This is a genomic window from Streptomyces sp. NPDC012794 (genome assembly GCF_042901085.1).
Taxonomy (GTDB): Bacteria; Actinomycetota; Actinomycetes; order Streptomycetales; family Streptomycetaceae; genus Streptomyces.
Map to the genome: position 1 here is coordinate 1 of NZ_JBIBCI010000014.1, position 173513 is coordinate 173513.

Below are 173513 nucleotides of genomic sequence, written 5' to 3' on the forward strand. Positions count from 1 at the left end.
CCACCCAGATCAAGTGGGGCCTGGACTACATGAACGAGCGGTACGGCAGCCCGGTCGGCGCCTGGAACTTCTGGCAGGCCAACCACTGGTACTAATACTCCAGCCGTAGAACGCCCCGGCTTCGCGGACGTTCCCGGCTCGGGGACGGTGCATCTGGACGGTTCACCAGCGATCTCTACCTGGAGAAACGATCCGAGGCCCGGCACTTCGGTGCCATGCTCGACCGTCTCACGCACGGACGGATCAATGCATGCCGACGGTACCGGGAGGCCGGAGGGGGCCTGCACGGGGGTCAAGCCGTCCGCCCGCATGAGGTCACGACACCGTCCATGCGGTAGGCGGATCGGCTCAGGAATCCGACTCGTCACCGAGCCGGATCACCACGCGGTCAGGACCGTACTGTGCTTCGCACCACAGCCTCCTTGAAGACCGCCGCGGCTCGTCCTGTCAGGACGAGCCCGCGGGGGCGGTCGTCGGCGTGGGTGAACTGGACGACACCATCACGCCGGCCAAGGCTGATGTTGGTGAAGGCGTAACCGATCCGGACGGGCTCCGGTTCCCGGCCCGTCAGCCGAGCCGCAACGACGTCGGCCACGCCCCGGCCCATCGGCAGGGCTGCCTGGCAGGACATTCGGCTCGGCGCTCCGCCCACCGACACTCCGGCAGCCGCGTCGCCGACGGCGTACACCTCAGGGTGCGAGATCGAGCGCAGGGTGGCATCGACGAGCATCCGACCGCTCTCATCCGTCGCGAATCCCGCCGCGCGCGCCAGCTCCGGCGCCTGGAACCCGGTGGTCCATACGACTGCGTCAGCGGCGAACGACGCGCCGTCGCGCGTGTCCAAGCCGTCGCCCCGCACCGCCGCGACAAGGATCTTCGGATGAACCGAGACGCCCAGCCGGTCAAGAGCGCGCCGCAGGTGGGTTCGGGCGCGCGGCGCGAGCCCGAGCCCCACGTCTTCAGCACCGGTGAACAGCCGCACTCGCAGCTCCGGGTAACTCTCGGCCAGCTCCGCGGCGGTTTCCAGCCCGGTCAGCCCTGCGCCGACCACCGCGACGGTGCCGCCTGACGCGATCTCGGCCACCCTGTGCCGCAACCGTGTTGCCTCCCCGGGGTCGGCGACGGCGTACGCGTGCTCAACTGCCCCCGGAACATCGTCGAGCCGTGCCCGGCTGCCCACGGCATACACCAGGGTGTCGTAGCCGATCACTCCCGGCACGGTGTCCGTACACACGGTCCGGCCGGCGGTATCGATCGCCCTCACGTGTCCGACGACCAGCTGGACCGGCGCACCGCTGAGCTGCTGGCGCAACGGCAGCGCCGTCAATGGCTGTCCTGCGGCCAGCTGATGGAGCCGGACCCGTTCGACGAACCGGTCCGAGGCGCTGACCAGCGTGATGGTGACATCGCTGCGGCGCAGCTTGCGGGCGAGGCGCTTGGCCGCCGACAAACCGGCGTAGCCGGCGCCCACGACGACGATGCGATGACTCATGGCATGACTTCCTCTGTGATGACGGCGGCTTCGGCACCGCCTCGGACTATCGGTTGCCGCGCACGGCGTCAGGCCGCGGACGTGGCCACGGCAACCGCCCAGGCGATGTACAGGACGTTCACCACCAGCCGAGCCACCGCACCGGCCGGCCGCTCCAGCAACCGGGGCCGGTCCGGGCGCGCGCGGCGCAGCGCGTCCACGTGGGACACCAAGTAACAGGTGATCAGGACTGCGGCGGCCCAGCCCCCGGCCCGCCTGCCGCTCGGAACCAGCACCAGCACACCCACCACGACCTCCGCCGCACCACTGACGGCAACGATGAGCCGCTCCCGGCGGAGCCATGCGGGTACCAGCAGGCGGAAGTAACCGGGGGCCAGAAAATGCGCGACCCCCGTGACGACCAGGAACACGGCCAAGGCAATGGAAGCGATAACGTGCATGGCACGATGATCAGTTCACCTCGTGCCTGGGCACTTGAACAAAACGATCGCCGCATCGTCTTCGCCTGCGGCCCCGAGGCGACGATGTTCGCCGAGTCCCGCCCGTTCCGCGTCGCCCAGCACCGGCTGCCCGCGTGGAAAGCCGTGCTGCCTATCGGCGGCCACGCCGTACTCCTCCAGCCGGGACGGCCCATGGTGGCGGCGCCCGGGCTCATCGTTCCGCCCCAGCTGGCCCACACCTGTGAAGCGACCTCTCCCTACGTCGCCCTGTTCATCGACTCCTGGCTGCTGCCCTCCCGCCCAGGGCCGGTACGGCTCGGTACGGGCGAGGTCCGCCGCTTGCTCGCCGCGCTCGGCACCCCTGATGCCGACGGGCCCGGCACCAGCGTGGACCTGGCCGGCGGATACACCGAGCTGCAGACACTCGCCGGGCGCCCATCCCCACTCGATCCGAGAGTCGCCCACGCCGTCCACCTGTGCACGGTGCACGATCCGGACATGCCCATCACCTCCATCGCCATCGAGGTCGGCCTGTCGGCCCCCCGGCTGCGCGCCCTGGCCCGGCAGGACCTGGGCATGACGCTCGCGCGCTTACGCCGGTGGGGCCGGCTCCGCACCGCGATCAACGACCTGCCGGACTCGACCACCGCCCTGGCCGCGGCCACCGCAGGCTTCGCCGACCAGGCCCACCTCACCCGTACCGCACGGGACTTCATCGGGCGCACGCCTGCCTCCCTGCGAGGCGCTGAAGCATAGGGTGCGCCCTTGACGGCCCGTCATGCCCCGAACCGGCGGTCGGCGCCTACCGGGATTCGCTGGAGGGCTCTCGGGCGTGGCCGTCCGGCCGTGCACGGCAGCGGGGCCGGCTCGAGCGGATGCGGGGCTGAGGAAGCGCCCAACAGGATCCGGGCCTTCATGCCGGCGCGGGCGAGGCGGCCATCCGGCGCCGGTAGTAGTGCACCGTAACCGCGCCCAGCAGCGGACCCCACAAGAGCAACGGTGCGTAGACGATGTTGAGCAGCCAGAGGCCCCAGGTGGAGGCTTCCATGTCTGCGTTGAGCGACGTGTAGACGAACAGTGCGCCAAACACAGTCGTGGCCAGCGCGCCAAGCCCCGCCACGCCGGTCCCCAGCATGACTGGGACCCGGCGCCCACGTAGATACGGGATCCAGCGCGGCCACGCCTCGCCCCAGCTCTGCACCAGCCCGAAGGTGAGGAACGCGAAGGCCTCGGAGATCAGACTGAGGCCGACGAGGGCCAACGAGCCCAGGCCAGGAGCTCCCATCTGATCGTATTCGGATTGCGCCAGCCCGACGGGGACACCGACGGCAATGGCCACCCGCCAAAGCGCCGAGGGCACGTTGGTCAATGCGGCGCCTACCGCAGCGAGCCGGGCCCACCGCGGCACATCGGGCAATACATTCACTTTCGGCATGTGAACCAGGCTCGTCGACGGTGCGGTTGCACACATCGGCCTGCGGTTCCATCCCTTGTCACTCTCGAGGCGTAACTACACGGCCGACCGGCGAGCGCGAACTGAAGGCAACCGCCGCACTCAGCTCTGACGCGCAGCCCCGCCGGCGGAAGGGATGTCTTCCGAACAGGTCATACCCGTCCCGTCCCCGCCGGGACGAGGCGTGGAAGTGCCCCGGGACGTCCGCCGATGACGCCTACAGGGTGTTGAACGAGTCGCGGGCGGTGAAGTGGTAGAGGCCGACCTTCGGGCGCGCGACGGAGTGCGGGGTGGCCAGCGGAAGACTGACGGCGTCCGCGTTCGGCATGTGCCCGGGGTCGGCCAGGATGTTGATCTCGTCGGCGACGGGTCCGGTCCCGCCCGACGGGTTGAGGTCGACGGCCGCGTACGTCGTCGCCCCCGGCCGCACCGGATGGGCCGGCGCGCCGCCGAGACCGCTCGGAGGCGTCGCCTGGATGCCGAGGGCGGCGTCCTTGGCGCTGAAGCCGACGGCGGGGTGGAAGTCGAGTCCGCACACGGTGGGGCCGTTGTTCGTCACCGTGATGATGCGGACCGTGGCGGGGAAGCCCTGCTGCGACGTCACCTTGACGGTGATGTTCCGTGCGGAGCACGGGTGGGTGTACGCGTAGCTGTCGTCGGTGGCCGCGCCGCCCGTGCCGCCCGCGCCCTTGCCGCCCGGGCCCGTCGGGGCCGGGCTCGCGGTGGCGGGCGGCGCCCCGGCACCGGACGGCGTCGCCGTCGGGGCGGCGCCGGCGGCCGCCGTGCCCCCGCTGGAACCGGGGGCCGGCGTGGGCGCCTTGATCGGCCGGTCCGTGGAACCGGCGCCGCCGCAGGCGCTCAGGGCCAGGGTGAGCCCGATGAAGGTGACCATGGCCGCGGAACGGCTCCGGGGGATGCGCATGAGGGAACTCCGTGTCGTACGTTCGGGGCGGAAATCGCCCAGGTCGGAACCATCATGACCGAGCGTCAGCTGAAGTCGGCACGCGCCCCGGTCACCTCGTCATGTGGAGTCCGCCGACGGGTGCGCGGAGTCGGCGCCTTGCCCGCGCCGCGCGGCCGCGCCCGGGGCTGCTCCCCCGGCAGGGGGAGGGGAATGGTTCCGGCGGCTGATGCCCACCCCGACGCGGTCGATGCACTGTTCGGGACATGACCAGTAGTGAACGGACGAGGCAGGCGCGGCGGGGCGCCCGGTGGCGGGGGCCGCCGTACGGGGTGGCCCGCGCCACCGTGCTGTGGGCGGTGCTGTACACCGGCTTCGGCCTGGTGTGTGCGCTGAGCGGGACGCCCTTGCTCTACCACGGCGGTGACTCGGGAACCGCCGGGCTCGGCTGGGCGGTGGTGGCGGTGGGTGCACTGGCGGCGGCGGCCGGCGCGGCGGTGGTGCGGTCCGGGCCGCGGCCGGCCTTGCGGTTGCTGCTCCGGTTCCTGTGCGGGCTGGCCGGACTCACCGCGTTCAGCCTGCTGATGGACGTGATCACGCTGATGGTCGGCCAAGGGGTGGACCATCCGGCCTCCACTGCGAACAAGGCCCTGGCGGCGGTCGGAGCGGTCCTGCTCGCGGCCACGGCCCGGTCCGGCCCCCGGCCCGCCGGTTCCGCCGCCCCGGCGGCGTCCGCGGCACCGCAGCCCGTCCAACTCGCCGCCTGGGCGGGGACGCTGGCCTTCGTGCCGTACACCGCGATGAAGCTGGTCTGGGCGTTCGGCGGCACGTTCGCGGGGGTCACCGGAGCGGAGATGCTCGCCGTCTCGGAGCGGAACGGGGCTTCGGGGACGTTCCTCACCCTGGAGTCCTGGGGCCTCGACCCCACCGCGCTGCTGGCCTTGCTCGGCGTATTCCTGCTCTGGGGCCTGGTCCGTCCGTGGGGCCAGGTCTTCCCGCGCTGGACGCCGCTCCTCCGCGGCCGGCGGGTACCGCACTGGCTCCCGCTCGCCCCGGCCCTGCTCGGCGCCGCCACGCTCGCCCCGTACGGCGTCGTGGGGGCGGCGTACCTGGCCCTCGCCTCGGCCGGCGCGGTCACCTTGCGGCGCGGAGACTTCCACTCCTCGGGCGACGCGCTGCTGGCCGGCTGGATCGGGATGGTCGCCTTCGCCGTGTACGGCGTCGCCCTGGTCATCGCGGCCCGCTCGTACTGGCAGCGGACCCGCCCCTTCCGCCGTACGGCTGCCGACGCGCCGTAGCCCCGGGCCGGACGCGAGCCCGCGGGGAGCCGGGGAAGATCCGGGCCCCGCGGGCGGCGGTCGTACCAGGGGTGCTACGGAGCCTGGTGGGGCGGGACGGTCTCATCGGGGGAGGGAGGCCCGGGCGGGGTGCCGTCCCCGAACGGGCGCCCGCCCAGGGCCTCACGGCCGTGCGGTTCGAGCCAGCCCGACGGGTCGGGGCCGAGGGGCACGATCCCGGACGGGTTGATGTGGCTGTGGACCACGTAGAAGTGCTTCTTGATGTGGTCGAAGTCGACCGTGTCCCCGAAGCCCGGCGTCTGGAACAGGTCCCGGGCGTACGCCCACAGCACCGGCATCTCCGAGAGCTTCTGCCGGTTGCACTTGAAGTGGCCGTGGTAGACGGCGTCGAAGCGCACGAGCGAGGTGAACAGCCGTATGTCCGCCTCGGTGATCGTCTCGCCGACGAGGTAGCGGGACCCCTCCAGCCGCTCGGAGAAGCGGTCGAGGCGGGCGAAGAGACGCTCGTACGCCTCGGCGTACGCCTCCTGGGAGGGGGCGAACCCGACGCGGTAGACGCCGTTGTTCACGTCCGTGTAGATCTTTTCGTTGACCGCGTCGATCTCCGGCCGCAGCGCCTCCGGATACAGCTCCGGAGCACCGTCGCGGTGGTACGCCGACCACTCCAGCGACATGTCGAGGGTCATCTGCGCGTAGTCGTTGGTGACCACCTCGCCGCTCGGCACGTCCACGATCGCGGGCACGGTGATGCCCCGGTCGTAGTCGGGGTCACGGGCGAAGTAGGCCTCCTGCAGCCGCTCTATCCCCAGGACCGGGTCACGGCCGTCCGGGTCGAGGTCGAAGGTCCAGCTGCGCTTGTCGTGCGTCGGGCCGGCGACGGCCATGGGCAGGGCCTTCTCGAGTCCGAGCAGCCGGCGGACGATCACCGCGCGGTGTGCCCAGGGGCAGGCGCGGCTGACGACGAGACGGTAACGGCCGGGCTCGACCGGGAAACCGTCGCGTCCGTCGGCTGTGATGCGGGTGGTGATGTAGCGGCTGTCGCGGTAGTACCCCTTGCCGGGCTTCACGTTGCTCATCCTGGGGCCTTACCCAGGAACCGCCGTGCCGAGCGGCCGTTCGACCGGGGCTCAGGTCTCCCTCGTCCGGCTCTCAGGTCCGGGCCGGGACGCCGCCGCCGTGGGGCCGGGGGCGCGGAAGCAGGACAGCCCGGGGCGGCCGCAGAGCCGAGTACCGCCCGTGACGGTGAACCCGGTACGGGCCGGCACGGCCCGGGACGCCGCGTTGTCGAGGGTGGTCGCGGCCCGCAGGGACGTCAGCCCGTAGCCGCCGGCGGCCAGGGCGCACACGGCCCGTACGGCCGCGGTGGCGAGGCCCCGGCCCGCGGCCCGTTCCGCGATCCGGTACCCGAGCTCGGCGCCGCCGTCCGCCACGTCCACGAGGTTGACCCGCCCCAGGACCTCGCCCGTGGCACCGGTCAGCACGTGGAAGTAACAGACACCGGACGCCTGCTCGGCCAGCAGCTCACGGTGGCGGGTCCCGAACGGGGCGAAGTACTCGTCGCCCCGGTCGGGGACGGACTGCGCGAAGTAGGCCCGGTTCTCCCGCTCGAAGGCGAGCAGCGCGGGGGCGTGGTCCGGACGGAGCAACTGCAACTCGGGCACGGGGCAGACGCTATGCGGCCCGACCGCCCTTCCGCCACGGGGATGGTGCTGCCGGTACGGATCCGCCCGCGCGCCCAGTGGTCGGCGGTACGTCTCCTCGTGGTCCCGGCCGCGCGCGGGGTACGGGGCCGACCGCTACGCGCCGGGAGGCCGGTACCGGATCTGCCCGGCCCCGCGCAGGGCGTCCAGCGTCTCGTCGACGCTCAGCAGCACGGTCGTCTCGAACGAGCTGAGCGCGCCGCCCCCGCTGATGGCCAGCGCGACCGAGGCCATGGACACGTTGTCCGGAGCTTCCCAGAGGTTGTAGCCGTCGTGCGTGCCGAAGGCGTACCAGAAGCCGTGGAGCTTCCCGCCGACGGACTCGATGTACGACCGGGCGGCCTGCGAGCGGTCCTCCGGGTGGCCGGTCAGCCTCGCCCACGTCTCCGGCGTGTAGCTGAACCTCGACAGATAGAGCGGCATCGTGTCCCTCTCTCGTTTCACCCATCGGTGCCCCCGCCCGGTGGAGGAGGACCGGGGAGGCCCGCGGTTCCCCCGAACGCCCGGGGACGATGACCGGCACGGCCCACAGCCGACGGGTGAACGGGCGGCGCCACCGGTGTGCCCGGCGCCGTGTGCCCACGTGCACAGCGGCCCGGGCGGACGGTCAGAACCGGAACACGCCGAGGTCCCGCACCGTGTCGGCCAGGGCGCGGACGAGGTCGTTCTCGGCTTCGGTCCGCCAGACCAGGGCGAAGTGCATGGTGGGCATGTCGGGAAGGGGGAGCCATCGGATGTTCGACAGGCCCCAGTACCTGGTGACATGGCCGGGGAAGGTGTGGATGATCTCGCCCATGCCGACGTGGCCGATCAGCTCGTCGGCGCTGTCCGAGGCCGCGTGGGCGAGGCGCTCGATCGTACGGCCCCGTGGGGTGTGGAAGGGCAGGTAGCTGTCCTCCCAGTAGTCCGGCAGACCGAGGGCGGTGGCGTGCGGGAACTCGGCGAGCAGCTCCAGGGGTACGGAGTCCCGTCCCGCGAGCCGGTGCCCGGCGGCCACGGCAAGGATCCGGGAGTCGGTGCACAGGGTCGGCCCGACGGTGAAGTCCGGCTCCTCCACCGGCAGCCAGGCGACCACGACGTCCATGGCACCGCTGCGGAGCCGGCCGAACACATCGGTGAAGGTCGCCTGGCGGACCTGGAGCCCCCAGTGCGGGTGCCGCGCGCGGAAGGCCTTCCAGTACGGGTGCAGTTCGGGCACGTTGAAGGGCATCAGGCTGACGCGCAGCTGCGCGGTGATGCCGCGGGCCGCCAGCCGGGCCCGTTCCAGGGAGTCGTGCAGGCCCGCGTAGACCGGTTGCAGGTCGTCGCGGAACTGCCGGCCGACCTCGGTCAGGCGTACGGTGCGGCTGGTGCGGGTGAACAGCTCGGCGCCGATGCGCCGTTCCTGCTTCTTGACGGCCTGGCTGACGCGGGCCTGGGAGACGTGCAGCCGCTGTGCCGTCCGGCCGAAATGCAGTTCCTCGGCCAGCACCAGGAAGATCTCGATGTCCCGCAGCTCCACCGGCCCCGGCCTTTCGTCGATAACCCAGCGGTTATCGAACCGCACACAAGTGTTCCTTGATCATACGTACGAACTGCAAGATCGTTTGAGGCATGCAGTCACGCGCCCGGACCCCCCCACCCGTACGGCCGGACGGGTGAGCCGTCGTCCCGCCGGCGCCCTCGGCCACGCCGGCTGCGTGGCCGCTGAGCACCTCCCAACGGCCCGCCACCACCCGGGAGCCACGCCATCGACCTGACCCTGATGTACGCGGTGCACGACGCCCTGCGCCGAGAACTGGCCCATCTGGACCGGCTCACCACCGCCGCGGACCGGGACCCGCGGCAGGTGCTGGCCACCGCTTCCGGATGGGCGCTGTTCAAGAAGGCCCTCCACGCCCACCACGCGGCCGAGGACCACGCACTGTGGCCGCCGCTGCGGCGGAACCTGGCCGGCCGGCCGAAGGACCTGGCGCTGCTGGAGGTGATGGAGGCCGAACACGCCGCCATCACCCCGGTGATCCGTGCCATCGACGACGCCCTGACCGACGCGGGTGCCGACTCGCTGCGGCTGGGCCAGCTCGCCGACGCCCTGACCCGCGGTCTCGCCGGTCACCTGGAGCACGAGGAGGAAGCGGCGCTCCCGCTGGTCCGGCGGATGCTGACGGCCGACCAGTGGGGCCACTTCAGCCGTGTCCACGACCAGTACGTCGACCAGGACGCGCCCCGGCTGCTGCCCTGGCTGCTGGACGGCGCCGACGAACCGACGGCGGAGCGGCTCCTGGCCCGGCTGCCCGCGGCCGCGTACGACGCCTGCACCACCCGGTGGATCCCGGCGTACGCCGCTCTCGACCGCTGGAGTCCGGGCAGCGCGCCCTGACTCCGGTTTATCGGCCGCGGCCCCGCGGCCCGCCGGCCGGCCCGGACACGCCCTCGTGTCCTCCCGGAGAACGACCGACCAGAACGACCGACCCGACCACGAAAGCGATCACCTTGTCCATAGCCGTACATCTCATTCCGCTTCCGGACGTCTCGGCCGCCGAAGCCGCCGCGTGGCACCGGATCGTCGCGAACGCCACGGCCCACGACCTGCCCGGAGTGCCCGCCCCCGATCCGGAACGGATCCACGCCCAGCTCACCCGGCCCGCCCTGGGCAGCCGCCGGCTGGCCTGGCTGGCCACCGGGGCGGACGGGGCCCCCGTCGCCGTCGCCGGCCTGCGGGTGTTCACCTCCCCGGGCCAGGAGCACCTGGCCGAACTGGAACTGCACGTCGATCCCGCCCACCGGCGCCGGGGAGCCGGCTCCCTCCTGATGTCGGCGGTCGTGGCGGCCTGCGTCACCGAGGGCCGGCGCAGCCTCATCGCGGCGGCCCCGGCCGACAGCCCGGGCGCGGCCTTCGCCGAACGGTGCGGCTTCCGCCGGGCGCTCACCCTGGACCACCTCGTACTGCGCCTCGACGAGCTGCCCGACGCCGGCCTGCCGCTGATCGCCGACACCCCGCCCCCCGGCTACCGGGCGGCCCACTGGACCGGGACGGTCCCCGACGAACTCGCCGATGCCTTCGCCGCGGCCAAGAACGCGATGAACGACATGCCCGTCGGCGACCTGGACTACGGCAGCGTGGCGTGGGACGCCGACCGGGTCCGCTCCATGGCCAAGGCGGTCGCCGACCGCGGCGACACACTGCTGACCGTCGCGGCGGTCCACGACGACGGCACGATGGCCGGCTACACCGAGATCGTGCTGCCCCAGGGCTCCGGGCCGCGCGCCCAGCAGTACGACACGGCCGTCGTGCCCGCGCACCGCGGCCACGGTCTCGGCCTGTGGGTCAAGGCCGCCATGGTGCGGCGTCTGCGCGCCGAGCATCCCGATGTCGTGGAGATCGAGACGGACAACGCCGACGACAACGTCCACATGCTGGCCGTCAACCACCGCCTCGGATTCCGCTCCTACCGGCGCACCCACGAGTACCAGCTCGACGTGCCCGCGACCTGATCCGTTGACGGGCGCCACGAGGAGCCCCCCGGGCGGGGACCCGGAACACCCGGCTCCCCGCCGCACCATCGCCGGCTTGAGCCGGCATCCACAGGAATGAGGAACACGACATGCGCGTGCTGTTGATGGCCTACGGGTCACGCGGCGACATCGCCCCGCTGGCCGCACTGGCGGCGCAACTGCGGACACGCGGCGCGGACGTACGCGTCTGCGCCCCGCCGGACGAGGAGTTCGCGCGGCTGCTGGCGGGTGTCGGCGCGGAAGTGGTGCCCTTCGGACGGGACGTGCGCGCGCTGCGGACGGGAGCGCCGCCGTCGGACGCGGCCGCGTTCGCGGCGGAGCTGGTCGCCGCGCACTTCGGCACGGTCGCCGGGGCGGCCGAGGACCGCGACGTGCTGGTGGCCAGCGGCCTGATGCCGGCCGGGGTCCGCTCGGTGGCCGAGAAGCTGGGCATCCGCTACGTGTACGCGGGCTTCCACCCGTTCGAGATGCCCTCGGCGCACTACCCGCCGTCGCCGCGCCCCGGCCCGCCGGCCCCGCCTGGCATGACCGACAACGAGACCCTGTGGGAACTGGACGCCCGGAAGGTCAACGCCCTTTACCTCGAGCCCCTCAACGCCCACCGGGCGGCGCTCGGCCTCACGCCGGTGGACAACGTCCGTGACCACGTCTTCACCGAACGGCCGTGGCTGGCGGCGGACCCGGTCCTCGGCCCGTGGGAGCGGCTGACCCACCTCGACCTCGTGCAGACCGGCGCGTGGATCCTGCCCGACGAACGCCCCCTGCCCGCCGATCTGGAGGCCTTCCTGGACGCCGGCACCCCGCCGGTGTACGTCGGCTTCGGCAGCATGCCCATGAGCGCGGCCTCCGACATCGCCCGGACCACCGTCGAAGCGGCCCGCGCGCAGGGCCGCCGCGTGCTCGTCTCCCGCGGCTGGGCCGGCCTGGCACTGGTGGACGACTCGGACGACTGCTTCGCCGTCGGTGACGTCAGCCACCAGGTCCTGTTCCGCCGGGTCGCGGCCGTCGTGCACCACGGCGGCGCGGGTACCACGACCACCGCCGCCCGGGCCGGTGCCCCCCAGGTGGTGGTTCCCCAGTTCGTGGACCAGCCGTACTGGGCCGCCCGCGTGGCCGAACTGGGCATCGGCGCGGCACACGACGGTCCGAACCCGACCTTCGATTCCCTGTCCGCCGCGCTCCGGACGGCCCTGACCTCCGAGACGCGAGGACGCGCGGAGGCCGTCGCCGGCACGGTCCGCACCGACGGGGCGGCGGTGGCGGCGAAGCTGCTCCTCGACGCGGGGGACGCCGCCCCGTGAACCACGAACAGATCTCCATGATCGCCCACGTCGGCCACCCCATAAAGTCCCCGCTCGGCGACGACTCGGTCAGCCGGCTGCTCGAACACGGCCTCCCGCGGGGCGACGAGCGGGTGCTCGACCTCGGATGCGGCACGGCGGAGTGGCTGCTGCGCGCCCTGGCCACGCGCCCGCACCTGCACGCCGAGGGCGTCGACGTCTCCGAGGCCGCCCTGACGCAGGCGCACCGGGCGGCGACTGAGCTCGGAGTCGACGGGCGCCTGCTCCTCCACCGGCAGGAGGCGGCGGACTTCGGCTCTCCCCACCCGTTCGACCTGGTGATCAGCGTCGGCGCCACGCACGCCTTCGGCGGTCTGCTCCCCACCCTCGCGGCGGCCCGCGAGCACATGGCTCCGGGAGGCCGCGTCCTGATCGGCGAGTCGTTCTGGGACCGCGCCCCCTCACCGGCGGCCGTCGAGACGTTCGGCGACCTCGCCGACCTGGCCACCACGGTGGACCGTGTCGTCGCCGACGGATGGACCCCCGTCCACGGCCATGTCAGCACGCGCGCCGAACTGGACGCCTACGAGTGGGCCTGCTGGGGCTCGCTGGCCTCATGGGCCCTGGACCACCCCGCCGATCCCGCTGCCGCACAGGTACTGGAGACGGCCACCGCCCGGCGTACGCAGTGGCTGCGCGGCTACCGGGACAGCTTCGGCTTCCTCTGCCTGGTCCTGCGTCCCACGTCGGACTGACGGAAGCTGCCGGACCGCCCGAACCCCCGGACACCGACCGGATGTCCGCCACCCCCCACCCGAAAGTGAGCAATGATGCAACCGACGTTCGTACTGGTGCACGGAGCCTTCGCGAACTCCTTCTCCTTCGCACCCCTCCAGGCCGAACTCGGCCTCCTCGGGCACCGCTCGGTCGCCGTCGACCTGCCCGGTCACGGATTCCAGGCGACCTTCACCCGCGCCTACCAGGCACCGCAGGACCCCGAGGGGCTCGCCACCGCGCCCGGCTCGATCAAGGGCGTCACGCTCGCCGACAACGTCGCGCACCTGATCGGGGTCCTCGAACGGGCCAAGCGGAACGGCCCCGTGATCCTCGTCGCCCACAGCCGGGGGGGTGTCACGGTCACGGCCGCGGCCAACGCGCGCCCGGACCTGATCGACCGCCTCGTCTACGTCTCGGCCTGGTGCCCGGTCCGGCTCGACACCAACGACTATTACGCCGAGCCGGAGATGGCCTCCGTCGACCCCGCCGCCTTCGCCTCGGCGCTGGCCGGAAACCCGGCCGACCTCGGCCTGCTCCGCGTCAACTTCCGCACGTCGGACCCGGGCTCACTGGCGGCGTTCAAGGCGGCCTTCTTCGCCGACGGCACCGACGAGCAGTTCCACGCCTTCCTGAACACCTTCCAGCCCGACGAGAACCTGGACGTCGGCGGCCCCGCCGACCGGGCCCAGGCCGCGACCTGGGGCCGCGTCCCCAAGACCTACATCCGCCTGGCCGACGACACGAGCCTGCCCCTCGCCCTCCAGGACCGCCTGATCCGCGAGGGCAACGAGCTGACGCCCGACAACCCGTACGACGTGCGCACCCTGGAGGGCAGCCACCTGAAGTGGCTGGCCGATCCGGCGCCGGCGGCCCGCGTCCTCGGCGAACTCGTCACGCTCCCGGCCTCGCCCGCGAAGGCGTGAACCCACGGGCGTGAGCGGCTCCCGGAGCACCCTTCGCCACGGCCGAGGTGTGCTCCGGGGGGAACCGGGCCACCATGGTCGAGGGGCACCGCCCGGAGGTGACGGACATGGACGAATCGCGCAGGGCCTGGGTCATGATCGGCACCGTCATCGCCGTCGTGCTCCTGAACCTGGCGGCCATCATCCTGATGAACGCCCTCGGGCGCTGACCGGGAGCGGCGACGGCCGGTGCGGCGGCGCGGGGTCGCTACCGGCCGGATCACGCGGCGCGGAGCCTGTCGGCGGCGCGTACCCGGTGGAGGTGGACGAGGATGTCGTAGGCCCGCCCGAGGGCCAGGGTGGGCAGGGGGTCGGGGGTGAAGGTCGAGCCGGCGTCGTAGACCGGGCGGGCACGGTCGAGCCAGGCGCGGGCCGGGGCCGGGGCGGTCCGCAGGTCGAGGTAGAAGTCCCGGTACCCGAGCTGGTCCAAAGTGTGTTCGTTCATGCCCGGCCGCGCCGCCGGGACGGTGATCGTCTTCCAGTCACCGCTGAGGGAGGCGTCCTTGGTGAGGAAGGAGCCGCCGGCGAAGCTGAAGCCGATCGCGGCGTAGTCGCGCCCCAGGCGGCCGCGCAGCACGGCGCCCTGTGTCCGGGGGTACATGTCCGGATGGGTGGACAGGTATCCGATGTGCCCGTTGTGGGCCGACAGCAGCATCTTGTGGCCGGTGTGGCGCCGCCACCACAGCACGTTGTCGGCCATGGCCTCGTCGCGCAGCAGCTCGACGGCGGTGACCGAGGCCGGATCGGCCAGGTCGACGGTGGCGAAGGCGAACGTCTGCGCGATGTTGAGGGCGTGCCGCACCGTCCACGCGTAGGCGGGCCCCGCGGCCCCCCGCCCTGCGGCGACCAGCTCGAACGCCTCCCGGGCGCGTGCGGCGTTCTCCTCGCGCTCCGTGACCGGCCTGCCCAGGTAGGCGAAGACGTCGTCGAAGGGGCGCAGCCCGGCGTACAGCGCGGTGAGCCGGGGGAAGGCCTCCGGCCGGGTCTCGCGGACGGACGACAGCACGCGCTCGAACGTGTGGTCACCGAGTCCCGGCGCTCCCAGGTCGTCCCCCATGAAGTGGACGCGGCGGCCGGGGTGCCGCTGGTTGTGCTCGTGCATCCAGCCGATCAGACTGACGAACTCCTCGCGCTCCCAGGGGGATCCGGCGAGCGTCCGCTCCGCGATGCTCCTCGGGTCGCCGGGAGCGCCCTGGAGGTACTCGTCGATCCTGAGCCCGGCCGACCAGCTCATCTCCAGGGCGAAGGTGGTGAAGCCGCGCTCCTCGACGAGGTGCCGGAAGACGCGTTCCTTCATGGCGAAGAACTCGTGCGAGCCGTGCGTGGCCTCACCCAGCCCCACCACCGTCGCCTCCCCGACCATGGAGCTCAGCGCCCGCAGGTCCGCGCTCGGACCGCCGGGCTCGGTGGAGCGCAGGGGGCGTGCGGCCCGTTCCAGGGCGCGCACCACGGAGGCTCCCCCGTTCTCCCGGGCGGAGCCGGCGCGTACGGCCGTCGCCGCCGCAGCGGCCGGGGCGGTCAGTGCCGTCCCGGCGAGCGCCGCCGTGAGTGCGAGCAGCTGCCGCCGGCCCGTCGTCCCCGTGTACCCGTGCATTCCGATCACTCCTTGCGTCGCAGCGGCTCCCCGAGCCGGTGAAATGATCTTCGTCCGCTGGGCCGGGCGCCGCGCTGGGGTGATCCGCCGACTTGCTCCGGGGGCCACCCCGCGGGGCTTGCGGGGGTTTACCCCCGGGGACGACATCGCGCTGGTACGCCTCGACCGCCCGGGCACCGAGAAGCCCGTACCGATCGCGGCGCGGGCCGGGCGGCCCGGCACCCCGATCAGGGTCTTCGGCTTCGTGACCACCGTCGATGCCGAACTGGAGTTCGCGGAACGCCTGCGGGCACGGCCGGTGGGAACTCGTCCGAGCCACCTCGGGGCCCGGCGCGCCCGGAGTCGCGTGCTCGGCCGGGCCGGGCCTCTCCACCGACGTGCCGGTCTGCGCCGACTGGATCCGCGGGACCATACGGCGCCACGGCTGACGCCCGCGCGGCGACCCCTGACCCCTGACGGACCGCCCCGCGGCGAGCGTATCAGCGCGGGGTCAGGGGCCGTGGTGCAGTCTGGTTGTCGTGACCGGGCGGGCCGCAGGGGCCGGGTCACGAGGGAGAGGTGCCCGGAGCGGTTGATCGGGGACCGGCCACTGGCCGTTCGGGTTCCACTGGGATCCACGCAGGTTCGAATCCTGCCCTCTCCGCCGTACGAGGGCGCCCCCGAAGCACCGCGGGCCGGGGGCGCCTCGGCGTGTTCCGGGATCGCCCGTTGACGCGCGGGCCCCGCGGAGGGGTTCTCCGTGGTGAAGTACACGGCCGCCACGGCCGGTGGTCCGGCGGCCCGGCCGTCGGGAGTGCTTGAGTGGAGTCGGCCAGTCCCGAACCGGAGGAGATCCCATGAGCAACGAGAGCGGGCCCGACGAGCAGGCCCGGAGCATGCGCGAGAAGGCCGAGGAGCTCGAACTCGCGGCCCAGCGGTCCACCGATTCCGCCGAACGCCAACGACTGTCGGAGAAGGCGCTGCACATCCGGGAGAAGCTCGAAGAGCTGCACGGCCCGGAGAGCGCCACGACGGACCCCATGTAGCCACGCGGGTAAGGACCAGCGCCCCCCACCGTGCTCGATCCCCCGTCGGACCGCCGCGGACGCGCCCCACCGGAACTCCGTGCGCACGCCGTCGCGGGTGGGCAGAGTGGGGCCATGGTCCACGTACTCGGCAGCAGGATCCTGCTGCGCCCCACCGATCCCGAGCTCTCCCGCGCCTTCTACGGAGGCACGCTGGGCCTCGCCGTGTACCGCGAGTTCGGTACCGGCCCCGAGCGCGGCACCGTCTACTTCCTCGGCGGCGGCTTCCTCGAGGTGTCGGGCCGCGCCGACGTGCCCCCCGCGCCCGGGCTGCGGCTGTGGCTCCAGGTGGCGGACGTGGAGGCCGCCCACCGGGAGCTCCGCGAGCGGGGCGCCGAGGTGCTGCGGCCGCCGCGGCGGGAGCCGTGGGGACTGATCGAGATGTGGATCGCGGACCCCGACGGCGTACGCATCGTGGTCGTGGAGGTGCCGGCGGACCACCCCCTGCGCTTCCGCCCCTGAACGCCCGCACCGGCCCCCCGGCCCTGCCGTCGACGGGCGGCGGGGCCGGGGGGCCGGCGCGGACGCTACGCCAGGACCTTCCGGAGGGCGGCGAGCGCGGTGTCCAGTTCCTCCTCCGTGATGGTCAGCGGCGGTGCCAGCCGGATCGTGGATCCGTGGGTGTCCTTGACCAGTACGCCTTCGGCGAGGAGACGTTCGCTGATCTGCCGTCCCGTGCCGAGGGCGGGGTCGACGTCCACGCCCGCCCACAGCCCCCTGGCGCGGTAGGCCGCGATGGCGCCGCCCGTGGCCGCGATCGCGGCGAGTCCGCGGTCGAGTACGGCTCCCAGCGCGGCGGCGCGCCGCTGGTACTCGCCCGTGGCCAGCAGCTCCAGGACGGCCGAACCGACGGCCGCCGACAGCGGGTTGCCGCCGAACGTCGAACCGTGCTCGCCGGGCCGCAGCACGGACAGCACCTCGCGGCGGGCGACGACCGCGGAGACCGGGACGATGCCGCCGCCCAGGGCCTTGCCCAGGAGCAGGACGTCCGGCACGACCGACTCGTGGTCGACGGCGAGGGTGCGGCCGGTGCGCCCCAGGCCCGACTGGATCTCGTCGGCGATGAACAGGCACCCCGTGCGCCGGGTGAGTTCGCGGACCCCGGTGAGGTAGCCGTCGTCCGGGATGAGGACGCCCGCCTCGCCCTGGACGGGCTCGATCAGCACGGCCGCCGTCGTCTCGTCCACGGCCGCCTCCAGCGCGGCGAGGTCGTTGTAGGGGACGACCCGGAAGCCGGGGGTGAAGGGGCCGAAGCCGGTCCGGGCGGTCGCGTCCGTCGAGAAGCTCACGATCGTCGTCGTACGGCCGTGGAAGTTGCCGTCGGCGACGATGATCGTCGCCCGGTCCGGTGCGACGCCCTTCACCTCGTACGCCCACTTGCGGGCCACTTTGACGGCGCTCTCCACGGCCTCGGCACCGGTGTTCATCGGCAGCACCATGTCGAGGCCGGTCAGGGCGGCCAGGCTCTCGGCGAAGCCGGCCAGCCGGTCGCTGTGGAAGGCGCGCGAGGTGAGCGTGACCCGGTCGAGCTGGCGGTGCGCGGCGTCGACGAGGGCGGGGTGGCGGTGCCCGAAGTTGAGCGCCGAGTAGCCGGCCAGCATGTCGAGGTAGCGGCGTCCTTCGACGTCCTCCACCCAGCTGCCTTCCGCGCGGGCCACGACCACGGGCAGCGGGTGGTAGTTGTGCGCGAGCACCGGTGCCTCGGCGCGGATCAGCCGCGCCGATGAACGCGTCGCGGAGGGGGAGGGGGAGGGGAAGGCGGGGACGGTGGGGTCGGCGAGGCCGGTCATGAGCGGATCTCCTGGGTGCAGCACTTGATGCCCCCACCGGCCTTGCGGAACTCCGACAGGTCGACGGGGACGGGAAGGTAGCCACGGTCGGTGAGCTGGTCGATGAGCCCCCGGGCCTGTGGAGCGACGAAGACGTTGCGGCCGTCGGAGACGGAGTTGAGGCCGAAGACCAGGGCGTCCTCCTCGGTGGCGATCACCGCGCGCGGGTAGAGCCACCGGAGCACCTCACGGCTGCCAGGGGAGAACGCCGCCGGGTAGTACGCGATGTTCCCCCCGCCGGTGCCGTCGCCCTCGCCGCTGTCCTCGTCGAGGAGGAACAGGGCGGTGTCCAGGTGGTAGAAGCGAGGGTCGGTCAGTTCGAGGCTGATCACCGGCCTGCCGAAGAACTCCTGGACCTCCCGGTGCGCGGCCCGCTCGGTACGGAAGCCCGTGCCGGCCAGCAGGAACCGGCCCGCCGGTACGAGGTCCCCCTCGCCCTCGCAGACGGCCCCGGAGCGGTGGACCTCGTACCCGGCCTCCTTGAACCAGGCCTCGTACCCGGCGGACTCCGGCCGGCGCTCGGCCGCGTGGAAGGACGAGCCGAAGACCCGTCCGCCCCACACGAGGGCCGCGTTCGCCGCGAACACCATGTCGGGCAGGCCCTCCACCGGGGCGACCGTCTCCACCGTGTGGCCATGACCGCGGTACGCCTCGACCAAAGCCTGCCACTGGGCACGGGCCAACGCCCGGTCCACCGGCGCCCCGGCGTCCATCCACGGGTTGATGGCGTAGCGCACGTCGAAATGGCGGGGCTCGCACATCAGATAGCGCCTGGGGCGCGGGCCACGGCTGAGCGGCCTGTGTCGTACGGGCACAGAGGGTCCTCCGCTTCCTGCGGTGACGACTGGGGGAGTGCCCCCACCGTAGGAAGCGGCCGGTCGCCGGGACAAGGAGCAACAGCTGCGCACTCACGCAGGAATCCTGCGTGTCCGGGCCACTCAGAGCACGTTTGCTGCGTCCTCGGCGGCGCGCGCGGCCTCGGCGGCCGGTGCGGACGCGCTCGCCCCCGCTTCCGGGCTCTCCGGCAGCAGATGGGAGAGGACCATGTAGCTGATCGTCTTGCGGATGAACGGCTCGCTGCGGATCCGCTCCAGCACCTCCTCGAAGTGCTCCACGTCGGCCGCCCTGACGTGCAGCAGCGCGTCGGCCGCCCCGGTCACCGTCATGGCCGCCGCGATCTCCGGGTACTTCCGCGCGACTTCCGCGATGCGTCTGGGCGGTGCCGCGCCGTCGCAGTACACCTCGATGTACGCCTCGGTGCGCCAGCCCAGCGCGGCCGGCCGGACGGTGGCCCTGAACCCCGTGATCACGTCGGCCTTGCGCAGGCGGTCCACGCGGCGCTTGACGGCGGTGGCCGACAGCCCGACCGACGCCCCGATCTCGGAGAAACTCGCCCGTGCGTTCTCCATCAGGGTGGCGACGATCTTCCGGTCGAGTTCGTCGAAGGGCGTGGACGTGGGGCTCATGGCAGGTGCTCTCTCCTCGTGCTGCCCCGGGCAGGGGCTCCTTCCGCTGCCGCTCCGCCGGAGCGGCAGCGCGCCGCCGCGGCCGCCGGGACGCACGGCCACGTGACAGCCGGGCAGCGGCTCCGCGACAGCGGACCGCCCACCCTACGAGTCGCGGCCGTGACCCGCGCCGGACCGACGGGCCGAGCCCGCCCCCGGCGAAACGTTCCTCGGGTGAACGGCGGCCTCCGGACGGGTGAGAGTCCACCCTGCAAGGCCCGGCCGGGACGGGCGGGAACGCTACAAACGGCCCGTGAACGTGACGATGCCCCGCTCCCTCACCGCCGTCCTGCTGGCCATGGCCGCCTTCGCCGCCCCGGCCGCAGCCGCTCCCGCGCCCTCCTCGCCGCCCGACCCGGTGGTCTTCGTACACGGCTGGAACAGCGACGGTACGGCCTGGAACATCATGGCCGACCGGTTCCGGTCGGACGGCTGGCCGGCCGACCGCCTCCACCAGTGGACCTACCCGTCCTCCCAGTCCAACACCACGACCGCCTCGCGGCTCGCCGACACCATCGACCGTGTCCTGGCCTCGACCGGGGCCGACAAGGTGGACGTCGTGACCCACTCCATGGGCTCCCTCTCCTCCCGGCACTACCTCAAGGACCTCGGCGGCGACGCGAAGGTGGACGCCTGGGTATCCCTCGCCGGCCCCAACCACGGGACGGAAACCGCCCGTTGGTGCGGCGGTCCCGCCTGCGTCGAGATGCGTCCGGGCTCCGCCTTTCTCCAGGCGCTCAACTCGGGCGACGAAACGCCCGGAGCCACCCGCTACGCCACCTGGTGGTCCTCCTGCGACGGGATCGTCTCACCCGTGACCTCCGTCGCCCTCACCGGCGCGGTGAACACGCAGACCCCCTGCCTGCGGCACCAGGCCCTCACCGACGACGCCGGTATCTACCAGCAGGTCAAGGAGCACATCGGCGGCGCGGCGGCGCAGGTACCCGTAGCGCCGGCGCCCCCGGTGCGCTGACCGAGGGCGCACGGCGGTCCGCCGAATGACCCCGGCGCGCGCGTACGGCCCCGCACACCCGGGTGTGCGGGGCCGTACGCGACGGCCTGCGGGAGGTCAGCCCAGCCACGGCCGCCAGACGGACTCGTTGCGCTCGACCCACTTCCGCGCCGCCTGCCGCGGGGAGAGCTTCTCCTCGGCGATCATCAGGGCCACCTCGTTCTGCTCGGCCGTGGTCCAGTGGAACCGCTTCAGGAAGGCGGCCGCCTCGCCCCCCGACCCGGCGAAGCGCGTGTTCAGGTACTTCTGCAGCGGGGTGTGCGGGTAGGCGCAGGCCACCTTCTCCGGTACGTCGGCGCACCCCTCGGTGTACTCGGGCAGCCGCACCTCGGTCATCGGGACCCGCTCGAACAGCCACTGCGGCTTGTACCAGTACGTCAGGAAGGGCTTGCCCTCCTTGGCGAACTGTTTGATCTGGGTGATCTGGGCGGCCTCCGACCCGGCGAAGACGACCTCGAAGTCGAGGCCCAGGTTCTTCACCAGCGCCTTGTCGTTCGTGACGTAGGACGGCGAGCCGTCCATCAGCTGCCCCTTGCCGCGGCTCTCGGGGGTGCGCAGCTGGTCGGCGTACTTGTCGAGGTTCTTCCAGTCGGTGACGTCCGGGTGGGCCTGCGCGAAGTACGTGGGGACGAACCAGCCGATGTGACCGGTCACCCCCAGGTCTCCGCCCCGGGTGATCGTCTTCTTGGTCTCGACGTACCGTTTCTCCTGCTCGGGGTGGCCCCAGTCCTCCAGGATCGCGTCGACCCGTCCCTGGCTCAGGGCGTCCCAGGCGGGGACCTCGTCGACCTGCACGGTGTCCACGCGGTAGCCCAGCTCGTGTTCGAGGAGATAGGCGGCCACGGCGGTGTTCGCCTGGGCGCCGACCCAGGACTGGACGGAGAGGGTGACGGTCTTCGCGTCCTGCGCGGCGGCGTACGGAGACACTTGCCGGGTCATGTCGGCGGCTCCGCAGCCGGTGAGCACGGCGAGTCCCGTGGCGGCGGCGAGCACGGCGCGGCCGCGACGGCCGTGGCCGCGCCGGAAGGGTCGTTCACGCATCTCGGGCCTCCTTCGCGGGCTGGGTGACGCGGTCGAGCAGCAGGCCGAGGCACACGATCGCCGCGCCGGCCACCAGACCGGTGGCCAGGTCGCCCTGCGCCAGGCCGAGGACGACGTCGTAGCCGAGGGCGCCGCCGCCCACCAGGCCGCCGATGATGACGACGGACAGGACGAGGACCACGGCCTGGTTGACGGCCAGCAGCAGGGCCGGCCGTGCGAGCGGCAGTTGGACCTGCCACAGCCGCTGAGCGCGGGTCGCGCCCAGCGAGCGGGCGGATTCCAGCGCCGCCGGGCTCACCTCGCGAAGCCCCTGCGTGGTGATCCGGACGACCGCCGGCAGCGCGTACACGACGGCGGCGGCCGCGGCCGGTGCCCGCCCCACCCCGAACAGGGCGACCACGGGGATGAGGTAGACGAACTGCGGCAATGTCTGGCAGACGTCGAGCACGGGACGCAGCAGCCGCCGCGCACGGGCACTGCCGGCGGCGCCCACCGCGATCGCGAAGCCCACCAGGAGGGTGACGGCGACCGCCGCGAGGACCTGGGACAGCGTGTCCAGGGAGGCCTCCCACACACCGAGTACGCCGACGCCGGCCAGGGCGAGGACGGCCGTCAGCGCGGAGCGCCGGGCGCCGACGAGGAGGGCGAGCGCTCCGGCGACGAGCAGCAGCAGCCACCAGGGCGCGGCCTGGAGGCCGGCGCGCAGCGGGTCGAGGACCCAGCCGGTGAACCGGGCGGCCCAGTCGGCGGTGCCCCCGACGACGGGCACCCCGGAGTAGAGGTGGGCGGTCATCCAGGCGACCGCCGCGTTCACGGGCTCGGCGATGGACACCGTCCAGGACGCCGGCCACAGCGACGTGCCCGCGACCCGGCCGGCCACGCCGACGGCCACCGCCGTGAGGACGGTGAGCAGCCATCCGTACCAGCCGTCGAACACCCTGAGCAGGAGCTGCCGCGCGCGGCCAGGGGGCGGGCCGTCGGCGCCGATCCGGCCGCCCGCCGCCTCGGCGGTGCGGTCGAGGACCACGGCGAGCAGCACGATCGGGATTCCGGCGGCCAGCGCGGCGCCGACGTCGACGGACGAGAGCGCCTGGTAGACCCGGTCACCGAGGCCGCCCGCGCCGATCACGGAGGCGATCACGGCCATCGACAGGCCGGTCATGACGGCCTGGTTGACGCCCAGCAGGAGCTGCCGGCGTGCGAGCGGAAGCCGGGCGGTGAGCAGCCGCTGGCGCCCGGTGGCGCCGAGCGAGACGGCGGCCTCCATCACCCCGGCGTCGGCGCCGCGCAGACCGAGCGCGGTGAGGCGCGCCATCGGCGGGGCGGCGTACACCACCGTGGCCAGCACGGCGGCCGGTACGCCGATGCCGAACACCAGCACCATCGGCAGCAGGTACGCGAACGCCGGGAGGATCTGCATGGTGTCGAGCAGGGGACGCAGGGCGCGGTCGGCGCGCGCGGAGAGGCCGGCGGCGAGTCCGAGCAGTCCGCCGACGGCGACGGCGGCGGCGACGGCCACCGCCATCAGCGCGAGGGTCTGCATGGTCGGCACCCACATGCCGAGCAGCCCGCACGCGGCGAAGGCGCCGGCACAGGTCAGCGCGAGCCGCAGGCCCGCCAGGCGCCAGGCCACCAGGGCGGCCAGCGCGGTGACGCCGGTCCAGCCCCCGGCGAGCAGCACGACGTAGACGGCCCGGACGCAGACGGTCACGGCGTTGCTGATGTGCCCGAAGAAGTAGAGGAACAGGGGGTGGCTGTCCCGGTGGTCGATGATCCAGTCGCCGGCCCGGTCCAGCGGCCCCGACAGGTCCACGGTCAGCGCGGCGGGCCAGCTTCCGGAGGCCGGAAAGGCGACGGCGAGCGGGACCAGCACGGCGGCGGCCAGGGCCAGGGGCAGGAGCAGGGCGCGGCCCAGGGGCCGTCCCGACACGGACAGCCGGCGGCGCGGGCGGTCCGGCGTCCCGGCTCCGGCCGTTGCCGTGGCGCGCCCCGGCACTGCGGGACGGCCGGCGGTGGCGCGCTCCGGGGCCCCGGAGTGGCCGGGCGACTGCGGGGCGCCCGGCCGGGACGGTTCGCGCGCGGGGGCGGTGGTCGCGGTCATCCGCACCACCCCCCGGTGCCGGGGGCGGGGACGGCGGGTCGGGCGGTGCCGATCATGCCGCCGCCTTCCGTCCGGTGCCGGCCGGGATCCCGGCCACCACCGCGAGCAGCGCCGCCTCGTCGACCACGCCCAGGCACCGGCCGTGGTCGACGACCCGGACCGGGCCGCCGCTGCGGACGACGGCCTCGATGGCGTCGGCCACCGTGGTGGCGGGGGCCAGCGCGGGGCCCTGCCCGGCCGCGTCCCCGATCGCGGGGCGCATGGCGCTGCGTACGGTGAGCACCTGCTCGCGGGGGACGTCGCGGACGAAGTCCCGTACGTAGTCGTCGGCCGGCGAGCCGACGATCTCCTCGGGCGTGCCGAGCTGCACGATGCGGCCGTCCCGCATCAGCGCGATGCGGTCACCCAGGCGCAGGGCCTCGGCCAGGTCGTGGGTGATGAAGACCATGGTGCGGCCCTCCTCGTGGTGGAGCCGGGCGACCTCGTCCTGCATCTCGCGCCGGATGAGGGGATCGAGCGCGCTGAACGGCTCGTCGAACAGGAGCACTTCGGGGTCGGCGGCGAGGGCCCGGGCGAGCCCGACGCGCTGCTGCTGGCCGCCCGACAGCTGTCCGGGGCGTCGCTCCTCGAGTCCGGCGAGGCCGACCTTCTCGACCACCTCGGCGGCCTTCCCGCGGCGTTCGGCACGGCCGACGCCCTGGATCTCCAGGCCGTAGGCGACGTTGTCCAGGACACTGCGGTGCGGCAGCAGTCCGAAGTGCTGGAAGACCATGGCGGCCCGGTGGCGGCGCAGTTCGCGCAGCCGGCCGGCGTCCATCGCGAGGACGTCCTCACCGTCGAGGGCGACGGCCCCGGCCGTGGGCTCGATCAGCCGGGTGAGGCACCGTACGAGGGTGGACTTGCCCGAACCGGACAGGCCCATCACCACGAAGACCTCGCCCTTGCGGACGTCGAAGGAGACGTCGCGGACGGCCGCCGTGCAGCCGGTGCGCTCGCGCAGTTCCGCCGCCGGCAGCCCGGCGTCGCCGGAACCGGGGACCTTCTCGGCCGCGCCCTTGGGGCCGAAGACCTTCCAGAGGCCCTCCACCGAGAAGACGGGGGCGTCGCCGGCGGAGCCGGCGGAAGCGTCGGGGCTGGTGTTCACCGGGCTCACCGGGTACCGCCTTCCACGGCCAGCAGCTCGGCGGCCTTCTCGCCCACCATCAGCACCGCGATCATCGGGTTCACCGCGGTCATCGTCGGGAAGACGGACGCGTCCGCGATCCGGACGCCGTCGAGGCCGCGCACCCTGAGGTCGGGTCCCACCACGGCGGCGGGGTCCTCGGGGTCGCCCATCCTGCACGTACCCGCCGGGTGGTAGACGGTGTGGGCGACCGAGCGGGCGTAGGCGCTCAGCGCCTCGTCGTCGGTGATCTCCGGCCCGGGGCAGACCTCCCGCTTCAGCCAGCCGGCCAGCGGCTCGGTCGCCGCTATCTCCCGGGCGAGCTTGATGCCGTCCACGAGGGTACGGCCGTCGTAGTCCTCCTCGTCCGTGAAGTAACGGAAGTCCAGGGCGGGTTTGACCTCGGGGTCCGCGCTGGTCAGGTAGAGGCGGCCGCGGCTGCGGGGCTTGGGGATGTTGGGGGTCATCGACACCCCGTGCGCGGGCCGTTCGTAGCCGACGCGCTCCGGGTTGTCGGTGAAGGGCACCTGGTAGAAGTGGAACATCAGGTCGGGTCCCTCGGACCGGGGGTCGCGCCGCACGAACAGTCCGGCGTCGCTGTCCATCGCCGAGTTCTCCGGGATCGGGCCGTCGGTCTCCCAGACGATCACAGACTCGGGGTGGTCGAGCAGGTTCTCGCCCACTCCGGGCAGGTCGTGCACCGCGGGGATGCCGAGGGCCTCCAGGTCGGCGCGGGGGCCTATGCCGGAGTGCAGCAGCAGGCGCGGGGTGTCGACGGCGCCCGCGCAGACCACCACCTCCCGGCGTGCGGTGATCAGCGACCGCGTGCCGTCCTGCGACCGGACGTGCACCCCGCGTACCCGGGTACCGTCGAGTTCGAGGCGGTACGCCCACGTCTCCAGGAGGATGCGGAGGTTGGGACGGTCGTCCATCACGGGGTGGAGGTAGGCCACCGAGGCGGAGGAGCGCTTGTTGTCCTCCGGGTGGTAGGCGAGGTCGAAGAAGCCGGCTCCCTCGTGGAACGGCTTGCGGTTGAACCCCTCGACGAGCGGGACGCCGAGGGCCGCTCTCGCGGAGTCGACGAAGTCGCGGGCGATGGCGTTGCGGTCCTTCTCGGCCACCGGGACGATGTTGTTGAGGAGCTTGTCGAAGTACGGCTCCATGGCGGCGGCGTGCCAGCCCTCGGCACCCTCCCGCGCCCACTCGTCCCAGTCCGACGGCAGCGGCTTGAAAGCGATGAGGGTGTTGTGCGAGGAGCAGCCGCCGAGGACGCGGGCGCGGCTGTGCCGGATGTGGGAATTGCCGCGCGGCTGCTCGGTGGTGGGGTAGTCGTAGTCGAGCTCGCCGCCCAGCAGGCCCGTCCAGCGGCGCAGGGTGAGCACGTCGGGCCGGTCGACGTCGCTGGGACCGCCCTCGATCACGGCGACGGTGGTGCCGGGGTCCTCGCTCAGGCGGGACGCGATGACGGAGCCGGCGGTGCCGCCGCCGATGACGACGTAGTCGTACTCGTACTCGTGGTGGGGCTCGTGGTCCCGGCCGGGCGCGGCGGCCGCGGCACCGGGGTGCGTGTTCCTGTCGATGGTGATGGGTCTCCTCCTCCTTCAGCCCGCGAACCAGCGCACGGGGCGCGGAGCGAGGTTCTGGTACACGTGCTTGGTCTCGCGGTACTCGGCCAGGCCCGCCGGGCCCAGCTCGCGGCCCGTGCCGGACTTCCCGAAGCCGCCCCACTCCGCCTGCGGGAGGTAGGGGTGGAAGTCGTTGATCCAGACGGTGCCGTGCCGCATCCGGCCCGCGACCCGGCGGGCCCGGCCCTGGTCTGCGGTCCACACCGCGCCGGCGAGTCCGTACTCGGTGTCGTTGGCGAGCGCGACGGCCTCGTCCTCCGTGTGGAAGGTCTCGACCGTCAGCACCGGGCCGAAGACCTCCTCCCGCACCACCCGCATCCCGCGGTGGCAGCCGTCCAGGACCGTCGGCCGGTAGAAGTAGCCGGGCCCGTCCGGGCGGGAGCCCCCGGAGCGCACCACCGCGCCCTCGGCCAGGGCGGAGTCCACGTACTCCTGGGTCCGCGCGAGCTGCGCCGCGGAGACCAGGGGCCCGCATTCGACGCCCGGGTCGGTGCCGCGGCCGAGGCGGATCCGGTCGGCCCGGCGGGCGAGTTCGGAGACGAAGCGCTGGGCGATCCGGTCCTCGACGATGAGCCGGGAGCCGGCGGAGCAGACCTGGCCGCTGTGCATGAAGGCGGCGTTGAGGGCCTGGTCGACGGCGGTGTCGAAGCCCTCCTCGGTGGTGCAGGCGTCGGCGAAGACCACGTTCGGGTTCTTGCCGCCGAGTTCGAGGGCGACCTTCTTCACGGAATCGGCCGCCGCGCGCATGACCTTCGTACCGCTGGCGAGGCCGCCCGTGAAGGACACGAGGTCGACATCGGGGTGGGCGGAGAGGCGGGCGCCGACGGGGTCCCCGGCGCCGGTCACCAGATTGGCGACACCGGCCGGCAGGCCCGCCTCGGCGAGCAGGCGGATGAGCTCCACCGTGGACAGGGGGGTGATCTCGCTCGGTTTGAGGACGAAGGTGTTGCCCGCGGCGAGGGCCGGGGCGATCTTCCAGCTGGCCTGGAGCAGCGGATAGTTCCACGGGGTGATCAGCGCGCAGACACCGACCGGTTCGTGGACGACGACGCTGTGGATGTCGGGGGAGCCGGCGTCGACCACGCGACCGGCGCTCTCGGCGGCGACCAGGTCCGCGAAGTACCGGAAGGCGTCGCTGACGCAGTCCACGTCCACCCGCCCCTCCTCCAGGGTCTTGCCCGCGTCCCGGCTCTCCACCAGCGCGATGCGCTCGCGGTCGCGCTGGAGCAGCTTGGCAGTGCGCCGCAGCAGGGCGGCACGCTCCGCGACCGGCGTCCCGGACCACTCGCCACCGTCGAAAGCGGCCCGGGCGGCACTGACCGCGGCGTCGGCGTCCGCGGCACCGCCCTCGGCGGCGAGCGCCAGGACGCTCCCGTCCGCCGGGTCCAGGACCTCACGGGTGGCTCCCGAGAGGGCGGACCGCCAGGTCCCGGCGATGTGGATGGTTCTCGGCTCCGACACGACGCGCTGTACCTCCGCTTCCGGCACCACGGCTCGCCCGCGGTGCACGCTGCTTCGGCCCCCCTGCCCTGCCGCATGCCACACATGCCCCTTCCGTAACGGGAAGTGACGGGAGTCACGCCGAGTGGCGCGCTCCGTGACGATGTCGCCTTCCGCGTGACGTGACGTGGGCCACCGCGTCCGCGCGGGACGACGGCACCGGCTGGTGGTGGAAGGGGCCGCCTCGTAGGGTCGGGACATGATCAGCGAGTTCAGTGACCCCTTCCTCCTCGAAGCCGAACGGCACGCCGCCTGGGGAGCGGCCCAGCTCGAAGCCCTGACGGGGTTCCTGCCCGAAGGGCCGTGGACCGCCGACCTGCCGTCCTGCCTCTACCGGCAGGGCGGACGGGAGCTGCGCGTGGCCGTGCTGGGCACCTACGACATGGACGAGCGGTCCTGGATGTGGGGTTGGGCCAACCCCGGCCTGCGGGGGAGCGAGGTGGTCGCCCTCACCGCGGCGATCGAGCGGTACGGCAGGGCGCACGGCATACCCGAACTGACCGCGGAGGTCGTGGACCTGTCCGGATTCGAAGACCCCCGGCGCGCGGCCGAGATGCTCGCCTTCACCGGAATGGGAGTGACCGGTGCGCCCGGCTACATGGGGCTCCCGGCGGGACCGGGTACCCAGGTCTACTTCCTGCCCGACGACCCGCAGGTCCCGCGCGCCGGCCTGGAACCGGCCGGCCTGCCGCGGACGCTGCTCACCGGCGCCGGCCTCATCGGCCGCTCGGCACCCCACGTGGTCGGCGGCTACTTCGACCACCACGGCGTGCCGCACCGTACGGAGGGCGACCGGATCCTCGCCGACCTGCCGGGCGGCGGCGCGGTCGGGGTCCGCTTCGACCCGCTCGGCCGGATCGCGGGCGTGGAGGTCAAGGTCCTCCCCTGAACGCCGGGCGGCGCGGTGGCCGACGGGCCCGCACCCGGTCACCCGCCGGGACCGCCTGCCGACCGTCAGGCATGCCCGCCGCGGGGACGGGTACGACCCCTCACGGACAGACGGGCCGCGCGGGGCGGCCGGGTGAGAGGGTGTCGGAAGTGATTCGAAAGCTGCAGGCGATCGCGCTGGACTGCGCCGATCCGGTACGGCTCGCGGAGTTCTACGCGGGTCTGCTCGGCGGCCGCGTGGTCCAGGACCCGGACGATCCCGACTGGGTCGAGGTGCACGGCTTCGAGGGGACGCCGCTGGCCTGCCAGCGGGTGGACGGCTACCGGCCGCCCGAATGGCCCGGCCAGCGGCATCCGCAGCAGATGCACCTGGACTTCGACGTCGACGACCTCGACGGGGAGGAGAAGCGGGCGCTGGCCCTCGGCGCGACCGTGCTGGAACGGACGGACCAACTCCGCGCGGAGGCCAACTGGCGGGTCTACGCGGACCCGGCCGGCCATCCGTTCTGCCTCTGTTTCCACTGACAGCCGGCGACGGCGGGACGTTCTGACCCGTCGGCGGGGGGGGGGGGGGGCCCCCCCCCCCGGGGGGGGGCCCCCCCCGGCCCCCCGGGGGGGGGGGGGGGGGGGGCCCCCCCCGCGGGGGGGCCCCCCCCCCCCCGCGGCCCGCTCGGTTCAGGCCGGTCCGGGCCGGCCCTGCTTGGCCTGGGCCTGCCGGGCGGAAGCCTCCAGCCTGTGCCAGTACCCCTCGTACCAGGCTTCGTCGCCGCCCGCCATGTTGCTGTTGGCCTCGCGCATGCCGACGTTGCCGTCGATCAGCTCGCGGACGATGTCGGCGTGGCCGGCGTGCCGGTGCGTCTCGGCCGTCACGTGCAGCATGATCCGCTGAAGCGTCACCCCGCCCGTCTCCCCCCACCACGCGACGTGGCCCATCGCGTCGAGCGGCAGCTCCTCGATCGTCGCGTCCGCGTGCGCCCAGGCGCGGTGGTAGAGGCCGAGGACGTCCTCACGCGACTCGTCGGCCGTCGCCCACATGTCGGCGTTGGGCTCGGCGTCGTCCTCGTACCAGAGGAGGTACTCGCCGTGCGGGCGGGCGAAGGCCGGACCGAAGTACCCGAGCTCGACGCCGGCGAGGTGCTTGACGAGACCGAGGAGATTGGTGCCGGTCCGTGTCAGAGGACGGCGGACGTCGTACTCGGAGAGACCGTCCAGCTTCCAGACGACGGCTTCGCGGGCCGACCTGAGGTAGCGGTGCAGGTCGTCCTTGGGGTCATTGGGCTTCATGGGACCGAGTCTCGCACCGCCCACCGACCGGGTCGCAAGCCGTTTGCGCCGTCAGCAGCCGGGTCCCCAGTGACGTTTCTGTGGTGAACGCGATGGGCCATTGGGGTGAGTAAAGCCTTGGTATGTGTAGAGCAGCGAGATGGTCAGGAAATGATCAGTTTTGGGTAAAGCGGTGCCACCTCGGAGGCGCCTCCCAGCCCATTGCCTACCACCTCGAGGAGCTGACGATGAGTTACGGGAACAAGCTGCGCGCCCGGATCGCCGAACCGGGCACCACCCCCCTGATCGGCGTCTACGACATGTACTCCGCCTCGGTCACCGCCGACCACTACGACGGGATGTTCGTCTCCGGCTTCGGGTTCGCCGCCTCCCACTACGGCCTGCCCGACATCGGGTTCATCGCCTGGCCCGACATGCTGGCCTTCGTCCAGCGGTTGCGCGGTGCCTTCCCCCAGCACCACCTGCTGGTCGACATCGACGACGGCTACACCGACGTCGAGGTCGCCTGCCACGTGGTGGAAGGGCTGGAACGCATCGGCGCCTCCGGGGTGATCCTGGAGGACCAGAAGCGTCCGCGCAGGTGCGGGCACGCGGACGGCAAGCAGGTCCTGCCGCTCACCGAGTACCTGGAGAAACTGCGGGCCGTCCTCGAGACCCGGAAGGACATGGTCGTCGTCGCCCGCACGGACGCCACCGAGGAGAGCGACATCCTCCACCGCGCCGAGGCCCTCGCCGCCACGGACGCCGATGTCGTCCTGGTCGACGGGGTACGCAGCGTCGAGTGGATCCGCAGGATCCGCGAGGTGGTCGGCTCCAAGCCGCTGCTGTTCAACCAGATCGCCGGCGGCAAGTCCCCGCGGCTCTCCCTCGGCGAGCTGACCGACCTCGGCATCGACGTGGCCATCTACAGCACCCCCTGCCTCTTCGCCGCGCACCAGGCGATGGACGCCGCGCTGACGCAACTGCGGCTCGCCGACGGGCGGCTGCCCGACGCGGGAGAATCCGCCGCGATCGGCGTCCCCGAATCCACGAGGCTCCTGGCCAGGAACATCAGCCGGCACCAGCCGGTACCGGCCGCACGCGAGAGCGCCCACGCGTGAACGGCGCACGCGTACGGGCCGCCGCCTACCTGGCCGTGACCATGGCCTGGGGGAGCACCACACCCGCAGCCGCCGGCGGCAGCCTGATCACCGTCATCGACAATTCCCACGCCGATTCCGTCGTCGAGGTCGACCGGGCCGCCAACATCCAGAGCGGAAGCGGCAGCGCCGGAAGTGACCAGGACGGCAGCGCCGTCGACGTCATCGGCGCCCTCCTCCCCCGGGCACGCTCCGGCGGGGACAACGCCTGAGGGCAGTCCGCAGCGGGCCCGGCAACAGCCCGCTGCGGACGCGCCCGGCGCGGCGCTACCAGGCCGGGCGGAGCCCGCCGGTCAGGGGGAGGCGGGGCGCATCACGGCGCGGTAGGCGGAAGGGGTGATGCCGTAGTGCGCGGCGAAGGCCTTGCGCAGAGCTTCCGGCGTCCCCAGGCCGCAGCGCGCGGCCACGGAAGCGACCGGCAGGGTCGTCGAGGCGAGGAGCTGCGCGGCGGTCTCGACCCGGACCAGGCGTACGTAGCGGCCCGGGGACCGGCCCAGGTGCTGGGTGAACAGCCGCGCGAGGTGCCGCGCCGTCATGCCCGCCCGCGCGGCGAGGGCCTCCGTACCGAGGTCGCCGGCGGGATGGGCGGCGATGTACTCGACCAGCGCCCGGACCGTGTCGTCGCGCGGTGCCGGCGTCGCGGTGAAGAGGCTCATCTGCGCCTGGTTGCCCGGCCGTTGCAAGTAGACGACCAGATGGCGGGCCACCTGCCGGGCCAGCTCGGCGCCGTGGTCCTCCTCGATGAAGGCCAGGGTCAGGTCCAGCGCGCTGGTGATGCCGGCCGCCGTGTACACGTTCCCGTCCCGGATCCACAGCGGTGCCGGGTCGACCGAGACCTCCGGATGCAGGGCGGCCAGGTGGGGCGCGAACCGCCAGTGCGTGGTGGCCCGCCTGCCCGCGAGGATCCCGGCGGCCGCCAGGATGCCCGCACCCGTGCACACCGACGCCACCCGGCGGCACTCCCGGGCCAGCCTCCTGACGTGGCCCACGAGCCGGGGATCGGCGGCGGCTCGCTCGACCCCCGTGCCACCGGAGACGATCAGCGTGTCGAGCGGCCCCTTCGTACGCTCCAGCGCGGCGTCGCTGCCGAGCGCGAGACCGGTACCGCACCGGACGGGGCCACCGCCCGGGGCGACCACCCGTACCGCGTAGGGCGTCCCCGGAGCACCGAGTTCGTTGGCCATCGCCAGCCCGGTCGTCACGCACGCGATGTCCAGCAGCTCGGCCGCTTCGTACGCGACCACGACGACCGCACGCTCCCCCATGGGCGCGACCTTATGCCAGACGGACGCGCACCCCAACAGAACGGACCCGACGGCTCCCACGCGCCCCCTGATCCGGTGCCGGCCGGGAGAGTGGGTGCCATGACGCTCAGTTCTCTCGCACACCGATGGCCCACCGTGCTGGCGCTCGCCCTCGTGGTGGTCACCTTCGTGGACGGTCTCCCGCCGACCGGCTTCCTGGCGGCGCTCCTGGTGGTCATGCCCCTGTGCTACCTGGCGTTCGGCGCGGCCCGTCACGAGTTCCGCGGCCGCCGGACACTGGGCATCCAGCTGGCCGGCCTGGCGGGCTTCGGCGCCCTGGCCCTCGCGGTCCTGGCCGTTGGCGACCGGTACGCCCTGTGGGTCCTGGCCGCCGGCTGGTTCGCGCACGCGGCCTGGGACCTCGCCCACCACCGTTCGGGGGCCGTGGTACCACGGGTCTGGTCGGAGTGGTGCGGTGTCGTCGACGCGGCGGGCGCGACGGCGATCGTGGTGCTGGCACTGGCAGCCCCGTGACGGCCTGCCGCCCTCGCGACCGGCGGTCGTACCGGCAGACCTACACTGAGCCGCGGGGACGGCAGGGGGGAGCACGATCGTGGGCGCCGACGAGCCGCTGCCGCTGCGCGAGGCCGTCGATTCGGGCTCACCGGCGCTGGTCGAGCAGCTCCTGGACGCCGGTGTCCTCGGCCGGTACGGCCGCCCGGAGCTCCTGGAGATGCGCGATCGCGCGCGCCACTGGTACGAGGCGGGCGCCGAGAGCGAGCTGCGGCGCCGTACGGGTTCCCGGGACGCCGTCGTCCGTACCCGGGTCCAGGACGACGAGTACCACGGGGTCGACGAGCTCACCCTCGGCGGGATGACCGTACGGGACGGACACGCGGCGATACTCACGAAGCTGGAGGAACTGCTCGGCCTCCGCACGCCGTTCGAGGAGCTGATGCGGCGCGCGTTGCTCCACGGCCGGGACCACAGCGCATGGGGCACGGTCACCATCCTGCTGGCCCACCGGCGCGACCGGGAGACCTGGACGGCGGCGGAGGCCCTGCGCACGCGTCCGGACCCCGCCCACCGGTTGTTCGGCGCCGAGGTGCTCCGGCTGACCCGTCTCTTCGACGAGAGCGACGAGGACGCGTTCGCGGGCCCCTCTCTGGACGTCCTCACCGATTGGCCGGCCCGGGAGACGGACCCGGCCGTGCTCGCCGAGGTGCTCAAGGCGCTCGGGGCGCACAGCGATCCGCGGGCCGACGCCGTCATCCTCGCCCACGCCGGCCATCACGATGCCGGCGTACGGCGGGAGGTGGCGAACGGCTTCGGCACCTGGACCGAGCCGCCCGGCTTCTCCGACGAAGTCCGTGAGGCACTGCTGGTGCTGATGACGGACCCCGACGCACGGGTACGCCAGGGCGCCTGCCTCACGGCCGGCCGGGACAGGGGCCGCGATCCCGTCCTGGCCGATGCCATGGCTGCTCGGCTGGACGACGCGGACCGCCGGGTCCAGGTCGCCGCCGTGTACGGTCTGGCCCGGCACGAGGACGAACGGTGCGTGGCGGCGGCCCGCCGCCTGGGGCCGCCGCGGCCCGGCCCCAACGCCCTCGACGAGGAGTACTCCCTCGACGAGGCCCGCCGCTACGCGTGGCGCCGCGACGGCCGATGACGCTCCCGCGGTGCGCGGCGCGGGGGCGTCCCGGCTGTCGCCGACGGTCACGCGTAGCGGCGGGCCGTGGCGATCAGGACGGCTCCGCGCCCCGGTCGGATTCACCGCGCAGGACGCAGAACTCGTTGCCTTCGGGGTCCGCGAGGACGGCCCACCCCGAGCCGTCGGGGTTGCGGAGGTCGTCGACCAGGGTGGCACCCAGACCCAGCAGCCGTTCGACCTCCTCCTCCCGCGAGGTCTCCGGACGCAGGCACAGGTGGAGCCTGTTCTTGGCCCTCTTCGGCTCGGGCACCTGATTGAAGTACAGCACCGGCCCCGCCGGCAGCATCACCTGCGTCTCCCCGTCTCCCGGCTTGTCCTCGGGATGCAACGGGTGGCCGGTCACCCCGCTCCAGAACCGGGCCAGCTCATAGGCATCCGCACAGTCGATCGCCACGTTCTGCACTACCGAAACCATGACGATGATCATGCCTGAGCGGCCTCCGGCCGGCCACCGGCGTGCCCCGCGGCACCCGGATCCGATGACGAGGGCGCGCGGCTCGGGGCGGGCCGGCGCCCTCGCCGCCGGAGGCGGCCAGGACGGCCCGCCGCCCCGGGGCCCGACAGCCCCGCACGCGCCGCGCGGCATCAGCTCCGGAACAGCTGGAACCGCTCCTCGCCCACGCGGGCGCGCGCCCGCGCGTCGGTCACGCCGAGTCCGGGCCGGGGTGCGATGCCGAGCACACCGACCTTGCCGAGGTGCTCGTTCACCTGCACGCTGCGCGCCGCCTCCCCGGCGTCGTCCAGGGCGTAGGTGGCGGACAGCGCCGGGAGGACCTTGCCCATCCCGATGAGCCGGTTGGTCTCCCACTGCTCGTCCAGGTTGGCGCCGTGACTGCCGATGATGTTCTTCAGCTTCATCCACAGGTAGCGGTTGTCGTACTGGTGGTCGTATCCGGTGCTGGACCCGCAGGTGACCACGGTGCCGCCGCGGCGCGCCAGGAAGACCGAGGCGGCGAAGGTCGCCTTGCCGACGTGCTCGAAGACGATGTGCGGATCCTCGCCGACCGCGTCGCGGATCGCCTTGCCCAGCTTCTTCCACCCCTCGGGCCGCTGGAGCATCGTGCGGTCGCCCCGCTCGATCGCGGAGCGGTCGATGACCGCCTCGCAGCCGAGTTTGCGCAGGACCTCCGCCTTCTCGGCGGAGCTGACGACACCGACGGGGATGCCGCCGCCGTTGCGCACCAACTGCACGGCGTACGCGCCCAGTCCACCGGTCGCGCCCCAGATGAGGACCACGTCGCCCTGCTTCATGCGGGCACCGCGGTCGCTGACGAGCATCCGGTACGCCGTGCCCGCGCACAGCGGGTTGGCGGCGGCCTCCTCCCAGGTGAGCAGGGCGGGTTTGGGGAGCAGCTGGCTGGCCCGTACGACGGTGTACTCTGCCAGGCCCCCGAAGTTGGTCTCGAACCCCCAGGCGCGCTGGTCCTCGCCGAGCATGCCGTCCCGGTGGGTGGCCGGGTCCTGCTCGTCGACGTAGGCCGTGCCGATGACGACGTGGTCGCCCGCGTTCCAGCGGCGCACGGCCGAGCCGGTGCGCACCACCACGCCCGAGGCGTCGGAACCGAGGACGTGGTACGGCAGGTCGTGGCGCGCGTCCCAGCCGCCGCGCCGGCCCATCTGCTCCAGGAATCGGAAGGTGGGGACCGGTTCGAAGGTGGCCGACCACACGGTGTTGAAGTTGATGGCGCCGGCCATCACCGCGACCAGCACCTCGTCGGGCGCGAGTTCGGGCAGGGGGACCTCTTCGACGTGCATCGACTTGCGCACGTCCTTGTCCGTGACGCCGTCGAACATCCCGGTCTGGTCCTTGTGGATGGTCACCGCCTTCATGTGGCTGGGCAGCGGCAGGTTCAGCAGCTCTTCACCGCCGCGTCCTGCGATCACGGCGTCTGCGAGGGGCGTACTCATGGGATCTCCATCGGGTGTGGGGAGGGATCGGGAGTGCCGGGGGTCTGCGCCGGCCCCGCGGCGTGCCGCACGGGGCGGCCGGCCGCGCGGACCGCCTCAGCGCTGTGCGGCTTTCAGCGCCGTGAGCACGGCGTCGGTCGAGTCGACGCGGGCGATCATCGGCAGGATCTTCTTGGTCGCGAACTCCTGGTGCTCGGCGGAGAACGTGCTGGTCGCGTCCTCGGCGACGATCACGTGGTAGCCGTGCTCGTAGGCGAACCGGGCGGTGGACTCGACGGCGAGGTTGGTGGCGACACCGGTGAGGACGAGCTCGTCGATGCCGCGGCGGCGCATCTGGATGTCCAGTTCGGTGCCGGTGAAGGCCCCCCACTGGCGCTTGGTGATGAGCAGGTCGTTGGGGTGCGCCGCGAGCTCGGGCGAGAGCCGCGAGAACTCGGGGTGCAGGGCCGGCGGGTTGTGCGGCACGTCGGCGCGCGGCTGGAGGGCGGCGCCGCCGTCGGGCCCGTGGGCGACGTTGACCAGGACGACGGGCATGCGGGCCGCGCGGAAGGCGTGGGCCAGGCGGGCACTGTTGCCGACGACCTGGGCGGCCGGGTGGGGCTGCAGCGGGAGTCCGAGGATGCCCTGCTGCACGTCGAGCACGACGAGGGCGGCCTTGGGGCTGAGTTCCACGACGGGCATGGTGGTTCCTTTCCGATGGGTGCGAGAGGCGGGACGCGGGGCGCCGGGCGCGACGAAGTACGCCCGGGAGCGGTCGGCACCGGTACGTGCGTGCGCGTGCGGTGGGCGAGGTCCGTCAGCGGTGGTCGTCGCCCGGAACGCGCAGGTGCCGGGTGGTGACGGCGTTGAGCAGGAGGACGAGGCTGATCCCCGTGATGACGGCGGCCAGCAGGTGCAGCCCGGAGTCGTCGGCCCGGAGGCCGACGGCGATGCCGACCAGGGCCGAGGCGAGGTTGGCGCCGATGTACTGGGAGGTGCGCAGGAGTCCGGAGGCGGTGCCGATCTGCGCGGCCGGCGCGGTGCGGTACATCAGGGTCTGGTTGCCCAGGCTGTTGAAGCCGTTGGGCAGGCCGAGCACCGCGGCGATGACCAGGATCTGCCAGATCGGCACGCTCGACCCGAACAGGGCCAGTGCGGCGCTGCCCAGACACAGGGCGGCGGAGCCGGCGACCAGGACGGTGCGCAGGCCGCGCCGCACGAGCCGGGTGGCCCACATGGTGGTGACGATGCCGAGCACCGCCACGGGCAGCATGACCAGGCCCGACTGGGCCTCGGACAGGCCGCGCCCTTGCTGGAGCCACTGGGGCAGCGCGTAGGTGATGGAGTAGAAGACGACGTACGTCGCCATGCAGCGTACGTAGGTCGCGGCGAGCGGACGGTTGCGGGCGACCATGCGCAGGTCCACGAAGGGCCGGTGCGCGCGCAGTTCGCGCCACACGAGTGCGGCGGTCAGGACGACGAAGACGGCCAGCGCCCACCACCGCGGATGGTCGGGGAGGGAGAGCAGGAAGAGCATCAGCCCGGTCAGCTCGCCGGTGAACAGGGCCATGCCCGGCAGGTCGAGTTCGCGCAGGGTGACGGAGGCGCGCTTGGCGGGGTCGTCGGCGGGCAGCCACACCAGGGCCGTGATCATGGCGGCCAGGGCGAGCGGGACGTTGACCCAGAAGATGGCGCGCCAGTCCACGAGCTGTACGAGGACGCCGCCGAGCGGCGGGCCGAGGGCGACGGCGGCCTGGGAGGCGGCGGAGATGGCGCCGAGCCCGCCGGTGGGAGCCGCGCCCCGGCCAGCCGCCTGGGCGTCCGCCCGGAACCGGATCATCGACATGCCGGCCGGGTACGCGGCCGAGGTACCGATGCCCAGCACCACGCGTGCGGCGATCAGCCAGCCGAGGGTGGGCGCGAAGGGGGCCGCGGCGGCCGAGCCCAGGACCAGCGACAGGCCGATGCCGAAGATCCGGCGGGGGCCGAACGCGTCGGCCAGCCGGCCCATCGTGGGCTGGGCGACCGCGGTCGCCAGGTAGAGGCCGGAGACCAGCCAGACGACCGCGGCCCCGGCGTCGAAGGCCCGCTGTATGGAGAGCAGGGCCACCGCGAGCATCGAGGAGTTGAGGGCGTTGAGCATGGTGCCCAGGACGATCGGGGTGAGGAAGCCGAGCGGTGTGCGGGAGGGAGCGGAGGGAACCGGTTCTTTCGCGGTCCGCGCGGTGGGTAATGCCACGGTTCCCCCTTGGGGGTCTCTAGGTATCGGACAAGAGGTCGAGGAGCTTGTTCGCGGCGCTGAGGACTTCCCGCTCGACCTCCGTCAGCCGGGTGGCGATGGCCTGGGCGAGCCACGCGTCGCGTGACCGCCGGTCCGCCGCCACCAGGCTGCGGCCCGCGTCGGTGATCTCCATCAGGACTTGACGGCCGTCACGGGCGTGCGGCCGACGGGTGATCAGGCCGCGCTCCTCCAGGGCGGAGAGCTGGCGGGTGAGGGACTGCGGCTGGACACCCTCATGGGTGGCGAGTTCCTTGGGGCTGAGGGCGCCGACGCGGTCCAGCCGGCTCAGCACCGAGGCGCTGGTGAGCCCGAGGCCGTGTGCGGGGCGTTCCTGACGCATGCGCCGGCTGAGCGCGGACACGCTGTCGCGGGTCTGTCTGGCCAGGTCGATGGTGTCTTGATTGTCATCCACGAACGAAGCCTAGCTTATAAGCATGGCTTGGCATTTCGTCAACCCGGGGTGTCATGTGCCAGGCGCGCCGTCTCTTCGGTACGGGCCATGCGCCCGGGAATTGCCATGAAATCTGCAAGGAAAGGCAAAGCCTGGCCGAAAAGGAGGCCCCGGATCCCGGGTGTGACGCTGCTCGCATTTACTTCGCTGTACTGACCATGTTTTCTGAAGAGCATGATCAACCGATCCGGCCCCGATCCCCATCAGCACCCAGGGCCCTCCGGCTCCCCGCTCCCACTCGCCGGCCTGAAGGTCATCGACACCGCCACCCTCTTCGCCGGTCCCTTCGCCGCCACCCTGCTAGGGGACTACGGCGCGGACGTCCTGAAGATCGAACACCCCGACGGTGATCCGGCCCGCCGCTACGGCGCACAAGCCGACGGCGTCCCCGTCTGGTGGAAGGTCGTGGCGCGCAACAAGCGCTCCGCCACCCTGGACCTGCACACCGACGAGGGCCGGCTGTTCTTCCGCCGCCTCACGGCCGACGCCGACCTCGTCGTGGAGAACTTCCGCCCCGGCACCCTGGAACGCTGGGGTCTGGACTACGCCACCCTCAGCGCCGGCAACCCCCGCCTGGTGCTCCTGCGCATGACCGGCTTCGGCCAGACCGGCCCGTACGCACACCGGCCCGGCTTCGGCACGGTCGGCGAGGCCATGAGCGGGCTCGCCCACCTCACCGGCAGCCCCGACGGACCGCCCACCCTGCCCTCCTTCCCCCTCGCCGACGCCGTCGCCGGCCTCACCGCGGCCTTCGCCGCGCTCACCGCACTGCGCGCCCGCGAGCTGACCGGCCGCGGACAGGTCGTCGACCTCTCCATCGTCGAATCGATGCTCGGTGTGCTCGCGGGCCCCCTCGCCACCCACGACCTCACCGGCATCATGCCCACCCGGCAGGGCAACCGCTCGCCCAACAACGCACCGCGCAACGTCTACCGCACCAAGGACGACCACTGGGTCGCCGTCGCCGCCACGACCGTCTCCATCGCCGAGCGCGTGGTGCGCCTGGTCGGCCGCCCCGAACTGGCCGAAGAGCCCTGGTTCGGCACCGGAGCCGGCCGTGCGCTGCACGCCGACGAACTCGACGCCGCCGTCGGCGGCTGGATCGCCGGACGCACCCGCGACGAGGTCGTGGACGCCTTCGAGCACGCCCAGGCCGCCATCGGCCCCGTCTACGACTTCGCCGACGTCCTCCAGGACCCGCACCTTGCCGCACGCGGCTCCATCGTCTCCCTACCCGACCCGGAGCTCGGCACGATCCGCATGCCGGGCGCCGCCTTCAGGCTCTCGGACACCCCCGGATCCGTGCGCTCGGCCGGTCCGCGCCTGGGCGAGCACACCGCCGAGGTCCTCGCCGAGATCGGCATCGGACACGAGGAGCTGTCCGCACTCGCAGACAGGGGAGTCATATGACCGCCGCGGTGCACCGCAGCTACCTGTACGTCCCCGCCCACAAGAGGCGCGTGGTGGAGAAGGCGTACGCGAGTCAGGCCGACGCCGTCGTCCTCGACCTGGAGGACGCCGTCCCGCTGGACAGCAAGGACGACGCCCGGCGCGCCGCCGCCGCCATCCTGACCACCATCCCGCCCAAACCCACGTACGTACGGGTCAACCCCGTCGCCGGCGGCCTCGCCCGCGACGACGTACGGGCCGTCGCCTTGCCCGGCCTCGCCGCGATCCGGCTCCCCAAGGTCGAGCATCCGCAGCAGATCCGCGAAGCGGCCCGGTGGCTCGAGGAAGCCGGCAGCGACGCGGGCGTGCAGATCCTCGTCGAATCCGCCCTCGGCGTCGAAGCCCTGGGCGAGCTCGCCCGCGCCACACCCCGCCTGGAGCGCATCGGCCTCGGCGAGAACGACCTGCGCGCCGACCTCCGGACCGACTTCGACGGGCCCACCATGGACGCCGCCCGGGTGCGCTGCGTCTTCGTCTCCCGCGCCGCCGGGCTCGTCAGCCCGGCCATGAGCGTCTACCCGCGCCTGGACGACCCGGACGGGCTGCGCCGCTCCTGCCTGGCCGGGCGCGCCATGGGCTACCTCGGACGATTCGCCGTCCACCCTTCCCAACTGGCGGTCATCAACGAGGTGTTCACCCCCTCCGTGGAGGAGGCCGCCGACGCCCGCGCCGTACTGGCGGCCGCCGCCTCCCGGCCGGACTCGGGATCGTCCGTGTTCGTCACCGCGGACGGCCGCACCGTCGCGCCGCCCCTGGTCGCCCACGCCCGGGCCGTCCTGACCATGGCCGACGCGCTGTCGGCCACCGCCCCCACCCCGTGACCCCGGCTCGCCCCCCTTCCCGGGCACACACCTCACGACGTGCCCGATCCGCCAGTGAAAGGCAACCGATGACCGACGCCCCGCCCCTCCCGGCCACCGCCGCCGACCCCCTCCTCAGGGCCATCGCCGCAGGGACGACCATCCACGACCTCGCCCAGCCCCTGGAGAACGGCATGCCGTGCTCCCCGAACCACCCGGGCTTCCGCATGGCACTCCTGCGCCGCCACGGCGACGGGACCCGGCCGGACGGAAGCTCCGCGGCCAACGAACTCATCGTCACCGGCGGCCACGTCGGCACGCACATCGACGCACTGTCCCACGCCTCCCACCACGGACGGCTCTTCGGCGGCCACGACGCCGCCGAGGCCCAGCGGGGCGGACGCTTCTCCGTCCACGGCATCGACACCGTGCCGCCCATGGTCTGCCGCGGCGTCCTCCTCGACGTGGCCGCCGCGCACGGCACCGACGTCCTCGACGCCGGCTACGGCATCACCGCCGACGACCTGGCACACGCCGCCGCCGTCGCGGGCGTCCTGCCCGCCGCACAGGACGTGTGCCTCGTACGCACCGGCTGGGCGCGGCGGTGGAGCGACGCCCAGGCGTACATCGGCCAGGAGACCGGCGTACCCGGCCTCACCGAGTCGGCCGCCGTCTGGCTCGCCGACCGCGGCGTGCGCGCCGTCGGCGCCGACACCACCGCCGTCGAAAGGATCCCCGCCGGCCAAGGCCATGCGGTGCTGCCCGTCCACCGCACCCTGCTCGTCGACCGGGGCGTCCACCTCATCGAGCACATGAACCTGGAGACGCTGTCCGCCGCCGGAGCGGCCGAATTCCTTTTCGTCCTGAGCCCGTTGAAGATCACCGGCGGTACGGGCTCCCCGGTCCGGCCGCTCGCCGTCCTCAGCACCCCCGCCCCCGCCCGGGAGGAGTCGCGATGACCACCACACCCCCCGGCCCCGCCACCACCCCCCTGGTCCGCCGCCTCGCCGCCTTCGCCGTCGCGGCCCGCGACCGGGGCCTGCCCCCGGAGCTGCGCGCCGAGGCCGCGGAACGCGTCCTCGACTGCCTCGGCAACAGCCTCCTGGCACGCGACGAACCCGCCTCCCTGGCCGTCCTGGCCGTCGCCCGGGACTGGGGCAGCACCGGGCCCGCCCACGTCATCGGAACGGACCGGTCACTGGCCGCGCCCGCGGCCGCCCTCGTCAACGGCACCCTGGCGCACGCCATGGACTTCGACGACTCCCACATGCTCTCCGTCCTGCACCCCAGCGCCTCCGTGATCCCCGCCGCGCTCGCCGCCGCCGAAGCCACGGGAGCCTCCGGACCGCAACTGCTCGACGCCGTCACCGTCGGCACCGAGGTGTGCATCCGCCTCGGCATCGCCGGCTACGACCCGGACCTCGGCAACTCCCTGTTCTTCGAGCGCGGCCAGCACGCCACCTCCATCTGCGGCACCCTCGGGGCGGCCGTCGCCGCCGCCATGCTCCTCGGCGCGGACGAGGACACCATCGCCGCCGCCCTCGGAATCGCCGCGAGCACCGGCGCCGGCCTCCTGGAGGCCAACCGCACCGGCGGCACCGTCAAGCGGATGCACTGCGGCTGGGCGGCCCACGCCGGCGTCGCCGCCGCCCAGCTGGCCCGGGCCGGCATCACCGGGCCGCCGACCGTCCTGGAGGGCCGGTTCGGCTTCTTCCAGGCGTGGTGCGGCGACCGGGCCCGCCCCGAGACGGTCCTCGACGGCCTGGGCGAACGCTGGGAGACCAGCGAGATCATCGTCAAGCCGTACCCGTGCAACCACTTCACGCACCCCGGCATCGACGCCGCGCTGCGCCTGCGCGCCGGAGGCGTCCGCGGCGCCGACGTCGTCCACGGCGAGCTGCGCGTTCCCACGGCCATGCACCGCACCATCGGCGAGCCGGCGGCCGCCAAGGCCACCCCCGCCACCGGCTACGCCGCCGCCTTCTCCGGCCCCTTCACCGTGGCCACCGCCCTCCTCGGCGGCGGAGGACTCGGTGTCTGGTTCGACGACTTCACCGACGCCGCCGCCCACGACCCGGCCCGGCGCGCCCTCGCCGGCGTGATCCGCTGCGTGCCCGACCCCGGCCTCGACCCCCTGTTCCCCACCCGGCTGCCGGCCCTGCTGCGGGTCACGACCCGCGACGGCCGGCGGCACGAGATCAGCGTCGCGACCAGCAAGGGCGGCCCCGACATGCCCCTGACCGACGCGGAGAAGGAACGCAAGTTCCGCCTGTCGGCCGGTACCGCCCTGCCACCACGGCGCGTGGACGCCGTCCTGGCAGCGGTACGCGCCCTGCCCGAAGGCGGCAGCGCCACGGACCTCCTCGCCCTGTGCTCCGTACGAGCCGCCCCACAGCCCTCCGCGGCATGACCACCGATTCCCGCCACCCACCAGGAAAGGTCCGACCCGCCATGTCATTCAGCACCCCGAACCGCCTGCGCACGCGCCTGAACCGCCTCGCCGTCGGCGGGGCGGCAGCCCTGTGCGCCACGGTCCTCGCCGCCGCACCCGCCCTCGCCGCACCCACCGTGGGGACCGCCGCCTCCCTGCCCGGGTACGGGCTCTACCCGGAGAGCCTCACCCAGGACCCGGCCACCGGCGACCTGTTCGTCTCCGCCTACGGCGACGGCTCCGTCCTGCGCCTCCCGGCCGGCGGGACGCAGGCGTCCGTCTTCCTTCCGGCCGGCGCCGACGGCAGAGCCCACGCGGCCGGAGTCAAGGCCGACGGGTCCGGCCGGCTCTGGGTCTCCGGCGGCACGGACCGCTCCGTCACCGTCTACGACGCCACCACCGGCGTCCGCGTCGCCCGGTTCCACATCCCCTTCGCCTCCGGAGGCGTGAACGATCTCACCTTCGGCCCCGACGGCACCGCGTACCTCACGGACTCGTTCAACCCCGCCGTCTACCGGGTCACTCCCCAACAGCTGACCGACGCCCGCACCGGGGGCACCGACACCGCCCTCGGCATCTGGCGCGACCTCGCCGGCACCCCCGCCGACTACACCCAGCACTCCGGCATCAACCTCAACGGCATCGCGTACGTCGACGGCGGAGCCCTGCTGACCGCCAACACCACCACCGGCGCCCTCTACCGGATCGCCACCGACACCGGAGCCGTCACCGCGGTCCCCGGAGTCTCCCTGCCCAACGCCGACGGCCTCCACTACCGGGACGGCAAGCTCTGGGCGGCCCTCAACCGCACGAACACCCTGGTACGCCTGACCGTGTCGGCCGCCGCCCGGTCCGTCACCCAGGACGTCGCCTTCAGCAGCCCCGCGCTGGAGATCCCGACGTCCGTCATCCGCTCCGGCGACCACCTGCTCGTCACCCGCTCCCAGTACGACAAAGGCGGCCCCTTCGGCGCGGGAACACCCCTCCCCTTCACGGTCGCCGAGGTCGACGGCTTCTGACCCGCCCACCGCTGCCCCTCCCGGGTATCGCGGGCGTAGGGAAAACCCTCTGGCTGCTCGGCCGCGGTGACCGCGGAAGCTTCACGGAACGCGTGCGCACCGACGAGCACGCCGGCGTCGGCCTGGCCATCGTGCGCGGCATCGTCCGCGCACACGACGGAACCCTCGACCTCACCCCGCGCCCCTCGGCGGCGGCGAGCTTCTTCTCCGCCGGCATGGGTGCCTGCGGCGTGGTCTTCAGCGACACCGATTCCGCCGTGGCGCTCGACACCACCATGTCGTCGCGCGTGATCGGCGCACAAGCGGGCCCCCGTCCAGCCGACGGGGGCCCGTTGGGCGGCTCCACCCGCGGCGGCCGAGGCGCGGTGCCGCGAACAGGGCCGTGCGGTCGGCCGCGAGGAGCCTCAGGGCGCGACCGGATCCGGTGCCGGTTCGAGGGCCGAGATCTCGGCGAGGGACAGGTTCATCCCCTCGTGCAGGAAGCGGACGATCGTCCAGTGCGGCAGGATCCCTTCGTCCATGGGGCCGAACTCCGCGCAGTACAGCGGGATCCAGCGCAGCGCTTCCTCAACGGCCTGTTCCCGCCCGGGCTCCGCCTGGTAGTCCTCGTACCCGATGCTGCGGTGGTGGATGAAGAAACCCCCCGGAAGCCGTTCCTCGCACAGCGCGCGGTATTCGCGGGTCTGGAGGATGAGGTAGTGCCAGATCTCGTCGATGTCCTGCTCGACCGGGAGGAACAGTCCGCCGAGCCGGTCCGGGTGGGCGGAGACGAGGTAGAGGTAGCGCAGGCATTCCAGCACCTGCCGCTCGGCGTAGGGCCGCGCGACGCCGGTGCGGCGTTCGGCGTAGCGCACCGCCTCCTCGTGCAGCGGCTCGCCGAGCAGCGCGCGCAGGGTTTCGGGCGTCACACGGGGGCTCATGCGGTTTCTCCTCGGGGGTCCGCGTCCGGCAGGTCCGGGTCGGTGGCGGGCGCCAGCCAGGCGTACTTGCCGGACGCGCCGATCGGCAGGTGGGTGGTGTGCCCCGTGCTGCAGGGGCGTCCCGTGAGGGCGGTGAGCTCGGCGGCGAGCGCGGCGGCCGGTCCGGCGGCCAGCGGGTGCCCGTCGAAGGTGGTGTAGCGCAGCCGGGCCGGGGCGCCGGGGCTGCCGCCGTCCGCTTCGAGGCGGTAGAGGAAGATCTCCGGCGCGGTGGCGGCCACGCGGTCGTCCAGGTCGGCCTGGGCGACGGGGCCGTGGGGGGTCTCCAGCAGTTCCTTCTCGCGTCCGCAGAAGGCGACCACCTTCTCGGGGTCGGTACTGCCGTCCGAGGTGCGGACGCAGTCACCGGAGCGGTAGCGCACCAGCGGCATGTACGGGTTGCGGATGCTGGTGACGATCAGGCTGTGGATCCCGCTGCCGGGGGCCACCGGGACGAGCTCGATGCCCATCCGGTCCAGATACGGGTGGTAGCGGCCGTGCCGGTCGCTGTAGTAGAGGTAGCCCAGCTCGGTGCTGCCGAAGAGGTCGATCACCGGTATCCCGAACCGCTGCGTGAGGTACCGGCGGACATTGGCCGGGGTGTACTCGTACGCGGTGACGATGCTGGCCGGCTGCGGGAACGCCTCCGGGTTCCACAGGCCGAACGCCGAGGCGCGGTGCACCAGGTGCGCGAGGTGGTATCCGGAGCAGTCGAGGTGGTAGGCGCCGTCCGGATGCGCGGAACAGACCTCGCGTATCTCGGCCAGTATTCGCTCGACATCGGCCCGGTCCCACTGCGCGGGGTCCAGACGGGTGTTGAGGTACAGGGTGCGCTCGTCGAGCCTGCGGTCCTCCAGGGTCGGCAGGGCGGCCGGCTCGGTGCCGTTGCGGCGGGCGTTGACGCGCGCCACGTGCTCGGTGGCGAGCACGGTGGTCAGCGAGACCCGCTGGCAGCCGCTCTCCCAGGTCTTCGCCAGGTCCGGGTGCTCGCTCCACAGCCGGTAGTAGGAACGCAGCAGGAAGTACGGGGGCCGGATGAGCTGCATCCGGGCGTGATGGGTGCCGGTCGACCAGACGTACTCGGCCTCGCCGGCCTCGAGGGCGGCTGCCAGGCGCGGGGTCATCCAGTTGTCCGGGAAGCCCCGGGCGATCTCCGGCTTCTCCAGGATGGGGAAGGCGCCCCGGTCGAGAGCGGGGCGGTAGACCGGGATGTCCCGGACGCAGTCGATGACGTCGGAAACCGGGAGTCCCTCCGAGTGCGGGATGCCGGTCGGGTTGGTTGTGCCGTCCATGGCCACTTTCGGTTGTGGGGCGTGCGGGGGCAGGTCCCCCAGGGTGCGGGCCGCCGGACCGGGGCGGGCGGAGACGGTGCCACCGCCCTCCACCCCGGCCCGACGGACCGTCACCTCTGGCTGACCGGCTTGATCGGACGCGTTAGGAGATGCAGCCGCTCTTGCCGGTCACGCTGATGCAGCCGGCCTTGGGAGAGGCGCTGATGCACCCGTCCTTCGCGCCCTGCACGGAGTTGGCCTCGACCCAGCGGCGCCACACGTCGTCCTGGGTCATCTTGCGGATGAGCTGCTCCATGGGAGTACCTCCAGAGATAGTGGAAAAAATGCGGCATCCAGTGTTTTGCGCCGCCGCACAAAATTAAAAAACACGGCAAGGAATGGTCAACAAGAAACCAAGAGTTGGCGTGTATCCGGCACAAGGAGGCCGAAACAGATGGCTACTCCTGTGGCGGATGATGTGCCCGGGGCTCGTAGCGGGTGGCGGGGACGAGGCCCGCGGCCCACGACGTGACCCTGGCCGCCCGGAACGGGGAGCGGCTGGTCGTGTACGCCGAGGGCCGGGCCGTACGGAGCGGCACCGGCCCCGGAGTGACCGGTCGGTCAGGTTCTCGCGAGCTCCCCGATGGTGGCCCCGCGCTGCTGGGCCCAGTTCTCCAGAGTGGTGCGGCAGGCGTGGTCGAGGTGACGCAGCTCGGAGAGGTCGAGTTCCACGGGGTGGCCCGCCGGGAGTGCTTCGAGCGTTTCGAGCATGTGCGGCAGGCGCAGGAAGGTGGCGGAGCCGGTCAGGGTGACCAGGAACCGGCCGTCGGTCGTCTCGTGGACGTCGAGGCGGACGTGAGAGGTCTCCCAGGCGCTCTTGACCACCGCGAGGGCGATGCCGAGGAGGACGCCTTCGAACATGCTGGTGGTGATGATGGCGATGGCGGTGACGGCCAGGACGAGGACTTCGCCCCGGTGCGAGCGCCACAGGGGCAGCAGGTCCTTGACGGGGATGAGCTTGCAGCCCGCGTGCACGAGGACCCCGGCGAGCGCGGCCAGCGGGATGATGCCGATCGCGGCCGGAAGGAGGGCGGCGAAGAGCACCAGCCACAGCCCGTGCAGGATGCGGGAGAGCTTCGTCTTGGCTCCGGCCTGGACGTTGGCGGAGCTGCGGACGATGACGGCGGTCAGGGGCAGGGCGCCGAGCACGCCGCAGATGGCGTTGCCGACGCCCTGCGCCATCAGTTCCTTGTCGAAGTCGGTCCGCGGACCGTCGTGCATGCGGTCGACGGCGGCGGCGCTGAAGAGGCTCTCGGCCGAGGCGATCAGGGCGAAGGCGATGACCGTGCCGATGGCGGCGAGGCTGCTCAGTGCGGCGAAGTCGGACATCCCCGGCGGCTGGATGGCGGAGAGCAGTCCTTGTACCTCGACGCGGGGAACCGACCAGCCGGCCGCCGCGGTGACGGCCGTGGCCAGCGCGACCGCGGCCAGCGGCGCGGGAACCGTCCGGGCCTTGGCCGGGAGCTTCGGCCACAGGACGAGGACGGCGATGGTGCCGGCACCGATGCCGAACGCGGTCAGGGCGTGGCCGGAGGTGGCGATCTCGGCGGCCAGACGCGGCAGACCCAGGATCTTGTCGAGTCCGGAGCGGGGCTGCTTGACGTCGGCCATGGTGTAGAGCTGCCCGAAGATCAGGACCAGCCCGATTCCGGCGAGCATCCCCTGGACGACCGAGACCGTGATGGCACGGAAGAATCGTCCGAACCGCAAGGCACCCAGGACGATTTGGGCCAGACCGGCGATCAGGACGATGACGCCCAGGGTGCCGAGGCCGAACTCCTGGACGGCCTCGAAGACCAGTACGGTGAGGCCGGCGGCCGGGCCGCTGACCTGGAGGGAACTGCCGGGCAGGAAGCCGACGACCAGTCCGCCGACGATGCCGGTGATCAGGCCGAGTTCCGCGGGTACTCCGGAGGCGACGGCGACTCCCACGCACAAGGGGAGGGCCACCAGGAAGACGACGAGGGACGCCAAGGCGTCACGCCGCAGATGGGCGGGCTTTTTGAGGGTGAGGGTCATCAGCGGGAATCCTTGCGAGGCCGTGGCGGAAGGGGAGGGTTGCTGGGTGGCCCGTGGGGCGGGCGGATGGGGGTCACAGCGGCCGGAAGGAGTCGTCGTCCGGCCCGTACTCCTTGACGGATCCGGTGTGGACCTCGTAGTACCAGGCGTGCACCGTCAAAGTTCCGGCCTCGACCCGTTCCGCGATGCACGGGTGGGTGTACAGCCGTTCCAGCTGCGCGACCGCGTGACGCTGGACGGCCTCGGCGAGGTCGGGGGAGAGGGGCATCGCCGTCTCGGGCTGGACGGCGGCGCGCTCCAACCACCCTCGCACGGCGGGCAGTTCGGAGAGATCGCCCCCACTCACCAGGGCGTTGACCGCCCCGCAGTGGGAGTGCCCGCACACGATGACGTCGCGGACACCCAGCACCCGTACCGCGTACTCGATGGTGGCCGTCTCGGCGGCGGGGTGGTCGCTGCTGTACTCGGGCACGATGTTGCCCGCCGTACGGAGCTCGAACAGCTCACCCGGGCGGGCGCCGGTGATCAGGGAGGGGATCACGCGGGAGTCGGAGCAGGTGATGAACAGGACCTCGGGGCTCTGCCCGGCCTCGAGGGCGTTGAACTCCTCGGCGCGCTCCGCCACATGCGTCGAGAAGGATCGTGCGTTGTCAACCAGGGACTTCATGGTGGCCTTTCTCCTGCGTCCATTACCACGAGGGTGAGTGGGCGCGGTGTGTTCAGGTCATCAGTCGATGGGTATGCGGACGAGCCCGAAAGGGCGCGCCGCCGGCTTGTGCGTCATCGTCGACGCGATGAGGTGTTCGAAACGGGAAGGAGCTCTCGCCTACCGTGCGGAAGAGCTTTCCGCCGCCTGGAGGAAGGAGCGGGAACGTCTGCGCTCGGGGAGCGGCCCTGTCGACCCGTGGCCGGAATCGTATGAACTCCGCCGCTGATGCATCAGTACCTCTCCTCCCTCGGTAAGACAGTCATGGGCCGGAGCACACCAACTCATGACCGACCAGGAGCGTCAGCTAGTCGGCTTGACTGCCGCACGAACACCTCTTTGCCTGGAGATTACCTCACCGTCGAGGGTCAAGTCATGGCCAAAATATGGCCAAGTGGCGTTCTCCGCGCGGAAAATGGCGCATTCCCCACGGTGGCGCACTAAGGCGTACTCCTGGTGGAGGACGAGTGGAGAGTGCGCCCCCGAAGACGGGACGAACGGCAGGAGAACGAGCCGATGGCGCTCCCTGCCCACCGCGAGGGGCTGTTGAGCCGATAACCGGGGGCCGGAGGGAAGCCGTGGCGATCGGACCGTGGGGTACGGTCACTTCCCGTGACGCCTGGAGTGCACCAGGATGGCGCTCCCGTGCACTACGTCTTCGCCGGCCCCACGCTCGACGACCGTACCCGCCCCGTCACGGCGCAGGGCCGCGCCGCGCGCGGGGAGATGGAGAATCCGATGGACACCACCACCGCCCCTTCCGCCGCCCACCCCATCGACGCGGTCGTCGTCGGGGCGGGCCTCTCCGGCCTCTTCCAGCTGTACCGGCTGCGTCAACTCGGCCTGACGGCGGTGGTCTTCGAAGCGGGTGACGACATCGGCGGGACCTGGTACTGGAACCAGTACCCCGGCGCCCGCTGTGACGTCGAAAGCATGTCGTACTCCTACTCCTTCTCCCCGGAACTGGACCAGGAGTGGGAGTGGAGCGAGCGCTACGCGTCCCAGCCGGAGATCCTGCGCTACATCCACCACGTCGCCGACCGCTTCGACCTGCGCGGACACATCAGCCTGCGCACCCGCGTCACCCGCGCCGCGTACGACGAGGACCGTCACGTCTGGCAGGTCTCCACGGACACCGGACGCACCGTCTCAGCCCGGTTCCTCGTACTGGCCTCGGGTTGCATGTCCGTCCCCAACGACCCGGGGATCCCCGGAGCGGAGACCTTCACCGGTGACCTCCACCACACCGCCCGCTGGCCGCACGAGGAGGTGTCCTTCGCCGGCAAGAGGGTCGCCGTCATAGGAACCGGATGCTCCGGTGTGCAGGCCATACCGGTCATCGCCGAGGAAGCGGCCGCCCTCACCGTCTTCCAGCGCACTCCGGCCTACGTACTGCCGGCCCACAACCGCCCGCTGCACAGCGCGGAAGTCGCCGAACTGAAGGCCCGCTACCCGGAGTTCCGCCAGGCCCAGCGACTGTCCCGGGGCGGGACCGTCTTCGAGCCGCCGACCGGGTCGGCCCTGGAGGCGGACGAGGCGGAGCGCACCGCCGCCTACGAGGCCGCCTGGAACTCGGGCCTGCTCAGCGGGCTGCTCCGCACGTACACCGACATCCTGACCGACGAGAAGGCCAACGAGACCGTGGCCGAGTTCGTCCGGTCCAAGATCCGGTCGATCGTCACCGACCCGGCGACGGCCGAACTGCTCTCCCCGCGCTTCCCCTTCGCAACCAAACGCCCCTGCCTGGGCACCGGCTACTACGCCACCTACAACCAGCCGCACGTGACGCTGGTGGACCTGCGCACCAACCCGATCGAAAAGATCACACCTCAGGGCATCCTGACCTCGGACGGGGAACACGCATTCGACGTCATCGTCTTCGCGACCGGCTTCGACGCCTTGACCGGCTCTCAACTCGCCATCGACATCGTGGGCAAGGCCGGGGCGACGCTCCGGGAGAAGTGGGCGGACGGCCCGCGGAACCACCTGGGGCTGATGTCGGCCGGCTTCCCCAACCTCTTCACCGTCCTCGGCCCCCTCAGCCCGTCCGTGCTCTCCAACATCGCGGTGTCCCTGGAACAGCAGGTGGAGTGGATCACCGCCTGCATCGCCCATCTGCGCCGGCACGGCCTCACGGAGATCGACGCCACTCCGGAGGCCGAAGCGGCCTGGGGCACCCAAGTGGCGGAGATCGCCGCCAGGACGCTCTACCCGGCCGTGGCCTCCTGGTACACGGGAGCGAACATACCGGGCAAGCCGCGGGTGTTCCTGGCGTACGCGGGCGGGCTGGACCGCTACCGGGCCGAATGCGATGCCGCCGCCCGGAACGGATACACCGGCTTCGTCCTCTCCACCACCGGGTCCTCGGCCGGACCCGTCCCGGTCCACAGCGCGCCGGGTCCCGCATCGCCCGCCGGGTGACGCCGCCGGCGACGGTGCGGCTCCGGGCGACGCCGGCCGGCCCGGCCCGGAGCCGCACCGCCCCCCTGACCGGCGGCGGTGGTACCCGGCCGTGAACGGCGTGTGAATAGGGTGACCCCATGTCTGTCACACTCAGCTCCGCAAGAGCCGCCGCCGCCCTCCGCACGACGGCACGGGTCTCCGCCGAGTCGCTCGTGGTCCTGGTCATGGTGGCGGTGACCCTGTGGGTCCTGGGCCGCATGTGGTCGGTGGTCTGGCCGCTCATAGTCGCTCTCCTCCTCACCACCCTGACCTGGCCCCTGGCCGCGTTCCTGCGCCGGCGCGGGTGGCCTCCGGCTCTGGCCGCCTCCGTGGTGACCGTGCTGTTCCTCCTGGGGGCCGCCGGCATCGGGGCGCTGATCGCCGTACCCGTGGCGTCCCAGTCCGGCGAGCTGGTCGAAGGCGTCTCCGAGGGCATCCGGCAGCTGCGCGAGTGGGCGGCCGGGCCGCCGCTGAACATCGGCAACGACCAGATCACCGGCGCGGTCGACGCCGCGATGGCCCGCCTCCAGAACAGCGTCGGCGGTGCGGTCTCCACCGTCGTCACGGGAGTGAGCACCGTCTTCAACGGCCTGGTCACGGCCATCCTTGCGGTCTTCCTGATGTTCTTCTTCCTCAAGGACGGCCCCCGCTTCCTGCCGTGGCTCACCCGTCAGCTTCCCGGCAGGCTGGGCACCGACATTCCGGTGGTGGCCGAGCGCGGCTGGCTGACCCTGGGCTCATTCGTCCGCTCCCAGGCCTTCGTCGGTCTCCTCGACGCCGTGTTCATCGGGCTGGGCCTGTGGATCGTGGGCGTACCGCTGGTCCTGCCGCTGGCGGTGCTGACGTTCGTCTCCGCGTTCGTGCCGATCGTCGGAGCCCTCTTCGCCGGTCTGGTGGCTGTGCTCATCGCACTGGTGTCGAACGGCCTGACGGACGCGCTGATCGTGCTGGCGATCATCGTCGTGGTGCAGCAGCTCGAGGGCAACGTGTTCCAGCCCATGATCCAGAGCCGCGGTCTCGGTCTCCACGCGGCGGTGGTCCTGCTGGCGGTCACGCTGGGGGGCAATCTCGCCGGCGTCGTCGGCAGCCTGCTGGCCGTACCGGCGGCCGCCCTCCTGGCCGTCGTCTGGAACTACCTGCGCGAGCAGCTCAGCGAACCACCGCTTGAGCCGGAGGCCGAAGAGGCGCTTCCCACGGCCCCGGTGCCGTCGTAGCACAGCGGGACCACGGGCACCGCCCCCGGGGCGGTGCCATGTGACGTCCACTCGATTCCCATGCGAGGAGTTCTCCCTTTCGCCGTGACAGCGTCGGGGCTCCGGACTCCACCGGGGACGAAAGGACAAGAGGAATGACCAAGTCAAGGCGTAGGTTCGGCATCGGCGCCGTGGTGGCCGCGATCGTGGCCGCGATGTTCACCTTCACGGGACTGCAGGGCGCCACCGCGCAGGACCAGGGACGCCGCGGCTGGGACCACTTCGGGTTCGGGGTGCCGTGGGAGGAGTCCTACGGGTACTCGCAGGGCATCAGAGCCGGCGACACGATCTACATCTCGGGGCAGGTGTCCCACGACGCGGCCGGGAACTTCGTGGGCGCCGGCGACTTCGAGAAGCAGGTGCGCACGTCGTTCGACAACCTGGACAAGGTCCTCGCGCACTACAAGGTCCCGCGCAGCCAGATCATCAGCATGAAGATCTTCACGAAGGACCTCCGCCAGAACTTCGACACGGCCGCCCGGCTGCACAAGGAGTACGTCGGCAACCACCGCACGACCGACACCATCGTGGGTGTCAGCGACATGTCGGTCCCCGAGCAGCTCGTGGAGATCGAGGCCATCGTCAAGGTGACACCGCGCTCCTGACCGGCCGGGCATCGCGGCGGTCACCGAGCGAGGGCCCCTCCGCCGAACGGCGAAGGGGCCCTCGCGCACGCCCCCGCCGACGGCCGCCCAGCACACCCCGCCCCGACCGCGTCGGATCGGGTCGGGCCCGGAAGCGCAAGATCGCCCGGGCCTACCGGTTCCGGCCCCGGGCGGGGTATCCCTGGAGGAAGGACCTGACCGGGTCCGTCGGCCCTCCAGGAAGGAAACCCGTCGTGGACGACTGGTACGTGGACGACCGTTGCTTCAACTGCGATGTCGCACGACAGCTCGCGCCCGGGCTGATCGGCGAGGCCGGCGGAAAGTCCCATGTCCTGCGCCCGCCACGCGATGAAGCGGAGACGCGGCGCTTGCACGCGGCCGTCTTCGCCTGCCCCACCCGCTCGATCCGCTCCCCCTCCGGGCAGCCGGACCGGCGGCTCGATCCCTTTCCCATGGCGCTGGACGAGGGCGTGCTGCTGTGCGGCCACAACTCACAGCGCACCGCGGGGGCCAACTCCTACTTGCTCCTGCGGCCCTCCGGCACGGTGATGATGATCGACACACCGCGCTGGAGCCGCGGACTCGCCGAGCGCTACGCCGAATCCGGCCAGGTCACCGACGTACTCCTCACGCACCGCGACCACGCTGCCCACGGCCGCCGCTACGCCGACCATTTCGGCGCCCGGCTGTGGATCCACGAGGGAGACCTCGACGCGGCTCCGGACGCGGACCAGGTGATCCGGGGTCTCGAACCCAGGGAGATCGGTGAGGGAGTCACCGCCCATCCGCTCCCCGGCCACACCCGGGGCAGCGTGCTCTACCTCGCGGACGACCGGTACTGCTTCAGCGGGGACAGCTTCTACTGGTCACGCACCACCGGTGACCTGGAGGTCGCGGAAAGCGTCACCTGGTACTCCATCGAGGCATTGGCCACCTCACTGGCCAGGACGGCCGGACGGATCCGCTTCGAGTGGGTCCTGCCGGGCCACGGCGATCGCCGCCGGCTGTCCGCCGACGAGATGTCCCTGCGATTGAGCGACCTCGCGGAGCGGACCCGGCTGCTGCGGCCCCGGCCGGTCGACCTCACCGCCGTGCGCTGGTGACAGGGGGCGCTCCCGGCGCGCTCGAACACGATCAGTGACCTCTGTGCCACCACCTGGGCCCTCACTCCCTTTTTTTGCATTACGGCTCGAAGGTCGCGATGGAGTAGACGACGAGAATCACTAGAAGCGTCAGTCCGACCAGGAATCCGATGGCCGCGGACCTCTCGGAACGCTCTCTGTGGGCCCGGTCCTCCGCCAGATCCTGCCTGTGCCGTACGCGTTCCCAGACCTCCGTCGCGGCCGGGTCCTCGGCCATTTCGTCCATGCCGCGCCGCATCAGGCGCGCAAGGTCCCGCTCCGTGATCTTTTTTGAAGGGTCGATATCGGAATCGTCTTTCACAACCCACCCCGCAGTTATCGACGAGTTACGAGAAATCTTCGTATGAAGAACGTTTCTCTGGACTTTGAGATCGGCATTGGCGAAATGGTGCGAACTCGGGGCCCCGGCCCGTGTCGGTCGCCGCACCGCCCGGGGCCGACGGGCACAGTGTTGCCCGCCCGCCGCCGAAGCGCGAAGGCAGACCTACCCCGAGGGAGCCCCCATGACCCGGAACGACGCCGACCCCACCCCCCGTCGCGCGGTCCTGCTGGCCGCCGGCACGGCCGGTGTGGCCGCACTCGCCTCCACCCTGGCCGCATCGGCCGCCGCGAGCACGGACGGCGACCCCCGCCCGCAGCCGGATCCACGGCGAAGCGGCGAGGCACCACGCTGCGTACTGACCACCGAGTGGGGAGCCGGCCCGTACTACCTCGACCTCGACCTGGTCCGTTCCGACATCACGGCAGGACGCGAAGGCGTTCCGTTCCGGCTCGACCTGACCGTCGTCCGCACCTCCGACGGCTGCCGGCCGCTCGAGGGAGCCGCCGTCGACGTCTGGCAGGCGGACGCCGCCGGTGACTACTCCGCGGACGGCGCCACCTGGCTGCGCGGCACCCAGTTCACCGACAGCGCCGGGCGGTGCGCCTTCCGGACCATCGTTCCCGGCTGGTACGCCGGACTCGCCCCCCACATCCACTTCAAGGTACGCACGGACAACCGCTCGGAAGCCACCTCACAGCTGTTCTTCCCGGAGGACTTCCTGAAGGAGCTGTACACGCGACCGCCCTACGCGCAGCGCGAGGTGCCCCAGCACCCCAACGAGCGTGACGACCGCTACCGCGAGTCCGGTGCCGCGCTCACGCTCGCTCCCCTTGCGGACGGCCCCGGGTTCCGTGCCGCCTACACCATCGGCATCGCCTGACGCGCCGCTGCCGAGGGGGCGCCCACGGTGAGCTCCGGGGAGGCGGATAGCGTGCCGGCATGGCGATGACGGGGAAGCAGCGGGTCCTGTACCGGCAAGGCAGCGGGTTCTGGCGGATGACGGCGAAGTGGGTTCTGGTCTTCGGGGCCGTGTCCCTGCTGGACGGCGCGGTGATCCGGTCGTGGAGTTACGCCGTGGTCTGGCCGATGATCGGGATCGTGCTGTGGGTGCCGTTCGGGATCGGCGTCGTCTGGTACTCGAAGAAGGACCAGCGGATCGTGCTGACGACGCGTGAACTACGGGTGCGCCGCAGGCGGATGCCGATGGAGAAGGTGAACCTGCTGCACGTGGCGCGCCTGTGGCTGGACGGGCGGTCGACCGCGGACGACCGGCCGGTGGCGGAATGGACGCGGTCCGTCCGGGTGGTGTGGGTGCCGCTGCGGGACGGCAGGGCGTTCGGCGTGGAGTTCCGCGACCCGGCCGCGTTCGCCAAGGTCTTCGGCGCCTTCGCGCTCGCGGCGTGCGGCGGGCCGGACATCGTCCGCGCGAGGGCCGCGGCGGAGAGCTACCCGGATCCGGTGCCCCTGCGGTCCCGTTCCGCCGCCGGTGAAGGTTCCTGGTCGGACCTCCTGGACGTCCTCAACTGAGAACGACACGGGCGACGGACGCCGATCGGGTACAGGCGAAGGCACCGCGGAGTGGACGGAGGGCGCCCCGGGCAGAGCGCGGAGGGGAGAGCCCCCACCTTCCGGAGGTACACCACATGTCCGTGCTCTTCTTCGACATCGGGGCCACTCTGGCCGATGCCCGCCTGGAACCCGACGGCACGCTGACGCTCAGGGTCAGGCCCCGGGTGGACGCCGTCCTCGATGCCCTCGGTGACGTGCGCAAGGGGATCATCTCGAACCCCGGTCCGGGCGACGGCGCGGCCGAGCGCGCCGCGGCGGCCCTCGAGGAGGCGTTCCCCGGCCGTTTCGCGGACGCGGGTCTGGTGCACTGGGGCGTGAAGGACGGCCGCGGGATCTTCGACCTGGCCGTCGCGAGTACGGGAGGCGCACCGGCCGACGCGTGCGTGTTCGTGGGGGAGGACGCCCAGGAGAGGGCGTTCGCGCGGCAGGCGGGCATGCGTACGGCTCCGCATCCGGTGTTCGCCCTCGCCGCGCTGGAGAACCGTGCCGTGTTCTTCGCGCGGGTCGGGCTGCCGGACGGGCAGGACGCGTCCGAGCTGACCGCCGCGGCGGAGGCGACCGAGGCCGTTCCCGTGCAGGTGGCCTCGGAGCGGTTGGTGGTCGTCATGGCGAGCGAGCTCGGAGCCGAAGCGCTCGGACGCGCCGGGTTCACGGTGGAGGGGCGCGACCCGGTGGAGGCCGGCCCGCCCACCTGATCGGCGTGCCGGACGCGCTTCGTCGGAAATGGGGGGAGAGGGGCCCGAGCAGCCGGTCAGGGCCTCTCCAGCCGCCCGGCGACGGCATCGATGCCCGACGCCCGCAGCCTGCGGGCCAGAAGCTCCATCTCGGGCAGCGTGCCCGAGTGGCTACCGGCCACGACCTCGCCCAGTACGGACCTGACCTCGGCCAGGCCGATGCCGAGCTCTGCCCGCAGTACGCGCATGACCGCCGCGCTCCGCGCCGTAGGGTCCACCCGCAGGCGGGCCGGTCCGTGCTCGGAGAGCAGACGGCTCCGCAGCCCGGCGGGTAGTTCACCACCGCAGACCGCCAGCGCGGACCCGCAGGAACGGCAGCTGCATTCCGTGTCCCAGCGCAAGGACCCGCTCACGAGGGCCTGGACACCCCGCCACTCCGCCTCCCCACCGCAATCCTGGCAGGCGGCCGAGTACCTGATCGACTCGAAGACCATCTGATCCATCCCCACCAACTCCCCATCAAGCGGAACGCCGGAGACCCGCGGGGCGTCTTCGCACGCCCCGACAGGTCGCCCCCGTGTCAGTCGGCGAGGGTCTGCCGGGCCAGGAGTTCGGACCGGACGAGTTCCAGGAGGCGGCCCGTCCAGTTGCGGCCCCGGCCCCCGTTCTCGCCCCAGAAGTCCGAGTCGGCGTCGTCGTAGAGGAGGGTCGCGTCACCCGTGGCCAGCAGGATCGCCGCGAGGTCGGGGTGCTGCTCGTACTTGGCGCGCACCAGCCGGGCCATGACCGCCGTCCGGACCTGCTCCCAGCCCTCGCGCCGCATCGCCGCGGCCGCGACCGTACGGGCCTTCGCGCCCGACTCCGCCGCCACGACCTCGGCCCGGGCCTGTGGATCGGCGACGGACCGGGCCCAGTAGGCGTGCGCCACCGACGGATAGGTGACGTCGCCGACGGTGATCGGGGCAGGGTAGCCGTTGCGCAGCGCCCGCTTGCCCGGGTCTTCGAGCGCGCGCTGCGGATACGACTGGTAGATCTTCACCGCGGGGGCGAAGGACTCGGCCGGCCCGTCGGCCGGCACCCGTGAAGGGGCGTCCGCGAGCCACCGCTCGCGGTCCTCGAAGTAGGCGACGGCCTCGTCGTACTCCTCCTGCGTGACCGTCTCCCCGGGCTCGTCCTCGGTCCGGCCGCCGGGCCCCGCCACCAGCGCCTGGAGGGGGAGGTCCCTGTGGTCCATGTCGCCGAGCGCGTAGTGCCGCACGGTCTCGGGAACGGCCAGGTAGGCGGCCCGGGCGGCGGCCCGGTTGTCCTCCGTGCGGTCCGCCATGAAGACGTCCACCGCGGCGAGGCAGCGGTCGGTCGAGTCGGGGCGGCCGTTCAGGGCGTCGATGGTGTCGCGGACTTCGGCGAGCAGCAGCTCCGGCGTCAGCCAGGTGCGCGGTTCACCGAACGTCCACGAGGCCAGGTGGTGCGCGGAGGCGCGTCCGCCGTCCGGAAGGCTGGTGGCCACCCATCCGCGGCGCAGCTTCCGCTCGAACTCGTCGAGGGTGACCAGCTCCCAGCAGTCGACGAGGCCGTCGGCGTAGATGAAGAGGTCCGTGAGGAAGTAGGAGCCGCCGTTGCATATGAACGCGTGCCGCCAGGTGCCCGGTACGCGGACGCCGTCCGCCGTGCGATGGGTGATGCGCTTGCCGATCATGCCGTGATGATGCCGGACGGACCGGCCGGGAGGCACCTCGATTGCGCGTCGAGGCCGCCGTGTGAGGATGTACGTCCACATCCGGGGAGGAGGCGATGGTGCTGAGCAGGGGCGCGCGGTGGGTCGCGGGCGCGATGACCGCGGTGTGCCTGGTGCTGCTCCTCGGTCCCGGCGCACCGAGCCGTGGCGTCCCACACGCCGGATCCCTGCCGTCCGGCGCCGCCCCGGAGGCCGTACCGGACCGGGTCGCCACGTGGAACATCTGCAATCCGTGTGGCGGGAGCGGGCGCAACGCCGGCCGGGCGACGGAGATCGCCACGTACGCGCCGCAGATCATCGGCCTGCAGGAGGCGTGCGTACGTGACGTCGAGCAGATCCGCGGGTACCTGGAGCAGGTGCACGGGCTGGTCTACCGGGTCGCGTACGGGACGGTCCAGCGGAACTGGAAACGCTGCGGCGGCATGCCCTGGCGGCCGGGCGGCTTCGGACAGGCGATCCTCTCGGCGGCGCCGATGACGGACCGGGTGAGCGCCGAATACCCCGACGGCGGCTCCGAGGACCGCGGTTACCTGGCCGTCACCACGCTGGTGGGCGGCCTGCCCGTCCGCGTCTTCAACACCCACCTCGCCGAGCGCCGGCAGGAGGAGGTACGGGCGGGCCAGGTGGGGGTGCTCGCCGCGGAAGTCGCCCGCCACGACCGCGCGATCGTCCTCGGCGACTTCAACGCCGTGCCGCACGCGCCCGAACTCGGCCCGATGTGGGCCCTGGCCCGGGACACGGACCCCGGCTGCCGCCCCTCCACCGCCGGAACCGGCGCGTGCGCGACGACCACCGACTGGAACAGCAAGTTCGACTACGTGTTCCTGCGCGGCCTCACCCCGCTCACGCACCGCGTCCACCCCAGCCCGCACTCGGACCACCACGTGGTGCACGCCGACCTGGACCCGGGCCGGCTGCCGACCCGCTGATTCCGGGGCGCGCCCCGGCCCCGGGCGGGGAGGCAGGTCACAGGACGGGGCTCTTATGGTCCTTTCCTCCGTATGTCACCCTGGCAGGGGGAACCGGGTCCCCCGCCTGCCGCACGACCCGGCCGACCGACACGGAACCGCCCCATGCTCCTGCCGCTGCCCTCCCGAGCCGTACCCGCCGTACTCGTCGGCGCCGTCGTCGCCCTGCTGGCCGCGTGCGGGCCCTCGGCCGCCGTGGGCACAGCCGTCCCGCCCGCCTCCTCCGCCTCGCACACGTCCGTCCCGGCAGCGCCCCCGGCGGCTCCCGCGACGCCCTCCGCGCCGGCGCCCGAGCCCGTGCCGAACCGGGAGTCGACGCTGTCCATACCCTCCGTGGGGATCGCCGGACTCCGCGTCGTGCCCTACGAGGGCACGACCGACGACGTACCGGGGACCCGCATACAGGACCGGGGCGTGGCGGCCAGCCCGTACGGGAAGGGCGGCGGAACCGGCCCCGGCCGGGTGGGCAATTTCCTGGTCACCGCGCACCGCCTCTCGGCGGGCGGCCCGCTGCGCGACCTGCCCGCCGTGGACGAGGGAGACACGGTCCTGGTGACCTCGGGCGGCCGGACGTACACCTACGAGATCGTCGAGACCCGCAAGACGTCCTTCCGCTCCGCGCGCTCGCTGAGCGAGCAGCGCGCCGCCGTGCCCGGGAAGCCCGGGACCGCCCCCACCCAAGCCATGATCACGATCTCCACCTGTGCCACGCCCGAGGACCACGCCGAGGGGAACTTCTGGAGCGACGCGCAGGGCAACCCCGAACACCGCATCGACAAGATCGGCGTCCTGCGCAAGACCTCCGGGCCCGCACCCGCCGCCTGACACGGGCCGCCGGGAGCGCCCCCCCCGCACGCGTACGTCAGCCCGGGTCGATGACGAGGTCGGCGCGGTGGCGGCCGCGCGCGACGAGCCGGGCGTTGGCCTCGTCGGACCGCGCCACCCAGGCGCGGGCGTGCGCGGGGTCCTTGCCGTGCCGTACGTGCCGGCCGACGAGGCGGTCCACCCGCAGGGCCTCGTCCGGGGCGAGGTACCAGGCCTCGTCCAGGAGAGGCCGTACCGGCGCCCAGCCGGCGGCGTCGTGCAGCAGGTAGTTCCCCTCGGTGATCACCAGGGGTACGGCCGGCCCGACGGGGATGCTGCCCGCGACCGGGTCCTCCAGCGAGCGGTCGAAGGCGGGCGCGTACACCGTGACCTCCTCGGGCGTGCGCAGCCGGCGCAGCAGGCAGACGTAGCCGGCCGCGTCGAAGGTGTCCGGCGCACCCCTGCGGTCGGCCCGCCCCAGCCGGTGCACCTCGGCCTGCGCCAGGTGGAACCCGTCCATCGGCACCACCACGGCCCGCTCCGGCCCGAGCGCCCCGGCGATCCGCGCCGCCAGCGTCGACTTCCCGGCTCCCGGCGGCCCGGCGATGCCGAGGATCCGCCGGCCGCCCCGGTCGGCCAGCGCACCGGCCCTCATGATCAGTTCCGTCGTCCGCACGTCCGTATCCTGCCCGAGGCCCGGGCCCGCGCGCGCGGCCCCCGGCCTTGCGCCCCGGCCCCGGTCGTCGGACCAGGGCCGGAGGCGACACCGGTGCCGGCGGGCGGCCAGGCCCTACCGGCGTGCGTCCACCACCGCGAGGAGCTTGCCACTGGCCGGGCTGCGGTCCAGCGACGCACCGTCGACCGCCTCGACCACCAGGTCCAGCAGCCGCTCCGTCACCGCCGAGCGGAGCTCCGGGTAGCCGGCCAGGAAGGCCGCCCGCAGTCGCTCCGGATCGGTCGCCGGCGTCCGCTCCACCCGTACGGTCAGCCGCTCGCGCACGTCCGTGCCGTCGAGCCTGATCTGCAACTCGCCGCGGTGGCCGCCCTGTTCCTCGGCCATGGCCAGGAAGCGGCGGTAATCGAGGAAGTACGTCGCCACCCGCATCACGTCACCGGTGCGCCCCATCAGCTCGAAGCGGGGAGCGTGCCGGCCACAGGCGCAGCGGCCCGGGAGCTCCCGGCCGAGGTCGCCTATCAGGTACCGACCCAGGTGCTGCCCGCGCCGGGCGTGCGTGGTGAAGACCAGCCGGCCCGTCTCGCCCGGGGCCACCGGCCGGTCCTCGGCCACGTCCACGATCTCCATCGTGTGGAGGTCGGCGTGCAGGTGGTGTACGCCGCCGGAGCTCTCGGTGCACTGGTAGCCCAGCGGGCCGAGGTCGGTGCTGCCGTACGTGATCGAGCGGACGGTCTCGATGCCGAACTCCTTCCTCAGCGTCCGCCGCTGCTCCTCGGTGAAGTGCTCGCCCCCGTAGAAGACCTTGCGCAGGCCTCCGTACGCGCGCAGCGCGTCCGCCTCCGCGTGCAGCAGCTGCCACAGGTAGGAGGGCATGCCGAAGAGGGTGTCGGCCCGGTGCTCGACGAGGGCCCGGGCCGTGGCCCGGTGGTCCGGCCCCGCGGCCAGCGGCAGCTGTACGCCGCCGAGCCGTTCCAGCACGGAGAAGAAGCTGATGAAGCTGCCGTACATGCCGCCGCTGTAGAAGAGGTTGGCGGTGCGGTCCCCGACCGGGTCGTAGCCGGCGGCGAGCAGGCCGCGGGCTGCGGCGTGCATCTGGGTGTCGTAGTCGTCGTAACTGAAGACCGACAGGGCGGGAGCGCCCGTGCTGCCGCCGCTGCGGAAGTAGAGCTCGGCATCGGCCCGGGCAGGCTCCCGCACGTCCTGCTTGCCCGTCAGCGGGCCCGTCGGCAGCGGCAGGACGACGGGCCGGGCCAGGTCGTCGAGGCAGGCGGTGGTGGCGAAGCGGACCGGGTCGGCCTGGAATGCGACGCGGCGGCTGTAGCGCTGGAGGGCGTAGACGCCGTCGTGCGGCTCGCCCGCGTAGCTCTCCAGCATGGCGCCGACCGGCGTGACGCGGGTGACGCCCGCGGCCAGCGCCGTGCGGGAGAGCTCGGCGATGTCGGACCGGCTGCCCGCGATGCCCGCCGTCTGGAGGTAGCGGCGCATCGGCCGCAGGGTGGCGATCATCCGCTCGCGGGGCAGCGGCTTGACCCACACGGTGCGGTGCAGCGGCGAGGCCGTCAGCGGCGACCGGGTGTCGGCCATGACCCGCCACGAGCCGTCGGGCGCGGCGAAGACACGGGTCAGGCCCAGGTGCTCCTCCAGCCGGGCCACCAGCTCGGTGGTGGTCAGCTCGGCGGCCTCGGCCGGGTCCGGTTCGTCCTCCGGGGCGGTGCCCGCGGCCGGCGGGCGGGCCGCGAGCACCGCGGCGAAACGCTCGGCGAAGGCGAACACCTCGCCCTCGTCCTCGGTGTCGAGGTAGACCACCTGGGGGCTGGAACACGCCTGCTGCTCATGCAGGCACACGTCGTCCGCGAGGGCGCCGAGCGTGCCGGCGTCCGACCAGACGTCAGCCGTCAGGTACGCGAAGGAGATCCGGTGCCCCCACTCCACCAGCCGGCAGCCGGCCGGCACGTGGGCCGCGACCCCTTCGACGGCGTCTTCCCCGCCCCACACGGCGACGGCGTCGGCGGGCGCGCACATGAGGCGCAGCCACTCCTGCCGGGAGGACGGGAAGCGCAGGACGACGACCCGCGCGGCCAGCGCGCCGCTGGGATCGAGGGCCGCGAGCTCGGCCATCAGGTGCTGCGTCAGGAGGGTGTCGGCGCCGCTGGTCTTGAGGACGTTGACGTTGCCGGCGAGCAGCCCCTCGACGATGCTCAGCGGCGCGACCGTCGCGGCGTTGCCCGGGGCGATGTGGGCGACCAGGCCGACGGGCGCCCACGCCTCGTAGACCGTCTCGCGCGGATCGGCCCGGTTCAGCCGGCCGGGAGTCGCGCTGCCGAGCTCGCGGCGCACCTTGCGGGTCAGCTCCCGCCGGCCCAGCAGCCCGCCGAGCTCGGCCAGGACGGCCGGGTCCTCTCCCGCGGGCAGGTGCGCGGCCAGCCGGGCGCGCACCGGGTGCGCCGGGTCGCACAGGGCGGTGGCGAGGGCGTCGCAGGCGGCCAGCACGGTCTCCGTCTCCAGCACCGTGGCCAGCGCGGCCTCGACGGCGGCCGGCAGGGCCGCGAGACGGCGCCCGGCCTCCTCGTCCCCGATGAACTCACCCTGCCAGTAGTGGTGCGCGGCGCCGCCGCCGTGCCGCTCGTACGCGGCCCCCGTCATGGTCTCCGTCACGGTCACGCCATGCCCTTCATCAGTTCCGCTGCGGCCACCGCGCAGCTGCGGTTGCGGCTCACCCCGGCACGGCCGTGGACGGTGAACCAGGGGGTCTCCAGCTCGCACCCGCAGGCGTCGCCCGGCTGGAGGGAGGCGAGGTCGCCCATGACCACGCTCTGCGCCGGCACCGAGGTGATGTACGGCGACACGAGGTGCAGGTAGCCCCGCTCCCCGTACGGCAGGACCTCGAGCGTGCGCGTGGAGCGGATCGTCACCCGGGACCACACGGGGGCGTGCAGCCGGTGGTGGTCGCACTCGATGTACGGGATGCAGTGCTCCACCGACCCGAAGGTGTCCCGTATCCGCTCGCCCGGGATGCCGAGCTGCTCGGTGACGCGGGCGTACAGCTCCTCCTTGCCGATGCGCCGGTCGGCGTGCCCCTTCCAGCCGCCGCCGAGGACCACGAGGGAGCCCTCGGGCAGGCGCAGCGGAGGCAGGCCCATGGCCCGCATCCGCTCCAGGGTGAAGAAGAGGAAGGCCGGGAAGCCGAGGATGCGGACCGGGGCGTCCTCCCGCTCGAAGCGGCGCAGCGCGGCGATGCAGCCGAAGGGGTCGAACTCGTGGTCGCCGCCGGTGTTGCGCAGGGCGTACTCGACGCTGCGCGCCGGGGCGAAATCGCACAGGTAGTTGTCGGTGAAGGCGGTCCCGAGGTTGAGGGAGGGTGCCGGTTCGTAGCTGTACAGGAGGTAGTTGACTTCCTGGTCGGGGGTGATCCAGCCGTTGCGCTCGAAGATCCGGGCGACCATCCGCTGGGCGGAGCGGATCGTCCAGTGGTCGAAGAACATCTGCGACTTCTGACCGGTGGTGCCGGAGGAGGTCAGGTGCAGCTCGACGTCCTCGCGCGGGACGGAGAGCACCTCGTGCCGCTTGAAGAAGTTCGCGTGGACGAGCGGGGCCCGGTACGGCCGCGCCGGGGGAGTGGCCTCGTACAGCGAGCGGAAGAAGGCGGAGCGCTCGACGTGCCAGGCGTTGGTCTCGGCCATGGCGGCGGCGAACAGCTCGTCCTCCGCGGGCCCGAAGGCGTACGGGTCGGTCAGGTCGCACAGCTGTTGTACGTGCGGCAGGAGGGCCGGGTCGGGGACGGCGACCGGCGCGAGATGGGGGTTCATGGGGCAACCTCGGATGATGTGGGCAGGTGCGTCGACGCCCAGGCCGACACGTAGCAGTCCAGATAGGGCTGGAGGGGCGGCTCGACGGCCACGCCGCGGAAGTCGATGCGCTCGCTGGAACGGGACAGGACGGCGTAGTCGTGGAAGCCGTCGCCATCGGCGCGCATCGCCGGGTAGATGGCCCCGGCGACGAACCCCTCGGACAGGAAGGCCGAGAGGACCTCCTGGTGCGCGAGCGGCACGAGCGCCTCCACGTAGCCCGCGCCCGCGCGGGCCAGGGCCCGGGTGACGGGTTCGAGGCACGCGGCCGCGGCGGCCGGGTCGGGGTGGGCGGTCAGCAGGGAGCAGTACCCTCCGGCGCGGTTCAGGTAGGCGTAGACCTCGAACCGGCCGTCCTCGGGCGTGAGCAGCACGTTCGGGGTGTGCAGCGGGTAGAACCAGCCCTCGGCGCCCGGGAACCGCTCGCGGAAGCGACGGCGTACGAAGGCCGGTGCCTCGATCATCTCCAGCCGCTCGCCGGCGCCCCGCGGCACGGGCGGCGGAGCCGGCTGCGGGCCGGCGGCGGCCCGCACCCCGGGGTAGCCGATGCCCAGCACGGCCTCGGCGGTGCGCAGCAGCGGCAGGAGCGGGGCGGGCACTTCGGGGACGGGGATCCGGCGATCCAGCACCCCGGCCGAGTGACGCGCGTAGAGTGCGAGGCTTTCGCGGCTGCTGAGATCCACCGCGTTGGGCAGGATGCCCAGCGGCCGGAATCCGTTGCGTGCGACGACGCGCTGCGGGCCGGCGCTGACGGTGCGCACCGTCGCGTACACCGAGTCCAGCCGCCCGGTGTCCAGCATGCCCGCGCACAGGGCCCCGGTCAGGGCGGCGGCCAGACCCGACGAGCGGTGCTCGGGGTGCACGGCGATGCCCTCCAGGCGGCCGATGCGGCTGCCCGCCTCACCGTGGATGGCGGCGGACGCGGTCAGGGCCCCGGTGTCGGCGCAGCGGCCGACGAGCCACAGGGAGTACGGGTCCTCGATGAGCCGGGCCATTTCGGCCGGGTCGGTGCCCAGGGCGACGGGGTAGTGCGGTCCGTAGACGGCGTAGTACAGCTGGCGCAGTTCGGCGATGTCCGAGCAGGCGGCGGGGGTGATGACGGGGCTCACCGCTCGCCTCCGGCGGGTTCCGCCGCGGCCGGCGCGGCCGCGGTGGACCTCAGCAGGGCCAGCGAGCAGGCCGCGGGGACCAGTCCGGCGCCCTGCACCAGGCACAGCGTCCGCGGGGAGAGGAAGTCGCCGGCGAAGCCGAACGCCAGGGACGCCACGGGCAGCGAGGCGCCCAGCACGGCCTGCATCACGGCGAAGAAGCCGGGCTTGTCGGCCGGCGGGACCAGCCGCTGGAAGAGGGCGACGAAGCGGACGCTGACGGCCCCGGCGCACCAGCCGGCCACGGCCAGGCAGCCCGCGACGGCCGGGCGGTGCGGGACCAGCCCCGGCAGCGCGAGCGCGAGGGCCATCAGGCCCAGGCAGTACGCACCGGCGACCCTGGGGCTGCCCGGCACACGGGTGCCGGTGAAGGCGCCGACGAGCGCACCGGCGCCCAGCGAGGCCTCCAGCAGGGCCACGGTGGCGCCGCCGCCCGCGAGGACCGAGCGGGTGTACAGGGGGATGACGACGAACACGGCGGTGGTGAAGAGGTTCGCCGCGGTGAAGCAGATCAGGATCCGCCGTACGTAGGGGAGTTCCGCGAGGATGCGGCGCAGCGAGCGCCGTTGCGTCGGGGCCGGCGCGCCGCCTCCGACGTCCGGCACGACGGTACGGAAGCGGGCGCTCGCGACGAGCAGTGCGGCGCCGAGGTAGGCGGCCGCGCAGCCGACGGCGAGCCCTGCCACCCCGGCCCGGTCGACCGTCAGGGCGCCGAGCAGCGCACCGCCGAGCCCGGCCAGGGACTGGGTGGACAGTTCGAAGCCGGTGGCGGTCTCGATGTCGGCGTCGTCGACGAGTTCCGGCACCGAGGTGGTCAGGCAGGGGTCGAAGAACGCCTGGCAGGTCGCCAGGGCGAGACCGGCGGCGTACACGGTGGCGAGCGGCAGGTCACCGCCGTAGGCCCACAGTGCGAGGGCACCCGAGGCGGACGCGGCCAGGGCGGCGGCGTTCCGCAGCACCGAACGGTGCGCGGACCGGGCGACCGCTGCTGCCACCACGGGCGCGAGCACCACGGCGGGCAGGGTGCAGGCCGCCATGAACAGCCCGGAGGCGAGCCCCCGCGCGTCCTGCACGGCGTGGGCGACGATCCACCAGGACACGCCGACCTGGAACATCCGTACGGCGGCCTGGGTGAGTATCTGGCCGAGCCACACGGCGCCGAAAGTACGGTTGCGCAGGACCAGTGGAGCACGCCGCCCGCCGCCCACGGCCGCCCTCTCCGTTCCGGTCCCGGCCACGGGTACGGCGGTCATGCGGTCGGCCTCTCGTCGAGGACCCGGACGAGCTTGCCCGAGCGCGGGTTGACGGCGAGATCGCGGTGGCGCACCCACTCCACGGACAGCGGGTGCACGAACCCGGCGCGCACGCTGTCCGGATACAGCGGCCGGACGTTCTCCAGCTCCGCGACGACGGCGTCGGCCAGCTCCTTCCGGCCCTGGCCGGGGGCCGTCGCCAGCCGCAGGACGAGCCCGTCGCGGCCGTCCCAGCGGCGTACGACGAGCTGTGTGCCGACCACGTGCCCCGCGGTGTCCGCCGCGGCCACGGCGTCCTGGGCGTCCTGGGTGTACAGGGAGACGGGGCCCACCCGAACGCCCTCCTCGGCGCGGCCGAGTATCCGGAAGTGCCCGGGCCCGCTGCCGGTCCACTCGGCCCGGTCACCCGCGGGGTAGCGGATGATCGGCATGAGGCGGCGGAAGAGACTGGTGACGACGACCCGGCCGGACCGGCCCGGTTCGGTGATGGGCTGGTCGGTGGAGTCGTCGAGGATCTCTACGACCGAGTACGGCGTGAAGGCACGGTGCACCCGGGCGTCGGAGCCGGCCACGGGGCGGCCGAGCAGGCCCGCGTCGACGCTGGCGTACCCGACGGAACGGACCTCGGCACCGGGGAACGCGGCGGCCAGCAGGCGCCGCTGGTCGTCGAAGAGGGCCTCCCCGCCGAAGAGGAGCAACTCCACCGAGTCGAGCCGCACACCGGACGACACCGCCTGTTCGGCGAGCCGGCACAGGGTGGTCGGTGTCCCGGCCAGCACCTGGGCGCCGAGATCGCGCAGCGCGGGGATCGTCGACTCCGGCGGCGCGCCGCCGCCGATGGGCAGGCGGACGTTGTCCACGGGCGCGTGGGTGAGCGAGTCGAGGACGAAGAGGAAGCTGGCGTACAGCTCCCCTGCGTAGAAGAGGTCGGCGACGCGGTGTCCCGGGCGCAGGCCCGTGTCCACGAGTCCCTGGCCGAAGGCGGTGACGAACGTGCGCCACTCGTCGCGTGTGTAGACGGAGAACTTGGGGGACCCCGTGGTGCCGCCGGTCTTGTAGACCGTGGCCTCGCTGAGCGGGCCGGTCAGCACGCGGCTGTCGTGGAGGGTGTTGGCCGCCCAGAACGCTTGCTGGTCGACCACCGGCAGGTCGGTGAGGTGGTCGATGTGCTGCGGCAGGGACGCGTAAAGGCCTTGGTAGAAGGGTGAGTTGTGACGGGCGAAACGTATGAGGTCCGAGAGCTGCTGGGCGGACATGGGCCTTTGCCTAGGTGACGTGATCGGGACGGGAGACACGGCGGGGCGTGGTGGGAGCGGGAACGCTCCTGCTGGCTCGGCCGGTGTGAACGAGGCCCCCCCGGCGCCCCGTCTCCTCGATGTGCGTCAGAGTTGACGCGCAGTCACGATGATGAAACATCAGTGCCCTTGTCACCAAATTGGGCAAAGGTTTCCGGCCATGGCGGCCTTTTTCATTAGAATTTCAAGTAACTGTCGCCTCGATGGCGAGTGGGAAGGCCCCGCGGCCGTCGCTCCGCGGGGCTCCTTCGGCGGGCCCCGGGACTCAGGCCGCCGCGGCGCGGAACGTACTGGGGCTCAGGCCCTTGTTGCGTTTGAACGCGGCACTGAAGCCGAAGGCGTCGGCGTAACCGACGGACCTGCCGATCTGGGCGATGCTGAGATCGGTGTCCGTGAGCAGTGACTCGGCCTCGTCCATACGGCATTCGGTGAGGTAGGCGAGGGGCGGACGGCCCATCAGCCGGGTGAAGCGCCTGGCGAACAGGGCCCGGGAGACCCCCGACCGGGCGGCCAGCGACGCGACCGTCCAGGACTCCGCGGGCCGGTCGTGGAAGGCTTGCAGGGCGGGCGCGAGGACGGGGTCGGCCAGACCCCGGTACCAACCGGGCGCGTCGGCGCCGGCCTGGTCGAACCAGGTGCGCAGCGTGCACACCAGCGCCCAGTCGAGGAGCCGGTCCATCAGTGCCTGCGAACCGGCCGAGAGCCGGGCGGCGTCGATGGCGGCCGTCTCCAGCAGGGCGCAGACCTCGGCGTCCTCATGGATCACCAGGACGGTCGGCAGGGTCCGCAGGAGCCGCTCGTGGCGGTGGCCCGAGGCGCGGTACGCGCCCACGATCAGCGTGGTCGCCTCCGCCGAGTCGGCGCCCCAGCGGATACCGCCGAGTTCCTGGGCGGTGCACTCGGCGTCGGAGGTGAAGCAGGCGATCTCGTACGCGGCATGGGAGCCGTGGACGCTGCCGGGCCGGTCCGCGAGATGGAACGGCGCGGACCCGCTGACGATGGCCGTGTCGCCGGTCCCGACCGCCCGCTCGGTGCCGTCGGGCAGCAGCAGGGTGCCCCCGCCGCGCAGCACGCTGATCATCGTGAGCGGTGCGTCGTCGGCGAAACGGACGGTCCAGGGCGCCGTCAGTACGGCGTGGCTGACGACCGAGCCTTCGGCCCGGATGCCACTCAGTAAGTAACTCAAGGGATCCACGCGGGAATCGTAGACGATCTCCTATGTTCCGGAGTGTTTCTCCCATGGATCATCTACGCCATCGCGGCTGTACTGGATCCGTCGAACCGAGCAGAACCAGAACCAGAACCAGCCAGGAGACATCGTGACGCAGCACGGCAGCGATGCCAGGACGGCCCTCGTGGTCGTCGCGCACCACCGCACCGATTCCCTCACCGCGCACACGGCCCGCCGTGCCGCCGCCCGGCTCGAAGCCGCCGGGTACCGCATCGACCTGCTCGACCTGCACGCCGAGGGGTTCGACCCCCGGATGAACACGTCGGACCAGCCGGACTGGGGCAACAGGGAGAAGCCCTACTCGGACGAAGTGCACGCCCATATGCGGCGCATCCTCGACGCCGATGTGATCGTCGCCGTCTTCCCGGTGTACTGGCAGACCGTGCCCGCGATCCTCAAGGGGTGGATCGACCGCGTGTGGAACTACGGGTTCGCCTACGGGCGAAGCAAGCCCCGCCTCGCCGGCAAGCGCATCCTGTGGCTGGGCCTGGCCGGTGCCACTGCCGACGACCCCGTCGTGGAAGGGATGCACGCCCTCCTCGAAACCAATCTGAGCGAAGGCATCGCCTACTACTGCGGCTTCTCGTATTCCACCGTGGGCCTCCTCACCGGCGCGGAGGAGCGCCCCCAGCGCGTCGACACCGAGGGCAACCTCCTGATCGGCGAGGCGGTCGCGGGCGCCGAGCGGGAGGCGCAGTACGCCGACCTCGACCGGCGCGCCGGGGAGTTCGTGGAACGGTTCGTCGCCGAGGAGCTCGTGACGGTCTGACCGTCAGGGCCCGTGCGCGCTGGTGGCGCGGCGGACGGCCCCGGCCGACGCTGCGCGCGGCGGGGGCACGGTCCGGGCCGTGCCCCCGCCGCGGTGGTTCAGCCGATGACCTTCAGGACCTCACCCAGGTCGACGAACTTGAAGCCGGTGGCCTCGCGGTCGCCGTCGCCGGGGGTTTCCTGGCCGTCCTGGACGACCATCAGACCGTTGGGGTAGCGCGCGCCGAGGGGCGCGTTCAGGGCGGCGGCCCCGTCGCAGACCTCCGAGCCGTCGAGCGCGGCGGAGGCTCCGGTGATGCGGAAGGCGCCTTCGAACTCGTTGTGGTCGTCGCGCTCGCGGTCGTAGGCGACGAAGGTGTCGTCGCCCTGGCTGGAGGCCAGCAGGTAGCCGTCCCCGTCAGCCTCGGTGACCAGGGTGAGGCCCTCGACGTCGGCCGTCAGGCGCTTGCCGCCGTAGCCGGGGTCGGCGCCCGGGGTGCACTCCTCGGTCTCCGGGTCGTAGGTGCCCGGAACGCCGTACTCGCGGACCTTGTCGATCAGCTTCGGCGTACCGGTGAGGCCGGCGTCGATGCGCCAGATGCCGACGTCCTCCTGCCCGGCGTACAGGGTGCCGTCGGCGGGGTCGACGACCATGCCCTCGACCTGCGGAAGCTCGCCCGGCTCGCCGCAGGGCGCCCAGGAGGCACCGTTGGGCAGGCGGAAGGAGGCCGGCAGATCGAGCGTACGGACCTGCCGGTAGCCGACGGTGCCGGCCGGGGTGGGGAGCAGCTCGAGCAGGGCGATCCGCGTGCGGTTGCGCTGGCTGACCATGGCGTAGGAGCGGCCGGTCCTGCGGTCGGTCCAGGTGGCCAGGCCGTAGGCGGTCTTCTGCTCGTTGATCTCGGCCTGGTCGGCGGAGAAGACCGGGCGCGCGTCGGGGTCGGTGATGTCGGTGAGCGGGCCGCCGGGCCGGTCCCGGTCGATCCGGTAGACGCGCAGCCGGTCGTTGCCGCGGTCGCTGACCACCGCGACGTCGGCGGGGCCGGCGGCCAGGCGCAGGCCCTGGACCAGGTCGACGTTGTTGAAGCGGCCGGGCGCGTCGTCGGCGCCCGGTCCCGCCGGGGCGGGGAGCGACTGCACCTGGTGCGCGTCCAGGTCGTAGACCCGAAGGCCGCCCTGTTTGGCGGTGGCGACGACCAGGCTGCGGCCGGGGTCGGCGGTGTTGCGCCAGATCGCCGGGTCGTCCGCGTTGGCGTCGCCGCCGGCCTCGTCGTCGTACAGGGGAGCGGTCTCGGCCTTCGGCCTGACGGTGCTGATCGAGGAGGCCTGCGCCGGGAGCGCGAAGGAGGCGGCGAGTGCCGTGCAGAGCACGAGCGCGGAGGCGCGGGCTGCCAGACGTATCGTCATGTTTCTTCCTTGATAGGGGGTTCGCCCTGGTAAGGGAGACGCTCGCTGGATCGCTTGTCATGGCCGCGACCGGAAAGTTTCCGGTAGTTGAACGCGCAGCGAAACCCCCAGGGGCCGCGGGACTCCCGGGGCGCCGTCCCGGTCCGCGATCACGGCGGCGGGGGGACAGACCTCTGACGAGCGTAGGCTTGCGATCACTGTTCTTCCAGCGGAGGAGAGTTGACCGGCCGTGATGCCCCCGTGCTGCGCGATCTGCCGCGCGTCCCTCAGGGACCACGACTACGAGACCTTCACGCTCGTGTACTTCCGTGCCGTGGCTCCACCGCTCGATCACGAGGGGCATCCGGAGAACGCCGTCTGGTTCTGCGAGGACCACGTCCGGTACACCGAGGGCAAGACCCACATGAGCGCCGTCCTGGCCATGGTCCACGTACGCGCCGCGATCCGGCGCAATGCCCGGAACCCCTGGCCGCTCCCCAGCCTGCCCTGAGCCCCGCGCGCCGCCCGGGGATCCCGGGACGGCACGAGGCCCCCGCCGTGACCGGCAGGGGCCTGCGCTCTGCTGCGAGCGCCGCGAGCGCTACGGGTCCTGCGTCCCGTGCGCCGTCAGCCCGCGACGCGCGCCATCCACGCCTCGACCTCGTCCGCCGAGCGGGGCAGCCCCGCCGAGAGGTTCTCGTGGCCGTCGGCGGTCACCAGCAGGTCGTCCTCGATCCGGACTCCGATGCCGCGCCACTCCTCGGGCACCGTGAGGTCGTCCGGCTGGAAGTACAGGCCCGGCTCCACCGTGAGCACCATGCCCGGCTCCAGCACGCCGTCGACGTACTCCTCGTTGCGCGCCTCGGCACAGTCGTGGACGTCCAGGCCGAGCATGTGCCCGGTACCGGCCATGGTGAAGCGGCGCTGCAGGCCCAGCGCGTGGGCGCGGTCCGCCGGGCCCTCGATGAAGCCCCACTCGACGAGCTTCTCCGCCAGGTACCGCTGTGCCGCCACATGGAAGTCGCGGTACGCGGCCCCCGGCTTGACGGCGGCCATGCCCGCCTCCTGCGCCTCGTACACCGCCTCGTACACCGTGCGCTGCACGGGCGTGAACGTGCCGCTGATCGGCAAGGTGCGGGTGACGTCGGCGGTGTAGAGGGTGTGCGTCTCCACGCCGGCGTCGAGCAGGAGCAGGTCGCCGGGACGCACCGGGCCGTCGTTGTCGGTCCAGTGCATGATCGTGGCGTGCTCGCCCGCGGCGCAGATCGAGCCGTAGCCGACGGAGTTCCCCTCCAGCCGGGCGCGGCGGAAGAAGGTGCCCTCGATCCACCGCTCGGAGGACGCCACCGCCCGCGAGAGCTCGCCGACGCAGTCGGTGAAACCGCGCACGGTGGAGTCCACCGCCTTGCGCATCTCCCCGATCTCCCAGGCGTCCTTGACCAGGCGGAGCCCGCTCAGCGCCTCCTCCAGTTCGGCGTCGCGCTCCGGGTCGGTGGTGACGGCGGCCTCCAGCACCGGGTCGACCCCGCGGACGATCCGGGTGGGGACCCCGGAGGCGGCGGCCAGGTCGCCCGCCGCGCTGCGGACGTCGCGGCAGGACAGCCCGAGCACGCGCTCCGACTCGGCGAGGGAGCGGCGACGGCCCGTCCACAGCTCGGCGGTGTAGCCCAGCCAGAACTCGTCGGTGTCCCGGCCGTCGCGCGGCAGCTGGTAGCAGTACGCGTCGTGGCCGCCGTCCGCGCGGGGCTCGAGGACGAGCGCCCCGTCGCGGGCCTGGTCCCCGGTCATGTGGACGTAGCCGGAGTACGGGCGGAACGGGTAGAGGTCGTCGTTCGAGCGGGCTTTGAGGTTGCCGGAGGGAATCACCAGCCGCTCGCCGGGGAAGCGCGCGGAGAGCGCGGCACGGCGGCGCGCCGCGTACGGGGCCTGCTCGTCGAGCGGGAGGCCGTGCCGTTCGGTGTCCGCCCAGCCCGTCTTCATCAGCGCGGACAGTTCCTCGGAAACCTCCGAGTAGAGGCCGTTCTTGCGACCCTTCGCCACGTCGTGCACCTGCTTCCGGATGGGTTCGACTTGCCGGGAAGCCCCGGCGGCCCCCGGACGGTACTGCGGGAAGGCGCGCCGGGGAGGACCGTCCGTGCCAATGGCACTGATCGGCCACCGAGGCCCCTGTGGTCCTCGATAATGCGGAGCATGGCGAACGCGAAACTCGGCGAGGCCCTGCGGATGCTGGGCATCGGCCCCGCGGCGGGCCGCGTGTACCTGACGCTGCTCGAAGCGGCCCCCGCTCCGCTCACCGAGATCGGGGAGGCGGCCGGGCTGGACGGTGCCGCGTTCGCCGCGGCCTACGGCGAGCTGGTCGACGCAGGGCTGGCCAGCGCCGCCGAGGAGGGCGCGGACGTGGTGGCGCCGGTGCCTCCCGCCGCCGGCCTGGAGATCCTCGCCCGGCACCGGGCGGCGGAGCTCGAGGGATCACGCATCGCCGTGGGCGGCGCGTTCGAGTCGTTCCGCCGCCAGCGGCTCGCCGCGTACAACGACAACCTCGTCGAGGTGGTGACCGGCGACGCCATCGGCCCGAGGATGCGCCACGCCTGGGCCAGCGCCCGCGAACAGATCCGCCAGCTCGACTCGCCGCCCTACTTCCCGCTGGCCGGAGCCCTCGACGACGCGCTGGCGACCCTCGCCCGCGGTGTGACGCAGCGGGTCGTCTACTCGAAGGCCTCGCTGGAGGTGCCCGGGCAGCTGGAGACGGCCATCGAGCCGTGCATCGAGGCCGGCGAGCAGGCCCGGGTCGCCCCGGCGGTCCCCGTCAAGCTGGTGATCATCGACGAGGCGTACGCGCTGGTGTCGCTGTCGATCAGGGAGGCGGACGTGCACAACACCATGCTGGTGGTCCAGCCGTGCGGGCTGCTCTCCGCGCTCCTCGCCCTGTTCGAGCAGACCTGGCAGCAGGCCCTTCCCTTCCACGGCCGCGCCACCCGCCCGGCGGGCCTGCCGCCGTCCGACCGCCGGCTGCTCCGCCTCCTCGCGGGCGGCGCGAGCGACGAGGTCATCGCCCGCGAACTGGGCATCAGCCGCCGCACCTTCTTCCGCCGGCTCCAAGTCCTGATGGCCCGCCTGGGAGCCGAGAACCGCTTCCAGATGGCCCTTCAGGCCCAGCGCAGCGGCTGGCTGTGAGCACCGGCGGGGGACGCCACGTACGCACCGCGGTGCCGGTAGCCATTCCCGGCTACCGGCGATCGCCTACCGGCTGAGCGACTTGAGCGCCGCCGCGTCGTACGGCTTCAGCTCGTCGAAGCGGTTGCCGAGGACCTTCGCCGCCCACTGCGGGTCCTGGAGCAGCGCCCGGCCGACGGCGACCATGTCGAACTCGTCGCGCTCCATGCGGTCCAGGAGGTTGTCGATGTCGCCGAGCGCCGCGCCCTCGCCCGTGAAGGCGCGGATGAAGTCCCCGTCGAGACCGACCGAGCCGACGGTGATGGCCGGCCGGCCGGTGAGCTTCTTGGTCCAGCCCGCCAGGTTCAGGTCCGAGCCCTCGAATTCCGGGAGCCAGTAGCGCCGGGTGGAGGCGTGGAAGACGTCGACTCCGGCCGCCGCCAGCGGGGCCAGGATCGCCTCCAGCTCCTCCGGGGTCTGCGCGAGCCGTGCGTCGTAGGCCTCCTGCTTCCACTGCGAGTAGCGGAAGATCACCGGGAAGTCGGCCGGGACGCGCTCGCGGACCGCCGCCACGATCTCCGCGGCGAACTTCGTACGGGCGACCGCGTCGCCGCCGTACGCGTCGGTGCGGCGGTTGGTCCGCTCCCACAGGAACTGGTCGAGCAGGTAGCCGTGGGCGCCGTGCAGTTCCACGCCGTCGAAGCCGATCCGCACGGCCTCCGCGGCGGCCTCGGCGAACGCGCCGATCACGTCGTCGAGGTCGGCGAGGGTCATCGCCTTGCCGGTCCCCTCGGTGCCGTCCACGCGGATGCCGGACGGGCCGACGGCGGGCGCGTCGGCGTACGGCGCGTCGCCCTGGTTGCGCACCATGCCTATGTGCCACAGCTGGGGCACGATCGTGCCGCCGGCCGCGTGCACGGCCGCGGCGACCTCCCCCCACGCCGCCAGCTGCTCCTCGCCGTGGAACCGCGGCACCCGGTCGCTCTGTCCGGCGGACTCGTGACCGACGTACGTTCCCTCGGTGATCACCAGGCCCACGCCCGCGGCGGCACGGCTGGCGTAGTACGCCCGCACGTCCTCGCCGGGTACGCCGCCGGGCGAGAACATCCGCGTCATCGGCGCCATCGCGATGCGGTTGGGGACGGTCAGACCGTTAAGCGTGACCGGCCGGGACAGGATCTCGGCCGCGCGGGAGGCGGTGGACGTGGTGACGGTCATGCGGGTCCTCCGGGTTGAGACTGTGGCTCGTCGGGGTGACAACCTGGAGTGCATAGTACACATGCTATGTATCATGCATATTGAGGTGGGCGGGGTCATGGGTCTGGGGGTCCCCGCGTCCGGGATAATGAAGCGCCGGAAGGAGCGTGAGGCGCGGTGCTGGAGAAACTGGAGCGGGAGCTGATGCTGCTCTCACGGCACCAGGTGCTGGCCCGGCGCGACCGCGACCCCGAACGCCTGGAGCGGTCCGCGTACCTGCTGCTCAGCAGGATCGACACCCAGGGCCCGATGTCCATCGGACAGCTGTCGGAGGCCTTCGGCCTCGACACCTCGACCGTGAACCGCCAGACGGCCGCACTGCTGCGCTGCGGACTGGCCGAGCGCGTCGCGGACCCGGACGGCGGCATGGCTCGCAAGCTGCGCATCACCGCCGAAGGCGGTCGCCGGCTCGCCGCGGACCGCGAGGTCAACCGGTCCTGCCTGGCCCGGGTGGTCGCAGGCTGGTCCCCCCAGGAGATACAGGAGCTGGAGGACGTGCTGGTCCGGCTCAACCGGAGCGCGGAGGCCCTGGAAGGACGGCACTGGCCGCGCGCGGAAGAAGACGGCACCCGCCCCGAATGCCACCCCCGGGCCCCGCGCGAACCCGTCCCTCCCGCCCCGTAGCAACGCGGCTTCCCGTCCCGGCCGCAAGCACCGTCAGAGCGCGGCCCGCGACCTCCGCCCCTTGTACGCGCAACAGCAGCTGGTGCTGCTGCTGATGGGGCTGGTCGGTGACCTTCAGGACCGGATCGCCCGGCCGGGCGCGGTGCCGGACGCCGAGCAGCGGACGGCAACGCAGGCCCTGCTTGCCCGGGCGGAGCGGGAAGGCGTTCTCCTCCAGGAGCGGCTCGCTCGGCTCCGGCTGCTGCGCCGACCGCGGACGAGGTGCCGTAGGTGACCGCATCCAGCTCGCCCATACCCAGGCTGCGCCCAAGGCCCCTGCGGGCGAAAGGATTCAGGGGCGCGCCCGGGCCGACCGTACGGCGTCGCCGACGGAACAGGGATGTCAGACCACGGTGTTAGGGTCGCCGCCATGGCAAACCGTTCATATCTCTACTCTGCCGACTCAATGCCGACCGGGGACGACATCCCCAAGCCGATCCGGTGCATATCCGAGCACAACTGGGGCATCCCGCTCGCCCACAAGCTCATGGCCGGATACGGCACGACCATCGTCCCCTCCATGATCTGGAGCCCCCGGATCGGCATCGCCGCGGACTACGACAGGGGCGCCGCCCTGCTCCGCGACCTCCTGCACGCGGTCGGGCAAGGGCTCAAGGGCGACGACGAGTTCGCCACGTGCGTGGAAAAGACCACCGGACACCTGGAAAGGCAACGGGCGGGGTACTTCATCCTGGAGACCGGCGAGATGATCTCCATCACGGACGAGGATCCGGTGGAGGGGGTGCAGCGTCTCGTCTCGGCCGAGATTCCCGCTGCCGTCGCCCAGGCCGAGGCGGCGATCGCCGGCGAGAACGACGACTGGCTCGCCTCGGTCCGCGCCGACTGGGAGGAACACTTCGGGTCCTTCTACAGCAGCGCGCTCTACTACTCCTTCCCCGAATAAGCGGTTCCCCGGGGGCAGGATCCGATCGCGGAGAGGGGGATCCTGCCCCGACGGGGCGCATCCGGGCGCGAGCGAAGAACCCCGCGAGGATCCGCGGCCTCTCGACCCGGCCGGTGGGGGCGTCACAGCGAAGCGCGCGTCGGTCCGGCCCGTAGGGGCTGCGCCCGGCGGACGTCCTCCCCGCCCGCGTCGACGGGGCTGCTCAGCTCTTGCGGGCCAACGGCTGCCCGGCGAAGCTCACCCCTTTCAGGCCATGGGCCATGAGGTTGCGGATGTTGCCGTGATCGGTGTCGTTCGGCGTCGCCAGCACACTGCGGTAGTGCTCGCCGAATGCCAGCAGCGCCTCTTCGTCGGTCAGCCCTTCCAGCAGGGCAAGTCCGAGCGTCTTGCAGGAGCCCTCGTTCGTACCCGCGGCATTTTCCAGCTCCCCGTTGCGGAACGCCTGCGGCTGGTACTCGTAATGCGCGGCGATGAAGGCCAAGGTGTCGGCGAACTCATGCTCACCTGACGCAAGGCTTGCTCGCAGCGAGTTCAGATCAGCCATATCGGTTCCCCTGGGGTTGAACAGACGTCCCATTGCCGCCCGTGACCGGACGACGATACCCCCCCTGTAGCCGACCGGTCGGAATCGCTCCACATACCGGAACGCGTGCGCGGAAGAGCGGCCGGACCTGCCACGACCCACGGTCCGCATCCGCGCCCCTCGGCAGACGGGCGGAGCCCTCCCCTCCTTTGACCGCCGGCGGGCAGGACGCAGCAATCGCCACGGCTTCAGCGCCTTGTAGACCGCCTGGTGGGCCGCCGCGGCCGCGGCCGCCGCTTCTCGTACGCCTCCCGGATTCCGCCGGCCAGCCCCAGCAGCACCGCCGCACCGACCAGCACCCCGGCTACGGTGCGCATGCCCCGGCCTTGGACGTGCCCGGCGGCCCGAGGGGAGACCTTGCCCTGCGGGTCGTGCACCACCGCCAGCAACGCGCCCTCCTCCGCGAGCCGTACGGGGGCGCTCAGGTGCTCCGGGCCGCCTGCGGGGCAGTCCAGGCGGTGGCCGTACGAGGTCCGGGTCGTGGTGGTCCAGTGGCCCTGGGAATCCATGGAGGAGTCCGTCTCGGTGCGCTCGGTGACCTTCAGCACGACGCAGCTGATCTCGACGCCCCGGTCCTCCAGCGTGAGGTGTCCCACGGAGACGAGCGCAAGCAACGCACCGAAACCGGCAGGGACGGCGGACAGGGAGATCAGCGAGGCCCGGCGCCGCGCGGCGACGACGGCGTGCCAGCCGAGCAGGACCAGCGGGAGGAGCAGCCCGCCCAGGAAGAACCACCAGCCGTTCAGCGACCCGTACGCCGAGGCCCAGGCGACCCCGAACGCCAGGCCCGCGGTCAGCGGCGGCACGGCCACCGCCACCGCGGTCCGCCAGAGCCCGCGTGCCCAACCCCCCTGCCGGCCCGCCATGCCCGCCCCCCGTGTGCTCGTACCCCTGCACTCCAGGTAACCGCGCGGGCACGGGCACGTAAAGAGCGAGGCCGTGAGCGGGGAGGCAGCGGCTGCTCGTCGGTGGGTGGCGGCTTCGCTCCTCCGGAATCAGGACGCCGACCGCTGGAGCCCCCGCGGTCGGCCAGTGTGCAGCTCGAGGTTGTCGCAGGGGCAGTGCCCGCAGCTGTTCCCTTCGGCAGCCCGGGCCCTTGCTGCCTGGCCGGCCAAGAAGTTGAACGCGCCGATGTTCAGGGTTCCGAGCACCAGGGTGCGCCACAGCCATACCCCGGCCGGCAGCGTGCGGGCGAGAGTCAGCAGGAACAGGCGTCGTCGCAGCGCCGGGTCGCCGCCCGCAGCCGCAGTACCCCTTCTCCGGCCACCGGGTGGCCGGCCTGGCCACAGCTCCCCAACCGGGAGAAGCGCCCCCGGTTGGGGGAGCTGTGGCCAGGCCCGGGAGCGGCTGGAGCGCCGGGCCGGCGGCGCGGCTGCGCCGCGCCTCGGCGCACCGCCCAGAAGTACGACACCGAACAGACCGCGGCCCGCGACCACACGCTCATCCTCCCCGTCGTCTTCGGCATCATCCTGCTCATCCTCGTCCTCCTCCTGCGTTCCCTCCTGGTCCCGCTGCTGCTCGTGGCCACCGTGGCCCTGAACTTCCTGGCCACCCTGGGCGTTTCCGCACTCGTCTTCGAGCACCTGCTCGGCTTCAGCGGCACGGACGCCTCCGTCCCCCTGTACGGCTTCGTCTTCCCGCCTTCATCGTCGCCTTCGGCGTCCTCCTCGACACCCTGGTCGTACGGTCCCTCCTGGTTCCGGCACTGGTGATCGACATCGGCCCGCGCAGCTGGTGGCCCGGCGCCCTGGCCCGAGAACCCCGCCCAGCCCCGGCGAAGCCCGGACCGCCCGGCAAGCCGTAGCGGGCGGGGACATCCGTCGGGGTTCTTGACCGATCGGCGAGGGCTCGGCAGCCCAGTGGGCGCTGCTCTTGGAGGGTGCGTGCGTCGAGCGGGAAGCGGTCAACAGCGCCGGGGTATTGGCCAGGCGGGCGGCAGAGGCAGAGGCGATGCGACGTCTGCGCGACCAGACCGCCGTGGAGCCCCCGGAGTTGGCAGGGTTCGGAGCTCCTGGGCGATCCCGTTGACGACCAGCGCCGGACCAGCGCCGGGCGCGTCTTCCCAGGGTGCCTTCATCGACGCCTCCGGCCGCGCCGGGCGAGCAGGAAGGCGGCCAGGACGGCGACGGCGGCGAGCAGCGGGGTGCGCTTCGCCCGCGCCGTGGCCGCCAGCCGGCCGGCCTTCTCCCGTACCGGCTCGGGAGTCTTGTCCGCAGCCAGGTGTCCGGCACGGGACGCACTCTCGCGCACCTGCGCTGCGGCGTGGGCGGCTTTGCCGAGGACAGGGTCAGGGGTCTTGTCCTTCAGCAGCTGCTTGGCCCGCTCCGCCTTCACGTGGATCTGGCCGCTTACATGCGCGGCCTTCTCGGCTGCCTGCGCCTTCGCGGTGGCGGCCCGCTCCTGGGCCCTGGCCTTCATGTCGGCTCTGTGGGCCAGCGCCTCGATGGTCTGACCGAGTTCCTCCCGGGCGTGCTCGACCTGCTCGCGCAGCTCCTCGGACGTGGGTGCGGACTCTTCGCCGGGGGATGGAGTGGTCATCGGTGTGCGTGCTCCTTGATCTCGGCCACGTCGGCCTTGAGGCTGTCGATGGTCTGCTCGGGCGCGGGCGGGCCGGCCTTCGCGATCTGCTTCTTCCCGGCCACCGCCATGACGGCGGCGACCGCTGCCAGCACGGCGGCGACGACCAGGGCTGCGGCCCACACCGGGAGCAGCAGCGCCATGGCGGCGATCGCGGCGCCCGTCAGGGCTTGCGCGGCGAGGAAGCCGACCAGGCCGGCCCCGCCGAAGAGGCCGCCGCCGATCCCGAACCGCTTGCCCTTCTCCGTCATCTCCGCCCGCGCCAGCCGCATCTCCTCGCGCACCAGCTCGGACAGCTGCTGGGACGCGCGGGTCACCAGCGCACCCACGGAGTCGCCGGAGTCGTGGGCGTGCCGATCAGCGTCCTTCATGAGACTTCACCTTGCCTTCCTGGTGCTGCCCGCAACGGATATCCTCGACGGCCCGCACGGTCGCCGCCCATCCGCGTCGCGGTCGAGGCCCCGTGCCGCTCAGCTGTCCCGTTTCGGTCCCGGTTGTTCTACTGCCGTCAGGTGCGCCTACCCGGTAGCCGGCCGGGCACCCGCGCCGGCGGCCGACGCTTCAGCCGAGGCGGCGCAGCAGCAGGCGCGGCGCGGCCCGCACCACGGCGGCCGCCGCCAGTCCGACGACGGCGCCGGCCACGACGTCGGAGGGGTAGTGCGCGCCGCTGTGGACCCGCTCGATCGACACCAAGACCATGGGTACGGCGCACGCGGCGCCCGCCCACGGCCAGCTCGGAGCGACGGCGGCAGTGAACGCGACCGCCGCGGCGGTGTGCCCGGAGGGGAAGGAGGAGCTGTCCGGGCGGTCCTCGACGTCCTCGTGCGGGAACCATTCCTTCGGCGGGCGGCGCCGCTCGACGAGTTGCTTCGCGACTCCATTGGAGAGCACCTGCGCCACCGCCATCCCGGCCACGCCCGCCACTGCGGCTCTGCGACCCCTCCATCCGCCTCCGGCGGCCATGAGAGCGGCGGCGGCCCACCACAGCTTGGTGTGCTCGGCCGCGTCCTCGACCGGCGGCAGCACGCCGCGCGCCCAGACCGAATCCCAGGACGCCATGCGCTTGGTCAGCGCGTTCTCGCCCGCCCGCAGGGATGCCAGAAGCCTCATGGACAGCAGCTTCCCCCACCAGGGCCGTTCAGACCGTGATCACTCCATCCGGCGGCGGTAGATCCGGGTCCTGCTGTACGAGTGGCCCACGATGCCGGCACCGGTGGTCGCCGGATCGCCCAGTGCGACCCGTGGTTCCCCGAGCCGAAGGTGCCGGTCGCACCGGGGCAGGAGCGGGTGCCGCCGGTTCTGGTGATGGGGCTCGGCTTCTCCCGGTTCATGACACCGCGGTGACGCCTGCGACGGGCACGTTCGTCGCCAGGGCGGAGAGAGTGATCCTGCTCGGCCCCCCCCGGCATCGGCAAGACCCACCTGGCCATCGGCCTCGGGCGTGAAGACCGCGCACGCAGGGTACTCGGTCCTCTGCGACATCGCCGGCAACTGCATCGCCCGGCTCCAGGCGGCCCACCGGTCCGGGCGTTTGGACGCCGAGCTGAAGCGCACACGTTCCGGCGAACCTGTGCGAGGTGCTGCCGGACATGGTCTCGTCGCTGTGACAGTGAGATATGCGTTGGACGGCAGCCAGGTCAGGACCCTGGAGGACCTCTGGCGAGTCGCCGGCGAGAGCATCGGCTGCGGCGGCTATTTCGGCCGGAACCTCGATGCGTTCGCTGACTGCCTCCGCGGCGGCTTCGGCACACCGGACGACGGCGACTTCGTGATCGATTGGCGTGATCACGAAGCCTCCCGCCAGCATCTCGGACACCCCGAGACCGCTCGCCAGCTCGAAATGTCGCTCGCCCGCTGTCATCCCACGAACAAGGCGGGCATGGCCGCCAGACTGGCGGAAGCCCGCGCCGGCCGCGGCCCGACCGTCTTCGACTGGCTGGTCGAGATCATCGAAGAGGAACTTCCGGGAGGCCTGCGCCTCCGTTAGCCAAGCCGACTGGTCACGGGGTCGGCAGACGGGCGTCGCGGTAAGGGCCGGCGGCGGGTCGGCTTCCTGGAGGCTTCGCAGGGCCAGGCGCATCTGCTCGCGGGTCCAGGCGCGGCCTCGGCACCCCTCGATCAGCTCCGCCTCGGCGGCCAGCAGGCGTTCGCTGTCGTGGTGCCCCGGTGTTCCAGGCACACCGCGACTGTGGGGGTGATCTTGCGGCGGCGTACGTCCCCGTAGCGGGCCCGGTGCAGCGGCTGTGCGGGCCACAGGTCCGGCAGGTCGTTCTCCTACGCGGCGCCCGTCCCCGGACCGGCGGGCCGGGACCGCGCCCGAGCCGAGGAAGAGGGAGCGCACGAAGCCGTACGCCGCCAGAGCCGTCATCGTGCTCGGCGGTGCGGGCTACGGGGGATATGAGTACTCCGACGCGTCCTTCCCCGCTGTCACGCACGAACTCGTCGCGCCCCAGATGCTGTTGGGAGGCACGTACGCACACGACGGCCATCGGTCCCTCACGCCGGACGGGCCCTCGGACGGCTGCTTCGAGAGGAACGTGCGGAGCTTCACGGTCACGTACGTCGGCACCACGGAGCTCCGCAAGTACGACACGGTCGCAGTCCGGGGCGGAAGGACGAAGAGGTCGGGGAGCCGGCGTCCGGCGGTGGCCGACGTGGGGGGTCCTAGGGGTGTGCGTACGCGCGGGCTGGTGAGCCGACTGGGGTCGAGCGCGACGGCGATCAGCGCGGCTGGACCAATGCGGTCTGTCCGCGCTCTGCTGCTGAGGGCCGCGGCATGCATAGGATGCGGGTATGGGCATGGGGAAGGTCATCGAGGGTCTGGTTGAGGAAGCCGAGCGGCAGATTCGCGATCAGGTGTGGGAGCTGTCGCCCGCCGACCGCAGCGTCGCCGCGAAGGCCGCCGCCGACCTCGACGCCGCCGTCGGCACTCCGCAGTCCCGGCAAGGCTTGCCCGAGGTCGAGCGACTGGAACACCTGCGGGAAGCGCTCGCCGCTGTGGCCATCGCCCTCGCGCACGTCCACGGCCCCCTGGCCTGGTTCCTCGGCGCAGCCGCTACCGCGCTCACGCCCATCCTGCACTGGCGGGCCCTGCCCGCCGGAGAGGGTCCCACCTTCGGCGCCGTCCAGCCGACCCTCCACGAGTACACGGAAGCCGAAGACGCGATCCGCCGGCTCCGGAGAACCCTCGCGGCCGCGCGCGTCGGCTGACCGCGACCGCGCCGGGCGGTCCGCCGGTCCGTATCCGGTGCCGGGGCCTCCAGCGCCTACCCGCACGAGCACGGCGCGGACCAGCCCTCCGTACAGGCCGAGGGGCGCCGCCCAGGCGCTCCGTCTCTGGGCGAAGATCGCCCGCTTGCCGCTGGTCGGCGTCCTGATGAACGTCCGGCACGAGGCCCCGTACGCGTACGTGTACGCGGCGGCGGGCACCTGCCTGCCGTTGCTCGCCGTGGGCGTCGTGCTGCGCCGGCCGCGGCCGGCCGCCGTCCGGCCCTGACGCGGTGCACCGCCCGAGCGCCTCGCCGGGCGGGCGGCCGGAGTGCGGCCCCGTCGCAGCCGGGATGGCCGGACCGCACCCCGGTACCGGGTGCCTACCCCGGGCCGGGCCCGACGCGACGTCGAACATCCGATTGAGTGTTTGATTTTTTGCGAGGCGGCGGCAACCCTTCGGGCCTCGGCGGCAACCCCGCATCGATCACTCCCCTTTTCACGGAACGGAACCGCCCATGAGTTCGATCCGCCGCACGACCCGCCATCGCAGACCGCGAAGGGTCCTGGCCATCGGGGTGCCGCTGACCCTCGCCGTATCCGGCGTGGTGGCCTACGGGTCCGCGTTCGGGCTGGGTGACAAGGCCGCGGCCGCGGAACCCTCCGCCTGGGCGACTGCCGCCGCCGACGGATTCGCCTCGGTCGACGCGCTCGGACAGAACGGCACGTACGGCGGCCGGGAGGGCAGGACCGTCACCGTCACGTCACTCGCCGACCTCGAGAAGTACGCCACGGCCCCCGAGCCCTACGTCATCGTCGTGGCCGGCACGATCGACATGGCTCCCGTCGGCAAGGAGATCAAGGTCGCTTCGCACAAGACGATCATCGGCTCCGGCACCCTCGGGCACATCGTCGGCGGAGGCTTCTTCCTCGGCCACGGCGTCCACAACGTGATCATCCGGAACCTGACGATCAGGGACTCCTACCAGGGCGTGTGGAACGACAAGGAGCACGATTTCGACGCCATCCAGATGGACGGCGCCCACCACGTGTGGATCGACCACAACGACCTGCGGCACACCGCCGACGGACTGATCGACGTCCGCGAGGACAGCACGTACGTGACGGTGTCCTGGAACAGGCTGAGCAACGCCAACAAGGCTTTCGGCATCGGGTGGACCGACAACGTCGTCACCGACATCACGGTCCATCACAACTGGATCCGCGAGACGGAGCAGCGCAACCCGTCCACCGACAACGCCGCCCACGCACACCTCTACAACAACTTCATGGAGGACACCCCGGGCACCGCCGTCAAGTCCGCCTACGGCAACTACGCGCGCGGCAGGACGCGGATGCTGCTGGAGAACTCCTACTTCCAGGGTATGGCCAACCCGGTGATCAGGGACTCCACCGCCGCCCTCGTCCAGCGCGGCAACGTCTTCTCCGGCACGAGCGGACGCAACGAGAGCGGCGGCGGCGCCCCCTTCGACCCCAAGGCGTACTACCGCTACACCCTGGACGCCGCCGACAAGGTCCCCGCGCTGGTGAAGTCCGGGGCTGGGCCGAGGAGTTCCCTGGGGGCGGCAGCCGCGACCGCCGCCGCGGCCACCAGGACGCTCACCGTCGCCCAGGACGGCAGCGGCCGGTACAGGACGGTCCAGGCCGCGGTGGACGCCGTACCCGCCGGCAACGCCTCCCGCGTGGTCATCTCGGTCAAGCCGGGCACGTACCGCGAGACGGTCAACGTGCCGGCGGACAAGCCGCACGTCACCATCCAGGGTTCGGGCCCGAGCCGCAAGGACACGGTGATCGTGTACGGCAACGCGGCCGGCCTGCGCAAGCCCGACGGTTCGGGTACGTACGGCACTCCGGGCAGCGCCACGGTCGCCATCCGGTCGGACGACTCCCAGCTCCGCAACCTCACCGTCTCCAACGACTTCGACGAGGCCGCGAACCAGTCCGTGGACGGCCACCAGGCGGTCGCCCTGCTCACGGCCGCGGACAGGATCGTGCTGGACGCGATCATCGTCACCGGCGACCAGGACACCCTGGAGCTGGAGACCGCGGCCAAGGACAAGCCCGGCCGCGTCTACGTCACCAACTCCTACATCGTCGGCAACGTCGACTTCATCTTCGGCCGCGCCACCGCGGTGATCGACCAGTCGGTCATCACCCTCAAGAAGCGCTGGAACGGCACCTCGGCCGGGTACATCACCGCCCCGAGCACCCCGGCGGGCCGCAAGGGCATCCTCGTCAACCGCTCCACCGTCAACGGTGACGTGGCCGCGTCCTCCTTCCATCTCGGCCGGAACTGGCACCCGGGCGGCGACGGCACCGTCGACCCGCAGGCCACCTTCCGCAACTCCACCCTCAGCGCCGCGATCAAGCGCGCGCCCTGGACCGACATGGGCGGCTTCTCCTGGAAGGACGACCGCTTCGCCGAGTACATGAACGTCGGCCCGGGGGCCGGCCCCAAGAGCACCGACCGGCCGCACCTGAGCGATGCCCAGGCCGCATCCCAGGAGGTCTCGGACTGGCTGGGCGGCTGGACCCCGTAACAGGAGGAGGAAGGGGCCGGGAGCGACGCCACCGCGTGGCTCCCGGCCCCGGGACCCGTCAGCCCGTCGCGCCCGCCGCCGGGCGGAAGGTGCCGGTGACGGTGTGCCGCTGTCCCGTCGCCGAGGCGGCCGTCGCCGCGTAGGAGTCGCCGGCCAGGGGCCGCGCACCCGGGGCATGGTTGTACTGGACGGCGAAGACGTGCTGCCCCGCGGGGACGGTCCGGCCCGGCTTGAGGGTCCACCGGTAGAGGAGGGCGCCGCCCTCGTCGGTGGTGGTCAGCGTGAAGTCGCCCTCGGGCAGGGTCCGCCAGGCGCCGGTGGCCGCCACGCCTGCCGTCTGGGCGACGCGGACCTCCAGCGTCAGCGCCGCCAGGGGCGCACCGGTGTGGAGGGTGACGGTGCTCTGGGACCAGTAGGGATTGGGCTGCGGGTCGACGGCGCCGTCGGAGCGCAGCGGCCCGTCCTGGGTACCCGGTGGCGCGGACGGCGGGGGAGGGGTGGACGGCGTGGCCGGGGGCGCCGGCGCCGCGGGGGTCGTGGTCGCTGCCCGGCCGGAGCCCTCCGTGTGGAAGGCGGGGACGAGCGTGTACCCGCCCACCACGAGCGCTGCCGTGGAGGCGAGGGTGGCGAGGGTGACGCGGGGCCAGGACAGGGGCCGGTCCGCACGCCGGTCGGGCACGGCGCGGGACGCGCCGAGCCGGACCCGCTCCAGCATCCCGTCCCGGTCGGGCGTGTGGGCCGCCGCCGCGTCCCGGAGCCGGCGCTTCAGGTCCTCCATCAGTTCCTCGTTCCGGTCAGTTCCACGGCGGCCTGCGCGCCGAGGAGGCGCTGCAGTTCGGCCATGGCCTTGGAGGTCTGGCTCTTCACCGTACCGACGGACGTCCCGAGCGCGAGGGCGGTGTCCTTCTCCGACAGGTCCAGCGCGTGGCGCAGCACGACGCAGGCGCGCTTGCGGAACGGCAGGCGCGCCAGCGCGCGGCGCACGTCCATCACCGCGTCCACGTCGGGGTGCTGCGCGCGACCGGGAAGGGCCGACCAGAAGAGGTGGACGCGGCGCCGCTCGCGGGTGAGGGCGCGGATGCGGGCCCGGGCCATGTTGGTGACCACACCGCGGGCGTACGCCACCGGATGGTCGGCGCGCCGCACGCGGTCCCAGTGGTGCCAGAGCGCGACGAAGGCGTCGGCGGCCAGGTCGTCGGCGGTGTCCGCCTCACCGGTGAGCAGGTAGGCGAGGCGGGCCAGCTCGGCGTGGTGCCGCTCGAAGAAGTCGTGGAACTCCGCGGACGTGTCGTCGGGGGCCATTGCGGAGTCTCCCTCAGGTCTGTCCGCGCTCCTACCCGAGTCGGTGCCGGTGTCGGTGCCCGCCGGTCGGAGGGACGGTGAGGATACCAACCGGCCGGTCAGCACGGTCCCGGCCGGGGGGAGCGGTCGTCGCGTCGTCGGCGGCTCGCCGGGGTGCCCGGCCGGGGCGAGCGCACCCGCCGGGGCACCGGCGTGGTGGATCACTTCAGGACGCCCGCGCCGGCACTGCGGGCGAGGGACGCGGGCAGTCCCGCTGCGGACGGTTCCAGCCCCTTGGCGAGGGCGGGATTCCAGGTGGCCTCGGGCTTGATCTTCTTCTTGTTCGCGGCGTTGTGGGCGGCGACGAGGTCGGTGACCGAACCGTTGACCATGTTCCCGCTGCCCGCGAACGCGCCCGTGCCGTCACCCGACAGGAGCTGCGAGGTCTTGCGGTCGGAGGAGAGCGTCCAGTGGTTGTTCTGCGCCACGATCTGGGCGCCGGCCCGCGCGTTCACGCTGTAGCTGTGGGTGTAGCCGTTGCGCGGGGTGGTGTCGAAGTGGTTGTTGTAGAGGTGGATCTGTCCGACCCGGGCGAGCGGTGCGCGCTGCACGATGCCCTGGAAGACGTTGTGGTGGAGCGTGACCCGCAGCTTCGTGTCCTTGTCACTGCTGCCGATGAGCATGGTCTTGTCGTGGTCGGCGAACCGGTTGTACGAGACGGTGACCAGGTCCGATGCGTTGGTGATGTCGAGGGCTCCGTCGTGGACCTGGTACTCGCGGCCGAAGTGGCGGGGGTTCGATGCGTCGTAGCGGGGGTTGTCGGTGAACGAGTTGTGGTCGGCCCAGACATGGGTCGCACCCCGCAGGGTGACGGCGTCGTACGCGGAGTTCCAGTTGCCGTCGGAGCCGTCCGTGGGGTCCCACTGGGGGAAGCAGTCACGGGTGTCGGCGAAGGTCAGGTTGCGGATGATGACGTTGTCCGCCTTCTGCACCAGGAGGCTGCCCCCGTTGATGCCCGCGTCGGTGCCGGGCACGCCGATGACGGTGGTGTTCGACGGCACCGCGATGCCCACCCGCTCGGCCTGCTTCGCCTGCGCCGCCGCCCGTGCGGACTCCTGCGCGCCGGACGGCACCTTGGACCGCCCCCATACCGCGGGGTCGTAGGCCTTGAGGTAGGCGGCGAGCGTGTACCCGGTCCCCTTCGCGTAGTCGGCGCAGGTCAACGGGCGCCCCTGATCGTCGGTGTTGGCGTCGATCCGGCCCTTCACGCGGATGATCCTCGGGGCGCCGGACGGGCCCGCTCGGAGCGCCTTGACCAGTTCGGCCCGTGTGGTGACGGTGAAGTCGTGCTCGGCGTCGGCGGCCTGCCCGCCGGTGGTGCCGGAGCCGCTCGACGCCCAGCCGTCCTGGGAGGCCAGGCGGTCGTGCGCGAGATCGACGGCGCCGGCGTCGGCGCGCGTGGCGAACGGCAGGACGCCGAGTCCCGCCGCGGTGACGAGTCCCGTGGTGACCAGGACGAGACGGCGGCGGGCGGGGAGACGACGGTGGGAGGAAGTCGGCATCGGTGGGCGGTCCTTTACGGAGTCGGCGTGGAGTTCTGCTCGTGCGCCGTTCAGTTGCCGCCGCCGCCACCGGGGTTGCCGGGAAGGGCAAGGAAGTTGTGCGACGTACGTCACAGGGCCGTGGCCGTATGAGGGACGGACGCCCGGGGTTCGCGAAAATCGCGGGCGGCCGCCCCGGATCCGCCGTCCCGGGCGTAGCCGAACGGTCGGGATACTGGCCTGCGCCGGCCACCGGGAGGCCAAGGCGGAGAAGGCCCGTCTCGCGGAGCAGGTGAGAGTCCAGGGCCGGGAGCCGACCCGCCCGCCGCCGGGCCAGAGGCGATTTTGCCCCTGCTGACGTTGCTGCTCCTGATCCGACGCCGGTGGTGATGGGCGCGGACGCCCGCGCGATGTCGGACCCGCTGACCGACGGCCTGGGCGAGCCGAACGACCTGGACCCGTCCGACCGGCCTGCGGCTCTTCAGCGGCGACTGCTCACGGAAGGGTCTACGCGTAGGGCCGGATGGCGACCGTGACGTCCATGCCGAAGGCGTTCGTCCCCGCCGCGGACGGCAACCCCAGGGCCCGGTTGAGCGCACGACTCAGAGGGCCGCAGCCACTGGTGCCCGGGGCGGCGAACTCCGAGTCCTGGGCAGCGAAGGTGACGACCAGGGGGTTCCTGGATATCACCCGGGTGGGATGGGTGTCCTTGAGAACCAGGTGGACCGCGTCCTCATCGCTGCCCACGGAGCAGCCCGACGACGGCCGGGTCAGCAGCCCGTGAGGCGCGCTTATGGCGAATTTGATGTCGAACTCGCCGCGCCGGGTGTCGTCGGACAGGAAGTCCGAGTACCCGCCGTACCGCGGAGTCAGGGTCAACGGGGTGCCTCCCACCCGGATTGGCGCAGCGGTCATTTCCCCGAAGACCTGGCGGAATTCCCCGTCGACACGGCCCTCAGCAAAGGTGATCTTCATGGGTTCGGTGAGCGGCTCGTCGATGGCGCCCATGCGCAGATGCCCCGTGGCGTGCATGACCTCGCAGCGCCAGGTGCCGGGGTCCGCACCCGCGGGCAGCTCATCGACGGTCGGGCAGGCGGAGAAGTCGAACGCGGGAAGATCCGTAGTCGGTTCGGCTCCATGCGCGGGTGCGGCGCCCAGGACGAGCCCGGCAAGCAGGGCTCCGGCAGCGGCACGCGTGAAGCGGCGGACTGTGCGATCCAAGGTCAATCGGTTCGTCGTCATACGCCACAGCATTGCAGACCTTTCTCTGCAGAGAAAGCTCTGCAGAGAAATATCTGCACCGGGGGTAGACTGCCGCCATGACGAAAGAGCGGAGAGCGGAAGCCGCAGAGCGGCGCACGGTCGACAGTCCCGAGGTGCTCAAGGCCCTCGCGCACCCCCTACGCCTGCGGATCCTGCGCCACCTTGGCGCGGCGGGCCCGGCCACCTCCACCACGCTGGCCGCCGCCCTCGGCGAGAACACCGGGACGCTCAGTTACCACCTGCGCATGCTGGAGCGCAGTGGTCTCATCGAGGACATCCCCGAGCGCTCCGCCGGGAGGGAGCGCTGGTGGCGCGGGGTGCGCGGGCTCGACATCCGCAGACCACCGCACCACGAGCTGACGGAGGCCGAGCGTGCCATGTCGGCCGAGCTGGACAGGATGAGGATGGAGGAGGACCTCGAGCTCGCCCGGCAGTTCACCGCCGAGCAGGCGGAGTCCGAAGGCTGGATGCGGGGTTCGCGCGGCCTTATCCACCTCACGAAGGGTGAGCTGGACGCGTTCCATGACGACTACCTGGCCCTGCTCGCGCGCTATGCCCGTGGGCCCGAGGACGCCCCCGACGACGCCCGCCCCGTGCTCCTCCGCTGGTTCGGCCTGCCCGCTGACTGACCGCTGATCGCGCAGGACGCGGGGCGGCGGTGCGGCTGTGGCGGAAGTGTCGCTCAGATGCCGGTTCTTGATCCGGTCGGGCAGGCCCGGAACGCCCGATTCGCGGTCACCGACCTGTGCTTCCGCTTCGGCGACACCTGCGCGATGATCGTCGGCACCGCTGGCTCGCCGTTGTCAACCGTGTGGTGCGCGTCTGCACAGAACGCGGGCGGGCTGATGCCGGCCGGGCGCACGGCCGCCGCCGGGGGCCGAGCGGGCCCGGGGCGATGGGCGGGCCGCGGCCGAGGCGCCCCGCACGTCGACGCGGCCGAACTGGTGCGCGTGGTCCGTTTCACCGCACTGCCCAGTGGATTCTCACCCCCCGGGAGGAGGCGGGTGAAGAGCTCTATCCGGTCCCCGTCGAGGACTTCCGGCTGTCGCGGCTCCGGCTCCGCGGCACCGACCGGTCGCGGCTGCTCCCCGCAGGCGCTCCGCAGATCGTCCTGTTGCCGTGTTGTCGGAGTTCGGCCGCTCCGGGGCGGGCGGAGGGTGTCCTGGGGGAGTCCGGCCGCCGCTGTTGGGCGCCGCGCCGGTACGTCACCTACCACCGGGGGATCACCGCGCGCTGCACGGCCAGGCGGTAGCCGTCGTCGTCACACCCCTGTAGCAGCGAGTAGGCGCTGACAGCCGTACTCGACAACTCCGACGGTGACGCCCTCTACGGGACCAGGGCGCCTGGTCGGATGTGGTGGTGTGGCAGGGTGGTGAGGCATGTGGGCCTTCGGGGCCTGTGAACGCGAGAGGGATATTTCATGAACGAGGCCGAGCTCAGGGCGCTGTTCGACAAGATCGACACGGACGGCGACGGGCGGATAAACGTCGTCGAACTGGCGGAGGGGTTCAAGGCCGAGGGAGCCCAGGGGCACCTCGCTGAAGAGGTCAAAAAGGCTATGGCGGCCGACGTGAACCACGACGGGGTCCTCGACTTCGAAGAGTTTCGCACCCTGCTGAAGTAGCGGCAGGCCTGAGCGTCCCGGGCGAGCTGAGGGAGCCTGGGCAAGGTCATACCGCGAGGAGGGCTTGCCCAGGCACGGCGGGTACGGGCCGTCCCGTCCCGGGCGCAGGACGTCGGCGGTTCTGGAAGGCGCCGAGGTTCGACAGTTGCCGCCGGGATCGGTCGCCGGACGAGGTGCCGCGGACCGACCTCCGCCTCACGTAGGGCCCCTCGGTGACCAGGGCCGGTTCAGGGACGGTCCTCAGAAGCCGCCGGAGCCAATTCCGCTGCCGGACCCCGGACTGCCCGAACTCCCGGTATTGCCGATCACGGCGGCATGAGCCGAACCTGACCGACGGGGTTTTGGCGGAGGCTTCGGCCGCCGGGTTCGCTGTGTCTGCAACTGTACGGGGACCCCGGCCTCCGACAGGAGCGCATCCAGAACCTCCTTCAGCTGACGCCCGTCCGTATGCCTCGGGTGACCACAAGCCAGCTCGGCCACGTCACCTGCCCCGATCAATGCGACCATCAGGGTGCGGGTGGCCGGCAGGGGGTCGCCCTCGTACGGCTCGACGATGCTCTCGACCAGATCTATGCGCGCCAGGTCGGTGATCGGCATCCAGGGGTCCGGCCGGCTCGCCCGGATCAAGCGAAACCGGGGCAGGTCCTGGGCTAGGGCGAACCGAACTCGACGGACACGGCGCAACGCACCGGCAACGGCGAACGGAGCGGCGATCAGAGAGCCGGCCGCCGCCACCAGGCTGGGCACGATCAAGGCGCTGGGAAAATCGACGCCGAAGAAAGCCACGAAAATCGTGATCACGACCCCCACGCAGGCGAAAAGGATCAGCACCCGCACCAGAGACGCGAGCGCGATCAGCACCGCATGGCCGCGTGAACCGCCGGTTTCGCGGAAGACGAGGTCGGTTGTGTCACCGTCAGGTCCAGGCCGCACCAGATCACCGGCAGTCATGCGATCCAGCCTAGACCTGGCCGTCGACGAGCAGAAGGTGATGGACAGGCTGAGACGAGCGGCCCTGACCGCCTGTTCCTGCCCACAGTGCTCGGTGGTCTTCCGTGATTCTGGGCGTGCCGGAACCGGAGTTGCCAAAACGGGTCATTGAGCGACGCGCGGAACTCGAGCAGCCCGACGATGACCGCGGCGCGTCAACGCTGCCCGTGGCCGGCGCCTGAGGCGTGGCGCACGGTGGTGAGTAGGGCGTCGAGGGGCGCAGGAAGGCTGCGACCAGGGCACCGGGTGTTCGGATCCGCCGGGATGGAGCGATCTCCAGATGCCCCCGCTCGCAAAGGCGTCGTCGAGCGTGCACGACAGCCGTTCTCGAACAGGCCCTGGTCGCCGTCCCCTCGGACGACATCGGCGAGCGTCAGGTTCGCCCGGCACACCGCCGCGGCGTACCCCCCCTCCCGCGAGCAGCGCACCACCGCGTCAGAGATGCCGCGTCGCCGGCCGGCCGCAAGGGAACGCCGGTGAACTCCTCGGACAGCTCCCACAGGGGGCCGGCGGTGTCGGTGCCTCGGAGCGCGCTCCCGGTCGCGCAGGACCGGCCTCCCGACAGGTCCAGCCGCAGGCCGGGAGCGATTCACGGTCCCGGCCTCTTCGCCGCTGCGATCGCAGATGTGGATGAGGTCCGAGCCCGTGGGGTTCCTGGCGGCCAGCAGGAGTGATCTACCGCTTCCGGTAGGCGCAAGACGGTATGGGGGACAGCCGCGGACCGCGGGTTTTTCGACCGCCGGTCACCTATGGCTGGTGGCGTGGCCTGTTGTCCGGGCGTTGCGGGACACCACCATCGGGATGTCCGGCTCGCGGCAGCTCACCACGCCGGACAAGTGAGATCAGCGTGGACAGCAAGGGCTACAAGCTCGTCCCCCCGGAGTCGGTCGACGCCTACAAGAAGACTGGTCCGGGCAGCGCGCCCCCGGCGAGTTGAACGCCGACCCGAAGAAGGAGGCCGCGGGCATCGGCGTGAACAACGCCCGCGCGGTGTCCGGCCTGTACAACGCGCCGGGCAACGACCCACGAAGGTGGGCGGCAAGCGGCTGAGCTTCGACGGCCTCTACGGCGAATTCTCACGATGGAGCGTATCGGAAGCCCCAAGGCCGTCAAGCCCGCCGGTTTCGAGGGTGCGCTGATGAAGTGCCAGGACGTGAAGGTCACCCGCGACAAGGATGCCGTTGTACCCAAGGACGGTGCTGCGGAGTTCCAGTTCCCGGGTCTGCGCCTGGTCCGACTACTCCACTCTCGCAGGCGCCAACGTCTTCGAGTTGACGCAGGCGATGACCGGCGGCACGGGCGCCTCCCGGGAAGAGGTCGCCGCACTGACCGCCGAGCTCTACCGGACGGCTCGCAAGAAGGCCTGACACACAGCGGAAACGTGGCGCATGGGCTGTCAGTAACCAGGCCGTGGGCTGAGGCGTGCGAGGATCGTCCATTCCTTGTCGTGCCGGCCCGGCACGAGGCGTCCGTCGGTGACCCACACGGCGGGCGAGCTCGGTGAAGAGCGGCTCCAGGTCGGGGTGCGGAACCGTTTCGCCGCCGCTTCGCTGAACGGTGGCCGGAACCGAGCCACATCGTCAGAGTGTTCATGACGGTTCAACGCCGCTGGGCTCGTCCCGGTTACCCGCGTCGGAGCCGGCACTCCCACGGGGCGGCGCGGGGATGCCTGGCCTCAGCCGAAGCAGAGCCCGGCCGGCCCCCTGTGGTCACCCTGGCCGGGCTCTGGCTCTGCCCGCGAGACGGCGCGGTCCCTGTGAGGCGGGGCAGCCGGGACGGCACAGCTCTGGCGATTCGCGTGGCGGACACCCCCGCGGCCGTCGGTGCCATGCGCCCTGTCGGCGGCGCGGAGGCTCGGGCATGCGTCAGGCGGCCTGCCCCCCCCGTGCCGACCTTACGCTCCCGGTACCGTCGGCGAGCCCGGACTTGATCTCATCCCGGGCCGCGCCGGCGGCGAACCTCGCCTCAGCGCGCTGAAGCGAGCAACCAGCTTCCGAGTCGGGCGCCCATGCGGATGCCGCGAGCAACCGTTCATGTCCCCCGCGGAAGTGAACGGGTATGCGAACTCTTCCAACGGAGAGGTGAAAGGTCGTGGCATCCGGGTGAATCCTGCTCGGGCTGTGCACGCGCCTGCGTTCACCTGACGCGACACTCACCGGCGGGGGCCGTTGATCATCACCGCACGGTGAGTCTGCCCGGCCCCGGCCCTCAACTCCCGTGGCTGGTGGACAGTCCCGAGCCGGAGGTAGACCGCTGTGGCGGGGAACGGAAATCCGACCGTCAGAAGACGTCGGCTGGGCGCGGAGCTGCGCCGACTCCGGCAGGCCAGTGGCCTGACCAGCATGGAGGTGGCCGGGCGTCTGTTGATCTCCCAGCCCAAGATCAGCCACTTGGAGAACGGCCGCCGAGCCATCAAGGCTCGTGATGTGCGGGACCTGTGCGGCCTCTACGGAGTTACAGACCCGCAGGTCATCGACTCGTTGATGCGGATGGCCACGGAATCGGACCGGCAGGGCTGGTGGGTGGCCTGCGGCGAAGTCCCCTACGCCGTCTACATCGGCCTGGAGACGGCAGCCTCCTCGATCCACTCCTACGAGCCCCTGGTGATCCCCGGCCTGCTGCAAACCCCCGCCTACGCCCGAGCCGTCATCGAGGAAACGATCCCTTTGGCCACCGCGCAACAGATCGCCGTGCGCCATAAGGTCCGGCTGCGCCGCCAGGCCCGGGCCCACCACCCAGCCCGGCCGTTCCGTTTATGGGCGGTGCTGGACGAGTCCGCACTGCGCCGAATGGTCGGCGGTCCCACGGTCATGCGCGAACAGCTCGAGTACCTCAACCACCTCGGCATGCAGCCGCACATCACCGTGCAGGTCCTGCCGCACGAGGCGGGAGCCCACCCGGGCGTCTCGGGACAGTTCTCCATCCTCCGCTTCCCGGACAGCGAGGCGGGGACGGTCTACCTGGAGCGGTTCACCAGCGACCTCTATCTGGAGAAACGATGCGACGTACAGCACTACAGCGTCATGTACGACCACCTCCAGGCCAAGGCGCTGAACCCGGAGAACACCCGTCACTTCATCGCCCGCGCCGCCCAGGAGCTGCTGACTGCGACATCGCTGCCCTGCCCAGGCTGATCGTCGTACCGGCCGCAGCCTGGACGTCGGCGGTAAGCGCTAGAGGCGGTTGTCGAGGAGGTGTTCCTCCTTGCTCGCCAGGACGACGTGCAGCCGGGGGCTGCGAGCGGGCGTACGAGGCGGTCCGGGAAGTCCCGGGTGCCGTCGCGGGCGCCGGCGGCGGGGCGGGCGGTTGTGAGGTTGACGCTCGTCGTGTCCACGGGGTTCACCCTGGTCGCTGGATCGTCAGTGCCGCCCCGGTGGTGCCCGGAAGGCTCGCGCCCTGGCCTGTGACGGGTGTGACCCAGCGACGGCCGCCCCTCGCCCCTGTCCGTGTCCTTGTTCGAGGAAGATTACCTGGTGGGTGAACACGCAGAAATCTATGTCGGCCGGAGTAGACATTAGGCGTCGGCGTGGTTATGGTTTCTCACGTAACCAAGAAGGACCGCAAGGCCCGGCAGAGACGAACTGCCGGGCCGCAGTACCCGCAGTTGCAGTGCGCAGGACGGTGCGGTGACGGAGTTTCGAAGCCAGGGTTGTTGCAGGACGGCGACGGGACTGGTGACCGGACCGGGCGGCTCGCAGTGATCAGGGGCCGCTGTCAGCGGTACCGCGGTTAACGCGGTGGCAGTACCCGTAGTAGGTGCAGTTGGCAGTGCCCAGCAGTGAAGTGAGTGGAACCTCGGTGAAGGCGTCGGCTGCGGACGCGCGCACCGGGAGGTTCGGCAGTGGGGTTCTAAGCCAGAGCGGATGCAGGATGGGCGACGGGGCTGGCTGCCGAAGTGGCGCTGTGAGAGGCCACCAGCAGTACGAGCATCACCAGTAGTACAAGCAGTTCGCAGTTCCCGTTTGATAAGTGATTGATCCAGAGGGAAGGACGGAGGAACCAGGCGCCATCAGGATCGCCCGGACGCCACGCGAGTCCGGGTACCGCAGGACATCGATAGCGAGGTGGTCTCCGGTCACGCATCCGCGATCCCCGCACCCCCGACAGCGTCTCGGTCGGGTCTGCGGAAACAGAAGGCCGGCGCAGCATCAGGGCCGGCAGATGGTGTAGCAGTTCCTTCGGGGCCCGGGTGCCAGTACGGCACCCGGGCCCCTCCACGCGTTCCACAGAGAGGTGCAATGACAGCAGACGACACGTACGGCCGTCTCGATGACGACGACTACCCCGCCTACACGATGGGCCGGGCCGCCGAGATGCTCGGCACCACCCAGGGCTTCCTCCGCGCCATCGGCGAGGCCCGCCTCATCACCCCGCTCCGCTCCGCCGGCGGCCACCGCCGCTACTCCCGCTACCAGCTGCGCATCGCCGCCCGCGCCCGCGAACTCGTCGACCAGGGCACTCCCATCGAGGCCGCCTGCCGCATCGTCATCCTCGAAGACCAGCTCGAGGAAGCCAAGCGCCTCAACGCCGAGTACCGCCGCGCCGCCGACACAGCGAACCGGGCGGCTGCGGCTTGAGCGCCTGCCGGCGTACGGCAGCTATGCGCGCACCTGGTCCAAGGCGCGACGTGTACAGAATTGTTGTGGTGGCAGCAGGTGCGGACGTGTAGCGTCTGCGTCAGCTGTCGTGGTTCGGAAGTTCCCCTTTGCCCACGCCTCGGCGTGGGCGTTTTGCTGTGCTGTGCCGCAGGAACCAGGGCGATCACCTCCGCCTCCCGCACGTCGCGGGAGACGTTCATCGACTGGAAGGCATGAGACATGGCTACGGGAACTGTGAAGTGGTTCAACGCGGAGAAGGGCTTCGGTTTCATCGCCCAGGACGGCGGTGGCCCGGACGTCTTCGCCCACTACTCGGCGATCAACTCCTCGGGCTTCCGCGAGCTGCAGGAGGGCCAGGTCGTGACGTTCGACGTCACCCAGGGCCAGAAGGGCCCCCAGGCGGAGAACATCAACCCGGCCTAACCCCGGCCCCGCACGTTGTTGCGGCCCGGTCCAGGGCACGGACCACGACGACCCGAATCCGGGCCCGCGGGCCGGCCGCACCTACGCCGAGCTGATCGGCGGTCCGCTGGACGGGCTGCTGCTCGACATCACCGGTTGGACGGCGGACGAGATCCAGACCGGCGTCGCGCTGATGCCCGAGCTCGGGCAGCTCGGCGCCGACGGCCGTCCCCTGTACGACCCGCGGGCCCGGTGAGCGGAGCCGCTGTGACCGGTTCGGCGACACACCCCGACTGCGGCGCAGATGGCGGGGACGCCGGACTTCGGCTGACACGCCACGTGGAGCCGGACGGGCATGCCCGTCCGGCTCCACCTGTCCGGGGCTGCCCGCTGCGCTGCTTCTGAGAGCTGGCGAACGCCCGCGCGGATGGTCAGTACCTCCTGCTGCGTTTCTCTACCCGGCCGGCCGGACGCCCGGCGGCTTGCGCCCACCTCATTCCGACCCCGAACAGCTGATCCACCCGCGCCGGCGTCAGCGAGGCGGCCCGGCGGCGCTGGTTGTCGACCCACGTACCGAGCTTGAGCGGTACGGTCCGCTGCGCCTGGCCGTCACCGGCATGTGGCTGACCTGGTCGAGCCGTTCACCGTGGGCAAGTGCGGACACGAGATCGAGCGCAAGTACAAGGTGTAGTGGCGGACGGTCGGGGTCGACCTGCATCTCCTCCGCTGGCAGCCCGACGCCTTCGGCCAGGAGTGACAGCCCGTCGCCGCCCCGGAAACGGGTGAGGCCCCCGTGCTCGTCGAGCGCGGGGGTCTCGCTGTTCCTCGGTGCCGGTCACCTCAGGTCGTACGGCAGCCGGTCGCGGTAGACGCGGTGGTAGGCCGCGAGTCGTTCGGCCTGCTCGTCGATGAGGGACAGCAGCTCGTACGCCTCCGCCGAGGCGCCCACCATCTCGAACGCCGACAGTTCCTCGTAGTAGAGCCAGACCCCCTGCCGGGCCACGTCCAGGCAGGCCTCGGCTATGTCGTCCTGCTCACCGGCCGACAGGACGCCCAGGATGTACAGGAGGTCCTTGCGGACTCCGACGGGCGGGCGCCCGGCGAGAGCCGCCAGGGCCAGGGAGGCGGTGGCGACGGCCGGATCCATCAGGTTCGACTGGATGCGGGCGTGGTTGTCCACCCAATGGGTGCCCAGATCCTTCGGTTTGCCTTCCAGCAGCCTGATGAGCTCCTGGGGAATGTGCTCCGCCGAATACCGGTTCGGCCCCCATGAGCAGCCGCAGGTCATCGCGGCCCAGTCGTGCAGTCCGGCTTCGATGCGGACCAGCTCCAGTGATGTCATTTCTCCGCCACTCGGGTTGCGCGATTTCCCACGGTACCCGGGTCCGGCCCAGCAACGGTGTCTTGGAGTGCTCTGGTGGTCGGCCGGACTGAGGCGCGGCGGCCGCCGCAGGGCGTGGCGGCGGTCGGTGCTGTGCGCGGCGGGCCTGCGTAAGAGCATCTCGGGCCGGCGCGTGCTGGACGGTGTCGACCTCGTACCGCCGCGAGGCCGCATCGCCGGTATCACGGGTGAGAACGGCAGCGGGACGACCACGGTGCTGCGCGTTCAGCTGGGGGACCTGAAGCCCGACGTGGGCCGGGTGGTCTTCAGGCCCGCACGACCGCTGTCCGCAGGTTCCGGTCCTCAACCCGCCGCTCAGGGTTCGATCACGCGACGTATGAGGTGTTCTGGGGGCCGGCCGGGGAGCTGCGGGAGAACGTCACGCCTCTCCCAGGGAGTTGAACATGCCAGCCTCGGTGGTGGTGTCGTGCTCGCACATCCACGCTATGCAGGCCTGTCGTCCGCGAGCTGTCCGGCATTGCGCCGGACCGGACGGTGGCCCGACCTCTCATCAGCGTCTCCGACGGTACCTTCCGGGCCCGGTGACACCACCTCTCAGGTCATCCGTTCGGCAGGGGGACACAGTCATGCCGGGCCCGGAGGCCAGCGGCGCTCTTGCAGGGCCGCGGAAAACTTGACGGGGGAAGCGCGGTCGTCGCGGTGGCCATCGCCATCGCCCACAGACCCCTGGTCTGCTTCCTCGGCGCAGCCGATACCGCGCTCACGCCAACCCTGCACTGGGGGAGCGGCGCGCTCGGCAGGCCTGAGAGGGTGGCTGCTGCGGTGAAATCAACGCCCAGGCATGGGCCGGCATGCGGCTGTGTACGCTGAGCTTTGTTTCATGTGAGGTGGATCCACGGTGAGTGAGAAGGCGACGTATTATCTGTTCGCCGGACCGGCGGCTCGCGCCGGAGACCCGGTTGCGGAATCCCCCCGCGATATCGATGTCGAAGGCTTGTGGCGCCGCCTCACGGCCGACCTGACAGCGCTCTACGGAGAGCCTCATGAAGTGACCCAGAGTTCTTTCCAGCTCTTCAGCCACTTCCGGTCGGACGCGTTCTTCGCCCAGCTCATCGTGGACTGGTCGACAGCGGACTGGCCGCGCAGCATGGTTCCGGCGTCCATCCGGCTCGCCCACACGGAAGACACGGAGGCGTTTGCGCACTCCCTGTACGAGTACCTCGACCGGCTGGGTGGCTACTGCCTGGCGCTCGAAGAGGACGACGCGGAGTACATCCGATGCAACTTCACCAGCGCCTCCGCGTTCTAGTGCTCTGACCGGGAAGGTCCACCGAGGTCAGTACGCTGCCCCGGGGTGCGGTGGGCGATTGGCCGTGCGGGCGTTCAATTGCCCCGCAAACGGGTTCGCGCCGCGAAGTGCGAGTGGCTTCACGTCGACTTCGACGAGCTCCTGCGCTGGTTCCATTTCGATGCATGCGGCTCCGAGGAGACGACAGCCGGACCGATCGCCCTGTAGTGCCTTGGGCCAAGCCGTTGTCCGGCTCCCTGGAACTAAGCCGTCGGCGGGATTCCCACGGCCGCGCACGGCCGGGACATCGACGTCGACCGGGTCGTCGCTGCCCTCCAGTCCCAGCAGGGTGCCGCCGCACCGGCCAGGGTTCCCAACGCCGCCCGGCCCGTTCCCGCCCCGAACCCGCCGTTGCGAGGAGGTACGCACCCGCGTCGTCCCGTCCGGCGGCGGGCTGGCCCACCGACGCGGCCGGGCGCCGGGGCACGCCGTTGCTCCTGACGCCCCGAAACGGCAGCGGGCATGGGCTGGGACCGCGCGGGCTCGACAATAACGTCGAAAATCCGCTTCTTGACGCCTTCCCCCCACGAGACCGTCGCGCCGCGGCACGCCCCGTCGCACGCCTGACCCGGCAGGGGCGGGCGTGCGACGGGCGGCCGCGGAAAATATCCGGCCCGTGTCGGTGGCGGGTGCGAGGATCGGCGCGGTGCCGGGGTATCCGGCCGCACTGGAGGGGGACAGGATGGGCAGCGAGAACACCTACGCGTGGCCGCGCGAGGCGACCGGGACGGACGCCGAGGCGCTGGAGCAGTGGCTGGCCGGGCACGGCTGGGAGATCGACCCGACCGTGTTCATGGCCGGATCGCGTGGCCAGGCCGTGCAGATCCGGCGGATCGGCACGGCCTGGCAGGACCGGGACCCCGGGCTGCTGGTCCTGCCCGGTGAGTCGGTGGAGTTCGACGGGAGGCGGATGCGCACCGCGGACCACCTCACGCCCGCGGCGGCCGCCGCCCCGTAGCCCCTTGGCCCGCGACATGTGTGGCACACGACCGGCCCCCCCGGCCTGACGGCCGAGGGGGGGGCCGGTCCGTTCCGTTTCCGGGCGGAAATCACGAGGTGCACGCCGGACTTGGCCGCTTCGAAGTCTCCCGTAGCTCGGATTCATCGCCGTCCGACGGGACTTACTTGAGTCATGCATCGTTCACGGGACGCTCCTTCCCCGCCCAGCTCCCAGCCGCCGGCCAGATGTGGGGCGGCACGGGGAACTGGCCCCCGTCGAGGCGCCAGACGACCACGGGCGCGGTCAGCCCGCCGGCCAGTGCCGCCAGGACGCCGAGGCTCGGCAGCAGGGAGACGGCGAGGTCGCACGGGCCGACGCGGAGCAGTTCGCGCTCGGGTCGCGCTGCTCCTCGAATCCCTGGACTACGAAGTGGCGCGCCACAGCGGGGACGTCACCCACGATCCCGAGGACCGCGCGGTCAGCGGCGGGCACCCCACGCTGACGGTCCGGGTGTACGGGACGGCGTACTGGGTGGACGCCGGAGTCGGTGACGGCCCGTGCGAGGCGCTGCCGCTGCGGGAGGGCGCGTACGAGCAGGGCGGCTTCCGGTACGTGCTGGAGCGGCTGGAGCCCCTCGAGGGCGGAGGCACCCGGCTGGACGCTGCGCAAGTTCGCCGGACCCATGCCCCGGGTCACCTTTCGTGACTCCCCGGCTGATGGCCGACCTCGAGCCCAGGCACGCCTGGCTCTCGACCGCCGAGGACTCGCCGTTCGTACGGACCTATGGTGCTGCGGCACGACACGAAGGGCTCGGACGCACTGCGCTGCCGGATCCTGACCCGGATCGACGGCGCGAAGGGCACCAGCGGGCGCGAACTCACCGACGCGGACAAACACTTCGGCGTCATCGTGAGCGCCTTCGGGCGGAACCTCGACGGCATGACCCCGGTGGACCGCGCCGCGCTGTGGGCCCGCGTGACCCGGGCGCACGAGGCGTGGCCGGCGGGTCGGCCGGGCTGAGGGAGTGGCGGCGCGAGTCCCCGCGTGAGCGGGCAACGTTGGGGAATCGGCTGAAACGGTGCCGGGTTGATGGAGAGTACAGGCATATGACGCCTAGGGTGATCGCATGACTTCTGGCATATTCGACGCCTATCTGCGACGGCTGGGTGTCCCCGGCCCGGCCGCCGCCCCCTCCGCCGCAGGGCTGTTCGCGCTCCAGCGCGCCCACCTGGAGCGCGTCCCCTACGAGAACATCGACATCCAGCTCGGCCGGCCGCCCGGCATCGGCCCCGAGCTGTCGGCGCGCCGCTTCGCCGCGGGGCACGGCGGCTACTGCTTCCACCTCAACGGAGCCTTCGCCGCCCTCCTCCGTCGCCTCGGCTACGACGTCACCCTCCACGTAGGCGCGGTCTACGAGGAGGCCGGGACTCAGGAGGTCAACGGCAACCACCTCGCGCTGACCGTCCGCGTCGACGGCGGGGAGTACCTCGTCGACGTGGGTTTGGGCGACGGCCCGCACGAACCACTGCCGCTGCGCGAAGGCGCATACGAGCAGGGAGGCTTCTCCTATGCGCTCGAACGGCTGGCGGCCGGGCCGCTGGAGGGCTGGACCTACCGCAATCCGTTCGGCCCGTTCCCCGTGATGAACTTCCTCTCCGCACCGGCCACCATGGACGACTTCGACGCGGAGCACCTGCGGTTGTCCACCGCGGAGGACTCGCCCTTCGTGCGCACGCTGGCCCTGCTGCGCCGGGACGCCGAATCCATCGACCTGTTGCGCGGGCGGATCCTGACACGCATCGACCCGGCCAAGGGGCCGAGCGAGCGGGAGCTGAGCACCCCGGAGGAGTTCTACGAGACCATCGCCACCGTATTCGGGCGCGAACTCGGCGACCTGACCCCGGCGGACCGGGCCACGCTGTGGACGCAGGTGAACCGGTCCCACGAGGAGTGGCTGGCCTCGCGGGAAGCCTGATGCCGGTACGGCAGGGCAGACTCTGGGCATGTCTCACCCTGTCGGGCCCGTCCCGCAGGCGGGCGCGACTGCGCCGTGATCGTTGGTCTGATCGCTCGTCACGCCCCCCGCCGGGCGGGTCCGCGGCGACCTGGTGTCCTGCCCCGGCTCCCGGACCCGGGTGGTCCTCGGCACTTCCGCGCCGACCCTGGACGGGTTCACCCTGGGCCCCCATCCGGGCCAGCTGCCGCTGTTCTGAGCCGGAGGCCACATCATCCGCCCCGGCGGGGCGGATGTGGCCGATGCGGCCGAGGATCAGGTTGGCGATGACGTTGGTCGTCAGGGTCCCGACCTGCGAGCGCCGGCGCTTGCCGGTGGCGGTCCGCAGCGCCGTACCCGGGCCGGGCTCCGGGGCCCGTACGCCCGCCCGCCGGGCCGCCACAGGTGGACGCGGAGGCCGACGCGATGGACGTCCTTTCCACCCACCCCAACCCCGGCGCCCGGCTACGGGCCCTTGCCGACCCCCGCCGGCTCTTCTCGTTCTCGCCGGGCAGTTCCCTGGCCCTGGGCGTGGCGGCCACCCACCGCACGTGTTCAGGGCCCTCTTCGTGCCCGGTCTGCTGCCCCGGGATCCGTACGTCTACGGGCTCGTGGGCGCCTGCCTCGCCCAGGTCGTCGTGGCGCTGATCGTGGAACGCCGTACGCGGGCGGCGGCCCGTGAGCTGAGCCCGCTGCACGGCCTCCTCGCCGCCGTCGTCGCGGGAGCGGTGCTGCACCCGACGCTGCTCCTGGCCCATGACCACTCCCGGTGCCTGCGCTTCGGGTTCGGCTCCGCGAACTGCCACATCCTGCCGTGGGCCGCCGCGTGGCCGTTCCTGGCCATGCCCTACGGCTGGGGGCTCATCGCGGCGGGGCCTGACGGTCCTGCTCCGGGTCGGTCTGATCCGCCGAAGCCGCCGGCCCGGGCAGGCGGCGCCGACGGCGTAGCCCGAGCCCACAGGCGACTTTTGACGCGGCGCCGCGGCCTCCCGGGCCTCCACCTGCTTCGCCGGGTCGCCCTGGACGTTCTGCATCGCCTGCCCGAGCGGCTGCGGGGTCGCGACGTGGTCGGCGCCGTCGATCCACCGACCGGGCCGCCCCCGAGGAACTCGGCGGCGGCTTCCCGCGACGGGAACGGTGTCGGCCACGCGTCGAGCCATCCGCCGATCTCGGCCTGTCACGTCGGGTTCGGGCCGCCGGGACCGGCTCGAGGCCGTGCAGCAGGACCACGGGCGGCCCCGAGCCGCCCCAGTCGCGACAGGACAGTCAGCGTTCGACGCCGGCCACGTCAAGGAGCTGGCGCATGAGGTCGTAGGGGAGTGCGTGGTTGCGGGCTGCTGTTCGCGCCATGTTCTGGGCAGTTACGCCAAGGAGTTCGACGAGGCGGGGAAGCGGCAGAAGCGGGTGGGACGCCGCGTGATGCCGGACCATGTCGTTCGGGTCGTGGGAGAGACGCTCGACGAGTTCCGGAACGGCGTGTGGGTCGCGCATGGCGGCGTACCGCAGTCGGTGGTTCGGGCTGTCAGCGAACCGGGCGAGGCCGGGCCGGGCGAAGTGGCGACGGGAGGTCAGCAGGACCCACCTCGGAGAGTCGGCGAGCATCTCAACGAGGAGTTCGTGCGGGGCGTGGTCGTTCTCGCACAGCATCGACCTCACGTAGTGGTCTTCGTCGCCTGCCAGCCGCTCGATCACGTCGGCGGGCAGTTCCGCCGCACGCGTGACGCCGCGCCGCAGCATGACATGGCTGGAGGCCGCGATCTCCCGCAGCGCATCAGGGTCGTCGAAGTGTTCCTCGACCCAGGCCGGGACCGGGTAGCGGTCCTGTGGGGCCGTGTAGTCGATCGTTGCCCTCTGTTCCTCCGTCAAGTCCGCTCGCGTGGACACGGCCAGCCGCACGCCGGCATCGGCGTCAGCGGCCAGCGCGAGGGCGAGGGGCGTGGGCACGTGCGGGTTCCGGGCGGCCCGTTCACGGAGGGAAGGGTCTTCCTGGGTGGCGAGGAATGCCGCCAGCTCCGCGTCGACGGGTGCGGCGAGGGCGGCGCCGAGACGGCGGTCCTCGTCCGCTTCGGCGAGAAAGGCATCGACCGTCGTCGGCAGGGGCATCATGAGCCGGGCCACGCGTTCGAACGCCTCGCGTACCCGAGGGTCGGGGTCGGCGCCCGCCGCGGCTCGGACCGCGACAGGCAGTCTGTGCCAGGTTCGGGAGTTGATGGCGGCGGCCCGGACGCGGGCATCGCGATCCTCGGCCAGCAGGAGCAGGCTCTTCTCCGGCAGACCCACGAGTTCAGCCGCGCTGCACCGCAGCCCGGCGTACGGGCTGGTCGCCAGTCGGACCAGCACCTCCGTCGGCAGTTCGACGCCGAAGGATTGAGCGATCCGGACCATGCGGCGCTGTACGGCCGGGTTCGTATCTTCAGCCAGTGCTCCGTAGACCTTCGCCGGCAAACGGGAATTCCCGACCAGGATGCTGCGGACCTCCGGGTCGGGGTGTTTGGCGGCGGCCATCGCCGCGGTCTGCGACAGCTCGCGCTTGCCGAGCACACTCCAGGCCTCGGACCGGGGATCCAGTGTGAACAAACGACGCAGCACCGAGTCCGGGGCCGCGTGGTTCGAGGCGAGCCCCGCCACCCATTCCGCATGGAGGCCGGCGTCCGTTTCGAGCAGCCGCAGGGCATCGGCGCGTATCGATGCCGTTGCCTCGGAGAAACCGAACGCGACCTGAGTCAGCTGATCATCGTTGTGCGCCATGGAGAGATCATCGCAAGTCGGCTGGTGACCACCGATGGGACTGCATCGGCTCCGAGCAGGAGACGGCCCTGCTGGTCAGCACCCCGGCCAGGCGACTCCCGTCGAGTCGCCGCGGCCGCGCACCGACAGGCGTGGAGTGCCTGCCGTGCCGTGGCTTTGGCCTCTTCGTGGTGGCCGAGGTGGTGTAGGGCAATGGCGTGAGCATTTCGATGGTGCCGGCGTCGGCGGGGGAAGGGTCGGCCACGGTTTCGCGAGCTTGATCGAGGGCTTCCTGGTAGTGCTTCTGGCCGTTGACGCTTGCTACGAGGACCGCGTTGAGGCCGGCACGCGTGCGTCCTTCGGCGCGGGGGAGGTTTCCACGGGCGATCACTTCTGCTTCTTCGTAGCGGTCTTGCCAGCAGAGGGCCTCGGCGAGGTTCCACAGGGCGGTGACTGGTGTTGCCCTACCGGTGTGAGGGGCGGCAGGCGTCCGGCGACGCGGAGTATGTCCAGGGCCTCGTGCTCGGCTTCGGTGTAGCGGTGCTGCGCGATCAGTGAGCTTCTTCGAGTTGGCCACCGATCGGGTGATGAGCCGTGAAGGCAACGAACGAGGCCCCCGAACTGTTGATCGAGATGTCTGACGTCTCAATCACGTTGCTCGGGGGCCTCGTTGGTTATGCATCCTGACGCACTTGACCTGCCTCATGCGCTCGTGGAGTGGGTCGCCATGCTGGTTGTCACTCGTGAGGGCGACCGGCGCTGCAAGCTCCGTCCGTCTCAGCGGGCGATGGTGGCACTTGACCGCCGCCCGCACCCACCGGATCATCCGGATCTGCGAGCGCCAGGGCGTTCCCATTCTGGCCGACCTCGCCTGCCAAGGTAGCGGACCGTGGCTGACAACCGGCATCAAACGCAAGCCACTCCAGGAACTCACTCTCACCGAAAAGACCCTTAACCGGGCGCTGGCCGCAGCACGAGCGCCCGTTGAACGCGGTGTCGCGATCCTCCAGTCCTGGCGGACCTTCCGCAGGTCCCGGTGCAGCCCCAACCGCATGACGTCAATCGTCAAAGCCATCCTCACGTGGAGCGGCAGCGCTGAAGAAGCTCAGTGAGCGCTTCGTCTGGCGATGACCGCCACATGAAGCGCTCACCCGGAACCGAAACCCCTGGGGTCAGTCCTGATCTTGGCGGTACTGGGCCGCGTACCAACTGGAGTCGATGGCGGGGTTCCGCAGCGCCCCCCAGAATCGGTCGTCAGGTATCGGTGGCAGGGGCTGATTGCCCAGGTCCGCATGCAGGTCCGCACGCCAGTTGAGAGTGAAGTGACTCCGGGTCTCCGCGCTCTCGCACACGGACCTGTACGGGGACCCCCAGATCCCGAGGGCTATCTTCTCCGCGGCCCACCTGCGAGTGACATCTCGGCCGGTGTCGGCCTGTGCGAGCACCGCGCGGAGGCGCAAGGCGAGCGGGCCGGTCTGGTCCGGCCACGGTAGGGCCACACCACGCTCCCACGCGTCCAGGGCTGCCTTGACCTCCAAGTAGTTGTTCAGGCCCGTTTCGACCGCCAGTCTGCGCAGCTGCTTCCGCGCGGCCTCAACCACCTGCTCATACGGCAGAACTGCGATCAGCGCACCGAGTTCCTCGTGCCCGTCCAGGTGGCTCACGTGGAGGAGGTCGGTGGGACTGTAGGACAGGTCCAGCTCTGGCAGCTGCTCATCCGGTGCGGGAAGGGGCTCGTCGGCACTGTACTCCGGCCTGGCAGGCAGAGGCGCCTCCCAGAACAGCCGTCCGTTGAAGGTGACGACACCAGCCTCCTGGCCGCGCTCAAGTGTGTCGGCCAGTTTGGCCAGATACCCACCCAGCGAGTGGGCCCGCCCAAATCTGGTGCCGGTCTCGTCGAAGAACCGTCCGATCGCACCGAAGGAGTCCCGCTCAGTACGGCAATCCATCAGAAGACCGTCCGACGTCACGTCGTAAGCACCGAACTTCACGTAGTCGTGAAGCCAGTAGTCCTCGGTCTCCCCGTCGAGGCCCTGGCCGATGCCGCGCATGAACCCGGTGTCCCCGAGGATTCCGCTCACTCCGAGCAGCCGGTCGCCCGTACTGAACCGGAAAGCCTCAGGTCCCTCCAGCGCCCCGTTGTGCCGGAGGAGCGAAGCGACCAGGTCCGCAGGAAAGGTGACCCCCAGTTCCTGTTGCGCTGCCGCGATCTCCTCGCCACCTGCAGGCGGCCGAAGCGTGGCAAACGTACGGGGCGCATGCTCGCGCAGCCACGCGTCGATGCGAGTCCAAGACTCCTGGACCAGGTCTGATGTCATAAGGCCGACCTTAGAGCCGGCGGCTGACAACAGCTTGATCGTCGCTTACCGGCCTTGCCGCCGGGCTGGCGTTCAGGCCGGCAAGCTTCGAGTGACCCCTTATCCCTGCTCACCAAGCTGCCGGCATCGCACGGCAGCCGCCCACTCGACACTGAACAGAAGCGCTCCAGTCGCGATCACCCGATCGGTGGCCAACTCGAAGAAGCTCAGTGCGCCTGTTCGGTTGATACGGGCCGTGAGGAGAAGGGCCTGCCTGGCCGGATTGTCTGCAGCCTGCCGCATCTCGGCGATGAGCGCATCCAGCTCGGTGAGTATGTGTGTCCCTCGTCCGAGGCCGACCACCTCGGGACGGGGGCGCGGTCTTTGGCGCGGCGGGGATCAGAGAGGAACGCCCGCGCGGCCGCCTCGGCCTCATCGGCCCTGCCCATCTCGCTCAGGTCGCAGATGCGGTTGAGTTCCGTGACCTGTCTGCGGCCGACGCTGTTCTTGAGCAGTCCTTTGCGCCACAGGAGGTGCCGCACGTTTCCCTTGAAGATCACAGGTCAGAGGTTACGTAGACACACATGCAGGGGTAAGCGGCGGGCCGCGTTCTGCCCCCAGCGGCCCGTCTGGTTCGGGACGTGACCTATCCCGGTCCGGAAGAACACTGCAGCCTGAACATCCGCGATGACAACCTCGTGGTCCGCATCGCTCTGGGAGGGGAGCAGCATCCCGCATCGACCTGCGAGTCGGAGGCCAAGAAGACCGCCGGTGCTGCCATCGCGGCCATGCCTCACTGAGGTGCCGGGCCGGCCCCAGGCGCGGACCGGTACCACGTTCCCGAGACCCTGTGTCGGGACAGGGGCCAGGAGTATTGATCACGCAGCGGCGCGGGCTGCGGAAGCCATGTCGGGCCCAGCCGCGCTGCGTGCGGGGTGGCCTTCGAGCAGTAGTTATGGACGGGGTTGGGATTCGTCGTTGTCCGGCGGAGAACGCGTAGGCGCGTTGACGGAAGCGCGATCATTCCGTTACGGGCAGGCATTCGGCGAGCAGGTCGAGGACGTCGCGCCAGGCTCGCTGCGCGTGCTGTGGGTGGTAGCCGACACCGGGGACCGTGGGGTGGTCGACCGGTGGGTGGTGGAAGGCGTGCAGGGCGCCGCCGTAGACCGTGATGCGCCAGTCGACGCCCGCGGCCTGCATCTCGGCGGCGAACGCGTCCCGTTGCGCGGGCGGCATGATCGGGTCCTCCGACCCGACCCCGGCCCACACCGGGCAGCGAATGCGCGCCGCCTCTCCCGGTCGGCCCGTGGTGGTTGCGTTGACTGTCCCGATCGCGCGCAGGCTGACGCCATCGCGCCCGAGTTCCAGCGCGACGGCGCCCCCGGTGCCGTAGCCGACGGCGGCGATCCGGTCGGGGTCGGTCCGCGGTTCGGCGCGCAGCACGTCGAGCGCCGCATGGCCGATGCCCCGCATCCGGTCGGGATCAGCGAGCAGGGGCATGCAACGGGCCAGCATCTCCTCCGGGTCACCCAGATAGCGCCCGCCATGAAGGTCGAAGGCCAGCGCTACGTATCCCAGCTCGGCGAGAGCATCGGCCCGCCGGCGCTCGACGTCGCTGAGCCCCATGCCCTCCGGCCCGAGCAGCACCGCGGGCCGACGGCCGACACCGGCCGGAAGCGCGAGGTGCCCGATCATCGTCAAACCATCGGCCGGGTACTCGACCGTACGTGTTGTAACCCGCGTCATGAGATCGGACGGTAGTGATCACCGAGCCCGGCCGGGCCATTGTTCACCGCTGGCAGAACAGCCGGCTGTTGACCCTCACCAGAGACCGCATCGGCTCTGAGCGGGAGACGGCCCTGCCGGCCGGCACCCGAGCCTGGTCCCCGCTCGCCGACGGCATGACCGATGTCGCCCGCTGCCGGGGATGGGGGGCGGGGCCGGACGAGCGGCTGTGGGCTGGGTCGGCGGATACCCGAGCCTGGTAGCAGGGCCGCCCGGTGAGCTGCCGGGCCGCATGGTCGGCCAGGTCCTGCGCGCTGTGACCATCCCGCCCGGTGCTCCCGTCCCCGAGGGACTCGCGACTCTGCCACCGCCGCGCGTCTCAGGGTTTGATCGTCAACTCCGCGCACCGGGTGGCGACCGCCGCGAGCGTCTCCCCGCTGCCGTGCAGCCGACGCTGGACGCGGGCGCCGTTGCCCCGTTCGTGCAGGTGGGCGATGGCTTCCCGGACCCGCTCGTCGTCGCCGTGGTCCACGAGGGCCTCTCGCACGTGCTGGTACAGGGCCTCGACGGCGTGCACGGCTGACGTCTCCCGCATGGTCTCGGGGTGCAGCAGCGGCCCGTCCAGGCCCGAGCGGCCCGCCCGCCAGTTGGCCAGGCGCAACAGGCTCGTGCCGATCCTGGCGGGGGGTTCACCGTCGCGCCACGCGCGGGCCGCGGTCTCGACCAGGCCGCGTGCGAGAGCGGCGATCAGGACCGTCGTGGAGGCGTCCAGACAGACGTCGGCCACCCTGACCTCCACCGTCGGGTAATTGGCCGACAGCCGGGCGTCGAAGTAGATCATGCCCACGTCCCGGAGCACCCCGGTGTCGATCATCGCCTGGACCTGCTCGTGGTACCGGTCCGCGGAGCCGAAGACGTCGACCGGTCCGGCGGACGGCCAGCGGTTCCACACCCGGCTGCGATAGCTGCCGTATCCGCTGTCCTCACCCTGCCAAAAGGGTGAGTTCGCGCTGATGGCGGTCAGGACGGCCAGCCACGGTCGGATGCGGTCCAGGACCGCCACGCCTTCCTCGTCCGATTCGACCGAGACGTGCACGTGGCAGCCGCATGTCAGCTGCTCCTGCGCCGTCAGGCCGAACTGCTCTCCCAGCCACCGGTAGCGCGGCCCCGCGCTCAGTGAGGGCCGCACCGGCAGCGGCGAGGTCGCGACGGCCGCCACCACGGCGCCCGCACTCGCCGCGTGGTGCGCGGCCTCCCCGCGGATTCGGACGATCTCGTCGTGCAGCTCGCCCATGTGGGTCACCGGTTTGGTGGCGAACTCCAGTTGCTCCTTGTGCAGCTCCTTCTCAAACGCGTGGTCCTCCCCGCCCGGGCGCTCCCAGGCCAGGCGGTCCGCCGCCGCCAGAACCGCTCCCGAGACGGCCAGCGGTTCACCGCTGCGCTCGTCCACCAGCAGCAGTTCCTCTTCCACACCCACACTTCTCATACCGCCACCCGGGGATTGCGCCTTCAGATGGTCGTCACCTGCCCTGTCTTCCGGCGACCATGCCGCCGCCGGGCCGCCGTCATGGTCGGCCGAGCCGCTGCGGGTGCCGGAGGCACCGCTCCCCGGGCTCGGTCCGGCGCCGTCCGCCACCCCGAGCGGGGCTCCCTCGTACCCCAGGGCGATAGCGGCCCATCCCCGTACGCACACCCGTACATCCCGCTCGGCGACTGGTCGGCGGCGGCCGCGACGATCCGGTACCAGCGCACCGGACGCAGAGCGGGGATTCCCCCGGTCCACCGCCTCGTGCGCCTCGGGGTCGCCGCCTCCAGCCAGGTCCGCGGCGCCCGCCCGGCGCCCTCCGCGCGGTCAACCCTGGGGTGGACGACGTCTCGGGCGAGCGCCTCTACGCTGCGGGGATGCAGTCAGGCAGACGCCGGATACACGTCGACCCGCTGGTGACCGACACCCTGCTCGCGTGTGTCATGGCCATTGTGACGGTCGTCTACGGACGGCAGGCCCACGCCGCCCAGTACCAGAGCGAGGGCTGGCCGCCCTTCGGCCCGCTCGCCGTCGCCCTCAGCCTGGCCGTGAACCTCCCCCTGGCGCTGCGCGGGCGGGCGCCGTGGGTGGCGTTCGGCGTCTCGTGCGGCGCGCTGGCCGCGTACACGGCGGCCGGTTTCCAGCCGTCGACGAACATGTGGGCCCCGTTGCTGGCCTGCTACACGGTGATCGTGCGCAGTCCGGCCCGGCGGTCGGCGTGGGCGGCGGCCGTGACCGCCGGGGTATGGGCGGCGGCCGGCCTGAGAGCCCGTCTGTCGGTGGAACTGTCCCTGGCACAGGCCGCCATCGGGGTCGCGGTCGTCTGGTTGTGGGCCTCCGGCAGTCGCCGCCTGGCGCAGCGCAACAGCCAACTCGCCGAGTTGACCGAGCAGTTGCGGCGCGAGCAGGAACTTCGTGCCCGGCACGCCATCGCAGAGGAGAGACTGCGCATCGCCCGCGAACTCCACGACGTCGTCGCCCACCATCTCTCCGCGCTCGCTGTCCAGGCGGGTCTGGCCGAGTTCGTGTTCACCTCCGACCCCGAAGCGGCCCGGCAGGCGGTGGCGTCCATCGGCTCCAGCAGCCGGCAGGCGCTGGAGGAGATGCGCGGCCTGCTCGGCGTACTGCGCACCGGCACCGAGACCGCCGACGAGGGCGCGCTGTACCGGGCGGCGCCGGGTCTGGACGCACTGGACGATCTGGTGGAGCGGGCCCGCGCCTCCGGCCTGGACGTCACCTGGACGGTTTCGGGACACCGGCGCCCCCTGCCGTCAGGGGTGGAGCTGTGCGCGTACCGCATCATCCAGGAGGCGCTGACCAACAGCGTGAAGCACGCCGGCCATGGCGCCCGGGTCCGCCTGAGCCTCGGCTTCCACGCCGACCTGCTGAGCTGCGAGGTGACCAGCCAGGGTGGCAGCGCGCCCGCCGCCGGTCTGCCGTCGAGTGGGCTCGGGTTGCCCGGCATGCGGGAACGGGCGAGACTCTACGGCGGGTCACTGCGGGCCGGGCCGCGAGCCGAGGGAGGGTTCGAGGTCGTCTTCACCATCCCGCTGGCCCCGCTGGACACAACCGGGGGCACATGACCATCCCCCGCACACACGGGGGGAGACGGCAGCGATGACACGGCTGCTGATCGTGGACGACCAGGTGCTCATCCGGGCCGGGCTGGCAGCGCTCGCCGCGGCGGCACCCGGTTTAGAGGCCGTGGGGCAGGCGGCGACCGGTGAAGAGGCGGTCGAACTCGCCGCCTCGCTGCGGCCGGACGTGATCCTGATGGACATCCGGCTGCCGGGCATGAGCGGCATCACCGCCCTTGAGTACATCCTCGACCAGGCACCCCACCCCAAGCCGAAGATCGTCATGCTCACGGTGTTCGATCTCGACGAGTACGTGTACGCGGCCCTGCGGGCCGGCGCCAGCGGATTCCTCCTCAAGGACACCCCGCCCGAGCGGCTCCTGGCGGCTGTCGCCCTGATCGCCGAAGGCGAGATGCTGCTCGCCCCCACCGTCACCCGCCGGCTCGTCGAAACCTTCGCCCACCGGCCGCAGGCTCCGCGGGCACAGCCCGCCAGCCTCGGGGGCCTCACGGAACGCGAAACGGAGGTGCTGCACCTCGTGGGGCAGGGCCTCACCAACGAGCAGATCGCCCAGCGGCTGGTGGTGAGCATCGCCACCGTCAAGACCCACCTCAACCGCGTCATGTCCAAACTCGGCCTGCAGAGCCGCGCGCAGGCCGTGGTCGTCGCCTACGAGAGCGGCCTGCTGTCCCCCGGCCGGGAGCAGACGCAACGGTCCTCGTCCTAGCGCCGTGGCCGGGACGTCCGCCGCGCTGCGCGACGTACGCCCGGCCGGCCCGGCCGCCGGTGGTGCCTGCCCGCCAGGGCGGGCCGGCACCGATCGGTGATCCCCCGTCGTATCAGCTCACCGACCGACAGGCCGCCGTCACTGCCCGCGCAGCTTGCGCCAGGTGTTGGGGCCGACCTTGCCGTCGGCGGCGAGCCCCCGGCTGCGCTGGAAGGCCTTCACCGCGTCCTCGGTGGCCTTGCCGAAGTCGCCGTCGACCCCGTACCTGCCGATGTCGAAGTGCCAGACGTCCCTCAGGAGGCACTGCACCTCGCGCACCTTGTCACCGCGGTCGCCCCGGTCGGTGTACGGCGTGCCGTCCTCCCAGCCGCAGTACCAGCCGGAGGCCGTCGCGGCCGCCGTCACGGGCGCCCCGGCTCCCGCCGGGGCCGCCGAGGCGACACCGGCCGTACCCATCAGGACGGCGGCGGCCAGAGCACCACCGGACAGCAGCACAGCGGACTTCCTGGTGTTGATCATGATTCTCCCCTTCAACGCACATCGACCGGGACCCGCCCAACCACAGCGCGGGTCCCTCCCTTGCAGGAAGGTGCCGCTCCCGTCCCGGGCGCCGGGGGCGACAGCCAGGAACGCTACGTGCCCTTCCGGCGTCCGCTCGTCGCCCGACGGGTTGATCCCCCGCCTCCACCTTTCACCCCAGTTCCCCGGACCGCGCAACCACGGCATGAGGCCGCTCGTCGGTCCGTACAACCACGGCAGCAGCACAAACCGGCCACGGACCCGCGACCGCCCCGAGCTGCCGAAGCTCGCGGAAGCCATCGGACTGTCCTACACGGTGGTCGATAACTGCCGGTGGGCGGCGTCGAAGTGGCCCATGGACCGAGCTTGCCCAAGAAGGCGGCGGACCGGTCATCGGGGGCCGGTGCCGGTGCGGACACCCCCCAGGACGTGAACAGCGACGCCTACGGGCCCTGGATCTTCAGGGTCAAGCCGGCAGCCGGAGCCTCCGCCGACAAGCTCATCGACGCCGCCTACGCGCGGCTGACCGTGGGCTGGGTGGGGCGTCCCGCAGGAGCCGGGACGCCCCCGCCCGGGTTGAGCAGGATGGGCCCATGTCGGGATCGGCCCGGACGTGCCGTCGACCACGCACCGGTCGGCGTACGACGGCCAGGCCCGCCGCCCGCGCGCGGAGGCGTTGCGGGCCGTGTGTGCGTGCGGATGGCGCGGCCCGGCTCAGCCCCCCTGGACTGGTCGAGACGGCCGAGCAGCTGACCGTCACCCGTCGCGGACGCGCCGTTGGCCGCGCCGCGCGCCGCCGGTGTGCTCGAGCGGCTCGCAGCCCGGGCCGGCCGGGACACCGCTGGCGCGCCCCGAGACGACGGCGTGTCCGCCGAAGCGGTGGCCACCGCGCTGGGGACCGCCCGCTACGACGCCCTGGTTCTGCTCCTGACAGCGCAGGGCAGGCAACAGCACCCGCACAGCGGCGTTCTAGGAGAGGGATGCGGCCGGCATTCCGATGGAGAAGGTGAGGGCAGGGTTGGGCACGAGCGAGGCCCGCGCCCCGCCACTACGTCGAGAGAGCTACCTCCACCAGCCGTGAGGGCCGAATCCCTCTTCCCTCCACCACCGCGGCGGCTACCGTGGCGGTACAACCTGCCTGGAGGAGCCCGTGAGCGCTCAACCCGTCGACCACGTACCCGTACCGCCGTACGCACCCGCGCCCGGCGCTGCGGCCGAACTGCTCGCGCAGCTACGCGCCGACCGCCGCGCGCAGATGTGGGTGCCGGCGTTCGAGCGGGACTGGGCCAAGGCCCTGGAGGACGCCCGCGACTCCTTCAGCCTCACCCCGTTGCACGACGTGGTGCGGATCTGGCAGTTGCGCGTAGCCGCAGCCCCGGCGGTCGACGCCTTTGTGGACTCGGGCCGTGACGACTCCGGCTTCGTGGATCTGGACGACATCCTCGGAGCCCGCGGGTGACCGGTCAGCGGTGGGAGGTGCGTCTGTCCCCGGAAGCCGCGAAGACGCTCGCCGGGCTTCCCGAGCCGGCTCGCGAGATGGTCCGCGATGTCCTGGACATCGCGGTCCGCTCCCCGTGGGGCTGGCCCCAGTGGAACGCCGGCGATGCGGAGGGGGAGGACGTCCGGGCCGCGTCCGTCGGGCAGCTGTCCGTCGTCTACGTGGCCAACCGCCTCACCGGGGGCTTGTCCGTCCTGAGCATCGTCTGGCTCGGGTAGCCACCCCGTGAGCGGCACTCGACGAAGCTGGGCTGGCCAGTGAGGTGGGGGCATGGTGCGGATGCTGGGCTGGGCCCCTCCTGCGCCGTCGGCTGCACGGATAGGCAGTCCTGCGGGCCACCGCCGCCCGTCGGCCAACAGGCGGGAGGTGCCGCCCGGGACGCGATCCGACTCGGTGAACATACGGGCCCTGATAAGGGGGACCTGACGGGTCCGAAGCCTGTGGACCGGGGCAAGTACGGCTCGAAGATCCACTTGATCACCGAGCGGACCGGCCGCCGACCCGCTCCCGCCGTGGGCGCAGGCGGCGCAAGCCGGGAAAGCTCCAGGCGGACAAGGGCTACGACTACCCCCACCTGCGGTAATGGTTACGTGGACGCGGCATTGCCCACCGCGTAGCCCGCAAAAGGATCGAGTCCTCACAGCGGCTGGGCCGCCACCGCTGGATCATCGAGCGCACCATGTCCCGGCTCGCCGGCTGCCACCGCCTCCACGACGCTACGCCAGGGACGGCTACGCCACGGCCACGCGACGTAGAGAAAGCTGTGCCGTCTGAGTCAGCTGTCGTGGTTCGCACGTTTCCCTTTGCCCACGACTCGGCGTGGGCGTTTTGCTGTGGATGTCAGGCATGACTCAGGGCTACGGGAACTCTGAAGTGGTTCAACGCGGAAGGGCTTCGGACGGAGGACTCGGGAATGGTGCTGCGGCCCCCGGCAGAGCCGATGCTGGGTGGGCCGGGGCACCGGCGGCCATGGGTGGCCTCTGGTGCAGCGCCTGGCCTCGCGGGTGGAGGCCCGCCCTGTTCCCGGTGGCAAGACCGTCCATGTTCACCTGGCTCCGGGCGGGTGAGTTCCGGGTGCGGTGGTCGCCGCGGACGAGGGGCGGGCGGTATCAGGTGTGGTTGCTCTCGGCGGTGTAAACGAAGCAGTTTCGGGTGCCGGTCTCGTCGAGGAGCATCTGGAGGTGGTGGGGGAGGGGGCCGGTGAGGACGAGTTCGCGTTCGGCGCGGGCGTCGAGCAGGGCGTGCACGAGGGCGGTGTCGGCGAAGGTGACGTGGCTGAGGTCGATGACGGCGAGGTCGCCGTCGAGGGCTGCGAGGGCGTCGCGCAGGACGTCGGTGGTGTCGTAGTCGAACTCGCCCCGGGCCCGGATTAGCACATGATCGGCTCGCTTCTCACAGATGGCCTCGGACAACGCAGGGCCGGAACCGGGGCAGGGTGTGGCAAGGGTGCGGGGGTGCTCGGGGTTCATGGTTGCCGCCTTGGGGTTCGGAGCCCTCCCTTTCCGCGCGTGACTGCGGGAAAGAAGTGGACGGCCTCCACGGCGGCCGCTCGATTGAGGAGGCCCGCTCCGGGGTGCCCCCACGGGGGTGGGGACGCGGCAGCGCGGCTATCACCAATGGCTACCTACAACCTACCCCTCCTACGTGCACCCAGCGGGCGCTATCGAACGCCAGCTCCAATGGCGGGGGCCCTACCACTGCTACCTGCGGCGATCGCCCTCCTGTGGCTGTGCGCGATAGGTGGCCTTTGAGCACGCTAGTTGGCCCATGCGCGCGGCAGGTGGCCCACGGGCCCGAGCAGGCCCCTGGCTAGTGGCCCTCGTGGACAGCCGAGAGGGCCCGTCTACCCTGGCTGAATGATGAATGAGGGGGACTTCCGGGTCGGTGACGTGCTGTCGGTCGCGTGCCCCTTCACGGTTACCAGAGTCGAGCAGGGTGTCACGTGGGACCACGTGGCGGTGCGGTGGCCGTGGTGGGAAATCGACGGCGATAACGAGTTCGCGCACTGGAACGGGATCGTCGCCCTCGGCGTGGGCGGAAGCGGGCACGTCGCGCCTGAGGTGGAGGCCGAACTGTTCCGAACGGACCCTCCGCCCGAACAGCTGAAGGCTGGAGACGTCTGCCGGGTCGGCGTGCCGCCCACCGTGGTGCACGTAACGGCCGTCGACCACCACGATCCCCCACTGGAGACGGCCTGGCTGCCACATCCCACCCAGACCGTGACGGTGCTGCGCCGAGGCCTGTCCTATCGCGAGTTCCCAGACGGGAGCCATCTCGATGGCTCGGGGTACACCATCCACCCCGGCGACGGGATCCCCTTCACCTTCGAACTGCTGATGCGTCCCTACGCGTCTCTCCAGGTGGGCGACGAAGTCGCCGACATCATCGGCCGGGCATGGCGGTTCGACGGCCCCTGGGACTGGACTGCCTTCGATGGAGAGCCGGCTGGTGCGGGCCCTGCGTGGCCACTAGTCCTGCTCACCCGAGCAGGGAAACCGTGCTCCGTCGAGGACGCTGAAGCAGCGGCTGCGAGCACGGCCAGCGGTTCGCACCAGGAGACGGTCCGAGAATGGATGGCACTCACCGAGGCCTCGCCCACACCTTGACCCGTCGGGACGTCTGCGGGATCTCTCCCGTCGCTGAGCACGGACCTGGCTCTACAGGCCAACTATCGTGCACGGTCACACCTCCATGACCCCATTACTTTACCCACGGGCCAATGCGGGGCGGGGCCGCCGGTCGCGGTCCGGATCCGGGAGCCCGCAGTGCGCCAAACGCACCAGCGCCCGCCCTTCGCCGCGTCCCCGGTGGCTCGTCCTGTTGACATGTTGCCTGACGGTGGCGGCCCGGGTGCCGTCGCCGCGGGGCTGGAGGACATGGGCGGACGCCCCAAGACATTGTCGTGCCGCACTCCGGGCGCGGTTGCGGTACGCGCCCGTGGGCATGCGGTCGGTCACCCGCCCTGTGGCAGAGCTCCCGTATCGCGCGGCGGTGACGCGCCAGATCCGGCACACCATCCCGAACCCAACGACCAGCGGGCCAGCCGTCGGCACACAGGCAGCTCCGGCGCCGGGCCCACCGGGAGGCTGGGGTGGACTCGGTGAGCGGGCCGCGTATCCGGTTGCTGGTGCGGGTGGCCTCGGCGGCGAGGTCCTGGTCGTAGCCGGTCAGCATGGTGAGCTCGGCGGTGATCTCGTCAGTCGCTCCAGCGAGCGCAGTGCCTGAGGCCGGGTGCGGGCGGCGTCCGCGATGACCGCGGCGTCCTTCGCGGCGGCTTGTCGAGGACGGCCCGCGGCTTCGGCTCGTTGCTGGGCAGCTGCTGGTCGAAGACCTTCTTGCCGGCCGTAATCAGTCCGTGCCCGTGATGGGCACTCTTGCCGACCTCCAGGCCGAGGAACACGCCCACGTCTTCGGTGCCGAACATCGCGCCCCTGCGAGGGAGTTGAACGTGCCAGCCTCGGTGGTGGTGTCGTGCTCCCGCATCCACGCTATCCAGACCTGCCGTCCGTGAGCTGTCCGACATTGCGCCGGACCGGACGCGGTGGCCGGACCTCTCATCAGCGTCTCCGACGGCACCTTCCGGGTCTGGTGACACCTCCCCAGGTCATCCGTTCGACAGGGGGGACACAGTCATGCCGGGCCCGGAGGCCAGCGGCGCCCTTGCAGGGCCGCGGAAAGGCATAGAGGGGGCTGACGCAGCCCCACGCTGGGCGCGGAATCGGGTCGCGGACTGCCGGGGGTCTGGACGGACGCACACAAGTCAGCCGCGTCGTATGGTCGTCGTCTCCCTGATCTGGCTGTTGATCAGGAATCTCGCGATCCTCCTACGCCTGGAGTCGATGCCGGGATGGTCCGCCAGCGCGCTATCGCCGACAACCACCCCGAGGACGAGGAGCCCTACGTTCACCCCCTCCCTGCGGCGCCGCGCCGGTCTGATCCAGTGCCCGCTGGCGCCTCCGTTCCTTGGCGCCCTGGTGTAACCCCCGGACAGGGGGTGGGCCCGCGAGGGCCGTGGGCCCGCCCCCTTGTCTTGCCTCGCCCTCGAATTCCGGAATCCTGGCCTCACCGACCCGGACAGCCCTCGCACAACCGCACGGGCCGCCGGTCAGTCGAAGCTTCGCCTGCGGTCTCCGGTCGACTGCGGTGGGACGCGGTGCAGCCGACGGGAAGGACGCCTGCTCGGGCCGGTCCCGCGTGCGTCCTCATCGCCGGACCGGGCTGCGGTCTGGTCGGATTCCGCGGGTTTCACCGCCGGGGCGAGCGCGATCGCAGCGATGACCGCCGTCACCGCGACGAGGATGATTCCGATGCTCACGGACATGAGTCCCGCCTTTCGCCTTTGACCCTTACACCTTGTGGCTACTCAGTGTTTCCGATAGGAGGCGCAGTAAACACAGTGAGTGATATTCGGGGTGGGTCAGCGGTGCAGGGTCGCGGTGATCGCCTTGGCCCCGGGCCGCGGCTCCACCGTCACGCTGAGCGCCAGCCGTTGGACCAGGGGCCAGCGAAAGCCGCCGGTGTGGCCGGTGAGGTCGGGGGTGCGGTCCTGCGGGTGGGCAGGGCTGGGATCCGCCGCGATCACTAAATGCTGCGGCAGTCCGCCCGCAGGCTCACGGCGCTGGCCCCGCCCGCATGGCGCACGGTGTTGGCGACGAGTTCAAACACCAGCAGCACCAGGTCGGTGGCCAGGGGCGGGGGCAGGTCGAGAAGGAAATCAGCCGCGGCATCGCGTGCCTGCGCGGGCCGCTCGGGCCGCCAGGTGTGCTCCAGCAGATGCTCGGCATGACCGCCGGCCAGTTGTGACTGCTGCATGTCCTGCCCGGGAACCTGCGGCCGATGTCGTTCGGGCGGGGACCCGACCAGGGCCGGTAGTTTCGCCCGGCCCGGCTCCCGCCGGGGTTGTGCCTGGCGGTGGCGTCATGTCATTCCCCAACCGACGCACCCTGCTGGCCGATCTGGCCGATCTGGCCGAAGTCGCCGACACCGGGCCCCTGCTGAATCCGCCTGAGCGGCTGTACCCGCCGCGTGAGGTGCGACGCTCAGGCGCGGCGGAACAGGTCGCCGGCGTCCACCGGGTGCCGGACGGCGGTCGGCAGGCCCGGGCGGCGGGGAACTTCACGCCCCTGGGCGAGCCACTGCCGCTCCACGGCCTCGTAGATCGGCGCATCGGATGCCCGCCAGAACTCCTCCGTCGGCAGCCCGGCGAATCCAGCCCACTCCGGAGGCGAAACGGTTTTCTGGTTCATGCCTCCGTCCAACGAACCCGGCCCACGAATGTGGCGGTACGTGATCGTTCCGTCATGAACGCGAGGGCCCTTCACGGCGGCCCGGGGTGTGACGACGGCCCCGCCGCCGGGCGCGGTAGCGGGGCCGTCACACGGATTCCGGCCCGTGGGGGTGGACCGGCGGGGCGCGTGTCGCCCCCTCACAACGTCCGCGGCGGCCCCACGTCTCGCCGGCTGGGCCGATCAGGTGTGCAGGCGACTGTTGGGGCCGTCCTGGTCACCGGCGCTCTCGTCGTTGAACCAGTAGTCGCCGGCGGCCAGATACCGGAAGGAGTGGGTGCTCTCGCCGGGCAGCTCGACCGTCACCGCCCGCTTCCCGTCCTTGCGTGGCCGCAGGGTGTGCACGCCGGGCTGCCAGTCGTTGAAGTCGCCGACCACGCTGACCGGCCCGGGCGGGGTGTCCGCGGGAAGGATGAAGGTGACCTCGGTGCGGTCTTTGCGCAGCGTGCGCTCCAGCATGGGAATCGACTCCTGATGACGAGGGCGGGTGGGGCTGCGCCCATCCTCGGCACGACGCCCCAAGGCCGCATCCCGACGCATCCGTCTCGGGCCGCGGGACCACCCTCCCATCACGATCCGTATTCGAAAGGGTGCGATCTGTGACGTCGTGTGTCAGCGTGGCGGGGAGGAGTCCGCACCCTACGCATCAAGGAGTCGCCGTCATGGGCGGTATGCAGGACAAGCGCCAGGAGCCGGGCAAGGGCCGCGAGGAACAGCAGCGCCCCCAGCGCCCCGGCCAGGACCCGGTCCACGCCCAGCCCGGTCCACCGTCCCGCGGCAAGAGCCCCGACGAGAACAAGCGGCGCCGCGAGGAAGACCCGTTCCGCGACGAGAGCGTCCTGCGCGACGAGGACATCTGAGCAGAGCGGCACCCCACGCAGGCAGAACCCGGCCAGGCGTCCCGTAACCACCCCGTCCGGGCTCTGCCGGACAGCAACGCGGCGGCCGTCCACCCCCCCCCCGAGAGGGGCAGCCGTCGTCCAGCCGTACGGTCCAGCGGCCCCGGCAGCTACAGCAGCGGTCCGCCTGCCGCCGCGGCCGCCTCGCACGGCCGAGGACGTGGGCATCTCCCTCGACCGGCACTGGGGAGAGGCCGCGCCCGGCACGTGCCGGGGTCGGCCGGTGCGTCGGCTGAAGTCACCTCGTAGGCTGCCGTCATGACTGAGAAGATCCAGACGCCGTCGCCCCGCGACGCTTTCGACCTGCTCATGGCCGGTAACAAGCGCTTCATCACCGGCGCCCCCGAGCACCCGAACCAGGACGCCGCACGCCGCACCCAGACCGCACCGTCCCAGCAGCCCTTCGCCGTGCTGTTCGGGTGCTCCGACTCCCGGCTGGCCGCCGAGATCATCTTCGACCGGGGCCTGGGCGACCTGTTCGTGGTCCGCACCGCCGGGCACGTCGCCGGCACGGAAATCCTCGGTTCCATCGAGTTCGGCGTCGCCGTCCTCAACGCGCCGCTGGTCGTCGTCCTCGGTCACGACTCGTGCGGCGCCGTCGCCGCGGCCTGCTCCGCCCTGGAGAACGGGAAGACGCCCGGCGGATTCGTCCGCGACGTGGTCGAACGGGTGACTCCGAGCGTGCTGGCGGCCCGCGCCGCCGGACGCGAGACGGCCGACGAGATCCTGGCCGAGCACATCGAGCACACGGTGGACCTGCTGCTGGACCGCTCCCGCGTCCTGGCCGAGGCGGTGGCCGCGGGCCGCCTCGGCGTCGTGGGCATGTCGTACCGGCTGGCCGACGGCAGCGCGCAGCTCGTCGCCGCCCGCGGCCTCGACGTGGAGATCCCCACCGCGTCCTGACCAACCCCTCCACCGGCCGGTCACGCCCCTCTCGCTCCGTGCCCTACCGGCACGGAGCGCGAGCCGCGGGATACGGGCAGCGCCGTCACTGAGGGCGGGTGCAGGTCAGACGATGGGCCGGGGCCCCGCGGCGCGGCGGAGCCGGTTGGCGATCGCCAGGCCCAGCCCCTCCTCCACGGGCACGGAGGCGACGATGAGGTCGCATCCCTGCTGGTCGAGGTGGCGCAAGAACCCGTACAGCCCGCGCGCGTACTCGGCCATCGCGGCCGGGACCGTCAGGACGGTGTGCGCCTTCACCGGAGTGCCGGCGAGACAGGCGGGCAGAAGGACACCCACCCGGTGTCCCAGTTCGCGTGCCGTCTCCGCTTCGGTGACGACCTGCTCGGGCTCGACGAGGACAACTCGCGCACGGGGCGCGTAGTGGGACGGATGCTGGCCCGGCACCCGGACCTGACTCGTGGAGGGGACCGCGAGCGGGCGCCCCAGCACCGCTTCGAGGTCCTCCCGGGTCACCCCGCCGGGCCGCAGGATGGTCGGGGTGCCGCCGGTGGCGTCGACGATGGTGGATTCGACGCCGACGCGGCAGGAGCCGCCGTCCAGCACGAAGTCGACGGTGTCGCCGAGTTCGGCCCGGACGTGGTCTGCGGTGGTGGGACTGACGGAGCCGAAGCGGTTGGCGGACGGAGCCGTGATCGCGCCGCCGAACGCATCCAGCAGCGCGAGGGCAACGGGGTGGTCGGGCACACGCACGGCCACCGTCTCCAGGCCACCAGTCGCTTCCAGCGGAACCCGGCGGCCGCGCCGTAGCACCAGCGTCAGCGGCCCCGGCCAGCAACGTCCGGCCAGCAGACGCGCAGCCTCCGGCACGTCCTGGACCCAGTCGTCCAGCTGCTCCGCACCACCGATGTGAACGATCAGCGGGTGAGAGGGCGGACGTCCCTTGGCCTGGAAGATGCGGGAGACGGCGGCGGGGTCCTCGGCGTTGGCGCCCAGTCCGTACACGGTTTCGGTCGGCAGGGCCACCAGGCCGCCGGCGCGCAGCACACCGGCTGCCTTCTCGATGTCGTGGGTGCTTGCGGTCACCCTGATGATTCTAGAGCGGTGGCCAGGGCTGGCCGTCCCCTTGGTCACGAGCAGGCGACGCCGCCGCGCAGCCGCCGCTCGGCGAGCGCAGCGACACGCTGCCGGCGACGATCGGGACGTTCGTGCAGCAGCCCCGTGATCGTGCCCGAGGCAGGCGTCGGGCGCGACCGGTACGCCGCGCTGGTTCCCGAGCCGGTTGACGTGCGCGGAGATCCGGAGGGATCGGGGGGCTGGGCAGGCCCAGCGGCCGGGCGAGGTGCGGGGCGTCGAGCACGTGGTCGCCGTTCTCGTCCTTCTTGCCGGGCAAGCATCCGCCGATGCGGTCGGCCGCACATATGCGGTGGCCCGCTGAGCGACAGGGTGGCCCCGGGCGCTGCCGAAGGAGTTCGGCAGGGTGCGTGTCGGCCTGGATGACATCTTGGGCCGTCGTGGCTTTAGGACGATCCGTGACCTAAGTGACCTCTAATGTCACCTTAGTCGCCATCGGGCCTCCTGCCGGCAGGCAGCATTCCCCCACTCAGGAGCAGCACTGTGAAGATCGCCATTCTCGGTACCGGCGCCGGCGCCCGGCAGCACGCGGCCCGCCTGTCCGCCCTCGGCCACCAGGTCATCATCGGCACCCGCAACCCCGAGGCCACCCTGGCCCGTACCGAGCCCGACATGATGGGCACCGAACCTTTCGCCGCCTTCCACGCCGCCCACCCCGAACTGACCCTGGCCACCTTCGCCGAAGCCGCCGACGCGGGCGAGCTCGTCATCAACGGCATCGACGGCGCCAACGCTGTCGCCGCGCTGACCGCCCTTCCCGCCGCGGCCCTCGCCGGGAAGGCGCTGATCGACTACGCGGTCCCGTACGTCTACCAGCAGCCCGGCGACCCCGAGCACTCCTGGCCCACCCCGTGGGGCGAGATGCCGCGGCTGGACCCCGTCGACACCGACAGCCTCGCCGAGCAGATCCAGCGCGCCCTGCCCGGCACCAAGGTCGTCAAGACCTTCGTCACCCAGGAGCAGGAAACCGTCGTCAACCCCGCCGAGTTCGGCGGCGGCGACCACACCATGTTCCTCGCCGGCGACCACCAGGAAGCCAAGACCGCCGCCCGGGAACTCCTGAACTCCTACGGCTGGAACGACGTCATCGACGCCGGACCCCTCGCGGCAGCCCGAGGCCTGGAGATGTACGCCCACTTCCACACCGCACTCGGCCTCGCCCTCGGCGGCCGTTTCGGAGTCAAGATCGTCCGCTGAAGCGGGCCGCCATGTGAGCCCGGCACGGCTGCGACCTGCCCGAGCCCGGATCGGTCTGCGGCCGGCCGCACCGGTCGCGGATGCCGGATACCGCGCCAACGCCGGCTTTCGCCGCGGACTGGAGGATCGCGGCCGGGTCTACGTCCTGCCGGCCAGGGCCGAGATGACCGCTCACGGCGAGGAAGCAGTGCCGCACCAGCCCGCCTACGGTGGCCCGGCCCACGGCCGCTGCCGCGTTACCGCACCAACCGGTCTCCTTACGCGACCACGTGCCGGCCGCCGGACGCGGCCACGGGCGGACTGGATATCGAACCTGCCCGCCACCGCCACGTCACCTCGTCAAAGTTCGGGAGTGTGTCAGTGGTTGCTGAGAGCATCAGTTCATGACTGACCGCACTGCTTTGATCACTGCGTACTGGGATGCCGCTGCAGCGGCCTTCGATGAGGAGCCCGACCACGGCCTGCGGGCTGGCCACACACGTGCTGCCTGGGCTCGACTCCTCCAGTCCTGGATGCCGGCCGACCCCGTCGACGTGCTCGACATTGGTTGCGGCACCGGATCGATGTCCGTGTTGTTGGCCGAGGAAGGACACCGGGTCACAGGAGTTGATCTGGCCCCACGCATGGTCGAGCAGGCCTGCGCGAAGTTCAGCAGCGCTGGTCTCGAAGGCCGCTTCCTGGTCGGCGACGCGATGATGCCCCCGACGGGGGAACAGCGCTTCGGCGCCGTGCTGTCGCGGCATCTGGTGTGGACGCTGCCCGATCCGGAGGCCGCGTTGGGTGAGTGGGTGTCCCGCCTGAGTCCCGGCGGCCGGCTGGTGCTGGTCGAGGGTCGGTGGAGGGAGGCAGGCGACAGTGGTGTGCCGTACGTGACCGGCGTGGAATCGCTGCCGTGGAACGGAGGAATCAGCGCCGACGACCTGGCAGCAGCAGTGCGGCCCCTTGTTTCCGACCTGCGCGTTGAGCCGCTCAGCGATTATCCGGATCTTTGGGGTGGCCCAGTGGACGATGAACGTTATGTCCTGATCGCTGACGTGTGACTTGCTGAGAACGGTCAGCCGCTGCGGCTTGGTGTTCACCGACGCGGGCTCGGGTGGTGGCGAGTCGGTAGGAGTCGGTGCGTGATGTCCGGGGTGGGGGAGAGGGCAGGCTGGCGCAGTAAGAGTGAGACGCAGGCACGGCGGATGAAGGGGCGGGATGCACACCCCGCCCCGAGCTCCCGGGGCGGGCCCAGGGCGCTGACACCTGACGCGAACCTCCTCCCCCCCGCGTGCCTGCGGCGGGGGGTGGTGTTCACGGTGAGCGGCGGTGTCAGCGTCAGGTGTCAGGACCATTTCCGCCCGACCCGCGGGTCGGTCCGGGGCTGCGGTGAGGGTCGGTGCAGTCCGCGTCGACATGGGTGCGGTTCCGCGACGGGGTCCGCCGTGCCCTGCGGTACTACACGGAACATCAGCCGCGCGCCGACCAGGCCGCCAGGGCCTCCGTCGCCCCTCTGCCGGGGCCGGGGGCTCCGGATTGGCGGCGGGGGAGGACGGGCGGCCATTCGGCCTAACTTCCGTGACCGGGGGGAGGGCCGTGCTGTTGGGAGGGCGTCCGTGCCGCACTACCCGCGGCGGGTCCAGTTTCCAAGGAGATCTCCATGTCGCGTTTCGCGAAGTCGGTAGCCGTAACCTTCGCCGCTGGTGCCGTGGTGGCCGGGGGCGCCGGGATGGCCGCCGCTGACGCCGTTGCCGAGGGCGCTGCCATTGGCTCTCCCGGCGTGCTGTCCGGCAACGTCGTCCAGGTGCCCATTCACATTCCGATCAACCTCTGCGGCAACACCGTCAACGTCGTCGGTGTTCTCAACCCGGCTTTCGGCAACACCTGCATCAACAACGGCGGCGGCTTCAAGGACAGCCACCACAAGGCCGACCACAACGGCGAGCACTGACAGCACCAGCACCACCGGTGTGACGCCCTGCTGAAAACAGGGTGCCGGCTGTAGAGCCGCGAGCTTCGGAAGACAGCCGCAGGGCAACCGCCCTGAACAAACCGGCCTCCCCTCCCTCCAGGGGAGGCGGCGGGTGTACCCGATACGGTCGCCGGACCGCGCCAGGGCGCCGCCGACGCCGAGGTGGGGTTCGGGGCCGGGCTGCCACGACCGGCCCGGACCTCACGCGGAGCGGACGCGGATCGCGGGCCCTGACTTCAGTCCGGGGATCTTGCCACAGCGACTGAACCATCACCTGCTCGGCTGAGGCCCGGTCCGCGCGGCTTGCGGGAGTTCTTCCGCAGCCTGACATCCTTTATAGGAATGCCGCGGTGTTCCTTTCGGGGAGTCCCGTTGCGTGGCAGGGAGCCCGACGGACACGGGTACGGCTCCCTGCTCATCCACGTCCTGCCAGAAGGTGATGGCAGCCCGCGTTGTTTGCGGCGCCGGTCGGTCAGGGGACGCCACCGGGGGCCGAGTTGGAACAACTGGCCACCGCCCACGCCGAGCGCGACTCCTCGCCGCCCACGAGCTGAAACTCCGCCGACCTCCTCGCCACCGGCACCGAGGCCAAGGTCTACCTCCTCGACTCCGAGCAGGTGCTCAAGGTCTACGCGGACCCCGACGGCACCCAGGCCGCCCGGCTGCAGAGCCCGCGCTCCTTCTACGACCGCCTCGACCGCGAACGGGGTGGCGGACACCGCGGCGGCCCGAAGGGTCAACAGTGTGACGGCGACCAGTCCGGGCGGTGTTCTCTGTCCGGGCCAAGGGGCAGGCTCACATGGTTCGCGTCGTGACCGTGCCCACGAAACTGGCCGCCCTCGTCGATCGGGGAGACGTGATCGGCGACGAGGGCCAGTGGCGCCGGATCCGTGCCCTCCCCAAGGAGACCCGGCCTGGGGGAGAGGGGGGAGTCGATGGTCATCGCTCGGACGGCCAGGGTCCGCCTGAGCTCCGCGTACCGAAGGCCGCGTCACCCGCCGGGGCGTGCCAGGGCCGGCCTGCGCGACCGCGACGGTCCTCGACATCCGGCCCGAGCACGCCGAAGACACTCTGGGACGTCATGGACGCCGTCGGCGGCGGCCTGCGAGGCTTCCAGCAGTGGAACGCCGACGATCCCGAGGGCGAGGACGTGCGCTACGCCGCCGTCGGCCGGCTCCCACCGTCATCGGGACTTGCAGCTGATGTCCGCATACCCGGCTGGGGAGTGGCTCTTGCGCGGCGCAGGGATGCAGGACCATGGGTGAGTCTTCCAACGTCGCCACCATGGTGAAGGGGAACCGGTCGATCTCAAGACACAGTGCAACGTCGCCAGAGTGGACTCCCTGACGTATGCCCCGCGCCAGCTCGGCGGCGGCGCGTGACTCGGCGGCGCGGCGGAGGAACTCGGCGGAATCCGTGTCGGGCTCGGTGACCCTGCGGGCGATGTATTGAGCACAGGCCAGGTCTTCATCGGCCTGCCCGTGGTCGCCGGTGACCACGAACGTGACACTGTCACTCGTGTGCGTGCGCAAGAGCCGAGCCGTTGTCTCCGCCACCACGAAGCTGGCGCACAGCACCAGCGACGCCTCCTTGACCGCGAGGGCGCCGACCGTCCCTGCCGTGGTCTTCTGCACAACGGTCCGTCCGCCAAGGGCAACAGCCCGCAGCAGGCCCGGCGAGTTGACCAAGTCGAACCCGGGCGCGGGCGCACCGCACGCCCTGCACAAAGCACCCGGAGAGTGCTGCGCATCACATCGACGGTCTCGGCGTGCAACACCGCCGGCTGCCTGCGAAACCGCCGCAGTCACCCGATCGGGACTCCCGTTCGATCTGCCGTCTTCGAGATCGGTACGGGTAGCAACCACTTACGTGTCGGGATGCTGCGGCAGGGCGAGCCAGTCCGACCAGGAGATCTCTCGGCCGAGGAAGCGCGGCCGCTCGAACGGCCAGTCGGCGGCGATCCACTGCGGCACCAGAGCGTCGAGGGCCTGCTCGACCTTGCTGCCCACCAGCTCGTCCACCACCCACCAGGAGATCTCGCCGTCCGCGCCGACCCTCTCCGGTGGGTCGATGTAGACACAGCCGAGCAGAACTGTCTCCGCCGCGTCGAACAGCGCGTAGTTGAAGGACTGGTGCTCGGCGATCTCCTTCTCGTGCCGCAAAAGGTCGGCCTGGTCGGCCTCGTAGGTCATGGTGGCCGCGGGCCAGCCCCAGGCCGGGCCGAAAATGGTCCACAGCCGCTCGCGTGAACCCATCACAGCCGGATAGTCGAGCGGGGTGTCCGCCTCCCGGATCGGCCGCAGGTGATGACCACCGCCCGGCAGCGGTACCAGGACGGGGTGGACGAAGTCATCGGGAAGCCAGCTCATGGCGCCCGACCGTAGCAGCGCGCGGCCGTCCGCTTCCCTGGATTATCCCCGCATACCGGCAGGCCCTGTTCTCATGCCGGGCAAGGCCCGCGATCACCCGATCGAGATACCCGTTCGATCGGCAGACTCCATGATCGGTATGGCGACGGCTTCTCACGCCAGCCTGGTGCGCTGGTGGTGTGGACCAGGTCACCGTCGCCAGGAGCGGGCCCCACAGCAAGATGCGGCGTAGGCGGCGACAAAGAGGGCCTCACCGGCTGAGATGCCGGAGGCCGGGCTGGGGGCGGTCAGCAGACCACCGAAGATGAGGACCCACCACAGGACGGTGACCGCTCGAGGCCGACGGCTACTGATGTCGACGGCCACGGATGTGGGTGGGTTGAGGGCTGAAACCTGGGCAGGTGCTGACTGGGCGGGGAATCTCGATCCTTCGATTGACGAGGAGGAGCCTTGAGTGACTTCCAGACATCGAGCCGCCGGCAGGACAGCAGCGCGGCGGCGGTAGCGCAGACGGCTCAGGACAAGGCGAGCGAGGGCGCCGCACTGGTTGGCGGCAAGGCCGCCGAGGTAGGCGGGACGGCGAAGGAGCAGGCGGCCAATGTCGTCGGCGAGGTCACCTCCCAGGCCCGCAATCTTGCCGGCGACCTGCGCGATCAGCTCCAGGGGCAGGCACAGACGCAGACCAAGAGCCTCGCGGACAACATGCGCCGGCTCGCGCAGGAGCTGCAGGAGATGAGCGAGAGCGGCACGCCCGACTCCACCATGGCCGGTGTGGCCCGCAAGCTGGCCGACGGCGGCAACGCGGCCGCCGACCGCATCGAGCGGCGCGGGCCCGGCGGGCTGGTCAGCGACCTGCAAGACTTCGCCCGACGCCGCCCCGGCGCCTTCCTGGCAGGCGCGGCCATCGCCGGGTTCCTGGTCGGCAGGGCCGGCAAAGGAGTGGGCGCGGCCGCCTCCGCGGACTCAGGCAGGGACCCTGGCAGCGGGCCGGCGGCCGGGCCGGGGGCTCGGACTGACGGAGGCGCTTCACCGGTCGAACGCTCCGGCATACCGGACGGCTACGACGACCTGACCGACACCTACGGCCAGTCACAGCCCCCGCATGTCGTGCCGACACCGCCTTCCTACCCGCCGGCCAGCGGTGGGCAGCCCCACGGCGGCTCATCACGCCCGGTGGAAGGGATGTGAACAGTGGCCACCGCATACCAGGAACGGCCGACGCGCCATGCCCCGCCTCACCGTCAGGCTGCCGAGCCGTCGATCGGGGATCTGGTCGAGGCGATCGGCCAAGACATGTCCGCGCTGGTCCGCACCGAGATCGAACTGGCGAAGGCCGAGCTCACGCAGGAGCTCACCAAGGCCGGGAAAGCGAGCGGGCTGCTGGGAGGCGCCGGCTACGCCGGCCACATGGCGATGCTGTTCGCCAGCCTCACGGTCGTCTTCGCGATGGCCAACGTGATCCACATCGCCTGGGCCGCGCTGATCGTCACCGCCCTGTGGGCCGCCGTCGGCGCGGCGCTCTACGTGAGCGGACGTGCGGGCTGGCGCAATGTCCACCTCAAGCCCGAACAGACCGTGGAGTCGCTGAAGGAGGATGCGCGATGGGCCCGACACCCGACGAGCTGAGGACCGACGCGGAGTACCGGCGCGCGCACCTGGCGCGCAACGTGGACGCCCTCGCGGACAGGATGACCCCCCGCAGGATGGCGCAGCGCAAGGTCACCTCGGTGCGCCACAGGGTCAGCGGAGTGAGGGAGCGTGTGATGGGCACGGCACAGAGCACGGCGCACGGGGCCTCCGAAGGGCTGAGCCAGGTCACCGACACCATCGCGGAAACCGCGAGCGACGTCGGCGGGACCGTGAGCGAGACCCTTCAGCAGGCGCCCGCGCAGGTGAAACGGCAGACTCAGGGCAGCCCTCTGGCCGCCGGGCTGATCGCCTTCGGCGCCGGCATGCTCACGGCCGCGCTCGTGCCGGCCTCCGAGGCCGAGGAACGTGCCGGACGACAACTGAGGGAGCACTCCGACGAGCTGCTGGAACCCGTCAAGCAGACGGTCGCCGAAGCGGTCCAGGAGGTCAAGGAGGAGATGCAGGAGCCCGCGGCGCAGGCCGTGGAAGCGGTGAAGAACACCGCCAAAACCGCCGCGGAGACGACCAAGGACCACGCGCAGAGCGCCGGCCAGGAGGCAGCGCGGGACCTGCGCCAGGTGGGTCAGGACGCAGCCGAAGAAGTGCGCCGCACCCCCGGCACCCCCGGTTCCCCTTGAGACCGCCTCGACGGGGACTGCTGAGAACGATGCGGGCTCGCGGCATCCCGCGGGCCCGTCCTCACGGCCTCGGTCTCCACGAAGGGCTTCTCCTCGTGGAGGGTCCATCTCGTGTTCGGCCTCGGTGATGTCGGGGCCGGACACGGCAGCATCGAGTTCTCGCTGGTGAACCGGTTCGCGTCCGACGCGGACCTCTTCACGGCGACGGGGACGGTCTGGTGCACTTCCTCGGTCACGATGTACTCGCGCAGCCTGGTGCGGCCGGCCTCGCAGCGTCCGGTGCCGGCTCTCCTGGCGTGCGGGCACCCCGCTCAGCCGGCCCGGCCTCGCGGTCGGTGCATGGGAGGGGCGTGACTGGAAAGGCGTCCGACATGACACGTGAGCCGAAAAAGGAGCACGGTGACCCCCACGAGCGCACCGGCGGAGAGCCCGGCAGCGTGGGTCCCGACGAGCGGATTGAGGAGCGGGCGCCGGATCAGCTTTCACAGATGCCGAAGCGGTCGTGGATGGCTGTACTTCGCGGCACGCTGAAGGAGTTCAAGGACGACGAGCTGGCCGACCGGGCCGCTGCGTTGACCTACTACGGAGTGCTGGCGCTCTTCCCGGCCTTGCTGGTGCTGGTGTCACTGCTGGGTCTCGCGGGTGAGTCGGCGACGAAGCAGGTCCTGGACAACCTGCAGAAGCTGACGCCTGGCTCGGCGCGCGACGTGATCAGCAACGCGGTGCAGCAGCTGCAGGGCAACAGCGGTGTCGGCTCCATCCTGGCCCTCGTCGGCCTGGCAGTGGCCATCTGGTCCGCCTCGGGCTACGTGGCTGCGTTCATCCGTACCTCGAACGCCGTCTACGACATGCCCGAGGGCCGCCCGATCTGGAAGGTGCTGCCGCTGCGCCTGGCGCTGACGATCACGCTGATGATCCTCGCGGTGGTCAGTGCGTTGATCGTGGTGTTCACCGGCGGCCTGGCCCGCCAGGCCGGGACCGCCCTCGGGATCGGGGAAAGCGCGCTGACCGTGTGGTCCATCGCGAAGTGGCCGGTTCTGGTCGTGCTCGTCACGATCATGATCGCGATCCTGTACTGGGCCGCTCCCAACGCCAAGGGCCGCGGTTTCAAATGGGTCACCCCCGGGAGTTTCCTGGCGCTGGTGATCTGGGTGATCGCCTCGGCCGGATTCGCGTTCTACGTCGCGAACTTCGGCTCGTACAACAAGACGTACGGCACCCTCGCGGGTGTGATCATCTTCCTCATCTGGCTGTGGATCACGAATCTGGCGATCCTCCTCGGCCTGGAGTTCGACGCCGAGATGGTCCGCCAGCGCGCCATCGCCGGGGGCCATCCCGAGGACGAGGAGCCCTACGTCCACCCCCGGGACACCCAGAAGTGGAGCGATGAAGACCGCCGCCGCCTGGCGCGGCGCGGCGGCCCTGCGCAACGGTGATCACCGGCCCACCGCCGGGTGGCCCCTCCGGCCACACCGCGGCCGTCGCGCCCACCTGGCCGTGGGCGGTGCAGCGTGCGCAGTACTGACGAAGCTGACGGCGATCGAGCGGGTCCACAGTGGCGCGCACTACCCTCCGACGTCGTTGCCGACGGAGCAATCGGCCTGGCCGCAGCCGCCCTGGTCCGGGCGCCGTCGCGTCCCGTTGTCCTACCGTCGAGGCACTGGCGGCCAAGGCCGACGTCAAGGCCCAGGCGAAGGAGAAGACGGCCGAGATCAAGGACCAAGCCGCCCAGAAGGCGGCCCTCGTCACCGACCAGCTCCGGGACAAAGCAACGCAGGCAGCTCAGCTGGTCAAGGACAAGACTCCCGACCCGGTCCTCGACAAGGCCGCCCACGCGGCGGCCCAGGTACGCGACACCGCGGCACGGGCCGGACAGCTCGCCAGGGACAAGACCCCGGACCCGGTCCGCGATAAGGCCGACCAAGCCGCGACGATGGCGCGGGCCAACCGCACGCCTCTGCTTGCCGCGGCCGCCGTCCTCGCCTTGTCGCTGCTGCTGCGCCGCAGCCGAAGGCGCGGGTGAAGGTATCCGAGATCGCCTACCGGCCGGTTGAGGACGGCGTCATCGGCGGGCACGGTCGCCGTGTGCTGGGGCGTGCCGCTTCCGCTGAGGACGGCACACTGCTTGTCCGCGGCGGCGCAGTGCCCGGGAAGCGGAAGGCGTTCGGCTTGCCCGCCCTCTTGACGTTGAAGCCCACCGTGCAGTCGGTGCCCGCGGCGAAACCGACGATCCTCTCGCCACCCATGAGGCGGATCCTGAACTCGGAGTCGGTCCGTTCCAGCTGGACCGTGTCGTCCAACGGCTTGAGCATCGTGTGGAGCTGGTCTTGCGTCTTGCCCCTCACCGTGCGGTAGGCGGTGACCACGGCCTTGTTCGCCTTGACGTCGTGCACCCACGCGGTCCCCGGGATCGCCTTGCCGGCGTTGAGGGCCGCCATGGGGGCGGCCGGCGTCTTGTCCCGCGTAACGGACCTCCCCCGGTACGGCCCCTATCGGCGGACCTGCGCTGCCGCTTGAGGGTGGTGACGTGACGACAAGCTTCTTCGCCGCACGGTCGTAGTTTCGAGCCGGCCTGCTCCCCGTCCAGCTGCGGGGTGAGCGACTGGACGAGGAGCAGGGCGCCCGCGCCTGGCCCCGCGGCCCTCAGTTCACCGGAAACGGAAGCATGGCGAGGACGTGGTGACGTGGGTTCAGCAGGTCCTTGGGTGTCGGCGTCGGCGGAGTACCGCGAATGCGCCCGCGAGGGCGAGGGTTGCGCTGGTGCCGCCGGCGAGGAGCAGGGTGGAGGATGAGGTGCCGTCTTCCTTGCGTGGGGGGCTGTAGCCGCTCGAGTAGCCCTTGGTGTCGTACTCGGAGCCTGGGAGCTTGTCGGCGTAGCGGGCCTTGACCAGCTTCTGGTAGTCACCGAGCGACACCGACGCCCGGCCTTCCAGGCCTTGCCGGGCCTGGTCGTTCAGAGGCTCGACGGTGGTGAGCTTGAGCTGGTACCAGCCCCGGATCTGCGGCTCGGTGAAGACCAGCGTGCCCAGGGCGGCCTTGCCGGCGTACGCGGCGTCGCTGTCGCCGTCGCGCACGGCCGCCAGGTGCCAGCCGCCGCCCTGGGTGGGGGCGAGCATGACGGTGGCGTTGCGTCCGTTCACGGTGGTGCTCAGTGACGAGACCAACTGCGTCAGCTTGACCGCTTCCGTGGGCAGTGGCGGGGCTGTGCCCGCGACGAACCCGGGGGTGATCTCGTTCAGGGCCACTGGGTCCTTGATCGTGAAGGCCGGGAGGCCCTGGCACGGCTCGGCCGTCTCGGGGATCGTCTGCACTGGACCGCCCGCGCCCTCGCCGGGCACCGGAGTGCGCAGGAAGCGGCAGACCGTGTCGCGCACGTCGGCGGACTTCACCGCGTCGAGAGCCGCCTGGTAGTCGGGGATGTCGGCCGGGAGGGGGTCCTTCGCCGGGGCCGCGTGCGCCGGACCGACGACGGACAGCAGTGCGCACGCACTCAGTGCGAGGACGACGGACAGGCGGGGGAAGCGAGAGGCCGCCCGCGTGCTGGATGTTTCGGTGCCGCTGGTGTCGCGCATGTCGCCTGCCTTAGCGGGAGATACCGATGCGGGAGTGGGTCCACTTGGATGAGCTGTTGCTCACGTAGTCGTTGTAGTTCCACCACGTGTACGTGGTGGTGTCCGGCCACGGGTCGGCCACGGCGATCCTGCTGTTCGAGGTGTCGAAGCCGTAGACCACGTTCATGTGGCCGCCACCGGACGTCCATCCGATCCGGGCGCCGATCGGCCGGGCCGCCTTGACCTCGGTGTACACCTGGTTGAACGTGGCCGCGCTGTTGAGGCCCGAGCCGGGGTGCGCCATGCCGAGGCTGCTCCAGCCCCTGGCCATGTCGTCGAGCGTGGCGGGCTGGTTGTTGCAGCCGTAGTAGGGCTGGGCACGGCTGCAGAAGTCCGTCTGGGTGGATCCCACGCCGTGGAACTTGGCGATGGTCAGCCCGGAGGCGACCCAGCACCACTGGGACTTCTCCTGTTTCAGCATGCTGATGGTGTCCTGGCCCGCTTCCGCGTGAGCCGTGCCTCCCGCGGAAGCGAGCGATCCCAAGGCGGCCAGCGCGATGGCCGACGCCGTGGTTCCGTACCTCAACCTGCCCATTTTCCTGCCTTCCCCTGATGGGTACAACGAGATGAACGGGGCGATCTGGCAGGAATATGACAGCGCAGCATGCCTAGGGCACAAAAGGGCCTTGCGGGAAATTGCCTCTAACTGATTATTCGTTGGGTAATCATGGAGATCGGGCATTTGCAGCGCACGTCCGGGACTGCTGACGAGCGCAAGGCGGCGGAGAGAACGAAACCGGTGTCTCCGCTGCCGGCCGCGGCGCCGCATGCCGCCCGGTACCGGCGCAGCCGCGTCGTGCTGTGGTGACGTAGGGCTGCCATGGGGTGGGTTGTCGGCAGGGGGCAGGTGCCGGTCCAGGCGGCCAGCAGGTGTTGGAGGAGGCTCAGGGCCTGGTAGAAGGCCAGGCCCTGGCAGGGCATTTGGGCTGCTCCGCTGCTTGGTCAGGAAGAGGTGGGCGGCGGTGACGAGGTGACGTGGCGGCGCCAGCCGGTGAAGGAGTGGCCTTCGAAGTGGTCCCGGCCCAGGGCGGATTTCAGCTCGCGCTAGCCGTGCTCGCTCCGCCGGCGGGCTTTCGCGAGGCGGGCGAGGTACTTGGCGGGAATGTCGGCGGGCAGGTTCGATATCCAGTCCGCCCGTGGCTTGGGAAGGCGGCGCGGATGGCCCGGGTGAGCCGGACCGCGGCGGTTGCCTGGCGCCGTCAACACGCAGCAGCGGTGCGGGCCGCCCACCCCGGCGCGGGTGGCGGCCCGCACTGCTGCTCTCAGGGCTCCCCGGGGCCGGGGCTCCAGAGGGCATGCCCGCTGCCGCGCCACTCGATCAGTAGCGCGTCGTCCAGGCGGCCGTCGTCGGGGTCCAGGCCGGCCCGCCGCCGCAACTCGAAGATGTCGCTCGGCCCGGCGAGTGGCCGATGTTCTCACCGTCGACGCGTACGCGGCGGCCGCCCTGGGTGTCGGGCGGGTGGACGATGACGCGCAGGGCAGAGCTCATTCCCTCAACGTGCCGGGAGTGGCCCGTGGGACCTCACTCGCCGCCGCCCCCGCCGCCACTGTGACCGCCGCCGGAGTGTGTATCCGTATCCAGGCCGGGGCCGGGGTCACCGTAGCGACGATTGCCGCCCGGCCGCCTTCGGGGCTGGCCCGCTGGGGGCGGCGCGGCTCCTTCCCAGTGCGGGCTGCGATGAGGGAAGACGTACTCCAGCATGCGCGGGTCACGCTGGGCCTGTTGGAGATGTCGCCGGCCCGCAGGGGTCATTTGACGCTCCGCGCCCGCCACCAGACCCCACGTGGCCAGCCCGCGGCCGATCTCCTCAACCTCCGGTGAGCGTTGCAGGACGGCTCGTACGATGTCGATGTCCGTCGAGCGCCGGCAGAAGACGACCATCGCGCGCTCGACCGGATGCAGGGGTTGCCTCCCCTCCACGGAATGCACCTGCGCGTTGCGCACCATGAGCAGCCCACGCTGGTGCAGCGCGGTGACCGCACTGTCCACCACATGCCGGGCCCCGCCCGCCAGGAACGCGACGTCATACACGTCCAGGGGTCTCGTCTCGCCCGAGCCCCTGACGATCCACCGGAACACCCACCGCATACCAGCCCCCGTCACGGCCTGCATCTGTCACCTGGCAGTTGCAGCCTTCCCCATCCGTCAAAGTCTGATGGCAGACGGTCAACTCTGGGTGGCGGCACAGGACAACTGTCAGGCTATGCGGCGTCGGCGGTGCCGGCCCTGAGGTCGTAGCCGAGCACGTCGCACAGCGTCTGCTCCTGGAGGTCCGACAGCGGTACAGGCTCGAACGAGTCCTCTACCTGGACCAGGGTCCGGATCGCGGCGTCCGGTCGGCGCTGCTGCCGGCGGACGTCCACAGCGTGAGCGTCGACCAGGTGCAGGTCGATGTCCGCGAGCAGGAAGGAGACTTGATGGACGTCGAGGGCGTGGCGGCGGCCGTCGGCTGGTTCGTGTGGCGGGGCGACGCCCCTGAACTGCGGGCGGCTGCCCGGCCCCGGGGCGGGCCGGCCGCGGGTAGCCCGTGCCGGTATGGCGTGCGCGGGCAAGGTCCGGTGCCCGACATGCCTGGAGCAGTACCACCGGGGTCGCCGGCATCCGCAACGCGCGGCCCCGAGCGGCGCATACATGGTTAGGGCGCCGGCGTCGACCGGGCCTCCGCCGCCCTCCCGGCTTAGCAGGGACCGCACCGGCGGCCGGACCCGTGGCCGCCCCGAACCCGTAGGCGGCGCCTGCCGCACCCGAGCCCGGTACGCCCGCGACCGCGCCGGAGGCCGCCGCTTGCCCGGCCCCGGCCACTGGAATCGGTGGTGGTGAGCGCGGACACCCGGGGTTGGGCATTCCGGACGGCCCGGACCTGTCCGGCCGGCCCGCGGCTCTTCAGCGCGGGCCGCATGGCCGGCCAGGTCTTGGTTCCGGCTGGCCGTAGCGAGCGGAGAGGACGGCCACCGATCCACCTCCGCGTTCTTCGCCGCTACCTGGTGCCTGATGAGGACCAGGTGGCCGACGTCGCCCGGTGCGCACAGGGTGCGCGGTCCGTCCATAAGGACGACCCAGTACGCCGGTCAGGGTCGTGGCCGAGTCCGCCACGGTACGGCAGTACCGCGCGACGGGCCACGGGCGCCCGCCGCGACCGCCGCGGCGGGGGCGCGCCCACGGCGCCCCGCGCTGCCCAGAGTCGATGTCACAGCGCGCCCGTGCGCCTCACGCCCGACCGCGCCGCGTCAGGAAAGTCCCGACCACACCGCGGCACGGCGCTTGGTGAAGTAGTCCGCGTCCTTGGGCCGGGCCGGGTCCTGGCGCAGGGGACGGGGAGCCGGTTCCAGGTGGGGTATGTACTTCGAGCAGTGGATGTACGCCTCCTGGACCGTGAGGTGGACCCACAGCTGGGGCCCCCGCCCCGGCGCGACGTCGGTGGGCAGGCCGGGATGGACCCGGCGCAGCTCCGCGTCGTCGTAGAGCCGGGCGACGCCGTTGACGTGCAGCCCTACGTGGTGGTGGGTGAAGTCCACGAAGAGCATGCCCAGGTGCGGGTTCTCGGTCATGTTGCCGGCGCTGGCGAGCACACCGTTCCCGCGGAACTCGGGGTAGGCGAGCGTCCGGTAGTCGATGACGTGGACGAACCCCGGCGGCCCGGCGCGGAAACTGGCGTCGCACTCGCCGTGGGAGTCGGCGGTCGCCAGGAACACCATGCTCTGGCAGCCGATGAACTCCCGCATCTCGTCCGTCAGGTGGGAGCGTACCTGCTGGTCGTAGAAGCGGGCGGCGCGCTCGGCCGTACCCAGCTGCTGCTGCAACCGGCGCTCACCGGCCGAACCGGACGACGGTGGAGGGAAGATCACGGGGGCTGCTCCTGGGAGAGTGAACGGGGATCCGGCTCAGCGGGTGGACAGAACGGGGGTCTCGAACGGGTCGTGATGGATACGGTCGGGCAACGTACCGTGGAGGGTCAGCGTTTCGCTGGCGGATGAGACCATTGCCGCCGGTCCGCTGAGGAACACGTCGTGCTGGTACCACGGCCCGTACTCGGCCAGCACCGTCGGCAGTGATCCCCGGATGCCGGGGATGTGTTCGTGGGAGACCGCACCCCGCAGGGTCAGCCAGTGGTGCCGCTGGACCATCCGCAGCATGTCGTCCACCCCGTACAGTTCGTCGCCGGTGCGGGCGCCGAGGAACAGGTCCACCTGGTGGCGTCCTCCGCGACGGGCGACCTCCTCGATGAGGGCGCGCATCGGGGCGAGCCCCGTACCGCCGGCGACGCAGAGCAGGTCCTTGTGCACGGCCGCGTCCAGGACCATGTCGCCCATCGGCGGGCCCAGCCGCAGCACGTCGCCCACCGCTGCCCGGTGTACCAGCGCCTCGCTGACCGAGCCGCCGGGCACCGCGCGGACGTGGAAGGTCAGGGTGCCGTCGGCGCGGGGCGCGTTGGCGGGGGAGTAGTAGCGCCACAGCTTCGGCCACCACGGCGTCTCCATGCTCACGTACTGCCCGGCCTGGTGCGCGTAGGGCAGGTGGGGGCGCACGGTTATCTCGGCGATGCCGTGTCCGCGGGGGAGGTGGTGGACCACCGTGGCGGGCCAGACGGCGGGCCGCACCGCCTCGTCCTCCTCGGCGGCGCTGATCATGACCTGGGAGACCACGCCGTACGCCTTCGTCCACGCGTCGGCGATGTCCTGCGTCCAGGCCGCGCCCGCGTAGCGGGCGAGAGAGGCCAGGAGGCACTCGCCGACCGCCGGGAAGTGCGCGGCAAGGGTGCCGAACTTGCGGTGGTCGCGGCCGAGGTGCCCGCAGAAGCGGACCAGGTTCGCCGGGTCGTCGACCACGTCCACGATGTGCAGGAGCGCGCGCAGGAGGCGGCCGCGCTGGGCGTCCATTCCGGGCGGGAACAGCGGACGTACTTGCGGGTAGCGGGCGAACAGGATGGCGTAGAAGTAGACCGTCATCTCTTCGGCCACGGGGGCGACCACCGACACCGAAGCCTTGACCAGGTGTATCTCGTGCTCCGACAAGGGCGTTTCGGAGGCCAGGGGCGGCGCAGTGGCGGGGGCGTGATGGTGCGCCGGTTCTTCCGTGGGCTGGTGAGCGGGCGGATTGCTGGGGCGGCCGATCCGGAATCTCAAGGGACGAGCGCTCCTCCGCTCCTTGTCCGGACGGATCTCCGTCTCGCGGCGGAAGGGGCGATGTGGTGTCGGGAGAGCATGAGTCCTCATCGGGTAGGGGTGCCTGGTCATAGAAGCGGATGAAATGCTTCCGGACCGCCCATGATCTTTGAACAGATTGTCGATCGGGGGAAGCGTCGTTTCCGCTAGAACTCGTCCCCAGATCTTGTCGCATTATGTGGGCCGGTCATGGGGTTCGGGTGAGGGATTCGGGGAAGACTCAGCGGCCGGCCGCCGAGGGTGCGGGGTGCTCGGCCGTGCTCGCCGGCGCCAGGCCCTGCGTGGGTGTCGCCCGGCCGCTGACCGACTGGGAGCGCGTGCTGCCGGTACGCGCGTACGACCGGCCGCGTGCGGTTGACGAGGCCGCCCGTACCGGCCGCACCGCCCGCGTCGAGCACACCTGCCGTCGACGACCACTCCCGCCTCGTCTACAGCGATATCTTGCCCGACGAGAAGAAGGAAACCGCCACCGCCTTCTGGAGCAGGGCCCAGGCCTACTACGCCGGCGTCGGGATCACCGTCGAGCGCGTGCTGACCGACAACGGCTCCTGCTGCAAGTCGTATGCCTGGCGCGACCCGCTCGCGGCGGCCGGGGTCAGCCACAACGAACCTGGCCCTACCGCCCGCAGACCAACGGCAAGGTCGAACGCCTCAACCGCACCCTCCTGGACGAGTGGGCCTACGCCCGCCCCTACCGGTCAGAACAGGAACGACGCGACGCCTTCCCCAGTGGCCGCACACCTGCGATCACCACCGCGGACACACCGCACTCGCAGGCAAACCACCCGCCAGCCGCGTCCCCAACCTCACTGGGCAATACACCTACGGCCCGCGTACGGGTGGTGGTTCGTCGGGATCGAGGGGGACGGGGGTGGCGCCGGGGCCGAACCTGACCGGTGGGTGTCGTTCCGGGTCGGAGCCGGACGGACCAGAACCGCGCCCGCAGCCGGGCCACGACCACATGGCTTTCCGAGGGCCGCGGTCCGAGGGAACCGATCATCCCAGGTGGTCCCTTCACACCACCCAGGCGCCGGTGCAGCGGCATCCGGAGGCCGTCCCGCCGGAGTCTGAGGACGCCGTGCGGCTTTTCGCTCAGGCCGGGCGGGAGGCTTCGGCACCGGCGACGGCCGCCGGGTGCGCGACCGGAACGACGGGGTGGACACCGACCAGAGGGTCCGCCGAGGCGTGGGCGTCCGCCAGGGCGGCGGCCACCGCGTCCACGAGCGGGTCGGGGGCGTCCGCGCGCCGGGCCAGCACCAGGCGGCTCGGCGGATGGCCGTCGACCGGGACGAACGCGAGGCCAGGGCGCGCGTGTCGGCGCGCGGCGCCGGCCGGAAGTATCCCGGTTACCCCGTCCCACACCACCGCGTGCAGGCATTCCTCGACGGACGCCACCACCGGGCCAGGAGTGTCCTCCTCAGCGGCGAGCCAGTACGCGCGCCACCGCGCGTCCGTCCCGGCCGGCAGCCGGAAGCGCGGCCTCCCCGCGAGTTCCCGCACGTGCAGGCGCGACCGCGCGGCGAGTGCGTCGTCTGCGGGCAGCGCCGCCACCAGAGGCTCGACGCCGAACTGACGTACAGTCAGTCCCGAAGTGTCGAAGGGGAGACGGGTCAGTGCCAGGGACGAAGCGGTGACCCTGCGGGAGCACGTCTCGCTTTCGCACGGATCTGCCGCCGACAAGCAGGTGACCGTAGTAAGGGCCGGGAACACCATCGCCACCTTCACGCGGCTCGACATCGGACGAAGCTCCTCCTTCCCCACCGAGCTGATCGAACGCCAGGTCGGCCGCCTCAACAACGTGCAGCAGAACGCTGTCTCCGCTGACGGGGCCGCCCGGGGTGAAGGGAATGGATGACCCGCCACTCGGGTGATTTCTGTGCGGGCCGAGGTCACGAGGAGGACGGACGTGGTGAGCTTGTCGCGTCGGCTCTTGGTGTTGGAGACCCACACGCCCAGCTTCACCACGACCGGCTCTGCCTCGCCCTCGACCGTTCGACCTCCTCACCGTGGGCCCTGGCGACCGGCCGGGGCCCCGCCTTCCCGCTCCACCCATTGCGTGAGGGTTGTCAGGCTGCGTTGGAATGCCTGCTGTGCCTTGCGTGGTCCCTCCCGCCCCAGGACTGGCCGCAGGGGCGGGAGAGGGCGCCTGGTCGGGCTGCACGCCCAGAGCGGTCAGCCGTGTCTGCTGCTCGGGCAGCAGTCGCGCCCAGGTGGTCGGTGGCTTCTGCTGCTGAAGCCACCTGCCGACGTTGTCGCCGTCGAAGACGACGCCCGGCGCGGTGTGGGGCAGGACGCCATCAGCGTCGGCCAGGTCCGCCAGGACGCGCTGGTGCCTCTGCCAGTCCACCAGCCAGGGGCAGTTCCAGTCCTTGTCGATCGCGGCCAGCTGTGCTGCGCGCTCAGCGGCCCGGTCTGGATCCTTGCCCAGCCGTTCTTGGGGTCCGCGGCGGAGTCGGCCAGGTCTGACGCCGGTTGGCGGACGCTGCGGGAGACTGTGGTTGTGTACGACGACCACGGCTGCCGCGCCCGCCGCCTTCTCATCGCCGCCCTGATCCCGCTGGCTGCGGATGCCGCTGCCCAGCAGAGGTGGCTGAGGTCGTTCCCCATGGCCACGGACGATCTGCTGTACGACTTCGACAACGCCCTGCCGGTGTTTGTGCACGAAGAGGGCGATGAGATTGACGCCGTGGCTGTGATGGGGGAACTCCGCATGATCGGGGATCACTTCCAGGAGATGTGCGGTGAGCGGCCGGCTGACCCGTGGGCCTACGAGGCTCTGGCCACTGATCCCGCCTGGGCGGCGGTACGGGACCTGGCGCGGGAGATCCTCTTCGTCCTCACCGGCGACCGCGTCCTCCCCATGCCCGGCATCGACGTCATCCCCGCTCGGCCGAGGCGGGCCTGACTGCGCAGGTTGGTTGAGTACTACCGCCGACCGGTCCGTTCGGGTACGTCTGCCTGTCGTTCGGGGGCCGGCGGGCGTTGGTGGGTCAGGTAAGGGGGGTGTTGGTGCAGGTGAAGGCGTACCGGGTCCCTTTCTGTGAGGGCTTCAGCGTGCTGGTGGAACGGGACGTCGATTCTCCGGTCATCTGATGATCTTCCCGCGATCCATGCCCGCTCCCACGAGGCCCGGCTCCCCCGCCCGGGGTGCCGGGCCTCGTGGCTTCCGCTCCCGGTGCGGGGGCCGTGCCGTCCGCGCCCGGGGCCCACCTCAGGCGCGCCGCCGCGACGCGGGTGGCGACGCCGTCCAGCAGAGCCGTCAGGCCGAAGGCGAACAGGGACTCCGGCGACAGGGCGGAGCGCCCCCGGGCTGCGGCGAAGGCCGGGTCCGGATGGCGATGGCCCGGAGGCGGATCGAGCACGACTACCGCGAACTGAAGACCGACCTGGGCTTGGACCACTTCGAGGGACGTTCGTTCACCGGTTGGCACCGCCGCGTCACCCTCGTCACCGCCGCCCACCTGTTCCTGACCGAGCAGCGGACCTGCCCAAAAGCCCCTGCCCGGGCCTGACCCTCTCCCAGGCCCGGGACCTCCTCCAACATCTCCTCGCCACCTGGACCGGCACCTGCCCCACCTGCCGGCAAACCATCCGACCGCAGCCCCACGACACCGTCTAACAAAGCACTACTAGTTCATGGGGCGGGAGATCTCACGGACGAGCAGTGGGCGGTGCTGGAGGGGTTTTTGCCGAAGGGGCCTGCGCCCGCCCGGTCCCGGCGGCGAGGCCGGCACGGGAGGCCGGCCGACTCTCACCCCCTGTAGGAATTGATGAGCCGGGCCAGGTGCTCGCCCGCGACGGTCAGCGGTGTCTCGCTCTTGAAGACCTGTGCGGTGAGCTCGGCGCCTTCGAGGGTGCTGATGACGGTGATGGCCAGGCCGTGCGCGTCGCCCTCCGGGAATCCGGCTTCGCGAAGTGTGTCCGCCACCAAGTCACGCCAGTGCTGGAAGGCTTGGGCGACGGCCTGCTCGATGTCGGGGGCCCGCCCGGTGGTTTCCAGCGCTGTGGCGCTGATCGGGCAGCCGTCCACCCAGCCGGATTCGCGCAGGAGGCGGGCGAGCTCGCGGGCGCAGGCGGCGATGGCCTTCGCCGGGTCGGCCTCCGCGGACAGCACGGCCGACAGCAGCTCCGCGAACTCCTGGTCGGCGTGCTGGACCGCGGCCACGCCCAGAGCCTGCTTGCCGCCGGGGAAGAAGTGGTAGACCGAGCCGAGCGTGGCCTTGGCCTCCTGGGCGACCTGCTTGATGCCGGTCCCCTCGTACCCCTGACGCTGCATCAGCAGGGAGGCCGCGTGGACGATGCGCTCCCGAGTGCCCGGCTGTGGTGATTTCGCCATACGGCAAAGCCTACTGGGTAGAGCGTTCGTTCTAGCTTGTGGGGCGCGCGGGCCTCGTGCTAACTTCCGACTAGTTAGAACGTTCGTTTTAGCGACTCTTGGATGCCAAGGAGCTGGAAATGGAGCACAAGCGGATCACCGTCAACGGCCTGGACCTGGCCTACGTCGAAGCGGGAGAAGGGCCGCTCGCCCTGATGCTGCACGGCTTCGACACGCCTCACCTGTACCGGTACCTCATGCCCGCGCTGGCCGAGGCGGGATACCACGCCGTGGTACCCACCATGCGGGGGTTCGCCCCGTCCCAGGTGCCGCCGGACGGCAGCATGCGCCTTCCCGACCTGATCGCCGACGCCAACGCTCTGCACGAGGCGCTCGGCGGCGGGTCCGATGCGGTTCTCATCGGGCATGACTGGGGCGGGTTCACCACCTGGGGAGCCGCCGCGGCCGCACCCGAGCGGTGGGCCAAGGTGGTCGTCAACGACGTACCGCCCTTGTCGTTCTACGACCGCAACAGCGCGGACCCCGGCAGGATCGAGCGGTACGTCCACTTCTACTTCTTCCAGATGGCCATAGCCGACCAACTCGTCGCGGCCGACGACCTCGCTTACCTCGACTGGCTCTGGGACCACTGGACGGGAACCGTCCCCGGCTACGACTCCACCGAGGACCGCAAGGCCATGAAGGAAGGACTCAGCACGCCGGAAAGGCTCCACCTCGGCCTGGACCTCTACCGGCAGAACTTCCCGGCCGCAACATTCGGCACCCCGCAATGGGACATGGCCCGCGTGCTGAACAAGCTGCCCTCCCAGCCCACCCTGTACCTCCACGGAACCGAGGACCCCGTGGTCGACGAAGCGACACTCGCCGAGATCATCGCCATGCTGCCCCCCGGATCGGACGGCGCAATGATCGAAGGCGCCGGCCACCATCTGCTCGCCGAGAAGCCGCAGGAAGTCAACGAGCGCATCCTCGCCTTCCTGGCTCGCTGATCACCCCCTGCGGCGGGGGGGGGGGGGGGGGCCCCCCCCCCCCCCCCCCCCCCCCCCCCCCCCCGCAGCGGGCGCGGCTACCGGCACACGGGCCCTCGGCTCGCCGCTGCTCCCTCTCGCTCGTGACCGCTGTGCTGCTCACGTGAATCGCGGTCTCCGACGCGACTACGGGGGCGGATACTGGCGGGGCGATCCGCGCGGGGAGGGGATTCACCGGCGAAACGATCAGGCTTGGTCCAGGCGGCCGGAGCGTGCCGGCCCGTGTGCCGGCCAGCGGCCTGGCGGTGGACGGCGGAACGCGACCGGCTCTTCGCCTTCGGCAGGCTGCGGCGACACTGAGGTGGAGTATCGGGAGTGGGCGGTATTCCACCCGATGGGCGCCGCCGCGCCCGATGCGCGCCGGCACAGCGACGCCGCCGAGGGCCGCGGCGACCGGCAGCCCGGCCCGCTTCGGGTCGCGCAGCTCGCCGTGGACGAGCTCCTGCTTCAGCCCGTTGCCGACGATGAAGAAGAACACCACCGGCAGCCCGTCGGCCGCCCACGCCTGGACTGGGCTCGAAGGCTGGGTCGGTCATTCCGCCGAGCAGGCGACGTGGTGTCGCTGGCGCCACGATCCTGAACTGACCCGGGACCTGTGTTCACCGGGCTCCAGGCGCCCCCCCGACCGGCCGGCGCCGGCCGGTCGGGGGATTCACACGCAGGATCCGTCGATCAGACCGGCCCAGGTTTTGGGGCCCACCAAGCCGTCGATCTCGTGGTTGCGGAAGCCGCAGGCCCTCTGGAAGGTTCTCACCGCGCGGGTGGTGGCCGGGCCGAACACCGCGTCCACCGCGAGGTGCCCGGCGCCCTTCGCGTTCAGTCTGCGCTGGAGGAAGGCCACGCATGGCCCGCTGTCCCCCGGGGACAGGAAGGGACGGGAGGTGGCGCAGTTGGCGGCGCTCGGGGTTCCCGGGGCGGGCGCGAGGGCGGATGCCGGGGAGCCGGTCGCCGTGAGGGAGGCGATCACGACGGCGGCCAGCACCGCTGCGTACTTGCTCATGCCGGTCTTCCCTTCACCCATTGCGCAGCGCCGCCCATGTCCTCGGTCCGACGATTCCGTCGACGCCAAGCCTGCGATCCCGCTGGAACGCCTTGACGGCGCGCTCTGTCTTCGGCCCGAACTCGCCGTCGACGTCCGTCGACTCGGGAAGATAGCGCCAGGCGTGCAGATGGCACTGGGCTTCCTTCACCTTCGTGCCGCGGTCACCGCGGCTGATGAGATCGCTGCCGTTGTAGAGTCCGCACCTTCCCATGGTGAACTGGGCGGATGCGGCAGGCACAGCCGCGGCCGCAGAGGCCGCGACCGGGATGAGTCCGCCTATGAGGGCAGTGGTGAAGACGAGGATGGTAGTGAACGTGGCGCGTGCCCGCATGAGAGGTGGCCCAGTCCGTGACGTCGGGTTGGCGGATGCAGGGTTCAGCATCGTGACGTGCTCCTGATCTTGATCTTGTCGATGGTCCCGTACATGAGGGGGCTGGCGGGGTTGGCCAGGGGCGGGACGCAGATGACCCTGCCGTTGGTGAAGTGCATCAGAACGGTGTCGTCCCTGCGGGTGTTCACCAGGTAGGCGGCGCCACGGCTGGCGTGCAGCACCTGCCAGTCGGCGGTGACGTCCTTGTAGCGACCGGTCTCCGTCTCCCCCTGGTAGAGGCAGACGTACGGGTAGTCGCATCCGCGGTACGCCGCCGGACTTGCCTGCGCCGCTCCTGCGGCCACCACGACGAGGAGCGTGGCGCCTGCGCTGATCCCCGGCAGCCCCCGCAGCCGGCGAGCCGGCTTTCGCGGGGGCGCTCCGGCGCTGGTCACGGTGTGTGTCTTGGTGATGGTGTGGGCCTTGTGGGTCATCACGCTCCTCGTGAGTCGAGCTGTGAGCCGTCCGGACGGCCTGCCCGCCGGTGTTGACCGGCCGGCAGGGCCCGGCGCCGCCCTGCGCGTCGCGGGGAGCACCGGGCCCGGCTTTGTCGTGGTGTGCGTCCGGATCAGCAGCGGCCGAGGCCTGCCGGTGGGTCGTGCGGGGTGTTCACGTTGCCGCCCCAGGAGTAAACGTCGTAGTAGGTGCGGCTGGTCGAGTCGTCGATGACCACGCCCCGGTACCAGACGTTGGTGTGGTGTTTGCCGTCGTTGTAGTCCGAGCCGCGCTTGTAGCACTCCACGTAGAAGCTGGACTTGGCACCGGTCACGCCGGCCTTGCGGCTGCTCAGGTAGGGGCCCCAGCGCAGCTGGCTGTTGGCGTCGACCGTCGTGTTGATCGCCTCGGCGGCCGCGCCTTGGGGGGCGGACTCGGAAACAGCGGTCCGCTGGTTCGGCTGCTGGGCGCTTGCGGTGGTGGTCGCCGACGCGGAAACACTGATGACGCAAGCCGCCGCCATGGCCACACCCGTACGACATCGTGCTGTCGTTCGCATCAGACTCGTCCTTCTCCCTTGGATTCGTCGAGTGGATTCGAGGAAGACCCTAGGGAAGCGAGGTCATCGTGCGCATCGGGTAGCGGGTTGAGCCCTCTCCGGCCTGCGTGCAACCACCGTTTGACCCCGTGTACAACCACTGCCCGAGGCCGCACTAACGCCCTGGGTGCACGCCGAGGTCCCTGGTGCTCGACTGGCTCGGTGACACCGCCTACGACGCCGACGATGAGTGCGTCGCCACCGGCGAACGCCTCTTCGAGGCTTCCTGGCCGAGTACGAGGAGATGCGTGCCTTCCGGAACGCACGTCCAGCGATCTCCTCTTGAGGCCTATGCCCCCTGAAGCCTCCACTGACCACCCCCAGAGTGGTCGCACCACGAGAAGTGCCCAGAGCCGAGACTCACCAACAAAGCCAGGCTCCTCGGCCGCCTCGTCCCTGGCTGCCGGTGGCACCTCGTCGGTGCCGCAGGGCTGCTTCCGCCGCCCGTCGCGAGTTCCTGCAGGACCTCATCAGCCCGGACACCGCTCCAGCGCGGCCGTAGCGCCTGCGGCACGCCTCGACGTCAGACCCACCTCCTCGCGTCGAAGGCGGGGGCCCGCACCGGACCTCCTTTACAACGGCCCGATCCTAGGACAGGGCCTGGACCGTGCCGGTCTCCTCGCACCGCCCCCACCACGCCGGGTGATCCCGCCGCGGGGAACTGGGCCCACCCGCCAGGGCGCATGCGCAGCGAGAAGGCCATCGACGCCCCGTACCACGGAGTGGCCGACAAGGTGACGGGCACGCGTGCCGAGTGCTGGGGGCCATCAACAATGGCCAAGTGCGCATGCGCACCGTCTCCTTCGCAGAGAGGGGAACCAGCGGTCCGGCCGGGGCCCGGACCCCCGACGGGCGTCCCCTGGGCACGGTGACCGCCTACTGCCTGGGCCAGACCCTGTGCCCCGACTGGGTCAACGACCTGTGACCGCCCGCGCGGCCGGACCGGGAGAGGGAAGCGTACGGGCATGGACGACCACTTCACCGATGCCCCTGCTGACCCTGCGCAGGTTCATCGGCGTACCCCTGCCCGGCACCGACTGGCGCATCCGCGCGATGGTCCGCCCGGACCCGGACACCGTCCGCGTCTACCTCGCCCACGGCAACCGCACGCTCGGCATCGACCTGGCCGTACGCGACGACACCGGCACCCCCCGCACCGTCGGCTGGTGGGCCGCCAGCAAACTCATCGCCCTCCTCCGGCCGGAGGAGCCCACCACCCTGGCAGCGCACCGCGTCCACGACGCGCGGGACCCGCTGTGCGAGGCCGTCTACGACCTCACCAACTGGGCGTGATCCTTTCGCCCTCGCCGCCGGCCATGCTCACGCCGAGAACCGGATGCCGGGACGGGGGCGGGGGAGACCCGGCCGCCGCCCCGGTTGGATGGAAGTTTCAGGCTGTTGCGAGGTGCCGCCGGCTGAGCCCCGGCACCGGCCGCGGGGACGTTCGGGCAAGTTCTACAGGGTGATGCCACCGGAGATGAGCAGGGTGAGCAGGACGGGGATTGCCTTGCGGGCGAGGGTGTGGGTGGCGTGCTTGAGGCGGTGGGCGTCTGCCAGGGGCATCGCGAGGGCGAGGCTGCCGGCTTCGGTGCCGGTGTTGACGCCTACGGCTGAGCAGACGGTCTTGTTCGCGTACTCGCGCAGGTCGAAGACGGGCTGGTTGCAGGTGAGGCGCTCGAGGGTGTCGCTGAGGACACGGGCGTCGGTGATTGTGCGCCGGGTCAGGCGGGCCGTGCCGTAACGCTTAAGGTGGTCGGTCCGCATGTCGGAGGGGAACTGGGTGAGCAGGCTCTTGCCGATCGCGCTGGCGTGCGTGGCGGCCTTCTCCAGAACACCATCCCTGTCAATGGTCGCTTCCTGGCGCCGTACACCATCTCGTCCTGGGCCGAGTCGGCCGCCGTGCCCGTGCACCGGCGGCAACGTGCGGGACCTGGCTGCCGGCCCCGGCGGGCAGCCGGCGCCGCGTTCGCGCGCGGCCGTGCGCGGCCGGTGGTCGGCGGGAAGGCGGGTGCTGCGGGCGGGTGCCTTGTTGAGGCACTGCCGACGCGGTAGTTCTCGTGCGGGCGGCGTGCTGGGCGAGGTGAAGGCGGCCGCGGTCGGGCGTCTCAGCTGTTCCGTGTGAGGGTGCTGAGTCGCAATGGTCGGGGTCGCCCGCGAAGTTGTAGAGGCGTGGATCGTTTCGGCTGCCGCCGAGGTAGAGGCCGCCTCCGAAGTAGGCCTCCTTTGACATCGCTGTCCCAGTAGCCACTGATCTTGTGGAAGCTGAAAGAGACCGGCCAGCCCACGTCGTGGGTGGCAGCCAGCCTCCAGGTTCCGCTGCCGGTTCTGTCCTGGGGGCCGCCAAAGGCTCCTTCAAGGTCTGCGGGCCACCCGACCGTCGTGAAAGTCCCGTCGTCGCGCAGAGTCAACCGTGCGGCAGAGTCTGCGTAGGTGCCGACCAGGTCCTGCCTGCTCAGCCCCTCGGGCCTCTGGCCCGCTGCAGGGCATGGGGCATATCGGCCGCATCCAGTCGTAGTCACCGGTCCTGCCAGGACCAGCGTGCATGCGAGGAGGCCGAGCAGCCTGCGGTTCATACGGACCCCCACCCATGAGCCTGAACGCGTTCCGTATCTCAGCCAGGTGCGCTCGCGCTTGAACTGGGTATCGCTTGCTGTGGGGGCGAACGCGAGAGGCAGGCATCGCTTCCGGTCTCCCGCGGGCTCACCGCCTGCGCAGAGCCCGTCGACCCGCCCGCCGGGCCTCGCAGGGGGTGTAGACGCGCGCCACGACGGGTTCTGGTTCGTGCACTCCCCGCCGCCGGAACCTACGCTCCGGCCGATCTGACACGCCATGCGCGCGGGTCGGGGCCGTGTGCGATGGCAGCGGTGAGACCTTCGCGTCTCCACAGGTGAATGCCCGAAAGCCCGCGGTACGGGCGGCCCGCCGGATGGAGGCCACCGCCAGCGAAGTCGGCTACTGGGCGGCTCACTGCGCCAAGAAGGACGCCACCCCCGCACAGACCGCGGCCGCGCTCGGCCTGACGGAGGCTGCCGCCCGCAGTGAACTCGCCCGCCTGGGCCGTTGGGGCCGCTATCAGGCGTGAGGAAGGCGTGCTTCGGGACGAAACGGAGCTTCTGGGCGCCTTTCCCGGCGTCCCGGTCACCACGGCGGCGTCGGTGTTCGGCGCGGCGTCCATGCTGCTCACCTGCCTGTGGGAGTGCTCGTGTTCGGAGTGCGCCTCGACCCGGCGCACGTAGCGGGAATGGCGGTGGCGGCAGGGGTGACCATTGGCGGGTGGCGGCCCTGATTACCGTGGAGGGCAGCTCTCGGCATCACCATCAGCCGTGGGATTCAGCGCTTGATGATGACATAGATTTTGTCCGGTTCGCGAAGCGCCATCAGACCCCCTGAGAGCAAGCAGGCGATGAAGGAGACCAGAATCCCCCACGGCTCCCAGGTGGCCACCGAGGTGATCAGCCCGAGGACGCTGAGCCCCAGGATGAACGGGGACATCCACACGAGCAGACCCAGGAGCATGAATCCCAGGACGATGTCGACCAAAGCATGCCGGTCAGCTGAGTCCCCCACAGTTCTTCATCTACACAACCTCATTGCGTTGCCTTGTGTGACCGGGGTTTCGAGTCCCCGGGACGCCGACGGAGGGTTAGGTCGCCTCGTGACGCGGCTTGGGCGGCGAGTAGGCCCTCAGCAGCGAGTCAAGGGCGGTGCGCCGGGACCGAAGTTCCCACAGGATCCAGCCTTGGGGTTGCTCTCGCAGCGCGGTGAGCTCGGCATCGTCATCCGCATCGGCTTCGACGAGCGGGCGCCGGCCAGGAAAGGTCGAAGTCATATGGTGGCGGTTCCTCCACTCCTCGCCGAGAGCCTCGGCCGTTACCACCGCCGCCACCAGCTGAACATGCTCGGCCAACGAGCTGTCCGCCGGGTCGGCGCTCTTGGCCCCGTGATTACGGGACGACGATAACCTATTTCGTCGGAACGACGATAATAAGGCTTCTCTCATTGATGGTGCCCCGGATCGGCTGCAGCCCAGGAGCCGTTCCGCTTCACGTGCGTGGGCCAGGCCGCCCACAGTCCGGCGAACGCGGCGCGGGTGGCGGACTTCCTCGGCGCGGGGACGCGGCCGCTGTACAACCGGCTCCGAAGGGCTGGGCGCCGGCGGGCAGCATCGCGCCGCGATCCTGCCCTGCGCTGGTTGGCAGTCGATGTGGAGACTGCGGGCTTTCGCCTGCCACGCCGACACGGCGGCGACCGTGGGGAAGTGCCGGCCAGGTGACCGGTGAGCCCTGGATGTCTCGGAGGCGTGCACGCTGAACGTGTTGGCCGGAGGTCAACTGCCGGCTTTGAGGGCGTCCAGGTGCCGCCGCAGTACCTGCCGGAGCAGCTTCGGCGGATAGCGGTCCGGCAGCAGCGTCGCCTGGAGAGTGAGTCCGTCGAGGAGGGCGGCCAGTCGCGTGCTTTCCAGTTCGACGTCCATGCCGTCTGGCAGCCCGCCGGCGCACTGGGCTTCGTGTAGCACGCGCGACATCAGGGTGTGCAGGTCGGCCTGCATCTCGGCTGCACAGGGCCGCAGTTCGGGGCGGGTGTGTGCTGCGGCGGTGAAGGCGAGCCAGAGTGCGGCCTCCTGGCGGCGGGCCTCGTCCAGGGGGAGGAACTCGGTCAGGAGCTCTTCTGTTGCGGCCCGGCGGTCGGTGCGGCCGTCGGGAGCCAGGAGCCGCTCGGCGTGGGTGCGGATACGGTCGCCGATGCGCTGGCTCAGCTCCCTCATCGTGAAGGTCATCAACTCGTCGTGGTCTGCGAAGTAGTGGCGGACCGAGCCGATGGCGAGTCCGGCTTCATCGGCGACGTTCCGCAGCGACGCATGCTCCAGCCCATGCCGGGCGACGACGGACAGGACGGCCTGCGCCACCGCCCTGCGGCGGGTCACGGGATCGACGATCTTTGGCACATTGCTGTTATAGCACGACTGGGCTAACATCTTTTTAGCTCAACCAAGCTATAAAGATGGGCGGTATCTGTGTGAACCCCTGGCTGCTCGCCGCGATCATCGCGGTGGTCGTGATCGCGGTCGTGATCAAACGGATCATCGGCGAACCGGTCAACGTAAGGGATCTCTTCGCGGCGCCTGTGATCCTGACCGGCATCGGCGTCCTGTCCCTCATCAAGATGAAGGACCTGACCGGCACCGACCTCGCCTGGGTCATCACGGGCTCCGCCCTCGGCGCGGCACTCGGCGCACTCCGCGGCGCCACCGTGCAACTCGTCGACAAGGGAGGCGTCCTGTGGCAGCGATACACCGGCCGCACCTTCCTCGCCCTGATCGGCACCCTGGCGGTCACGGCCGGCTTCAGTGTCCTGGCGGTGAAGATGGGCATGCACGAGAACGCACGCCCCCTCCAGCTCTCCATCGGTGTGAGCTTCCTCGGCGAGTCCCTCATGATCGGCCGCCGCGGCATGGCTTCGGGAATTCCTTTCGCCCCGGCACGTACTCGCTGACTCGAGCGAGTGCGCGGACGACCGCCGCCCGGACGTGGGACACGGATGCGTTCGAGGACCGGGATCAGCTGCGGAGCATCACCCCGACTGGCCTGGTATGACGATGAACGCGAGCGGACGTCGGCCGCCCTCACCGGCCAGATGGATCTTGCAGGTCAGCCCGCCACGGGAGCGGCCCAGGGCCTCATCTGAACGATGTTGAACAGGTCGGCCGCGTCGTCCAGGAATACGCGGCGCGGCGGTGCGGGCGCCTGCGGCATGCTGATGGGCGCGGCAGGAGGTCGAGTCCACGCTGACCATGCTCGGTCATCAGGTCACCGGGGAACGTAATGGTCGGCCGGCCTCGTCCACCAGGGCGCCCTCACTCGAAGGGGTGGAGATCAGCCGCCCTCGATGGAGTCGAAGCCGAGCAGCACGGGTCCAGTTCCTGCGCTGCGTCGCGCAGGGAGCACAGCCGGGTGACCGGGCTGCTCCGCGACGTCCAGCGCCCGCTCCAGGGGCAGCAGCGGCGCGCCCTGCGGGGCCTCGGTGCGGTCGACGGCGTGCAGCACGGCGCGGCCGGGCTCACCACTGCCCGATTTCTGCAGCACGCAGCACGCAGCCCGAAGGCCGGCGGGGCCCCAGCACCTCGCGCGCCGCCGACGGCGGCGGCAGGCGCTCGGTGGGCACAGCGTCGTAGGAGACTCCGTCGACCGGCCGTACGTGCTCGGAGGCGCGTACCCACACCCGGTACTCCGCGGCCGGCGTCGCCGTCCTTGGTGTTGCGGTACGCGGGCCGCGTGTCCAGGCGCTCGTCCGTACGGTGGGAAACGTGACGAGATCCTCCGCCCCGAGCCGCTGCCTGTGCCCATCTGGGTGCTGCTGCCCGGGAACCAGGAGGTCGTCGCCCGCCTGTGGTCCCGGCGCCAGTTCGCCAGACGGCTGGCGGTACGAGGTCGGCTGCCGACGTACCGCAACGGCCCCTGGGGACTCGGTGGAGCCTGCCGAGCACCGGGTCTGGGTCCGTGCTCCGGACGAGGTGCGGCCCGTGGACGGCGTCTCGTACGACCAGGTCCCCACCGAGTACCCCCCGAAGCCGTCCCTCGTGGACCAGGCCTCGGGGCCACGCCGCCCGTGGCGCTGGGTGCTGGCGAAGGCCGGCGTCCGCGGTCCCAGCCGGGGCGGTGTCGTCCACGCCGTCGACTGCGACGAGGCCCCGGCCGGGGCGCCGGTGCTGACGGTGGAGCGGGCCCTGGACCTGCCGCAACAGCCGGGTGTCCGGCTGTGCTCGCTGTGTGGTGCGGCCGCCGAACTCGCCCCGGTTCTCGCAGACTTCGACCGCGGCTTCGACGGCGAGGGCTACCGGCCGGACGCCCTGGGCACCGGTGGCGTGCGAGGCGGCAACGACAGTCTCCCGCCGGGAGCCCACCCCATGACATGGTGTGTCCATGACTAATCAGCGCCGATGTCAGATCTGCTACGGGCCCAACCACTCGGGAGTCAGGTTCCAGGATCACCTCTGCGCCGATTGCCGGGCCAAGAGAAAACGCAAGTCACCAGACGAGATCCGCCGGGAAAAGGGCGTTCATCCTGACGACATCTTCAGGGCCCTCCCTAACACTGACCCGCCCCGGGCCGGCGGGCCGGGCAAAGTAGCCCCACGGGGAGGGCTGTACGCCCGCCTGCGCGCCGCTCTCCGTCGCAATGGGTGGGGCGGGTGACCGGGAGAGCGCCGCAGAGGGCCGCCCCGAGCCACCCCGCCGGGCCGTGACCGTAGGATGCGAAACGCCTGGCCCTCCGGCAGCTCCGTGACGGGCGCGGGCCTCGGGCGTCGGGTCCGGCGGCGGCTCTCCTGGGTTGGCTGACCGGCCGCGCGGACGGGCACGGTCTCACCCTTGACCTGTCTGGTCCGCTGCCAGAGGTGCCCGCTTGGCGGGAGCTGACCAGGCGCTGGGCGCCGGGCGTCGAGTGGCGACGGACCCGGCGCCCGGGCCTGCGGTCAGGCCAGGGGCGCGGTGGCGGCTTCGGTGATGGGCAGCACGTCCGGCCGGGCCGTGAGGTCAGCCGGCGACGGTGAATCGGCTGGTGATCACGACCCGGTTGAAGGCGTTCATCAGGGTGGCCAGCCAGGCGACTGCCGAGAGCTGGTCCGCGGTGAGGACGGCTGCGGCGGCGTTGTAGTCCTCGTCGCCGACGTGTCCGTCCGAGACGCGGGTGACGGCCTCGGTCAGGCGGAGAGCGGCGCGTTCGGTCTCGGAGAAGTAGTCGGTCTCCTCCCAGCCGGGCAGTACGGCGATCCGGTCGGGGTTCTCGCCCATCTGGAGGGCGTCACGGGTGTGCATGCGCAGGCAGAACGCGCAGCCGTTGATCTGGGAGCTACGGATCTTCAACAGCTCGACCAGGAAGGGGTCGAGGCCCGCTGCGGCGGCGGCCTGCTGCACCTCCTCCGACAGGGCGGTGAGGGCCTTGTAGGAGGCCGGGTGCTGCTTGGCGAGGTTGACGCGCTTGGGGTCGTTCATGGTTCCTTCTTTGGTTCGTGTGGCCTGCGTCGCGCCCTTCAGGCGCGACGAGGAGGCCGAAGTGTGTTCCGGCAGAAACCGAAACGGAGTGCGCGGAGAGCGGCCACCCGCTGCGTACCCTCGGCTAGGACTTCGGGTCGTCGGTCTTGAGTGCCTCTCCGGGGCCGGCAATGAAGACGACGAGGAGCTTGGCCGGCTTGGTCGCGCTGGTGTTCTCGGCCTGGACGTGGTGGGCGCCCGGCGGCTCGACCCAGTTCTCGCCCTGGTGGTAGGTGGTGGTGGGCTGGCCTTCGAGCGTGCTGCGTACGCTGCCTTCCAGGACGTACGCGTAGGCGAACGCCTGGCCGTGCCGGTGTGGTACCGCGCGAGCGTTGGGAGGGAAGTCGACGATCGCCGTGGTGAACGTCTTGCCCTCCACGTTCGGAAGGGCCTGCTGGAGCAGGGGTGTGAGGGAATCGGTAGGGTGCTCCGTCGCGACGGCCGAGGCCGATGGCGAGGGCGGGGGCACGGGGTGGGCGTGGGCGGCCGGGGTCGAGTTGCCGCAGGCCGTGGCCGCAGTCAACGCGGCAGCTGCCAGGACGCCACCGGCGATCCGCATTCTGATCATGATGGGACAGGTCCTTGCTCGGGGGGAGCGGCTCGAGCGCGCAGCCCGTTCACACGCAGGGCTCACAGCGGCTCGTCGTCGGAAGGACGCGGCAGGTGGATGTGTGCCGTTCCGCACGATCGATCTCACCTCCGCGTCCTTCGTCGCCCGCTTCTTGCGTTCTCACCAGGGAGACGAGATAGCCCCTGCGGGTGTGACAGCTCAGACGCGCATGAGTTTGTCGGGGTTGATGACCCGGCGGTACGCGGTGATCAGACCGTCGGTGATCTGGACGGTGTCCACGGAGTCGACCCGGCCGTCCCGGTAGAACACCAGGGCGAGCTCGCCGCCGACCTCGGCGAAGGCGATGCGGTCCGGATGCCACTGGCGCCCCACCCGCACCATGACCTCGGCGACACGCTCGCCGCCGTGGATGAGCTTGCGGGCCGCGGTGACCTTGCCGCCGCCGTCGGTGACGAAGACGGCGTCCGGGTGCAGCAGCCTGACCAGGCCGGCCAGGTCCCCGGCCTCGTATGCGGCGCGGAACACCGCGAGGACGCGTTCGCGCTCCGCCTTCGGCGCCTGCGGCACGGACTGCTTCGCCTTGGCCACCCGCCGTCGTGCCCGCGAGGCGAGCTGCCGGGCGCCCGGGGCGGAGACGTCCAGCACTTCGGCGATCTTGCCGAACTCAAGCCCGAAGACATCGTGCAGGACGAAGGCCACCCGCTCCGGCGGGCTCAGCTCTTCCATGATCAGCAGCATCGCCGAGCTGACGGACTCGTCGACGAGCACCGGCTGCGACGCGTCCGGCCCCGTCAGCAGCGGCTCCGGCAGCCACGGCCCGACATAGCTCTCCCGACGGACACGCGCGCTCTTGAGAATGTCGTACGACCGCCGCGCGGCCACCGTCACCAGCCAAGCCCGCAGATCACCGACGTCCCGCAGATCCGCTCCGGCCGCCCGCAACCACACGTCCTGGGTCACGTCCTCGGCATCGGCCACACTCCCCAGCAGCCGGTAGGCCACACCGAAAACCGCAGGCCGGTGCAGCTCCCATCCAGCTCCGAGCTGGTCCTCCTGCTCAGACCGTCCGGGCCCGTGCCCATCACCCATAAGATCGCGACCTCCTCCAGCCTGCGGAGTCAGCGTAGCCATTCGCCCCGTTGCCGCTGGCGCCCGGCTCCTTACGGCCCAACGCGTCGGTAACTATCGTGGTGAGGATCGCCCCCGCCGCGGCCTTCGTGCTCCACAGCAGCGCTGCGGCTGCCCCCGGCCCCTTCGCCGCGGACGGCGTCGTGAAAGGAAAGGGCGCCAGTCCCCGGGGGCCTCAGGGACAGGCGCTTTCATCGGGCGGAGCCGGTCAGGGCGCGGAGTGCGCGTCCCGGTACTCGCCGGTTCGCTCCGCTGTTCGGGCCGTCATGCGTCCCGGCCTTTTGTGCTGTGCGGGGGAGTGGGGTGTGGCTGGTCTTGGGTCGGGAAGGCTGGTGCTCGTGATCGAACGTGATGCGGGCGCCCGGGAAGTGGCCGGTGGTGCCGATGTGCTGGACTTATACCTGCAGATGGCGCGTGCCCGGCTTTCCCCGGCGCGGTTCGAGGCTGTTGTCCGGGCGGTGCAGGACACCTGCGGGCTTCTTGCCCAGGGCCATCAGGCGCTGGTAGCGATGCCGGGGGAGGAAGGTTTCAGCCCGGAGATGCAGCGCGAGTACCTCGCACTGCTCGCGGTGATGATCACAGGCAGCCTCGACCACCGGGTCGTCGAACTCCCCGGCCCCGATGACGTGCCCGCGCTGGCCGTCTTCCGGACAACCAGCGCCCCGGGCCGGCAGACGGCAGGGCAGGCTCTCCCACGAACCCCCGCACGGCACCCTCAGGACGACAGGTGCTGACAAAGGCGGCAGGTCGCCACGCTCTCACCGACCCACGGCTGACCGTGCACTCTTCAGCGGTACCCGGAGTTCGACATTCCGCGCCGCGTTCCTCCGGCGCCGGAAAGTGTCGAAGCCGGCTGAACGGACTGGCCTGCGCGTAACGGGCGCGTGCACGGCCTCGTACGTTCGGGCGGGTTCTTCTCGAACGTACGGTGCGGTGGTGTCAGCCCGCGGCCGCGTCACTGTCACCCGACCGACCGCTCCAGCAGCGGGCCCCGGCCGCTTCACGAGGCGCCGGGGATCAGCCGTGCACCCGCCGCGCCGCGGAGACGGACTCGTTGATGCCGTGCCAGGCCCTGCGGTAGCCCTCGCGCAGAGGGCCGCCGACGAGGTCGAGAACCTCCGACGCCGCGCCGATCAGTGCCGCGGGATCGCCTGACCCGCACAAGTGGTGGTGTCCGTCGAGAAGGGCGGCCCCGCGCTCGGGGTCGGCTTCCAGCAGGCGGCGGGGCAACCACTTCCCGCCGCCGATCCACGCGTGGTGGTGGTCGCAGAGCAGTTCCGCCGCGGCATTGACCACGTACCCGGCCACGGCCAGCCGCTCGATGGGGTCACCCGCGTCGCCGAGGTCGTCCAGTGCGTCCGTCAAACCGTAGCGTTTCGTGTCGACGGCCTCCGGTTCCAGCGGGGGCGGGCCCTCGCGCAGGTCCGCTTCGGCCAGGGCGCGGGCGCGCCCGGCCGCGCCCTGGGAATCGACCAGAACGAAACCGGACGCGTACATGTTCTGCAGGACCGCCCGGCGTGCCGCGACGTCCGCCGCGAAGAGCTCCAGGAGACCGATAGGGGTGTGGACGAAGAGTTCTACCACGCGCTCCTCGAACCGGATCGTCTCCCGATACGTCACTCCGCCGTCCTCGATGAGCACCGCGAGGTCCAGGTCACTACTGGCAGTGGCTCGTCCAGTGGCAGTGGAGCCGGCGAGGACCACGGAGAGCGCATCGGGGAATCGGCTGTGGACGAGACATCGCGCCTGGTCGATCGGGTCTGCATGAATGAGGCGCTATGTTTTTGATCTTGAGCAGGACCTCGGGCAGCCCGTACTCGGCTGCCGCCGGGGCCGCGACCACACATTGGAGGAGAACGGCATGATCCGCCTCTCTGCAGCGCCCATGACCTGGGTGGCCACCGGGGACAGCATCACCCAGGCCGTACTGCACACCCACGGCGCGCGGGGCTGGGTGGAACACCTGCAGGAACGGGTCAGATGGGAGCTGGACCGGCTGACCGACATCGTCGTCAACACCGGGGTCTCCGGATGGCGGGCCGTGGACGTGCTCGGTTCCTACGAGCACCTGATCGGGCGCTTCGCGCCCGACGTCCTGTCCATATCGCTCGGCACGAACGACGCACGCGCCGGCCTGGCCGGGCTGGCGGAGTTCCGGGACGCCATGTGCCGGATCGTCGAGCGCACGGGTCCGGACACGCAGATCGTCCTGCACACCCCGGTGCTCGTCAGCGTCGCCGGCCGCGAGGCCCGCGGCACGCTCCCGGAGTACGCGCAGGCCGTACGGGATCTCGCGAAGGAGACCGGCACGCTGCTGGTCGACCACGAGGCGTACTGGAACGCGCACTTCGACGGCGCCGACCCGATCGCCTGGCTCGACGACCCGGCCCACCCCAACGCCGTAGGTCACCTGCAGATGGCCGAGCACACGCTCCGGACCCTGGGCCTGGGGGCGTTGGAACCCCGGGCCTGAGCCGCTCGCCCCGGCCTCTGGGGCGGTCGCGGGCGCCCTGGGGCGGCCCGGTCGCGGCCGGTGGCCGGCGGGCCGGTGAAGCGCCGGCCGCGGTCCGGGCACCCCTGAAAGCGTGTCCGGCGGGTGCGGATGAGACACTCACGCTTTGATCACCACGGGGGAGTGCACCACCATGACCAGGCGTACCGGATCACTGGCCGAACGTGGTGTGCTCGTGCTTGCCGCAGCCGTCGTCATGACGGGCTGTGGCTCGAGCGGATCGTCGGGCGGTTCCCCCGCGGAGCCGTCTCCCTCTGTGCCCTCCGCGTCCGCGGCCACAGGGTCCGCGCCCGCCGCGCCGATGCGCGACACCGTCGAGGCGGACGTCGTGGCCGCGCTCCGCGCAGCCGGCATCGACCCGACGACGGGCAAGACCAGTCAGGGACGCGATGGTGTGAAGCGCCCGGACATGTTCGACTGGTTCGGGGCCGTCACGACCTCGGAGGCCACCACGGCCCGGAGTGCGGCGGGGGCCGAGCTGGAACGCCTGGGGTGGGCCAAGGGCCGGGAGCGCGGCGAACTGGTCAAGTACACGAAGGGCGACTGGTGGCTGATGGTGGCCGTCAGCGGCCGGGACAAGGAGCTGTCGGCGTATCTCCAGGAGGGCCAGAGCATGCTCGTCTTCACGGCCGCGCAGCGGATTTCCGCGGAAGGCGACGGCGACGCCTCGTGAGGGCTGTCCGACTTCCCGTGGCCGGGGCGACGGTGTCGGGGCCCGGCCTCAGCAGGTGGAGTGAAGGAGGCCGCCCACGGGCCGGGTCCCCGCCGCCAGGCGGTTGTAGAGCTCGACGGCCGCGGGCGTTTCGTCCGCGTGGAATGCCGCCCCGGTCTCCCGGAGGAGTTCCCTCGTCGGTGGGGCGATCTGGAGCCGTCGCTGCATGCCGAGGCCGAGGACGATGACCTCGACGCGTCGTTCGAGAAGCGCCTGTACGTCCCCGGGCTGGATTCCGGGGAGGTGCCGGGTGCCGTGCTCGGCCCAGTCCCACGCGTGCCCGCCGCCCGGGTAGAGGACGAAGTCCTTGCCCGGCGTGAGGCCTTCGATCTCCATCAGGCCCCACTCAAGGCGGGTGACCCTGGGGGAGGGGGGCGAGTTCGTCGGATTGTCAGCGCCGCTCATGTGGGTGATCATCGCAGCACGACCCACGTCAGGAGCTCAGAGGCAGTCGTACGGCCTCGATCTCCGACTCGTCGAGGAGGGCCTCGACGAGCGCGGCCGGGCCGGCGACCTTGGTGGACCACAAGTCGAAGTCCGTGCACAGGACCCAGGACCGGTCGCGGGCCCAGAGGTTGGACGGGCTCCAGAACTCCTCCTCGGGGTGGTCGTACAGGGCCTTGGCGTCCGTGAGCCGGCCGGCCCGGACGTGGAGGTTGTCGAAGTCCTCAGCCCTTTGGCCCCAGCGGGCTGTAGTAGGCGAGGCAGCGGGTGTCCGGCCCTTGAGGGCTGTGCTCGGTGCGGATCTCGATCAGCCGGTTCCAGTCGGCACGGTCCAGGCTGCCTTCAGACGGACTGGTGATACCGACCGGCCAGCTGCCCGGCTTGCGGAGCGAGGGGAACGACGAGCGGCCGGGCAGGCGGCCCTCGGCCGGCACGGGATCTCCTGTCCGCTGGGTGAGCTCTGCCCAGCGCAGGCAAGCTCCAGGCCAAGGCGCGGGTGTCCAACCCGGGCCTGCGCGACGATCCTCCTGCCGTACGCCACCCACCGCCGCCGCGGACGGCGAGATCCGTCGACATTCTCGACCTCCGCCAGTTCACAGCACCCCAGCCTCGTCGTGGGCTGGGCGTGTTCGACCAGAACGGGAACGGCCGTCCAGTGGCCCCGACCGATATCGCCTGGCGGGGCGGTGCCCGAGTCGGGCAGAGTGCCGGGTGATGAGCGATGAGTACGAGATGTCATACGCCCAGCCCGACTCTGTCGAGGGCCTGCTTCAACGGGGGCGTGGCCTGGGTGTGGCACGCGCGTTCCAAGATCCGCAGGGAGCCGCCGCGTTCGTGTACGACGGGATCCGCCGTGACTGGCGCTGGGACGGGACCGACGACCGGTCTCTGTACCTGGCGCGGCTCGTCCGGGGCCTGGAGCTGTCCCCGACGCCAATCGTGGACCATCTGGCAGGGGACGAGGAGGCCTGCCTGCGGGCCTGCGACGTCCTGGAGTTGCTGGCCCTCGCCGGATCGGACGAGGCCCGCGAGGGGCTTCGGGATTATGTCCGGAGAGGCGAGCATTGGGTCCGCGTCCTGGAGTCGGTAGCGGTCGGCTGGCCGCCGGAGTGGTGGGACGACCTCGGTGACGTCGCACGCACTCGAATCGGCGGAGAAGCCGAGCTTCCGTGGTTCTTCGAGCCGTGGACGCGGTTTGGGATTGAAGTACAGAACCGGCCCTCCAAAACGCGGCCGTCACTGACCGGGCTCAGTACCGCAGACCTCCTCACCCTGCTTGCTAACGCCCGTACGGAAGGCGCCACGAAGATCGACGCACTGCGTGCGCTGAACAGCCGAGAGCCCGCTGAGGAACTGATCCCGCTGGTCCCCTCACTGGGTACCACGGACGCTCGCCGGCCCCTGCCCCTTCTCAGGCGAGCCGTTGAACGCCTCGGCACCGCCGCCGTACCGGCAGCGCACAGCTGGGCGCAGGACGAACGCGCGTGGTTGGCGCAGCTGGGTGCCGACGTCCTGGCCGACCACCCCGGGCCCGAGGCATTGGGGGGACTCGTGGAAGAACTCGCGGAGCAATGGGCGGCGCGGGCCTGGTGCGGCCCCGATCGGACGGCTCGGCGCCTGGCCCGATTCGGGCCCGACGCCGACGATGCTGTGTCCTACCTGTGGCGCTTCTGGCTGCACACCCCGCACTCATATGAGCGGACCGCGTACTTGGAGGCGCTCGCCGCCATCAACAGGGACGGCCTTGACTTCGCGTACACCGAGTCCCTCTGGGACTGCGAGGAGACGGCGCGGCTGCTGGGGATCGCCTCTGCACCCGCGAGCCCGGAGACCCTGGGACGGATCGCCCTACTGCGAGATGATCCGATGGAGACGCCCGAGGTACGCGCCGCGGCCCGAGCTCGGCTGGTGTCCCCTTCCGGCCTGCGTCCGTCCTGACCCTGTTCGAACAAACAGCCCCGGAAGAGCTGCGTAAACGCCGGATCCTGCCGGTCATCTCCCGCGAGGGAGCCCCGGACATCAAGGGCATGGGCAAACTCCGCTACGTCGTCGAGCAGAGCTTCGCCCTGCTCCACCAGTTCAAACGACTCGCCGTCCGCTGGGAACGCCGCACCGAACTCCACGACGCGTTCGTCTCCCTCGCCTGCAGCCTCATCTGCTGGAGACGCCTCAAGAAACACGATTCATGATCGTGTGACGAGCTCTAAGTTTTTTGTCGTAGCCGTATCGAGCCTCGCTCTGGCTGCTGCAGGCATCATTGCGGGCGCCGGAAGCGCAAGTGCTACCTACAGCGCTTGCATCGGTACCGTGGCCGCGAACGGAGGACATGCTTTATCGGACATCGTCATGAATGCCTGTCAAGACGGAGTCGCCAAAAAGTTCGACAGGTGCACCAGTGCGCTTCAGGCCACCTCTGACCCTGTAGGTAAGGGCTATGGCCCCGGTCCCCCGGAAGCCAAGGCAAACCTAGCCTGCAAGCGGGCGGCTGTACTGCCCGCACCGTAGAGCAGGCACATCCCCCGATCCCGGCGCATCGGTCCTGTGCGGGGGCGGGGGGAGCGCAACGACGGGCGAGGCAGCCCGTCACGCCCAGTCCACGCCCAGCTTCGCGAGGGCGGTGAGCTGGTCGGCGATGAGTTTGTCACGCCGGCTCTTGGCGTTGCAGACCCACACGCCCAGCTTCACCACCACCGGCTCCGCCTCGCCCTCGACCGCGACCTCCTCACGGTAGGTGCGCGGGACCGGCCGGTGGGCGCCTTCCCGTTCCACCCATCGCGTGAGGGCAGCCCGCTGCTGTCAGCCCGTGGCTCCGGGCAGAGCTGTGAAGGTCGCGCTGGCTGACCGCGAGGACACCGCCCCTTCTACTGCGAGTTCTCCGTCGATGGAGATCGTGCACTGGAGCCAGCCGTCGGGATGTTCTGGGTTGGACGTGATGATCGTGAGCATGGGCATCGCATCGATGCTCGACATCACGACGTTCTGCTTCCACGGCGTGACGCCAGCCTTGACTTGCTTCTCCTCTCCTTTGAGAGGGTCTCCGATGGCATAGGTCACCTCGAAGGAGCCTGTGCCGGTTACCTCGTAGGTGACCTTGGTACCGCGTTTGCGCCGGAAGGGGTTGTTCATGTGTGGCCTCTGCGAAAGCGGACAAGGTACAGATCTGGATCATCGTCGCACGTGCTGTCGGGACGCCACGGACGTACCCGGCCCAGCGCTCAAGGAGATCCACCCCACCGTGGCTCCCGAGGATTGGGCTTGCTGCGTTGTTGGATAAACCGTCACGATCCCCGCGACACGGCGCTTCGGCTCGAGGACAGGGCCGCTTGGGATCACGGTCAGTCCATGCCCAGCTTCCGCACTGCCTCCAGCTGCTCCGGGCTGAGCTTGTGGCGCCGGCTTTTGGTGTTGGAGACCCACACGCCCAGCTTCACCACCACCGGCTCCGCCTCGCCCTCGACCGCGACCCCTCGCGGTGGGCGCGCGGCACCGGCCGGTGGGCGCCTCCCCGCTCCACCTGCCGCGTGAGGGCTGTCAGGCCCGCCTGGAACGCCTGCTGCGCCGTGAACAGCATTCTAGGGCCTGCCACCAGAGGCCTTCCCGATCGGCGATGACGGCCAGGACGACGGCGCCGCCGCAGCGCCAGGGCCGGGCGCGTCCGTGTCCGTGTCGGCTGGTGGGCCGCAGGTGGGCGCGGCAGTTGGCGGCCCGGCACGCGCAGTACGCGTCGGACCGTGGAGCGGGTGCGGCCCGTAGGTGGGACGTGAGGTGGGCGGCTGCGGCCGTGCGGCCGGCGGCCGCGGACGGCAGACGCTGATCGGGACAGGAGGGTCGGCTGCACGAAACGCGCACCGCCGCACTGCCACGGCCGGCGGAGTCCAGTCGCACGGTCCAGCGGCGTCCCAGCACCCGCTTGTCCAGCTCGCCTGTCACAGCCTCCGTCATCCCGTCCTCCTCCGTCCTGTCCTCATAGCCGGCACCGCCCTTACGCGTACGGCGGGCGGGCCCACCGTACCGACAGGCGGCCCGGTGACTGGGGAACGGTGTTTCTGCCGTTCGTGTGGCTGGCGGAAGCGCGGACCTGGGTACCGGATCGGTCGCTTCGGAGAATCTTCAGGGGAGCCTCTCTCGGACTTCGCGATGACGATGTGCGATCGGCACGGCGCGGCAACCTGGCCGGTCTGGATCAGGCAGCGGTCTCGTAGGCCACGGTGGTCGTGGGGCAACTCGGCGAGTCCGAGGAGGGCCCGGCGCTCGGCGTCGTCGGCGGCCAGGTCCCAACGGAGCTTCGTGGCGACCCACATCGCCGCGCACTTGATCACCTGCGTCGGTGTATCGGGCTGCTCTGCGTCACGACAGGGGTGGGGGGTACCTCACCCGAGCGGAGGACGCAGTTCACCCCAGAAAAGACCCTGCATGGCTAGAAGAGACGGGCTTGCATGTGGTGCGTGAGGTCGGGGTATGGCAGACGAAACGAGCATCAAGGTGCACATGCTCCAGCAGCCTTGCCCGTGCCGTCCGCCTCCCATCGGGCGAACCGCTCGTAGACGGTCTGCCACGGCCCGTACCACTCGGGCGGGTCGCGCCAGGGAGCCCCGATCCGCAACCGCCACAGCACACCATTGACCACCTGCCGGTGATCATGCCACGGCCGACCACGCCCGTCCGCTTGCGGCAACAAGGGCTCCATCCGCTCCCACGCCACGTCCGTCAACTCACCTCAGCCTGCCACAAGATCATTTCAGGCCAGACCTTAGGGGCGCACCTCGCTGGCTGCCGTCGGCACGGCAGCGGCGGGGGACTGAGACGAAACGGTCTTTCAGAATCCGTCGCCCCATCCGAAGGTGACGTTGTACGCGCGCTGGAGTGCGTGCCGGCCATGGCTCTCGTCGGCGTAGGCCCACGCGAGGGCTGCGGCGAACCAGAGTAGAAAGACTGCGCTTACGACGCCCAGAGCGGCCGGCTTGCCGTACCAGCTGAGGAGGATCAGGGCGATGGTCACGATGGCGGCGCCGAGGTGGGCTCCCCGCGAGTCGAGTGACGCGGCCTTGCGTGCCTCTCTGCGTTCGGCCCGTTCCGCGGCGAAGCGCTCCTCTCGAACAGACTGCGGTTCATTCTCGTCGAAATTCATCTCATCCCCCTGACCCTGACGCTACATGGGCCCGGACCGCGTCGGCAGAGGAGCACCGTGGGGATGGGGATCAGGTACTGAACGGCGATCCTCAGGACGAGGCGGCCGGGAGGGGTGCCGGCAGGTCGGCTTCCTGGGCAGTGGTGAGGATGGCGGCAAGGAGCTTGACGAGGGCGGTCATGTCCGGGTCGTCGGGGCCGACGAGGTGCTGTTCGGCCGGTACTCGTCGAGCTGCTGCTCGAACGGCTTGGCGTCGGGTCGGTCGTGCTCGGGGTAGGTCCGGGTGAGCCACCAGGCCAGTGCCCGGGGGCAGCCCCCTTCCCCGCCCACCATCATGCGGATGCTCCGCGAGCACGACGATGGGGTGGCCGCGGCCGTGCTCGCCGCCGAGACCAGCTCAAGCGGCTGTGCTGGAAGAAGCAGGCGCCGGTCGTCGAGCAGAAGCTGACCGGGGTGCGGGCCAAGGTCACGGCGGTCGTGGACGACATCCGGGCCGCCGGCTACGCGGACGACGGAAGAACGAGTGGTTCCGCTTCGTGGAGCACGCTGACACGCAGGGCACGTTGGAGGAGTCCATGCACCCCAGCGCCCACGGCCAGCGGGCCGTGGCGGCCTGCCTCCGCCTGGTGGGCGCGGCAGCTCCGGGCCGCTCCGAATGCGCGCAGGACTGGTTCGGCAACGGCGACCCAAACATGATGCGGATCCGCCCGACCAGCTGACCCGGTGTGCGGCCCGGGCGAGCGGACCGGCCGGGGCCCGGGGGCGACGGCCCGGGCCCCGGCCCGTGAGGGGGTTCAGCGGGCGATGTCCACGACGAACCGCTCCGGCGAGTGCAGGGTGAAGGCCCGGTAGTAGGGCAGCGTGTCGAAGGCGGCGCCGAAGGTCACGTACCCCTCGTAGTCGCCGGTCAGGGCGATGCCCTTGAGCTTGGGCAGGTTGATCTGCTGCAGCTTGGGCCCGAGGTAGACGTTTGCGCCCGCGTCGTCGTGGGCGGCGGCGGGGTTGAGGCGGATCTCCAGGAAGTACCTCCCGGGCAGTGGCACCGGCGTGCCGGACCCGTCGTGGATCAGCTTCGGAACGGGGGTGACCGTCGCCGTGGGGACGTACCCCTGGAGGTCGATGACGATCCGGTCGTACGTGGGGTGCCCGCCCCAGCGGGCATTGACCACGAGCGGCGTCTGGGTCTGGGCCTGGATGCGGAGGCCGGCCGGGGCGGTCGAGGCCGGAGCGGCGAAGGCGAGTGTTGCGGTGAGCAGGGCGCCGGAGGCCAAGGCCACGATCCGGCGGAAACGTCGGTGGATCATGACGTCCCCTCGATTCTCCTGAGACGGGGACTTGTGACACAGATGAGGACGCCCACACCGGATGCCCCGGTTCCGGTAGGAGGGCAAAGAAAAGGCCGGCGAAAGAGGGGAGGGGCCCGGCGTGCACGCCGGGCCCCTCACACCTGCCCCAAGGGCAGCGGCGGCCATCGAGCAGGCCGAGCCGACCTCGCCCTGACAGCCGACCTCGGCGCCGGAGATGGAGGCGTTCTCCTTGAAGAGCATGCCGATCGAGCCCGCCCCGAAGCTATGGTTTTGACATTGAGCATCCAGTGCAGTGGGAGGTGGAAGCGCTGGAGCCGGACGAAGGAGCCGGACGAACTCCAGCGCCTGGTCCTTACCGCCGTCGACCCTTACATCGACCGCGACGTTCTCGCCCAGCAGATCGCCCGCGAGGAACAGCAGTGCCGCGCCCTGGAGACTTCACCGGCCGATGGGGCGCGGCGGGCGAGCGAAATCCCAGGTGGTGGCTTGCGCGGGTGGGGCGAAGCGCCGCAGGACGGCCTGACGGGTCAGCGGCTCCTGATGGTGCCAAAGGCCGGTCTGGGCCCGCGTTGCAGCTCCGTGTTGCACCGCCGTCCAGTGCCAGGAGGCAAGACGAAAGCCCCGGGTCACGACGTCCCCGGCCGCTTCCACGTGTGGAAGCGGCCCCACGGGGCCTGCAACGGATCGCCGGCCGGCTTCCGAGCTCTGACCTGCCGTTTCCCGTCCCCGTTCCACGCCCGTGGCAGGCCAGACGCCGTCGGGCTGGCCGCCCTGCGCCCCGAGCTCGGGAGGGTTCCCGGATCTGGGAATGGTGCTGCCCCCGGTGATCGACGTGTCCCATATATGGGAACGCGCTTGGCCAGGCGCTTCCGCGGTCGCGGGGTTCAGCAGAAGGATCCAGTGCCGGCCCGGCCCGGGCGCGATACAGCATCCGGCCCGGCATCCGCCGCCTGGCCGCCGTTCTCCCGGGGAATGATTGCCGGGCAATCACCGAGCCGCAATCGTGATGGCCCGGTCCCGTCCTTGAGGAGAGGGGCCAGGTTACGGCCCCCTGGTGTACCGCGCAGGTTGTAGGGTCCAGCGACCGTACATCCAGGGTTCCAGATGATGATCAAACCAGTGGGGGGGGGCGACGCCACCTCGCATCCGTTTCTATCGTCTTGTTCAGCGCTGACCGTTATGGGGCGCCTGTCGCGCACGGTGGGTGCGTGAACGTGAACGTGACGAAGGGGATGCGTGGGCACGGCCACGAAATGGTGGAGCAGCCCCGGCGAGGGGCTGCTCCACCACCCGCCTGTCGAGCCCGCAACGGCGGGGCCGGGAAGACGGTCGCGTCGGGTCAAGCGAGGGTGACCAGGTCTCGGTAGTCATCGCTCCACAGGTCCTCGTCCGCGTCCGGCAGGAGCAGGACGCGGTCGGGGCGCAGGGCGTCGATTGCGCCTTCGTCGTGGGTGACCATCACGATGGCGCCGGGGTAGGAGTCGACGGCCGTCAGGACCTCGGTGCGGGAGGCGGGGTCGAGGTTGTTGGTCGGCTCGTCCAGCAGCAGCACGTTCGCGCCGGAGTGGACGATGCTGGCCAGTGCGAGGCGGGTCTTCTCCCCGCCGGACAGGACCCCGGCGCACTTGTCCGCGTCGTCCCCGCTGAAAAGGAACGCCCCGAGAACGCGCCGGGCCTCGCCGTCGGTCAGGTGCGGGGCGGCGTCCGTGAGGTTCTGCCGGACGGTGCGTTCGGGGTCGAGGGTGTCGTGTTCCTGGGCGAAGTAGCCCAGCCGCAGCCCGTGCCCGTGTACCACCCGCCCGGTATCGGGCTGCTCGGCGCCGGCGAGCAGCCGCAGGAGGGTGGTCTTGCCCGCGCCGTTGAGGCCGAGGACGACCAAACGGCTGCCGCGGTCGACGGCCAGGTCGACCCCGTCGAGCACCCGGTGGCCGCCGTAGGACTTGGACAGGCTGATCGCGCCCAGCGGCGTGCGGCCGCAGGGCAGCGGCTCGGGCAGCCTGATCCGGGCCGCCTTCTCCGTGCGGCGGGCCGGCTCCAGGTCCGCCAGCATGCGGTCCGCGCGGCGGGTTATGCTGCGGGCCATGACCGCGGTCGCCGAGCGGGCTTTCATCTTCTCCGCCTGCGTGTGCAGGGCCGCGGCCTTGCGCTCAACGTTCGCCCGCTCCCGCTCCCGTCGGCGTTGGTCGGTCTCCCGCTGCGCCAGGTAGGCCGTCCAGCCGGTGTTGTGGACGTCGATCCGGGCCCGGGTGGCATCCAGGTGGAAGACCTGGTTCACGACGTCGGCGAGCAGAGCGGTGTCATGGCTGATGACCACCAGACCGCCCCGGTACTCGCGCAGGAAGGTGCGCAGCCAGGCGATGGAATCAGCGTCCAGGTGGTTGGTCGGCTCGTCCAGCAACAGAACACCGTCGTTCCCGGCGAACAGGATCCGCGCCAGTTCCACCCGGCGCTTCTGCCCGCCCGAGAGGGTGCCCACCGGCTGGGTCAGTACCCGCTCCGGCAGGCCCAGCCCGGCCGCCACCCGGGCGGCCTCGGCCTCGGCCGCGTAACCGCCGCCGGCGTGGAAAGCCGCCTCGGCCTTGGCGTAGGCACGCATCGCCCGCTCCAGCGCCCCCGAGCCGGCGGCGTCGGCCATCGCGGCCTCGGCTGCCCTCAGGCGCCGCAGCGCCGAATCCAGTCCGCGCACGGACAGGATCCGGTCAGTGACCGTGACCGCCGGGTCGGCGGCGCGGGAGTCCTGGGCGAGGAACCCGACCGGGCCGGTATGGGTGATCGTCCCGCCAGCGGGCTTCAACCCCCCGGCCAGGGCGGTCATCAAAGTGGTCTTCCCCGCCCCGTTACGGCCGACCAGGCCGATACGGTCACCGGGGGAGACGGAGAAGGAAAGGTGTGAGAGCAGCAGGCGGGCACCTGCACGCAACTCGACATCGCGAACGGTAATCATGAGATGACGCTCCGAGAAAGCAAAAGGACACACTTCTGGCGTGGAAGCGGGTCCTCAGCTAGGAAACTCGGGGCGTAGACATACGTCCACCGTAACCGAAAGCCCAGCCATGCCGCACGCACGCGGAGAAACGAGTCCCTGGATCGCCCTCGCAGGTAGCCGGCGAGGCGGTGTACGGCTGACGGACCTCTACCGCGCGAACCCCTGCCCGCGACCAGCGCAGGCGAGTCACACCACCCTTTCGACCTGCGATCGAGTTGGCGGAGGCTCGGTGGAGTCACCCCCCCGGGGGGGGGGGGGGGGCCCCCCCCCCCGGGGGGGGCCCCCCCCCCCCCCCCGGCGGGGGCCGGGGGGGGGGGGCCCCCCCGCGGGGGGGGGGGGGGGGGGCGGGGGGGGGCCCCCCGC

The 173513-nt window shown here is 71.5% G+C and carries 178 protein-coding genes, 1 tRNA gene and 14 pseudogenes; 90 read left to right on the top strand and 103 right to left on the bottom strand.

Going from position 1 to position 173513, the window contains the following annotated elements; translation table 11 throughout:
- A pseudogene (locus ACFY7H_RS24030) lies at nucleotides 1-95 on the top strand (lytic transglycosylase domain-containing protein); the annotation flags it as partial.
- Nucleotides 96-388: 293 nt separating this feature from the next.
- Here the strand turns inward: ACFY7H_RS24030 and ACFY7H_RS24035 are convergent.
- Nucleotides 389-1492: an NAD(P)/FAD-dependent oxidoreductase gene (locus ACFY7H_RS24035; protein ID WP_388941263.1), complete on the bottom strand. Its 1104-nt coding sequence runs from the start codon at nucleotides 1490-1492 to the stop codon at nucleotides 389-391.
- A gap of 68 nt (nucleotides 1493-1560) precedes the next feature.
- Nucleotides 1561-1932 (bottom strand): MauE/DoxX family redox-associated membrane protein, encoded by a 372-nt coding sequence (locus ACFY7H_RS24040; protein WP_388941265.1) that lies wholly within the window; start codon nucleotides 1930-1932, stop codon nucleotides 1561-1563.
- 6 nt (nucleotides 1933-1938) lie between these two features.
- On the opposite strand from ACFY7H_RS24040, the gene ACFY7H_RS24045 reads away from it, so the two are divergent.
- The gene (locus ACFY7H_RS24045; RefSeq protein WP_388941269.1) at nucleotides 1939-2688 is read left to right on the top strand and encodes a helix-turn-helix domain-containing protein; all 750 of its coding nucleotides are present in this window, start codon (nucleotides 1939-1941) and stop codon (nucleotides 2686-2688) included.
- A gap of 157 nt (nucleotides 2689-2845) precedes the next feature.
- Here the strand turns inward: ACFY7H_RS24045 and ACFY7H_RS24050 are convergent, their stop codons facing one another.
- Both ACFY7H_RS24050 and ACFY7H_RS24055 read right to left on the bottom strand, forming a co-directional pair.
- Nucleotides 2846-3367: a hypothetical protein gene (locus ACFY7H_RS24050; RefSeq protein WP_388941272.1), complete on the bottom strand. Its 522-nt coding sequence runs from the start codon at nucleotides 3365-3367 to the stop codon at nucleotides 2846-2848.
- 235 nt (nucleotides 3368-3602) lie between these two features.
- Nucleotides 3603-4307 carry a DUF4232 domain-containing protein gene (locus ACFY7H_RS24055; RefSeq protein ID WP_388941274.1) on the bottom strand — a complete coding sequence of 235 codons (705 nt, stop codon included), beginning with the start codon at nucleotides 4305-4307 and terminating at the stop codon, nucleotides 3603-3605.
- Between the two features lie 245 nt (nucleotides 4308-4552).
- Here ACFY7H_RS24055 and ACFY7H_RS24060 point away from each other — a divergent pair, with 245 nt between their 5' ends.
- Nucleotides 4553-5584 carry a hypothetical protein gene (locus tag ACFY7H_RS24060; RefSeq protein ID WP_388941277.1) on the top strand — a complete coding sequence of 344 codons (1032 nt, stop codon included), beginning with the start codon at nucleotides 4553-4555 and terminating at the stop codon, nucleotides 5582-5584.
- Nucleotides 5585-5658: 74 nt separating this feature from the next.
- On the opposite strand, the gene ACFY7H_RS24065 is transcribed toward ACFY7H_RS24060, so the two are convergent.
- The 4 genes from ACFY7H_RS24065 to ACFY7H_RS24080 all read right to left on the bottom strand — a co-directional run bounded on the left by ACFY7H_RS24065 (nucleotide 5659) and on the right by ACFY7H_RS24080 (nucleotide 8830).
- Complete coding sequence (locus ACFY7H_RS24065; RefSeq protein WP_388941279.1) at nucleotides 5659-6660, bottom strand: glutathione S-transferase family protein; 1002 nt, start codon at nucleotides 6658-6660, stop codon at nucleotides 5659-5661.
- Nucleotides 6661-6711: 51 nt separating this feature from the next.
- Complete coding sequence (locus tag ACFY7H_RS24070; protein ID WP_388941283.1) at nucleotides 6712-7245, bottom strand: GNAT family N-acetyltransferase; 534 nt, start codon at nucleotides 7243-7245, stop codon at nucleotides 6712-6714.
- A gap of 135 nt (nucleotides 7246-7380) precedes the next feature.
- The gene (locus ACFY7H_RS24075) at nucleotides 7381-7707 is read right to left on the bottom strand and encodes a GYD domain-containing protein (protein WP_388941286.1); all 327 of its coding nucleotides are present in this window, start codon (nucleotides 7705-7707) and stop codon (nucleotides 7381-7383) included.
- Nucleotides 7708-7891: 184 nt separating this feature from the next.
- Nucleotides 7892-8830, bottom strand: a complete 939-nt coding sequence (locus ACFY7H_RS24080; protein ID WP_388941289.1) for a LysR substrate-binding domain-containing protein — start codon at nucleotides 8828-8830, stop codon at nucleotides 7892-7894.
- 198 nt (nucleotides 8831-9028) lie between these two features.
- Here ACFY7H_RS24080 and ACFY7H_RS24085 point away from each other — a divergent pair, with 198 nt between their 5' ends.
- The 5 genes from ACFY7H_RS24085 to ACFY7H_RS24105 all read left to right on the top strand — a co-directional run bounded on the left by ACFY7H_RS24085 (nucleotide 9029) and on the right by ACFY7H_RS24105 (nucleotide 13759).
- Nucleotides 9029-9643, top strand: a complete 615-nt coding sequence (locus tag ACFY7H_RS24085; protein WP_388941292.1) for a hemerythrin domain-containing protein — start codon at nucleotides 9029-9031, stop codon at nucleotides 9641-9643.
- Between the two features lie 113 nt (nucleotides 9644-9756).
- Complete coding sequence (locus tag ACFY7H_RS24090) at nucleotides 9757-10758, top strand: GNAT family N-acetyltransferase (RefSeq protein WP_388941295.1); 1002 nt, start codon at nucleotides 9757-9759, stop codon at nucleotides 10756-10758.
- 110 nt (nucleotides 10759-10868) lie between these two features.
- Nucleotides 10869-12080 (top strand): glycosyltransferase, encoded by a 1212-nt coding sequence (locus tag ACFY7H_RS24095; protein ID WP_388941301.1) that lies wholly within the window; start codon nucleotides 10869-10871, stop codon nucleotides 12078-12080.
- Nucleotides 12077-12814: an SAM-dependent methyltransferase gene (locus tag ACFY7H_RS24100; RefSeq protein ID WP_388941305.1), complete on the top strand. Its 738-nt coding sequence runs from the start codon at nucleotides 12077-12079 to the stop codon at nucleotides 12812-12814. Before ACFY7H_RS24095 ends, ACFY7H_RS24100 begins: the two co-directional genes overlap by 4 nt.
- A gap of 75 nt (nucleotides 12815-12889) precedes the next feature.
- Entirely contained in the window at nucleotides 12890-13759 is an 870-nt protein-coding gene (locus ACFY7H_RS24105; protein ID WP_388941768.1) for an alpha/beta fold hydrolase, read from the top strand.
- Between the two features lie 259 nt (nucleotides 13760-14018).
- Here ACFY7H_RS24105 and ACFY7H_RS24110 read toward each other — a convergent pair whose 3' ends face one another.
- Complete coding sequence (locus tag ACFY7H_RS24110) at nucleotides 14019-15392, bottom strand: erythromycin esterase family protein (protein WP_388941308.1); 1374 nt, start codon at nucleotides 15390-15392, stop codon at nucleotides 14019-14021.
- A gap of 552 nt (nucleotides 15393-15944) precedes the next feature.
- Between ACFY7H_RS24110 and ACFY7H_RS24115 the strand changes: the two genes are divergently transcribed.
- From ACFY7H_RS24115 to ACFY7H_RS24125, 3 genes are all read left to right on the top strand, one after another.
- Nucleotides 15945-16035 (top strand) — tRNA-Ser (locus tag ACFY7H_RS24115).
- A 193-nt stretch (nucleotides 16036-16228) separates the two neighbouring features.
- Nucleotides 16229-16417 (top strand): DUF6381 family protein, encoded by a 189-nt coding sequence (locus ACFY7H_RS24120; RefSeq protein WP_388941311.1) that lies wholly within the window; start codon nucleotides 16229-16231, stop codon nucleotides 16415-16417.
- Nucleotides 16418-16531: 114 nt separating this feature from the next.
- Nucleotides 16532-16918: a VOC family protein gene (locus tag ACFY7H_RS24125; RefSeq protein WP_388941314.1), complete on the top strand. Its 387-nt coding sequence runs from the start codon at nucleotides 16532-16534 to the stop codon at nucleotides 16916-16918.
- Nucleotides 16919-16983: 65 nt separating this feature from the next.
- Here ACFY7H_RS24125 and rocD read toward each other — a convergent pair whose 3' ends face one another.
- From rocD to ACFY7H_RS24140, 3 genes are all read right to left on the bottom strand, one after another.
- Nucleotides 16984-18246: an ornithine--oxo-acid transaminase gene (gene rocD / locus ACFY7H_RS24130; protein WP_388941316.1), complete on the bottom strand. Its 1263-nt coding sequence runs from the start codon at nucleotides 18244-18246 to the stop codon at nucleotides 16984-16986.
- On the bottom strand, nucleotides 18243-19046 hold the full coding sequence (ddaH, locus tag ACFY7H_RS24135; protein WP_388941319.1) for a dimethylargininase: 804 nt from the start codon (nucleotides 19044-19046) through the stop codon (nucleotides 18243-18245). The genes rocD and ddaH overlap by 4 nt, the downstream gene beginning before the upstream one ends.
- Nucleotides 19047-19223: 177 nt before the next feature.
- Nucleotides 19224-19751 carry an Lrp/AsnC family transcriptional regulator gene (locus tag ACFY7H_RS24140; protein WP_388941322.1) on the bottom strand — a complete coding sequence of 176 codons (528 nt, stop codon included), beginning with the start codon at nucleotides 19749-19751 and terminating at the stop codon, nucleotides 19224-19226.
- A gap of 292 nt (nucleotides 19752-20043) precedes the next feature.
- Here ACFY7H_RS24140 and ACFY7H_RS24145 point away from each other — a divergent pair, with 292 nt between their 5' ends.
- Nucleotides 20044-20763, top strand: coding sequence for an esterase/lipase family protein (locus ACFY7H_RS24145; protein WP_388941324.1), 720 nt, complete (start codon nucleotides 20044-20046; stop codon nucleotides 20761-20763).
- Nucleotides 20764-20859: 96 nt separating this feature from the next.
- Here the strand turns inward: ACFY7H_RS24145 and ACFY7H_RS24150 are convergent, their stop codons facing one another.
- Genes ACFY7H_RS24150 through ACFY7H_RS24170 form a run of 5 tightly spaced genes read right to left on the bottom strand, consistent with a single transcriptional unit; the run spans nucleotide 20860 to nucleotide 28192 of the window.
- Nucleotides 20860-21843, bottom strand: a complete 984-nt coding sequence (locus ACFY7H_RS24150; RefSeq protein WP_388941327.1) for an ABC transporter substrate-binding protein — start codon at nucleotides 21841-21843, stop codon at nucleotides 20860-20862.
- Nucleotides 21836-23944, bottom strand: a complete 2109-nt coding sequence (locus ACFY7H_RS24155; protein WP_388941330.1) for an ABC transporter permease subunit — start codon at nucleotides 23942-23944, stop codon at nucleotides 21836-21838. The genes ACFY7H_RS24150 and ACFY7H_RS24155 overlap by 8 nt, the downstream gene beginning before the upstream one ends.
- Nucleotides 23945-23996: 52 nt before the next feature.
- Nucleotides 23997-25097 (bottom strand): glycine betaine/L-proline ABC transporter ATP-binding protein, encoded by a 1101-nt coding sequence (locus tag ACFY7H_RS24160; protein WP_388941333.1) that lies wholly within the window; start codon nucleotides 25095-25097, stop codon nucleotides 23997-23999.
- Nucleotides 25094-26686 (bottom strand): GMC family oxidoreductase, encoded by a 1593-nt coding sequence (locus ACFY7H_RS24165; protein ID WP_388941771.1) that lies wholly within the window; start codon nucleotides 26684-26686, stop codon nucleotides 25094-25096. The genes ACFY7H_RS24160 and ACFY7H_RS24165 overlap by 4 nt, the downstream gene beginning before the upstream one ends.
- A 21-nt stretch (nucleotides 26687-26707) precedes the next feature.
- Entirely contained in the window at nucleotides 26708-28192 is a 1485-nt protein-coding gene (locus ACFY7H_RS24170) for an aldehyde dehydrogenase family protein (protein ID WP_388941336.1), read from the bottom strand.
- Between the two features lie 238 nt (nucleotides 28193-28430).
- On the opposite strand from ACFY7H_RS24170, the gene ACFY7H_RS24175 reads away from it, so the two are divergent.
- On the top strand, nucleotides 28431-29120 hold the full coding sequence (locus tag ACFY7H_RS24175) for a DUF6882 domain-containing protein (protein ID WP_388941339.1): 690 nt from the start codon (nucleotides 28431-28433) through the stop codon (nucleotides 29118-29120).
- A 149-nt stretch (nucleotides 29121-29269) separates the two neighbouring features.
- Nucleotides 29270-29644, top strand: coding sequence for a VOC family protein (locus ACFY7H_RS24180; protein WP_388941341.1), 375 nt, complete (start codon nucleotides 29270-29272; stop codon nucleotides 29642-29644).
- Between the two features lie 150 nt (nucleotides 29645-29794).
- On the opposite strand, the gene ACFY7H_RS24185 is transcribed toward ACFY7H_RS24180, so the two are convergent.
- Nucleotides 29795-30403, bottom strand: a complete 609-nt coding sequence (locus ACFY7H_RS24185) for a DinB family protein (RefSeq protein WP_388941347.1) — start codon at nucleotides 30401-30403, stop codon at nucleotides 29795-29797.
- A gap of 227 nt (nucleotides 30404-30630) precedes the next feature.
- Between ACFY7H_RS24185 and ACFY7H_RS24190 the strand changes: the two genes are divergently transcribed.
- Both ACFY7H_RS24190 and ACFY7H_RS24195 read left to right on the top strand, forming a co-directional pair.
- Nucleotides 30631-31503: an oxaloacetate decarboxylase gene (locus ACFY7H_RS24190; RefSeq protein ID WP_388941350.1), complete on the top strand. Its 873-nt coding sequence runs from the start codon at nucleotides 30631-30633 to the stop codon at nucleotides 31501-31503.
- Nucleotides 31500-31754, top strand: a complete 255-nt coding sequence (locus tag ACFY7H_RS24195) for a hypothetical protein (protein WP_388941353.1) — start codon at nucleotides 31500-31502, stop codon at nucleotides 31752-31754. Before ACFY7H_RS24190 ends, ACFY7H_RS24195 begins: the two co-directional genes overlap by 4 nt.
- Before the next feature lie 81 nt (nucleotides 31755-31835).
- On the opposite strand, the gene ACFY7H_RS24200 is transcribed toward ACFY7H_RS24195, so the two are convergent.
- Entirely contained in the window at nucleotides 31836-32807 is a 972-nt protein-coding gene (locus tag ACFY7H_RS24200) for a GlxA family transcriptional regulator (RefSeq protein WP_388941355.1), read from the bottom strand.
- Nucleotides 32808-32906: 99 nt separating this feature from the next.
- Here ACFY7H_RS24200 and ACFY7H_RS24205 point away from each other — a divergent pair, with 99 nt between their 5' ends.
- Nucleotides 32907-33320 carry a hypothetical protein gene (locus tag ACFY7H_RS24205; RefSeq protein WP_388941359.1) on the top strand — a complete coding sequence of 138 codons (414 nt, stop codon included), beginning with the start codon at nucleotides 32907-32909 and terminating at the stop codon, nucleotides 33318-33320.
- A gap of 79 nt (nucleotides 33321-33399) precedes the next feature.
- Nucleotides 33400-34458 (top strand): HEAT repeat domain-containing protein, encoded by a 1059-nt coding sequence (locus ACFY7H_RS24210; RefSeq protein WP_388941362.1) that lies wholly within the window; start codon nucleotides 33400-33402, stop codon nucleotides 34456-34458.
- 73 nt (nucleotides 34459-34531) lie between these two features.
- Here ACFY7H_RS24210 and ACFY7H_RS24215 read toward each other — a convergent pair whose 3' ends face one another.
- The 5 genes from ACFY7H_RS24215 to ACFY7H_RS24235 form a co-directional block, all read right to left on the bottom strand.
- Nucleotides 34532-34915 carry a VOC family protein gene (locus tag ACFY7H_RS24215; protein ID WP_388941365.1) on the bottom strand — a complete coding sequence of 128 codons (384 nt, stop codon included), beginning with the start codon at nucleotides 34913-34915 and terminating at the stop codon, nucleotides 34532-34534.
- 170 nt (nucleotides 34916-35085) lie between these two features.
- A complete protein-coding gene (gene ccrA / locus ACFY7H_RS24220) occupies nucleotides 35086-36408 on the bottom strand; it encodes a crotonyl-CoA carboxylase/reductase (RefSeq protein WP_388941368.1) in 1323 nt (440 codons plus the stop codon).
- 96 nt (nucleotides 36409-36504) lie between these two features.
- Nucleotides 36505-37089: an isochorismatase family protein gene (locus tag ACFY7H_RS24225; RefSeq protein ID WP_388941372.1), complete on the bottom strand. Its 585-nt coding sequence runs from the start codon at nucleotides 37087-37089 to the stop codon at nucleotides 36505-36507.
- Between the two features lie 115 nt (nucleotides 37090-37204).
- Nucleotides 37205-38626 carry an MFS transporter gene (locus ACFY7H_RS24230; protein WP_388941375.1) on the bottom strand — a complete coding sequence of 474 codons (1422 nt, stop codon included), beginning with the start codon at nucleotides 38624-38626 and terminating at the stop codon, nucleotides 37205-37207.
- A 19-nt stretch (nucleotides 38627-38645) separates the two neighbouring features.
- Nucleotides 38646-39080, bottom strand: a complete 435-nt coding sequence (locus ACFY7H_RS24235) for a MarR family winged helix-turn-helix transcriptional regulator (RefSeq protein ID WP_388941378.1) — start codon at nucleotides 39078-39080, stop codon at nucleotides 38646-38648.
- Nucleotides 39081-39293: 213 nt separating this feature from the next.
- Here ACFY7H_RS24235 and ACFY7H_RS24240 point away from each other — a divergent pair, with 213 nt between their 5' ends.
- From ACFY7H_RS24240 to ACFY7H_RS24260, 5 genes are all read left to right on the top strand, one after another.
- Nucleotides 39294-40529 carry a CaiB/BaiF CoA transferase family protein gene (locus ACFY7H_RS24240; protein ID WP_388941381.1) on the top strand — a complete coding sequence of 412 codons (1236 nt, stop codon included), beginning with the start codon at nucleotides 39294-39296 and terminating at the stop codon, nucleotides 40527-40529.
- Nucleotides 40526-41389, top strand: coding sequence for an HpcH/HpaI aldolase/citrate lyase family protein (locus tag ACFY7H_RS24245; protein ID WP_388941383.1), 864 nt, complete (start codon nucleotides 40526-40528; stop codon nucleotides 41387-41389). The genes ACFY7H_RS24240 and ACFY7H_RS24245 overlap by 4 nt, the downstream gene beginning before the upstream one ends.
- Before the next feature lie 68 nt (nucleotides 41390-41457).
- Nucleotides 41458-42327, top strand: a complete 870-nt coding sequence (locus ACFY7H_RS24250) for a cyclase family protein (protein ID WP_388941386.1) — start codon at nucleotides 41458-41460, stop codon at nucleotides 42325-42327.
- Nucleotides 42324-43778 carry an MmgE/PrpD family protein gene (locus ACFY7H_RS24255; protein WP_388941389.1) on the top strand — a complete coding sequence of 485 codons (1455 nt, stop codon included), beginning with the start codon at nucleotides 42324-42326 and terminating at the stop codon, nucleotides 43776-43778. Before ACFY7H_RS24250 ends, ACFY7H_RS24255 begins: the two co-directional genes overlap by 4 nt.
- Before the next feature lie 41 nt (nucleotides 43779-43819).
- Nucleotides 43820-44818 carry a superoxide dismutase gene (locus ACFY7H_RS24260; protein ID WP_388941392.1) on the top strand — a complete coding sequence of 333 codons (999 nt, stop codon included), beginning with the start codon at nucleotides 43820-43822 and terminating at the stop codon, nucleotides 44816-44818.
- Between the two features lie 404 nt (nucleotides 44819-45222).
- Here ACFY7H_RS24260 and ACFY7H_RS24265 read toward each other — a convergent pair whose 3' ends face one another.
- The 5 genes from ACFY7H_RS24265 to ACFY7H_RS24285 form a co-directional block, all read right to left on the bottom strand.
- Nucleotides 45223-45738, bottom strand: a complete 516-nt coding sequence (locus tag ACFY7H_RS24265) for a hypothetical protein (protein WP_388941395.1) — start codon at nucleotides 45736-45738, stop codon at nucleotides 45223-45225.
- Nucleotides 45735-47066 (bottom strand): hypothetical protein, encoded by a 1332-nt coding sequence (locus ACFY7H_RS24270; protein ID WP_388941398.1) that lies wholly within the window; start codon nucleotides 47064-47066, stop codon nucleotides 45735-45737. Before ACFY7H_RS24270 ends, ACFY7H_RS24265 begins: the two co-directional genes overlap by 4 nt.
- 142 nt (nucleotides 47067-47208) lie before the next feature.
- Entirely contained in the window at nucleotides 47209-47361 is a 153-nt protein-coding gene (locus ACFY7H_RS24275; RefSeq protein ID WP_388941401.1) for a hypothetical protein, read from the bottom strand.
- A 305-nt stretch (nucleotides 47362-47666) separates the two neighbouring features.
- Complete coding sequence (locus ACFY7H_RS24280; protein ID WP_388941404.1) at nucleotides 47667-49124, bottom strand: SulP family inorganic anion transporter; 1458 nt, start codon at nucleotides 49122-49124, stop codon at nucleotides 47667-47669.
- Nucleotides 49125-49197: 73 nt separating this feature from the next.
- Nucleotides 49198-49791: a carbonic anhydrase gene (locus ACFY7H_RS24285; RefSeq protein WP_388941407.1), complete on the bottom strand. Its 594-nt coding sequence runs from the start codon at nucleotides 49789-49791 to the stop codon at nucleotides 49198-49200.
- Nucleotides 49792-50475: 684 nt separating this feature from the next.
- Between ACFY7H_RS24285 and ACFY7H_RS24290 the strand changes: the two genes are divergently transcribed.
- The 4 genes from ACFY7H_RS24290 to ACFY7H_RS24305 all read left to right on the top strand — a co-directional run bounded on the left by ACFY7H_RS24290 (nucleotide 50476) and on the right by ACFY7H_RS24305 (nucleotide 55233).
- On the top strand, nucleotides 50476-52251 hold the full coding sequence (locus tag ACFY7H_RS24290; protein ID WP_388941410.1) for a flavin-containing monooxygenase: 1776 nt from the start codon (nucleotides 50476-50478) through the stop codon (nucleotides 52249-52251).
- 119 nt (nucleotides 52252-52370) lie between these two features.
- Entirely contained in the window at nucleotides 52371-53486 is a 1116-nt protein-coding gene (locus ACFY7H_RS24295) for an AI-2E family transporter (protein WP_388941418.1), read from the top strand.
- Between the two features lie 134 nt (nucleotides 53487-53620).
- Entirely contained in the window at nucleotides 53621-54130 is a 510-nt protein-coding gene (locus tag ACFY7H_RS24300; RefSeq protein WP_388941422.1) for a RidA family protein, read from the top strand.
- Between the two features lie 233 nt (nucleotides 54131-54363).
- A complete protein-coding gene (locus ACFY7H_RS24305) occupies nucleotides 54364-55233 on the top strand; it encodes an MBL fold metallo-hydrolase (RefSeq protein ID WP_388941425.1) in 870 nt (289 codons plus the stop codon).
- A 79-nt stretch (nucleotides 55234-55312) separates the two neighbouring features.
- Here the strand turns inward: ACFY7H_RS24305 and ACFY7H_RS24310 are convergent, their stop codons facing one another.
- Entirely contained in the window at nucleotides 55313-55498 is a 186-nt protein-coding gene (locus ACFY7H_RS24310; protein WP_388941429.1) for a hypothetical protein, read from the bottom strand.
- Between the two features lie 277 nt (nucleotides 55499-55775).
- Between ACFY7H_RS24310 and ACFY7H_RS24315 the strand changes: the two genes are divergently transcribed.
- The 3 genes from ACFY7H_RS24315 (at nucleotide 55776) to ACFY7H_RS24325 (ending at nucleotide 57858) form a co-directional block, all read left to right on the top strand.
- Nucleotides 55776-56474 (top strand): intradiol ring-cleavage dioxygenase, encoded by a 699-nt coding sequence (locus tag ACFY7H_RS24315; RefSeq protein WP_388941432.1) that lies wholly within the window; start codon nucleotides 55776-55778, stop codon nucleotides 56472-56474.
- A 59-nt stretch (nucleotides 56475-56533) separates the two neighbouring features.
- Nucleotides 56534-57121 (top strand): hypothetical protein, encoded by a 588-nt coding sequence (locus ACFY7H_RS24320; RefSeq protein WP_388941435.1) that lies wholly within the window; start codon nucleotides 56534-56536, stop codon nucleotides 57119-57121.
- A 116-nt stretch (nucleotides 57122-57237) separates the two neighbouring features.
- Complete coding sequence (locus ACFY7H_RS24325) at nucleotides 57238-57858, top strand: HAD family hydrolase (RefSeq protein WP_388941438.1); 621 nt, start codon at nucleotides 57238-57240, stop codon at nucleotides 57856-57858.
- Between the two features lie 56 nt (nucleotides 57859-57914).
- Here ACFY7H_RS24325 and ACFY7H_RS24330 read toward each other — a convergent pair whose 3' ends face one another.
- A complete protein-coding gene (locus ACFY7H_RS24330; RefSeq protein WP_388941441.1) occupies nucleotides 57915-58340 on the bottom strand; it encodes a hypothetical protein in 426 nt (141 codons plus the stop codon).
- 77 nt (nucleotides 58341-58417) lie between these two features.
- The gene (locus ACFY7H_RS24335; RefSeq protein WP_388941444.1) at nucleotides 58418-59533 is read right to left on the bottom strand and encodes an NADAR family protein; all 1116 of its coding nucleotides are present in this window, start codon (nucleotides 59531-59533) and stop codon (nucleotides 58418-58420) included.
- A gap of 95 nt (nucleotides 59534-59628) precedes the next feature.
- Here ACFY7H_RS24335 and ACFY7H_RS24340 point away from each other — a divergent pair, with 95 nt between their 5' ends.
- Together ACFY7H_RS24340 and ACFY7H_RS24345 are read left to right on the top strand one after the other, a co-directional pair.
- Complete coding sequence (locus ACFY7H_RS24340) at nucleotides 59629-60501, top strand: endonuclease/exonuclease/phosphatase family protein (protein WP_388941447.1); 873 nt, start codon at nucleotides 59629-59631, stop codon at nucleotides 60499-60501.
- Between the two features lie 144 nt (nucleotides 60502-60645).
- Nucleotides 60646-61365, top strand: a complete 720-nt coding sequence (locus tag ACFY7H_RS24345) for a class E sortase (protein ID WP_388941450.1) — start codon at nucleotides 60646-60648, stop codon at nucleotides 61363-61365.
- A gap of 37 nt (nucleotides 61366-61402) precedes the next feature.
- Here the strand turns inward: ACFY7H_RS24345 and ACFY7H_RS24350 are convergent, their stop codons facing one another.
- From ACFY7H_RS24350 to ACFY7H_RS24380, 7 genes are all read right to left on the bottom strand, one after another.
- Nucleotides 61403-62020 (bottom strand): nucleoside/nucleotide kinase family protein, encoded by a 618-nt coding sequence (locus tag ACFY7H_RS24350; RefSeq protein WP_388941453.1) that lies wholly within the window; start codon nucleotides 62018-62020, stop codon nucleotides 61403-61405.
- Between the two features lie 114 nt (nucleotides 62021-62134).
- Nucleotides 62135-64681, bottom strand: coding sequence for an acyl-CoA reductase (locus tag ACFY7H_RS24355; RefSeq protein ID WP_388941456.1), 2547 nt, complete (start codon nucleotides 64679-64681; stop codon nucleotides 62135-62137).
- Entirely contained in the window at nucleotides 64678-65826 is a 1149-nt protein-coding gene (locus ACFY7H_RS24360) for an acyl-protein synthase (RefSeq protein WP_388941458.1), read from the bottom strand. Before ACFY7H_RS24360 ends, ACFY7H_RS24355 begins: the two co-directional genes overlap by 4 nt.
- Nucleotides 65823-66974, bottom strand: coding sequence for a GNAT family N-acetyltransferase (locus ACFY7H_RS24365; protein ID WP_388941461.1), 1152 nt, complete (start codon nucleotides 66972-66974; stop codon nucleotides 65823-65825). Before ACFY7H_RS24365 ends, ACFY7H_RS24360 begins: the two co-directional genes overlap by 4 nt.
- Entirely contained in the window at nucleotides 66971-68266 is a 1296-nt protein-coding gene (locus tag ACFY7H_RS24370) for an MFS transporter (protein WP_388941464.1), read from the bottom strand. Before ACFY7H_RS24370 ends, ACFY7H_RS24365 begins: the two co-directional genes overlap by 4 nt.
- Complete coding sequence (locus tag ACFY7H_RS24375; protein ID WP_388941467.1) at nucleotides 68263-69522, bottom strand: phenylacetate--CoA ligase family protein; 1260 nt, start codon at nucleotides 69520-69522, stop codon at nucleotides 68263-68265. Before ACFY7H_RS24375 ends, ACFY7H_RS24370 begins: the two co-directional genes overlap by 4 nt.
- 304 nt (nucleotides 69523-69826) lie before the next feature.
- Nucleotides 69827-70756 (bottom strand): AraC family transcriptional regulator, encoded by a 930-nt coding sequence (locus ACFY7H_RS24380; protein WP_388941470.1) that lies wholly within the window; start codon nucleotides 70754-70756, stop codon nucleotides 69827-69829.
- Between the two features lie 124 nt (nucleotides 70757-70880).
- On the opposite strand from ACFY7H_RS24380, the gene ACFY7H_RS24385 reads away from it, so the two are divergent.
- Nucleotides 70881-71561, top strand: coding sequence for an NAD(P)H oxidoreductase (locus ACFY7H_RS24385; RefSeq protein ID WP_388941473.1), 681 nt, complete (start codon nucleotides 70881-70883; stop codon nucleotides 71559-71561).
- Between the two features lie 98 nt (nucleotides 71562-71659).
- Here ACFY7H_RS24385 and ACFY7H_RS24390 read toward each other — a convergent pair whose 3' ends face one another.
- Nucleotides 71660-72946 (bottom strand): phytase, encoded by a 1287-nt coding sequence (locus ACFY7H_RS24390; protein WP_388941476.1) that lies wholly within the window; start codon nucleotides 72944-72946, stop codon nucleotides 71660-71662.
- A 229-nt stretch (nucleotides 72947-73175) separates the two neighbouring features.
- Here ACFY7H_RS24390 and ACFY7H_RS24395 point away from each other — a divergent pair, with 229 nt between their 5' ends.
- Nucleotides 73176-73436, top strand: a complete 261-nt coding sequence (locus tag ACFY7H_RS24395; protein WP_388941481.1) for a hypothetical protein — start codon at nucleotides 73176-73178, stop codon at nucleotides 73434-73436.
- A gap of 116 nt (nucleotides 73437-73552) precedes the next feature.
- Here ACFY7H_RS24395 and ACFY7H_RS24400 read toward each other — a convergent pair whose 3' ends face one another.
- Nucleotides 73553-74965 carry an aminopeptidase P family protein gene (locus tag ACFY7H_RS24400; protein ID WP_388941484.1) on the bottom strand — a complete coding sequence of 471 codons (1413 nt, stop codon included), beginning with the start codon at nucleotides 74963-74965 and terminating at the stop codon, nucleotides 73553-73555.
- A gap of 150 nt (nucleotides 74966-75115) precedes the next feature.
- Here ACFY7H_RS24400 and ACFY7H_RS24405 point away from each other — a divergent pair, with 150 nt between their 5' ends.
- The gene (locus ACFY7H_RS24405; protein ID WP_388941487.1) at nucleotides 75116-76099 is read left to right on the top strand and encodes a LuxR family transcriptional regulator; all 984 of its coding nucleotides are present in this window, start codon (nucleotides 75116-75118) and stop codon (nucleotides 76097-76099) included.
- A gap of 66 nt (nucleotides 76100-76165) precedes the next feature.
- On the opposite strand, the gene ACFY7H_RS24410 is transcribed toward ACFY7H_RS24405, so the two are convergent.
- Complete coding sequence (locus ACFY7H_RS24410) at nucleotides 76166-77296, bottom strand: NADH:flavin oxidoreductase (RefSeq protein ID WP_388941490.1); 1131 nt, start codon at nucleotides 77294-77296, stop codon at nucleotides 76166-76168.
- A gap of 183 nt (nucleotides 77297-77479) precedes the next feature.
- Here ACFY7H_RS24410 and ACFY7H_RS24415 point away from each other — a divergent pair, with 183 nt between their 5' ends.
- The 3 genes from ACFY7H_RS24415 (at nucleotide 77480) to ACFY7H_RS24425 (ending at nucleotide 78902) form a co-directional block, all read left to right on the top strand.
- A complete protein-coding gene (locus tag ACFY7H_RS24415) occupies nucleotides 77480-77959 on the top strand; it encodes a MarR family winged helix-turn-helix transcriptional regulator (protein WP_388941775.1) in 480 nt (159 codons plus the stop codon).
- A gap of 61 nt (nucleotides 77960-78020) precedes the next feature.
- A complete protein-coding gene (locus ACFY7H_RS24420; RefSeq protein WP_388941493.1) occupies nucleotides 78021-78233 on the top strand; it encodes a hypothetical protein in 213 nt (70 codons plus the stop codon).
- A 171-nt stretch (nucleotides 78234-78404) separates the two neighbouring features.
- Nucleotides 78405-78902 carry a hypothetical protein gene (locus ACFY7H_RS24425; RefSeq protein ID WP_388941496.1) on the top strand — a complete coding sequence of 166 codons (498 nt, stop codon included), beginning with the start codon at nucleotides 78405-78407 and terminating at the stop codon, nucleotides 78900-78902.
- A 202-nt stretch (nucleotides 78903-79104) separates the two neighbouring features.
- On the opposite strand, the gene ACFY7H_RS24430 is transcribed toward ACFY7H_RS24425, so the two are convergent.
- A complete protein-coding gene (locus tag ACFY7H_RS24430) occupies nucleotides 79105-79446 on the bottom strand; it encodes a HopJ type III effector protein (protein ID WP_388941498.1) in 342 nt (113 codons plus the stop codon).
- Nucleotides 79447-79673: 227 nt separating this feature from the next.
- Nucleotides 79674-80351: a hypothetical protein gene (locus tag ACFY7H_RS24435; protein ID WP_388941501.1), complete on the bottom strand. Its 678-nt coding sequence runs from the start codon at nucleotides 80349-80351 to the stop codon at nucleotides 79674-79676.
- Between the two features lie 525 nt (nucleotides 80352-80876).
- Here ACFY7H_RS24435 and ACFY7H_RS24440 point away from each other — a divergent pair.
- Nucleotides 80877-81289: pseudogene (locus ACFY7H_RS24440) on the top strand (MMPL family transporter); the annotation flags it as partial.
- A gap of 269 nt (nucleotides 81290-81558) precedes the next feature.
- Here the strand turns inward: ACFY7H_RS24440 and ACFY7H_RS24445 are convergent.
- The 3 genes from ACFY7H_RS24445 to ACFY7H_RS24455 form a co-directional block, all read right to left on the bottom strand.
- Nucleotides 81559-82023 carry a DUF3618 domain-containing protein gene (locus ACFY7H_RS24445; RefSeq protein WP_388941504.1) on the bottom strand — a complete coding sequence of 155 codons (465 nt, stop codon included), beginning with the start codon at nucleotides 82021-82023 and terminating at the stop codon, nucleotides 81559-81561.
- The gene (locus ACFY7H_RS24450; RefSeq protein WP_388941509.1) at nucleotides 82020-82433 is read right to left on the bottom strand and encodes a phage holin family protein; all 414 of its coding nucleotides are present in this window, start codon (nucleotides 82431-82433) and stop codon (nucleotides 82020-82022) included. The genes ACFY7H_RS24445 and ACFY7H_RS24450 overlap by 4 nt, the downstream gene beginning before the upstream one ends.
- Before the next feature lie 190 nt (nucleotides 82434-82623).
- The gene (locus ACFY7H_RS24455; protein WP_388941512.1) at nucleotides 82624-83172 is read right to left on the bottom strand and encodes a phosphatase PAP2 family protein; all 549 of its coding nucleotides are present in this window, start codon (nucleotides 83170-83172) and stop codon (nucleotides 82624-82626) included.
- Between the two features lie 493 nt (nucleotides 83173-83665).
- On the opposite strand from ACFY7H_RS24455, the gene ACFY7H_RS24460 reads away from it, so the two are divergent.
- The 4 genes from ACFY7H_RS24460 to ACFY7H_RS24475 all read left to right on the top strand — a co-directional run bounded on the left by ACFY7H_RS24460 (nucleotide 83666) and on the right by ACFY7H_RS24475 (nucleotide 87830).
- Nucleotides 83666-84049, top strand: a complete 384-nt coding sequence (locus ACFY7H_RS24460; RefSeq protein ID WP_388941778.1) for a barstar family protein — start codon at nucleotides 83666-83668, stop codon at nucleotides 84047-84049.
- Between the two features lie 806 nt (nucleotides 84050-84855).
- Complete coding sequence (locus ACFY7H_RS24465) at nucleotides 84856-85272, top strand: hypothetical protein (RefSeq protein WP_388941515.1); 417 nt, start codon at nucleotides 84856-84858, stop codon at nucleotides 85270-85272.
- Nucleotides 85273-85417: 145 nt separating this feature from the next.
- The gene (locus ACFY7H_RS24470; protein WP_388941517.1) at nucleotides 85418-85558 is read left to right on the top strand and encodes a hypothetical protein; all 141 of its coding nucleotides are present in this window, start codon (nucleotides 85418-85420) and stop codon (nucleotides 85556-85558) included.
- 229 nt (nucleotides 85559-85787) lie between these two features.
- Nucleotides 85788-87830 carry a pectinesterase family protein gene (locus ACFY7H_RS24475; RefSeq protein ID WP_388941519.1) on the top strand — a complete coding sequence of 681 codons (2043 nt, stop codon included), beginning with the start codon at nucleotides 85788-85790 and terminating at the stop codon, nucleotides 87828-87830.
- A gap of 58 nt (nucleotides 87831-87888) precedes the next feature.
- Here the strand turns inward: ACFY7H_RS24475 and ACFY7H_RS24480 are convergent, their stop codons facing one another.
- The 4 genes from ACFY7H_RS24480 to ACFY7H_RS24495 all read right to left on the bottom strand — a co-directional run bounded on the left by ACFY7H_RS24480 (nucleotide 87889) and on the right by ACFY7H_RS24495 (nucleotide 91894).
- Complete coding sequence (locus ACFY7H_RS24480; protein ID WP_388941522.1) at nucleotides 87889-88608, bottom strand: hypothetical protein; 720 nt, start codon at nucleotides 88606-88608, stop codon at nucleotides 87889-87891.
- On the bottom strand, nucleotides 88608-89132 hold the full coding sequence (locus tag ACFY7H_RS24485; protein ID WP_388941525.1) for a SigE family RNA polymerase sigma factor: 525 nt from the start codon (nucleotides 89130-89132) through the stop codon (nucleotides 88608-88610). Before ACFY7H_RS24485 ends, ACFY7H_RS24480 begins: the two co-directional genes overlap by 1 nt.
- Before the next feature lie 200 nt (nucleotides 89133-89332).
- A complete protein-coding gene (locus ACFY7H_RS24490) occupies nucleotides 89333-90673 on the bottom strand; it encodes a polysaccharide lyase family 1 protein (protein ID WP_388941528.1) in 1341 nt (446 codons plus the stop codon).
- A 486-nt stretch (nucleotides 90674-91159) separates the two neighbouring features.
- Nucleotides 91160-91894, bottom strand: a complete 735-nt coding sequence (locus tag ACFY7H_RS24495; protein WP_388941531.1) for a hypothetical protein — start codon at nucleotides 91892-91894, stop codon at nucleotides 91160-91162.
- A gap of 77 nt (nucleotides 91895-91971) precedes the next feature.
- Here ACFY7H_RS24495 and ACFY7H_RS24500 point away from each other — a divergent pair, with 77 nt between their 5' ends.
- Both ACFY7H_RS24500 and ACFY7H_RS24505 read left to right on the top strand, forming a co-directional pair.
- A complete protein-coding gene (locus ACFY7H_RS24500; protein WP_388941534.1) occupies nucleotides 91972-92544 on the top strand; it encodes an ArsR/SmtB family transcription factor in 573 nt (190 codons plus the stop codon).
- A gap of 791 nt (nucleotides 92545-93335) precedes the next feature.
- The gene (locus tag ACFY7H_RS24505) at nucleotides 93336-93539 is read left to right on the top strand and encodes an EF-hand domain-containing protein (protein ID WP_388941536.1); all 204 of its coding nucleotides are present in this window, start codon (nucleotides 93336-93338) and stop codon (nucleotides 93537-93539) included.
- 240 nt (nucleotides 93540-93779) lie between these two features.
- On the opposite strand, the gene ACFY7H_RS24510 is transcribed toward ACFY7H_RS24505, so the two are convergent.
- A complete protein-coding gene (locus ACFY7H_RS24510; RefSeq protein ID WP_388941539.1) occupies nucleotides 93780-94490 on the bottom strand; it encodes a hypothetical protein in 711 nt (236 codons plus the stop codon).
- A gap of 1235 nt (nucleotides 94491-95725) precedes the next feature.
- On the opposite strand from ACFY7H_RS24510, the gene ACFY7H_RS24515 reads away from it, so the two are divergent.
- From ACFY7H_RS24515 to ACFY7H_RS24530, 4 genes are all read left to right on the top strand, one after another.
- Complete coding sequence (locus ACFY7H_RS24515) at nucleotides 95726-95896, top strand: hypothetical protein (RefSeq protein WP_388941541.1); 171 nt, start codon at nucleotides 95726-95728, stop codon at nucleotides 95894-95896.
- Nucleotides 95897-96784: 888 nt separating this feature from the next.
- Entirely contained in the window at nucleotides 96785-97663 is an 879-nt protein-coding gene (locus ACFY7H_RS24520; RefSeq protein WP_388941544.1) for a helix-turn-helix domain-containing protein, read from the top strand.
- Nucleotides 97664-98767: 1104 nt separating this feature from the next.
- Entirely contained in the window at nucleotides 98768-99106 is a 339-nt protein-coding gene (locus tag ACFY7H_RS24525) for a MerR family transcriptional regulator (RefSeq protein WP_388941547.1), read from the top strand.
- Nucleotides 99107-99346: 240 nt separating this feature from the next.
- Entirely contained in the window at nucleotides 99347-99550 is a 204-nt protein-coding gene (locus tag ACFY7H_RS24530) for a cold-shock protein (protein WP_008735947.1), read from the top strand.
- 814 nt (nucleotides 99551-100364) lie between these two features.
- On the opposite strand, the gene ACFY7H_RS24535 is transcribed toward ACFY7H_RS24530, so the two are convergent.
- Nucleotides 100365-100871, bottom strand: coding sequence for a hypothetical protein (locus ACFY7H_RS24535; protein WP_388941551.1), 507 nt, complete (start codon nucleotides 100869-100871; stop codon nucleotides 100365-100367).
- Between ACFY7H_RS24535 and ACFY7H_RS24540 the strand changes: the two genes are divergently transcribed.
- The 6 genes from ACFY7H_RS24540 to ACFY7H_RS24565 all read left to right on the top strand — a co-directional run bounded on the left by ACFY7H_RS24540 (nucleotide 100846) and on the right by ACFY7H_RS24565 (nucleotide 105134).
- Complete coding sequence (locus ACFY7H_RS24540; RefSeq protein WP_388941554.1) at nucleotides 100846-101697, top strand: ATP-binding cassette domain-containing protein; 852 nt, start codon at nucleotides 100846-100848, stop codon at nucleotides 101695-101697. The two genes, ACFY7H_RS24535 and ACFY7H_RS24540, sit on opposite strands and share 26 nt — an antisense overlap.
- A gap of 222 nt (nucleotides 101698-101919) precedes the next feature.
- On the top strand, nucleotides 101920-102180 hold the full coding sequence (locus ACFY7H_RS24545) for a hypothetical protein (RefSeq protein WP_388941557.1): 261 nt from the start codon (nucleotides 101920-101922) through the stop codon (nucleotides 102178-102180).
- Between the two features lie 655 nt (nucleotides 102181-102835).
- Nucleotides 102836-103177, top strand: coding sequence for a hypothetical protein (locus ACFY7H_RS24550; RefSeq protein WP_388941559.1), 342 nt, complete (start codon nucleotides 102836-102838; stop codon nucleotides 103175-103177).
- A 174-nt stretch (nucleotides 103178-103351) separates the two neighbouring features.
- On the top strand, nucleotides 103352-103864 hold the full coding sequence (locus ACFY7H_RS24555; RefSeq protein ID WP_388941562.1) for an arylamine N-acetyltransferase: 513 nt from the start codon (nucleotides 103352-103354) through the stop codon (nucleotides 103862-103864).
- A 78-nt stretch (nucleotides 103865-103942) separates the two neighbouring features.
- Nucleotides 103943-104179, top strand: coding sequence for a hypothetical protein (locus tag ACFY7H_RS24560; protein ID WP_388941566.1), 237 nt, complete (start codon nucleotides 103943-103945; stop codon nucleotides 104177-104179).
- A gap of 106 nt (nucleotides 104180-104285) precedes the next feature.
- Nucleotides 104286-105134 (top strand): arylamine N-acetyltransferase, encoded by an 849-nt coding sequence (locus tag ACFY7H_RS24565; RefSeq protein ID WP_388941569.1) that lies wholly within the window; start codon nucleotides 104286-104288, stop codon nucleotides 105132-105134.
- A 1284-nt stretch (nucleotides 105135-106418) separates the two neighbouring features.
- Here ACFY7H_RS24565 and ACFY7H_RS24570 read toward each other — a convergent pair.
- Entirely contained in the window at nucleotides 106419-107900 is a 1482-nt protein-coding gene (locus ACFY7H_RS24570) for a hypothetical protein (protein ID WP_388941571.1), read from the bottom strand.
- Between the two features lie 649 nt (nucleotides 107901-108549).
- On the opposite strand from ACFY7H_RS24570, the pseudogene ACFY7H_RS24575 reads away from it, so the two are divergent.
- Nucleotides 108550-108978, top strand: a pseudogene (locus ACFY7H_RS24575) (transposase family protein).
- A gap of 73 nt (nucleotides 108979-109051) precedes the next feature.
- Here ACFY7H_RS24575 and ACFY7H_RS24580 read toward each other — a convergent pair.
- The gene (locus tag ACFY7H_RS24580; RefSeq protein ID WP_388941574.1) at nucleotides 109052-110197 is read right to left on the bottom strand and encodes an SMI1/KNR4 family protein; all 1146 of its coding nucleotides are present in this window, start codon (nucleotides 110195-110197) and stop codon (nucleotides 109052-109054) included.
- A gap of 620 nt (nucleotides 110198-110817) precedes the next feature.
- Between ACFY7H_RS24580 and ACFY7H_RS24585 the strand changes: the two genes are divergently transcribed.
- Nucleotides 110818-110976 carry a hypothetical protein gene (locus tag ACFY7H_RS24585; RefSeq protein WP_388941577.1) on the top strand — a complete coding sequence of 53 codons (159 nt, stop codon included), beginning with the start codon at nucleotides 110818-110820 and terminating at the stop codon, nucleotides 110974-110976.
- A 220-nt stretch (nucleotides 110977-111196) separates the two neighbouring features.
- Here ACFY7H_RS24585 and ACFY7H_RS24590 read toward each other — a convergent pair whose 3' ends face one another.
- Together ACFY7H_RS24590 and ACFY7H_RS24595 are read right to left on the bottom strand one after the other, a co-directional pair.
- Nucleotides 111197-111922: a dienelactone hydrolase family protein gene (locus tag ACFY7H_RS24590; protein WP_388941580.1), complete on the bottom strand. Its 726-nt coding sequence runs from the start codon at nucleotides 111920-111922 to the stop codon at nucleotides 111197-111199.
- Between the two features lie 358 nt (nucleotides 111923-112280).
- On the bottom strand, nucleotides 112281-113387 hold the full coding sequence (locus tag ACFY7H_RS24595; RefSeq protein ID WP_388941582.1) for a glutamate--cysteine ligase: 1107 nt from the start codon (nucleotides 113385-113387) through the stop codon (nucleotides 112281-112283).
- Between the two features lie 416 nt (nucleotides 113388-113803).
- Between ACFY7H_RS24595 and ACFY7H_RS24600 the strand changes: the two genes are divergently transcribed.
- The gene (locus tag ACFY7H_RS24600) at nucleotides 113804-115009 is read left to right on the top strand and encodes a sensor histidine kinase (RefSeq protein WP_388941584.1); all 1206 of its coding nucleotides are present in this window, start codon (nucleotides 113804-113806) and stop codon (nucleotides 115007-115009) included.
- A gap of 34 nt (nucleotides 115010-115043) precedes the next feature.
- Entirely contained in the window at nucleotides 115044-115730 is a 687-nt protein-coding gene (locus tag ACFY7H_RS24605) for a response regulator (protein WP_388941586.1), read from the top strand.
- Nucleotides 115731-115868: 138 nt separating this feature from the next.
- On the opposite strand, the gene ACFY7H_RS24610 is transcribed toward ACFY7H_RS24605, so the two are convergent.
- Nucleotides 115869-116249, bottom strand: coding sequence for a peptidoglycan-binding protein (locus ACFY7H_RS24610; protein ID WP_388941589.1), 381 nt, complete (start codon nucleotides 116247-116249; stop codon nucleotides 115869-115871).
- 1150 nt (nucleotides 116250-117399) lie between these two features.
- Between ACFY7H_RS24610 and ACFY7H_RS24615 the strand changes: the two genes are divergently transcribed.
- The 3 genes and pseudogenes from ACFY7H_RS24615 to ACFY7H_RS24625 form a co-directional block, all read left to right on the top strand.
- Nucleotides 117400-117708, top strand: a complete 309-nt coding sequence (locus ACFY7H_RS24615; protein ID WP_388941593.1) for a DUF6247 family protein — start codon at nucleotides 117400-117402, stop codon at nucleotides 117706-117708.
- On the top strand, nucleotides 117705-117965 hold the full coding sequence (locus tag ACFY7H_RS24620; protein ID WP_388941597.1) for a type II toxin-antitoxin system RelE/ParE family toxin: 261 nt from the start codon (nucleotides 117705-117707) through the stop codon (nucleotides 117963-117965). The genes ACFY7H_RS24615 and ACFY7H_RS24620 overlap by 4 nt, the downstream gene beginning before the upstream one ends.
- Before the next feature lie 169 nt (nucleotides 117966-118134).
- Nucleotides 118135-118459: pseudogene (locus ACFY7H_RS24625) on the top strand (IS5/IS1182 family transposase); the annotation flags it as partial.
- 397 nt (nucleotides 118460-118856) lie between these two features.
- Here ACFY7H_RS24625 and ACFY7H_RS24630 read toward each other — a convergent pair.
- Nucleotides 118857-119216, bottom strand: coding sequence for an STAS domain-containing protein (locus ACFY7H_RS24630; RefSeq protein ID WP_388941600.1), 360 nt, complete (start codon nucleotides 119214-119216; stop codon nucleotides 118857-118859).
- 387 nt (nucleotides 119217-119603) lie between these two features.
- Between ACFY7H_RS24630 and ACFY7H_RS24635 the strand changes: the two genes are divergently transcribed.
- The gene (locus ACFY7H_RS24635) at nucleotides 119604-120353 is read left to right on the top strand and encodes a hypothetical protein (protein ID WP_388941602.1); all 750 of its coding nucleotides are present in this window, start codon (nucleotides 119604-119606) and stop codon (nucleotides 120351-120353) included.
- A 478-nt stretch (nucleotides 120354-120831) separates the two neighbouring features.
- Here ACFY7H_RS24635 and ACFY7H_RS24640 read toward each other — a convergent pair.
- From ACFY7H_RS24640 to ACFY7H_RS24660, 5 genes and pseudogenes are all read right to left on the bottom strand, one after another.
- Nucleotides 120832-121171: pseudogene (locus ACFY7H_RS24640) on the bottom strand (transposase); the annotation flags it as partial.
- Nucleotides 121172-122164: 993 nt separating this feature from the next.
- Nucleotides 122165-122329: a hypothetical protein gene (locus ACFY7H_RS24645; protein WP_388941604.1), complete on the bottom strand. Its 165-nt coding sequence runs from the start codon at nucleotides 122327-122329 to the stop codon at nucleotides 122165-122167.
- Nucleotides 122329-122559, bottom strand: a complete 231-nt coding sequence (locus ACFY7H_RS24650; RefSeq protein ID WP_388941607.1) for a hypothetical protein — start codon at nucleotides 122557-122559, stop codon at nucleotides 122329-122331. Before ACFY7H_RS24650 ends, ACFY7H_RS24645 begins: the two co-directional genes overlap by 1 nt.
- A gap of 227 nt (nucleotides 122560-122786) precedes the next feature.
- Nucleotides 122787-122993 carry a hypothetical protein gene (locus tag ACFY7H_RS24655; protein ID WP_388941609.1) on the bottom strand — a complete coding sequence of 69 codons (207 nt, stop codon included), beginning with the start codon at nucleotides 122991-122993 and terminating at the stop codon, nucleotides 122787-122789.
- Nucleotides 122994-123215: 222 nt separating this feature from the next.
- Nucleotides 123216-123491, bottom strand: a complete 276-nt coding sequence (locus tag ACFY7H_RS24660) for an isoamylase early set domain-containing protein (RefSeq protein ID WP_388941611.1) — start codon at nucleotides 123489-123491, stop codon at nucleotides 123216-123218.
- Between the two features lie 203 nt (nucleotides 123492-123694).
- On the opposite strand from ACFY7H_RS24660, the gene ACFY7H_RS24665 reads away from it, so the two are divergent.
- On the top strand, nucleotides 123695-123892 hold the full coding sequence (locus ACFY7H_RS24665; RefSeq protein WP_388941613.1) for a hypothetical protein: 198 nt from the start codon (nucleotides 123695-123697) through the stop codon (nucleotides 123890-123892).
- A gap of 297 nt (nucleotides 123893-124189) precedes the next feature.
- Nucleotides 124190-124834 (top strand): carbonic anhydrase, encoded by a 645-nt coding sequence (locus ACFY7H_RS24670; RefSeq protein ID WP_388931360.1) that lies wholly within the window; start codon nucleotides 124190-124192, stop codon nucleotides 124832-124834.
- A gap of 105 nt (nucleotides 124835-124939) precedes the next feature.
- Here ACFY7H_RS24670 and ACFY7H_RS24675 read toward each other — a convergent pair whose 3' ends face one another.
- Nucleotides 124940-125917 (bottom strand): L-threonylcarbamoyladenylate synthase, encoded by a 978-nt coding sequence (locus ACFY7H_RS24675; protein WP_388941616.1) that lies wholly within the window; start codon nucleotides 125915-125917, stop codon nucleotides 124940-124942.
- A 531-nt stretch (nucleotides 125918-126448) separates the two neighbouring features.
- Here ACFY7H_RS24675 and ACFY7H_RS24680 point away from each other — a divergent pair.
- The 4 genes and pseudogenes from ACFY7H_RS24680 (at nucleotide 126449) to ACFY7H_RS24695 (ending at nucleotide 129092) form a co-directional block, all read left to right on the top strand.
- A complete protein-coding gene (locus ACFY7H_RS24680; RefSeq protein ID WP_388941619.1) occupies nucleotides 126449-127162 on the top strand; it encodes an NADPH-dependent F420 reductase in 714 nt (237 codons plus the stop codon).
- Nucleotides 127137-127553 (top strand): annotated as a pseudogene (locus ACFY7H_RS24685) (transposase); the annotation flags it as partial. The gene ACFY7H_RS24680 and the pseudogene ACFY7H_RS24685, both read left to right, overlap by 26 nt.
- Nucleotides 127546-128202: a class I SAM-dependent methyltransferase gene (locus ACFY7H_RS24690; protein ID WP_388941622.1), complete on the top strand. Its 657-nt coding sequence runs from the start codon at nucleotides 127546-127548 to the stop codon at nucleotides 128200-128202. The pseudogene ACFY7H_RS24685 and the gene ACFY7H_RS24690, both read left to right, overlap by 8 nt.
- Nucleotides 128203-128801: 599 nt before the next feature.
- Nucleotides 128802-129092 carry a chaplin gene (locus ACFY7H_RS24695; protein ID WP_388941625.1) on the top strand — a complete coding sequence of 97 codons (291 nt, stop codon included), beginning with the start codon at nucleotides 128802-128804 and terminating at the stop codon, nucleotides 129090-129092.
- A 1259-nt stretch (nucleotides 129093-130351) separates the two neighbouring features.
- On the opposite strand, the pseudogene ACFY7H_RS24700 reads toward ACFY7H_RS24695, so the two are convergent.
- A pseudogene (locus ACFY7H_RS24700) lies at nucleotides 130352-130825 on the bottom strand (2-phosphosulfolactate phosphatase); the annotation flags it as partial.
- Between the two features lie 153 nt (nucleotides 130826-130978).
- On the bottom strand, nucleotides 130979-131482 hold the full coding sequence (locus tag ACFY7H_RS24705) for an N-acetyltransferase (RefSeq protein WP_388941628.1): 504 nt from the start codon (nucleotides 131480-131482) through the stop codon (nucleotides 130979-130981).
- Between the two features lie 450 nt (nucleotides 131483-131932).
- On the opposite strand from ACFY7H_RS24705, the gene ACFY7H_RS24710 reads away from it, so the two are divergent.
- From ACFY7H_RS24710 to ACFY7H_RS24720, 3 genes are read left to right on the top strand one after another with little or no spacing between them, the layout of a single operon-like run.
- A complete protein-coding gene (locus ACFY7H_RS24710) occupies nucleotides 131933-132670 on the top strand; it encodes a hypothetical protein (RefSeq protein WP_388941631.1) in 738 nt (245 codons plus the stop codon).
- 3 nt (nucleotides 132671-132673) lie between these two features.
- The gene (locus ACFY7H_RS24715; protein WP_388941634.1) at nucleotides 132674-133108 is read left to right on the top strand and encodes a phage holin family protein; all 435 of its coding nucleotides are present in this window, start codon (nucleotides 132674-132676) and stop codon (nucleotides 133106-133108) included.
- Nucleotides 133084-133749 carry a DUF3618 domain-containing protein gene (locus ACFY7H_RS24720; RefSeq protein ID WP_388941637.1) on the top strand — a complete coding sequence of 222 codons (666 nt, stop codon included), beginning with the start codon at nucleotides 133084-133086 and terminating at the stop codon, nucleotides 133747-133749. Before ACFY7H_RS24715 ends, ACFY7H_RS24720 begins: the two co-directional genes overlap by 25 nt.
- On the opposite strand, the gene ACFY7H_RS24725 is transcribed toward ACFY7H_RS24720, so the two are convergent.
- Complete coding sequence (locus tag ACFY7H_RS24725) at nucleotides 133695-133985, bottom strand: hypothetical protein (protein WP_388941640.1); 291 nt, start codon at nucleotides 133983-133985, stop codon at nucleotides 133695-133697. The two genes, ACFY7H_RS24720 and ACFY7H_RS24725, sit on opposite strands and share 55 nt — an antisense overlap.
- A 135-nt stretch (nucleotides 133986-134120) precedes the next feature.
- Between ACFY7H_RS24725 and ACFY7H_RS24730 the strand changes: the two genes are divergently transcribed.
- Nucleotides 134121-135185, top strand: coding sequence for a YihY/virulence factor BrkB family protein (locus tag ACFY7H_RS24730; RefSeq protein WP_388941643.1), 1065 nt, complete (start codon nucleotides 134121-134123; stop codon nucleotides 135183-135185).
- Between the two features lie 119 nt (nucleotides 135186-135304).
- The gene (locus tag ACFY7H_RS24735) at nucleotides 135305-135772 is read left to right on the top strand and encodes a hypothetical protein (RefSeq protein ID WP_388941646.1); all 468 of its coding nucleotides are present in this window, start codon (nucleotides 135305-135307) and stop codon (nucleotides 135770-135772) included.
- Nucleotides 135773-135788: 16 nt separating this feature from the next.
- On the opposite strand, the gene ACFY7H_RS24740 is transcribed toward ACFY7H_RS24735, so the two are convergent.
- From ACFY7H_RS24740 to ACFY7H_RS24775, 8 genes are all read right to left on the bottom strand, one after another.
- Complete coding sequence (locus ACFY7H_RS24740) at nucleotides 135789-136187, bottom strand: alpha-lytic protease prodomain-containing protein (protein ID WP_388941650.1); 399 nt, start codon at nucleotides 136185-136187, stop codon at nucleotides 135789-135791.
- Between the two features lie 252 nt (nucleotides 136188-136439).
- Nucleotides 136440-137321 (bottom strand): hypothetical protein, encoded by an 882-nt coding sequence (locus tag ACFY7H_RS24745; RefSeq protein ID WP_388941653.1) that lies wholly within the window; start codon nucleotides 137319-137321, stop codon nucleotides 136440-136442.
- 10 nt (nucleotides 137322-137331) lie between these two features.
- A complete protein-coding gene (locus tag ACFY7H_RS24750; protein ID WP_388941656.1) occupies nucleotides 137332-137781 on the bottom strand; it encodes a papain-like cysteine protease family protein in 450 nt (149 codons plus the stop codon).
- Between the two features lie 897 nt (nucleotides 137782-138678).
- Nucleotides 138679-138849 (bottom strand): hypothetical protein, encoded by a 171-nt coding sequence (locus ACFY7H_RS24755; protein ID WP_388941659.1) that lies wholly within the window; start codon nucleotides 138847-138849, stop codon nucleotides 138679-138681.
- Between the two features lie 33 nt (nucleotides 138850-138882).
- Nucleotides 138883-139473, bottom strand: a complete 591-nt coding sequence (locus ACFY7H_RS24760) for a TIGR04222 domain-containing membrane protein (RefSeq protein WP_388941662.1) — start codon at nucleotides 139471-139473, stop codon at nucleotides 138883-138885.
- A gap of 89 nt (nucleotides 139474-139562) precedes the next feature.
- Entirely contained in the window at nucleotides 139563-139913 is a 351-nt protein-coding gene (locus tag ACFY7H_RS24765; RefSeq protein ID WP_388941665.1) for a hypothetical protein, read from the bottom strand.
- Nucleotides 139914-140588: 675 nt separating this feature from the next.
- Complete coding sequence (locus tag ACFY7H_RS24770) at nucleotides 140589-141206, bottom strand: pyridoxamine 5'-phosphate oxidase family protein (protein WP_388941667.1); 618 nt, start codon at nucleotides 141204-141206, stop codon at nucleotides 140589-140591.
- A gap of 36 nt (nucleotides 141207-141242) precedes the next feature.
- Nucleotides 141243-142373, bottom strand: coding sequence for a globin domain-containing protein (locus ACFY7H_RS24775; protein WP_388941670.1), 1131 nt, complete (start codon nucleotides 142371-142373; stop codon nucleotides 141243-141245).
- A gap of 552 nt (nucleotides 142374-142925) precedes the next feature.
- Between ACFY7H_RS24775 and ACFY7H_RS24780 the strand changes: the two are divergent.
- Nucleotides 142926-143343, top strand: a pseudogene (locus tag ACFY7H_RS24780) (integrase core domain-containing protein); the annotation flags it as partial.
- Nucleotides 143344-143615: 272 nt separating this feature from the next.
- Here the strand turns inward: ACFY7H_RS24780 and ACFY7H_RS24785 are convergent.
- Nucleotides 143616-144260 carry a LysR substrate-binding domain-containing protein gene (locus ACFY7H_RS24785; protein WP_388941673.1) on the bottom strand — a complete coding sequence of 215 codons (645 nt, stop codon included), beginning with the start codon at nucleotides 144258-144260 and terminating at the stop codon, nucleotides 143616-143618.
- Here ACFY7H_RS24785 and ACFY7H_RS24790 point away from each other — a divergent pair.
- From ACFY7H_RS24790 to ACFY7H_RS24800, 3 genes and pseudogenes are all read left to right on the top strand, one after another.
- Complete coding sequence (locus ACFY7H_RS24790; RefSeq protein WP_388941784.1) at nucleotides 144154-144378, top strand: hypothetical protein; 225 nt, start codon at nucleotides 144154-144156, stop codon at nucleotides 144376-144378. The genes ACFY7H_RS24785 and ACFY7H_RS24790 overlap by 107 nt on opposite strands.
- A 645-nt stretch (nucleotides 144379-145023) precedes the next feature.
- Entirely contained in the window at nucleotides 145024-145428 is a 405-nt protein-coding gene (locus ACFY7H_RS24795) for a hypothetical protein (RefSeq protein ID WP_388941676.1), read from the top strand.
- A gap of 421 nt (nucleotides 145429-145849) precedes the next feature.
- A pseudogene (locus ACFY7H_RS24800) lies at nucleotides 145850-146035 on the top strand (IS701 family transposase); the annotation flags it as partial.
- A 239-nt stretch (nucleotides 146036-146274) separates the two neighbouring features.
- Here ACFY7H_RS24800 and ACFY7H_RS24805 read toward each other — a convergent pair.
- Nucleotides 146275-146859 carry a TetR/AcrR family transcriptional regulator gene (locus tag ACFY7H_RS24805; protein ID WP_388941678.1) on the bottom strand — a complete coding sequence of 195 codons (585 nt, stop codon included), beginning with the start codon at nucleotides 146857-146859 and terminating at the stop codon, nucleotides 146275-146277.
- Nucleotides 146860-146978: 119 nt separating this feature from the next.
- Here ACFY7H_RS24805 and ACFY7H_RS24810 point away from each other — a divergent pair, with 119 nt between their 5' ends.
- A complete protein-coding gene (locus tag ACFY7H_RS24810; protein ID WP_388941680.1) occupies nucleotides 146979-147848 on the top strand; it encodes an alpha/beta fold hydrolase in 870 nt (289 codons plus the stop codon).
- Between the two features lie 391 nt (nucleotides 147849-148239).
- Here ACFY7H_RS24810 and ACFY7H_RS24815 read toward each other — a convergent pair.
- From ACFY7H_RS24815 to ACFY7H_RS24835, 5 genes and pseudogenes are all read right to left on the bottom strand, one after another.
- Nucleotides 148240-148398, bottom strand: a pseudogene (locus ACFY7H_RS24815) (Na+/H+ antiporter NhaA); the annotation flags it as partial.
- A gap of 141 nt (nucleotides 148399-148539) precedes the next feature.
- Entirely contained in the window at nucleotides 148540-148887 is a 348-nt protein-coding gene (locus ACFY7H_RS24820) for a peptidoglycan-binding protein (RefSeq protein ID WP_388941683.1), read from the bottom strand.
- Nucleotides 148888-148900: 13 nt separating this feature from the next.
- Nucleotides 148901-149311, bottom strand: coding sequence for a peptidoglycan-binding protein (locus ACFY7H_RS24825; RefSeq protein ID WP_388941686.1), 411 nt, complete (start codon nucleotides 149309-149311; stop codon nucleotides 148901-148903).
- A complete protein-coding gene (locus ACFY7H_RS24830) occupies nucleotides 149305-149733 on the bottom strand; it encodes a hypothetical protein (RefSeq protein WP_388941689.1) in 429 nt (142 codons plus the stop codon). The genes ACFY7H_RS24825 and ACFY7H_RS24830 overlap by 7 nt, the downstream gene beginning before the upstream one ends.
- A gap of 134 nt (nucleotides 149734-149867) precedes the next feature.
- A complete protein-coding gene (locus tag ACFY7H_RS24835; protein WP_388941692.1) occupies nucleotides 149868-150257 on the bottom strand; it encodes a hypothetical protein in 390 nt (129 codons plus the stop codon).
- An 856-nt stretch (nucleotides 150258-151113) separates the two neighbouring features.
- Between ACFY7H_RS24835 and ACFY7H_RS24840 the strand changes: the two genes are divergently transcribed.
- Both ACFY7H_RS24840 and ACFY7H_RS24845 read left to right on the top strand, forming a co-directional pair.
- Entirely contained in the window at nucleotides 151114-151257 is a 144-nt protein-coding gene (locus tag ACFY7H_RS24840) for a hypothetical protein (RefSeq protein ID WP_388941695.1), read from the top strand.
- 59 nt (nucleotides 151258-151316) lie between these two features.
- Nucleotides 151317-151625, top strand: a complete 309-nt coding sequence (locus ACFY7H_RS24845; protein WP_388941698.1) for a hypothetical protein — start codon at nucleotides 151317-151319, stop codon at nucleotides 151623-151625.
- 162 nt (nucleotides 151626-151787) lie between these two features.
- Here ACFY7H_RS24845 and ACFY7H_RS24850 read toward each other — a convergent pair whose 3' ends face one another.
- Nucleotides 151788-152243, bottom strand: a complete 456-nt coding sequence (locus ACFY7H_RS24850) for an IclR family transcriptional regulator C-terminal domain-containing protein (protein WP_388941701.1) — start codon at nucleotides 152241-152243, stop codon at nucleotides 151788-151790.
- Nucleotides 152244-153219: 976 nt separating this feature from the next.
- Here ACFY7H_RS24850 and ACFY7H_RS24855 point away from each other — a divergent pair.
- Entirely contained in the window at nucleotides 153220-153414 is a 195-nt protein-coding gene (locus tag ACFY7H_RS24855) for a hypothetical protein (protein ID WP_388941704.1), read from the top strand.
- Nucleotides 153415-153662: 248 nt separating this feature from the next.
- Here ACFY7H_RS24855 and ACFY7H_RS24860 read toward each other — a convergent pair whose 3' ends face one another.
- Both ACFY7H_RS24860 and ACFY7H_RS24865 read right to left on the bottom strand, forming a co-directional pair.
- Nucleotides 153663-153872: a hypothetical protein gene (locus tag ACFY7H_RS24860; RefSeq protein ID WP_388941706.1), complete on the bottom strand. Its 210-nt coding sequence runs from the start codon at nucleotides 153870-153872 to the stop codon at nucleotides 153663-153665.
- A gap of 787 nt (nucleotides 153873-154659) precedes the next feature.
- Nucleotides 154660-155277: a TetR/AcrR family transcriptional regulator gene (locus ACFY7H_RS24865; protein ID WP_388941708.1), complete on the bottom strand. Its 618-nt coding sequence runs from the start codon at nucleotides 155275-155277 to the stop codon at nucleotides 154660-154662.
- Between the two features lie 56 nt (nucleotides 155278-155333).
- Between ACFY7H_RS24865 and ACFY7H_RS24870 the strand changes: the two genes are divergently transcribed.
- Nucleotides 155334-155825, top strand: a complete 492-nt coding sequence (locus ACFY7H_RS24870; protein WP_388941711.1) for a DUF1453 domain-containing protein — start codon at nucleotides 155334-155336, stop codon at nucleotides 155823-155825.
- A 1-nt stretch (nucleotide 155826) separates the two neighbouring features.
- On the opposite strand, the pseudogene ACFY7H_RS24875 reads toward ACFY7H_RS24870, so the two are convergent.
- Nucleotides 155827-156128, bottom strand: a pseudogene (locus ACFY7H_RS24875) (IS5/IS1182 family transposase); the annotation flags it as partial.
- A gap of 77 nt (nucleotides 156129-156205) precedes the next feature.
- Nucleotides 156206-156415: a hypothetical protein gene (locus ACFY7H_RS24880; protein ID WP_388941714.1), complete on the bottom strand. Its 210-nt coding sequence runs from the start codon at nucleotides 156413-156415 to the stop codon at nucleotides 156206-156208.
- 253 nt (nucleotides 156416-156668) lie between these two features.
- Between ACFY7H_RS24880 and ACFY7H_RS24885 the strand changes: the two are divergent.
- Nucleotides 156669-157152, top strand: a pseudogene (locus ACFY7H_RS24885) (DUF6233 domain-containing protein); the annotation flags it as partial.
- A gap of 712 nt (nucleotides 157153-157864) precedes the next feature.
- Here ACFY7H_RS24885 and ACFY7H_RS24890 read toward each other — a convergent pair.
- The 3 genes from ACFY7H_RS24890 to sigJ all read right to left on the bottom strand — a co-directional run bounded on the left by ACFY7H_RS24890 (nucleotide 157865) and on the right by sigJ (nucleotide 160022).
- Entirely contained in the window at nucleotides 157865-158323 is a 459-nt protein-coding gene (locus ACFY7H_RS24890; RefSeq protein WP_388941717.1) for a carboxymuconolactone decarboxylase family protein, read from the bottom strand.
- A 124-nt stretch (nucleotides 158324-158447) separates the two neighbouring features.
- On the bottom strand, nucleotides 158448-158930 hold the full coding sequence (locus tag ACFY7H_RS24895; protein WP_388941720.1) for a cupin domain-containing protein: 483 nt from the start codon (nucleotides 158928-158930) through the stop codon (nucleotides 158448-158450).
- Nucleotides 158931-159131: 201 nt separating this feature from the next.
- The gene (gene sigJ / locus ACFY7H_RS24900) at nucleotides 159132-160022 is read right to left on the bottom strand and encodes an RNA polymerase sigma factor SigJ (RefSeq protein WP_388941723.1); all 891 of its coding nucleotides are present in this window, start codon (nucleotides 160020-160022) and stop codon (nucleotides 159132-159134) included.
- 371 nt (nucleotides 160023-160393) lie between these two features.
- Between sigJ and ACFY7H_RS24905 the strand changes: the two genes are divergently transcribed.
- Complete coding sequence (locus ACFY7H_RS24905) at nucleotides 160394-160795, top strand: hypothetical protein (RefSeq protein ID WP_388941726.1); 402 nt, start codon at nucleotides 160394-160396, stop codon at nucleotides 160793-160795.
- 283 nt (nucleotides 160796-161078) lie between these two features.
- On the opposite strand, the gene ACFY7H_RS24910 is transcribed toward ACFY7H_RS24905, so the two are convergent.
- Nucleotides 161079-161831, bottom strand: coding sequence for a nucleotidyltransferase domain-containing protein (locus tag ACFY7H_RS24910; RefSeq protein ID WP_388941781.1), 753 nt, complete (start codon nucleotides 161829-161831; stop codon nucleotides 161079-161081).
- A gap of 91 nt (nucleotides 161832-161922) precedes the next feature.
- On the opposite strand from ACFY7H_RS24910, the gene ACFY7H_RS24915 reads away from it, so the two are divergent.
- Nucleotides 161923-162534 (top strand): SGNH/GDSL hydrolase family protein, encoded by a 612-nt coding sequence (locus ACFY7H_RS24915; RefSeq protein WP_388941729.1) that lies wholly within the window; start codon nucleotides 161923-161925, stop codon nucleotides 162532-162534.
- Between the two features lie 340 nt (nucleotides 162535-162874).
- Nucleotides 162875-163246, top strand: coding sequence for a hypothetical protein (locus tag ACFY7H_RS24920; protein WP_388941732.1), 372 nt, complete (start codon nucleotides 162875-162877; stop codon nucleotides 163244-163246).
- 48 nt (nucleotides 163247-163294) lie between these two features.
- Here ACFY7H_RS24920 and ACFY7H_RS24925 read toward each other — a convergent pair whose 3' ends face one another.
- Together ACFY7H_RS24925 and ACFY7H_RS24930 are read right to left on the bottom strand one after the other, a co-directional pair.
- Entirely contained in the window at nucleotides 163295-163690 is a 396-nt protein-coding gene (locus tag ACFY7H_RS24925) for an Mth938-like domain-containing protein (RefSeq protein ID WP_388941734.1), read from the bottom strand.
- A 263-nt stretch (nucleotides 163691-163953) separates the two neighbouring features.
- Nucleotides 163954-164163, bottom strand: a complete 210-nt coding sequence (locus ACFY7H_RS24930; RefSeq protein WP_388941737.1) for a hypothetical protein — start codon at nucleotides 164161-164163, stop codon at nucleotides 163954-163956.
- Nucleotides 164164-164443: 280 nt separating this feature from the next.
- Here ACFY7H_RS24930 and ACFY7H_RS24935 point away from each other — a divergent pair, with 280 nt between their 5' ends.
- Both ACFY7H_RS24935 and ACFY7H_RS24940 read left to right on the top strand, forming a co-directional pair.
- Nucleotides 164444-165667, top strand: a complete 1224-nt coding sequence (locus tag ACFY7H_RS24935) for a hypothetical protein (protein ID WP_388941740.1) — start codon at nucleotides 164444-164446, stop codon at nucleotides 165665-165667.
- Between the two features lie 89 nt (nucleotides 165668-165756).
- Entirely contained in the window at nucleotides 165757-165918 is a 162-nt protein-coding gene (locus tag ACFY7H_RS24940) for a hypothetical protein (protein WP_388941742.1), read from the top strand.
- 394 nt (nucleotides 165919-166312) lie between these two features.
- Here the strand turns inward: ACFY7H_RS24940 and ACFY7H_RS24945 are convergent, their stop codons facing one another.
- The 6 genes and pseudogenes from ACFY7H_RS24945 to ACFY7H_RS24970 form a co-directional block, all read right to left on the bottom strand.
- Entirely contained in the window at nucleotides 166313-166498 is a 186-nt protein-coding gene (locus ACFY7H_RS24945) for a hypothetical protein (RefSeq protein ID WP_388941745.1), read from the bottom strand.
- Nucleotides 166499-166525: 27 nt separating this feature from the next.
- Nucleotides 166526-166855, bottom strand: coding sequence for a hypothetical protein (locus ACFY7H_RS24950; RefSeq protein ID WP_388941748.1), 330 nt, complete (start codon nucleotides 166853-166855; stop codon nucleotides 166526-166528).
- Between the two features lie 209 nt (nucleotides 166856-167064).
- Nucleotides 167065-167166 carry a helicase associated domain-containing protein gene (locus ACFY7H_RS24955; protein ID WP_388941751.1) on the bottom strand — a complete coding sequence of 34 codons (102 nt, stop codon included), beginning with the start codon at nucleotides 167164-167166 and terminating at the stop codon, nucleotides 167065-167067.
- Between the two features lie 1042 nt (nucleotides 167167-168208).
- Nucleotides 168209-168416, bottom strand: a pseudogene (locus tag ACFY7H_RS24960) (transposase); the annotation flags it as partial.
- Between the two features lie 129 nt (nucleotides 168417-168545).
- Complete coding sequence (locus ACFY7H_RS24965) at nucleotides 168546-168857, bottom strand: hypothetical protein (RefSeq protein ID WP_388941754.1); 312 nt, start codon at nucleotides 168855-168857, stop codon at nucleotides 168546-168548.
- A 177-nt stretch (nucleotides 168858-169034) separates the two neighbouring features.
- Nucleotides 169035-169193 (bottom strand): hypothetical protein, encoded by a 159-nt coding sequence (locus ACFY7H_RS24970; RefSeq protein ID WP_388941757.1) that lies wholly within the window; start codon nucleotides 169191-169193, stop codon nucleotides 169035-169037.
- 200 nt (nucleotides 169194-169393) lie between these two features.
- Here ACFY7H_RS24970 and ACFY7H_RS24975 point away from each other — a divergent pair, with 200 nt between their 5' ends.
- Nucleotides 169394-169576, top strand: coding sequence for a hypothetical protein (locus ACFY7H_RS24975; protein ID WP_388941759.1), 183 nt, complete (start codon nucleotides 169394-169396; stop codon nucleotides 169574-169576).
- A 75-nt stretch (nucleotides 169577-169651) separates the two neighbouring features.
- On the opposite strand, the gene ACFY7H_RS24980 is transcribed toward ACFY7H_RS24975, so the two are convergent.
- From ACFY7H_RS24980 to ACFY7H_RS24990, 3 genes and pseudogenes are all read right to left on the bottom strand, one after another.
- On the bottom strand, nucleotides 169652-170161 hold the full coding sequence (locus tag ACFY7H_RS24980) for a hypothetical protein (protein WP_388941762.1): 510 nt from the start codon (nucleotides 170159-170161) through the stop codon (nucleotides 169652-169654).
- 149 nt (nucleotides 170162-170310) lie between these two features.
- A pseudogene (locus tag ACFY7H_RS24985) lies at nucleotides 170311-170419 on the bottom strand (L-serine ammonia-lyase, iron-sulfur-dependent, subunit alpha); the annotation flags it as partial.
- A gap of 1084 nt (nucleotides 170420-171503) precedes the next feature.
- On the bottom strand, nucleotides 171504-173108 hold the full coding sequence (locus ACFY7H_RS24990; RefSeq protein WP_388941765.1) for an ABC-F family ATP-binding cassette domain-containing protein: 1605 nt from the start codon (nucleotides 173106-173108) through the stop codon (nucleotides 171504-171506).
- Nucleotides 173109-173513: the final 405 nt, after the last annotated feature.

Coding starts and splice junctions, on each gene's coding strand:
- ACFY7H_RS24035 (WP_388941263.1), bottom strand. CDS start 1,492: ATGAGTCATCGCATCGTCGTCGTGGGCGCCGGCTACGCCGGTTTGTCG.
- ACFY7H_RS24040 (WP_388941265.1), bottom strand. CDS start 1,932: ATGCACGTTATCGCTTCCATTGCCTTGGCCGTGTTCCTGGTCGTCACG.
- ACFY7H_RS24045 (WP_388941269.1), top strand. CDS start 1,939: ATGATCAGTTCACCTCGTGCCTGGGCACTTGAACAAAACGATCGCCGC.
- ACFY7H_RS24050 (WP_388941272.1), bottom strand. CDS start 3,367: ATGCCGAAAGTGAATGTATTGCCCGATGTGCCGCGGTGGGCCCGGCTC.
- ACFY7H_RS24055 (WP_388941274.1), bottom strand. CDS start 4,307: ATGCGCATCCCCCGGAGCCGTTCCGCGGCCATGGTCACCTTCATCGGG.
- ACFY7H_RS24060 (WP_388941277.1), top strand. CDS start 4,553: ATGACCAGTAGTGAACGGACGAGGCAGGCGCGGCGGGGCGCCCGGTGG.
- ACFY7H_RS24065 (WP_388941279.1), bottom strand. CDS start 6,660: ATGAGCAACGTGAAGCCCGGCAAGGGGTACTACCGCGACAGCCGCTAC.
- ACFY7H_RS24075 (WP_388941286.1), bottom strand. CDS start 7,707: ATGCCGCTCTATCTGTCGAGGTTCAGCTACACGCCGGAGACGTGGGCG.
- ACFY7H_RS24085 (WP_388941292.1), top strand. CDS start 9,029: ATGTACGCGGTGCACGACGCCCTGCGCCGAGAACTGGCCCATCTGGAC.
- ACFY7H_RS24095 (WP_388941301.1), top strand. CDS start 10,869: ATGCGCGTGCTGTTGATGGCCTACGGGTCACGCGGCGACATCGCCCCG.
- ACFY7H_RS24105 (WP_388941768.1), top strand. CDS start 12,890: ATGCAACCGACGTTCGTACTGGTGCACGGAGCCTTCGCGAACTCCTTC.
- ACFY7H_RS24110 (WP_388941308.1), bottom strand. CDS start 15,392: ATGCACGGGTACACGGGGACGACGGGCCGGCGGCAGCTGCTCGCACTC.
- ACFY7H_RS24120 (WP_388941311.1), top strand. CDS start 16,229: ATGAGCAACGAGAGCGGGCCCGACGAGCAGGCCCGGAGCATGCGCGAG.
- ACFY7H_RS24125 (WP_388941314.1), top strand. CDS start 16,532: ATGGTCCACGTACTCGGCAGCAGGATCCTGCTGCGCCCCACCGATCCC.
- rocD (WP_388941316.1), bottom strand. CDS start 18,246: ATGACCGGCCTCGCCGACCCCACCGTCCCCGCCTTCCCCTCCCCCTCC.
- ddaH (WP_388941319.1), bottom strand. CDS start 19,046: ATGTGCGAGCCCCGCCATTTCGACGTGCGCTACGCCATCAACCCGTGG.
- ACFY7H_RS24140 (WP_388941322.1), bottom strand. CDS start 19,751: ATGAGCCCCACGTCCACGCCCTTCGACGAACTCGACCGGAAGATCGTC.
- ACFY7H_RS24150 (WP_388941327.1), bottom strand. CDS start 21,843: ATGCGTGAACGACCCTTCCGGCGCGGCCACGGCCGTCGCGGCCGCGCC.
- ACFY7H_RS24155 (WP_388941330.1), bottom strand. CDS start 23,944: ATGACCGCGACCACCGCCCCCGCGCGCGAACCGTCCCGGCCGGGCGCC.
- ACFY7H_RS24175 (WP_388941339.1), top strand. CDS start 28,431: ATGATCAGCGAGTTCAGTGACCCCTTCCTCCTCGAAGCCGAACGGCAC.
- ACFY7H_RS24185 (WP_388941347.1), bottom strand. CDS start 30,403: ATGAAGCCCAATGACCCCAAGGACGACCTGCACCGCTACCTCAGGTCG.
- ACFY7H_RS24190 (WP_388941350.1), top strand. CDS start 30,631: ATGAGTTACGGGAACAAGCTGCGCGCCCGGATCGCCGAACCGGGCACC.
- ACFY7H_RS24200 (WP_388941355.1), bottom strand. CDS start 32,807: ATGGGGGAGCGTGCGGTCGTCGTGGTCGCGTACGAAGCGGCCGAGCTG.
- ACFY7H_RS24205 (WP_388941359.1), top strand. CDS start 32,907: ATGACGCTCAGTTCTCTCGCACACCGATGGCCCACCGTGCTGGCGCTC.
- ACFY7H_RS24215 (WP_388941365.1), bottom strand. CDS start 34,915: ATGGTTTCGGTAGTGCAGAACGTGGCGATCGACTGTGCGGATGCCTAT.
- ccrA (WP_388941368.1), bottom strand. CDS start 36,408: ATGAGTACGCCCCTCGCAGACGCCGTGATCGCAGGACGCGGCGGTGAA.
- ACFY7H_RS24225 (WP_388941372.1), bottom strand. CDS start 37,089: ATGCCCGTCGTGGAACTCAGCCCCAAGGCCGCCCTCGTCGTGCTCGAC.
- ACFY7H_RS24240 (WP_388941381.1), top strand. CDS start 39,294: ATGATCAACCGATCCGGCCCCGATCCCCATCAGCACCCAGGGCCCTCC.
- ACFY7H_RS24245 (WP_388941383.1), top strand. CDS start 40,526: ATGACCGCCGCGGTGCACCGCAGCTACCTGTACGTCCCCGCCCACAAG.
- ACFY7H_RS24250 (WP_388941386.1), top strand. CDS start 41,458: ATGACCGACGCCCCGCCCCTCCCGGCCACCGCCGCCGACCCCCTCCTC.
- ACFY7H_RS24255 (WP_388941389.1), top strand. CDS start 42,324: ATGACCACCACACCCCCCGGCCCCGCCACCACCCCCCTGGTCCGCCGC.
- ACFY7H_RS24260 (WP_388941392.1), top strand. CDS start 43,820: ATGTCATTCAGCACCCCGAACCGCCTGCGCACGCGCCTGAACCGCCTC.
- ACFY7H_RS24265 (WP_388941395.1), bottom strand. CDS start 45,738: ATGAGCCCCCGTGTGACGCCCGAAACCCTGCGCGCGCTGCTCGGCGAG.
- ACFY7H_RS24270 (WP_388941398.1), bottom strand. CDS start 47,066: ATGGACGGCACAACCAACCCGACCGGCATCCCGCACTCGGAGGGACTC.
- ACFY7H_RS24275 (WP_388941401.1), bottom strand. CDS start 47,361: ATGGAGCAGCTCATCCGCAAGATGACCCAGGACGACGTGTGGCGCCGC.
- ACFY7H_RS24280 (WP_388941404.1), bottom strand. CDS start 49,124: ATGACCCTCACCCTCAAAAAGCCCGCCCATCTGCGGCGTGACGCCTTG.
- ACFY7H_RS24285 (WP_388941407.1), bottom strand. CDS start 49,791: ATGAAGTCCCTGGTTGACAACGCACGATCCTTCTCGACGCATGTGGCG.
- ACFY7H_RS24295 (WP_388941418.1), top strand. CDS start 52,371: ATGTCTGTCACACTCAGCTCCGCAAGAGCCGCCGCCGCCCTCCGCACG.
- ACFY7H_RS24300 (WP_388941422.1), top strand. CDS start 53,621: ATGACCAAGTCAAGGCGTAGGTTCGGCATCGGCGCCGTGGTGGCCGCG.
- ACFY7H_RS24310 (WP_388941429.1), bottom strand. CDS start 55,498: ATGGACGAAATGGCCGAGGACCCGGCCGCGACGGAGGTCTGGGAACGC.
- ACFY7H_RS24315 (WP_388941432.1), top strand. CDS start 55,776: ATGACCCGGAACGACGCCGACCCCACCCCCCGTCGCGCGGTCCTGCTG.
- ACFY7H_RS24320 (WP_388941435.1), top strand. CDS start 56,534: ATGGCGATGACGGGGAAGCAGCGGGTCCTGTACCGGCAAGGCAGCGGG.
- ACFY7H_RS24325 (WP_388941438.1), top strand. CDS start 57,238: ATGTCCGTGCTCTTCTTCGACATCGGGGCCACTCTGGCCGATGCCCGC.
- ACFY7H_RS24330 (WP_388941441.1), bottom strand. CDS start 58,340: ATGGATCAGATGGTCTTCGAGTCGATCAGGTACTCGGCCGCCTGCCAG.
- ACFY7H_RS24335 (WP_388941444.1), bottom strand. CDS start 59,533: ATGATCGGCAAGCGCATCACCCATCGCACGGCGGACGGCGTCCGCGTA.
- ACFY7H_RS24340 (WP_388941447.1), top strand. CDS start 59,629: ATGGTGCTGAGCAGGGGCGCGCGGTGGGTCGCGGGCGCGATGACCGCG.
- ACFY7H_RS24345 (WP_388941450.1), top strand. CDS start 60,646: ATGCTCCTGCCGCTGCCCTCCCGAGCCGTACCCGCCGTACTCGTCGGC.
- ACFY7H_RS24360 (WP_388941458.1), bottom strand. CDS start 65,826: ATGAACCCCCATCTCGCGCCGGTCGCCGTCCCCGACCCGGCCCTCCTG.
- ACFY7H_RS24370 (WP_388941464.1), bottom strand. CDS start 68,266: ATGACCGCCGTACCCGTGGCCGGGACCGGAACGGAGAGGGCGGCCGTG.
- ACFY7H_RS24375 (WP_388941467.1), bottom strand. CDS start 69,522: ATGTCCGCCCAGCAGCTCTCGGACCTCATACGTTTCGCCCGTCACAAC.
- ACFY7H_RS24390 (WP_388941476.1), bottom strand. CDS start 72,946: ATGACGATACGTCTGGCAGCCCGCGCCTCCGCGCTCGTGCTCTGCACG.
- ACFY7H_RS24405 (WP_388941487.1), top strand. CDS start 75,116: ATGGCGAACGCGAAACTCGGCGAGGCCCTGCGGATGCTGGGCATCGGC.
- ACFY7H_RS24410 (WP_388941490.1), bottom strand. CDS start 77,296: ATGACCGTCACCACGTCCACCGCCTCCCGCGCGGCCGAGATCCTGTCC.
- ACFY7H_RS24415 (WP_388941775.1), top strand. CDS start 77,480: ATGCTGCTCTCACGGCACCAGGTGCTGGCCCGGCGCGACCGCGACCCC.
- ACFY7H_RS24425 (WP_388941496.1), top strand. CDS start 78,405: ATGCCGACCGGGGACGACATCCCCAAGCCGATCCGGTGCATATCCGAG.
- ACFY7H_RS24430 (WP_388941498.1), bottom strand. CDS start 79,446: ATGGCTGATCTGAACTCGCTGCGAGCAAGCCTTGCGTCAGGTGAGCAT.
- ACFY7H_RS24435 (WP_388941501.1), bottom strand. CDS start 80,351: ATGGCGGGCCGGCAGGGGGGTTGGGCACGCGGGCTCTGGCGGACCGCG.
- ACFY7H_RS24445 (WP_388941504.1), bottom strand. CDS start 82,023: ATGACCACTCCATCCCCCGGCGAAGAGTCCGCACCCACGTCCGAGGAG.
- ACFY7H_RS24450 (WP_388941509.1), bottom strand. CDS start 82,433: ATGAAGGACGCTGATCGGCACGCCCACGACTCCGGCGACTCCGTGGGT.
- ACFY7H_RS24455 (WP_388941512.1), bottom strand. CDS start 83,172: ATGAGGCTTCTGGCATCCCTGCGGGCGGGCGAGAACGCGCTGACCAAG.
- ACFY7H_RS24465 (WP_388941515.1), top strand. CDS start 84,856: ATGGGCATGGGGAAGGTCATCGAGGGTCTGGTTGAGGAAGCCGAGCGG.
- ACFY7H_RS24475 (WP_388941519.1), top strand. CDS start 85,788: ATGAGTTCGATCCGCCGCACGACCCGCCATCGCAGACCGCGAAGGGTC.
- ACFY7H_RS24480 (WP_388941522.1), bottom strand. CDS start 88,608: ATGGAGGACCTGAAGCGCCGGCTCCGGGACGCGGCGGCGGCCCACACG.
- ACFY7H_RS24485 (WP_388941525.1), bottom strand. CDS start 89,132: ATGGCCCCCGACGACACGTCCGCGGAGTTCCACGACTTCTTCGAGCGG.
- ACFY7H_RS24490 (WP_388941528.1), bottom strand. CDS start 90,673: ATGCCGACTTCCTCCCACCGTCGTCTCCCCGCCCGCCGCCGTCTCGTC.
- ACFY7H_RS24495 (WP_388941531.1), bottom strand. CDS start 91,894: ATGACGACGAACCGATTGACCTTGGATCGCACAGTCCGCCGCTTCACG.
- ACFY7H_RS24500 (WP_388941534.1), top strand. CDS start 91,972: ATGACGAAAGAGCGGAGAGCGGAAGCCGCAGAGCGGCGCACGGTCGAC.
- ACFY7H_RS24505 (WP_388941536.1), top strand. CDS start 93,336: ATGAACGAGGCCGAGCTCAGGGCGCTGTTCGACAAGATCGACACGGAC.
- ACFY7H_RS24510 (WP_388941539.1), bottom strand. CDS start 94,490: ATGACTGCCGGTGATCTGGTGCGGCCTGGACCTGACGGTGACACAACC.
- ACFY7H_RS24525 (WP_388941547.1), top strand. CDS start 98,768: ATGACAGCAGACGACACGTACGGCCGTCTCGATGACGACGACTACCCC.
- ACFY7H_RS24530 (WP_008735947.1), top strand. CDS start 99,347: ATGGCTACGGGAACTGTGAAGTGGTTCAACGCGGAGAAGGGCTTCGGT.
- ACFY7H_RS24540 (WP_388941554.1), top strand. CDS start 100,846: ATGCGGACCAGCTCCAGTGATGTCATTTCTCCGCCACTCGGGTTGCGC.
- ACFY7H_RS24535 (WP_388941551.1), bottom strand. CDS start 100,871: ATGACATCACTGGAGCTGGTCCGCATCGAAGCCGGACTGCACGACTGG.
- ACFY7H_RS24555 (WP_388941562.1), top strand. CDS start 103,352: ATGCATCGTTCACGGGACGCTCCTTCCCCGCCCAGCTCCCAGCCGCCG.
- ACFY7H_RS24560 (WP_388941566.1), top strand. CDS start 103,943: ATGGTGCTGCGGCACGACACGAAGGGCTCGGACGCACTGCGCTGCCGG.
- ACFY7H_RS24565 (WP_388941569.1), top strand. CDS start 104,286: ATGACTTCTGGCATATTCGACGCCTATCTGCGACGGCTGGGTGTCCCC.
- ACFY7H_RS24570 (WP_388941571.1), bottom strand. CDS start 107,900: ATGGCGCACAACGATGATCAGCTGACTCAGGTCGCGTTCGGTTTCTCC.
- ACFY7H_RS24580 (WP_388941574.1), bottom strand. CDS start 110,197: ATGACATCAGACCTGGTCCAGGAGTCTTGGACTCGCATCGACGCGTGG.
- ACFY7H_RS24590 (WP_388941580.1), bottom strand. CDS start 111,922: ATGACGCGGGTTACAACACGTACGGTCGAGTACCCGGCCGATGGTTTG.
- ACFY7H_RS24595 (WP_388941582.1), bottom strand. CDS start 113,387: ATGAGAAGTGTGGGTGTGGAAGAGGAACTGCTGCTGGTGGACGAGCGC.
- ACFY7H_RS24600 (WP_388941584.1), top strand. CDS start 113,804: ATGCAGTCAGGCAGACGCCGGATACACGTCGACCCGCTGGTGACCGAC.
- ACFY7H_RS24605 (WP_388941586.1), top strand. CDS start 115,044: ATGACACGGCTGCTGATCGTGGACGACCAGGTGCTCATCCGGGCCGGG.
- ACFY7H_RS24610 (WP_388941589.1), bottom strand. CDS start 116,249: ATGATCAACACCAGGAAGTCCGCTGTGCTGCTGTCCGGTGGTGCTCTG.
- ACFY7H_RS24630 (WP_388941600.1), bottom strand. CDS start 119,216: ATGAACCCCGAGCACCCCCGCACCCTTGCCACACCCTGCCCCGGTTCC.
- ACFY7H_RS24635 (WP_388941602.1), top strand. CDS start 119,604: ATGATGAATGAGGGGGACTTCCGGGTCGGTGACGTGCTGTCGGTCGCG.
- ACFY7H_RS24650 (WP_388941607.1), bottom strand. CDS start 122,559: ATGCAGCAGTCACAACTGGCCGGCGGTCATGCCGAGCATCTGCTGGAG.
- ACFY7H_RS24655 (WP_388941609.1), bottom strand. CDS start 122,993: ATGAACCAGAAAACCGTTTCGCCTCCGGAGTGGGCTGGATTCGCCGGG.
- ACFY7H_RS24660 (WP_388941611.1), bottom strand. CDS start 123,491: ATGCTGGAGCGCACGCTGCGCAAAGACCGCACCGAGGTCACCTTCATC.
- ACFY7H_RS24665 (WP_388941613.1), top strand. CDS start 123,695: ATGGGCGGTATGCAGGACAAGCGCCAGGAGCCGGGCAAGGGCCGCGAG.
- ACFY7H_RS24670 (WP_388931360.1), top strand. CDS start 124,190: ATGACTGAGAAGATCCAGACGCCGTCGCCCCGCGACGCTTTCGACCTG.
- ACFY7H_RS24690 (WP_388941622.1), top strand. CDS start 127,546: ATGACTGACCGCACTGCTTTGATCACTGCGTACTGGGATGCCGCTGCA.
- ACFY7H_RS24695 (WP_388941625.1), top strand. CDS start 128,802: ATGTCGCGTTTCGCGAAGTCGGTAGCCGTAACCTTCGCCGCTGGTGCC.
- ACFY7H_RS24705 (WP_388941628.1), bottom strand. CDS start 131,482: ATGAGCTGGCTTCCCGATGACTTCGTCCACCCCGTCCTGGTACCGCTG.
- ACFY7H_RS24720 (WP_388941637.1), top strand. CDS start 133,084: ATGGGCCCGACACCCGACGAGCTGAGGACCGACGCGGAGTACCGGCGC.
- ACFY7H_RS24730 (WP_388941643.1), top strand. CDS start 134,121: ATGACACGTGAGCCGAAAAAGGAGCACGGTGACCCCCACGAGCGCACC.
- ACFY7H_RS24740 (WP_388941650.1), bottom strand. CDS start 136,187: ATGGCGGCCCTCAACGCCGGCAAGGCGATCCCGGGGACCGCGTGGGTG.
- ACFY7H_RS24745 (WP_388941653.1), bottom strand. CDS start 137,321: ATGCGCGACACCAGCGGCACCGAAACATCCAGCACGCGGGCGGCCTCT.
- ACFY7H_RS24750 (WP_388941656.1), bottom strand. CDS start 137,781: ATGCTGAAACAGGAGAAGTCCCAGTGGTGCTGGGTCGCCTCCGGGCTG.
- ACFY7H_RS24755 (WP_388941659.1), bottom strand. CDS start 138,849: ATGAGCTCTGCCCTGCGCGTCATCGTCCACCCGCCCGACACCCAGGGC.
- ACFY7H_RS24760 (WP_388941662.1), bottom strand. CDS start 139,473: ATGCAGGCCGTGACGGGGGCTGGTATGCGGTGGGTGTTCCGGTGGATC.
- ACFY7H_RS24785 (WP_388941673.1), bottom strand. CDS start 144,260: ATGTCGAGCCGCGTGAAGGTGGCGATGGTGTTCCCGGCCCTTACTACG.
- ACFY7H_RS24805 (WP_388941678.1), bottom strand. CDS start 146,859: ATGGCGAAATCACCACAGCCGGGCACTCGGGAGCGCATCGTCCACGCG.
- ACFY7H_RS24810 (WP_388941680.1), top strand. CDS start 146,979: ATGGAGCACAAGCGGATCACCGTCAACGGCCTGGACCTGGCCTACGTC.
- ACFY7H_RS24820 (WP_388941683.1), bottom strand. CDS start 148,887: ATGAGCAAGTACGCAGCGGTGCTGGCCGCCGTCGTGATCGCCTCCCTC.
- ACFY7H_RS24825 (WP_388941686.1), bottom strand. CDS start 149,311: ATGCTGAACCCTGCATCCGCCAACCCGACGTCACGGACTGGGCCACCT.
- ACFY7H_RS24830 (WP_388941689.1), bottom strand. CDS start 149,733: ATGACCCACAAGGCCCACACCATCACCAAGACACACACCGTGACCAGC.
- ACFY7H_RS24835 (WP_388941692.1), bottom strand. CDS start 150,257: ATGGCGGCGGCTTGCGTCATCAGTGTTTCCGCGTCGGCGACCACCACC.
- ACFY7H_RS24845 (WP_388941698.1), top strand. CDS start 151,317: ATGCCCCTGCTGACCCTGCGCAGGTTCATCGGCGTACCCCTGCCCGGC.
- ACFY7H_RS24870 (WP_388941711.1), top strand. CDS start 155,334: ATGGGCGGTATCTGTGTGAACCCCTGGCTGCTCGCCGCGATCATCGCG.
- ACFY7H_RS24890 (WP_388941717.1), bottom strand. CDS start 158,323: ATGAACGACCCCAAGCGCGTCAACCTCGCCAAGCAGCACCCGGCCTCC.
- ACFY7H_RS24895 (WP_388941720.1), bottom strand. CDS start 158,930: ATGATCAGAATGCGGATCGCCGGTGGCGTCCTGGCAGCTGCCGCGTTG.
- sigJ (WP_388941723.1), bottom strand. CDS start 160,022: ATGGGTGATGGGCACGGGCCCGGACGGTCTGAGCAGGAGGACCAGCTC.
- ACFY7H_RS24915 (WP_388941729.1), top strand. CDS start 161,923: ATGATCCGCCTCTCTGCAGCGCCCATGACCTGGGTGGCCACCGGGGAC.
- ACFY7H_RS24920 (WP_388941732.1), top strand. CDS start 162,875: ATGCGCGACACCGTCGAGGCGGACGTCGTGGCCGCGCTCCGCGCAGCC.
- ACFY7H_RS24925 (WP_388941734.1), bottom strand. CDS start 163,690: ATGAGCGGCGCTGACAATCCGACGAACTCGCCCCCCTCCCCCAGGGTC.
- ACFY7H_RS24935 (WP_388941740.1), top strand. CDS start 164,444: ATGAGCGATGAGTACGAGATGTCATACGCCCAGCCCGACTCTGTCGAG.
- ACFY7H_RS24940 (WP_388941742.1), top strand. CDS start 165,757: ATGGGCAAACTCCGCTACGTCGTCGAGCAGAGCTTCGCCCTGCTCCAC.
- ACFY7H_RS24950 (WP_388941748.1), bottom strand. CDS start 166,855: ATGAACAACCCCTTCCGGCGCAAACGCGGTACCAAGGTCACCTACGAG.
- ACFY7H_RS24965 (WP_388941754.1), bottom strand. CDS start 168,857: ATGAATTTCGACGAGAATGAACCGCAGTCTGTTCGAGAGGAGCGCTTC.
- ACFY7H_RS24970 (WP_388941757.1), bottom strand. CDS start 169,193: ATGATGGTGGGCGGGGAAGGGGGCTGCCCCCGGGCACTGGCCTGGTGG.
- ACFY7H_RS24980 (WP_388941762.1), bottom strand. CDS start 170,161: ATGATCCACCGACGTTTCCGCCGGATCGTGGCCTTGGCCTCCGGCGCC.
- ACFY7H_RS24990 (WP_388941765.1), bottom strand. CDS start 173,108: ATGATTACCGTTCGCGATGTCGAGTTGCGTGCAGGTGCCCGCCTGCTG.